Source organism: Pseudarthrobacter sp. BIM B-2242 (assembly GCF_014764445.1).
GTDB lineage: Bacteria > Actinomycetota > Actinomycetes > Actinomycetales > Micrococcaceae > Arthrobacter > Arthrobacter luteus_A.
In genome coordinates, this window is record NZ_CP061721.1 from 3,882,717 (window position 1) to 4,108,956 (window position 226,240).

The window sequence follows — 226,240 nt, forward strand, 5'->3', positions numbered from 1 at the left end:
GAGTGCGCTGCGGAGAAGGTTCGCAGAGGTGAAAACCGGGGACCGTGAAGTGCTCTCCGGAGTGGTTGATCGAGTGCACCTTGGCGGGGTCGATGTAGGTGGCCGACTCGGCGTCCCGGACCACAGCGCCCTCTTCGAAAGAGCTTTCCCAGAGCTTGTAGACGACCTCCATGTACTCATCGGCGAGGTCGTAACGCTCTGCGGGGGTGAGCTGCTGCTGCTTTCCCAGGTTCCGGGCGGCCGCCTCGGAGTAGGAAGTGACAATGTTCCAGCCCACACGGCCGGAGGTGAGGTGGTCCAGCGAGCTGAACTTGCGGGCCAGCAGATACGGCGGCTCATACGTTGCCGAGACAGTGACCCCAAAGGTCAGGTGCTTGGTGACCGCGGCCATGCCGCTGATGAGCACCGTGGGGTCGTTGATCGGGAACTGGGCGGCGTCGCGCAGGGCGGCGTCGCCGTTACCACGGTAGACATCGTGGTAGCCGACGTTATCGGCGAAAAAGATGCCATCGAACCCGGCCTTTTCCAGCATCTGAGCGATACCGGTCCAGTACTGCAGATCCGTATAGCGGTAGCCCTGGTCGGCATCATTGCGCCAGGAGCCCGATGTCAGGTGGGCAGGTGCAAAAACATCGAAGGCAAAGAGGCTGAGAGGTTCATTTTTCATGGCAACAGTTCTTCCTTGGACTCGTGCCGAAACGTACGGACAATCCGATGTGGGTGTTCATATCTTGAACGCTGTGTTCAATTTAGAGTGTTGTGCACGTCACTGTCAAGAGGTTTATCGCGGCGAAAGATGCCGATCTGGCCCTCCATTGACACCATGCCGTGACGTCTGTCATATTTTTTGAGCACCGCGTTCGTTTAGGAACGTCCATCTGATTCGAGGACGGCTCCGCACCGAACTGCGCAGCAATCCCCGGCAGCCGCCCGGAGACGGCAGGCCCACACGACGTCACGCGACCCCGGAGCAAACAATGAAGATTTACGGTGACAGCGACCGCGATACCGGCCTATCAACACCACGATTGACAATCGACGACGGCGGCACCACCTTGGGCGCCTGGATCAGCTTCCGCGACCCCGCCGCTGTGGACGTCGTGGCGGCGGAGGCCTTTGACTGGATCTGCATCGACGGCCAGCACGGCGGCGCAGAAATCCATGAACTCCAGCAGTTGGTCGAGGCCGCCCACCTGTTCTCAGTGCCGTCCATGGTCCGCGTCCCCGGGCACGATCTGGGAGCTTTGGGCCGGGTCCTGGATTCGGGTGCCGGCGGCATCATCTTCCCCACCGTGGAGGATGCAGGCACAGCCCGAATATTGGTAGCGGCCTGCCGCTTCGCCCCTCGCGGCAAACGGAGCTACGGGCCAACCCGCCGCAGTCCCCGGTACCCCAAACCCACCCCGGGCAACCCGGCGGAAGACACACTCTGCATCCTGATGATTGAAACTGCAGAGGGCCTGGCCAATCTGGACAGCATCCTGGCCACACAGCCGGACGGGATTTTCGTTGGACCCTACGACCTGTCGCTCAGCCTCGGCATCACCTTGGAGGAGCTGACCGGCCAGGGCGAGGACGGGATCCTGGCCGATATTGCCCGTCGTGCCACGGCCGCCGGAGTCTCTCCGGGAATTTACACCGGGGAGGTGCCCCTCTCCGAAAAGATGCGGGCCCTCGGTTTCCGTTTTATGCCTGTCGCCTCGGATACAGGTCTGCTGGCAACGGCATCACGAAACGCCGTGTCAGCTGCCAAGCAGTTGACGGCGTACTGACGGACGACGTACTGGCAGGAATCAACTACGCCCCCTAAGAACTGAATGAACACGGCATTCAACTTCGGGACCTAAGATGGCACAAGGGTCCCTGTATGCCGTGCATCCAGTTACGGGCAGAGGGCTCGCACCATAAGCCCCAACGAAACGGCGCAAAAATGACTGACGCAGATACCGAAGAACTGACGCAGGAACCTACCGATCTGACCAACAAATCGGTCATCAAAGCAGGCGTCCTCCTCAGGGAACTCGCCAGGCATCCGCGGGGAATCACCAATACCGAGCTTGCACAGGCCGCCGGGATGACCAGGCCCACCGCCTTCCGCCTGCTCCTGACTCTTGAGCAGATGGGCTTCGTTGACCGCGACGAGAACCTCTACAAGCTGGGCTTTGAGATCGCCCGCCTCGGCCGCCTGGCTGATCCCACCACGGGCCTGGCTGCGCGCATCCAGCCAATCCTGGATGACGTTGCTGCCGATCTCAATGAATCGGTCAGTTACGCCGTTGTTAACGGTGATTTCGACTATGACCTCGTAGCGGAAGCCAGCAGTACCCGGATCCTCAACGTGCCGCAGCACTACGTTGGGAAAAAGTATCCCCTTCATGCCAGCGCCACCGGGAAAATCCTGCTCGCCGAGCACAGTGACGAGAAGATCGCCGAAGTACTGCCCGACGTGCTGGAAAGCTTCACGCGCCACACCATTACCCAGCGGAATGATTTGCTCCGGGAGATCCGGGACGTCAGAAAGCAGGGTTATGCCACGCTGGACAACGAACTCGAAGAGGGGCTCTTCACCGTGGGTTGCGGTGCACGGGACGTCAAAGGACGGCTGACCGGCATCATCACGGCGAGCGGACCGGGCGAACGGCTGAGGACAGGCCGCCTGCCGGCAATTGTCGAGCGGCTGCGGCAGGCCGCCGAGGACATTTCAAAGACAGTCCTCTGATTCTGGCTGCCGCAGGCAGGTGCACGGTGCCGCTCCGCCACGCGCCGCCGTCGGACTCGCGCCGCTGAGAGTTCAGCATTAGGCACGCCCCGCGGAAGGAACCAGGATGATCTTCCCGGTTGTCTGCCGGGACTCCAAGGCCGCGTGGGCGTTCAGCTGCTGCAGGTCGAAGGGCGGCACCTGTCCGGAGGCGCCGCCGAAAGGACCAGGGGCCGCGGATCCGCAGGGAATCCAGGGAACCTTCAAAGGTATCCTTGCCGACGCCGTCATAGACGACGTCGACTCCACCGCCGCCGGTCAGCGCCCGGACGCGTCCAGGTACTTCGCTGTAATCGAGGACGTGGTGGGTACCGGCCTTGCGGGCTTGTTCCGCCTTTTCCGGCGTCGAGGTCGTGGTGATGACAACAGCGCCGCGCCGCTTCAGCATCTGGATCAGCAGCAGGCCCACTCCCCCGGCCACCTCGTCCGAAACGCCATCCGGGACCCCGCAGCCTCGACACCGGGAACGAAGGGGTAGCTCGATGCGTAAACGCCCGAGCGCTGGTACGTCTCGGAGCTCCCGTCGCCTCAGTGTGAGTAGCCCGAAGCTGCCTGGGTCAGGGTTTTGCCCTTCGTCTCGGGAGCCAGCCACTGGGATAGCCCTGCTCCTGCCAAGGCGACAGCAGCAGCGATCAGCATGGTGGGACCTGCCCCGAGGGCCTCCATTGACATTGGCATCAGGAAGATGCCGATCCCTGCCCCGACGCGGCTGACAGCGGCCGCGAAACCTGTCCCGATTCCCCGGATCTCGGTCGGAAGAACCTCACTCGGATAGACGCCGGTCAGCGTGGTGTACATCGCGTTGAAGAACGAGAAGACCAGGAACAGGACGAGAACAACAGGCCCGGGCGCGCCGGCCCACAGGCCGATGATGGCGAGGACTACAGCGCAAAGCCACTGCGGCGGGACGCACAGTATGCGGCGGCCCGCCTTGTCGATCAGCAGGACCGTGACCACCACCCCGGCAAGGGCGATGGCAGAGAGCCCGACTCCGCCAGCGAGTCCGCCGCCGAGGCCGTACTGGTTCAAGACGCTGTCGGCGAACGTGGCGATAGCAAAGTAGGGTGTCACAGCGCAGAACCAGAAGGCCGAGATGAACAACGTGGACCGCCAGTGCTGCTTGGAGAACAGCATGCCGAAACTGCCCTTCCGAACGTCCTCGTGCTGGACGTCGTCAAGCGCGTCATCAGGCATGTATTTTTCGGCGAGGGCGCGGGCCTCATCCTTGCGGCCCACGCTCCACAGCCAGCGTGGCGATTCCGGCAAGCCAAGCCGGGCGAGGAACAAGGCCACCGCGATAAACGTGCTGGTACCGAGGATAAAGTGCCAACTTAGGTCGGTGTATGCAGCCAGCAGATGGCCGATCAGGAACGCGACCATAAAGCCGGCGTACCAGGCGATCTCCATGGCGCCCATGAGGCGACCGCGCAGGTGGGTGGCCGAGAACTCAGCCATCAGGGGCCATCCCACCGCGTATTCGCAGCCGATTGCAATGCCCATCAGCAGCCGCACCACCAAAAGCCACAGGGGTGAGTCGATGAAGAACTGCATGCCTGACGCGATCGCAAACAGTCCGATGTCGAACATAAAGATTGGCTTCCGGCCCCACTTGTCGGCCGCCCAGCCACCCAGAGGCGAGCCGATGAGGATGCCGATCAAGGCGGCCGCAGCGATCAGCCCCTGCCAAACCACTGAGAGCTCCAGGTCCTCTGCCATCCTCCCTGACAACGGTCCGATGATGCCGAGGATGTAGCCGTCCAAAAACATGCCGCCGATCAGGACGGTGATCATTCTGATCATGAAGCGTTTTTTACTTGCCGCTGAGATGACGCTCTGGCGTGCAGCTGAGTTTTTTGTTGCTGACACTCTTCAGCTCCTACCGGTTGGGTTGGATGAGATTGGCTCCGCCTTGTCGGTGGCGTAGATGGGCGTCCCCGCTGCCGTGGCGTCGATGGCCTGGAGTTGGCCCGTCGGCGGTGCGGTGCTTTCCTTGGTGGCGAGGATGAACTTTTGGTGGCCGTGTTCATCAACAGCGGCGCGGACTGTTCGCCGGATGACGGAATCGGAAAGTTGTTTGCGCAGCCAGATGGGGTCACGGCGGAGGTCCCGGGTCAGGGCGATGCAGAGGACCAGGAGGACGATGACGAACGGTGCTGCGGCAACGATGGTCATGCGTTGGAGTCCGCTGAGTGCTTCGGCCGGTGTGTCTCCGCCGGCCAGGAGCATGACGATTGCGACGGTCCCCATCAGGACGCCCCAGAAGACCACGACGGGTTTGGAGGGTTTTAGGGTGCCGCGGGAACTCAGGGAGCCCATGACGATGGAGGCCGAGTCGGCGCCGGTGACAAAGAAGATTGCGGTCAGGACCATGGCCAGGACGGCCAATCCGATGGTGAGCCACTGGGGTGTGCCGAGCCCGTTGAGCATCGCGAACAACGCGCCGTCGAAAGAGATGGTGGGTGAGCCGTCGACGATGGTGGCGATTCCGTCGGTGGTGTCGGCGGTGGCGTCGGCGGCACGCTGCTGGTGGATGGCCGTACCGCCGAACACAGCGAACCAAAGCAGGGACACCAGGGACGGCACAAAAAGGACACCGGTGACGAACTGGCGGATGGTGCGGCCGCGGCTGATACGGGCGATGAACATGCCCACGAACGGGGTCCAGGACATCCACCAGACCCAGTAGAACACTGTCCAGCTGGAGAGCCAGGCGCGCATGGTGTCATCCCCGGTGGCTTCGGTGCGGGCTGCCATTTCGGGCAGTTGCTGGATGTAGGAGCCCAGGGCCGAGGGGATGAGGTTCAGGATAAACAGGGTGGGGCCGACAACAAACACAACCACTGCCAGCACCACGGCGAGAATCATGTTGGTGTTGGACAGGAACTGGATGCCCTTCTCCAGGCCCGAGACTGCCGAGGCGACGAAGCAGAACGTCAGGACGGCGATGATGATCACCAGCAGCGGTGTGGCAACTTCGCCGACGACGCCGTTGAACTGCAGGCCGCTGCCGATCTGCAGCGCACCCAGGCCCAGTGACGCTGCGGAGCCGAAGAGGGTGGCAAAGATGGCGAGGATGTTGATGATTTTCCCGCCGATCCCGTCCACGGCCTTGCGGCCAAAGAGGGAGACGAACGCCTCGGAGAGCAGGTTCTTCCGGCCCAGCCGGAACGTGCTGTACGCGATCGCGATGCCAACGACGGCGTACATCGCCCACGGGTGCAGGGTCCAGTGGAACACCGAGGTGGCCATAGCGGTTTCCACCGCTTCGACCGTCTGGCCATCCACGGTGCTCGGCGGCGGGGAGATGTAGTGGTACAGGGGTTCGGCCACGCCATAGAACATCAGGCCGATCCCCATGCCGCAGGCGAACATCATGGAGATCCAGGACCCGGTTTTGAACTCGGGCCCCTCACCGTCCTTACCCAGCGGGATGTTCCCGAAGCGGCCAATGGCCAGCCACAGGACATACACCACGAAGACCGAGGACAACAGGACAAAGACCCACCCCGATGATCCCAGGACCCAGTTCAACGCAAGCGTTGATGCGGCGGCCAGGCCATCCGTATCGGTGAACCCCCACACCAGGAACGCAATCACCAGGGCGCCTGTCACAACAAAGATCGTCTTGTCGAGGCCGCCGGTATGCGCGCGGGCTTGCCCGCGCCTTTCGGCAACCCCGTCCTTTAAGTCTTCGAGGATTTTTACTTCCTCGGACTCGGTTCGGTGCAGGTGGGCAGTGTCATCCACCGGCGGCGCCGTTACCACTTCAACGGATGGCGCATCCGATGCGGAGTGCTTGGTGCTCATGGGAGCCTCTCTCAGAAAGGGATTGGGACGTGGGTGCCCCAGCGTGGGCCACAAAGGCTTGCCGGAAGCGGCTTATCTGGGTAATGGATTGGGAGCTTGGGGCGGCAACTAAGCCGCGGCGGCCTTTTCCACATAAAGACCTGCCCACGGTTCGCAGGTCACCGTGCCCTGCTCGGTGAACCGGGATGGGAGGACGGAGGGAAGTGCCCGGGGGCGCACGGGAAGCGGACGGGACGAAGGGCACAGTGCAGTGCTTAGAAAGCGGATCGCGATACTCACAGTGGACTCCTCAACGCTGACGAGGAACCGGGGTTCCGGAGGCTGGACATTTCGAGTGGAAGGACAATCATCGGCCTTCTTTGAACGCAGTGTTCATCTTGTGAACATTCATCAAGTGTGGCGCAGCCCACTCTTTCTGGCAAGAGCAAAACCAAACGAGGATGAACGTTACGTTCGAAAATGAACCCTCCGCAGTGCGTGGGCATTGGGCGCGTTATGCAGTCAACAACCGGAAGTACGAGTTCCGGGCGTGAGACGTGTCATAATCTGCGCAGCAAAGTAAGTGAACGCCATGTTCATTCCGTGACCCAGGCGCAATTCCTGATACCGGTTTCCGGCCCGCAACCACGAAAACTTCGAGGGCGTCAGTCAGCCATCGCTTTTCCGTGCGGCCTGCTCTATTAGTTCTGTCAGCCATGGCCGGTGTTCACGATGGAACGCCACCCCTTCGGGAAGTCCCTGCACGGAAGGTTCGGAGCCCGTGATATCGATGGTGATCCGGCTCCCCGCCAGGGGCGCATTGGTGATGTGCAGGTTGCCATAGGATTCCGGGAGCGCCGGATCCATCCAGAATCCGCCGCGGGATATATGGGCGTCATACCGCATCAGGCTGGTGACCAACATGATTGGCGTGGTCGCTGCCCACGCCTGAGGAGAGCACGCGGTGGGATACGGCACGGGTTCCGCTACCTGGTCGCGGCCGAAGCCGCAGAACAGTTCCGGGAGTCGGCCCTCGGAGTAATCGGCGGCCTCAAAAAGCGCAGTGGAGATCCGCTGTGCTTCTCCGACGAATCCGTAGCGCATCAGGCCCGCGGCGATGATTGCGTTGTCATGCGGCCAAACTGATCCGTTGTGGTAACTGGCCGGGTTGTAGGCGCCCATATCACTTGAGAGGGTTCGCACGCCCCAACCACTGAACATTTCGGGTGACATAAGCCGTTCGGCCACCTGGGGCGCCTTGTCCTCATCGATAATTCCGTGCCAGAGACATTGACCCATGTTGGACGCGCATGCGTCGACCTGCCGTTTGTTGGCGTCGAGGGCGACTGCGAAGTAGCCGCGGTCAGGAATCCAGAACTCGTCGTTGAACCTTTTCTTCAACCGCACCGCTTCTTCGGTGAGCCGGGCCGCCAACGCCGGATCGCCGGCGTCGTACGCCATCCACGCCCGGGACAAGAACGCGGAGTAGGTCAATGCCTGGACTTCGCACAGTGCGATGGGAGGCTCGGCCACGCGTCCGTCAGCGAAGTTGATCCCGTCCCAGGAGTCCTTCCAGCCTTGGTTGATAAGGCCCTGTTCGTTGAGTCGCTTATACTCGACGAACCCGTCGCCGTCCTTGTCACCGTAGTTCCTGATCCAATCCAGTGCCCGGTCTGCGTGGGGCAGCAGGGCGGCGATGGTGTCCTTGGCAAAGCCCCAGCGGCTCACTGATGCGAGGGTCATCACGAACTGTGGAGTCGCGTCCACACTGCCGTAGTAAACGGATTTTCCACCCAGGGAGAGCCCGCTGGAGACTCCCAGCCTGACTTCGTGCAGGATTTTGCCCGGTTCCTCCTCGCTCATCGGGTCCACCACGCTGCCTTGCCTGTCTGCCAGCGTCTGCAAGGTGCCAAGTGCTAGGGAGGGGTCCACCGGCAGAGCCATTTCCGAGGCCCACAACGAGTCCCGGCCGAAGAGCGTCATGAACCACGGCGCCCCGGCTGCCACTACGACCCGCTCCGGATGGGCCGGATCCTCGATGCGAAGTGCGCCCAGATCGTCGTAGCTGCGGCGGAGGGTCCGTTCCATGGACCGGTTGCCCATGTGCAGCCTGGGAATCTTCGCCACCCATTCCTGGCGGCGACGGTCGCTCGGAGACATCTCACCATCAGCCGGGCGGACGAACGATGCCACGGGTCCGACGCCGTCGACCGTGGGCACCACGGTCAGACTGGTACTCCAGTGGCCACGCGGCGCGACCACCGTCCGGTAGGTCAGCGCCTCCGCGCTGACGTCGGCACCGCCGGCGTTAACGACAATGCCCTTCCGGACGCCCTGCCAGTGGGCGCGAATGGCCAAGGAGTCGCCTTCCGGGTGGCGGGACTGTTCCCAGAGCCGCTGGACACGCGCCTCCTTGACCTCGAACAGGTCCGCGAAGTCCGATTCGACGTCGAGGGTGACCACGCATTCGGCCTCGTCCGACGAGTAGTTCCGAATGGTGATCTCCTCCAGGATCCCCGCGCCAACTTCCCGCAACCGCTCCACGATCAGGGGGCTGTCCGCATACCCATCGGAGCGGGGAACGCGCCCAATAAACAAAGCCCGATGAGGTTCCTTCGTTGATGCGGTCAATGGCTCCAGAGCCTGCCCGTTGATGGCCAGGTTCCAGCGCGACAGGATACGGGTGTCCTCGTGGAAAACCCCGTGGGGAAGCTCCGGGTGAATGTCTCCGTTGGCGGAGGAAATGCAGAAAGATGAACCCTCCACCAAAGTAACCGTGCCGGACCCCACGGGCCCCGCAGCCGTGTCAGCATTCCAGCCAGCCATCCCCGCCTCCTATAACGGCTCAAGACCGGGCGGCGGCATGCGGCCCAAGGCCGAACCGTCGATCGCCGCCATACTCCGTTGGCTACGCTACGCCTCTGTCAGCGCTTTGGTAATAAGCACTGCGCCCGTCCGAAAATCGTGGCCGGGTAAGGTCCGTCTGATACCAGTGGGGGCACTGGAAATGCCCTGCGGGACTGGCCGCAGGGATTACCGGAGGATATGCTAAGCATACTGATGAATTTTTGGTTCCCTCATCAGCCCCGGTTCAACTCTCGAAGGAGATGTCATGAGCACGAAGGTCGAAAAACGCATTCTGGTGAATGTGCCGGTGAGCACCGCCTACAACCAGTGGACGCAGTTCGAGGAATTCCCGCACTTCATGGGCGGCGTGAAAAGCGTCAAGCAGATCACTGATGACCGGCTTGAATGGGTGGCGGAGATTGCCGGCGTCCGCAGGCAGTGGACAGCGAAGATCCTGGAGCAGATCCCAGACCGCAAAGTGGCATGGGCCGCCACGGAAGGTGCCACCAACGCGGGGGCGGTGGAATTCGAGGACGTCGGAGGCGGCCAGACCTCGCTGCGGCTCACGCTCGAGTACGATCCCGAGGGCCTCATCGAAAAAGTCGGCGACAAGCTCCACGTCGTGGACCGCCAGGCCGAAGCCGACCTGAAGCGCTTCAAGGAGTTCATTGAAGATGCCGGCTACGCCAGCGGCGCTTGGCGCGAGTCAGTCAACAGGGGCGCTTCCGTAGGCACTCCGGGAGTGGAGGATGCCGCAGCCTCACGCGGAGACTCGGGCAACGCCGGGATCTCCGGCAAGATGGCCGCAGGGCTGGGCGTCGCAGCGGCCGCCGGCGCCGCAGCTGCCATGAGCGCTGGCACCAACAAGGATTCGCACGAGGCCCGGGACGAAACCATCACACCTCCGGTCCGGCCCGTTACGGTCGAGCCCACACCGGTACAGCATGTTCCCGCCGATTCTGTAACAACCACGACGGCGGCCGGCGGCTCAGTGGCAGGCGCTGCGGCAGGCGCCGGGGCGGCAACCCCCGTGCCCGGCTCCGAAACCGTGGGCAGCGATCGCGCGCCGGGCAGGCCCTTCGACCAGACGAACGGCCTGGTGGATTTCGAGGGTGAGTCCGACGGAACTGCTGAAGGTGAGATTCACAGCGCGGCCGAGCGCCGCGAGGATGACGAGCCCGGGACGATTCCTCCGCTGGGAGGCCACGTCCAGCGCTAAACGTCCACGCGGATTGTCCGCCCGGGAGTGGCAGCGAAATCCGGGAGTGGCAGCGAAAATGGCCCTGCCCCGCACTCAGGTGCGGGGCAGGGCCATTTTTTACGTGTCGGAGGCTGATTGGTAGGAAGCCCCCGCGCGAGGTGAACTCCAGCGCAGGGGCTTCCAGGTTTCGTTGGGGGGCCGAAACCGAGATCAATCTACCGGCTCGGCGCGGGTGATAAGCCCGGCAACAGGGGGTTCGTGGAAATCTTGAGTGAACCTTGAGCCCGCCGCGCCATGGCGGGAATTAGTGGTGGTGGCTGATGCCCAGCGGGCGGCCCCTTGTCTCCTTGGCCAGCAGCACACCGATGGCGGAGATGACGCAGAGGATCATGATGTAGATGCCAATGGATCCAGTCCACTTGGTGCTCTGCAGCAGGGTCTCTGCGATGGTGGCCGCGAACGCCCCACCGAGGATGGCACCGAAGGCGTACCCGATGGAGATGCCCGAGTAGCGCACGTTGGCAGGGAACATTTCGGCGTACATGGCGGACATCGGTCCGTACGAGAGGCCGAGCCCGACTGTCAGGACGAACAGTGCCACGCCGTAGAGCGTGATGTTCCTGGTGTCGATCAGGGCGAACATCGGGATCATCCACACAAAGACGATTGCGTAGCCGATCAGGAACGTCTTGACCCTGCCGATCTTGTCCGAGAGCCAGCCGCCCACCAGGGTAAAGATCAACCAGCCAAAGGACGCCAGCGTGGTGGCCAGCAGGATTTCCGGGACCGGCATCTTCAGCGTCCGGGTGGCGTAGGAGATGAAGAAAGCAATCAGGAGGTAGCCGGCAGCGTTGTTGCCGATGAAGATCATGGTGGAGTACAGAACGGGCAGCTTGTGGTTCCGGATGAGCACGCCGAGCGGCGCCTTGCTTTCTTCCTTGCGGGCAGCCATTTCCTTGAAGACCGGGCTCTCGGCAACGGCACGGCGGATCAGGTAGCCAACAACGATCAGAACGATGGACAGCAGGAACGGCACCCGCCAGCCCCAGGACGCGAAGTCTTCCCTGGACATGTTCGAGTTGAGAACGAAGAGCAGGCCGGTGGCAAGGATCATGCCCACCGGAACGCCGATCTGGGGGTACGCACCGAAGAGGCCGCGCTTGCTCTTGGGCGCGTGCTCCACAGCCATCAGGGCCGCGCCGCCCCATTCTCCGCCGGCAGAGAAGCCCTGGATGATCCGCAGGAGGATCAGCAGGACCGGAGCCCAGAAGCCAATCTGTGCGTAGGTGGGGAGCATACCGATCAGCGCCGTGGCGGCACCCATCATGATCAGCGTGAAGACCAGCATGGCCTTGCGGCCAAGACGGTCGCCCAGGTGGCCGGCAACAATGGCGCCCAGCGGCCGGAACAGGAAGCTGATGCCGATCAGCGCGAAGGAGAGGATCTGCGCCAGGCCCGGATTGGAGTCATTCAGTGGCGCGAGGAACAGCGGCGACAGCAGCGTCCCGGTCAGCTGGGCAAAGATGAAGAAGTCGTACCACTCGATGGTGGTGCCCACGAGGGTCCCGGCAAGGACTTTTCGTTCCTCGTGCTTGCTGCTGGGGCCCATCTCGGAATCGACGCGTGAAGTTGCGGTCATTGGAACTCCATGGCTGGGGGCAGCGATGCTGCCCGGGGTGGTGTCAAGCTATTTACTGATCGAACGTTCAGTTACCGATGATAGTACTATGGATGTGGCCCAGCGCACATCCAAAAACCTTCGGAGGGGAAGAATTAGCGCGACGCCGTCCCGGTGAACACCGGTGAACGCTTTTCCTGGAACGCGCGGAATCCCTCGGCGTAGTCTTCGCTCTTGCAGAGCCGCGCCTGCTCGGCATTTTCCTCTGCCATGGCGTCCCAGAGTCCCAGCCGCTGGTCGCGGATGTGCGCTACCAGCTCCTTGCTCGCGTTGAACGCCTCAGTGGCCCCCGAGGCCACGGTGGACACGATGGCCCGTGTGCCCGGCAGAAGTTCATCCGCCGGCATGGCCCGGCTGAACATCCCGCGCGCCACAGCCTCTGTGCCGGAGATCAGCTCGGCCGTGTAGATCAGGTCCAGCGTCCGGTGCATGCCCAGCCGCTCCGTGAAGTACCAGTGCCCGCCCGAATCCAGGGTGGCGCCGAGCTTGGCAAAGGGCGAGCCGAACTTCGCATTCTCCGCCACGTACACCACGTCGGTGGCGAGCAGCAGACCCAGTCCCACGCCGAGGCACGCACCCTGGGCGGCCGCAAACGTCGGCGCCGGGAACGCACTCATCTTTGTCAGCAACGGCTGGACCAGACCGGCCAGGTAAGCCTCGGCGTCGTCGCTCTCCGGCGTCACGTTCTGAATGTCACGACCCGCGCAGAAGGCGCGGCCCTCGCCCCTGAGAAGCAGCGCCCGCACCTCCCCGCGCGCGGCGGCGGCAGCAGCGTCGTCGTACGCCTGTGCTAAATCCGCCAGCGCCTGCTCGTCGAGCGAGTTCAGCTTGTGGGGCGCGTCCAGCACTACTTCGGCGACGTTGTTGGCGATGGAGAGGGAAATCATGGGGCTCCTTAAGTTAGTACTTACACGTCGAAGTCGACGGTGACTTCCTTGCTGGTGGGGTGGCTCTGGCACGTCAGCACGTAACCCTTGTCCAGTTCATCCTGTTCAAGGGCGTAGTTCTCGTCCATGGTTACGCTGCCGGTAACCACCTTGGCGCGGCAGGTGCCGCACACTCCCCCGGCGCACGCGAACGGTACGTCCGGGCGCACCCGCAGCGCGGCGTTGAGGATGGATTCGCGGGCGTGCGTGGGGCTGGCCACTTCGCCCTGCAGGCCGTCGAGCTTGAACGTAATCTTGTACGTCTCCTTGGCCTCGTCCACCAGCACGGGACGGCCTGCGTTGCCTTCCGGGCGGTCCGGCTTTCCCGAGCTGAACAGCTCAAACCGGATGGTGTCCGGGCTGACGCCACGCTCGGCCAGGGTGTCCCGGCACAGCTGCACCAGTTCGAAGGGCCCGCACAGGAACCACTCGTCCACATCATCGGCGTGGATGGCCGTGCCCAGCAGCTGCTGGAGCTTTTCGGAATCGATGCGGCCGCTGAGCAGCGGCGCAATCCGCTGCTCGCGGGACAGCACGTGGTGGATGGCGAGGCGCTGCGGGTATCTGTCCTTCAGATCCGCCAGTTCCTCCAGGAACATCACGTCCATGGCGGCCTTGTTGGCGTAAATCAGGTCGAACCTGCTGTCCGGGTTGGCTGCCAGAAGCGTGCGGGCGATGGCGATCACCGGAGTAATGCCTGAGCCCGCGGCGATTGCCACGAAGCTGGCCTCACCGGTCGCAGCGATTTCCCCGGCCAGTTCCTCAGGGTGGTTCATGGAGTTCATGCGGTTCTGCTCCACCGCTTTGCCGTCCCGGCCGTGCTTGGACACAAACGCGCCCATGGGGCTCATAACATCCAGGGTGTCCCCCGCCTTCAGCTCGGCGTTGGCCCACGTGGAAAACAGCCCGCCGAGGTCCTTCTTGACGGCGACACGGATCTCGCTGCTGCCGTCCTCGAAGCTGCGCGGCTCGGCGCAGATGGAGTAGCTGCGGCGAACCTCATGCAGCTCACCGGTCTCGTCCGGCAGCTTGGTGCGAAGGGCCACGTACTGGCCGGGCAGGTAGTCGAACTGGCCGGCGAGGCCGGCCGGAACATGGAAGGAGACTTCAATGGCGTCTTCGGTGAGCCGGCGCACCTCCTTGACGGCGAGCGTGTGGAAGGACGGACGACGGCGGCCGGTGGCCTGCGCCGTCTCGGCGGCGGTCTGGCGGACAACAGGCATGGGGTTTCCTTACAGGACTTTGAAGTAGTCGAACGGTTCCTTGCAGTCCTGGCACACGTAGAGCGCTTTGCAGGAGGTGGAACCGAAGCGGGTGAGTTCCTTGGTGTTCAGCGACGAGCACTGCGGGCATTTGACGGCCATTGTCAGGCGGATGGGTCCTGCGTGCCGGGCGGCATTGGACATCCCCGACGGCGGGGCGATCCCGTACTCCTGCAGCTTGGCCTTCCCGGCATCGGTCATCCAGTCGGTGGTCCACGCCGGGGCAAGGACCAGGTCCACGTCCACGCTGGCGTAGCCTTCCTTGGCGAAAGCGGCCTTCAGGTCGTCGCGGATGGCATCCATCGCGGGGCAGCCCGAGTAGGTGGGTGTAATGGTGACCCGCACTGCATCCTGCGTGACCTGGACGTCCCGCAGGATGCCCAGGTCCGCGATGGTGAGGACGGGGATTTCCGGATCGCAGACCGTGGCGGCGATGTCCCAGGCTTTCTGCCGTTGGTCGACCTGCCGGTCTGTACGTGTAGCCACGGCGGTCACCAGCTTGCCCCGGGATGCTCCCGGGCCAGCACCTGCATCTCCGCGAGGATGTAGCCCAGGTGCTCCGAGTGCTTGCCGCTTCTCCCGCCGCCGGGGGCGGCCGGAACGTCCGGAACGTCCAGTCCGGCTTCGGCGAGGATCTCACCGGTCAGGCGGTCAAACTCGGGGCGCAGGCTGGAAGGCTCGACGGCGGCGCCCGCCGCGGCGAGGCGGCCGGTCAGTTCGTCGTCGCGGAAGAGTTCCTCCACGTACGGCCACAGCATTTTCAGGCCGTGGATTATCCGGCGGCGGGATTCGTCCGTGCCGCCGGCAAGGCGGAGGATCCACTGGGCGCTGTGGTCCCGGTGGTAGTCCACTTCCTTCACGGCCTTGGCTGAGATGGCGGCCAGCGTGGCGTCGGTGGACTGGGTGAGCCTGCGGTACAGCTCGTACTGGTAGTAGCTCACCACGAACTGGCGGGCGATGGTGGCCGCGAAGTCGCCGTTGGGCTGCTCGAAGATCTGAATGGACCGGAACTCGGTTTCGCTGCGGAAGTACGCGAGCTCGTCCTCGGTCTTGTCCCAGGCGCCGCCGGCGTAGCTCAGGAAGCTGCGGGCGTGGCCCAGCTGGTCCAGGGCGATGTTACCCAGGGCAATATCCTCCTCCAGCTCCGGTGCGCGGGAAATCCAGTGGCCCAGGCGCTGGGACAGGATCAGGGCGTCGTCCCCCAGGCGCAGCGCGAACTCGGCCGCGTCTTCGGTGGGTTTGGCCAGGCCGGTGCGGACCTCCAGGGCGATGTCCTCGGGGCGGAGGGCGTTGCCGGGGGTGATGCGGGTGGCGGAGGCGTTACTGTCGCCGCCGGCTACACCGGTGGAGATGTCACCGTGGCCGTGCGTCTCGGCTGCTTCGGTGTTCGTTGCGGGGGTGCTCACAGGTGCTTCACCCCTTCGCTCTTGGTGTAGTACGTGGCGTGCCGGTAGTCCTTGCCCTGGGGCGACTCGAAGAAGGAACCCTTGGAATCAGGATCGCTGGCTGCGATGGCGTCTGCCGGGACCACCCAGATGGAGACGCCCTCGTTACGGCGGGTGTAGAGGTCACGGGCATTGCGCAGGGCCATGGCGGCGTCCGGCGCGTGCAACGAACCGGCGTGCACGTGGCTCAGGCCGCGGCTGGACCGGACGAAGACCTCCCATAGGCCCCACGCACGCGTAGGGGCCTGCGCCTCGACAGGCGCCGGGCTGACTTTTTCCGCACTGCGGTTGATTTCGGTGGCCGAGCTGGCCGGGACTTCCGGGTTGCCGTGGGGGCTCATGCTGCGTATTCCTTCGTCTCCATTGACTGCTTTGCCTGCTGTTTTGCCGCATATGCGGCGGCTGCCTCGCGGACCCAGGCGCCGTCGTCGTGCGCCTCCCGGCGGCGCTCAAGCCGCTGGGAGTTGCAGGGTCCCCGGCCGGCGAGGACCTCGTGGAACTCGTCCCAGTCCAGCGGCCCGTGCTCCCACTTCTTGGTTTCCTCGTTGAAGCGGACCTGGTCATCGGGGAGGGTGAGACCCAGGACCTTGACCTGCTCGGCCATCATGCCCACGAAGCGGTGACGGAGTTCATCGTTGCTGAAGCGCTTGATGTTCCAGGCCATGGACTGCTTGGAGTTGGGCGAATCGTCGTCCGGCGGGCCGAACATCATCAGGGCCGGGGCGTACCAGCGGTTGACGGCCTCCTGCGCCATCTGCTTCTGCTCGGGGGTGCCGTTGGCGAGTTCCAGCAGGATCTCGAAACCCTGGCGCTGGTGGAAGGACTCTTCCTTGCAGACCCGGACCATGGCGCGGCCGTATGGACCATAGGACGCCCGGCAGAGCGGCACCTGGTTGCAGATGGCGGCGCCGTCCACCATCCAGCCGATGGCACCCATGTCCGCCCAGGTTCGCGCCGGGTAGTTGAAGATGGACGAGTAGCGGGCCTTGCCGGCTATCAGCGCATCCATCATCTCGTCGCGGGACTGGCCCAGCGTCTCGGCGGCTGAGTAGAGGTACAGGCCGTGGCCTGCCTCGTCCTGGACCTTGGCCATCAGGATGGCCTTGCGCTTAAGGCTGGGGGCGCGGGAAATCCAGTTGGCTTCCGGCTGCATCCCGATGATCTCCGAGTGCGCGTGCTGGGAGATCTGGCGCAGGAGGGTCTTGCGGTAGGCCGCCGGCATCCAGTCCTTCGGCTCGATCCGCGAATCGTCGGCGATTACGCGGTCAAAGTTTGCCTGCCCCTCGGCGTCACGCCGGGCAGCCGCATCCAGTTCTTCCGGGGACAGTTCAGCGGTCACTGACTGCAGATTCTGCACTGCCATGGTTGCTCCTCTAGCAAAGGCCTTCGAAAGGCGCTCAATTATTTACCGACCGTTCGTTCAGTATATGGGCCGATGGTGATGCGGGCAAGTGACGCGGGCTTTTTTGTTCAGCCCTTTTCCACGAGCGTGAGGACGTCGTAGGTGGCCACGATCTCGTCCTTCTGGTTGGTCAGTACCGCGTCCCAGGCAACTTCGCCGTACTCGTCCGTTTCGCGCGGGGTGATTTTCTTGGCCGTCAGGGTGACGCGGATGGAATCGCCGGCGGCCACGGGCGTGATGAAGCGAAGGTTCTCAAGCCCGTAGTTGGCCAGGACCGGGCCCGGCGCCGGCTCCACGAACAGCCCCGCGCCCCAGGCCAGGAGCAGGTAGCCGTGCGCCACGATACCCGGGAAGAATGGGTTGGCTTCGGCCGCTTCCTGGTTGGTGTGGGCGTAGAACGTGTCCCCGGTGGAGTTGGCGAACTTGGTGATTTCCTCCAAGGTCACCTCGCGCAGTTCCGAGCGGATGGCGTCGCCGATATGGAGGGTCGACAGCGACTTCCGGAACGGGTGCGTGCCCTCGGTGTTCGCCGTGAAGTTCCGGTCAGCACCGGTATGCCACACCCCGGTGACTGCGGTGAGCATGTTGGGTGAGCCCTGGATGGCGGTGCGCTGCATGTGGTGCATGACCGAGCGGATGCCGCCCAGTTCCTCGCCGCCGCCGGCCCGGCCGGGGCCGCCGTGGACCAGGTGCGGGACCGGGGAGCCGTGGCCTGTGGAGCTGCGGGCATCCTCGCGGTTGAGCATCAGGACACGGCCGTGGTGGGCTGCGATCCCGGTGACCAGTTCCCGTGCGACGGCCGGATCATTGGTGCAGACGGTGGCAACCAGGGAGCCGCCACCCCGGGCGGCGAGGCGGACGGCGTCGGGAAGGTCCTTATAGCCGATCACCGACGCGACGGGACCGAACGCCTCCAGCGAGTGGATCGCCTCCGCTTCCGGGTCATTCCAGCCCAGGACAACGGGTGACATAAAGGCACCCTCCGCCACAACGCCGGTGGTGCCGTCCGCAGAGGTGACCGACGGCGAATCGAGCGTTCCGTACGCAAGCTCACCGCCGGCGTCGATCATGGACTGCACCGCCGCACGCACATCGGCGAGCTGCTCGACGGACGCCAGGGCACCCATGGTGACACCCTCGGCGCGCGGGTCACCGAGGACAACACGCTCCTGGATGCGCTTACCGACGGCGGCAATCACCGCCGGAACCAGCCCCTCCGGAACGATGGCGCGCCGGATGGACGTGCACTTCTGCCCCGCCTTAACGGTCATCTCCGTGACCACGGACTTGATGAAGGCATCAAACTCCGGCGTACCCTCCACCGCGTCCGTGCCCAGGATCGCGGCGTTGAGGGAGTCCGTTTCCGAGGTGAACCGGACGCCGCCTTCCACCACGTTGCGGTGCGACTTCAGGGTCAGGGCGGTGGAGGCGGAACCGGTGAACGCCACCAGGTCGCGGTAGTCCAGGACGTCCAGCAGGCCGCGTACGGAGCCGGAGATCAGCTGCAGCGAGCCCGCGGGCAGGATGTTGGATTCGATGATCGCCTTCACCACGGCCGCGGCCACGTACCCGGTGGGTGTGGCGGGCTTGACGATGGTGGGTACCCCGGCGATAAAGGCGGGGGCGAGCTTCTCCAGCATGCCCCACACCGGGAAATTGAATGCGTTGATCTGGACTGCGACGCCCGGGATGCGGGTGTAGATGTGTTCGCCTGCGAACGAGCCGTCCTTGGACAGCACCTCCATGGGGCCGTCCACCACCACCTGGGAGTTGGGGAGTTCGCGCCGGCCCTTGGAGCCGAAGGTGAACAGCACGCCGATGCCGCCGTCGATGTCGATCATCGAGTCGATCTTGGTGGCGCCGGTCTGGGCGGAGAACGTGTAGAAGTGCTCGCGGCGGGCGTTCAGGTACTGCGCCAACTCCTTGAGCTTGAGCGCGCGCTGGTGAAAGGTCAGCTTGCCCAGCTCCGCCTGGCCGGTGGTGCGGCCGTACTCCACGACGGCGGCCAGGTCCAGGCCGTCGGCGCTTACCTTGGCCAGGACTTCCCCGGTGCTCGCATCGCGGACAGGGACGGCGGAAGCTGCCGAACCGGCATCAGGCGTCCACCAGGAATCCTGCACGAAGCTGGGGACGGTCTCGACGGTATTGACTGCGGCTTCAGCCGTTGCGGTGGTGGTCATCGTTGACAGGTCCTTCCAAAACGGGGACAAACGGTACACCAGATCATTACTGACCGGCCGTTCGGTAATATACCTACAGTACATGAATGCGCTGTGCTGCACACTGAAAGTTCGAGCGCCGCCGCCTACCAAGGAGAGTCCATGAACACCGCATCCCAGAAGAGCTCAGACGCAGCCCCCGAACTGGACGAACACACCCCCTGGAAGATCACCCTGGGCGAGCTCGACGAGAAGATGGGCGTGAAGATCATCGAGGAATCGGTGCAGCGCGTTGTGGCCACCATGCCCGTGGAGGGGAACAGGCAGTCGTTCGGACTGCTGCACGGCGGGGCCTCCCTGGCCGTCGGTGAGGCCGTGGGTTCCTGGGCCGCGGTGATCCATGCCAGCACGTTGGGGAAAACCGCGGTGGGCGTGGACGTGTCCGCCACCCACCACCGCTCAGCCCGCGAGGGCATGATCACCATCACCGCCACCCCCATCCATCTCGGCGGGACGCTGACCACCCACGAAGTCCTGATTACCAACGAGGCAGGCCAGCGGCTCTGCACCCTCCGCATCACCAACCTGCTGATGAAGCGGAAGCACTAGGCCGGAAGGCCTGCAGGCCGCCCCACTCTTGACACCGGCACCCCATGTGGGATTACCTAATGAACATTCGGTAAATAAAGCTGGAGGCAATGACGCATGACTGAAGCAGCCCTCTCCGGGGTCACCCATCCGATCCTGGAAAACGACTACGCCTCCGAATGGATGGGCATCGAAGTCCTCGCCGTCAGCGATGGCCATGCCACCATCCGCATGACCCTTCGGCAGGAAATGCTCAACGGGTTCGGCATGGCCCACGGCGGAATGATCTTCGCCTTCGCCGATACCGCATTCGCCCTCGCCTGCAACCCTGTGCACCCGGGACCCGGTGACACGGACAGCATCACCGTGGCTGCCGGCGTGGACATCAACTTCCTCAAACCTGCCTACCGCGGCCAGGTGGTCACGGCGGTGGCTGACCGCCGCTCCAGCGCAGGACGCAGTGGACTGTATGACATCCAAATTTTCGCCGCAGATCCCGTGCAAACCGGTTCTTCGCCCGATTCCCCGCTTGGCGCCGGCCAGCCGGGTGAACTCATCGCCGAGTTCCGCGGCCGCAGCCGCACCATCCCCAAGAAGTAGGAAACCATGAGCCTCCACGTCCCCGAAACGCCCACCTCCCAGTCCACCAAAGCAGGCACCGATGCCGTGCTGGACCCTGAGGAAACCATGTCCCGCGACGAGCTCGAGGCCCTCCAGCTGGGCCGCCTGCAGCACACCGTGGCCTACGCCTATGACCGCGTCCCGCTGTACAAGCGCAAATTCGACGACGCCGGCATCCACCCCAATGACCTGCGCGAACTCAGCGACCTGGGCAACTTCCCCTTCACCACCAAGGATGACCTGCGCGAGGAATACCCGTTCGGCATGTTCGCCGTCGCGCAGGCAGAAGTAGCCCGCGTGCACGCCAGCTCCGGCACCACCGGCCGGCCCACCGTCGTCGGATACACCAAAAAGGACCTGGCTGACTGGGCAAAGCTGGTGGCCCGTTCGCTGCGCGCCTCCGGCGTCCGCCCCGGCATGAAGGTCCATAATGCCTACGGCTACGGCCTGTTCACCGGCGGCCTGGGCGCCCACGCCGGCGCCGAAGCACTCGGCTGCACCGTCATCCCCATTTCCGGCGGCCAGACCGAACGCCAGATCCAGCTCATCCAGGACTTCAAGCCGGACGCCATCCTGGCCACCCCCACGTACCTGCTCACCATCGCCGATGCGATGGCGCACATGGGCATCGACCCGACGTCGACCTCCCTGAAGTACGCCGTCCTGGGTGCCGAGCCGTGGACCGAGGAGATGCGGCACGAGCTCGAGGTCACCATGAACATCAAGGCCTGCGACATCTATGGCCTCTCCGAAGTGATGGGCCCGGGCGTCGCCGGCGAGGCCGTGGAAACCCAGGACGGCAGCCACATCTGGGAGGACCACTTCCGTCCTGAGATCATCGACGCCTTCAACCCCGAGGTGGGCAAAGAGAACGTGCTGCGCGACGGCGAACACGGCGAACTGGTGTTCACGTCCCTGACCAAGGAAGCGCTGCCGATCATCCGGTACCGCACCAAGGACCTCACCCGCCTGCTCCCGGGCACCGCCCGCCCCGGGCACCGCCGGATGGGCCGCATCACCGGGCGCAGTGACGACATGATCATCCTCCGCGGCGTGAACGTTTTCCCGTCCCAGATCGAGGAGATCGCGCTCCGCATCCCGGAGTTGAGCCCGCACTTCCAGCTCGAACTCACCCGTCCGGAGGGCCAGCGGATGGACCAGATGACCGTCAAGATTGAACGCCGTGAGACCGTCTCGTTTGAACAAAGCACGACGGCGGCGCGCACCCTGCAGGAGCAGATCAAGATCCACGTGGGTTCTTCGTGCCGGGTGGACGTTGTGGAGCCCGGCTCCCTTGAGCGGTCCAACGGCAAGCTGCGCCGGATCTACGACATGCGGCCACAGCAGTAAAAGGTTCAGGCGGCGCAGCCTCCCGCTGCGCCGCCTGACCGGCACAGCCTGACCGACCGTTCGTGAGAAACTAGGCACCATGCCCAGCACCACCGATACCGCCAGTACCACCACCACCAAGCGCGGCCGCCCCGGCTACGACCAGCAGTCTGTGCTGCTCATCGCCGTCGATGTCTTTAACCGGCACGGCTATGACGCCACCTCCATGGGCATCCTGGCCGAGAACCTGGGCATCTCCAAATCGGCCATCTACCACCACGTGCCCTCCAAGGGCGACCTCCTCAAGCTCGCGCTGGATCACGCCCTGGGCGGCCTCGAAGCCATCCTGGAACAGCCCGAGGCCACCTCCGGCCCGGCCGATTCCCGGCTCGAGTTCGTGCTGCGGCAGACCGTGGCCGTGCTTGTGGAGCGCCTGCCGTTCGTCACGCTCCTCCTGCGCCTTCGCGGCAACACCGAAATTGAGCGCGACGCCCTCGAACGCCGCCGCACGTTCGACCACGAGGTGGCGGCGCTCATCTCTGCTGCCCGCGACGAAGGATCACTGCGCCAGGACATCGATCCGCGCACCGTGACCCGCCTGCTGTTCGGCACCATCAACTCGATCGTGGAATGGTACAAACCCGGCGGATCCCTCTCCCCCGAAAAACTGGCCGACGATGTCATCACCATCGCTTTCGACGGGCTTCACGCACCGCGCTAACAGTTGACCTCCACGGCTGGGCATGCAATCTTTATAGAACGAACGGTCGGTAACTAATTCAAGTCCGGCCCCGGTTGCGGTGTAAAGGATCTGTTCTTATGGTTGAGGCTTTTCTTGTTGGCGGCGTCCGGACGCCGGTTGGCCGTTACGGCGGCGCGCTGTCCTCTGTCCGCCCGGATGACCTGGCCGCGCTGGTGGTCCGTGAGGCCGTCTCCCGCGCCGGGCTGGATCCGGACAGCATCGAGGAGGTTATCCTCGGCAATGCCAACGGCGCCGGCGAGGAAAACCGCAACGTGGCCCGGATGGCCACCCTGCTGGCGGGACTCCCCCTCCACATCCCCGGGATCACGGTCAACCGGCTCTGCGCGTCCGGGCTGAGCGCCATCATCCAGGCAAGCCACATGATCAAGTCCGGCGCTGCGGACGTTGTGATCGCCGGCGGCGTGGAATCCATGAGCCGCGCGCCGTGGGTCCAGGAAAAGCCCGCCACCGCCTTTGCCAAGCCCGGCCAGATCTTTGATACCTCCATCGGCTGGCGGTTCGCCAACCCGAAGTTCCAAAAGGGTGACCTGGCACGCGACGGCAAGATGACCTACTCCATGCCCGAAACCGCGGAAGAACTGGCCCGCGTGGACAGCATCTCCCGCGAGGACGCGGACGCCTTCGCGGTCCGGTCCCATGAGCGGTCCCTCGCCGCCATCGCCGGGGGCCGGTTCACGGACGAAATCGTTCCGGTGACGGTCAGGACCCGCAAGGCCGAAACCGTGGTGGACACCGATGAGGGCCCCCGGGCCGGCACCACCATGGACGTGCTCGCCGGCCTGCGCCCCGTCATCCCGGGCGGCTCGGTGGTCACCGCCGGCAACTCCTCCACCCTGAACGACGGCGCCTCCGCGATCATCGTCGCGTCCGAAGCTGCCATCGAACGGCTGGGCCTGACTCCCCGCGCCCGCATCATCGACGGCGCCTCGGCCGGCTGCGAACCGGAAATCATGGGCATCGGGCCCGTCCCCGCCACGCAGAAGATCCTCAAGCGGAGCGGGCTCAGCGTCGGCGACCTGGGCGCCGTCGAACTCAACGAAGCGTTCGCCACGCAGTCCCTCGCGTGCATGCGCCGGCTGGGCCTGGATCCGGAGATTGTGAACAACGACGGCGGCGCCATCAGTTTGGGGCACCCGCTTGGTTCCAGCGGATCACGGATCGCCATCACCCTTCTGGGCAGGATGGAGCGCGAGGACGCGAAGATCGGCCTCGCCACCATGTGCATCGGCGTGGGCCAGGGCACTGCCATGCTGCTGGAGCGCGTCTAGTGGCGGCCGCGGATCTCGCGTCCGAACAGTTCAGCACCCTCCTGGTGGAAGAGCGCGACGACCGGGTAGTGGTTCTCCTCAACCGCCCGGAGGTCCGGAACGCCATTGACCAGCAGATGGTGGATGAACTGCACCTGGTCTGTGCTGCGCTGGAGCAGAATCCCAAGGTCCTGATCATCGCGGGCGTGGATGGCGTGTTTGCCTCCGGGGCGGACATCGCCCAGCTCCGTGAGCGCCGCCGGGATGACGCGCTGCAGGGCATCAACTCAACCATCTTCGTCCGGATCGCCAAGCTGCCCATGCCGGTCATCGCAGCCTTGGACGGCTACTGCCTGGGCGGCGGCGCCGAACTTGCCTACGCTGCGGACTTCCGGATCGGCACGCCCAGCGTGCGGATCGGCAACCCCGAGACCGGGCTGGGCATCCTTGCCGCGGCAGGTGCAAGCTGGCGGCTGAAGGAACTGGTGGGCGAACCGCTGGCCAAGCAGATCCTGCTCGCCGGTCTGGTGCTCCGGGCAGAGGACGCGCTGGCCGCAAACCTCATCACCGAAATCCACGAGGCCCCTGAGCTGATGGACGCCGCCCACAACCTCGCGGACCGGATCGGCCGCCAGGACCCGCTGGCCGTACGGATCACCAAGTCGGTGTTCCATGCCCCGGCCGAGGCGCATCCCCTGATTGATCAGCTGGCGCAGGGAATCCTGTTTGAATCCCAGGCCAAGTTCGACCGCATGCAGGCGTTCCTGGACAAGAAGAAAACGGACAAGACAGAGAAGAAGCAGCCATGAAAAACCCGAACCTCCCCTCCACCGTCGGCGTCCTCGGCGGTGGCCGCATGGGTGCGGGAATCGCCCACGCCTTCCTGCTCAACGGGGCCAACGTGCTGGTGGTGGAGCGTGATGAAGAGTCCGCCGAAGCCGCCCGCGAACGCGTGGAATCCGCCGCAGCCAAGAGCATCGAACGCGGCGCCACCGATGCCAACCTGGATGAGATGGTGTCCCGGCTCGCGGTCACGGTGGATTACGACGACTTCAAGGACCGCCAGTTGGTTGTGGAGGCTGTCCCCGAAGACTGGGACCTGAAGGTCACGGCGCTCCGGGGCATCGAAGCGCGGCTGGCCGAGGACGCCTTCCTGGCGTCCAACACGTCGTCCCTGTCCGTCAACGGCCTGGCCCGTGAGCTGAAGCGGCCGCAGAACTTCCTGGGCCTGCACTTCTTCAATCCCGTCCCCGCGTCCACCCTCATCGAAGTGGTACTTGGCGAACAAACCTCCCCCGACGCGGCCGCCGCAGCGAAAAAGTGGGTGGAGGCACTCGGCAAGACCGCCGTCGTCGTTAACGACGCCCCCGGCTTTGCCTCGTCCCGCCTGGGCGTGGCCATCGCCCTGGAAGCGATGCGCATGGTGGAGGAGGGCGTTGCCTCGGCTGAGGACATCGACAACGCCATGGTCCTTGGCTACAAGCACCCCACCGGCCCGCTGCGGACCACTGACATCGTGGGCCTGGACGTGCGGCTCGGCATTGCCGAATACTTGCAGTCCACGCTCGGGGACCGCTTCGCCCCGCCGCAGATCCTCAAGGACAAGGTGGCCCGCGGCGAGCTCGGCCGCAAGTCGGGCAAGGGCTTCTTCGACTGGCCCTGACCTCGCCTGCGCCATCCTGAGCGCCTACTTCGCGGGCCGCAGCGACGTGATCATCCGCTTGATGTCCTGGTACTCCGCGGTCCCGAGGTACAACTTGACCTGCTCCATATATGGCAGTGACTCGGCACCCGGTATCACGTTGTTGTACGGGTGGAAGAACGCCCCGAACATCGCAGCGGTGGGCGGCCAGGTGAAGAAATGGAACATGGCGCAGGCTGAGTCCCCGGCGGGCAGCTGACTGGTCTGGATGCCGTAGGCCGCTGCCGGGGTGTCGTCCGGACCCGGCACGTCGTCATTCCCGCGGGTCTCGAAGATAAAACGGGGCGTGGTGCCGTTGTGCGTCAGCGCCGGCAGCTCCTGTGATTCCAGCACCGAATACGGATAGCGCTCCATGCACGTGGACCCCGTGGCCATGTTCGTCCGGAGCGTGGCCAGCGTCTTGCCTGCCTGGTTGGTGACCTCCGCGAAGGCGCCCCCGCCCAGCGGCAGTTCCCCGGCAGGATCCCTGACGCTCCACGTCGCGGGGAGGTCGAAGGTCAGTGCACCGTCCGCCGTGGTGAAACTTGTCCACGCCGCCGGCGCCGGCGCGGTTGCGGTGGCTGTGGGTGTCCCGTCGGCTGTGGGCACCGGGGTTGCTGTTTCCGTTGGTGTGGCCGGCGCGGACGTGGCTGCTGTTGCCGTTGTTGTGGCCGGCGCCGGCGGCGGTCCCGCTTCCGGACCGCAGCCGGTGAGGAGCAACGCGGACAGAAGAACCGTGGGAATTACCGCGCGTGGTGCGGCGGGACTGCGCATCACACCCTCCTTTGGGCCTGACTTTGGTCCTTAAATTGTCCGGGCACCGGGCGCGAAAAGATCCGCGGGCGCGTGCTTTGGCACCGAACTGTTGCGTGGTGTAACAAATGGGCTGTGCCGCCGGGCTTTCAACCTTCGTCAGCAGCCTCCGGGTCCTCCTCCGGCTCGAACGTGTTGGGCTCATGGGTGGCGCCCAGGCCCACGCCGTCGCTCCCGGCGGGGATCCCGCCGTCGCGCTTTTCTGCCCCGTCAGCAGCGGCATCCTTCGGCTCGTCCTCAGGCAGGGATTCAGGTGAGTTGATGCTCATGGCTCCTCCTAGATGTGGGGGAATCACGCTACCAAGCGGGCCAACAAGAATGAACACTTGACGGAAAAGTTCCCTGCGTGGCCGGATTCCCAAAAATTTGATGCGATCTTGAGCGAACCCTTCGCAACCCATGCAGTTTGCGGTTCACTCTGGACTTATTAACAGAAAGACGGCGGGGAAGGCAGTTCAATGGGGAACGAATCAGCTCTCGACGAGGTAGTTGCGGTGGCAGGAGTGATCACTGATCACCATCCGCTCGACTTCTACAGCTTGGGGCTGGCCGGTTGTATTGACCGGCTGACAGGCCCTCTCCGCCAACAAGGGACGGCAGTCCGCTGGGATACTCCGCACTGGGGCATTGAGATCCCGGCGGACTGCGCGTCCCTCCTGTACCAGTCGGCCCGCGAAGCGCTGAGCAACGCTTTCAAGTACTCAGAGGCCTCCGAACTTACCGTCCAGCTTGCCGCCGTGGGTCACGGCGTGCGCCTGGTGGTGTCCGACGACGGAACGGGCTTTGACAGCCATCTGGCCTTCAGCGGGCGGCACCACGGGTACGGGCTGCGGCTCATGTCCGTTGCCGTGCACGAGGCCGGCGGCACCGTCGAGGTCTGTTCCACGCCAGGGAAGGGCACCACCGTAACGGTGACCCTCCCCCTGGACTGAGCCTGTGGGTTTGGGGCGGGTGGCTTACCGTGAAAGCTTGTCAGGGTCCGGTTCCGGATCGCCGATGTGGCCCGGCGCATTGGCCGCCAGCACGCGCTGGACGAACGCGCTGTATTCCTCCATGTAGTGCCGGAGGAACTTGGCCGTCGATTCATCCTGGATTTCGCCGTCTGCCCCGAAAACCTCGGGCTTGAACTGGATGTAGACCTCGGGGGCATTGAGCTGCGGCGCGTCCAGGAAGCTCAAAACACTGCGCATGGAGGACTGCATCACCGCCGTGCCGATGCTGCCCGGCGAGGCCCCGATGATGCCGGTCGGTTTGCGGGCGAAAGAGTTGGTGCCCCAGGGCCGCGATGCCCAGTCGATGGCGTTCTTGAGGGCTCCCGGAATGGAGCGGTTGTATTCGGGGGACACAAACAGGATGCCGTCCGAGGCCTCGATGGCTTCCTTGAGGGCACGTCCCGCCGGCGGAAAATCGGCGTCGTAGTCATAGCTGTAGAGCGGCAGGTCCTTGATGGGGATCTCGGTGAATTCCAGCTCATCCGGGGCGAGCTTGATCAGCGCCTGCGAGAGGGTGCGGTTGATGGAGCCTGAAGCCAGGCTGCCCACGAAATATCCGATCCTGTACGTTGCCATGCGAGTTCCTTCCCACAGCCGGCGGGCCGGCTGGCCGGTAAGTTTTGGCCGGTGAAGCGGCACAGTGCCCCCTCAGTCCAGCACATAACCCCTGCCGCAGCCATAGCTGCGCCGGGGTTATTGACACCCCGGTCCGGGAGGGGCTGAATGAGGGATATCCCGCTAGCCACAACACACCAAAGGGAGCATCAGTGATGAAGGACAAGCCAGCAGCACCGCAGCGGATCCACAGCGAAGCCCCGGCCGAAGGGGACGAGGCAGCGGACCCCACGGACATCCGCATGCACTCGCAGGAACCCGCCGAAGGCGCCGATCCGGACGACGATTAACGCTGCACCGTAACCCTCTGGAAACTGGTCCGCGGCGGCGATACCGTAAGCATACTGACCATATTGACGTGGCCAGCAGTCCGTTCCAGTCGAAGGAGACGCCATGAGCGGCAAGGTGCAGAAGAGGATTGTGGTGGACGTGCCGGTCAGCACGGCCTACCGGCAATGGACGCAGTTCGAGGATTTCCCGCATTTTATGGACGGCGTGGAAAGCGTCACCCGGCTCGGCGATAACCGGCTGAAGTGGGTGGCACGCATTGCCGGCGTGCGCCGGGAGTGGGAAGCAACCATCCTGGAACAGGTCCCGGACCGGAGGGTGGCGTGGGCTTCCACCGGAGGTGCCACCAACTCCGGCGCCGTGGAATTTACCGACGCCGGCGGGAACAGGACGGAGGTGGCCCTCACCCTGGAATACCTGCCGGAGGGCATGCTTGAAAAAGTAGGCGAGCTTCTCCACATGGTGGGCCGCCAGGCCGACCACGACCTCAGGAAATTCAAGACCTTCATCGAACACCAGGGCCACGCCGCGGGGGCATGGCGCCAGCCGGCCTCCAGTACCGCTGAGAGTCTGACGGGCGATGCACCGCAGGAGTACAACCGGTTCGCGCATCCGTTCGACCAGACCGGGGGCCTGGTGGACCTTGAGGGCGAGTCGGACGGTTCGGCAGAGGGCGAGTACTACAGCAGGGGTGAGCGGCGGGCCCGCAGGATGTCCGACGGCGGCGACTATCCGCCGCCGGGTGGCACCCTGTTCGACCGCTAATCCAGACAGCTAGCCGCAGCTAATCCCAGGCCGGCACCAGCACCACCTCATACTGAGTGGCCGTTGTGTCCATGAATTTGGCGTTCACAGCGGCCAGCGTGCTGCCGTGCCGTGTGTTGCTGAAGAGGGCAGCGGTGGTTGGAATTTTGAAGTTTCCGTTGGTGATCACCTTCCTGAGCTCTCCGGAGGACAGATCGTCAGCCAGCCGGATGCGGCTGATCTGGTTCTTGAAGTTCTGCACCGCCCAGAGCTGGTTGCCGCGGACCACGATCCCGTCAACATTGGGCACATCCACTCCGGCAATCTCCGCACTCCCGCCTGTCTCCGGGTCAACGGTGAACAGCCTGCCGAAGCCGGAGTGGGCAACGATCAGCACATCGCCGTCCCGGGCAGAAGCTATGCCGTTGATGTTGAAGGCTCCGGGCAGCGCCGCAGCCGGGCCGTTGAGCGTCAGCTTCTGCATGTCGCCCAGCCTGCCGTGCCGGCCCACGGGGATGAAGTAGAGCTCCCCGGCGGCCGAATTGGTGAACCAGGCGCCGTCCCGGGTGAGGGCAACGTCGTTGATGAAGCCGGAAGCCAGCGTAAAGTCCTTGACCGGCTCACCGGATTCGGTGTCGTAGACGTAGGCCTTGCCGGTGGAGCCGCCCGCCACGAACAGCAGGTCATTCCGGATGTCCGCCTTCATACCGACGGCCATCCGCGGTGTCGCATCAAAATCGGAAACGTCAATGTAGAGCTCCGCGTGGCCGTTCCGGAGGTCGCCGCGGTAGATGTCACCGAGCATCAGGTCACCGGCGTAGAAGGTTGTCCCCCGGCCGGCGGCTATCCCTTCAGCGGACGTTGCTCCCTCGAGCACAATGACTGAGTCCCCGGGCGGCGTGGCTAACGCTGGGCTGGCAGGAGCCAGCAGCCCCATAAGTGCGAAGAACACAATGGCGGTACGGCGTTGTACTCTTCCTGAATTCCGGATTGTGCGGGCCATTTTGCTTTCCTTGAATCGGCTGATCCGCACAGGCCAACATGCGGCAGGCCCGCACGGTTGTCCTGCCAGTTTATGCACCCTGCGGCAGGGCCCGCCAGAGCCGAATACCCCCTCTCTGGCGCGGTCACACTCGGGCCGCCGGGGCCGCGGGAAAGGCGCCGTGCCGCGCATTCTGCTTACAATCGAATCCTCAACCGCCTACTGAGGGACCCATGAAGAAACTCGCCACCGCCCTGATTGCCGCCGGCCTTGTGCTGACCGCATCGGCATGCACCGTGCCCACCAAACTTTCCAACGCCCAAACCTGCGAGCGTGTGCAGGTTGTCCTCTCGGACCCCGCGAACAACGCCGGCAAGACGGGCCTGGTGCGCCTCGCCAACCAGATCCGGCCCATTGAAGCTGTGGCGTCGGACGATCTCAAGCCTGCGCTCGGATCCTTCATCGAGTACGCCGACGAAGCCTCCAAGGAGACGCCGGACGAGGGCAAGCTTGGGGACATGCAGGCCAACAACCAGGCGGCCAGCACGGCGCTGTCCACTTACTGCCAGTAAGCACCCAGGGGAACCGTACGTATGGCGGCAGGCTGGCCGCCATACGTACGGTTTTGGTTTGCTGCAAGCCCCTTACCGCGCCACTGATCCTGTGAAATGTGCCTCACCGCGGGACGATCGCGCCCGCTCCGCCGTTTAACAGTCGGTTCAACAATCGGCGGGAGGAGGCCACGTGCTCATTGTTCTGACCGGAATCGACGGCTCGGGTAAATCCAGGGCCGCCCAGGCCTTGGTCTCCGCGGCCCGCGCAGAGGGCAAAAAGGCGCTGCTGCTCAACAACCATGCCGGCCGGCGCAGCATGTCCGTGCTGGGCGAACGGCTTGGGATCCGCTGGCCGCTCCGGCTGGGTGAGGCCGTGGAAACCACCCTCCGCGTCATCAACGTCCTGGTGTCCCACGCGAAGGCCAGCCGGTTCGACGGCCTGGTGGTGATGGACCGGCACCTGTACTGCCAGCTCGCCCTGCGCACTGCGAAAGGCCTGCCTCGCGGCCGCCTGCTCCCCTGGCTGTTGTCCCGGCTGCCGGCACCGGACGCGGTGGTGCACCTGGAGATCGAGCCCGCACTGGCCACCGGCGCATCATGGCGCGCGGCACTGACGCCGAAACGCTGGCCGACCTTTCAGCCTTCCGGGACGCCTACCGCTCCATGCCCGAGTACGGGGCATTCCTGGAGGTCGACGGCGGCCGTCCGCCGGCAGAGGTGCTGGCTGCGCTGAAGAACATCGTGCGCGGGATGACTCTGCGCGCGGCGGATCCCGCGGCGGCCTGATCCCCCTTTAATCTGGGGGTCGCCGCATCTGAGCCCGCTTAGATCAGCGCGTGCAGGCCCCTGCTCCGCGGCCGGCCGAAGGACGCCGCCCCGAGGAACTCGATGGCGACGAACGGCTCGGAGCCCACCACCCACTCATCGTGCCCGGGAGGCAGCGCATAGGTGTCATGGGCGCGGATAGTGGACCTCACGCCGTCGGACGTTTGAATCTCCAGCGAGCCGGAGACACAGTAGCCCAGATGGTTGTGCTCGCAGAAATCCGTCAGTTCCGTAGGCTTGGCGGACTCGGACCACCGCCAGCCGGGGGCGAGGATCAAGCGGGCCACGGAGTAGTCGTCGACGGTGACGAGATCGAACTCGGCCTTATCAGGGCATCTCTTTTTGTCCGGGACGTCCAGGGACTTAACGGCCAGGGCTCTGATGAAATTTGCGGTCATTAGGACACAGCCTAGGAAATGATTCGCGGGGGTATGAGGGCAGGGACCACACGGTCAGGTGTGGCTAAGGGCGGGCGGCGAGCGTACTGCAGAGACCATTTCTGAGTATCTTTAACCGTATCCATGCCGCCGCCGAAGTCAATGGAAAAGACTGTGCAAGCGGAATACTTCACATGACGCCCGAGTTGTTCCAAGAGCGCAAAGCCCGCTTCACTGGTTTTGCCCTAAACCGCAAGAGTCTCCCGAAGGAACGCCATGAGCCCCCAACTGACAGTCAAGCTTCAGCCAGGTACCCAGGCCCCGGAATTCACCCTCCAGGACGCCGCCGGCAAGGCAACTTCCCTGTCCGACTACCGCGGCAGGAACGTCATTGTGTACTTTTACCCGGCCGCGGCAACACCGGGCTGCACCACCGAGGCCTGCGACTTCCGGGACAGCCTCGCAACCCTCCAGGGCTCCGGCTATGAAGTGCTGGGCATCTCCCCCGACGCCCCCGAGCAGCTGGCCGCCTTCACCGGCGACTTCGGCCTGACCTTCCCGCTCCTGTCCGATGAGGACCACAGCGTGGCCCTCGCGTACGGGGCCTGGGGCGAAAAGCTGGTCAACGGCGAGATCACCGAAGGACTCGTACGCTCCACCGTGGTGGTGGACCGCGACGGAAACGTTGTCCTGGCCCAGTACCAGGTCAAGGCACAGGGCCACGTCGCCGCCCTTCGGGAGACGCTCGGCATCTAGCGCTTACTTTGCCAGTCAAGCCGGCACACAGGCAGCCGCGGATCGGAGTCAGGGATGGCGATCGAAATTCGCCCGGGCACCATTTTTGAAGACGTCCGGACCATCGTTGGGCCCAAGCGGCCCGACGCCACCGTGTGCTGGTGCTTGAGCTACCGCATCCCGTCCAAGCAGAACGTGGAACTGCGCGGGACCGCCCGTGGTGACCTCGTGCAGGAACTGGTGAAGCAGGATCCCCCGCCAGGGGTGTTGGCGTACGACGACGGCGACGTGGTCGGGTGGGCAGCTGTCCATCCGCGCGCTGACACCAGCTTCGCCCGCAACCGCAGGATTCCGCATGTGGACGACCTGGACGTGTGGTGCGTCTGGTGCATCAGGGTCCGTCCCGGCCACCGCGGCAAAGGCATCTCCCGCCATCTGCTCAAAGGTGCCGTGGAACTGGCCCGCAGCTACGGGGCACCGGCCATCGAGGGCTACCCGGTGGATAACCAGGGCGCCAAAGTGGATCTGACCATGGCCTACGTGGGAACGCGCAAGCTCTTTGAGGACGCAGGGTTCGTCAAGGCCGCTGACACCGGGTCAGTGCTCAACGGCTTCCCGCGGGTGCTGATGCGCCTTGACCTGCGCTGACCGGCACCCGGGGTGTGGCTCAGGGTTTCTTCCGCCAGTTGTTGGGCCAGTCCGAGTCGATCGCCCACAAGGCCAGGAGCAGCGCGTCCATTGTCATCAGCCCAGCTAAGAGGTAAGCCCAACCTGTGTACCAATGCACGGTGATCTCCTGACCCGGTAACCCCAGCCACTCGATGGTGGTAAGTCTGGCATGGATCGGGTCAGGAGGGAACGGCTATTTCAGGAGCCCTGCCAGGCGGCCGTGAACCTCGGTTTCACGGTTGAGCAGGCGGGTGAGCCTTTCGACTTTTTCGGAGAGTTCAACGCCCACCGCCAGCCGGTCGCCGGGCCAGCTGGAGGCTTCCCACGATTCCCCCAGCGCCTCAGCCAGCGAGCGGGAAAGAGAGCGGAGCTTCCAGGAATGGCTCAGGTAATGGACCGTCCGGCGGGGGCGTCGGCCCTGCTTCAAGAGCCGCCACGACTGAGCCACCCTGCCCCGCAGTCCGTTATTGAATTCAGTCTCTTCCATAACTCCTGCACCGTCCTCCGGCAAGCCGCTCATGCCTTCAAAGCCCTTCCTTGAAGCTCCTCCTTCGAGTGTGGCCAGCGACGCTCAAGGTCCCATCAAGCCAGCGCAAGTATTCCCACAAGACCTGTCACTCCAAAAACGGGGGTTGTAGCCGGAAGCGGCCGCCGCACGGCCAATCAACTCGCGGCGTCAGGCCTGTGACATGCCCCGGTGTCCTTAATACGGTAAAAGTAGAGCTATGCCATCCATGCCCGAAACACGTCGTGCCGTTGTGATCGAGGACGACCCGGACATCCGGGGCCTCCTGGTCCGGATCCTCGTCAAGCAGGGCTTCGAGGTCACGCAGGCCGAAGCCGGCCTCCCCGGTGTGGAAGAGGTCCGCCGCGTCCGGCCTGACCTGGTCACGCTCGACCTGAACCTCCCGGACCTGGACGGCCTGGAGGTCTGCAAGCTGCTGCGGGGGTTCTCCGATGCGTTCATCATGATGCTTACCGCGCGCACTGACGAACTGGACAAACTCACCGGCCTGGACAACGGAGCCGATGACTACATCAGCAAGCCGTTCAGCCCCCGGGAACTCCAATCCAGGATCAACGCCCTGTTCCGCCGGCGGGGCCAGTCCCCGGCCGTGGATACCGCAGCCCGCAGCGAGCTGGAGCGCGCCACCGAGGTCCAGCAAAGCCTGCTGCCCAAGGAGGACGTCCGGGTAGAGGGCTACGACCTCGCCGGCGTCTTCCGTCCCTCCCGCAGCGTGGGCGGGGACTTCTACGACTGGTACCCCACGCCGGAAGGCCTGCACCTGACGTTCGCCGACGCCATGGGCAAAGGCATGGGGGCGGCCCTGATTGCCGCCACTGTCCGGGCAGTCATGCGCTCCACCGGGCACCGCCAGGACCTCGACGCAGCATTCGCCTCGGCCGCCCGGACCATCGCGGCGGACCTCGACTCCTCCAACTCGTTCGCCACCCTCTTCCACGCGCGGCTGGATGCCGCGTCCGGCGTCGTTCGTTACGTCGATGCCGGCCACGGCCTTGCCCTGCACGTGACAGCGAACGGTGAGGTGCACCGTCTTCCCAGCGGCGGCCCGCCGGTGGGAGCGTGGGCGGACTCGGCATGGCCGCAGTCCGCCATCGGCCTCGCCCCGGGCGACGCCCTGGTGGTGGTCAGCGACGGCGTGCTGGACGTCTTCGACTCGGTGGAGTCGTTCACCCGGGCCGTGTACTCCGCGGCCCACGGCCAGAACTCCGCGCAGTCCGCCAGCGATGCCATCCTGGCACTGGCGCCTGCCGAAACGGCCGATGATGATGTAACCGTCGTCGTGGTGCGCCGCCTGGCCGGGGCTGTCGCGGCATGACCCGCTTCTGGACCCGCCTGGTGGTGGTCCTGACCGTTATCTTCGGCCTGAACTACGTGGCCTGGCGCTGGGCCGCCTCGCTGAACTGGGACGCCTGGTGGATCGCCGTGCCCCTGGTGGTGGCCGAGACGTATAGCCTGATCGACGTGATGCTGTTCGGCATGACGGTGTGGAAGCTGAAGATCCGCAAGGCGGCCCCCGCGCCGCCGCACGACGCCACGGTTGACGTTTTTATCACCACGTACAACGAAGACCTGGACATGGTGATGACCACCGCCCTGGCCGCCCAGAAGATCCGGCACCCGCACAGCACCTGGATCCTCGACGACGGCGCCCGCCCCGAGCTGGAAGCCCTCGCCGCAGAGCACGGGCTGGGGTATGTGACCCGCAGCGGGGACTGGACCGCCAACGTGCCGCGCCATGCCAAGGCCGGCAATCTGAACAACGCCCTGATGGTCACCCACGGCGAGTTCCTGCTCATCCTGGACGCGGACCAGATCCCCGAACCGGACATCCTGGAAAAGACCCTCGGCTACTTCACCAACCGCCGGGTTGCCCTCGTCCAGACCCCCCAATACTTCAGCAACGTTCCCGCGGACGATCCGCTGGGCAGCCAGGCACCCCTGTTCTATGGCCCCATCCAGCAGGGCAAGGACGGCTGGAACGCGGCCTTCTTCTGCGGCTCCAATGCCATCCTGCGCCGGGAAGCGCTGATGCAGCTGGGCCTGGTGGGCTACGTCAAGGAGACCGAAAAGAGCATCCGCCGCGCCCTTACCGCCTCACGCTCCGCCATCCGGCAGGCACGGAAATCGGCCGACGTCGGCACTCCCCTGGTCTCGGAAGTGCTGGATGAGGTGGAGGCCGCCACCCTTCAAGCGCAGGAGCAGCTGGCCGCCGGCGAGCCCCTGGGTGAGATCACGTACCGGGTCCGCCGCCGGGTGGACGCCGCCGTGCAGACCCTGGTCATGGCCGATATGTCCGCCCTGCAGGCCGACCTCGAGGAAATCGCCGCCATGGAGCTGGCCCATGTGGGCGAGGCCGGCGTGCCGGTGGTGGCCGATGACGCGGTACAGCGCATGGCCGCCCGCGACTGGTCCCCGCTCGGCGCGCTGGAATCCGTGCAGGCGGTCCTGGATGCCCTGAACGTGGAGCGGAACGACGAAGCCCAGCCGGTGATGCCGCTGGCCACCATCTCCGTCACCGAGGACATGGCCACCGCGATGCGGATGCACGCCATGGGCTGGGAAAGCGTCTACCACCACGAGATCCTGGCCTACGGGCTGGCGCCGGAGGACATCGCAACCATGCTCACCCAGCGCCTCCGCTGGGCGCAGGGAACCATCCAGGTGCTCCTCCGCGAGAACCCCCTGGTCCAAAAGGGCCTGAAGATCGGCCAGCGGCTGATGTACTTCGCCACCATGTGGACGTACCTCAGCGGCTATGCGGCGGTCATCTACTTCGCCGCCCCCATCATCTACCTGCTGCTGGGCGTCCTGCCCGTCACCAGCCTTAGCTGGGACTTCTTCCTCCGGTTCATCCCGTTTATGGTGGCCAACCAGCTGCTGTTCGCGGTGGCCGGGCGCGGGATCCCCACCTGGCGCGGCCAGCAGTACAGCCTGGCCCTGTTCCCCATCTGGATCAAGGCGTGCTCGACGGCGGCCAAGAACGTCTGGTTCGGCCGTCCCCTGGGGTTCGCGGTAACCCCGAAGGCCCGCCAGACCGGCGGCCCAAGCTGGAGCCTGATCCGGCCGCAGATCATTGTGGCGGCGCTGCTGGCTGTGGCCGCCGTCGTCGGAATTATCCGCCTCGCCACGGGACTGGCCGAGCCCCTTGGCACCCTGGTGAACGTGGCCTGGGTTATTTTTGACCTGGTGGTCATGAGCATCCTGGTTCGGGCTGTTTTGTATAAGGGCTACGAACCCGCTGGGGACGTTGATGCTGGAGAGAGGAAAGCCGATGGAGTTTAGCTACGAGGTCAAGGATTCGTACGCGGAGGTCAAAGCGGACGGGCGGCTGAACATGGTGTCCGCGCCCAGGCTGCGTGAGTTCGTCACCGATGTGATCGCAGGCGGTTCGTCACGGATTGTGGTGAATCTCGAGAACACGGCTTTTATGGATTCCTCCGGACTGGGCGCGCTGATCGGCTGCCTTAAGGCCGCCCGCCAGGCCGGCGGTGACCTTCGTATTGCGGCCGTCCAGCCGCAGGTCAAAATGGTGCTGGAGCTGACCAGCATGGACCGGGTGCTCAATGCCTACGCCACCCCCGAGGAAGCGTTCAGCAATGACTGAGGTCCTGGCGCAGCGCAGCTTCCGGGGCCTCGCTGCGGCAGAGGCCATCGAGTCCGTGCACGACGAACTGGACGGCCTCTGGAACGACGCCCCCTTTGTCCAGGCCATGGACCAGATGACGTTCACCACGGCCGTCATCGAATCGGCGTCGAACATCGTCCAGCACGCTCAGCCCGCCAAAGCCCAGCGGCCTGTGGAACTGGGGGTGGACATCAGCGTCCAGCCCACGCTCCTGCAGGCAAGGGTCAGCGCCTTCAACGCGAAGCCACCGTTCGGTCCCATGGAACCGGGAACACCGGATGACGAATCAGAGTCGGGCCGCGGCCTGGCGCTCATCGAAGCGCTGGTGACCACCGTGAGCTTCGAACGCCAGGACGGCACCAACACGTGGATCCTGTCCAAGACATCCCGGTCCTAGGGCCGGACTGCGGGTTCTGACAGTTCCCAGCTGAACAGGGCGGAGATGGTTGCCCCGCCGCCGGGCGTGCCCTGGATGTCCAGTTCCCCGCCGTGGGCGTGCGCGATCCGCTGGCAGGTCGCGAGGCCAAGGCCTGTGCCGGGGGCGTCCCCTGCCCGGTTCAGCCTCACCAGCGGTTCCACGGCACGCTTCCGGTCTGCGGGGAGGATACCCACGCCGTTGTCCGCGACGCTGACAGTCACCCCTTGCCGGGTGACGGCGGCGCCCACGGCGACCTTCAGGTCACGCTCGGGGCTGCGGTAGTTCAGCGAGTTAGCCAGCAGGTTCTGCAGCAGCATCCGCAGCTGGACCGGGTCTGCCAGCAGTTCCGCATCAGCACAGGAGATGCCGGATGCGAACCCGAGCTCCACGCCCAGATCGTGAGCGGCCTCTTCGGTCACGGCCAGCAGCGAAACCCTCTCCCGGCGAAGGCCCCCGTCCACGCGGGAGTATTCCAGCACGTCCTCGAGTGTCCTCAGCATGCGGCGTCCGCCGCGGCCGATGAACTCCAGGTACTCAAGGGCAGGATGGCCGGGCTGGATGTCCGGATCGTCCTCGGCGAGTTCCACGTATCCCAGAATTGTGGTCAGCGGAATGCGGAGGTCATGGCTTACACGCCCCGCGAACTCGCCGAGCATGGCGTTGCTGCGCTGCAGTTCCGCCAGCGCGTCGCTCAGCTGCAGCGTGCGGTGCTGAAGTTCCAGCACCTCCACCACCTGGCGGGCCAGCACTTCCACCATCCCGATCTGCTCCGCCGTGGGGCTCGCACTGCCCTCCGAGAAAATGCAGAGGGAGCCCAGCACAAAGCCTGAGGTTGTCTCCAGGGGTACGGACGCGTAGAACCGCACGCTGGCGATCACACCGGTGACAAACGGGTTGTCCACGAATCGCGGGTCTTGGGACGCGTCCGGCACCACGGTTGTCCGGCCAGCCAGGAACACCTTGGCGCACATGGAGTCGTCCCGGGAGCACACAGCCGGGTCCACCCCGGACGCGGCGATCTGCCTCTGCCGGTCATCGGTGATGATGTTGACCACGCTGTAGGGCACGCCGCACAACCGGGCGGCCAGCCGGACCAGGTTGGTGAGCGCGCCGGCGGCATCGCCATCAGCCAGCAACGGCGCCCCGCCGTCGGCCCCTGGATCCAGCCCGTAGTTCCGTATCGCCGCTGTGCGGTCCGATTCCGCCACAGCCGGCCCGTACACGACGGTATCCATGCAGTGCTGCCCCCTTGGTGTGTCCTAAGCCCCAGTCCTCCGCCGATCCTATCGGGCCACCCGGCAACCGTAATGATGAGTAGGCTAGATGGCATGCCTTCTGAAGAAACACCGGCCGAGCGCCGCGAGGTCACTGTCCGCCGGGCACCCAAGTATGTGCCGTTCCTCATCCTCGGGGCACTGGTGGGCGTGGCCGTGGCGGCAGTGGTGGCGTACGCGCTCCCCGGTGATGAAAGCTTTGACCGGGGCGCCGTGTTCGGCTTTTTCCTGGTGATGTTCGGCGGAGGCGGAGCGATCCTGGGTGCAGTGGCGGCTTTGCTCCTTGACCGGCGCAGCGTCAAGCGGCAGCAGCGCGCCGTAGTGGAGGCTGTCCCCGATTCCGAGCCCGACGACGATACCGGCAAGTAGACTTCTGCCCGGCGGTCACAAACGCGGGCCCGGAAAAGTCTTACCTCATCTCATGAGATAATCGACCAGTGGCACGCGGCGATGGAAAACTTTCTCATGATCTTCTCCCTGGCGAAAAAGGCCCTCAGGACGCTTGTGGCGTTTTCGGGGTCTGGGCACCAGGTGAAGAAGTAGCAAAACTAACCTATTACGGGCTGTATGCATTGCAGCACCGCGGTCAGGAGTCGGCTGGTATAGCCACCAGTGACGGCAAGCGGATCAACGTCTACAAGGACATGGGCCTCGTTTCCCAGGTCTTCGACGAGACCACGCTGAACACCCTGACCGGGCACCTGGCGGTGGGACACTGCCGCTACTCCACCACCGGAGCCAGCCACTGGGCCAACGCCCAGCCCACCCTCGGCGCAACCAGCACCGGCACGGTGGCCCTGGCGCACAACGGCAACCTCACCAACACCGCCGAGCTCAACGCCATGATCCAGGAACGCAACGGCGGCCAGCTCAGCGGTGAAATGAAGCAGGGCAACACCTCGGACACTGCCCTTGTCACCGCACTCCTTGAAGGCGAGGAGGGCAAGACCCTCGAAGAGACCGCCATGGAGCTGCTGCCCAAGATCAAGGGCGGCTTCTGCTTCGTCTTTATGGACGAAGGCACGCTCTACGCGGCACGCGACACCTACGGCATCCGCCCGCTGGTCCTCGGCCGGCTGGAACGCGGCTGGGTTGTCGCTTCCGAGCAGTCCGCCCTGGCCACCGTCGGTGCCAGCTTCATCCGGGAGATCGAACCGGGCGAATTCATCGCCATCGACGAGGACGGCGTGCGTTCCAAGCGCTTCGCCGAGCCGACGCCGGCAGGCTGCGTTTTCGAATACGTTTACCTCGCCCGCCCGGACGCCGCCATCTCCGGCCGTTCCGTGTACGAGTCCCGTGTTGAGATGGGCCGCCAGCTGGCCCGCGAAAACACCCAGGAAGCGGACATCGTCATTCCCGTCCCGGAGTCCGGCACACCTGCCGCTGTGGGTTACGCCGAGGAATCCGGCATCCCGTTCGCGCACGGCTTCGTCAAGAACTCCTACGTGGGCCGCACCTTCATCCAGCCCTCCCAGACACTCCGCCAGCTCGGTATCCGGCTCAAGCTGAACGCGCTAGAGTCCGTGATCCGCGGCAAGCGCGTTGTGGTGGTGGACGATTCGATCGTCCGCGGAAACACCCAGCGCGCCATCGTCAGGATGCTCCGCGAGGCCGGCGCCGCATCGGTGCACATCAAGATTTCCTCCCCGCCGGTCAAATGGCCCTGCTTCTACGGCATCGACTTCGCCTCCCGGGCGGAACTGATCGCCAACGGGGCCACCATCGAGGAAATCTCCCAGGCCATCGGCGCCGACTCGCTTGCCTACATTTCCGAAGACGGCATGATCGAAGCCACCCGGCAGCCCCGGGAACGGCTCTGCACCGCCTGCTTCACCGGCAAGTACCCCATCGAGCTCCCCAGCTCGGACAAACTGGGGAAGAACCTGCTGGAGCGCACCGACCTCGGCGGCCTCACGCCGTCTCCCGCTGCCCTCCCCGGTGCCACAGCCGCACTGGCCGTTCCCGCCGTCGACAGCGACGAGGACCCGGCCGGCAAGGCCGGAGCCACCGGCTGCGATCCGGGACCGGACGCCGAGTTCGAGAACCTTCTCACCGAAGCTGACCTTGTGCCCGAGATTCACCACGCAGCCACCACCCCCGGCGCCGACAAGAAAGAGTCCGTATGACTTCCGCAACCCCCGCCTCCGGGAACGCCGCCGGCATCACCTACGCTTCTGCCGGCGTTGACGTTGAAGCCGGCGACCGCGCCGTCGAGCTGATGAAGGGTGCCGTGAAGGCCACCCACAACTCCTCCGTCATCGGCGGAGTGGGCGGCTTCGCCGGACTGTACGACGTCTCCAGGCTGCTGACGTACAAGCGCCCGCTGCTGGCCACGTCCACCGACGGCGTGGGCACCAAGGTTGCCATCGCCCAGGCCATGGACATCCACGACACCATCGGCTTTGACCTGGTGGGCATGGTAGTTGACGACATCGTCGTAGTGGGTGCCGAGCCGCTCTACATGACCGACTACATCGCCTGCGGCAAGGTTGTCCCGGAGCGCATCGCGGACATCGTCCGTGGCATCGCTGCGGCCTGCTCAGTGGCAGGAACCGCTTTGGTGGGCGGCGAAACCGCCGAGCACCCCGGCCTGCTGGGCGAACACGAATACGACGTCGCCGGTGCTGCCACCGGTGTGGTGGAAGCCGCCGACCTGCTGGGCCCGGACCGCGTCCGTGCCGGCGATGTTGTTATTGGCATGGCGTCCTCAGGCCTGCACTCCAACGGCTACTCCCTGGTCCGCCGCGTGATCAACCACGCCGGCTGGGCCCTGGACCGCCAGGTCTCCGAACTCGGCCGCACCCTGGGCGAGGAACTGCTGGAACCCACCCGTGTGTACGCCGCGGACTGCCTGGACCTGGCCCGCACGTTCCCCGTCAACGGCTCCGCCGGAAATGCGGCCGTGCACGGGTTCAGCCACGTCACCGGCGGCGGCCTGGCGGCCAACCTGGCCCGCGTCCTGCCGCAGGGCCTCGTGGCCACGGTTGACCGCGCCACCTGGGAACTGCCTGCCATCTTCAAGCTGGTCTCCGAACTGGGCAACGTCCCGCTGGCCGACCTGGAGCGCACCCTGAACCTCGGCGTGGGCATGGTGGCCATCGTTTCAGCCGAGGCTGCCGACGCCGCCGTGGCCCGCCTCAACGACCGGGGCCTGCCGTCCTGGGTCATGGGCACGGTCACGGCCGACTCGGACTCCATCCTCAAGTCCGGCCCGGACTACGTCCAGGGTGCCAAGGGCGTGGACGGCGGCGCCGTCCGTTTGGTCAACGCCTACGCCTAACCCCCACCGAGTGCTCCGTAACTGCCCTTTGAAGCCTCAAAACGGCGCCTACGGAGCACTCGATGCGTTTAACAGGTCTAAACCTCCAGCAGGCTGAACTCGCCGCCCTGCGGATCCTTGAGCGTGGCCGTCGCACCGGGAGTTTCATCGTCGTCGGACTCCGGCGCGATCAGCACCTCGGCACCGGCCGCCACAGCCCTCCGCACCGCGTCAGCCACGTCGGAGACGCCGAAGTAGATCTGCCACCTGGCCGGCGCCGCGGCCGCGACTATCCCCGCCACCTCCGCACCGTTGACCATCAGCGTCGAGTAGGTGCCGCCGTCGTCCTGGGGGTACTCGGTCACCTCGTGGCCGAACAGCTGCTGGAAGAACCCGACGGCGGCCTGCGGCTCGGGCGTCAGCAGTTCCGTCCAGGACAGCGCGCCAGGCTGGTTGTACCGGCCGGTGCCGGTGTGCGTTCCGGGCTGCCACACCCCGGTTGTGCCGCCGCCGGGAGGATCCACAAACACCATGACACCCGTGTCACCCACTTCCTCGGGACCAAACTCCACGGACCCGCCGGCATGGGGAACTTCCTCGGCAAGCCCTGCGGCGTCTTCTGCCGCGAAGTAGATGTTCCACTGGGCGCGGGTGCCCAGCGCCTCCTGATGGGGGTTCTGAGGGGCCACCACGGCCACCAGGTCCTCACCCGCAAACGCCTGCGCATAGCTGCGGCCATCGGGCGTGGGCAGGTCCTTGAACGTCCAGCCGAACACCGCCGTGTAGAAGGCCTTGGCAGCTTCCACGTCCCGGGTCTGGACGTCAGCCCAGCACGGTTCGCCGTGGCGGAAGCGCGGAGACGGGGAGTTCTCTGTCATTGTGAGGTCCTTTCGCGGGCGGCACATCGCATCAAGACTCCAGTCAACACCAAAAAGCCCGCCACCTGCACCGGATTCCGGCGCAGGCAACGGGCCTGATAACTGAGGCCAGCACCTCGGATCCGTCTGGATCAGGGGTACTGGAAAAGAAGCGCTGTACCAGCGAACAGATGTGGCGTCCGAGTGTACTGCGGTGTCACGGGACCGGCTGCCTTGCGGCGGAACCGGCTGTGACAGCTAGCCGATCCGACGGGTGTGTACCTCGTCGTCGTCTTCTTCCAAATCATCCGCGTACTTATCCACATAAGCCGAATAGTCCGGTTCAACCGGGTCATTCGCGAAATGGCTCGTGGCACGACCTTCACGGCCCTTGAGCTCGCGCTGGAGGGCTGAATAGTCAGTGTTCGGGGAGTAGTACTTAATGTCCCGAGCCTGCTTTGTAGCTTTTGCCTTTTGACGGCCGCGCCCCATGGCGTGACCCCCTTTTGTACTCGGACCGGAGGTGGTCACCTTTGGCTATCGGTGAGGCCCCGGAATGTTTGGTCAATTTGTCGTACACCTAGATTACATGCTTTCGGTGGCGGGTGCTTGCCAGCTTGTGGGTCCACAGGCCATGTCGGGTACCCTTTCCCCCGCGGACAGCGGGCTTCCCGGCTTTTTTCTTGGATAGAGTCTCTTCAACAGATGCCGCTCCGCGCGCCCGGAACGGCATTCCAAAGCGACTGAACCCGGGAGGATCATCCGGATGGACAGCCAGGAACAGCGCCGCATTCCGCCCAGGCCTGCCGCGCCGCCGGCCGCGGGATTTCCGAAGGCGGCAGGACCCGTTGCCCCTGCGGCGGATCCGCCGGTAAAGCAGCGGCGCGCCGTGTCCACCCTCCTCAAAGCAGTGTTTGTTGTGGTCCTGCTGGGTGTTGTGGGCGGCCTGGTTTGGCTCGCCAACTGGCTTGGTTCCGAGCCGCCTGCCACCTCCTCCTCGGATCCCGGCTCGGGCATCGTGGAAACGTCGCCCACTCCGCTAGCCACCCCGCCCGCACTCCCGCGGGAAGGCGTGACGCCTCCGGACTACCGGCTGGGAGACTGTTTCAAGGACTTTGACCCTGAGGCGCTGCGGTCAACTGTGGTGGCCTGCGATGCCCCGCATTCCGCCCAACTGGTGGCCGTGTACCGTTACCCGGGCAGCGATCTGTATCCGGGCCGGGAGGCCCTCGCCGCCAAGGCCTTGGAAGCATGCCAGGCGGCGAAGCTGGCACCGGCGGCCAATGACTACACGCTGAACTTCCAGCGTGCGTACCCCAGCGGCACTAGTTGGGACTCGGGCGACCGCCGCGTGGACTGCTATGTGACGGCCGACGCCGGAAACGTCATTAACGCCAGCGTGCTCCCCTAGGGTTTCAAGGGAGCACGACGGCGGCGCGGCAGTCCCAGCCTGCGCCTCCACTGGTGCGCAGGCGCGCAGGGGCGGACAATTGGTGCACCTTACAGTGACTGTTTGGAGCCATCATGCGCAGTTCATCTGGCTGGCTAAGACACCACAGGCTTCTGGCATTCTTTGTCCTGACCTACGCAATTTCCTGGGCATCCTGGCCTGCGTACGGTGCAGGGCTGATTCCCCGTGTGGAGTTCCTGCCTATCGGCCCGCTTGCTGCGGCAATCCTTGTCATCGCCGTCGCCGAGGGCCGTGCCGGCTTCCGTGCCTGGGGACGGCGGCTCGTCCGGTGGCGCGTCGGTTGGGTCTGGTATGCCGTCGCGCTCCTTGTTCCGGTGGCACTTGTTTCGCTCACCGGGCTGATAAACATGGTTCTCGGGGCTCCGGCTCCGGGCCTTGCGCAGTTGACGTGGAGCGGGCTGCTGACTGTCTTCGCCGTCCGGCTGGTTAATCCTCTTGACGGGCCGCTGGGGGAAGAGCCCGGGTTCCGCGGCTACGCCCTCCCGCTGCTGCAGGCGTCCCGCAATCCCCTGCTGTCCGCGACTGTTCTCGGCGTGCTGATTGCCCTCTGGCATCTGCCACTGGTTATCTTTGGCGGGCTGAGCCTGACCGGCCTGCCAACGACGTTCGCCATCACCTTCCTCTACGTATGGCTGTTCAACCGCACAGGCGGGAGCGTTCTGCTGACGTTCCTGTTCCACAACAGCCAGGGAACCTTCACCATGGGTTCCTTCGGATTTACCGGCTCAGACGCGGGGCGGGCGGAGCTGATCTACTTCGTGGTCGTCGTCCTCACGGTTCTGGCCACTCTGGCGCTGGACCGCCGGGCCTGGCACAAGGCACCCCGCCAGGCTACCGCCGTCGGGCGCTTCCCCATCCACGTCAGGAGGAAACAATGACCTCACCACTTGCCCCGGCTGCGTGCTGTTCGTTGTGGCGGGCCTCCTTGGCTATAACGCCGGGCTGCCGCCTTACGGTATCCCCATCGGCATGGCCATGGCCACACTGGGATGGTGGATTAGCCGCTCGGGCGCGCCGGCGGCGCAGGCACGAACGGCTTCGTAACGCCCGGGATGGCACTTGGCAGCAGAATGGATCTATGGAATTCAACCGGCTGCTGCAGATCCGGCGCGTTTACGCGCAGCCAGCGGCACTGGAGCTTCCCCGCGGGAAGGAGATCATCGGACGCTGGCCGGATGCCGACGTCGTCCTTGTCGACAATCACTGGAACATCCCGGAACTGCACGGCGATGAAACGAACGTGCAACGCTGGTCCCGTATCAAGACCGAGGCGCTGGTCCTCGGCGTCAAGAAAGCGCTGACCGTCAAGCCGAACGGCCGGTCCGCGGACTTCATTGCGCCCTCAACCGCGAACGGCTGTGCCATGGCCTGCGCCTACTGCTACGTTCCCCGCCACAAGGGGTACAGCAACCCGGTGACGGTGTTCGCGAATATCGACCAGATTGCCCGGGCGGTCGAGCGGCACGTCACGCGCCAGGGCATCAAGCTGGAGCCCAACCAGTGCGACCCTGAGCTCTGGGTCTACGACATCGGCGAAAACAGCGACTGCTCCGTGGACGCGCTGATCAGCGATAATGTGGAGGATCTCGTCACGCTTTTCTGCGATCTGCCCACCGCTAAACTGTCCTTCGCCACCAAGTTCGTGAACCCTGCCATGCTCGGGTGGGACCACGGCGGCCACACCCGGGTCCGCTTTTCCCTGATGCCGGCGGACCTGGCGAAATCGATTGACGTGCGGACCTCGCCGGTGGCGGAACGCATGGCTGCCATCAATGACTTCGTCGAGGCCGGGTACGAGGTGCACGTGAACTTCTCCCCGGTCATCATCACGGACACGTGGCTCCAGGCCTGGGAGGAGCTGCTGGGCCAACTCGATGCCACGCTGACCGACGCCGCAAAAGCCCAGCTCGCCGCAGAAGTCATTTTCCTGACCCACAACGAGCGGCTCCACGAGGTCAACCTGGGATGGCATCCGCAGGCCGAAACCGTGCTGTGGCGGCCGGACCTGCAGGAATCGAAGGTCTCCTCCAACGGCTTCACCAACGTCCGCTACCGGTCAGGCACCAAGGCAGGCTATGTGCGGCAGCTGACGGCGCTTATCAACAAGATCACACCATATTGCCGCGTCCGCTACGCCTTCTGAGGCACTGTTTCCGCAGGCCGCACGTCGCCGACGCGCTCGCGCTAAACTGAACCGATCATGACAGGTGCGCCCCGTCGTCTTCTTGCCTGGTTCGCCGTGCTGGCGACCCTCCTTACGGGCTGCACACCGGCGGCCGGCTCCGACGCGTCCGGCACCAATCAATCAGTCGCAGCGTCCCCCGCAGCAGTCGATGTCGATCCTGCCCCTCGGCAGGCCGTTGCCCCTCCCCCGGCGCCAGCGTCTGCCCCCGCGCCTGCACCGCCCCCCGCGACTGCCCCTGCCGTGGAGCCTCAAGCGTTCGCCCTGAACCTCTACCAAGAGGGCGATTTCGTGCCGCAGTACACCTTCGACTGGTGCGTTGCGGCGAGCATCCAGATGGCGCACAACCTCATCGATGACACGGGTGGCGGGACGTGGACCGACAGCGCCCAGCAGGGTGAGCTGTGGGAGATGGCGCGGGCACGGTCGTCCAACTCCTTCAACGGCGCCAACCCGTTGGGCTGGGCGGAGGTTCTGACCGAGGTGGGGATGGGGCCCTACAAAGTGGTCAGCATCGCCGACTACGGGGATGCGCTGCAGACTGCGGCGCGCGCCATCGCGGACACTGGCCGGCCGGTGGGGCTGGTCATGTGGAGCGGCCGCCACGCGTGGGTGATGAGCGGGTTCGAGTCGCTCGGTGATCCCGGCCAGTTCCCGGATTTTACGGTCACCGGCGTCCGCGTCCAGGATCCTCTCTACCCGCACGGCAGCGGGCAGTGGGGCCCTTCGCCCGAGCCCAACAGCCTGCTCTCGCCTGAGCAACTGGCGACGCAGTTCGTGGTCCGCGAGCCACGACGCTGGAGCAGCGATTTGCCCGCCGGGTACCTGCTGGTGCTGCCGGTCGCCGGGACCTGATTACGCCGTCGCACTCCGGCACTGGACGTCATGTGGAGCGTCGTCGTTGGATCTCACGGTAGATCGTGGTCCGGGACACCCGGAACAGCTCCGCCAGCTCAGCCTGAGTGTGCTCATCGGCGTCGTACAACTTCAGCAGAAGCTTCCGCTGGGTCGCGGACAATTTGGGCTGCTTGCCTTTCAGCCGCCCCCTGGCCTTGGCCACCGCCATCCCTTCGCGGGTCCGCATCCGGATGAGGTCCGACTCAAATTCGGCAACCATTCCCAAGACGTTGAACAGCAGCCGGCCTACCGGATCGGTGGGATCGTGGGTGCTGCCGCCAAGGCTGAGGACCACGCCCTTGGCCGTTAACTCGTCGGCGATGTCCCTGGCATCAGGCAGGGATCGCGCCAGCCGGTCGAGTTTGGTCACCACGAGGGTGTCACCGTCCCGGCAGGCAGCCATTGCTTCACGGAGCCCGGGGCGTTCGCGATTTGCCCCCGTGAGGCCGTGGTCCACGTAGATCCGCTTCTCGTCAACACCGAGGGCGAGCAAAGCATTGCGCTGAGCGGTGAGGTCTTGTTCATTTGTCGAGACCCGATCGTACCCGATCTTAATTCCCGTCATGATAATCATGTTGCATTAGTCACCCGGCGTCCGTACAGGCCGATCGTGCGGGTCTTACGAACACGCTTCTGACCAGCGCTTATGGTTACAAGTGTCAGTTTCAGAAGGCGTCTGCACAAATTTCAATACCCGTCTGCACAGCCGTTGGATGGCAGAAAAGCCCGGGCAGACACACGCTAGCGGACCGGCTTACGGGACGATGTGCGGCCGCGCCTCTTACGGGACAATCTGAGAGCTTTGAGGAGCAAGGGGATGGCATAGTTTGGAGCGGTTGGCAGGGGGCCTTGGCGGCTTGGCAAAGTCCTTCCAAAGTAGATCTGATCAAGGGAGTTGTCTTGTTTTTACTCGCCACACTGCTCTTAATTGCGCTAGCGTTCGGCGCATTAGCCCTGATATTTGTTCCCGTGTTTCGTGCGAGAGAGTTCGACAAGAAGCACATACCAAGCCGGAACTGGATTCTGGCGGGCGTGTTAATCGCCTTAGCAATATGCCTTGGCCTCTTCGGTCTGCCGACGCTAAGCGTGTAGATCTAGAGGGCACCGGGGCAGGCCCGGCCAGTGAAGGTTCGGCTCACGACCTCGCCAAACAGTGCAGCGACACCACACAATCTTCCGAAGTCAGTCGTTGCGCTTCTGTCGTCTCAGGATGCCGATAAGAACCAGTGCCACCAGTGCTGCTGCGCCGCCTATGACGGACGTTATCCAATCGCTTCTAATCGCCGAGACGACGAGGGAGGCAAGGGCGAGGAAAAGTGCGATGAACAGACCTATCGATACAACCTTTCATTTTGCGGGCTTCGCAAACTTATGGCCTGACCGAACGGATATGGATTTCATTGACTTCCCTTTGTGCAATCCGACGAGCTCCTATGCTGACACGGAAGGAGCCCACCGCAAAGAGCAGCTCGTACTCCGCCCGGTAATGGTTGCCTTACCAGACGTCGATGGTGCCGCAGTGCCGCAAAATCAAGAACGGTCAACGTCATCCTCTTCATATCGAAACTCGTATTGAAGGTCTCTAATCATCTTTCTAGAAAGAAACCAGGCGAGGACAGCGGCAATCCCAGCTAATCCCGCCCACCACAGACGCTCAACCGTGGGATTCAGTAGGGCGAAAAAAATGAAAAGGACAGCAGCACCCGCGAACACGATAGCTTGCGCGGTCCAATAAATGGTGCCCCGTTTCACTGTCGGATGAACCCAATCCGATGTCCATCCTTTGAAGCGGTGGTCCATACGTCCCCCTGTTTGGGCTTGGCGCTGATCACGGCGTTTCTCTTGTTCCTCGTAGTTAGGATCTCGCGTATAAGTCTTGGACCGCCGACGCTCCTTCGCCTTATCGACCAAATGGGTCACTGCGACCAGGGCAGCACAAAGAATGATCACAGCGAAGACGATCACATTAATTAGGAGCAAAACGTCGTCCGGAATCCCGCTCGTGTTGAAAGCTGTGAGCTTCATAGAGTGATCGAACCCTAAACATTCTGACGCCACAAGTCCCTTGGGGACTGTCCGATTTTCGTGGATCCACGGTTGGCATTTAGTTGATTCCTCCTTCGAAGGTGATGGCGGAGGAGGTCAGGGCCGGTGGGGAAATGTCCTCTGGCCAGCCAGGACTGCGCGCCGGTAGCGGGCGATTCGGTGGCGTTGGTGCCGCGAAACTGTCCCGTTGAGGGTTCCGCTTACGGAAACACAAGTGCGGTGCAGACGACTTCTGACATTCCGTGCAGGCGACTTCTGAAAATGACATATTTGTAGGTCGGTCAAAAACGACCGTTTCTGACCCGCCTTCGGCACGCCTCCTGTCGTTTTCAGAAGTCGTCTGCACTCGCTCCCGCGGAATTCCGGGGTAGTGCAGACGAGTACTGACATGGAGATGTCACAAGTCCCCTGCACGGAATTGCATTCCGCTCAATAGTCCCGTGCACCAACCGTCACTTTTCAGAAGTCGCCTGCACTAAAAAGCAGCGACTATTGCGTCGAAGGACCCGTCGCGCCTGCTGCCGGGACCCACCGGTAGAGCGTCGGAACGGAGACGCCGAGGCTCGTGGCCACTTCCCGGGGCGGTGTTCCCTGGTTGAGTAGTTTGCGGGCTGAGCGGATCTTGGCTTCCGTCATGATGCGTTTGCGGCCGCCGACCCGTCCTTGTTCGCGCGCGGCCAGCAGCCCGGCTTGGGTGCGTTCGACCATGAGCTCCCGTTCCATCTGGGCCAGGGATGCCATCACATTGAAGAAAAAGCGCCCGGAAGCCGTGGTGGTATCGATCGCGTCGGTGAGGCTGACGAAGCCTACGCCGCGGTTGTTTAGGCCGCCGGCGAAGTCCAGGAGGTCTTTCACGCTCCGGCCCAGGCGGTCCAGCTTCCACACCACCAGGGTGTCACCGTCGCGCAGGGTGTCCAACGCCTTGTCGAGTCCGGGGCGGTGAGACTTGGTGCCGCTGATCGTGTCTTCGTAGATTTTGTCGCATCCGGCCTTCTTCAGAGCGTCGATCTGCAAGCCCAGGTTCTGGTCCCGGGTGGAGACTCGGGCGTAGCCGATTCGGTGTGCGGTCATGGGGGTGTTCTCTTCTCAAAACTCAGTCCGATGCGTTGGTTCGACTGTACAGTTTTGAGAACTATTTGTGAGAACGACCGGCCCTGAACTCGACTTTTCGTCACAACGGCGGTTTTCCGGAGGAAAATGCTCCGTTTGCAACGGGTCACTGCGAACACCACGATTCTCAAATCAACCTGTTCTTGAAATCCTTCGTTTGCGAGAGCCGTCGGACGGGTCGGCTGGTCCGGTAAGCGTTCCTCACTTGGGCCGGCTTACAGCCTTGGCGTTTTCGACGTATGCGACAGCAATCAGCGCCAAGCAGGCTCGAATCAGGGCTGCGGGATCAGGAAGTGCGCGACGACTGTTAGGACCAAAATTACCGGCACGGCGAAGACGACACTTCGGGACATACGGCCCAGCCCGATGTTTGCCCGGGGCCAAAGCAGTAGCCCGACGATGACAGTCGCGAGCAGTGCGGAGAGGATGCCTGCGCTGATCAGCGATGCACGAACAGGCAGCAAATGCGGAGGGCACATCGCGGGACTGGTCGCACATCCCCAACTAGGCAGGGCCGGCTGCGCAATCCAGAGGACGAGCAAGCCCAAAAAAACGACGCAAGCCGCGACTACAGGTGAGCGCCTGGCGCTGTTTGTCTGGCTGGTCATGTTGCCAGATTATCGATCAGTTCTCCCGTTGCACGACGACACAAGCGCGGCGGGGCGTAGCAGAAACCCGTAGAGAATCCCGATTAGAGTAAGCCGCCCTTTTCGGGACTTAGGATCGGGTCATGCTCATATCTACAACTGGAGTTGTATACGCCGCTGAAGGTTCGGTGGTTCTGGATGTTGTGCCGCCGCCCAGAACGCTGGCCGAGGCCATGGCAGCCCGTGGCCATGATGAGGGACGGGAATTTAACGAGATCCTCTTTGAGACCGGCGTCAACAGGGGGCCCGTCGAAGTACAGATTGAAGTCTTGCCGGCTGAGCCAGCAGAGGACACTACGGTTGAATGGGAAGAGGCTTGGGAAGACTTCGATTTTGAGCTGCCCCTGGGCACGGTGAATCTTTATGGTCCAACGATGGGTGATGTGCTCAACATCGGCACCATCGAGGAACCCTCGGTCTACAGGTTTCGGATTCAGGCGAATGGTCGGAGCCGCATGAGAGATCTGGTAGCCACAGAAGCCGTGGAGAGCTATCTTGTCCAAGTTTGGATAGTCGAGCAGCAAACTGGGAAGAACGTACCTTAAAAGGTTCCCGCCTACGTACACACAGTCGCAGTGCAGACGACTTCTGACATTCAGTGCAGGCGACTTCTGAAAATGACACCTCCGAAAAAAGTCGAAAAAGCACTCCTACTCTTAGTCAAAACTGGTTGCCGAAAAGAAAGTCGGTCAAAAGGGTGATGAGAGGGTTTTTGACGTGCCTAGGAACATAGTCGGCTATGCGAGGGTCAGTACTCGTGGTCAATCGCTCGATTCGCAGGTAGACGCCTTGGTAGCGGCCGGAGCAGTCCGCGTCTTTCAGGAGTACGCGTCCGGGGCTACCCAGGCAAGGGCACGATGGAAGGACTGCTTGGATTACCTACAGCCGGGCAACGTGCTGTTGGTCGCGGACCTGACCAGGCTAGGCCGTAGTACTTCCGACCTTGCGGACATCGTCACAGTGCTGGGCCGGCGGGGGATCGCTGATCGCGCAGCCTGGGTGACAATTAGTGCTGCGAAAGGCGGCCCTTTGTCGCATTGATTCAGAGCCGCGTCTGTCTCTGCTCACGGAGTCCGTCACGCATACTGACGGTATGGATTCAAGGTTTTCGAATGTCTTCCGCTCCTGGAGTGGGTCTTGAGGAAATGGCGCCGACTCGCGCAGGGACTTAACCTTGCGATTCTTCTTGGGTTCTTCACGCTCTTCGGGATCCAAGCGCACATGGTTTTTTCGAATATCGCCCAGTACGAATCGCGGGGTCTGGTGGTCGACAATGACCTTGGCCAACGCGGGCTGGCATTGAGCGGACTGTTCGTACTCGTCGTCGCGGTGCTCGCCCTACTCTCCATTCGATATTTGCTCCGAGCCAGAATCCTAGGATTCGTATTGCATGCGGTCCTGTGGTTTGTGTTGCTACTGCTTGGTATCAGCACTTGGCTTGCCTTCGGCAGAGAACTTGGCGGGGTCGGCATCGGAGTGCTGCTAGTCTGTCTGGCCGGCACCGCTTACGGTGCGGCGTGCGCCAGAATTGATGCCCGGCTCCAGAAACAAGTGCTGTAGCTCCTTGATGCTGGTCTCACCCATATGGCCCCGGTCGGGTCCACACCGGGCATCTCACCTCATCCCAGATGAAGGAAGCACTCCGAGTGGCGTCCGGTAGAGGTTCCCGTTCTGGTCTTTGCCCGTTCCATGAGCAAGAAGGGCTATGCAATGAGGCGGTCAAATCGCAAGCGGCAATTGCCAGAACGACCATCTTCATATCCTCCCAATAAGACACGCGGCAATTGCCAGAACGACCATCTTCATATCCTCCCAAGAAGAACGGGCCGTGGCCCCGCTAGATCTTGAATCCCGGCCTTCGAGCGACGACTGAGCCGCGTGTCCCGTAGAGGGCTCCGCCAGTGACCGGACCTTTGAGTATCCGACCTGAATTTGGGGTGGCGAGTACCTGGATTTTCTCGTGAACACTATCCGTACCATTGCCATGTCCAGCGTGGGAACAGGCATCGATGCCGGTCCGGAACGGCCGAAGCCGCCGCGGCCCACCACCAACGCAGTCACTGCTACGTCCAACCACCCCGCCTTGGAAGGTGGCAGGGCGCAAGGCTCCCGCAGCGATTACCGGGTCAATTCGGACACGTCGTTCAAGTGGCTTGGTGATCTCCCGGATCTCCTTGGAATTCCCGGATCTCCACCGGGAGCATCGTCGCACCAGCCAGCTTCTTCCCCCATTCCAGAGCGGAATCCAGATCCGGGGCCAGGATGATGGAGAGCCCGCCGAGATGCTCCTCGCCCTGAAGGTAAGGGCCAGCCGAAGTGATCACGTCGCCGCCGCTAACGCGGGTCACCACTGCCGCGACAGGTTGGTCCAAGCCTCCGGCGAAGACCCATGCACCCGCGGCCTTGAGCTCGCTGTTGAAGGCGTCCACGTTCCGCATGATGGGTTCCAGAATCTCCGGCGGCGCCTCACCACCATCGGGTTGCTGAATGCTCAGCAGAAAGTGCTTCATATGCTGATACCTCCATGCTTGGGTGGGCCGCAGACTTCTTCGCAATCAACTGCCCCACTGGTGGGATGACGGTGCTGGACCCTTTGAACATTCTGAGCGGTGGAGGGGCTGGTCGAAAATGACTGTGCCCCACGCTTGGAACCCAACCGATGCCCCGGGCCAACTTACGGCAGGGCGTCACCCTCTGACCACAAAATGAACCACTTCGATTGGGGGAATTGCTCGAGCAGTCGCAGGACCCTGTTACTTACATGGCGCCGGCTGGAAGTAGTGACTGCTGAGCCACAACGCCACCTCGTTGCCGATCTCGGCGCCCTGTACGTCGGCGGTGCGGAAGTGAATGCCGCCCCAGACGCGAGCATCAACGATCTCCTGTATCGCCGCGGAGAATCCGTCGAAGTGTCGTGGCTCGCCCGGGAAGCGACCGGAGTTCACGTCGAAGGCGACCTCGTCCATGCCGAAGAACTCCTGCGCCGCGTAGAGAGCGGCGCCGCTGACGCATCCGTGACCGGACGGGTGGTCGGAGAACGGCGGAGTGCCGAGCGGCGGGACGGTTGCTGTCGATGGATCGAAGAGCGGTTTCCATGTCGGATCGGCTTCCGTCTCCGGATTGCCGTCGGTGTCGGCTTCGCGGATCGCCGCCATCGGACGCCAGAAGTTCCAGTAGGACTTGTCGTTCCAGCAAGCGACCGCGCCATCAGCGGCGGCGAGGTTGGTCATCGCGAAGAGCCGAGCCGCGTCGGCCAGGTCGAGTCCGTGCTCCACGGCGAGGCTGCGGAACACGCCGTTCCAGAGTGCCACCGGCGGTGCTTGCCAGAAGATGGCCGCGGTGGTCTGGTCGTCGGTTCGAGTGGTACTGACGAGAGCACCGATCTCCTTGACCTCGTTGAAGTCCGCTGTGTACTCGGCACTCCTCAGCGGGTTAGGACCCTCCGAGCGGAATTGGTCGGGATTCTCCATGATGAATGGTTGGAGATTGGCCACCCAGGCGTCCGGATCGAGCGCACCGGGCGCGACGGGCCGCCAATCGCCGGGATCGGGTCCGATGTCGAACTGGAACGGGGCCATGAACCCGTCATCGGTGCGCGCGAGGATCATCGCCGCCGCGGCGGACTCACCGGCGGCGATTCCTTCGCCCTTGTTCGGGCCGTCGGTGACGTCCGCGAGCGTTGCTTCGTACGCAGCGTCGAGGCCAGCCACTTGGGTCGGCGGGACCAGAGTGACGAGCACGTGGTGTGCGGCGGTCGAGATCGCCGCATCTAACGATGCCTCCGGCCCGACGCCGACCGAGTCGCCGTCGAGCAGATACGGCTGGTATCCGCGGTCGATGGCGTTCACTGCGTCGTACACCGCGCCCTGAACCATCGCCATGCCGCGGAGCTGGCCGTGAGCCGTGGGACGCAGTGGGGTTACGTGGTCTTGGGCGATGGTGTTCCACTCGATGAGGACGTCCGTGTTCGCCGGCGCCGCGTTCCGTGCGTTCGAGGCTCCGGCGCTCGAGACTCCCGGTAAAACGAGTGCGGCGGTCAGTGCCGGGATCAAGCAGAGCGCCCACCGTCGGCGTGGACCGTTCCTCGACGTCCGCGATGGTCGCCTGCGATGATCGTACGCGTTGCTGTTCGTCATATCGTCGGTCCTTCCGTCGTCGGAGCCATTTGAAGCGGACCCGACGGAGTCGACATCTCATGGGTGCCCGACACCGGCGGCACGCGGCCGACCGAGGTCAGCGCGATGCGCAATCGGTGCGGTTACTCCAAGGGTGATCCTCCGCCAGCGCGTTGTCCAGAGGAACCGTGTCCGGCAGCCTATAGCAAGCCGCGCTGCGCAGGATCGACTCAGGGCTGCGGTATCAGGAAGTGCGGGACGACTGTCAGGACCAGGATTACAGGAACCGCGAGGACGACGCTTCGGTACATGCCTCCCAGCCAGGTGCTTGCCCGGGATGGCCGAAGCAATAGTCCGATAATGACAGTCGCGAGCATTGCCACGAGGATGCCCGCACTAATTAGCGACGCACGAACAGGCAGCAAATGCGGCGGGCACATCGCCGAAAGGCTGACCGCACATCCCCAACTCGGCAAAACAGGCTGGCCCCAGAAGGACGACACATGCCGCGACAACCGGAGGAGGTTGCGTGGATAGGCCAGTTACTTACAAGTTCACTCGACTGTCTTCACTCGTCCTTCCCAGCCTCCGCATGGCTCTCAAGTGAGGGAGTCGGCCCGCTCTTGTGCTCCGGCACGTCGCTTCGGGCTTGACCGTCCTGAACGAAAGTAATCCGAATTTGGCTCCCCCGCTCAAGGACTGACCCAGCGGAAGGATCTTGGGACGTCACCCAGAACAGCCCCGGCCACGTGCGCGAACGGAGCCCTGGCCCGTCCGGGTCCCCGGTTGCAAGACCAAACCCAATGTCTGACGCCATCTCTTGTGCAATATGCACAGGCTGCCCAACAAGATCGGGAACAGTCAGCGTCTGACGTTCCGCCATCGCTGCATCTCCTTTGACCCCGAACAGCTGGAACGGTAAAACCAAACTTTGTTCACACCAGAATACCGCCGGTGACTCAGCAGCGGACATTGCCGGCCCGGAGCGGAAGTGCTCGAATGCAGCTGGGTGCCGGTCAAAGTGGAATCCCTTGTCAGTCGAGCCCTGACGAATTGCCGGAGGTCGGTCACTCGTCTTCTGGTCGACCGCGATCGAGCCAGTCGCCGAACAACGCGGCGAGTAGTTCGGGCCGTTCGTGCATGAGCGCATGGCCGGCGTCATCGATGACAGCCAGAGTCGCGTGCGGGTAGTGTTCGAGCAATTCGGCCGCGTCGGCATACCCGACGACCGAATCGCGTCGTCCCGCCACGACCAAGGTCGGCGCAGAGAAGACGGTCGACCCGACGTCGACCGTCCACCCGGCGAAGATACGTCCCAGCGCAGCCTCGTCCACAAGTGCCGTACCCGGCGCAACGCAGTCACGGTACCTGCGAGCTGTGACCCGTGTGCGCAAGACGAAGTAGTCATCGAACCCCGTCCGCTGTGCAGGTTCGAGTTCGTCGTACGCATCGGCGTCCTGGCGGACCACGTCGAGGTCAGGCACGCTTCGCGCCTGCCCGGCAAGGGGGCACAACAAAGCCAGGCCGAGCACGATGTCTGGCCGCTGCGCAGCCACTCCACGAGCCAGATAGGCTCCGTACGAGTGCCCGAGCAGCATCACCGGTCCCGCATCCAGATGATCTATGAAATCGCCGAGCAGCGTCACCACATCGTCGTTGCAGTTCAAGCCGCCGGCTGTCGAAAGGCCCATCCCCGGCAGATCAGGATAGATCCGCCTGTATCGTGTGTCGGGAACGATGGCCTCGATCGCCGCCTCGATCTCGCGATGATCAACACCGGCGCCGTGCAAGGCAACGAGCGGCACGCCGGCCCCATGCTCGACGTAGTGGACCAGGACGTCGTTGATCCGGCACTCCATTCCCACACCCTAATATGCCGTTGACGCGAACCGCGCAAGGAATCCAGTTGAAGATGGCGGGCTGGCGAACCGCTGGCCTAAGCGTGGCGTTCCCTTCGCGTTCGCCGGACTGTACGCAGCGCGTTGTAATGTGATGGCGTGATCGTCCCTAACATTTCCCAGAACGCTGCGGCGGTGGCGGATCACTACGACGAGCTCGATCCGATTTATCGTCGTGTGTGGGGTGAGCATGTCCATCACGGGCTATGGTCGACGGGTCGCGAGACCCCCGCCGACGCCGTCGAGGCGCTCGTCGACACGGTCGGCGATCGGCTGCGCCTTGTGCCCGGAGAGGCGTGCGTCGACATCGGCTGCGGCTATGGCTCCACCGCGAGGCGGCTCGCGGTGGCACACGGGGTTCGCGTTACCGGGTTGACGCTTTCCTCTGAGCAGGCCCGCTACGCCGCCGCGCATCCCGTACCCGGCGTGGACGTCCATCTCCGCGACTGGCTGGTCAACGGACTGACCGATGCCTCGGCCGATGCGGCATGGGCGATCGAGTCGAGCGAGCACATGGTCGACAAGCCCAAGTTCTTCTCCGAGGCCCATCGCGTGCTGTCGCCCGGTGGCCGCTTCGTTGTCTGCGCATGGCTCGCCGAGACTAATGCGAGCGGTTGGAAGGTTCGCCATCTGCTCGAGCCGATCTGCCGCGAGGGGCGCCTGCCGTCGATGGGCACGCGCGAGGAGTATGAGGCGATGGCTATGGCAGCGGGCTTTGCCATCGATGGCTATGAGGATGTCAGCCACCGCGTCGCGCGCACATGGACGATCTGCGCCCGTGGGCTTGTGAAGGCTTTGCTTGCCGATCGCGAAACCCGTCGTCTCGCCCTTGGCGCACGCAATCGCATCTTCGTTCTGAGCATCCCCCGCCTGATCCTCGCCTACCGCACCGGTGCAATGCGCTATGGGATATTCACGCTGTCGAAGGCGAGGGAGAACGAGGCGCCTCGCGAACCCGGCAAATCAGCGGCTATGGATAGGTGAAAGGGGAGACCACCGTGACAGCGAATTCAATCACCGAGTACATCAACCAGTACGACGGCGATGTGCGGCATCGGCTGCTGACCGTGTACGAACTGATCCGGTCGGCCGTGCCCGCTGAAGCTGTGGAGTCGATCAGTTGGCGTATGCCGACCTTCAAACTCGGCACTGAGCCGTTGTTCTTCTTCACCGGAACAAAGCGCCATATCGGGTTCTATCCGACGTCAGACGCGATCGCGCATTTCTCGAGAGCTGGCCGCATACGGAACCACCGAGCACGCTATCCAGCTGCCCCATAGTGCCCCGCTCCCGACCGAGCTCATCGGCGAGATTATCGCGTGGCGGCTACAACAGCTGAGGTTAGTCACCGCTTCTTGCCAACGCCCGGCACGGACGTAGCCTGTCTCATCCACGCCACGATCTGGAGTTCGTCGACGTCGTCAATGGACTCGAGTTCCACACCCCGCGTTGACTTGCCCATGCCCACCGGAGTCACCGGCGGCACAGGCTCCAGAGCGTCACCATTCACAAACATGAGCTTCACATGGCGGGCAAAACCGCCGCAGCTGAAGCACCATCCGTCGCCGACGCCGTAGTAGGACATACCCCACTTCACGGAGCGCCGGAGATCAGGCAGCGTCCTTGCCGCCAGAGCATCCACCGTCTCTGCGATGCCGCGCTGCGGCTGAGGCAGGCTGGCGATATACGCGAAGACCGGCTCGTTGCCGACTGCCGCTTTCGCGGGGCTGGCCCTGCCGGTCATGGCCGCCGGCAGCGTGGTGGCGGCGTCGACATGTGCTGCGCTGCCCGTGTCCGCCGGCTTGTGGGCTTCCTTCTTACCGGTCTCCCTGCTGGTCATGGAATTAAGTATTGCTGATCAGTCCGCCTTGGTAGCTTTCAGGCATGGCTATCAAACTTGAGAATGTGGGTATCGCTGTTCGGGATCTTGAAGCAGCAATCGCTTTTTTCACCGATCTCGGCCTCGTGGTCATCGGCCGTGACACAGTCAGCGGCGAATGGACCGATACCGCCGTTGGACTTGATGGTAACCACGCCAACATTGCGATGCTCCAGACCCCGGACGGGCATGGTCGCATCGAGCTCTTCGAATACATCCATCCCAAAGCGAACGAGACCAACCCGACGCGTCCCAACGACATTGGCATGCACCGTGTGGCCTTCTCGGTCGACGACATCGACAAGGCCCTGGAGGTAGCAGCGAAGCACGGATGCCATCCGCTACGCGGGGTGGCGACCTACGGCGACGTCTACAAACTCACGTACCTCCGCGGGCCCAGCGGAATCCTCGTGATGCTCGCCGAAGAGTTGAAGAAAGACTGATGCGCAGATCGCAACTGCCTTAGCCCAGGACAGCCCATCCTTGCGGCGGCACCAGGACGGCGTTGCCACCGGCGTCGATGGTCGCCTGTCCGGCGACGACGGCGGTGGCGCCCCCTGCGCTGACCCGCTGGGTGTCATGCGAGAGGTTCAATGCGACCACGAGCGCATCGGCGTCAACCGCGATGCGGTATGCCAGCACCTCGTTGGAGAGATGAAGGACGTCCGTGGTGGCACGGTGCAGCCATGGATTCCTTCGCCGCACCCCGATGAGCTCCTGGTGCATTGCGAAGATGGGTCTTCCCACGGTCGAGAGCTGGTTGGGGGAAGAGGGGAAAAGCGGCCTCACGTCGTCGTCGCCCCCGGCCCTGTCCTCCTTGACGCCCCGGTAGCCCTGCTCGTCGCCGTAGTAAATGGACGGCGTTCCGCCGACCGTGAGCAGGACGACGACGGCGTGCGGCAGCAGCGCAGCATCGGTGAGCTTGCTCGCGATGCGGGTGACGTCGTGGTTGCCGATGAAGGTGAGCGGTGCGTAGGAGCCCAACAGCGCGTTGTGCCGTTCTAATGCGGCAGCGAGTTCGAAGAAATTCGCGTCGTTGAGGGAACTCCAGACAGCCTTCCAAAGCTCGTATTGCGTGGCCGAATCGAGTCCGCCGGACCGGACCTCCGCCGCATAGTCGCCGTGGATGTACTCGCCCACGAAGTACGCGTCCGGATGGGATGACCGAACGCGCGCCGTGACTGCGGCCCAGAACGACGACGGGACAGCATAGGCGGCGTCGAGCCGCCAGCCGTCCGCACCCCGGTGCAGCCAGTGCTCCATGACGTCTACGACAAAATCGGCAACGACCGGCTCGTCGTGGTTGAGTGCGACGAGGTGGCGGTGACCTTCGAAGTCGCGGTACACAGGTTCGACGCCGTGTGCGGCACCGCCGGGCCACTCCAGCGAGAACCAGGACGCGGTGTCCGCCTCCTGCCCGCGTGCGAGGACGTCCTGGAACGGGGCAAAAGAACGCCCGGTGTGGTTGAATACGCCGTCGAGCAGTATGCGGAGTCCACGTCTGTGTGCCTCGGCAACCAGGGTGTCAAAGTCCTGTTCGGATCCAAGCCGGGCATCGATCCGGAAGTAATCCGTGGTGTCGTAGCCGTGCGTCTCCGAGGCGAAGATGGGGCCGAGGGCCAGCCCTGACGCCCCCAGTTCCACCGCGTAATCGAGCCACGCGACAAGGTCCAGCAACCGGTGCTCACGGGCGGGTTCCGCTGTCGCGGTCTTCTCCGCGCCGACGAAGCCGAGGGGATAGATCTGCCACCAGATGGCGTGCTGGATCCAGGCGGGTTCGTTCATGGCGATGATGCCTTTCGGTTAGTTCCCGGCCCTGGAGCCAGACGTGCGACGCCGTCACCAGCCTCCGCGCGTCGGCGTATGTCCTTTTCGGGCGTCGTCGGGCATGGCCATTTCGGCGCGCAGGCCCAAGAGCCGGATGGGACGGCCCGCTTCGATCCCGGCTGCCAGGTCCAGGGCCCGCGCAAGGATATCGTCCCGGTCGAATGTCTCGGGAATCTTCCTCGCGTGCGTCTTGGTGACGAACGGAGCATACCGAACCTTGAGGGTCAGCCCAACCACGGGCCGTCCTTCGGCCACAACATCCTCCAGGACACGCGCTGTCAGCTCCCTGACGGCGTCGTCCACCTGGGCGGGATCGGTCAGGTCTGTCTGGAATGTTGTCTCCCGGCTATGTCCGCGGGCAACCCACGGGGTGTCGTCCACAACACTGGCGCCGTCCCCGCGCCCGAGCTCCGCATACCAAGGACCCATCCTGGGCCCGAACTTCGGGACGAGATCCTGGGGGTCGGACGCGGCGAGCTCGGCAACTGTCTTGATGCCGAGCTTGGCCAGCCGGCCCGACACTTTGGTTCCGACGCCCCACAGGTCCTTGGTAGGCCGGATGCCCATGACGTCAAGCCAGTTCCCGGCAGTCAGCCGGAAGACGCCGGCCGGCTTGCCGAAGCCAGTGGCCACCTTGGCCCGGACCAAAGTGTCACCGATGCCCACGCTGCAATGCAGCTGCGTTCGTGCCAGGACAGCGGCCTGCATCTGCCGGGCATAGGCTTCCGGGTCCTCCGTCTCAATGCCGACAAAGGCCTCATCCCAACCCAGCACCTGCACCGTGGCGCCGGGCTGCTCGCGCAGGGTGGCCATCACTGTTTCAGATGCCGCGAGGTACGCCTCATGATCGACCGGAAGGATCACGGCGTCGGGCACTTTCCTGGCCGCAATGCGTAGCGGCATTCCGGAACCCACGCCGAACGCCCTGGCTTCGTAGGACGCCGTGGACACCACCGCCCGTTCCGTGGGGTCACCCCGGCCGCCCACAATGATCGGCTTGCCCGCGAGTTCCGGCCGCCGGAGCACCTCGACCGCCGCGATGAACTGGTCGAGATCGACATGCAGCACCCACCGGATTCCGCTCACGCCACCAGTCTGCCCTAAACAGCAGCAGAGAGTGCCTACTCCTTCCGCCTCACCACCAGGCCGGTGCCGGCGGGAGCCCCGCCGTCGGGCCCTGCCGCTGCCTCGAGGCCCTCGACGGTGAGTTCGTCGACGTCGGCCGCGGTATCCACCCGGACGGTGTCGCCGTCCGTGATCGCGCCGGCGAGGATGGCCTTCGCCAGCCGGTCGCCGATCTCACGCTGCACCAGCCGGCGGAGCGGCCGCGCACCATAGGCGGGATCAAAACCGGACATGGCCAGCCAGGCGCGGGCGCCCTCGGACACTTCCAGGGTCAGCCGGCGGTCATACAGCCGCTTTCCGAGCTCGGCCACCTGCAGTTCCACGATGTGCGCCAGTTCATCCACGGTCAGGGCGTCGAACAGCACCACCTCATCCAGCCGGTTCAGGAACTCCGGCTTGAAGGACGCGTTCACGGTGGCCATGACGGCGTTCCGCTTGGCCTCCGCGGAGAGCGTCTGGTCCACCAGGAACTGGCTGCCCAGGTTCGAGGTGAGCACCAGGATGGCGTTGCGGAAGTCCACGGTGCGGCCCTGGCCGTCGGTGAGGCGGCCGTCGTCGAGCACCTGCAGCAGGATGTCGAAGACTTCCGGGTGGGCCTTCTCCACCTCGTCGAGCAGGATCACCGAGTACGGCCGGCGGCGGACGGCCTCGGTGAGCTGCCCGCCCTCCTCGTAGCCGACGTAGCCCGGAGGTGCCCCGACGAGCCGAGCCACCGAATGCTTCTCGCCGTATTCGGACATATCGATCCGCACCATGGCGCGTTCGTCGTCGAACAGGAAGTCCGCGAGCGCCTTGGCGAGTTCTGTTTTACCCACGCCGGTGGGGCCCAGGAACAGGAACGAACCCGTGGGTCGGTTGGGGTCGCTGATGCCGGCCCGGGCACGGCGGACGGCGTCGGACACGGCGGTTACGGCCTTGGACTGGCCGATCAGGCGCTTGCCGAGCTCCTCCTCCATGTGGAGCAGTTTCTGGCTCTCGCCCTGGAGCATGCGTCCGGCGGGAATGCCGGTCCAGGCGGAAATGACCTCGGCGATGTCATCGGCGGTCACTTCCTCAGCCACCATCTGCGCGGGTTTGTCTGCCGCTGCTTCGGCGGCTGCGGCGGCAGCCAGTTCGCGTTCCACTGCCGGGATTTCACCGTAGAGCACCCGCGACGCCGTCTCCAGATCGCCCTCACGCGCGGCCTTATCGTAGGCGGACCGCAGTTCATCCAGCTTCGCCTTGAGGTCACCCACCCGGTTCAGGCCGGCCTTCTCGGCTTCCCACCGGGCATTGAGCGCATCCAGCTCCTCGGTCTTGTCCGCCTTGTCCGCGCGCAGGGCAGCGAGGCGCTCCACCGAAGCGGCGTCCTTCTCGTTCTCAAGGGCCAGTTCTTCCATGGTGAGCCGGTCCACGGCGCGGCGCAGCTGGTCGATCTCCTCCGGCGCGGAGTCGATCTCCATGCGCAGCCGGGAGGCGGCCTCGTCCACCAGGTCGATGGCCTTGTCCGGCAGCTGCCGGCCCGAAATGTACCGGTTGGACAGGGTCGCGGCGGCCACCAGCGCCGAGTCGGCGATGGTCACCTTGTGGTGCGCCTCGTAGCGTTCCTTCAGGCCGCGGAGGATGCCGATGGTGTCCTCCACGCTCGGCTCGCCCACATACACCTGCTGGAACCGGCGCTCCAGGGCAGGGTCCTTTTCGATGTTCTCGCGGTACTCATCCAGCGTGGTGGCGCCGATCAGCCGCAGTTCGCCGCGGGCCAGCATGGGCTTGAGCATGTTGCCCGCGTCCATGGAGGACTCCCCCGTGGCGCCGGCACCCACCACCGTGTGGATCTCGTCAATAAACGTGACGATCTGCCCCTCGGAGTTCTTGATCTCCTCCAGGACAGCCTTCAGGCGTTCCTCGAATTCGCCGCGGTATTTGGCGCCGGCCACCATGGACGCAAGATCCAGGGCGATCAGGGTCTTGCCGCGCAGGCTTTCCGGGACGTCATTGGCCACGATCCGTTGGGCCAGGCCTTCCACCACGGCCGTTTTGCCCACGCCGGGCTCACCGATGATCACCGGGTTGTTCTTGGTGCGGCGGCTCAGGACCTGGATGATGCGGCGGATCTCGGTGTCGCGTCCGATCACGGGGTCCAGCTTGCCCGACCGCGCCATCGCAGTGAGGTCAGTGCCGAACTTCTCCAGGGACTGGAACGTGTTCTCCGGATCCGGGCTGGTGACCTTCCGGTCGCCGCGGACACCCGGCAGGGCGGCGAGCAGCGCTTCATGGGAGGCGCCGGCGTCGCGCATTAACCTCCCGACGGCGTCACTTCCGGCGGAGAGTCCCAGCAGCAGCACTTCGGTGGACACAAAGGTATCACCGAGGCGCTCGGCCTCGTTTTTGGCGTTCTGGATTGCCTGCAGGGCGGGGCGGGACAGCTGGGCCTGCTGCGTTGAGCCGCCCGATGTAGCCGGCAGCGCCTTGATGGCGCTGCTCGCCTGGACACTGACGGCGTCCGGGTCGGCGCCCGTGGCGCGCAGGAGTGCGACGGCCACACCTTCCCGCTGGTCCATCAGCGCCTTGAGCAGGTGGGCCGGTTCAACCTGCGGATTCCCTGCCGTGGAGGCGTTCATGGCTGCAGCCGAAAGAGCCTCCTGGCTCTTGGTGGTGAATTTGACGTCCAAAGAGAGCTCCTTCCGGGAAGTGCATATTTGCTAAGTTGAGTCTACTACGCTCAACTTTGAACCGCGCAACACCGGGAGCATTTTTGCCCACAGCGAACCCGGCTTCCGTGGCCGCCTGGCGGCAGCCTGGGAAGTAGTGTCCTTGCACTGTATCGCCGCCCATTGGATCAACCTAGGATCGATGTGTGACCGGGGACCACAGCTCCGCCGGCGCACTTCAGCGGAGGTTTGCCATGAAGAAGTTTGCCGTTCTTTACATCGCACCCCAGTCAGCCCAGGCCCAGATGGCGCAGAGTTCGCCGGAGGCCGCACAGGAGGGCATGAAGGCGTGGATGGAGTGGGCGGACCGTGCCGGAAGCGGCATTGTGGACATGGGCAGCCCTTTGGGAGAAGGCCGGGAAATCACCGCTACAGGCGCCTCCGAGGTCAGCAGCAGCAACCATGTTGGCGGATACGGCATCCTGCAGGCCGAGGACCTCGCAGGCGCCGAGTCGCTGCTCGAAGGACACCCGCACCTCATGATGCCCGGCGCCAGCATCCAGGTCTACGAGTTCCTCGAACTGCCGGGGATGTAGGGGCGTCAGGCCGCCGGGTAGCCTGCGGCGGGCTTGGTCTCGATGTAGTTGATGACCAGGAACTCCCCCGCCGGGACCAGTTCCACATACCAGCGGGTCGGCTTGTCCAGGTCCTCCCAGCTGCCCTGACCGGCCATCACGGGGCGGTAGACGGCGTCGAACTTCAGGAACGTCCCGCTGTCCGTGGCGCTGGAATCTATCTCCTGGAGGAGTTCGAACGTCCCGCGCCCGCTTGATTCGGGTTCGGCACGGCGGACGGCCGCGAGGTTCTGCTGGTTCCTAACCTTCACGGAGGCAAAGTATTCCTGCCAGGCCACGTCGCTGTGCGTGGTGAACAGGGTGCCCGAATACGCCTCCGCGTTCCTGGCCGCGAGCCTCTCAACGCAGTTTTCCGGGACGGCTGTGCCTGGACTCCACGCCGTGACCAGCTCGGAACCGGCGTTGAGCCAGCCGCTGTAGGCGTTCAGGACGCTGCCGATCGTCTCGCGGGGAGTGCCCAGCGGGATACGGACCGGGGTCAGGTACACCTCGGCAACGAACGGGCACTCGGGCGGCAATACGGACACGGGACTGGCCGGCGCGATGTCCGGCAATGGCGTCGGCGACGGGAACAGGCTGCAGCCGCTGAGGCCGGCCAGGAGCGCGAGTGCGGCAGCCGCCGTCGTAATTTTCTTCATCTTGTATCCCCCCATACCGCCGCCGCGTCCGGACGACGCTGACCAGCCTACCCCTGCCGGGAGTGCGGGAAGTGAGAGAGCGTCTGCCAAAAACCCGCATTAAGTGAGAGAGCGTCGGTGGTTAGGCGGGGTAGATGGCCACGGCACCGGCCTTGATCACGAAGTACACGCGCATCCCTGGCGCGAGCCCCAGATCGGCGGCGGCCTCCGGCGTGATGTCCGCACTCAGCTGCCCGCTCTCGCCCCCGCGGACGCGGACCTGGTCCCCGTGCGGCTCCAGGTCCGTGATGGTCACCGGGAAGGCATTGCGCGGGCTGCCGTGCGCTTCGGACAGGAAAACGGAAACGGCCGACGGCGGGAAGACCGCCACCCCAGGCAGTCCGGCGGGCAGGGGGCCGGGAAGGTCGCGGTGCTGTCCGTAGAGGCTCAGCCCGCCGGCCTGAAGGCCGTGTTCCGTGACCTCGCCGGCCAGAAAGTTGAGCCCGGCGAGCCCGGCGGCGAACCGGCTGCGCGGCCGCTGCAGGATCTCCCGGGTGGGGCCTTCCTCGCTGATCCGGCCGTTCTCCAGGATCACCACACGGTCGGCCAGCATCAGGGCATCGAGGACGTCGTGCGTGATGATGATGGCCCGGCGGCCGGCCAAGACGCGTTTGAGCAGGCGCCGGAGCAGCGGCGCGGCGTGGATGTCCAGTGCGGCCATCGGCTCATCCAGCAGCAGGAGCCCGGGGTCCGCGGCAAGCGCCCGGGCGACTGCCACGCGCTGCGCCTGGCCGCCGGACAGCTCCGCCGGGCGCCGGGCCTGGAGGTCTGTCGCCTCCACCTCAGCCAGCCACCGCAGCGCTGCTTCCCTGGCTTCGAGTTTGGAATAGCCGGCGCTCCGGGGCCCGAACGCCACGTTGTCCAGCACGTTCAGGTGCGGGAACAGCAGGGGCTCCTGGGCCAGGAGGGCGGTGCCGCGGTGATGCGGCGCGGCCCACGTGCCGCGGCCGGCGCTGAGGTCAAAGAGGCTTTTGCCGTCCAACTCCGCCTTGCCTGAGTCCGGGTGCAGCAGACCCGCAATGACGTTCAGGAGCGTGGACTTGCCCGCGCCGTTGGCTCCCATCACGGCCACCGTCTCGGCCGGTCCGACGCTGAGGGACACGTCGAAACCCCGCTGGTCCACGGCAGCCTGAACCCGGAACGTCACCGGACCGCACCGCTCGTGGCGGGCGCCGGCGTCGTACTCTCCGCGCTGACGGGCCTGCCCGCGCGGGGGCTGCGGTACGCGAGCGCCACCACGGCGACGGCCACCGCGACGAGGACCAGGGAAAGCGCGACGGCGGCATCGGCGTCCGTTTCGCGCTGCAGGTAGATTTCCAGCGGCAGGGTCCGGGTCACCCCCTGCAGGCTGCCCGCGAACGTGAGGGTGGCGCCGAATTCGCCGAGGCTGCGCGCGAATGAAAGGACGGCCCCCGACGCGAGTCCGGGCAGCACCAGCGGAAGCGTCACCCGGCGAAGGACGGTGCCGGGACCGGCGCCGAGCGTGGCGGCCACGGCTTCGTATTTGGCCCCGGCGATGCGCAGCGCACCTTCGAGGCTGACCACCAGGAACGGCAGCGCCACAAAGGTCTGGGCGAGCACCACGGCTGTGGTGGAGAAAGCGATTTGAAGGCCGGCCACCTCCAGCGTTTTACCCAGCAGGCCCTGCCGGCCGAACGTGTACAGCAGCGCGATGCCGCCCACCACCGGCGGGAGGACCAGCGGCAGGAGGACCAGCGAGCGCAGGACCCGCTGGCCCGGGAAACTGCCGCGGGCCAGCACCAGTGCGAGCGGGACACCCAGGACGATGCACAGCACGGTGCTTGCCGCCGAGGTGCGCAGGCTCAGGCCCAGCGCTGTCAGCGAGGATTCCGACGTGACCAGCGGGATGAAGTTGGCCCAGTTGACCTTCGCCACCATGGCCGCCAGCGGAAGCACCACGAGCAGCGCCCCGGCTCCCGCGACGGCGTAGATCCAGCCTGGAATGCCGGTGTAGGTAACCGCTTTGCGGGCCGTCATGGCACGCCTCACGGTTTGCCGAAACCGGCTGCAGCCAAGGCCGCCTGGCCTTCGGGGCCGCGGACGAACTCCACAAACGCGTCCGCCGCGGGTTTGTTCCGGGCGCCCTTCACGGCGGCGATGGGGTACGTGTTGACGGCGTTGGCTGCCTCCGGGAACGGGATCTCCTCCGCCTTGTCGCCGGCGGTTTTAGCGTCGGTGACATAGACGAGCCCGGCATCGGCCTCCCCCGAGGTGACCTTGCCCAGGACGTCGGTGACCGAGGATTCCTCACTGACCGGACGGAGGGTGGTGCCGGTTTCCTGCTCGATGGCGTTGGCGGCAGCACCGCAGGGAACCTGGCTTGCGCAGGCCACTACTTTGACGCCGGCCTTGGCGAGGTCTCTGAAGCCGGTGATGCCGGCCGGGTTGCCGGGCGGGACCACGACGGTCAGGGTGTTGGTGGCAAAGTTCCCGGGTTCGCCGTCCGCCAGCCCCTCCCCCTGCAGCTTGTCCATGTTCCGGGTGTCCGCGGAGGCGAAGACGTCGGCCGGGGCACCTTGGCTGATCTGGGTGACGAGGTCCGCCGAGCCGGCGAAGCTGAGGGTGACGTTCGTTCCCGGGTTGTCCGCCTCGAACTTTCCGGCCAGGACCGTAAAGGCTCCCTTGAGGGAGGCGGCCGCGAACACGGTGAGCGTTTTTCGCTGACTTGCCGCGCCGCCGTCGCCCGTTCCCCCCTGGCCGGCTGTTCCCCCCTGGCCCGCCGGGGCGCACGCGGCGAGCACCAGACCCAGGGCAGCCAGGGCAGCGGCCGCGGCGCGCTTCATGCGGAGCCCTTGCCGTGCGGGGTTTCGATGATGACGGTGGTGGCCTTGACCACCGCGGTGGCCACGGAGCCGAGTTCCAGGCCGAGGTCGCGGACCGCTTCGCTGCTCATGAGTGAAACCACCCGGAACGGGCCGCACTGAAGCTCCACTTGCGCCATGACTTTGTCCGCAGTGATGCCCGTGACCAGCCCGACGAACCGGTTGCGCGCGGAACTGCCGCTGCGGTGCGGATCGTCGGGAAGCTGGGCGAGCTTCTGCGCGTGCCTGGCCAGTTCCAAGCCGTCCACTGCCAGGCGGCCGGCGTCGTCCTTTATGGCGGTGAGGCTGCCGTTGTCCGTCCAGCGCCTGATGGTGTCATCGCTGACGCCGAGGAACCGGGCCGCTTCGGAAACGCGAATCGTGGGCATTTGCCCATAATAGTCCGCATTTGCGGCTTCTTCCCTAGGTGAGGCTCTCCGGAAGGTGTTCCGGTCCTGGCGGGAGGTCTCTGTTGGCCGGGCCATGGATGACGGTGCCGTCAACGGCGAAGCGGGAACCGTGGCAGGGGCAGTCCCAGGTGGTGTCGGCAGGGTTGAACTCGACCGTGCAGCCAAGATGGGTGCAGATGGCGGACAGGGAATGGATGATTCCGTCGGCGTCTTTGTAGACGGCGGTACTTTTGCCTGCAACGTCAAGGACCGTTCCCTCGCCGGGGGCCAGCGTGATCCGGTCCGGTGTCACCGGGCTGGCTTCCCCGGACTGGTTCGTGTCGTTTTCCGCTCCGGCAACGTCTTCCGGGGAGGCTGTGCCTTCCGCGGTGGCAGGGCTGTCCGGCGTTGCCCGGTTGCTGTCGAACACCGCGGCCCAGGGGTTAACCCTCCCGCTGATGGTGTCGGCCAGCATGAGGGCGGCAGCTGTTCCATTGGTCAGGCCCCATTTGCGCAGCCCGGTGATGACGTACACGTGCCGGGCATCGGCGGACATCAGCCCGACGTAGGGCAGCCCGTCCACCGGCATGTTGTCCTGGGTTGACCACCGGTAGGCGACGTTGTTCACGCCGAGCCTGTCACGGGCGAAGGCGGCCAGCCTGTTGTACCGGCCGGCGGTGTCGCCCGCCTCGGACACGGGATGGCCTTCGCCGCCCACCAGCACGTAATTCCGGCCGCCGGCACCGACGTCGGCGCTGACAGTAAGGATGGAACGCATCGGTTCGTCCACGCTGATGAACGTAGCGTCCAGCGGCGGGCCGTCCACACGTCCGGCGACGATGTAGGAACGGTGCGGCCGGCACCGTGAGCCGAAGGCGTCGTCGCCGAACGGCACGTTTGTGGCGACGATGATGTCCCGCGCACGCACGCTGCCGCCCTCGGTGTCCACCACGCCCGGGCCGGCGTCGTGAACCTGCAGCGCGCGGGTCTGCTCGAAAACGAAGCTGCCGTCGCCGTGGACCGCGCGGGCCAGGCCCTGGAGGTACTTGACCGCATGGATCTGTGCCTGCCCGTCGAAACGGACCGCGCCCTTGACCGGGAACGGCAAAGGCACGTCCGTGGTGAACGCCGAGGGAAGGCCCAGGCGTGCGGCGAGGGCGGCTTCGGCACGGACACGCTCCAGGGCGTCGTCGGTTTCGGCGTAGGTGTAATTGCTGACCACGTGAAGGTCACAGTCGATGCCCTCCTCAGCCACCACCCGCTGTATGTGGCCGATCGCCGCCTGGTTGGCCTCGCCGTAGACGCGCGCCGTCCCGGTGCCGTGGATGCGGTCAAGCTCGGTGTAGGCAAGCCGGTGCAGGGAGGTGACCTTGCCGGTGGTGTGGCCGGTGACACCGGTTCCGACGCGGGCCGCCTCGATGACCGCGACGGTTCGCCCGGCCCGTTTGAGCGCCAGCGCGGCCGTCAGCCCTGCGATGCCGGCCCCGATCACCGCTACATCCGCCTCCAGATCCCTGTCTAGAGCCGGATAGCCGGTGTCCTCCGCGGAAGCGAGCCAGAGGGATTCCGGTTCCCCTTCGAGGTCACCGCCTGGTGCGTCCATCTCAACCTCCCGATGCCCGTGGGCGCCTGGCCATAGGTGCTGATCATCCCCCGTCCCCGGCGGAATATCAACGCTTCCGGCACGCTTCACGCTGCGGAGTAACCGCAGGTCAGCGGATGACTATAGAAACTTCCCGGGCGGCCGTCCTACGCTATGGGGAGGGGAGGGGCCGCAGTCGCTGAGGAGCGTTTGTGATGAAGTGGGTTAAGCCTGACAGCCCCGATTTTGACCAGGCCCGCAAGGTCTTCAACGCCATGATAGACAGGCGCCCGGCCATCATCGCCCAGTGCTCCAACGACGAAGACGTGGCCGAGGCCCTCTTATACGGCCGCGGCATTTCCCTCCCGATTGCCGTCCGGGCCGGCGGGCACTCGGTGGCGGGCATGTCCACGAACGACGGCGGCCTGGTGATCGACGTCCGGCCCATGAAATCGATCGACGTGGACCCGGAGTCCGGCATCGTCACCGCGGGTGCGGGCGTCACCTGGGGCGAGTTCGACCGCGCCACCCAGGAGCACGCGCTTGCGGTCACCGGCGGGCGCGCGTCCACCACCGGCATCGCCGGTTTCACGCTGGGCGGCGGATCGGGCTGGCTGGAACGCTCCTACGGCTTCGCCTGCGACAGCCTCGTCTCGGTGAACCTGGTGACGGCCGACGGCGACAGGGTCACCGCGAGTGCCACACAGAATCCGGAGCTCTTCTGGGCCCTGCACGGCGGCGGCGGGAACTTCGGTGTGGCCACGTCCTTCACGTTCCAGGCGCACCGCCTGAGCCCCGTGGTGCATGCCGGGATGTGGCTGTGGCCCGGCGAGGAGGCCCGGGATGTCTCGCGTGCGTTCCGCGACCTGGCCCTCGCGGCACCGGACGGCGTGGGCTTGGGGCTCCTCTACGTGACCGCACCCGCCGAACCCTTTGTGCCGGAGCGGATGGTCGGAAAGATGGCCCCGCTCATCGTTTACGTCTACGCCGGAGATCCCGAGGAAGGCTCCGAACACGCCAGGCCGTTCCGCGAACTCGGCCCGGCCATCGACCTGGTAAGTGACACACCCTACGCAGACTTCAACGGCTCCCTGGATGACCCGCCGGACCACTACAACTACTGGAGCGCGGACTATCACGACGAACTGCCCGATGCCGCCCTGGACCTCTTTGTGGACTCGGCCCGGAACCTCCCCGATGCCACCTCACAGCAGCTGATCGCCCGCTGGGGCGGCGCCGTAGGCGGTAACGCGGCCGCGGCCACTCCGCTGATCAACCGCAATGCCGCCTGGGTCAGCCATCCATACGGCATCTCCCCCACACCCGAAGAAGGCCAGCGGGCCAAGGCCTGGGTAAAGGATTTCCGCGAGAAAATCGCACCCTATGCCACCGGCGGGGTGTGGCTGAACTTCATCGGCAACGAGGGGCAGGACCGGATCCGGGCCGCCTTCGGCAACGGCAATTATGCACGGCTGGCCAGGGTCAAGCGCGACTTCGACCCCAAGAACGTGTTCCAAGGCAACCAGAACATCCTCCCGGCGGGCTCCTGATCCTGTGTTTCCCTTTCGTGCCCGTGCGTTCCAGCCCGCAGACCGGCCCGAACTAGACTTCCTTCATGGCGATTTACCTGGATCCGCCCCTGTGGCCTGCCCACGACACCCACTTTTCGCACCTTATCTCGGACACCTCGCTGACGGAGCTGCACGCCTTTGCGGCAGCGGCCGGCATCCCGGAGCGGGCGTTCGACGGCGACCATTACGACGTCCCCGAGCGTCGGTTTGATGACCTTGTGGCCGCGGGCGCCATCCCCGTCGAGGCCCGGATCCTGGTCCGCAGGCTGATCGCCAGCGGGCTCCGCATCCCCGCCCGGCAGCGAAGCAAATCCTTGAAACTGCCGCTCCTGAACCGGTGGGAAAGCATCATGCCCGGCCACGATGCCCTCTTCCTGGACCTGCTGGACCGGTGGGGCGAAGATCACCGCAAGTACCACGGCCGCACCCACCTCCTGGCTGTGCTCGAGGCCCTGGACCTGCTCACCGATCCCGCCGACCCGCCGCGCACCGTGCTGCTGGCAGCCTGGTTCCACGATGCCGTCTACCGCGGGATCGCAGGCCAGGACGAGGAAGAATCGGCCCGGCTGGCCGAGGACCGGCTGGCTGACGCGGGGCTTCCGCCGGCCGAGGTGGAGGAAGTGGCCCGGCTGGTTCGGCTGACCTCTGATCACCAACCGGAAGCAGGGGACGACGACGGCGCCCTCCTGTGCGACGCGGACCTCTCGGTCCTCGGCGGCGAGCCTGAGCCGTACGCCCGGTATGTGGCGGCCGTCCGGGAAGACTACGCACACATCGGCGACGCAGACTTCGCGGCGGGACGCGCCGCCGTCGTACGCCGGCTGCTGGCACTGGACCCGCTCTTCCACACCGCGCGGGCCCGGGATCTGTGGCTGGATGCTGCCCGCCGGAACCTACAGGGCGAGCTGGCCTAAGCGTCGCACGTCCGGACGGCAACGCGTGCTGCGCGCCGGCTAGCGGTACGCGGTAATGAACGGCGTGTTGGCGGGCACAATCTGTTTGCCCAGCGGCATCAGGCTCACCGGAATGAGCTTCAGGTTGGCGATGGCCAGCGGGATGCCGATGATGGTGATGGCCATGGCGAAGGCCGTGACCACATGGCCGATCGCGATCCAGATGCCCGCCACCAGCAGCCAGATGACGTTGCCCACGAGCGAGAAGACGCCGTTACCGCCGGGCTTGTCCACCACCATGCGTCCGAACGGCCAAAGCGTGTACGCCGCAATCCGGAAGGAGGCGATGCCCCACGGGATGGTCACAATGAGCAGGCAGCAGATGATGCCGGCCAGGAAGTAGCCCAAGGCTAGCCACAGTCCGCCGAAAACCAGCCAGATGATGTTGAGCAGTGTCTTCATCTGTCCATTGTGCCCCGCGGGGTCCGACAACAACGTAGGGGTCTGCCCTGATTGTGCCCTGAAATCCCGGCCGCGATGGCCGTGGCGGACTACCCCTTGGCGGCCTTCACGAAAGCGCTGATCTTCTCCACGTCCTTCACCCCACGCGAGGCCTCGACGCCGGAGGAGACGTCCACGCCCCACGCACCGGAGGCTGCGGCGGCCTCGCGGACATTGTCCGGGCTCAGCCCGCCCGCCAGCAGCCAGTTGCGGCCCTGGAGCTCGGTGACGTCCGCCATGGAGGCGTAGTCCCAGGTCTCTCCGGAACCGGGGACGGCGGCGTCGATCAGCAGGACGTCCTCGCCCCAGTCGGCGAACGCGTCCGCAGTGGCCGCCATGGTGACCGCCCGGATCAGCTTCATGCCGGCGTCGTGCACCGTCTTGACGTCTTCAGGGGTGACGTCGCTGTGGAGCTGGATCCACTCGAGTCCGGCGGCGCGGGCGATTGCAAGGGCGTCGGCCACAGGTTCGTGCCGGAACACTCCGATGGCGGCCACTCCGGCAGGCACGTCGGCCAGGAGGCCGGAAACCTGGGACGGTGAGACCGCCCGCGGGCTCGCGGTCAGCACAAACCCAACGGCGTCAGCCCCGGCCTCGACGGCAGCGCGGACCGATTCCGATGTACTGAGACCACATATTTTGACGAACATTCCGGGCTCCTTCAGGCTGTCTTCGCAGTGTCCCCCGGGAGGACACTAGCAGGGAATAGGGGCCGCGCCGAGAGGTGCTGCCTTAGGGGCCCGACAACACGCGCTCCAGCATGGTCCGTCCGGCCTGTTCGAAGGCGGCATCCCCCACCTGGTTGGCCCAGACCACCGTGCCGATGGCCTGGTTCAGGTGTTCCAAACGCCAGAGGTCCGTCTCGCTGGCTCCCACCATCCGTGCATAGCCGTCATAAAACGCCGCTTCCAGTTCGGGCCTGCCAACGAACTGCTGGTGGCTGAGCCGCACGAGGTCGTGCACCCACGGACGCTTGTCCGCCCGGCCAAAATCGATGACCTTGACCTGCCCGTTCTCCTGGAGCCAGTTCCGCGGCTGGTAGTCGCCGTGCGTGGTCACGAGCTCCACGGCACCCGGTTCGAGCGCCTCCAGCTCCCTCGCGAGACTACCGATCTGCCCTTCCGGCACGAGCCCGTGGGCGCGCTTCATCCAGGAGTGGGTTTTGGCCCTTAGGGCCCTGGCATAGTGGCCGGAGACCCCTGCTGGTCTGTGAATTTTCTTCAGAAGTTCCCCGGCCTGGCGGTACGTTTCCGGGGCAATTTCGGCCTGCGTGCCCTCCACGAGGGTCCCGGGCAGGAACTCCGTCACCAGGATGCCGGCCTCCGCGGAGGCGTGCCGCAGTACCGGAACGCGGCCGGTCAGCCCCTCGAATCCGATGCCATGGGCTGCGATTTCGCGGCGGATATGGTGACTGGTGGTGCTCGCCTTGATGACGAATTCGTCGCCGCGGGGCGTGTCAACGTGGAGGACGGCGGTGTCCTGCAGGGGCCAGCTGTAGTCCCCCACCACGCTGAATGTACCGAGCCAGGATGCCAGTAGCCGGCTCTGCTCATCCGTGATCCCTGGGCACATCCACTCAGCATGCCACGAGTGGACCGGCCTGCGTGGCCCGGCCCGCCCACGAACTAGGCTGGACTGATGGAGATCATCCGCTTCGCAGAACTCAGGTCCGAACCGTGGCGCAACGGCGGCGGGGTAACCCGCGAACTCGCCAGCCACCCCAAGGCAGCCTCCGCGCAGGACGGCGCCTGGGACTGGCGCGTCAGCATCGCAGATCTCACCAAGGCCGGCGACTTCTCGGCGTTCCCGGGCATGGAACGGGTCCTGACCGTGGTGGACGGCGAGCTGCTCCTGCTGACGGTGGACGGTGCCGAGCATCCGCTGGAAAAGTACCGGCCGTTCCGCTTCTCCGGCGAAGCGGCTGCCCACGGCGCCCTGCCCACCGGCGACATCCGGAACCTCAATGTCATCACACGGGCGGACTCGTTCAAGGGGTTCACGTCCATCATCGAGCTGTCCAAGAAGCGCGCGCATCCGGTCTTTGAGGGCCAGCTCGCGGTCCTCCTGCAGGGGCAGGCCACCGTCAGTCCGGGCGCCGCCGAAGTTACGGAAAACGCCGAAGACGGCGACACAGCCGCCGCCCCCGCGGAACCCGAGGCACTCAACCGCTATGACGCCGTCGTGGGTTCCGATGTCCGCTCCCCCGAGATCCTGGGCCGCGGCTTCCTGGCAGTCGTTTCGATCGATCGCGTGGCGGGCTGACGCGGCTGCAGGCTAGCCTCGCCTTCGTTATCTGAGCCTTCCCACACTGGTCAGCCGCTGGCGGCGCTCCTAGACTCGGGCTATGACTTCCACACCCTTCAACGCGCTCCTGTCCACCCAGATCGGCAACGAATTCGCGGCCTCGCAGCAGTACATTGCCGTGGCCACGTGGTTCGCCAACCAGGATCTCCCGCAGCTGGCCCGCTACTTCTACCGCCAGTCCGTGGAGGAACGGAACCACGCGATGATGATGGTGCAGTACATGCTGGACCGCGACATCGAATTTTCCATCCCGGGCGTCCCCGCCGTCCGCAACGACTTCTCCTCGGTGACCGAGCCGCTGGCCCTGGCGCTGCAGCAGGAGAAGGAAGTGACGGGCAACATCGAGGCCCTGTTCCGTGCCGCCCGCGCCGAGGACGACGCCCTGGGTGAGCAGTTTATGCTCTGGTTCCTCAAGGAGCAGGTGGAGGAGGTCGCCTCCATGACCACCCTCCTGAACATCGCCGAGCGAGCGGACAACCTGTTCGACATTGAGAACTTCATCGCCCGCGAGACCATCGGCGACGGCGGCCGCGATTCCTCCGCCCCGCCGGCGGCCGGCGGCGCGCTCTAGCCTCCCCCTCCCCCAACTGAGTAGCGCTATCTGTCGTTTTGAGCGCTCGTAACGACAGATAGCGCTACCTACTTGGGCCCGGACCCCGGCGGTGAGGCTGGCCACCAACCCGGCCACCCGCCGTCGGGGTTTGCTACGCTGGAAATCAAGGCCCCGCAAACGGGCCTCCGGACGACGGTTCAGTACCCGGCACGCGACAAGACTGGCCAAAGGATCTTGTCATGTCGTGGATAATCCTCATTTTTTCCGGGGCGCTCGAGGCCGTCTGGGCCGCGGCTCTGCACCGGACCTTCCAAGCCACCGGCCAGCGCCGCATCGCCCCCGCACTCCTGTTCCTTGTCTCCGTCCTCGCCAGCATGGCCGGACTCGCCTTTGCCATGCAGACCATCCCCACCGGTACCGCGTACGCAGTGTGGGTGGGCGTGGGCGTGGTGCTGACCTCCGCCTACGCCATGATCACCAAGGCTGAACGTCCGACGACGGCGCGCCTGCTGCTGCTCACCGGCATCGCCGCGTGCGTGGTTGGCCTGAAGGTGGTGGCGTGATGACCAAGCGTTCCGTTGCGTGGCTGCTGCTGCTGGCCTCCGCCGTCCTCGAAGCCGTCTGGGCCACGGCCCTGGGCCTGTCCAACGGCCTCTCCGTTCCCCTCCCCACCGCGGTGTTCGCCGTGACCACCACCCTGAGCATGATCGGTTTGGGGCTGGCCATCCGGAGCATTCCCCTCGGCACCGCCTACGCCGTCTGGGTAGGCATCGGGGCGGCCCTGACGGTGGGCTGGGCCATGGCCACCGGCGTCGAACCTTTCAGCCTCCTGAAAGTGTTGTTCATCGCGGGGATTGTAGGCTGCGCAGCCGGGCTGAAGTCCCTGCCGGCTGACACCAAAGCCCGGGAGAAGCAGCCGGTCTAGGCTTTTGCCATGGACTCCCCCGAAATCTCCCTGGCCATGGATACGCTGAGGCACCGGCTCGACGGCGGTGGGCACGCCGGCGGGCTTGACGGCGGGCTTGACGGCGGACGCCGGATCCTGCTGGGCATCACCGGCGCACCGGGCTCCGGCAAGTCCACGTTCGCGGCCCGGCTGCAGCAGGAGTTCGGCCCCGACCTGGCCGTCGTGGTGCCCATGGACGGCTTCCACCTGGGCAACGCGATCATCGACGGAACCCCGCTGCGGCAGCGCAAGGGCGCCATGGACACGTTCGACGTCGGCGGGTACCTCTCGCTGTTGCAGCGGTTGGTGCGCCGGGACGAGTCGGTGGTCTACGCTCCCGAGTTTCGGCGGACTCTTGACGAGCCCGTGGCCGCGTCCATCGCCGTCCCCGCGGCTGTTCCCCTGGTGATCACCGAGGGTAACTACCTGCTGGCGGACACTCCTGAGTGGAAGCAGGTCCGGGCCCAGCTGGACGAGGTCTGGTTTATGGACACGCCTGCGGCCCTGCGGCTGGCCCGGCTGGTGGACCGGCACGTGGAGTTCGGGATGGACCGGGCTGCCGCGCAAGCCTGGGCATCGGGTCCCGATGAGGCCAACGCCGTGCTGATCGACGCCATGCGCCAGGGAGCGGACCGGATCATCCCCTGGGGCTAGGTTTTCTCATCGAGCGGCGACATCTCGGCGCTAAGCGTCGCCCAAAGCACCGAGACCTCGCCAATGGATGGGTGGGCGCGGAATACCTCTGCACACGGCGGGGTTCTTGGCTGGGAAACGCACCGCCTCAAGAGCCCCCAACGAACGGAGCACACTCATGACTGGACCATCGGTACACCTCGGCGACGGCCTCAACGTCAGCCAACTCGGCTTCGGCGGCATGGCCCTCACGCCGGTCTATGGCGAGGTTGATCCGCAGGAGGCCCTCACAACGCTGCACCATGCCGTGGACGCCGGCGTCAGCTTCATTGACACCGCGGACATCTATGGCGGGGGCAGCAACGAGGAACTCATCGCGCAACTGCTAAAGGACCGGCGGGACGAGGTGCAGCTTGCCACCAAGTTCTCCCTCGTTGGCACGCCGACGGACGGCTACACGGAGATCCGGGGCGACGCCGCCTACATCCGGCAGGCCGTGGACCGCAGCCTGAAACGGCTCGGCACTGACGTGATCGACCTGTACTACATGCACCGCCGTGACCTCCGCGTTCCGATAGTGGAAACCGTGGAGGCCATGGCGGGGCTGGTACAGCAGGGCAAGGTCAAACACCTTGGCCTGTCTGAGGTGACCGCGCAGGAGCTTGCCGAAGCCCACGCGGTACATCCGATCGCCGCAGTGCAGAGCGAGTGGTCCATCTGGAGCCGCGACGTGGAACGCAACGTTGTTCCGGCCGCGGCCGCCCTGGGCGTGGGCTTTGTGCCGTATTCGCCGCTGGGCCGGGGATTCCTCACCGGCACCGTCGACGCGTCCAGCCTCGGAGCGCAGGACTTCCGACGCCGGATCCCCCGTTTCGCAGAGGATGCCGCCGACGCAAACCAGGCAGTGGTGGCCACCGTCCGGACGGTTGCTGCGGAGCTTTCCGCCACACCGGCGCAGGTGGCCCTGGCCTGGCTGCTGGAACAGGGGAAGCGCCTGAGCCTGCCCGTCGTTCCCATCCCCGGCACGCGCAAAACGCACCGGATCGACGAGAACCTGGGTGCCCTGTCCCTTGCCTTTACGCCGACGCAACTGGCGGCGCTGGACCAGGCCGCGGACGCCGTCGTCGGCTCCCGCTCGGCGGATCCCACGTGGGTGTCCCAAGGCCGCGAATAACAGGGCCATGCCTAGACTGAAGCCCATGGACACGCTCATTCACGACCTACAGGACATCACCATCCGCCGGATTTCGGTCAGCGAGATGGACAACAATGTGTATCTCCTGACCGCCAAAGCCAGCGGCGCGCAGGTGCTGATCGATGCCGCGGATGATTTTCCGGCCATCCGGCACCTGCTGCGCGACGCCGCCGCGGACACCACGGCAACGCCCGCGCTGAAACTGATCGCCACCACGCACCAGCACTGGGACCACGTCCGCGCGCTGAAGGAGCTTGTGGAGGCAACCGGAGCTCGCACCGCTGCCGGAACAGACGACGCCGAGGCGCTGCCAGTAGGAGTGGACGTGCTGCTCAGTCACGGCGACGTGGGCAACTTCGAGGGCTTCGACCTGACCGCCGTGCACCTGCGCGGGCACACGCCGGGATCCATCGCGTTTGTCTACCAGGACCCGGCCGGGCCCGCCCACATCTTCGCCGGGGATTCACTCTTCCCCGGCGGCGTGGGCAACACCCAGAAGGATCCCGAGCGGTTCACCCAGCTGATTAATGACGTCAGCGAGCGGCTGTTCGACGCTTACCCGGACGACGCCCTGGTGCACCCGGGCCATGGGAAACCCACCACCCTCGGCGCCGAACGCCCGCACCTTGACGAGTGGCGCGCCCGCGGCTGGTAGGCCGGTTAACAACCAATCGAGTGCTCCGTAACTGCCGTTATGAACCTTCTAAACGGCGGTCTGGGCCCACGCCGGCAGGGTTCCCTGGGGGAGCTTGCGAGGCTAGGGTGCCGGTGGGGAGCACTCGATGGTGTTTAAAGCGTGGGCCCACGACCGCCGGGTTCCCTGACCGAGCTTGCGAGGTTAGGGAACGGTTGGGGCCTAGCGGCTGCGGCGTTCGTTCGAAGCCGGAGCCGATGCACGGCGGGGGCCGCTGCGGGCCGGACGGCCGCTGCCGCCGTTGCCTGCGTACGATCCACCCGACGTACCACCGGTGTTGGAGGACCAGACAGCCTTGTTGCCGGCGTTGCCGCCGCTGGCTGCTCCCGCGCCTGCGGAGCGCTGGCCGGACCCACCGGTCCGGGCACCTGCCCCTGCACCTGCGGTGCGGGCGCCGGCTGCGCGCTGGCCCGTTGCCGGACGGCCGTTACGCTGGCCGCCGGACGACGCCGGACGGCCGGAGGAAGCCGGACGACCGGTTCCGCCGCGGGGAGCATCGCTGCGGGTGATGCGGGAATCCGTGCGGCCCTCAGAGCTGCGTCCGTCTGAACCGCGGCCGGCCGACGCACGGCCGCCTGCCCCGGGGACGTCGTTGCGGTGCGTTGAACCAGTGGTGCCGCGGGCGTTGCGGCGAGCAGCGGCGGCCGCAATGGCGCGGTCCTCGTTCTGCTCTGCCACGCGGTCAAATGCTGCGCGTGCCTCGGTGCGGCCTTCGTAAGCCACGGCGCGGCGCTCTGCACGGGGCAGATCGGTGCGGGGAGCCTCGGCGGAGACGCGTCCACGTCCGCCGCGGCCGCCGCGGCCACCCGCGGTCGGAGCGGCCTGGCCACTCCGGCGGGCGCGCTTGCGCTCGGCGTTGGCACCGGTGGAGCTACCGCCGCCCTGCTGGCTGGCCTTGGTGGCCAGCAGTGCCGCACGGGTGCGGGGATCGATCTTGTCGGCCATTTCGCCCACGAGGTCAGCGACCAGCGGGGAGTTGGCGGTGACGCGCTCGAAGTTAACCTCGACGCCGGCAGCCTTCATCAGCTTCTTGACGTCGCTCTGCTGCTCCGGGAGGGTCAGCGTCACAACGGTGCCGTCCGAACCTGCGCGGGCGGTACGGCCTGAGCGGTGCAGGTAGGCCTTGTGCTCTGTGGGCGGATCCACGTGGATTACCAGTTCGACGTCGTCCACGTGGACGCCGCGGGCGGCGACGTCGGTGGCCACCAGGACGCGGACGTCGCCGGAGGAGAACTCGGCCAGGTTGCGGTCACGGGCGTTCTGCGAGAGGTTGCCGTGCAGATCGACGGCGGGGATCCCGGCGTCGGTCAGGGTCTTGGCGAGCTTGCGGGCGTGGTGCTTGGTCCGCATGAAAAGTACGCGGCGGCCGGCACCGGAGGCGAGCTCGACGATCAGCTGCTTCTTGACGGTCTGGTCGTTGACCACCAGCACGTGGTGTTCCATGGTGGTGACCGCGGCCTGCGGATCATCCACGGAGTGGGTCAGCGGGTTGGACAGGTAGCGCTGGACGATCTTGTCCACACCGTTGTCCAGTGTGGCGGAGAAGAGCAGGCGCTGGCCCTGGCTGGGGGTCATGTCCATGAGCTTCTTGACCACGGGCAGGAAGCCGAGATCGGCCATGTGGTCGGCCTCGTCCAGGACGGTGACCTCAACGGCTTCGAGGGTCAGGATGCGCTGGCGGATCAGGTCCTCCAGGCGGCCCGGGCAGGCGATGACGATGTCGACGCCGGCGCGCAGGGCCTTTTCCTGGCGGGCCTGGGAGATGCCGCCGTAGATCACGGTGGTGTTCAGGCCCATGGCCTTGGCCATCGGCTCGATGGTGGCGTTGATCTGGGTGGCCAGCTCGCGGGTCGGTGCGAGGACCAGGCCCATGGGGCGGCCGGGCTTGCGGAAGTGCTTGGCTTCCCGCTCAGCGAGTCGTGCTACAAGCGGGATGGCGAAAGCGATGGTCTTGCCGGAGCCGGTGCGGCCGCGGCCCAGGACGTCGCGTCCGGCCAGGGTGTCCGGGAGGGTCTTGACCTGGATGGGGAACGGCTCAACAATTCCCTGGGCGGTGAGTGTCTCGGCAAGGGCCTTGGGCGTGCCGAGGGCAGCAAAAGTAGTCATAGATTTCAAGGTCTTTCAGGCGGTATCCGTGCGGATATCGGCCCCCGATGCCGGTTGGCTCAAGGGTTTCGCCGAAGAAAAGTCAGGTGATCAACCGGGCTGCTGCCCAATTCAGGGCGGCTGCAGGGACCAAATGGAACGCGTTCATCGACGCAGGATGTGCCTCTCACATGAAAAAACCCGCTTCCCAATGTTGGGACTCCGGCGAAGGAGCAAGCGGGCATCACTGCACATCAAGTTTCACAAGCATAGCATCCCGGCACCCATAGCCCCGATTCGTCCCCACCCGCCACCCATGTAGGTAGCAGCAGATGCTGGTTTGAGGCCCATAACAGCATCTGCTGCTACCCAGTTGGGCCGGGAGCGCACTGGGCCGGGACCGTTGCCTTCGGCGGCGGGCCGGGGCAGGCTTGGGACATGACTGAACAGGGCGACATCCACCACCACTCAGCGCACGACGGCGACCTCCGCGAAGGAGATCAGCGGCAGCAGACTGCCGCTGAGGCCTGGGACGAAAAATACGGGAGTAAGCCGCAGATCTGGAGCGGCAAACCCAACCCCCAACTGGTCCGCGAATGCGGCGGGCTGCGGCCGGGCAAGGCCCTTGACCTGGGCTGCGGCGAAGGAGCCGACGCCATCTGGCTGGCCCAGCAGGGGTGGACGGTCACCGCCGTCGACGTTTCCTCCGTCGCGCTGGAACGGGCGGCAACACACGAAAAAGCCGCCCTGGACCGCGAAAGCGTGCATGCCGAGGGGGCGGGCGCCATCCCCAGCCGCATCCACTGGGAGCAGTGCGACCTGGACGAGTGGCAGCCCGGTGAGACCTACGATCTGGTGTCCTCCCAGTTCCTGCACGGCCCCAACCTCGTCTGGCAGGGTCCGCTGCGGATGGCCGCTGCGGCGGTCAAGCCGGGCGGCACGCTGCTGGTCGTCGGGCATCATCCGGACCGGCTGCCGCCCTGGGGAACCCACACCGCGCACGAGATGTTCTACACGCCGGCGCAGCTTGTGCAGGAGCTGGGCATTGCCTCCCCCGGCTGGCAGGTGGAGGTCAACACAACGCGCGACCGGGTCGTCACCGGCCCGGACGGACAGGACGCCGTCATCGGCGACACCGTGCTCAGGGCCACCCGGCTTACCTGACCCGCGGCGCCACCACCACCGCGGCAACGGCGACCACCGCCGCCAGTGCGAACACCCCTGCGAACGATTCCGCCGTCGTCGTAAATGCCGTGAACACAATGCCCGTGGTGGCGAGCGCGAGCGCGCCGCCCAGGGAGTCCGCGATGGACATGGCCGAGCTGTTGAAGCCTTCGTTGTCCTTGCTGGACAGCGCCAGCGTCATCACGCTCAGCCGCGGGTAGAGCAGCCCCATGCCGGCGCCGGCCATGGTCCAGCCGATGATCGCGACGGCGGCAACCAGGTGGAGCGCCGCCGTCGCCAGTGCCAGGACGATGGCCACCAGCACCAGCGCGGCTCCGATCCGCACTGCCCTGCGGTGCGGGAGCCGGGTGCCGAGGCGGCCCTGGATCGCGGCGGCGCCGGCCCACGCCACCGCTCCGATGGTGAGCGCCAGTCCCGCAAAGGCGGGCGGGAAGGCATACTCCTCGATCAGCAGGTACGGCAGGTACACCTCGGCCCCGAAGAAGGCGGCGCCGGCCAGGCCGCGCGTCAGAATCACGCTGGGCAGGCCACGGCGCGCAAGCAGTGTTCCGCGCGGCACCAGCGGGCGCACGGCAACCAGGGCAATGACGACGGCGGCCGCTGCCAGGAGTGCGGGCGCGGCGGGGGCGCCGGCGATGGTGACGTCGGCGGAAAGGTTCAGCCCCAGGACGGCAAGCGCGGCCAGCGCAGCCCAGGCAATCCGGCCCACTGCCCACGGCGGCGGCGTGTGCTGCACTGCCGGCGGGTCCATGCCGCGGAGCACCGGAACGATCATCACCAGCGCGGGAACCACCAGCCCCACCACGCCGAGGAACACCCAGTGCCAGCTCAGGACCTCCGCCACGATGCCGGCTGCGAACGGACCCACCAGGGACGGGACCACCCACGCGGCGGAGAAGGCTGCGAAGATTCCCGGATGGAGGGCTGCGGGATAGACACGGGCCACCACCACGTACAGCGCGACAGTCAGCGCACCGCCGCCGAGGCCCTGCACCAGGCGCCCTGTGACCAGCATGGGCATGGACAGCGCAGTGCCCGCGATGATCAGGCCGAGTACGAACAGGGCCACCGAAGCGTAGAGCGGAACCTTGGGCCCGCGGCGGTCAGACCAGTTTCCGGCCGCCACCATGCCGATCACACCGGTGGCCAGCGGCCCGGCGAAGGCCAGCGCATACAGGCTGGCACCGTCCAGTTCGCGGCTGACCACGGGCATGATGGTGGTGACGGCGAGGGATTCGAACGCCGCGAGGAACACCAGCGAGCACGCGCCGATGGTCACCCACAGGTACGGCCGCTGCAGGATCCCGGCGGTGGCCTCTGTTGAGGGGAGGGTGGAATCTCGCACGGCACCAGCCTGATCTTCTTGTTGTGGACGCCACCGTATCAGGCCGGTGCCCGGCCGGCGTTTGGCAGCCCGTCAGGTGCCGGACTGGCGTTTGGCAACCCGCCGGCTACCGGACGGCGAGCGCTTCCTGCACGCTGTTGGCCACGGCGCGGGCGCCGGCCTGGCCCATCACGATGGTGTAGTGGTTGACGTCGGGCACCTCGCGGACGCGGAGGGACGGCAGTTTTGCCGCCCAGCCCTCCAGGTAGCCCGGTGCATAGAGCGCGGCCGGTTCGTTGAGCAGGCCGCGCGGCGCGCGAAGCACCTGGGTATCAACGGCCAGCTCGTCCAGTGCTTTCAGCAGCGACGCTCCCCGGTGCAGTTCGGCGGTGTCCTCAGCCATGGCCTGGTAGCGGGTGGCAGGCTTCAGGTCGGGCTCCTCCCCCGTCAGGTCGTAGTCGACGTACTCCTCCACCAGCGGGGTCCAGTCAGCGCTGAACGCGGGGTGCTGCCGCCAGAAGGTCCGGTAGACCTCGCGGCTGGGGAACGTGGAGTTCAGGCGTTCGGCGGCAGGTCCCAGCACCGCCGACACCACGTCCTCGTCCGAAATTCCGGCCGGCACCTGCAACGGCAGTCCGCCGTCCACCAGCACCAGCGATTGCACCCGGTCCGGAAACAGGTTGGCCAGGACCAGGGCGGCAAAGGCGCCCATGGAATGCCCGACGACGACCACCGGTCCCGTAGTGAGCGCACCAAGCACCGCGGCCAGGTCCTCGGCGTGGGTGGGCATGCCGTAGGGGCCGGGCAGGGAGTTGCTGCGGCCGCGGCCCCTCAGATCCGGGGCGATGATCCGGACGCCGAGCAGTGCTTCAGCCAGGTACGGCCACGCTTTGTGCGACGCCGTCACACCGTGGACGGCAAGGATGGTGGGTGCCTGCGGATCGTCGGGGCCCCAGAGGGCGGTGTGCAGGGTGCCGCCGCGGACCTCGACGTCGGTGGTCCGGTACCCGGTGCTGCTGGCTGCTCGCGTCATGGGGCATTCCCTTCGTTCGGGGCGGGCGTGGGCGGGGCGGACGTGGGCGCGAGGGCCCGCTCGATGAACTGCATCATTTCCTCGAAGACGTCCTCCGGCACGTCCGGGCGTGCCCCCGGGACGGGGTCGGCGCCTTCCTCGTCCCACAGCACCCAGCGCATGCCGATGAGTTCGCCGATCCCCATCAGGGCCCAGGCCGCCACGGTTGGATCCATCTCCCGGACCTCGCCAGTAAGCTGCGCGGCCTTCAGCCCGGCGATGTAGCCCTCCACAATCCGGGTGTAGTGCAGCCTCAGTGCGCCGGGGGAAACGAACTCGGCCTGGCGGATGATCCGGTAGAGCGCCGGATGCTGCGCCGTGAACCGGAAGAACGCCCGAAAGCCGGCCCGTTCGGCCTCAAGCCGGGTGCTGCCGCTGCGGGCGGCCTCTGTCATGGCGTGCCGGACCCGCCGGTTGAGGTCCTCCACCACTTCGTCGAAAATGGCCTGCTTGCCGTCGAAGTACAGGTAGAAGGTACCCAGTCCGACGCCGGCCTCTTCGGTGATCTTGACGATGGAGGCTTCGTGGTAGCCCACCGAAGCGAACACTGTTTCGGCTGCCTCGAGCAGCTTGGCCCGGGTGCGGGTGCCGCGTGCCGTGCGTGGCTGGGCGCTCATGGCCGGCTTCCTTCCGGGTAGGTGGTTTGTGCCCGTGTGTGTTTAGTGAGTTCCTGCCGCAGCCTGGCGCGCAGCACCTTGTTCAGCGCCGTGCGGGGCAGCGCTCCCACCATGGAGATCCTGGCGGGGACTTTGAAGGCGGACAGCTGGGCAGCGCAGTGTTCCAGCAGTTCCTGCTCGTCGGTGGCCATCCCGGCCCGCACCACCACAAAGGCCGCTCCGCTTTCGCCCCAGCGTTCGTTCGGAACACCGACGACGGCGGCCTGGGCCACCGCGGGATGCGCCAGCAGCACGGCCTCAACTTCGGCCGGGGCAACGTTTTCGCCGCCGGAAATGTAGATGTCCTTCAGCCGGTCCACCACCCTGATGTATCCGTCGGCGTCGCGTTCCACCAGGTCGCCGGTGCGGAGCCAGCCATCGGCAAGGACGGCAGCCGTGGCGGCAGGGTCCCGGAAGTAGCCCGCGAAAACCCCGGGGCCGCCCACCAAAAGTTCGCCCGTGGCGGCGCCGTCGTAGATTTCACCGGTGACAGGATCAGCGACGGCCACCGCGACGTGCGGATACGGCTTGCCGGAGTAGCCCACCATCCGTTCGGCGTCCTCGTTGGCCAGGCACAGCACGTTGGGCGAGGCCTCGGTCAGGCCATACCCCTGGCTCAGTGCCACCCCGCGGCGGTGCCAGATCCGCAGCAGCGGTGCCGGCATTGGCGCCCCGCCCACCACGGCATGGCGCAGGCTGCCGAGATCGGTCTGCGCGAAGTCCGGGTGCTCGGCCAGCATCAGGTACTGCGTCGGGACGCCCATCAGCATGGTGACACGGCGCTCGGCGATCAGCTGCAGCACCCGGCCCGGTTCGAAACCCCGCTCCAGGACCACCGTGGCGCCGGCCCACCACGCCAGCAGCGGCTGGATGTTCCACCCGCCCACATGGAACTGGGGCAGCACCGCCAGCACCACATCGGTGCTCGCCATGTCCAGGGTCCGGGACAGCGCCAGGTTGGTCCAGAAGCAGTTGGCGTGGGTCAGGACGGCGGCTTTGCTGGCCCCCTCGGTACCGGAGGTGAAAACCATCAGGAGGGCGTCGTCGTCGCGCACTGGGCTCCGCAGCCCCGCGGCAGCGGGGACGGCTTCCGCGCCGGGGAGCACCCGAGAGGGGGCGGGCACGGATTTTTCGACGCCGCCGGGTCCCGGCGCCGCTGTCCGCGGCGGTTGGGGCAACAGGGAGCAGGCCGCGGCCGCCAGGGCGTCCAGGTCATCTTCAACCAGCAGCAGCTGCGGGTCCGCGAGTCCGAGCTGGGCGGAGAGTTCGCGCGGCGAGAGCCGCCAGGACAGCGGCACCAGGACCAGCCCGGCTTTGGCGCAGGCGAAGAACACCACCACGTGGTCCGAGCTGTTCCCGGTCAGGGTGGCGATCCTGTCACCGGTGGCGTACCCGGCGGCGTGCAGTGCTGCCGCGAGGTTGGCTGCCCGGCGTTCCAGCTCGGCGTAGCTCAGGGTAAGGCCGCGGTCATCGATCGCGATCCGGTGGGGGGTGGCCAGGCTGCGGTCAGTGGTCCAGCGGCCCAGGGTATGCAGTCCGTCTGCCGGACCCGGTGCGCCGGTCATGCTGCCTCCTCCAGGATGTCGCGGGACTTCTGCACGCGGTCGCCGCGCCGGGTGCGGCGCCGGGCCAGCCGCTGGGCAGTGCCCGTGAGGCCGCCGGGCAGGAAGAGCACCACCAGGATGAACAGGGTGCCCAGGATAAACAGCGGTTCTGACAACGGTACTCGCAGGATGTCCGGCAGCGCATCGATGGCGTCCGAGTTCGCGAGCGTGGTGAGCCGCTGGTCCAGGATGGTGTAGAAAACGCCGCCGATCACCGCGCCCCAGCGGGAGCCCACGCCGCCCAGCACCACCATGACCAGAAGGGTGATGGTGAGGTCCGCCGACACGGCCCGGGGCACGGCGCCGCTCTGCAGCAGCAGGAAGACCATGCCGATGATGCAGACCAGAACGGCGGAGACCACAAAGATCAGCAGCTTGACCAGATAAGGCTGCAGGCCGAGCACCCGGACGCGGAGCTCGTTCTCACGGACGGCCGCCGCCACGTGGCCGGCGCGGGAGGACTGCACCCACGTGACGATGATGAACACAGCCACCAGCACGGCCAGCGCCAACCAGTAGAGGTTGCGGGTGTTGACCACGCCCACCAGGAAGTCCGGCAGGTTGTCGGTCCGGAGGGTGAGGCCTTCGTCGCCGCCGGTGGCACCTTCCGGGTTGCGGCCAACCACCACAGACCCCGCCTGGGCGAAGGCGAGCGTGACCATGGCGAACGGGATGCCGCTGACCCGCAGGCTGATGCTGCCCACCACATGGGCCAGGACAATCACCACCAGCAGGGTCAGGCCCATGGCCGGCAGCAGCGGGATATCGAGGTTCTGCAGGATGATCGCCAGTCCGTAGACGCCGGCGCCGAAATACAGGGCGTGGCCGAAGGACAGCAGCCCGGCCACGCCCAGCAGCAGGTGGTACGTCAGGGCGGCAGCGGCCATCAGCATGCACATGGCCAGCAGCTGCAGGGATCCCGGGGTGTAGGTGGGCCCCGGCAGCACCCCGGGCAGGGACAGGTTAAGCAGCGGGAGAAGGACCAGCAGGACAATCCCCGCGATTCCGACGGCGGCGCCCACCATTTTGCCGCGGGTGAAGCGTTTGCGCGAGCCACCGCCGTCGTTCGCCGTGCGGCGGGACCCCGCCGGGTGCGGGGAGGCGCTCTGCGTATCCTGGGTTTCTGTGGCGTCGGTTTCGGTGGTCATGAGGTTCTCCCGAGCAGGCCGGAGGGACGGAACAGCAGGACAAGCGCCAGGGCCAGCACCACAACGAAGTCGCCGGTGCCGCCGAGGTAGAAGTTGGCGAACTGCTGCAGGACGGCGACGGCCACCGCGGCGATGGCCGCGCCGGTCAGGGACCCCAGGCCGCCGATCACGGTGACAATGAACGCGAAGATGAGCAGCGAGCCGCCCAGCAGCGGGGAGACGTAGCCAAAGTAGTGCGAGGCGAGGACCCCGCCGAGGCCGGCCGCGGCGCCGCCGATGGTGAAGACGAGGGTGAAGGCCTTGCGGACATCGATGCCAAGGGCCGTCACCATGGACCGGTTCTCCACGCCGGCCCGGATGATCATGCCGTAGCGGGTGTTCTTGAGGAAGAACACCAGGGCCAGCAGCACCAGGACGGCGGCGATGATGCAGATGAAGCGGTCGTTGGGGATGCGGGCGCCCAGGATTTCGGTGGTCTCCTTGAACCAGGCGGGACCCTGGATGAACACGGGGTCGGTGCCCCAGATGCCGTCGAACAGGGCCACGGCGGCAAGCGAGAGGCCCACCGTGATCAGGACCTGTTCGATGTGCCGCTGGTAGAGCCGGCGGATGAGGACAAACTCGGTGAACGCGGCGAACACCGCGCCAGCCACGGCACCCACCAGCAGGGACAGCAGGAACGTCCACCAGTTGTCCGCGCCGGTCCGGCGGGCAATTTCCCAGCCGGTGAACGCGCCGAGCGTGAGGAACGCGCCGTGGGCAAAGTTCAGCACGCCCATCAGCCCGTAGATCAGGGAGAGGCCGGCAGCCACCAGGAAGTAGAGGGCACCGAGGCCGAGGCCGGTGAAGAGCAGGAGGACAACAGTACTCACAGGGCCGCTCCCTTCTCGGTTGCCGCCGCGGGTGCCGCGGTCCCGGTGTGCGCCGCTTCCGTGGAAACCCCCAGCAGCCGGTGCGTCAGCGGGTCGTCGTCGAGGAACTCCAGGGCGTTCCCGGTATGAACTACGCGGCCGCCGGAGAGGACCACGGCGCCTTCCGCGAGCTGGCGGACCACCTGCAGGTTCTGTTCCACGAGGAGGATGGGGACGGTTTTGGCCGCCTCGGCGAGGGTCTCGGCCACTTCGGCCACGATCTTCGGCGCCAGGCCTTTGGTGGGTTCGTCGACCAGCAGGATTTTGTTGGTGTTCAGGAGCGCCCGTGCCAGGGACACCATCTGCTGCTGGCCGCCGGACAGGGTGCCGGCCATCTGGCCTGCGCGGGCCAGCAGGTCGGGGAAAAGCTCCTCGACCAACTGCCTGCGCGGTGCGGCGTCACGTTCGGCCAGGCGGAGGTTCTCCGCAACTGTGAGTTTGGAGAACACTTCGCGGTCCTCCGGGACGTAGCCCACGCCGCTGCGGATGATCTTGTACGTTGGTTCCTTTTCGACCCGGACGCCGTCCAGTTCCACCGTGCCGCTGCGGTCGATCAGCCCGATGATGGCCTTGATGGTGCTGGTCTTGCCCACGCCGTTGCGGCCAAGCAGGGCGGTGATGCCGGTGGCCGGGACGGTGAAGGACACGTCTTCCACCACCTGCTGGCCGGCGATGTGGGCGTTGAGTCCTTCGATTCTAAGGATGGGCCTTGGAACGGCGCCGTTGGGGATAGGGCCGTTGGGGATAGGGCTCTGGGCCGGTCCGGGGGTCATACTGGTTCTCCAAGGTAGGCGCTTTGCACGGTGGGATCGGCCATCACGGCATCCGGACTATCGAGCGCGAGCAGGCTGCCGTGGTGCATCACAGCCACCCGGTCCACGAGGCCCAGCACCACGTCCATGTGGTGCTCCACCATCATCACGGTGCAGCCGCGGTCGCGGTGCATGCCGCGGATGATCGCGGTGAGGGACGGGACGTCCCCGGACGCGACGCCCGCCATCGGTTCGTCCAGGAGGACGACCGCGGGATCGGTCGCCAGGAGTACGGCGATTTCCACCTTGCGCTTCTCGCCGTGCGAAAGGTCACCGGCCGCCGTCGTGAGCTGGCCGGCGAGCCCCACTTCGCTGATGGTGCCGCGGGCGATCCGGGTGGCTTCATCCGTTGCGGACGGGAAGCGCAGGAGGTTGAGGCTGCCGCCGATCTTGGCCTGCGCGGCGAGCCGGACGTTCTCAAGCACGCTGAGGCGGGGGAACAGGTTGGAGGTCTGGAAGGTCCGCCCCAGCCCGGCTTTGGCCCTGCGGTGGATGGGTGCTGCCGTGATGTCCCTGCCGTTCAGGCTGATGCGGCCTTCGGTAGGCCGCATCACCCCGGAAATCAGGTTGAACAGGGTGGTTTTGCCGGCACCGTTGGGGCCGATGACGCCGATCATTTCGCCGGCACCGACCGCGAAGCTCACATCCTGGAGGATGCGGGCGCCGCCGATCTGCAGGCCGAGGCCGTCCACCGCGAGGGCAGGCAGGGCTGGGGTATCCATCGTTGGATCCTTCGTGTGTGGCTGGAACTTGGGTTAGTCCGGGAGGTGCGCAGCGCTGCCGGTTCGACAGCGCTGCACCCTCGGCTACTTCTTTTCGGGCGGTGCAACAGCCTCGCCCGAGACCACCTTCACGAGTTCGGGGCTGAAGGCGCCGTCCTTCTGGACGAGCTTGACCTGGTACATGTCCTGGATCAGGGCGTGGTCCGAGGCACGGACGGTCTGCTTGCCCTTGGGGCCGTCGAAGCTGAAGCCTTCCAGTGCCTTGACCATCGCGTCGGCGTCAGAGCCGCCCTCCTTGATGGCCTGGACAATCATCTGACCGGCCACGAAACCGTCCGGGGTGAAGAGGTCAGCCTTCTGGCCGGCCTTCTCGACGGCGGCAATCATCTTCTTCTCCACCTCGTTGCCCGAAGCGCCCGGGAAGTAGTGGTTCAGGAAGCTGATCTTGGCTGTGGCTTCCCCGTAGGCGCCGAAGGTGGACGCGTCGCCGAGGCCCGTGACCACCGGCGCGACGTCGAAGGCGCCCTGCTGGCTGAGGGTCTGCCACATGGTGCCGGACGTCGCGCCTGCCCAGGCCACAAAGACCATGTCCGGCTTGGCGTCAACGAGCTGGCGGGCGAAGGGGGTCAGTTCCTGTCCGTCCGGAACGAGGACGGATTCCACCGTGGCGCCCTTGGCTCCGAGGACCGCCTTGACGGCGGCAACGTTGCCCTGGCCAAACGCGTTGTCCTGGGCAAAGACCACTACTTTCTTGCCGTTGGTGTCGATGAAGGAGCCGGCGGTGGCCACGTCCTGCAGGCTCTGGCGGCCGGAGCGGAACGTGTATTTGTTGATGCCCTGGATGGCGTCGGTGGCGGCGGGCCCCGAAATGTAGAGGACCTTGTTCTGTGCTGCCTGCTCGGCCAGCTTCAGCGCGATGCCGGAGACCACGGTGCCGCCGATGATCTTGTAGCCCTTGCCGATCAGGTCCTTGGCTGCCGTGACCGCTTTGTCCGGATCACCGCCGTCGTCAGCGTAGGTCAGGTTGATCTTGGCTCCGTTCACCTCGCCGGTGCCTCCGGTGGCGTGGTCGATGCCTGCCTGCAGACCCTCGTAGTAGGTGGCGCCGTAGGCGGCGAGCGGACCGGTCTTGGAGTAGATGATGCCAACATCAACCGGCTCGGCGGCCGTGGTGCTGCCGGACTCAGCCGGGGTGGCGGCGCCGGGGGTGGGAGCGCAGGCGCTGAGGGCAAGCCCCGCGACCATCACGGCGGCGAGCAGGAACCTCTTTGTATCCTTCACGGGATGCCTTTCGTTGAGAACCCGCTGGATGCGAAAAGCGGGTCTGAGCAGTGGGTGCGATAAGAATCTCGAGTGAACCTGAAAGGTGATTCACGTTACGGCAAATCTAGGGCGCCGCTCAGGAGGTGTCAATGGATTGTCAGGTCGTCTTTGCAACGTTCCGGCAACGAACCGCCCCCGGCGCCCCCTTAATCCGGGACGCTCTCTCACTTAATGTGGCTTTAACCGGTATTTATCAAGCTGTTTGTGACAGCGGGTTGGTTTCTTTGTGGTTGATGCCGGCTACGGGCGGGACTCCCGGTGCGGTGGGCCTGCGTCGGTATCGGTGTGGGTTGCGGGCGTAGCAGGCATCGGGTGTTTCTTGGCGATGCCTGGTTGCTTGCTGGACCAGTCCGTTGTGGACGGTGTCCGGGGTGTAGTAGTTCAGTCCGCTGTGGCGGTGGTGGGTGTTGTAGCTGGTGAAGAACGTCGCCAGGTGCTCCCGCGCGTGCCCAAGGTCTTGGAACCGTCGGGGGAAATCCAGGTCATATTTCACGGTTCTGAACAGGGATTCCGAGTACGGGTTGTCATCGGAGACCCGGGGCCGGGAGTAGGACAGGGTGATGCCCAAATCGCGGGCAAGTTCCAACGTGGTGCCTGCCCGCATCGGGGCTCCGTTGTCGGCGTGGAGCACGGCAGGCGTGCGTTTGTTGCCGGCGACGGCGTCCCGGATCAGGGCCGAGGCGAGAGCGGCCGTTTCGGTGTGTTCGACGCGGTGGCCGACGACCTTTCGGGAGAACACATCCATGATTGTGTAGAGCTTGTAGGTGTGTTTGCCGGGGCCGTGGAGCATGGTGATGTCCCAACTCCAGAGCTGATTTGGAGCCGTCGCCGCGTGGACGGGTTTAGCCCGTTTGGGGCCGTTGCCGGGGCGTTGTCCGCGGCGGTCGCCGTTCTGCCCGTGGCGGGCCACGATTCGGTGCGCTGCCGCAATCGAGAACGGGCAGTAGCCCGCGTCCAGCATCCGGTAATAGGCCTGGGTGACCGAGAGATCGGCGTATTCCTCGGAATTGAGCAGCGCCATGAATTCGTCTGCCTCGGCCGTGCTGATCCGGTTCGGATAGTCCCGGTCGAGGTGCGGAACGGTGATCCCGGCCGGAGCCGGCGGGGTCAGATGCCGGTACCAGCTGGTGCGGTGAACCCCGACCAGGGCGCACGCTTTCACTGCTGACCAGCCGGCTGTCACCAGTTTCCCGGCGAAGGTCAGGGCGATGGTTTTCCAGGCTTTGGCATCAACCACTCCGGGCGCCCTTGCTCCGGTGCGTCCAGCTGCGGATCGGTCGCCGCCGCGCTCTTGGCCATCGCGTCCAAGAGCGCGGAAGCTTTTCCCAGGATGTCCACCGCGGCCTCGGAGCGGGCCAGTTTGGCTTTGAGAATCTCGTTCTCCTTGAGGACTCGTTGGAGTTGTCGTTTGTCTCCGGCACTCAATCGCTGGTCCTCCTTGGTTAGGTCTCCGACGGCAGGCAGTTCCCCGGATTCCCGGGCGCGTGCCCATGCCCGGATTAAAGCCGTTCGAATTCCGAGTGCACGGGCCAGGGCGGCCTTCGAGCCCATCTCCAGGCATTTCTCATGCTCGTCCAGAATCGCGTTTTTCTCGCTCGTTGTGAAGTGACGATTCGACTGGCGGACAGGAATAACAAAGTCCATCATGGGCCTTTCCCCGTCCCGAGCGTCGGGCTCATGCCGACAGAAACCTGTCACACAAGAGCCTGACACACAGGGTAACCCGGACGCTCTCTCACTTAATGTGGCTTTAACCCGGACGCTCTCTCACTTTCTTCAAGAAAGTGAGAGAGCGATGGCCGAAAACCCGCATTAAGTGAGAGAGCGTCCGGGGGTAACGGGGAGGTCAGCCAGGGGTAGGGGGTGGGGGGCGCTAGTGGGGGCGCTAGCCGCCGATGTACCGGTTCCGGCCTGCGCGGTAGCCGAACACTGCGGCCAGCGAGCCCACTGCGAGGAACAGCAGGCCGGCGGCCGTGAAGGAGCCCGTGGCCTGGTGCAGTTGGCCCACCATCAGCGTTCCGGTGGAGCCCACGCCGTAGCCCACGCCCTGCATCATCCCGGACAGGTGCGCTGCGGTGTGGCCGTCGCGGGTCCGCAGCATGATCATGGTCAGGGCCACCGCCGTCAGGCTCCCCTGGCCCAGGCCCAGCAGCCCGGTCCAGACCCAGATGAGCTCCAGGGGCCCGAAGATGCTCAAGGCGAAGCCGCCCCCGGTCATCAGGGCGACCACCACGTTGATGGCCCGCTGGTCGCGGAACCGTGCAGCCAGGGCCGGCGCGAACAGCGAGCCAAGCATCTGGAGCACGATGGAAACCGAGACCATCAGGCCGGCGGTGCCGCCGTCCACGCCGCGTTCACGCAGGATGGGCGCCAGCCAGGCAAACACGCTGAAGGACATCATGGCCTGCAGCACCATAAAGATGGTCACCTGCCAGGCGACCGCGGAGCGCCACACGTTGACGCCGTCGCTAACGGCATGGTGCCGGACGGGGTGCTGCCGGAGCGCCACCGGGAGGAAGAGCAAAAGTACGACGGCGGCTGGCACCGCCCAGAACCACAGCCCCGCCGTCCACTCCCCCGTCGCCGTGAAGACCGGGTAGGTAAAGCCGGCACCGAGGGCGGCGGAGGCGCAGATGGCGGTGGTGTAGAGCCCGCCCATAAGGCCCAGCCGGTGCGGGAAGTCGCGCTTCACCAGCCCCGGGAGCAGCACGTTGCAAAGGGCGATGGCGGCACCGCATGCTGCCGTTCCCAGCAGGAGCGCAGGGAGGTGGCCTGCACCCGGCACCAGCCCGCCAAGGTCCGCGGGCCGGAGCAGCAGCCCGGCCGTGAGTACCGCCATCGCGCCCAGCAGCACGCGTTCCGCGCCAAAACGGCGGGCCAGCACAGGGGCCAGCGGCGCGAAGACACCCAAAAGCGTCACGGGCACGGTGGTGAGGACAACCACCGCCCAGCCCGGCAGGCCGGCGTCGGACGTGACCTCCGGGAGTACCGCCGCGAAACTGGAAAAAACCGTGCGCAGGTTCAGGCCGATAAGCACCAGGCACAGGCCCAGGTAAACGAGGGCGCGGCGGCTGGGCCGACCGGCCGGGAGCACGGTTGGCTCTGGTGCGGGAAGGTCGTCGATTTCGGCGTCGACGAGAAGTCCGGGTATGTCAACGTTGTCAGCACGGGTCACGGCACCCATTCTGTCAGGCGACAGACGGAGCACGGTGACGACGCGTGCCTGCCCGCCTGTCGCCGCGGATTTTTGTCCGCCTAGTGCCGGCTGAGGCGCCGCGAAGCCCGGTTAACCGGACAAAAACTCCTCTATTCTGGAAGGGATGAGCGAATCCCCAGAAACCCCCCAGCCTCCGCATGTCCCGCGACCCGTCACGCCCGGAACCCAGGCGTCCTTCGGCACCTACGGCGGCAGGCCTGTCAGCTTCGTCCGCCGCGGAACGCGGCTGCAGGGGCGCCGCCAGACGGCGTGGGAAGAGCATGCGGACCGGTGGGCCGTCGACGTGCCGCGGCACATAGCCAACACGTCTGTCCACCCGGAGTACACGTTCGACGCCGAGGCGGAGTTCGGCCGGAAGGCGCCGCTGATCGTGGAGATCGGGTCCGGGCTGGGTGATGCCATCTGCCATGCCGCCGAGGAGAACCCGGACACGGATTTCCTGGCCGTGGAGGTTTACACCCCGGGGCTGGCCAACACCATCATCAAGATCAACAGCCGCGGGCTGAAGAACGTCCGCGTGGTGGAAGCCAACGCGCCCGAGGTCCTCGCCACCATGCTGCCGGCCGGATCGGTCAGCGAACTGTGGGTGTTCTTCCCGGACCCCTGGCACAAGTCACGGCACCACAAGCGGCGCCTCATCCAGCCCGAGTTTGCCGCTCTGGCCGCGCGGGCCCTTGAACCGGGCGGACTGTGGCGGATCGCCACCGACTGGTCGAACTACGCCGTCCACGTCCGCGACGTCCTGGCGGATTCGCCGGATTTCGAGAACCTTCACACCGGCGAGCGCCACGGGCCGGAAAGCCCGCTCACGCAGGTGTGGCAGTCCGGCGTCGAATCCCTGGTGGGCGGAGCACCCGTCCGTGAGGGCAGGGCGCCGGTCAGCACAGAACACACCGGGCCCAACGAGGGCGTGGACGAAACCGGCGGCTGGGCGCCGCGTTTCGAGGGCAGGATCCGCACCAGCTTCGAGGCCAAAGCCCACGAGGCCGGCCGGCTGATTTTCGACCTCTGCTACCGCCGGCGCTGAGCTTCTCCATGTAGGTAGCAGTAAATGTCGTTTTGAGCGCTCAAAACGACACTTACTGCTACCTAGTTGGGTCAGGAAACGCTGATGCTGGAAACGATTTCCTTCAGCATGTCCACGCGTGGTTCGATCTCCGGGTTCACGTACGGCCAGATCACCACAACGCCGATGAACCGGTTGTTCTCCCAGACGCCCACCGTGGCTGCCACCCGCGCTGTGCCGGCAGGGTCCGTGTAGCCCACCAGGACCCCGTACGCGGCTTTGCCTGGGAGGTTCAGTTCGCCCTCGGTGAGGACGGTCCCGGCCCGTTCCTCCAGGTAAAAATCTGACATGAGGTGCGCCCAGCCGTTGGCCTGCGGCGCGTCTGCAACGGAGGTGTCGTCCTTGATGACGGTGACGAGGATGCCGCCCAGGAGGCCGTACTGCTCGGTATTCGGCCCCGCGGCGGAGTCCTCGAGGACCTGGGTGTGCTCGGGAAAGTCTGCCGTAAACCCCAGCGGGGATTCGATGTGCACTGACATGGGTGCTCCTTAGCGGTAAGTCTTGGGTTCAGGCACGGGGGACGTCAGAGCCGCTCAAGCTTCGAGTCATTCGCGACCTTATAGTACGTGGACACATTGGTGGACACCTGGTTCTCGGCCTTGAACTCCACCTCGCCCGCCTTGAAGTCCACCCCTGCCTCGTTGGACACGGTCACCACGTTGTTCACCTGGACGGTGGCAGAGCCTGCCTCGTACAGTTTGGCGGCGTCTGCGGCCGCTGCGAGGTCGTTCCCCGTGGCCACATTGCGCATGTAGCTATCGATCAGGGGCTTGTTCTCCGGCGAGTACTCCACGTTGATTTTGACGCTGCCCTGCGCGCCCACGGTCACGTTCGACTCCAGCTTGGCGCCCTTCAGATCCGGTCCGGCGCTTGCGCCCTGCGCCACCGTGCCGTCCATTGACACCCCGATCGACTCAATCTTGCTGTCCTTGTCCAGGTTTACTTCCAGTCCGCCCTTGCCTGAGGCCTGGAAAATCTGGCCATCGAGGTCCAGCTTGCCCTGCGCGGACACCTCGCCGCTGGCGGTTGCGGTGCCGTCGGTCAGGTTCCGCTCGTAGGCGAGGTCCAGCTTGGCAGAGCCGGAGGCCGGGCCGGATTCACCCTCGGCTTCAAAGGACATGGTTCCTTTGAGCTTGCTTTCGGCGCCCGTGGTGCCGTTGTCGTTCGCGGCATCCGCGACGGTGGCAGCAATGTAGATGGGCGCGTTGCTGGCCATGTCCTTCACATCACCGAGATCGTCCGGGGGAAGTTCCCTGTACATCTGGTCCCGGGCGGCTATGGCCTCTTCAACACTGCCGAACTTGAACTCGGTGGAGCCTTCCCCGTTGAGCGTGACGCCGGCCGTTCCGGAGGGATCGTTCACACCCACGCCGCCGTTGGCGTACACCTTCAACGTGGCTGAACCATCGGCGTTCTCAACCACCACGGTGCCGACTTCCGCGCCGGCGTGGAACCAGGCAACACGGCCGTCAACGGAGGCCTTGCCGGTCTCGGTGTAGATTGCGGTCTCTGTCCGGGCCATTTCCCTGAGGTGTGCCTCGGCCTGGTCCTGGGCCGAAAGGGGGATGCCGCCGTCCATCCTCATCAGGTCTTCGGCGAGGGCCCCGTTTCCGCTGTCAGCTTCAATCAGGTACTGCCGGTCCGCCTCCGACAGGCCGGCCCACCACGTGGCCTGTTCCTCCGGGCTGGCCTTGAGCATGTCACTCAGGCCTTGTTCCAGCTCTTGGCGGTGCGCCTTGGCCGCGGCAATCGCCTGCATCTGCTGCTCAAGCCACGTTTGCGCGCGGCCGCCGAGGCCCCTGAGTGTGTCCAGGAAGCTGCCCCCGCCGCCGCCGGACGCGTCTGAGGCTTTTTCCTGCTCGTTGGCGTGCTGGAGAAGCAACTTGGAGTTGTGGCGGAGGCTCTGTGCCACCCGTTCCAGGGCAGGGCGGTGGCTGCCGGTCCAGTCCTGCCGGAACTGTGCGCCGTCCATGCCCTTCCACGGCGCAGACTGGATCTGGCCCTGCAGGGAGCCGGCCCGGCTGCTGAGCAGTGTGGCCGCCTTGTCAACGGCCCTCGCCAGCTCGCGCAGCTGGTTAACGTCAGCGCCGTAAAAAGTCATGGTTTCTCCCCCGGAGAGTAATACGAATGGGTTTATCGCTGCACATATGGTCGCACGCCGGCCACGCCCCGGCGATGGGGAACACTCCCCATCATTCGTCATGAATGCGCAGGCCAGGGCGCGAATAACACTGTTGCCCGCGGGTCAGATCCACCGGTGGAAGGCGGGACTGTTCGGGGCCGGGATTGCGTGGCACGATGGGGTTTGTGCGGGGGGCGCGCAATTGCGCCTCCCCGGCGCCGGCCAAAGGAAGCACCATCAAAAGAGAATTGAGACAGGCCGCAAACGCGGCCGAGGACGTTACCAACTCACACACGTTTGAGTTACTGGCCCGGGCGGGGTTTGCGGCGAGCGGCGTCCTGCATTTTCTGCTGGGGGCAATCGCCATCCGCCTGGCAATGGGCGGTTCGGGAAATGCAGACTTCAGCGGGGCTGTCTCGGAACTGGCCAGCCAGCCTGCCGGGCCGTTCCTCCTCTGGGCAAGCTTCGCCGCCTGCGCCGCCCTTGCCGTGTGGCAGGCCAGCGATGCCATCTTCGACTACAACCGGCTCCCAACAAAGGAAAAGGCCGGCAAGAAGGCCAAGGCCGCAGCCCAGGCGCTGGTGTTTGCCGGACTGGCCCTGACGTTGGCCAACTTCGCCATGGGCACGGGATCCGGCGCAGATAACCAGAAGTCCGCGAGCGACTTCACTGCCGCGGTGATGAAGGCACCCGGCGGCGTGGCGCTGCTGGTCCTCGTGGGCACGGGCATCGCCGTCACCGGAGTGATCTACGCGATCAGGGGCTTCAAGAAGTCCTTTGAGAAACACCTGACCATGCCGGCCTCCCCCTCGGCCCGGAAGGCAGTCACCGTCCTGGGTGTGGTGGGCTACGTGGCAAAGGGCGTTGTCCTGCTGCTGTCGGGCCTGCTGATCGCCATCGCTGCACTGCGCGCCCATCCGGAGGAATCCACCGGCCTGGACGGCGGGCTCAGGGCCCTTCGTGACCAGCCTTTCGGTGTGTATCTGCTGGCCGCTGTGGGAGCGGGCCTGATCTTTTATGGCGTGTACATGGTGGTCAGGGCCCGCCTTGCCAAAATGAACCAATGACCCGGGACTCCGCCCGCCGGTCATCCGGCGGGCGGAGCTACGGGACCGTGATCACGGCGACGGTCTGTTCATCGTCGTCGCGCAGTTCCACGCTGGCGATGCTGGCCAGTTGGACCGGTGTTGCCCCGGTGACCCTGATCCGTCCGCTGGGCGTGGCGGTCCACGCACAAGCACGGTCCTCCCCGCCGGCCCGGTCCCGCACCCACAGCGAATACGTGCCGTCCAACGGCATGCTGCTGCCGTTCACCGCCAGCTCCGTGCCCCAGTTTTTCCGGGCCAGGTCCACACTGAACCGCAGGCCGCTATCGGCCTGGACCGAGTAGCTGGCATCCGGCTGCGGCGGCCGGTTCAGCAGCGGTCCCGCTGCCACACCCAACGCGAGGCATGCGACGGCGACGGCGCCCACCAGCGCCGCCCACCGCCGTCGTGATGTACGACGGCGGGCGGCCAGTTCCGAGAGCAGCGTGCGCGCCACGGAGGTGGCCGGCTGCGTTGCGGCCCCGGGGCGGGCCGTCCCGGTGAGTCCCACGGCGTCCGGCACGGGAAGCGCGTCGAGCAGGGCGGGCAGGCTTTCCAGCTCGGAGAGTTCTGCCCGGCAGCCGGCACACTCGCCGAGATGGGCTTCGAAGCGCTGCGAATCAGCGGGATCGAGTCCGCCCAGCACGTAGGCGCCCAGCAGCTGGTGCAGTTCAGCGGCGTTCACCGCTCCACCCCCATCTCGTCCAGGATGGTCCGCAGCGCCCGGACCGCGTAGTACGCCCGCGATTTCACGGTTCCGCTGGGAATGTTCAGTTGCACAGCGGCCTCGTTGACTGTGAAACGGCGGTAGTGGAGCGCCACCAGCACGTCGCGGTGTTCGCTGCTGAGCCGGAGCAGGGCTTCCTCCATCAGCACGCGGTTGAGCAGCTCGTCCACCCGCTCAACCGCTTCCGCGGGATCGGCGAATTCGCGTTCCGTTGCCTCGGCGGGCCGCCGCTGGGCCTTGCGGTAGTTATCGATCATGATGTTGCGTGCCGTCCGGAACAGGTAGCTGCGCAGGCTGCCCGTAATCTCCGGCGCCTGCTGCCAGACGCGGAGCACGGTCTCCTGGACCACGTCCTCCGCAAACTGGGGATCGCGGGAGGCACTAAGGACAAACCGGCGCAGGGCGGGGCCGTGATCACGGTAGATCGCGGCCACCACGTCCTCATCCAGCGGCATACCGTGTCTCCTGTCCCCGGTCCCTGGCCCGGCGGGCCCTCTGCCTTCCGGCTGATACGACGTCCTCCGCACGGAAATGGTTCACCGGAACCGGCTACGGCGGAAGGGCCGCTTTAAGGGGCGCCGCAAAACAGGGGGGCCGCCCCTTGAACCATTCTTCACCCTGAGGCGTCGTACGGGTTAGCGTCCGGTGATCCGACGCCGGGCCCAGCCGAGGAGCATTCCATGAACAAGCATCCGGGCACGAGTCTTGCCACCATGGCGCTCATGGCCGCGCTGGCGGGCTGCGCGGGCAGCCCCGGCACCACCACAACAACACCGGCGCCCACGGCGTCAGCCACCAGTCCCGTGGCGACATCCGCCGCCCCGACCACCACCGCCACAACCGCAGCTGCCGCCGTCGACCTCAAAACGGCGACAACCAGCGCAGGCACCATCGTGGTGGACGCCAACGGCATGAGCGTCTACTTCTTCACTAAGGACGTGAAGGATTCCGGCACCAGCGCCTGCACGGGGGCATGCCTGACGGCGTGGCCACCGGTCCTCAGCACGGCCGCGGTGCCGGCCGCCGAAGGCGTCACCGGCGCGCTGGGCACAATGACGACGCCGGATGGCGCAAAGCAGCTGACGTTGAACGGACTGCCGCTGTACTACTACGAGAAGGACAAGAGTCCCGGCGACGTTACAGGTCAGGGCGTGGGCGGCGTCTGGTTCCTGTCTGACCCGGCCGGGGAAATGATCAGGACGGCAGGCTAAGGCTCCTGCCCCCAGCAGTTACTGCTGGATACCGGGCAGCGGGACTGGAGGGGCGGACGGCAGGGGCAGCGCTGGGGGCTGTCCCTCGCGGTTCGGCGGGGTGTCCGGCACGCCGGGGAGGCCGGGCGCCAGGGTGTCCGGGACGGGCAGGTCAGGGAGGGGCACTGCGGGGGCTGAGCCCGGCTGGCCCGCCTTGCCCGGGTGGTCGGGAGCCTGCTGCGGGAGCTGGCTGGAACCTGATCCCGGTGCGGCCGGCACAGGTTCCGGGACAGGTGGTGCGGGCGGCACGGTGGCCGGGGCGCCCGGCCGGGCCGGCAAAGGGACCGGAGAGTCCACGGGCGGCGCGGGGGCGGACCCGCCGCCGACACCGGCGACGAAGGAACTGACCGCCTGGTTGACCTGGCCGATGGAGTCCCTGATGCCCTGATCCGAGGCAACGGCGACGGCCCCGCCTGCCGCCAGCGAGACGGCCACGGACAACGTGGTGAGGGTGATCCGGCGCTTCGTGCGGCGGCGGGCTGCCAGCTCATCTGTGGGCGGCGTTGCCGACGGAGTGGCTGCGGTTTCTTCAGCCTCGACGGCAGGTGCAGGCACAGCGGCCAGGTGGCGCGTTGCAGGCACAGCGGCCAGGTGGCGCGTTGCAGGCACAGCGGCGAGCTGGCGCGTTGCAGCCCGGTCTGCGGACTGGCCGCCGGCCGGGACCATCAACGCGGCCACTGCGGCGGAGGGCTCGGGCTGTCCGCCGGCCAGGCCGCGGAGGTCCTGGAGCGCGTCACGGAGCACGGCGTCGTCGTCGAACCCGGCGTCGCGCAACAGGCTGTCGACTGTCCGGTCGTCGCGGGGACCTGCGGTGTCACTCATGGTCTGCCTGGTTTCTTCTGAGGGTCTGGTCCTTGAGGTTTTGCAGCGCCCTGCGTTGGAGCTGCTTGATGGCGCCCTGGGACTTGCCCATGATGCCGGCCACCTGTTCGATGGACAGATCGGCCACGACCCGGAGGGCCAGGACTTCGCGGTGGTCGTCGGCGAGGCCGTCGAGGAGGTTGGCCGCGCCGCCGTCGTGGCCCAGGGCGTGGTCCTCCGCGGAGGCCGTGCTGCGCCCGTCCTGCAACGGATCGTAGGGGGTGAAGTCCGGCCTGCGTTCCACCCGACGGTAGTAGTCCACCATGCGGGCGTGGGCGATGGAGAACACCAGTGATTTGGCGCCCGGCAGGCCGCCGGTCAGGTCCCCGATCTTGGGGAAGACTGCCAGGAAAACGTCCTGCGTGACGGCCTCGGCGTCGTCCACACCGCGGGCTTTGAGGTAGCCCAGGACAGCTCCGGAGAAGGTGCGGTAGACAACGCCGAAGAGCACCGCCGGGTCAGTGCCGGCTGTGTCTGCAAATATGTCGATGTCTTCTTCAGCCAGAGTGTCTAGCACCAATGGCTCCTCCATCCGGGCGGTGGACTGCTGCATCCCGGCGTCCTGGACTGCGGGAAGCCTTGCCTCAAGGGGCGCTTCCCGCAGTCCAGACTAGCCGAGGGGGTCCTAGCGGCCCGAAACGGCGGGAACGTCCACTACGTCACCGGGCACGGCGGGCACGGCGGGCACGGCGGGTACGGCCGGAGCTGCAGGAACAGCGGGAACTGCAGGCTCGCCGTCGATACCCGGAACGGCCGGAACAGCGGGCAGTTCGGGGCGCTCGGCGTTGACGGCCGCCGAACCCTCGGCGGCGGCAGTGGCGTCGGCGGCAGCGGCACCCTCGGCCACGACGTCGGTGCAGAACGGCTTAATGTTGGCTTCGCCTTCAGCGGCGATGACCAGCGAGGAGAAGCCCTCGGAGGAGGCGTTCAGTCCGCCGTTCGTGAAGGCGGTGCACAGGCCCAAGGCTGCGGCTCCGGCGGCGTCCACGGCAGTTCCGGCGGCAGCGGAGACGTTGGCCTCGGCAGCAACCTCGTCCCCGGACACAGCAGCCTCGGCGGAAGAATCGGCGGAAACGTCAGCCGCAGCGTCGGCGGCAACGTCTGCGGATCCGGCGGTCTCAGCAGCTGCTTCGCCGGCAAGCTTCGGGGCGGGAGCGCCGAGCAGTTCGTGGGCAGTCTGCTGCGCTTCGGTGGGAAGGGCTCCGGAAACAGCTGCGACGCCGGTTCCACCGACGGCCAGGGTGCCTGCGGCGAGAACTCCGGCGGCGACTTTGCTGGTGGCGAGAACAGTGAACAACGACATAAAAGACACTCCAAAAGCTAGAGAACAATTCAGATCGGGTTCCCGTGAGGAACCCATCACTCCCTACATCGCTGACCGGACCGGGAAAGTTACGGCCCTCCTGAAAATTCTTTTCCCAGGCCCGCCCCGTCCGCCCTCCGAGCCTCGAGACGCCATGACAGCCGGCCGCATTACCATCGAGGCATGCCCAACACCTCAGAACCGCAAAAAACCGCCAGGACGTGGCAGACCATGGTGGACAGCAACCAGGCGCTGCTGCTGCGGAAAACCGGCCAGGACGTGGCGTTCTGGGCTGACCGCGCACGCAGCGCAGGCATTAAGAACGACGCCGGGCTCCGCGCCTGGATGCGCGACGAGCACGGAGTCACGGGGTACGCACAATACGCGGTGTCCTGGGAGCTGTTCGGCTATCCGGACTTTATGCTGCGGGACGCCGACGAACTCATCGACGGGCAGTACGCCAACCACCCGGAGCTGCGGCCCATCGCGGACGCCCTTCTTGCGTGGGCGTCGGTCACAGAGGGTGTGGAGATCCAAATGCGGAAAGGGTATGTCTCGCTGCACAGTCCGCGCCGGAAGTTCGCCCAGCTCACCAGGACAACCAACTCCGCCGTGGACGTGGCGCTGCGCCTCGATGCCCCTGCCGGGGGCCGCGTGGAAGCGCTGAAGACCCGCGCGGACGACCCGTTTGGCCGGCGGGTCCGCCTCACGTCCGTGGACCAGGTGGACGGGGAACTGCTGGACATCCTGGCCCGGGCGCTGGACCAGAACACCTAAGAACTGGAACGGCGGCGGGCCGGGTCCGCCGGAACCTTCCGACGAACCCGGCCCGTGCTTTGTGGCTGAGACCTAAAGGCGCGGCGCCCTACGCGTCTGCCATCTCGTCGTCGTCCGCTTCCTCGAACTCAACAGCGGCCACGATCTCCTGGGTCTCCGGGTTGATCATGAAGGCCTCGTCTTCTTCCTCGACCATCAGGAAGTCGCCATGGTCCGTGCTGAAGTGCCAGGCCAGCGTCTTCTCGCCGTTGTGCACGTAGTTGGGGTCACCCATGGAGATTTTTTCGAGCTCGTAACCGGCAACATCGCACAGTTCGCGGATGATGATTTCGATGTCCGGGGCGTTGTCCAGCGCTTCCTCATCGGCGCGGGCCTGGCGCTCTTCAAGGTCGGGCAGCAGCGCAACCTGGCGTTCGATGTAGGCGCTGAGCTCCTCATCATCCAGGACCAGAAGGCCTTCCTGGCCCAGGAGCCAGCTGGCATTCAGGGCGGTGATGTTCTCGGTCTCGAACAGTTCCTCGAACTCGCCGTCGAGCTCCTCCATGGTGCGGACGGCGTCGTTGGACTCTTCCTCGGCGTCCAGGTCGCCGTCGAGGTAGCGTTCCTCGTCCTCCTCGGACAGGGCATCAAAGACTTCCACGGTCCGGTTGAAGAGCTCCAGGTGCGCCGTTGCGCCCATGCTCGCGAGGCCTTCGCGGATCAGCGGATCCACTTCGTCACGGTCGGCCGTGAACACGTACTGGGCGAAGCCGCCCTCCAGGGACTGCGTGACGTAGAAGTCCACGTAGTAGCTGCGGAGTGCCACCGGGGCGATTTCGCGGGAGTCCAGCAGGCTGCTGTACATGGCATTCACTACGTGGACGTTGGCGTCGACAACGTCCTCGCTGCCAGCTTCGATACTGGCCTTGGTCAGGACGACAGGGTTCTGGCTCGTGGTCATGGAATTCCTCACTGCTCAAAGCTTTGGTGATGCTCAGGACACTTTCACGCTACGTGGGCGGGGACGGCGGTTGGCTGAGGCGGAAGTGAACGTCAGGCGAAGTTTCAGGCCCCCGCCGGGCGAACTAAGATGAATCAGATAACCACCGAATCGGACACGGCCGCGCCGTGGCCACTGAAAGTAGCGCGCACCATGCCATCCCATCCGGACGAGAGTGCGGCACTGGCAATACAGACTCCCGCCATCAACGACCGTTCCCTGGCGGCCGGGCTGGCGTATGCCATGGGCAGCCGGGTTTCCGGAATGTCGTTCGACGCCGCCACCGGGCTCATGCTGGGCAAGGTCCGCGGCGGCGCGGACGTGCCCTACTCCACCACAGCCAAGCTGGTCCGCAAATCGGGCGGTTGGAGCTGCACCGTGGGCGTCTGCAGCTGCCCTGTCCGCAAGGACTGCAAGCACGTTGCCGCCCTGCTTTTCGCCGCCGAAGACAACCCTGCCATCCGCGTCCAGCTCCTGGCCCCGGCCGAGGTCTCCCGCCTGTCCCGCCAGCCCGCCAGCCTTGACCTCGCCGACTGGGAGCAGGCCCTCAGCCCGCTCATCTCGCAGCCCGGCATCACCCAGTCCAGCAACGGCATCCCGCTGGCCCTCCAGTTCGAGATCGAAGAGCCGGCGCCGCACTTCTCCTACACAGGCCGCCGCGACCCGCTCCGCAGCGTGCGCCAGCTCAAGGCCCGGCCCGTGGTGATGGGCGCCAAGGGCAAGTGGATCCGCGGCGACGTCTCCTGGAACACCCTGAGCTATCTGAACTTCCGCCGCGAATGCAACGAGGCGCACATCGAGTGGATGCAGACCTTCCTCGCCGCGCACACCGCCGCCGCCAACCGGGTCCACAACTCTTCCGCGCTCTGGCTGGGCCTGAACACCTTCGCCGGGAAGAACATGTGGAGCCTGCTCGCCGATGCCAGGAAGATCGGCCTCGCGCTCGTCCACAGCCGCGGCACCGAACCGGTGCGGCTCGCGGAGTCTCCAGCCGCCGTCGGGCTTAATCTGAGCCGTTACGGCACTGCGGTCTCCAGCGACGCTGCTGCCGGGGGTCCTGCTGCCGGAGGTGCCGCAGGAACGGCCGACGACGGCGGACTGGAGCTCGCACCCACCATCACCGTGGAGGGTGAAGAGGTTGATCCGGCGACCGTGGGGACCATCGGCCGCCCCGCCCACGGCATCTTCCTGACCACCGGCGGCGAGGCGCTGCCGGGCGTCGCGGCCGACAACGTGATCACGTTGGCCCCCCTGGAAAGCGGACTCAGCGAGGAACTGCTGACCTTCGTCACCGCCGGCAGCACCCTGCACATTCCGGCGAAGGACGAGACGCGCTTCCTCACTGGGTTCTACCCCAAGCTCAAGCAGGCCGCCCGGGTCACCGCGAAGGACGAGTCGGTGGCACTGCCCGCCCTCGCCGTGCCCACCCTGTCGCTGCTGGCCAACTACGGCGCTGACCACCGCGTGCGGCTGCACTGGGAATGGCACTACAAGTCCGGGACCATGGTCACCGCCCAGCCGCTCTGGCGGCACCCCGGCGACCACGGCTACCGCGACGACACCGCCGAGGCCCGCATCCTGGAGGGCATCGGCCAGCCGTGGAACGTCGTCCCCACGCTGGGCGAATCCGCCACCGGCGGCTGGGGAACGCCGCGCCTGGCTGCGTCCGTTGAACTGAACGGCCTGGACACGCTGGCCTTCACCGAGGACGTCCTGCCCATGCTCCGCCAGGCACCGGACGTTTCTGTGGACACCGCCGGGGACATCGCCGACTACCGCGAGGCCGAGGAAGCGCCCGTGGTCTCCATCTCCACCAAGGCCACCGAACAGCGCGACTGGTTTGACCTCGGCATCCAGATCACTCTGGAAGGCCAGCCGGTCTCCTTCGCGGCCGTGTTTTCCGCCCTTGCCGCCGGCCAGACCAAGATGCTCCTCCCCAGCGGCGCCTACTTCTCCCTGGACCTGCCCGAACTGCACCAACTGCGGGCCCTGATCGAGGAAGCCCGCTCGCTGCAGGACAACAAGGACGCGCCGCTGCAGATCAGCCGCTTCCAGGCAGGGCTCTGGGACGAACTGGCCCAGCTGGGCATCGTGGACGAGCAGGCGTCCGCCTGGCGCACCGCCGTGGGCGGCCTGCTCGAGGGCGGCATTGAAGGGCTGCCGCTGCCTGCCTCGTTGAATGCCGAGCTGCGGCCCTACCAGCTTGAGGGTTTCAACTGGCTCAGCTTCCTGTACAAGCACAGCCTGGGCGGGGTCCTCGCTGACGACATGGGCCTCGGCAAGACCGTGCAGGCCCTCGCGCTGATGTGCGCCGCCAAGGAGCAGTCAGCCGCTGTTTCTGACGTTGCTGAAGTAACACTGCCCGACGGCGGCACTCCCTTTTTGGTGGTCGCCCCCACCAGCGTCGTGGGCAACTGGGCCGCGGAAGCTGCGCGCTTCGCCCCCGGCCTGACAGTCCGCACCGTGAGTGAAACGTTCGCGAAAAACGGCCAGGACGCGGCGGTTGAACTGGGCGGCGCGGACATCGTCATCACCTCCTACGCCCTCTTCCGGATCGACTACGAGTCCTACGCCTCCAAGACCTGGGCAGGGCTGGTGCTGGATGAAGCCCAGTTTGTGAAGAACCACCAGTCCAAGGCGTACCAGTGCGCCCGGAAGCTGCCCGCGGCCTTCAAACTGGCCATCACCGGCACGCCGTTGGAGAACAACCTGATGGAGTTCTGGGCTCTGACGTCCATCGTGGCGCCGGGCCTCTTTTCAAGTCCCAAACGCTTCGCGGAGTACTACCAGAAGCCGGTGGAGAAGAACGGCGACAAGGGGCAGCTGGAGAAGCTCCGCCGTCGGGTCCGTCCGCTGATGATGCGCCGCACCAAGGACCAGGTCATCAAGGACCTGCCGCCCAAGCAGGAGCAGATCCTTGAGGTGGTGCTGAACCCGCGGCACCAAAAGGTCTACCAGACGCACCTGCAGCGTGAACGGCAGAAGATCCTGGGCCTGATCGAGGACGTGAACAAGAACCGGTTCACGATCTTCCAGTCGCTGACGCTGCTGCGGCAGCTGAGTTTGGACGCGTCGCTGGTGGATCCCTCGCTGTCCGGCGTCCGGTCGTCAAAGCTGGACGTGCTGTTCGAGCAGTTGGAGGACCTGGTGGCCGAAGGTCACCGCGCGCTGATCTTCAGCCAGTTCACCGGTTTCCTGGGCAAGGTCCGCGACCGCCTCGACGAGGAGAAAATCGAGTACTGCTATCTGGACGGCGGCACCCGGAACCGCACCGACGTCGTCAATGAATTCAAGAACGGCAGCGCGCCGGTGTTCCTGATTTCGCTGAAGGCCGGCGGGTTCGGCCTGAACCTGACCGAGGCCGACTACGTTTTCCTGCTGGATCCCTGGTGGAACCCGGCATCGGAGGCGCAGGCCGTGGACCGGACACACAGGATCGGCCAGGCGCGGAACGTGATGGTCTACAGGCTTGTCGCCAAGGACACCATCGAGGAGAAGGTGATGGCCCTGAAGGCGCGGAAGTCGCAGCTGTTTGCTGACGTCATGGAGGGCGACGCCCTTTCCGGCGGCTCCATCACGGCCGAGGACCTGGCGGGGTTGTTCAAGGACTGAGGTCAGTTTCGGCTAATTGCAGTTAGCCAGAATCCCCGCGATCGCATCGTGCTCTGCCTGGGTGGCCCACAGCTGGTACTTGGCTTTGACGGCGGTCTGGCGGACGACGTATTCGCACCGGAAGCCCTTGTTCGGCGGCAGCCAGGTGGCGGCATCCTTGTCGCCCTTGGCACCGTTCGTGGGGCCATCGGCGGCCATCAGGTTGAGGGGATCGTTCGCCAGCTGCCGGCGCTGTTCGGCGCTGAGCTGCTGCGCGCCTTTCTGCCAGGCATCGCTGAGGGCCACGAGATGATCGATCTGGACGGCCGAGCTGGTGGTGTTGCCGCGGACAAAGTTGATGGTTGCGCCTGTGTACTTGTCAGCCAGAATGCCGGTGGTGACAACGCAGTTCTGTGTGCCGGGCTTGAACGTCTCACCGTCGAGATCCCTGGCGAGGATATCGTTGCGGGTATCGCAGCCGTTCCGGTCGACGTCGGCCCAGGCGGGGCCGAATTCCTCACGGGCGTAGCCGGTCTTTGGGGCGCGTCCCTTGATAGGGATGGATTCCAGCCGGGTCCGGGCCGTAGCAATTTCCTCCGGGCTTAGCGGTTCGGCCGGGCTTCCCGACGACGGCGCTTCCCTGACTGCCTCGGCTATCCCGCTGGCCGCCTGGGTTGCCGCCTGCGCGGCGGCGTCACAGCCGGCGAGGGCGCCTGCGAGAAGCAGGCTGGTGAACAGGGTGAGTGCCTTGGCGGCGGCTGAACGGTTGATCGGGATGTCCTTCAGGAGTGCGGCGGAGGTGAACAGGCTACTAGCGCCTGCCGCCTTAACCGTTCCGGGCTGCGTGTGGAGTCGGTCACGATTCGGGACGCGGCGACCGTCCGGCACTGCGGCAGACCCAAAGGTGCGCGGCGACATGGCTCGGCATTGCGCGGCAGACCCAAAGGTACGCGGCGGGGCCCGGCACTGCGCGGCAGACCCAAAGGTACGCGGCGGGGCCCGGCACTGCGCGGCAGACCCAAAGGTACGCGGCGGGGCCCGGCCCTGCGCGGCAGACCCAAAGGTACGCGGCGTCCGCCGCCTCCAAATACTTTTCCGGAAACTTTCCGGGGAAGGTCTTCGCGGGCCTTGAATGTCGTACCCCCTTGTCATGCTGGAGGTATGGATAACAGGGCAGGTGCAGAGGTGTTGGAGGCCATCGCGGCTTCTGCTTTGCAGCTGGCCTGTGTGCTCCGGGGGACGGATCCGGCCGACATCCCGGCAGGCGCGCCGGCGGACTGCCCCGCGGAAGGCCCGGTGCCTGGCGCTTTCGCAGCCGGCCCTTCTGCGGCTGACTCGGACCCGCTGCGTTGGCAGGCTGAGGCGTGTCTGACGGTCCTGTCCGGCGCGGCCGGGTTGGAGGCGATGGTTGCCGCTGTGAAGGTCCATGCGGCCGGCGGGTATGACGAGGCCGCCCAAGTGATCGCGGGGCCCATCATGTCCCCGCAGGAGCAGACAGCCCAGGAAATGGGCACGGTGGCCGAGGTTGCGTGTGCCCTGACTGTCAGTGAACGTACGGCCGGCGGGCTGCTGGGCGAGGCCCAGCGCTTACGTAGTGCCCTGCCGCTCACGCTGGCTGCTCTGGAGACAGGGTCGATTTGGTGGCAGCACACCCTGATCATGGTCGACGAAACCACCAACCTGGACCGGGACGGGGCAGCGGCGTTGGAGGCCCATTTCCTGGACCCGGAGGCACCGAACCCGGCCAGGAGCCCCGCCGGGGACCTTACGCCCGCAAGGTTCCGGGCGAAAGCCAGGACGTGGCGGGAGCGGAATCACCCGGAAAGTATCGAAACACGCCACACCCGGTCTGCCGCGGACCGTCGGGTCGAATTCTGTCCGGACCGGGACGGGATGGCCTGGCTCTCGGCTTACCTGCCCGCCGATCAGGCTTCCGGGATCTGGGCACGGACCACCGCAGACGCCCGCGCCCTCCAGTGCCCTACCGAAGGCCGGACCCTCACCCAGCTACGCACGGACATCCTCGCCGGCTTACTCCTCGGCGCCGACCATCACACGGGCGGGACCACCGGTGGGGCAAGCGGCCTGAACAGCACTCGGGACGGCACTCTGAATGGTGCTTCCGGGATGATCCCCTCACCGACAGCCCAGGTCCTCGTCACGGTTCCGGTGTTCGCGCTGATGGGCCTGACCGGTGAACCCGCCATCCTCGACGGATACGGACCGATCCCGCCCTCCATGGCCCGCGCCCTCGTCGCTAATGGTGCCGAGTCGTTCCGCCGGGTCCTGACCGATCCCCGGGACGGGGCACCGTTGGAGATCGGGCGGGAAAGCTACCGGATCCCCAAAGCACTGCGCCAATGGCTCCGGCTCCGGGACGGCAAATGCCAGTTCCCCGGCTGCTCCAACCCATCCCTGGACAACGAAGCCGACCACCTGAACGCCTGGGCCAACGGCGGGAGCACCGGGATCTCAAACCTGGCCCAACTCTGCCCAAAACACCACCGACTCAAACACGCCAGACCCTGGCAACCCACCGAAGCCACCAAGGATGAGCCGCCCGGCTGGACCTCACCCACCGGCCGCCACTACCAAAGCGAACAACCCGACCGGGAACCACCACACTGGCCGGGCCAAATGGCGGACGGACTCCACAACGGGGAATTTGGCTCCTCACTGCCCCACAGCCGACTACAGGCAGATCCCGGCCTACCCGGTCCACCTCCGGGCAACGCTGTGCCCTCAGACGACCTATGGGGTGACTACAACTTGGCTGCCGATCGTTTAGATGGCTGCGTCATCGAAGAAAGTTCACTGCCAGAGGACCCGTTTCCGGGAGATCCCTTCCCGGAGCCTAACCTGGGCCGCTTTCCGCTGCCCGACGTCGATCTTCCGGACTATGTGCTGTACCCGGACGACGCATTGCCGGGACGGCCCCTCCCCCAGGACCCTTGGCCTGACTGGGCGCGATCTCTAGCCTGACTGGGCACGTTCCCTAGCCTGACCCGGCAGCACCCACGACCGGGGGCCGAACCGCGGAACTATAAGCCAGCCAGCACCGGCACCGGTCCGCAGTTCGGCCCTAGGCCGGACTCGTGGTTATTGATTTGTCAGTCGTGCGATCCAACGCCCCTCTGTCGGCGCGACGGCATCAGGACCTTTGCGGCGACCCGAGCTCCACGGGATCTTCGTCCGTCAGGTACGCCAGTTCCGAGTGGGCTGCGAGGTCGATGCCCCGCATTTCGTCCTCGGGCTTGATGCGCAGGCCAATCGTCTTGTCCAGGATCTTCGCCAGGATCCACGTGATCCCGAACGAGTAGGCAAGGACTGTCACGGTTGCCAGCGACTGGACACCCAGCAACTCAACACCGCCACCGTAGAACAGGCCGTTGACTGCGTTGGGTGCTGCGTCCGTCGCGAACAGGCCGATCAGCAGGGTTCCCAGAATGCCGCCCACGAGGTGGACACCGACAACATCGAGGGAATCGTCGTAACCGAGGCGGAACTTCAACTCAATGGCCAAGGAGCAGACGGCGCCTGCGATGGCACCGATGGCCAGTGCGCCCAGCGGGCTCACAGCGCCACAGGCGGGAGTGATGGCTACGAGGGCCGAGATCAGGCCGGACGCTGCGCCCATGCTGGTGGCAGCACCGCGGCGGAGACGCTCAACCAGTGCCCAGGCAAGCAGGCCGGCGGCAGCAGCAACGGCAGTGTTAAGGAAGACAACTGAAGCAGACTGGCCTGCCGAGAGTGCGGAACCTGCGTTGAAGCCGAACCAGCCAACCCAGAGCAGCCCCGCCCCGATAAGCACCAGCGGCCGGCTGTGCGGCTTGGTGTGCTCCATCTTGGGCCAGCCGGAGCTCTTACCCAGGACCAGAGCCAGGGCAAGGGCTGCGGCGCCGGCGTTCATGTGCACGGCAGTTCCACCGGCGAAGTCGACGGCCTTGATGCCGCTGGCGATCCAGCCGCCGGTGACGCTGCCGTCGGCCGAGGAGAACGCGAATACCCAGTGTGCGATGGGGAAGTAGACGACGGTTGCCCAGATTCCGGCAAACAGCATCCACGCGCCAAACTTCATCCGGCCGGCTGCCGCTCCCGCAACCAGGGCCGTAGTCACACAGGCGAAGAACAGCTGGAACGCGGCGAACAGTGCCACCGGGATCGAGGCTGCCTCATCAGCGGCGAGCAGCTGGCCCATCCCCGGGAATTCCGTGATGTCGCCGATCAGCCCCAGGCCACCCACTGAGTTTCCGAAAGCCATGGAGTAACCGAAGAGTGCCCAGAGCACCGCCACCAGGCTGGCGCCGCCGAAGCACATCATCATCATGTTGAGAATGCGACGAGACCCCACCATGCCCCCGTAGAACAGGGCGAGGGCGGGGATCATCATACAAACCAGCGCAGAGCTGGCAAGAATCCAAGCGACATTTCCCGAATCCATGGGAAACCCCTTTCGTGATGCGAAGAGAGAACGGAAATTGCGCGTCAAGACCACTCCGGAGGAGGGACGCGGAGTCAGAGCCACGTTCGTCGGAGGGCAGCTATTGCCGTCTGTTTCCACTGTAGGGCGGCAGTTCCGCGGTGGGTTTCCGGCTGGTTAAATCAACGTTGCAGTCACCGGGCGGATGTGTTTCGGGTTCCGAAACCTACTTGGCAGAGATCGCCAGGAACCGGATGGGCAGGTCCAGAAGCTCAAGCGGGCCGTGCGGGCCTTCGCCGTCCAGGAGCAGGGAGTCCCCCGCCTCCATGGCGTACTCGTAGGACCCGTGTCCGTAGACCATTTTCCCGGCCAGCATGTAAATAAACTCCGTGCCCGGGTGCTGGAAAAGCGGAAAAACGTCGGAGGCGTTGGTCAGGGTAACAAGGGTGGGTTCGAGCGCGTCAGTCCTGCCCTTGAGCGTGCCCAGGACCCTGTACTCGTGGCCGTGCTGCGTTCCGCTGCGGACGGTGAGGCTGCCCTCGCCGCTCTTGGTGAACGTTGCGTCCCGGTCTGTATCGGCTCCGCGGAAGAGTGCGGTGACCGGAATCTTGAGGCCGTCGGCCAGCCTTTGCAGCGTGGTCAGCGAGCACGACGTGGTTGCCGTTTCGATCCGGGAGATCATGGCCTTCGACAAGCCCGTGCGGGCAGCCAGCTCTGCGGAGGAGAGACCATGGGACGTGCGGTAACGCCGGACCTGCGTGGCGATGACCTGTTCCAGTTTCCCGGGGAGGGAAGCGGCGTCGGCAGTTTCGCCCTCGCCGGTTGCGGCGTCGGCCTCATCCCGGGCGTGTTTGGTCATAGGAGCCATCATAGGGCTGTGGCGGCGCCGGCCAAGCCGGCGCCGCCACACCCTCCAGGCAGAAGAGCCACCATTTCCAGGGTTACGGGGCGCCGGGAATCCAGCTGGTGCCGGCCAGCGGCACGCGGGCCATGGCCGATGCTTCGATGGTCAGGGCCACCAGGTCCTCCGGTTCCAGGTTGTGCAGGTGCGATTTGCCGCAGGCCCGGGCGATGGTCTGGGCTTCCATGGTGAGCACGCGCAGGTAGTTGGCCAGGCGGCGGCCGGCGGCCACCGGATCCAGTCGCGAGGACAGTTCCGGGTCCTGGGTGGTGATCCCGGCAGGGTCGCGGCCGTCCTGGAAGTCGTCGTAGAAACCGGCGGCGGAGCCCAGCGCCGAGTATTCGGCGGCGTAGCGGGGGTCGTTGTCGCCGAGTGCGATCAGCGCCGCGGTGCCGATGGCGACGGCGTCCGCACCCAGTGCCATGGCCTTGGCCACGTCGGCCCCGGTGCGAATGCCGCCGGAAACGATCAGCTGGACTTTCCTGTGCACGCCGAGTTCCTGCAGCGCCTGGACGGCCTGCGGGATGGCGGCGAGCGTGGGGATGCCGACGTTCTCGATGAACACCTGCTGCGTCGCGGCGGTCCCGCCCTGCATGCCGTCCACCACCACAACGTCAGCCCCGGACTTCACGGCCAGCGCAGTGTCGTAGTACGGCCGGGAAGCGCCGATCTTGACGTAGATAGGCGTCTTCCAGTCAGTGATCTCGCGGAGTTCGCCGATCTTGATTTCGAGGTCGTCCGGGCCGGTCCAGTCCGGGTGACGGCTGGCGGAGCGCTGGTCGATGCCCACGGGCAGGGTGCGCATTCCGGCGACGCGTTCGGTGATCTTCTGCCCCAGGAGCATGCCGCCGCCGCCGGGCTTGGCGCCCTGGCCCAGCACGATCTCAATGGCGTCCGCTTTGCGGAGGTCGTCCGGGTTCATGCCGTAGCGGGACGGGAGGTACTGGTACACAAGGTGCTTGGACTGGCCGCGCTCCTCAGGTGTCATGCCGCCGTCGCCCGTTGTGGTGGAGGTCCCCACCTCCGATGCGCCGCGCCCCAGCGCCTCCTTCGCGTTGGCGGACAACGCCCCGAAGCTCATTCCCGCGATGGTCACCGGAGTCTGCAGGTGCAGCGGCCGGGTGGCGTGCCGGTCGCCGAGGACGACGTCGGTATCGCACTTTTCGCGGTAGCCCTCCAGCGGGTAGCGGGACATGGAGGCGCCGAGGAAGAGCAGGTCATCAAAGTGCGGGACCTTGCGCTTGGCGCCCCACCCGCGGATGTCGTACACGCCCGTGGCGGCGGCGCGCTGGATGTCCGCGATGGTGGCCCGGTCGAACGTGGCTGACTCGCGGAGGCCGAGTGCAGCGATGTCGGGCGCGCTGACGTCCGGCGCAGAGGCGGGGGCAGGGAGGGAGGTGATGGTCATGGTGGCCTCCTAGTAGGCAGTCGAGTTGTCGACGTTGAAGTGGTAGAGGTTCCGGGCTGAGCCATAACGCTTGAAGTCGGCCGGGTTCTCCGTGCGGCCGGCGGCGGCGAGCAGTTCGCCGAGTTCGGCCAGGTGCTCGTCCCGGAGCGGCTTTTCGACGCAGTCCGCGCCGAGCGAGGCCACCGTGCCCTTCACGTAGATGCGCGCCTCGTAGATGGAGTCGCCCAGGGCTTCGCCGGCGTCGCCGCAGACCACCAGGCGTCCGGCCTGTGCCATAAACGCGGACATGTGGCCGATGTTTCCGCCCACCACAATGTCCACGCCCTTCATCGAGATGCCGCAGCGGGCGCTGGCATTGCCGTCGATGACCACCAGGCCGCCGTGGCCTGTAGCCGCTGCGGACTGGGACGCATCACCCGTTACGTGGACCCGGCCGGACATGATGTTTTCGGCGAGGCCGACGCCGGCATTGCCGTTGATGGTCACGTCGCCCTTTTGGTGCATCCCGGCGGCGTAATACCCGGCGTGGCCTTGGATGGTCACCTGGATGTCCGCGGTGATGCCGACGGCGAGGCTGTGTTTGCCACCGGGGCTGGTGACCGTCCACGACTGTCCGTCGACAGCGACATGGAGGGCCTGGTTGAGTTCGCGGACCGGGCTCCCGGCAAGGTCAACCGCCATGGCGGTTTCCGCCAGGGCTCCCAGCGTGGGGGCTTCAGGGGCTGTCAGAGTGACCATGTGTAGACCTTTCCGGGTTCCGGTTCAAAGATGCGGGCGTTTTCGATGCCCGGCAGGGCTGCCAGGGCACGGTATTCGGAGGCCATGGCCACGTAATCGTCCGTTTCGGCGATGATGGCGGGCTTGCAGGCGATGAGGTCGCGGACCACTGCCATGCTGTCCGCGGTGGTCACCACCAGGGTGTAGAAACCGTCCAGGACCTTGCCCAAATTCACCAGGGCTTCCTCGAGCGTGTCGCCCTGCTGCAGCCGGGAGGCCACGTAGCGGGCGCCCACCTCGGTGTCGTTCTCCGAATCGAACACCACGCCTTCGCGCTTGAGGTCCCGCCGCACCGTGGCGTGGTTGGAGAAGGAGCCGTTGTGGACCAGGCAGAGATCGTCGGCCACGGAGAACGGGTGCGAACCGCCGGCCGTCACAGCCGATTCGGTGGCCATCCGCGTGTGGGACAGGCCCTGGCTTCCGGCCATCGCTTCGAGCCCGTGCTCGGCAGCAATTTCCATCGGGTGGCCCACGCTCTTCATCACCGCAACATGCTCGCCGCGGCCGATGATAGTGGAGCCGGGAAGGGTCTCGCTGACCGCTTTCACCAGGAGATCAGTCCCGACGGCGGCGCTCACCAGGGTTGTGTCGCCCACCACCTGCACGGCAGCGGCGGCGGAGGCCGGCAGCAGCTTTTCCAGTTCACGGGTAATGGCGTCGAGCGGTATTCCCTGGTCCCTGCCAAGGAGGCTGAGGGTGGAGGTCCCCGGCGAGACGAGGCCCGGGGTGTTGTAGACGGCCAGGCCGGCCGAGTCCGGTCCGCGGTCCACAATCTGGCAGAGCATTGAGGACAGCAGGCTGCCCATCCGGGGGTGCAGCAAGGGGTTGCGCAGCTGCAGCGCGGCAATTCCACACATGGTGTGTCCTTTACTTGTGGCGGTTCTAAAGAGCCTTGGTGGTCAGATCGAGGTCAGGTACGTCCGGATTTCCCAATCGCTGACCTCGTTGTGCCAGCTCAGGAATTCTTCTTCCTTGGCATCCGCGTAGTACCCGCCGATCTCCGGGTCCCCGCTGAGGCTGGCCAGGATCACCGGGTCCCGGCGGAGCGCTTCGACGGCGTGGAGCAGGGTGGCCGGCAGCAGGTGGGCATCGGGCCTGGACTCCCCCGGGCCGGAAGGCGGCCCCGGATCCACACCCCGCTGCACACCGTCCAGGCCCGCCGCAATGGCGGTGGCAATGGCGAGGTAGGGGTTGGCCGAGCCGTCACCCGAGCGGAGTTCGATCCGCTTGTTGTCCGGGACGCGGATCATGTGGGTACGGTCGTTTCCGCCGAAGGACGCCTTCCGCGGCGACCAGGTGGCGCCGGAGGAACTGGTGGTTGCCCCCGAGCGCTTGTAGGAATTCACGGTCGGCGCCAGGAAGGCCTGCAGCGCGGGCGCATGTTCCAGGATGCCGCCGATGAACGAATAGGCGAGCCCGGACAGCCCAAGTCCGCGGCCGCCTGCTTCATCCGGGTTCACCGCTCCTTCCGGGTTCACTGTTCCGTCATCACCCGGGAACAGCGCCTCGGCGCCGGACCACAGCGACAGGTGGAAGTGCAGGCCGGTGCCGGTCCGGTCCGTGAACGGCTTCGGCATGAACGTGGCGGTCATGCCGCGCTGCTCTGCCAGGATGTTGAGGATGTAGCGAAGGCTGACAACCCGGTCCGCCGTGGTCAGTGCGTCGGCGTAGTTGAAATTCTGTTCGAACTGGCCGGCGGCGTCCTCGTGGTCGTTGGCGTAATTTCCCCAGCCGAGGGAATTCATCGCCTCGGAGATGGAGGTGAGGTGGTCATACATGCGGGTGACGCCGCGGGCGTCGTAGCAGGGGCGGGGCGAGTCGTCGCGCGCATCCGCGGTACGTAGGGTCCCGTCGTCGTTCTTGTTGACCAGGAAGTATTCCACCTCGGCGCCGATCTTCGCCTGCATGCCCTCTGCGGCCAGCCGGGCCAGGGTGTTCTTCAGGATCACGCGCGGCGCGTAGGGCCAGGGCTTGCCGTTGACGTGCGGGTCGCAGTGAACGATGGCCAGGCCCTCCCTGATAAAGGGCACCGGAGTGAAGGAGGCGACGTCCGGCACGGCGATCAGGTCCGCGTCCTGCGGCTTCTGCCCGATCAGCCCCGCCGCATACCCGGCGAAGCCCAGGGCGCCGGACTCCAACTGATCGGCGGCTTCCACCGGGACGAGCTTGGCGCAGGGCTTGCCTGTCATGTCCACAAAGGTGGCCAGCAGGAAGCGGACATCGTGGGCGCGGGCAATGTCTGAGAGGGAAATCCTTCCGTTCACGGGCAGCGGGACCGGCGTCGGCAGGCCCTCGGGTCCGCGAGCCGGCGTGAACGGCGATCGGGATACAGCAGGGGTGGCGACACTTGTCATCGAAACATTCCTGTCCTGTTTGGTGTTAGATACTAGTAAACCTTGTTGCACCACAGTATCCATAGGCCGTTACGGGCATCGGACAGGAATGTTAATTGTTTATTTCCCGCTTAAACGCCAGCGGCCACCGACCCCCTGCCGGGGTCGGTGGCCGCTCTGAAGCGGTAGTGCTAGATAAGTCCCTGCGCAAGCATGGCGTCAGCTACCTTGACGAAGCCGCCGATGTTGGCGCCCAGCACGTAGTTGCCGGGCTCGCCGTATTCGTCGGCGGTGGACGCGCAACGGTCGTGGATGCCCACCATGATTTCCGTCAGGCGCTGCTCAGTGTGCTCAAAGGTCCACGAGTCGCGGCTGGCGTTCTGCTGCATTTCCAGCGCCGACGTGGCGACGCCGCCGGCATTGGCTGCCTTGCCCGGGCCGAAGAGCACCCCGGCCTCCTGGAAGACGGACACGGCGTCACGGGTGGAGGGCATGTTCGCGCCCTCGCCGACCGCCACCAGGCCGTTGCGGACCAGGCGGGCGGCGGCATCGCCGTCGAGCTCGTTCTGCGTGGCGCAGGGCAGCGCCACCTTGGCGTCGACATCCCACACGGACCCGGCTTCCACGTAGGAAACGCCGGGACGGCGGAGGGCGTAATCCTTGAGGCGTCCGCGCTCCACTTCCTTGATCTCACGCAAAAGCGCGACGTCGATGCCGGCCTCATCCACGATGTAGCCGGAGGAGTCCGAGCAGGCCACCACACTGGCGCCGAGGGTCTGCGCCTTGGCGATGGCGTTGATTGCCACGTTGCCGGAGCCGGACACCACAACGCGCTGGCCGTCGAAGGACATGCCGCGGGTTTTCAGCATCTCCTGCGTGAAGATGACGGTTCCGTAGCCCGTGGCTTCCGGACGCACCAGGGAGCCGCCCCAGGAGATTCCCTTGCCCGTCAGGACGCCGGATTCGTAGCGGTTGGTAATGCGCTTGTACTGGCCGAAAAGGTAGCCGATCTCGCGGCCGCCCACGCCGATATCGCCGGCCGGCACGTCCGTGTACTCGCCGATGTGGCGGTACAGCTCAGTCATGAAGGACTGGCAGAACCGCATGATTTCGGCGTTGCTGCGGCCGCGGGGATCGAAATCGGAGCCGCCTTTGCCGCCACCGATGGGCATGCCGGTGAGGGCATTCTTGAAGATCTGCTCAAAACCGAGGAACTTCACGATGCCGAGGTAGACCGACGGGTGGAAGCGCAGGCCGCCTTTGTAGGGGCCGAGGGCGGAGTTGAATTCCACCCGGAAGCCCCTGTTGATCTGCACGCGTCCGGAGTCATCGGTCCACGGCACCCGGAAGATGATCTGGCGCTCAGGCTCGCACAGGCGCTCAAGGATGGCAGCTTCGATCAGCTCAGGGTGCCTGTCGTGGACGGGGCCCAGACTCTCGAAAACCTCGGTCACGGCCTGGTGGAATTCAGCCTCGCCGGGGTTTCGCGCCAGGACCGTATTCCGGATAGCTTCAAGCCGCGCGTCCACACCGTCTCCTCAAATTTGTTAAATGTTCAACATGAAATGATAACAACGTTTGTTCCTGCTGAACTTTTTGTGTCGCTGGTCCTAAGATTCTCCATTTGACGCCGCCGGCGAAGGAACGGCGGTTGCGGCCCTGCCCTTCACCTGGCGCTGCCGGTTGGGAGCGCGGGCACCTGACGTGAAACCATACGGATCATGGCCCAAAAGATTGCGTACCAGGGTGAGCCCGGCGCCAACTCCAATATCGCGTGTCAGCAGATGTTCCCCGGCATGGAGAGCGTTCCGTGCGCCAGCTTCGAGGACGCCTTCGAGCTTGTCTCCAGCGGTGAGGCCGAGCTGGCAATGATCCCCATCGAGAACTCGATTGCAGGCAGGGTGGCGGACATCCACATCCTGCTGCCGCAGTCGCACCTGCAGATTGTGGGCGAGTTCTTCCTGCCCATCCACTTCGACCTGCTGGGCATCCCGGGGGCCACCATCGAGGCGGCCACCGAGGTCCACAGTCACATCCATGCCCTGGGCCAGTGCCGCCGCCTGATCCGCGACGCCGGGCTCCGGCCCGTCATTGCCGGCGACACCGCCGGCTCCGCCCGGGAAGTCCGCGAGTGGAACGACCCCACCAAACTGTCGCTCGCTCCTCCGCTCGCGGCCGAGATCTACGGCCTCGAAGTGCTGGCTTCGCGCGTTGAGGACGATCCGTCCAACACCACGCGGTTTGTGGTCCTGGCCCGCGAAAAGGAACTGCCAACCCGAGAAGAGCTGCCCGGCCCGGCGGTGACCAGCTTTGTATTCCGCGTCCGGAACGTCCCGTCCGCGCTGTTCAAGGCACTCGGCGGCTTTGCCACCAACGGCGTGAACATGACACGGCTGGAGAGCTACATGGTGGGCGACGAGTTCGCCGCCACCATGTTCATGGTGGACGTTGAGGGCCACCCCGAAGACCTGCCGCTGCGGCTGGCCCTCGAGGAGCTGGACTTCTTCACGACGGAAGTCCGGATCCTGGGCGTCTACCCCGCAGCCGACCACCGGACGGCGCGGGCGCTCAGCAGCTGAACGCGCGACGCCCGCCCGGCACCGAGCCGTCCGGCGCCGGGCGGCCGGGCGACGCCGGCCCGCCGGCGGGCGCGTCACTCTTTTTGTGCAGTGTCCGCGGCGTCGTCCCCGGCAGCTTTCACGACGGCGATGGAGCCCGTGGCGGTGGGCATCGGCGGCGTGAGGACCGAGGCGTAATCGTGCTCCGTTGAGTAAGTCAGGAACCCGAGGTGGGCCTCATAGCGGTCCAGGACGTCGTCGATGATCTGCTGGTGTGTCACACCCATCAGGTCGTAACCCTCGGAGCCGGTCTGCGCGAACACTTCCACCCGGTAATACACGTCGGTCTCGCGGGACATGCGCCCGCCAAACATGGGCACCGGCGCTTCAACAGCCTGCACCTGGTAGTGGAAATCGCGGTGGTTGGGGATGCTCACCACCAGGGCGTGGCTGGAAATGTTGGCTTCCTCGTTGGGGAGGACATCCAGGGTTGCCTCGTAGCCCTGTTTCCTGAACTCCCTGAGCACATCGGCCAGCGCCGGCTGTACAACCCGTTCCATAAACTGGGCCACCTGTTTCTTGGACGGGTAGGAACGCATTCCGGCCAGCCGCTGGCGCCAGGTCCGGTCCGGCACCATGCCGCCGTGCGCCGCCGTCGACTGCCTGCGCAGGACCTGGCCCTCGCGCTCGGCCCGTTCCATTCGCAGCGCCTTGGAGAAGGACGCCATCACCAGCCACGCGATGACCGTTACCGGGAGGGCGAAAATCAGGGTGGCGTACTCCATGGTGGTCACGCCGCCTGCCACCAGCATCGCCACGGTGAGCACTGCCGTCAGAACTGCCCAGAAAATGCGCAGCCACTTGGCGCCGTCCTGGGACGGATCGGGGATGGTGGAGGAGAAGTTGGACATCACCATGGCGCCGGAGTTGGCGCTGGTGAGGTAGAACAGCATGCCGGACAAGGTGCCCAGGCCGATGAGGAAGCTGGCGCCGGGGAACATATTCAGCAGGGCGTACCAACCCTCCTGCGGGCTGTCCATGGCCAGTTGCGCGAACTCCGAATTCCCGTTCAGGACCTCGTGCATGGCGCTGTTGCCGAAGATGCTCACGATCAGGAAGTCGCAGAGCACCGGGGCGGTGATCGCTGCGATGACAAACTCGCGCAGGGTCCGGCCGCGGGAAATGCGCGCGAGGAATAGGCCCACGAACGGGCCCCAGGCCAGCCAGAACGCCCAGAAGAACAGGGTCCAGCCGGCCATCCATTCGGAGCCGCCGTCCTCGTAGGCGAAGGTCTGGAGCGTGCGGTCCGGCAGGGTAAAGACGAACCGGCCGATGTTTTCCACCATCGAGTTGAGCAAAAATGAGGTCTGGCCGGTCACGAGGATGTACAGCAGCAGGGCCGCGGCACTCCAGATGTTCAGCTCGGAAATCCAGCGGATTCCCTTGTCCACGCCGGAGGTGCAGGCCGCGATGGTGAGCACGACGGCGACAATCACCAGGGCGATCTGCAGGGCCAGCCCCTCGGGCAGGCCGAACAGGATGGAGAAGCCGACGTTCAGGAGCACCACGCCGATGCCCATGGAGGTGGCCACGCCGAAGACGGTGCCCACCAGGGTGACAATGTCGATCGTGTCGCCGATGCCGCCGCGGACGCGCTTGCCCAGCAGCGGGTACAGGGCAGCCCGGATGGAGAGCGGCATGCCCCACCGGTAGGCGAAATAGCCCATGGCCATGCCGAGCAGCGCATACATGGCCCAGCCGGCAATGCCGTAGTGGAACATGGTCCACACCACGGCGTCCTGGGCGGCGGCCGGCGTCTGGCCTTCCCCCACGGGCGGCATCATGTACTGGGTGATGGGTCCGGTGACGGAATAGAAGAGCATGTCGATGCCCACGCCGGCGGCAAACAGCATGGCCACCCAGGTGAAGAGCTTGTACTGCGGACGGGAATGGTCCGGGCCGAGGCGGACTGAACCCTCCTTGGACAGGGCAACCCACAGCACAAAGCCGATGACCACGGTGACGGTGAGGACGTAGAACCAGCCGAGGTTCTCTGCGATCCATGCCACCACGGTCTTCATGGTGGACTGCGCACTGGCCGGGACCAGCATCGCCCAGACTGAGAACGCGATGATGATGACGGAGGCGATGATGAACACACGCCAGTTGACCTTGGGCTGGCGCTCCTCCACGAGTTCAGCGGGCCCGCGGCTGAGCTCCTGCCTGGAAACCGGGGGGCGGTTTTCGATTTCAGGCCCGCCGCGCCGCCTGTCGGTGCCGCCAAGCTGGCTGCGGGGAATCAGCGCCTGGGGTGGTTGGTCTCCGGGGCGACGCGATTTTCCTTCTTCTTCAGCCATAAATCCTCCTCCGATTGGGCGACGAGCTTGGGCCGGCGGCAGCGTAAAAAGGCCGCCAGCAGCCTCAGTCCCAGCGGAGAGGAGGCGGTGCACAGAAGTGCACCCTGTCGTGCGACCTGCCTTCCCATGCTAGTACAGGCCCGGAAATCGGGACCGGGGAGGTGTGCGTTGGGTTAGGTCCCCTTGCCCTGGAAGGCCGGCAGAAGGGGTGCGAAGAAAGCGGCGAGCTCCGCCGTCGCTGTCAGCGGCAGCACGTTGGCGACGTACTGGTCCGGGCGGACCACCACCAGAACACCGTTCCGGTCCAGGCCGCGCAGTTCGAAGATGTCGGCGGCCGGATCGGCGGCGTACACCTTCTCATAGTCGGTCAGCCGGAACGGCCCGACGTGCGGTTTGAACACCGCGGGCACGGCTCCGATGTCCACGTGGGTGTAGTCCTGCTGGTAGATCACTTTGACGTCGAACCAGGCGTCGAGGTCAGCGTCCGACGGCGTCGCGGCCAACGGTGATTCCGGCGAGTTCGCGAGCCACTCGGCCAGGTCCGTGGTGGGTGACGGGGAACCTGCACCGGCCGGATCCGCGAAAACGTAGATCCGCCAGCGGCCGTCTGCCGTGGCGTGATGGCCGAGGTGCACGGGATTGGTGTCCCCGACCCGGCGCACCGGCGCGGACTTGAAGCGCTTCCCGATGGTGAACCCGGTGGCAAGCTCCTGGTGGGTGGCCTCGGCGGTGAGCATGGACGGCTCGTACTGGGTCATAAACCCGGCCGGGAACTCGGCAGTGCGGACATAGAAGTCCTCCAGCTCGGACGGACTTTCAAATTCTTCCGGCTTCTTGGCCATCATCGTGGACCATACCTTGTCGAAGTCGATGAGGTTCTTTGCCACGACCTGGCGCTCCGCCGAGTAGGTGGACAGCAGGGTGGCCGGGCTCCGGCCCTCCAGCACGTGGCCAAGTTTCCAGCCGAGGTTGAACCCGTCCTGCAGTGAGACATTCATGCCTTGGCCGGCCTTGGCGCTGTGCGTGTGGCAGGCGTCGCCCATGATGAACACGCGGGGCGTGCGGGTGGCACGCTCCTCCGGCAGGACGTCGTCGAACCGGTCCGTGAGGCGGTGGGCCACCTCGTACACGCTGTGCCATGCGACGTTGCGCACGTCCAGGCTGTACGGGTGGAGGATGGCATTTGCCTTGTGGATGATCTGCTCGATGGTGGTGCTGCGGACCGCCGCGTGGCCTTCTGCGTTCACCTCGCCCAGGTCAACGTACATCCGGAACAGGTGGCCGCCCTCGCGCGGGATGAGCAGGATGCTCCCGCCGGAACCGGACTGGATGGCGCATTTGGTCCGGATGTCGGGGAAGTCCGTCACGGCCAGGACGTCCATAACGCCCCAGGCATGGTGGGCCTCGTCTCCTTTGAGGGTGCAGCCGATCGCTGCCCGCACCTTGCTGCGGGCGCCGTCCCCGCCCACGACGTACTTGGCGCGGACAACGCGTTCCTGCCCCTCGTTGGGACCGGCGGTATGGCGGAGCGTCACGGTGACGGGATGGTCGCCGTCGCCCCGTGTGAGATTTACGAACTCATAGCCGTAATCGGGCTTCATGCGGGTGGGGGCGTTCGCCATGTACTCGGCAAAGTAGTCCAGCACGCGCGCCTGGTTGACGATCAGGTGGGGGAATTCGCTGATCCCGTGCGGGTCATCTTCGGTCCGGGCGGCGCGGATGATCCGGGTATGGTCTGCGGGATCCGGTTTCCAGAAGGCCATCTCCGTGATTCTGTACGCCTCCGCGATGATGCGCTCGGCGAAGCCAAAGGCCTGGAAGGTCTCAACACTCCTGGCCTGGATGCCGTCGGCCTGGCCGATCACCAGCCGCCCGGGCCGACGCTCCAGGATGCGGGTGGTCACGCCCGGGAACCGGGAGAGCTGCGCGGCGGTGAGCATGCTGGCCGGGCCCGTTCCGACGATGAGCACATCCACGTCGTCGGGAAGTTCTTCGGGCCGGTCAAGGCCAACGCCGGCTGCCGGGAGGACCCTTGGGTCCCCGGATACGTAACCGTAGTGGTGGAACTGCATTTGGATTTCCTCACTTCGTTGTGCGGACTCACTGCAGGGCAAACACCCTCTGAATATCAGCATCGAGCGTTGAGCCGGAACTGTACAGTGCCGCAGGCCCCAATCGCCCTCAGATGAGCATCGCCTGCCGCACACTGGCGGCCGACGCGGCGCCGCCGTCGCCTGACGAGGAGACCCTTCCTGCTGCGAGGACGTAGTAGCTGTCGGCAGCATGCAGTGCGAAGCCGATGTGCTGCTCCACCAGGATGATGCTCATGCCGTCGCGCCGGGACAGGTTGATGATTGTCGCCTCGATCTCGGCCACAATGTTGGGCTGGATGCCTTCGGTTGGTTCATCCAGGATCAGCAGGCGCGGGCTGGTGATCAAGGCGCGGGCGATCGCCAGCTGCTGCCGCTGGCCGCCGGACAGCAGCCCGGCCCGCCGCGCCAGCAGCGGCCGGAGCGCGGGAAACATGTCGAGGGCCTCCGCCACGCGTTCGGCGCCTTTCCTGCGGCCGTCCGCGATGAGCTGCAGGTTCTCCAGCACAGAAAGCTGCCCGAACGATTGCTGGCCTTGCGGAACATAGGCCATGCCCCGCGCCACCCGCTGGTGCGGGCGGAGGCCGGAGATGTCCTCCCCGTCCAGGGTGATGCGTCCGGCCGTTGGTTTGAGGAGTCCGACGACGGCGCGCAGCAGTGTCGTTTTGCCGGCACCGTTGTGCCCCAGCACAGAGACAACGGCACCGTCCGGGACGGTGACGTTCACCCCGGAGATCACCTGGGTACGGCCATACCCGGTCTGCAGGTCTTCGATTTCCAGCATCAGTGGCCTTCCGTTCCAGAGGTCCCGAGGTAGACCTCCTGCACTTTCGGATCTGCCTGCACCTGCGCAACACTTCCCTCACTGAGGACCTTGCCCGCTGCAAGGACAGAGACGGACATGGCGAACTCCCGGACGAAGTCCATGTCGTGCTCGATAACCAGGGTGATCCTGCTCGCCGCGATGCGGCGCAACAGTGCGCCTGTCTCCGCGCGCTCGTCCTGGCTCATCCCTGCGATCGGTTCATCCAGCAGGAGGACGTCCGAATTCTGCACCAGCAGCATGCCGATCTCCAGCCATTGCTTCTGCCCGTGCGCCAGGATCCCCGCCTGCTTGTCCGCCGCACCTTCCAGGCCGATGATTTCCAGCGCCTCCTCCACCGCCGGCTCCACGGCCTTCCGGCGCCGCAGCATCTGCAGCGGGCCTCGTCCCGAGCCGGCAGCGATGTCGAGGTTCTGGAGCACGGAAAGGTTCTCAAACACGCTCGCGGTCTGGAAAGTGCGCCCCACACCCAGCCTGGCGATCCGGTGAACCTTGCGGCCGAGGATTTCCGTGCCTGTGTGGTTCACCGATCCCGTTGCCGGCACCAGGCCGGTCATGGCGTCGATCACGGTCGTTTTCCCGGCACCGTTGGGCCCGATCAGGAACCGCAGATCCCCCTGGATCACATCAAGATTGACGTTGTCCACGGCGAGGAACCCGTCAAAGGACACCGAGAGGTTGCGGACTTCAAGGTATTTGGGCCGGCCGTGGCGCAGGCCGCCCGCCTGGGGCTCCCCCTCTGGGAGCAGCGTGGGTGTGCTCATCTGCTGACCTCCTCAGGCGCTGTTGCCCTGCCGTGAGCTGCAGGATTCGGCACATCGGGGTCCGGCTTAACCGGCCCGGGCGCTGGCGGATCCGGGACTGGGGGCTGCGCTCCACGCGGGACTTCGCGCCGCCTGCGGACCAGGGCCGGCAAAGACGCGAGCCCGCCCGGCATAAAGCCAATGACCAGGACAAACAGCAGGCCCTGGAAGTAGACCCAGAAGGACGGAAAAGTGGAAGACAGGCCGGACTGGGCAGCGGCGACGCAGACGGCGCCCACCACCGGTCCCAGCAGAGTGGCGCGGCCTCCGATTGCGACACCGATCAGGAACGCGATGGAGGGGATCACACCCACATCCGCCGGCGAGATAATCCCGACGAGCGGGACGAACAGCGCTCCGGCAACGCCGGCCAGCACAGCAGCCACCACGTAAATGACGGTTTTGACGGTGGCCGGGTCGTAGCCCAGGAACCGGACGCGTTCCTCCTGGTCGCGCACGGCAACCAGCAACTCGCCGAACCGGCTGTGCATCAGCTCCCGGGCAACGGCGAGCGAGAGCAGGAGCACCACCGCCGCGATCATGTACAGCATGAGCTTGTTGTTCGGGTCCTTCAGGTCAAACCCGAAGAAGGACCGGAAGCCGTTGAGTCCGTTGGAACCGCCGGTTGTGGCCTGCTGGCCGATCAGGAACACAGCGAAGGCGGCCGCGAGGGCCTGGCTGAGGATCGCAAAATAGGCGCCTTTCACGCGGCGCTTGAAGATCGCCAGGCCCAGCACGAGTGCCACCAGCCCCGGAACCAGGACCACGGCCAGGAGCGTCACCGCCGGGCTCCGGAACGGTTCCCACCAGCCGGGCACCTCCCCGCTGCCGTACAGCGACATAAAGTCCGGCACTCCGGAACCGCCGAACAGTGATGCGTCGGCCAGTTTCATGTGCATGGCCATGATGTAGGCGCCAAGTCCGAAAAACACCCCCTGCCCCAGGGTCAGCATGCCGCCGCGTCCCCAGGCCAGGCCGATGCCCACCGCCACGATGGCAAAGCAGAGGAACTTCCCCAGCAGGCCCAGGTTGAACGCCGGAAGGATCGCGGGGGCAACGCCCAGGAGCAAGACCGCCCCCAGGGTGAATCCGGCTGCGGTTCCCACCGGGCCGCGCAAGAGTGTTTTCATGCCAGGCTCCTCGTTATGAGGCTGAAAATGCCCTGCGGCCGAAGCTGCAGGAACACCACAATCACGATCAGGATCAGGACTTTGCCGATGCTGGCCGTCGTCGAGTATTCAAAGACGGACTGAAGCACGCCCAGGGCAAAGGCGGCGATGACGGCCCCCTTGATCTGGCCGATGCCTCCTGCCACCACCACCAGGAAGGCGTCCACAATGTAGTTGGTGCCCAGGTACGGGCTTGTTGAGCCAATGAGGGTGACGGCGACACCGGCGATACCGGCCAGGCCGGAACCGATGAAGAACGTCAGCTGGTCGCTGCGCCGGGTGGAGACCCCGGACGTTTCGGCGAGGTCGCGGTTCAGGACAACAGCCCGGATGCGGCGCCCTAGCGGGGTGGCTTTCAGGAGAAGGACCAGGCCGGCCAGGCACAGCAGCGAAAGGCCCAGGATAAAGAGCCGGGTCAGCGGGATGGGGGCGCCCAGCAGCTCGATGTTCCCCTGCAGCCACGCGGGTGCCCGGACGTCCACGCTGGGTGCACCGAAGATGTCACGTGCGGCCTGCTGAAGGATCAGCGCCACCCCGAAGGTGACCAGGAGGGTATCCAGGGGCCGGTGGTACATGCGGCGCAACAGCACCGCCTCGAGCACCAGCCCCAGGACACCTCCCACCAGGAAGCCTGCAGGAATGGACACCAGCAGCGATGCGCCGGCGTCGGAGATGGCCTGCTGGACCACAAAGGCCGTGTAGGCCCCGGCCATCATGAACTCCCCGTGGGCCATGTTGATGACCCCCATCTGGCCAAAGGTCAGCGACAGTCCCAGCGCCGCCAGGAGCAGCACGGAGCCAAGGCTGAGTCCGGCGAACATCTGCCCTATCAGGAGTTCCATTCCAGCAGGCCTTCCCCTCGATGTTTCCGCGGTCCGTTACTTGGCCAGGTCCTTGGCCCAGTCGTAGGTGGCAAGGAACGGATCCGGTTCAACGGCCGCGGGCGAGGACCACACGGTGTCGATCAGGCCGTCGGCGTTGATCTTGCCGATGCGGGGGGTTTTGGTGATGTGGTTGTTGTCCCCGTTGACCGTGACCAGGCCTTCAGGGGCTTCGAAGGTAACCCCGTCCGCGGCGGCCTGCACCTTGTCCACGTCGAATGAGGCGGCCTTCTCCACCATCGCTTTCCACAGGTACAGCGACGTGTAGGCAGCTTCCATGGGGTCGCTGGTGACGCGGTCGGCGCCGAATTTGGCCTTGAACGCGGCGACGAACTTCTTGTTGGCGGGCGTATCCAGGGTCTGGTAGTAGTCCCAGGCCGTCAGTTGGCCCTGCACGTTGTCCAGGCCGACGCCGGGAACTTCCTCTTCGGCGATGGAAACCGAAACCACGGGCATGCTGTCCGCTGTCAGGCCAACGCTCTTGTACTGGCGGAAGAATGCCACGTTGCTGTCGCCGTTAAGTGTGTTGAAGACTGCATCGGCTTTGGAGTCCCGGACCTTGTTGACGATGGTGGAGAATTCCGTCGAGCCCAACGGGGCGTACTCTTCGCCGAGGATTTCGATGCCTTTGGCCGCGGCGTAGGCCTGGATGATCTTGTTGGCTGTCCGCGGGAAGACGTAGTCGCTGCCCACCAGGAAGAGGGACTTGGTTCCCTGCTCCGCCAGGTAGTCCAGCGCGGGGATGATCTGCTGGTTGGTGGTGGCACCGGTGTAGAAGATGTTCTTCGAGGACTCCAGGCCCTCGTACTGCACGGGGTAGAAGAGCAGTGCGTCGTTGGCCTCAAACACCGGGAGCATCGCCTTGCGGCTTGAGGAGGTCCACCCGCCGAACACCGCGGCGGTACAGTCCTGCTGGATCAGTTTCCCGGCACGCTCCGCGAACTTGGTCGGTTCGCTGGCGCCGTCCTCACTGATGACTTCGAGCTGTTTGCCCAGGACGCCGCCGGAAGCGTTGATCTCTTCGGCGGCAAGGGACAGGGAGTCGAAGACCGTGCTCTCACTGATGGCCATGGTGCCGGACAGCGAGTTGATGAACCCCACTTTGATGCTGCTGCCGGAGGTGTTGACACAGGACGTGCCGCTGCTGGCGGTAGAGCCTGCCGACGCCGGGTCCGCAATCTGGCTGCCGCAGCCTGCCAGGACCGTGGCCATGGCGGCCGCCGCCAGGGGAAGGAACGCGCGTTTGGTGACCGTAACCCTCATGTGTACCTGCTTCTCACTCCGCCGCTGCACTGGTCAGCGGCTCGCCTCCGGGGTTTTGAGAAGTAACCCCTTGCGATGAATGTAAGAGCGAATTGTTTCAGCAGGCTGCGTGGTTGGTTTCGAGGCCGTTTCGGATTGGGCCCTCGGCCCCGGCGGGGGCCGGGCTTACCGTAAACGTGTGGAATAAACAGCGGGCAGGCACGGCCGGAAAGTTAAACCTGCGGGAAATATTCCGCACCGTAACTTTGGCCGCACCGCCGGACATACTGCGGTCGAAGCGCGTTAGCCTGCCGCCGGCGCCACCCTTGTCCCGGAACTGAACTGGTGGCGGGCCCAACGGGCGAGTTTTTTGCCCTTGCCCTTCCACCAGCTGTCTTCGTCCTTGCCATGGTGGAGGCGGAAGATGATTGCCACCATCACAAACATGGACATACCGACGTCGGTCCAGGACCAGGACATTGCGTCAATAAGCACGCTCGCGCCGGTGGCGATGATGGACGGGATGGCAAGCGTCCGGAAAACGGTGCTGGCCAGGTAGCGCCGGTGGGATCTCGGCACCGACAGCGCGCGCACCATGTCAGCACACGCACACGCCGCCACCAGCGTCTGGCCGATGGCAAGCAGGATCAGCCCGACACCGGACCCGGCAAAATTAACCACAGAAGAACCAAACACGTTAAACCCCCCAGAGGCTTGAACGAACCTGTGCTGTGAGACCAGCAATAGTTACATTAAAGACATTTCGGGCGGACCCGTCACGAGTAGTGGGTACTCTATTTTTCCGGCACCTAGGTTCCCAACGCCCTGGGGCGCCACACCACAACGGCCTGGGACCGTGCGCGGGGCCGCTGCCCGCGGGCAAGGCTCACCACATCGCCCGCGGCCCCGGCAGCGAAGATCCTGGAGTCCAGGGGATCACGACGGCGCGCGATCTCCTCGGTGAGCTCACTCACCCTGCGCTGGAGTGCGGCCACCTGGTTCTCGAGCTCAAGGATGCGCTTGATGCCCTCAAGCGAGACGCCCTCGTGGGAGAGCCGCTGGACCTGGCGCAGCATGTTCACGTCGCGCTGCGAGTACCTGCGGGACTTCCCCGGCGCCCGGCTGGGCGAGACAATGCCCAGCCGGTCGTACTGCCGGAGTGTCTGCGGATGCATGTCCGCCAGTTCAGCCGCCACCGAGATCACGAAGATCGGCTGGTCAGCACTGATGTCCACGGTCTGCTCCGCTGCTTAGAGCCGGGCCTTGGCGGCCAGGCCCTGTCGAACATCGGCGTCGGCGGTGGCTTCGGCAAACGCCTTGACGGCCGCCTCGGCCTCTTTGTTCAGGTTCTTGGGAACCGCGACGTCGATGGTCACCAGGAGATCGCCGGTCGCCTTGCTGGTCTTTACACCGCGGCCCTTGACCCGGAGCGTGCGGCCCGACGGAGTGCCGGCCGGAACGCGGACCTTAACCTTTTCGCCGTCGATGGTGGGCACCTCAATGTCCGCGCCCAAAGCAGCTTCCGGGAAGGTGACCGGGACGTGGATGCGGAGGTTGTCGCCGTCGCGCGTGTAAAAATCGTGGGGCTTGACGGACACGGAAACGACCAGGTCGCCGTTGCCGGCCGGGGACGCCTGGCCCTTGCCGCGGACGCGTACTTTCTGGCCGTCCTTGATGCCTGCGGGAACCCGGACGTCGATGACTTCGCCGCTGGGTTCGCGCAAACCGATGGTGGTGCCGCGGATCGACCCTGCGAAGGAGATGCTGGTGGTCGCTGTGCGGTCTGCGCCCTTCTGCGGTCCGCGCTGGAAGCCGGTCTGGCCGCCGAAGCCGCCGCCGAACAGGTCGGCGAACTCGGGCGGAATGCCGCCGGCTGTGCTGAACCCGCCCGAGTGACGGCCGGCGTTGCCGGTAAACAGACCGCCGAACATGTCCTCGAAACCGCCGTTGCCGCCTGCGGCTCCGCCCGGCGCGAACCTGGCCCCGCCGCCCATGGCCCGGATGGCGTCGTACTGCTGGCGCTCGTCCGGATCAGAGAGCACCGAATAGGCCTCGGAGATGTCCTTGAACTTCTTCTCCGACGCAGCGTTACCCGAGTTGGTGTCCGGGTGGTGCTGGCGGGCAAGTTTCCGGTACGCCTTCTTGATGTCGGCGTCGGAAGCGTCCTTGGCGATACCAAGGATCGCGTAAAAGTCCTTGTCCACCCAATCCTGGCTAGCCAATGGCGTTTCCTTTCAAAAGTCTTCTAACTGACAGCTCTCCGCGGTAAAGGGGCCCCCGCCCCTACGCGTGGTGGCTCGGTCCTGTCGGACCAAGCCACCACGCTCCGGCAGGCCCGATGCCACTCCCGGGGCCCCTGTACCGCTGCGAGCTTTGTGGTTATCTCACCTTACGCAGGGACTGCGACGATAACCTGTGCTGCGCGGAGGACGCGATCGCCTGACCTGTAGCCGGAGCGGAGCACCTGGCTGACGGTGTCAACCTCGATGTCTTCGCCGGGCTGCTGGATCAGGGCCTCGTGGATGTTCGGATCGAACTCCACGCCGGTGTCGGCGATGCGGACCAGGCCGTACGTCTTCAGCGCGGTTTCCAGCTTGGTGGCGATGGCCGCGAACGGACCGTCGGCCAGGTCACCGTGCTGGCGGGCCGCGTCGATGTCGTCCAGTACCGGAAGCAGGGAGTTCAGGACGCCGATGACGGCCATCTCCCCTGCCACGGCGCGGTCGCGTTCAACGCGCTTGCGGTAGTTGACGTACTCAGCCTGCAGGCGGAGGAGGTCGTTCTTCAGCTCGGCAGCCTCCTCGTGTCCTGCACCCTGGGCCACGGATTCCTCCGCCGGCACCTCGATGCCGTTGAGGATCTCCTCAGCCTGGGCCAGTGCATCGCCGTCGGAATCCTCCGAACCTGCCAGCGGGGACGCCTCAGCGTGGTGCTCACCTTCGGGGTGCCTGGCCGCCCCGGTCACCGGGTCAACCTTGCGGTTGTCCCGGATGACCGGTTCCTGGTGGCCGCCGGCCTGACGCTCCTCGGCTTCCCGGCTGGCGGATGAGTTGCGCTCTTCCTCGTTACCGTGATGCGGCATGGCTACTTCTTCGCTTCGTCTTCGTCGATGATCTCGGCGTCAACGATGTCCTCATCGCCCGAGGCAGAACCAGCCTTCTCGCCGCCTGCAGCGCCGGTGGCACCGTCCGGGGAACCGGCCTGGGCGTAGATGGCCTCGCCGAGCTTGCCCTGGGAAGCCTGCAGCTTCTCGAAAGCGGTCTTCACAGCTGCGTCATCGGTGCCTTCGAGTGCCTTCTTGAGGGCGTCGACGTCGGCCTGGACCTCGGTCTTGACCTCTTCAGGCAGCTTGTCGGCGTTGTCGGCGATGAGCTTGTCCACGGAGTAGGCGAGCTGCTCGGCCGTGTTGCGGGTGTCGGTGGCCTCGCGGCGGGCCTTGTCCTCGGCTGCGTGCTCCTCGGCGTCCTTGACCATGCGGTCAATGTCTTCCTTGGAGAGCGCAGTTCCGCCGGTGATGGTCATGGACTGTTCCTTGCCGGTGCCCTTGTCCTTCGCGGAGACGTGCACGATGCCGTTGGCGTCGATGTCGAAGGTGACCTCAACCTGCGGGACGCCGCGCGGGGCCGGCGCGATGCCGGTCAGCTCGAACGTGCCCAGCGGCTTGTTGTCGCGGGTGAACTCGCGCTCGCCCTGGAAGACCTGGATGGCCACGGACGGCTGGTTGTCATCCGCGGTGGTGAAGGTTTCGGACCGCTTGGTGGGGATGGCCGTGTTGCGCTCGATCAGGTGCGTCATCACACCGCCCTTGGTTTCGATGCCGAGGGACAGCGGGGTGACGTCGATCAGCAGGACGTCCTTGCGTTCGCCCTTCAGGACACCGGCCTGGAGTGCGGCGCCCACTGCGACGACCTCATCCGGGTTGACGCCCTTGTTGGGCTCCTTGCCGCCGGCCAGTTCCTTGACGAGTTCGTAGACTGCGGGCATACGGGTGGAACCGCCGACGAGCACGATGTGGTCGATCTCGGAGAGCTTGATGCCGGCTTCCTTGATGACGTCGTGGAACGGCTTCTTGGTGCGCTCGAGCAGGTCCTTGGTGAGGTCCTGGAACTTGGCACGGGTCAGCTGCTCGTCCAGGTGCACCGGGCCGTCGGGGGTGACGGAGAGGTACTGGAGGGAGACGTTGGTGCTGGTGGAGGAGGACAGTTCCTTCTTCGCCTGCTCAGCGGCTTCGCGGAGGCGCTGGAGGGCGATCTTGTCCTTGGAGAGGTCGATGCCCTTGACCTTGAGCTGGTTCAGCAGGTAGTCCACGACGCGCTGGTCCCAGTCGTCGCCGCCGAGGCGGTTGTCACCGGCGGTGGCGCGGACCTGGATGGTGGAGAAGTTGTCTTCGTCCTTGCCCACTTCGAGCAGGGAGACGTCGAACGTGCCGCCGCCGAGGTCGAAGACCAGGATGAGTTCGTCTTCCTTGCCCTTGTCCAGGCCGTAGGCGAGTGCTGCGGCAGTGGGCTCGTTGACGATGCGCAGGACGTTGAGGCCCGCGATTTCGCCGGCTTCCTTGGTGGCCTGGCGCTCGGCATCGTTGAAGTAGGCCGGAACGGTGATCACGGCGTCGGTGACCTTTTCGCCGAGGTAGGACTCGGCGTCGTTCTTCAGCTTCATCAGCACACGGGCGGAGATTTCCTGCGCGGTGTACTTCTTGTCATCGATCGCGACGGACCAGTCGGTGCCCATGTGGCGCTTGACGGAGGCGATGGTGCGGTCGATGTTATTGACGGCCTGGCGCTTGGCGATCTCGCCCACAAGGACTTCGCCGGACTTGGAGAACGCAACGACGGACGGCGTGGTGCGGCCACCCTCGGCGTTGGCAATAACGGTGGGCTCGCCACCTTCGAGAACAGAGACGACGGAGTTGGTGGTTCCGAGGTCGATACCTACTGCACGTGACATGTGTTGCTTCCTTCTTTCCTTGGAAACTTGCTGGCGCCCACTCATTGAGCGTTCTGCACTCAACTTTACTCCGGGCTCGGGCCGTGTCAATCCAAAGTTGAGCGGCATACGCTCAACTTTGGATTACTGATCACGGTTATGTCCGGAAAATCCCCGGAAATCCGGGCCTGCGAATGGCGTATTAATGCAGCAGCAGCCCGTTCGCTGTGCGTGAACGGGCTGCCGAATGACTCAATAAGGGGGCTGGGAGCCGCTGCTAGGACTTCCTATCCTCGTCTTCCTCAACCTCACGGGCGGTCTCCGCTCCGCGGGCTGCTCCGAGCGTGCCGGCGTCGCCGTAGTTGCCTTCCGGGTACTCGCCCTCCTCGATCAACTCCTCGGCGCCGCCCACTACGCCGGCATCACCGTAATCGCCTTCCACATACTGGCCGCCCTCACCCTCCAGGCCAGGGGCGCTGCTGGCCTTGCGGGGCTCTTCGTCACGTGCGGTGTTCTCAGTCATGACTGGTCTCTCCTTCGAGGTTCCGCGTCCACCTGGGCGCACTTGGAGTGTACCCAGCATGGGCCGCGCGAAACAGGGGCCGGAGGCCGGCCAGAAGCGTGCGCGGTGTGGCGCGCCAGGGGCGGACTCAGCTCCTGCCGAAGCCTGCAATGCCCGCAAGGACGGCCAGGTGGTGCTCAAAGAGTTCTTCGCGGGCACTGAACGTGTCGGGGCCGTACTGGCCGAACACCTCGAAGCTGACGGCACCGAACAGCGAGGTCCACACGAGTAAACCGTTGGCGATCACACCGTCAGGTGCAGCGAGCCCAAGTCCCGTGCGGATCGCTTCGAAATCAGCTGACAGTGCAGGGGGTACGACGGCGGCACCCGCGTGCGGTGCCTTCAGCTCGCCGGCGCGGAACGCTGCGTCAAGGATCCCCACGAGGCTGTAGATCACCCGCGTGCCGGGCGCTTCGGTCCGATCTGCGGGCGCCCGATACCCGGGAACCGGACTGCCGAACAGCAGGCCATAGCGCGCAGGCTCGCGCAGCGCCCATCCCCGGACCGCCTGGCCAAGCGCGTGGAACCGCCCGGCAAAGTCAGCGTCAGGCCCGGCACTGACAGCCACGTCCACCGCGTCGCCCAGTTCGCTGTAGGCGTCCACCACCAGGAGTGTGAGGAGCTCGTCGCGGTTGGCCACGTAGCGGTAGACGGCGGAGGACACCACACCCAAGTCCCTCGCCACGGCACGGAGCGACAAGGCAGCGGCGCCGTGGGTTGCCAGGTGCTCCCTGCCCAGCCGAACGATGTCCGAAATGGTTTGCGCACGGGCACGTTCGCGGGGGGTGCGCGGGATGGTTTTTGTCTTCGCGGCAGCCTCACTCATGAACCCAGCATCGCATAGGCCAGAGCAGTGTCAACAATCGAGAGCACCGCTCTTGACAGCGCACCATCGGGGGGCGCACGATGTTAGAGATCAGTGCTCTCATATCAGCCGTGAGAAGGGACGAAGATGGACGAACTATTTGTTATCACCGGGGCAGGTCCCGTTGGCTGGACGGTGGCAGAGCAGCTTGCCGGGCAAGGTAAACGCGTCCGGATCCTCACCCGCTCGGGCAGCGGTCCGGAGCATCCCCTCGTGGATCGCCTGACTGCCGACGTCCAGGACCCCAACCGAGTGCGGGACGCGTTCAGCGGCGCAACCGCCGTTTTCCACTGCATCCACGGCTCCTCGTACACGGCGGACGCATGGCGGGCGGAACTGCCCCGGGCCGAGCAAACGGTGCTGGCCGCGGCCGGCGAGGCGGGCGCCGTCGTCGTCTTCCCCGAAAGCCTCTACTCCTACAGCGAGCCGGACCGCCCCATGACCGAGGCGGGACCTCGGACTGCACAGGGCGGCAAGCGCGGCGTCCGCACCGAACTGCTCCGCGCCCGGGACGCCTCACCCACCAATACCGCCAGCGTGGCGGCCGGCGATTTCTTCGGCCCACGGGTCCGCAACTCACATGGCGGCGAGCGCATGGTTTTGCCCATCCTGGCCGGAAAGAAGGTGTGGGTCATCGGCAGCGCCGACCAGCCCCACTCGTTCACCTATGTCCCGGATCTGGCGGCTGCGATGATCCACGCCGCGCAGACGCCGTCGTTGTGGAACAAGGTTTGGCACGCGCCCACCGGTCCGGCAGTGACGCAGCGGCAGCTGGCAACCGCCTTTACCGAGGCCGGTGGAGTGGCCGCACCCAAGTTGGGGGCGATCCCGGGCTGGGCGCTCCGGGCCATGGGTATCGTTTCGAAGGACCTCAGGGAGCTTGCTGAAACGCTGTACCAGTTCGACAGGCCGTTCGTGATGGATTCCGCGGCCAGCCAGGCCGCCCTCGGCCTGCACCCCACGCCTCTGGCAGAGGCGGCTTCGGACACTGTCGCCTGGTGGCGGACGCAGGGCTGAGCCGCCCTGTCGCCCAGCCGCCCTACCGTAGCCCGGCACCCTCCGCTTCAAGCTCCGGCTCGTCGGCGCGCTGCGCGGCACTATCAAGCTCCGGCCGCCCCAGCTTGCTGGGCCACCAGATGCGCGGGCCGATGTCGTAGGCCAGGGCGGGGACCAGCAGCGATCGCACCAGGACCGTATCCAGCAGCACGCCGAAGGCCACGATGAACGCCAGCTGCACCAGGAACATGATGGGGATAATGCCGAGTGCGGCAAAGGTGGCGGCCAGCACCACACCGGCAGAGGTGATCACTCCGCCGGTCACGCCCAGCCCGCGCAGGATCCCCGGCCGGGTCCCGTGCTTCAGCGATTCTTCGCGGACCCGGCTCATCAGGAAGATGTTGTAGTCCACGCCCAGGGCCACCAGGAAGACGAACCCGAACAGCGGCACCGTAGCGTCTGCGCCGGGGAAACCCAGCAGGTTGTTGAAGACCAGAGCCGAGACGCCCATGGCTGCGCCGTAGGACAGCACCACGGAGAGAACCAGCAGGACCGGCGCCAGCACCGAACGCAGCAACAGCATCAGGATAAAGAGGATCACCACAAGAACCACCGGGATGATGATCACCAGGTCGCGCTGGGCCGTGGTGTTGGTATCCAGGGCCGTGGCGGTCACACCACCTACGAGTGCGCTGGCGTCCACCGTCTTCAAATCCGCACGCAAGGCCTTGACGACGTCCTCGGCCTCGATGGAATCCGCCGCGTAGTTGAGCGTGGCATTAATCAGCACCTTGCCCTCGCGGACATCGGGGTCGCCGGGAGTTCCGGGGGCGCCGGTGATAGGTACACTCCCCGCAGCCAGGAGGTAAGCGTCTCCCACGCCGTCGGCCGCTTTGACCTCCGCGAGCACCGCGTCAGCTTTGTTTTCGTCCGCAACCACGACGGCGGGGCTGCCGCTGCCGGCGTCGAAATGCCGCGCCAGCGCGTCCTGGCCGTCCACGGCGTTGGAGGCGGTGAGGATGACGTCGGTCTGCGGGACGCCGTTGGCTTTGAGCTGCAGGATGCCTGTCGAGGCGACCAGCAGCAGGAGGACGGAAGCGATCCACACGGTGCGCGGACGGCGGGAGACCAGCGAGCCGGTGGCACGCCAGATGCCCTTCTGCCTTTCCAGGCCGGTGACAAGTTTGGGTTCCCGCTGATCTTCCGGGACCAGCTTGGGGCGGAACGGCCAGAAGGCGGCCCGGCCCAGGAGCGCCATCAGGGCGGGCAGCAGTGTGAGGGCGGCGAACAGCGAGCACAGGATACCGGCGGCAGCCACAGGACCCAGGCCCTTGTTGGAGTTCAGGTCGGAGAAAAGCAGGCACAGCAGGGCGATGATGACCGTGGCGCCGGAGGCCACGATCGGCTCCACGGACGTCTTCCAGGCAGTCAGCACAGCTTCAGTCCGGTTGCGGGTGTGGGTCAGGGCCTCGCGGAACCGCGCAACGTACAGCAGCGCATAGTCCGTGGCGGCGCCGATCACCAGGATGGACAGGATGCCCTGGCTCTGGCCGTTCAGCTGAATCCAGCCGAGTTTGGCCATCCCGAACACGAGCAGGATGGCGGCACACAGCGCAAACACTGACGTCAGCAGCACGGCGATGGGCAGGAGCAGGGAGCGGTACACAATCAGGAGGATCACAAAGACGGCGCCCAGGGCCACGAGCAGAAGAATGCCGTCAATCCCGGCGAAGGCGCTGGTCAGGTCGGCGGCCAGGCCGGCCGGTCCCGTAACGAAGGTCTGCATGCCGTCAGGGGCGGCTTCGGCGACGGTGTCGCGCAGTTCCTTGACGGCCTCCTTGACCTCGCCGGACGAATCGATGGGGGCGATGAACTGGACCGCCATCCCGTCCTCGGACGGGATGGGTCCGATCACGGCGCTGCCGAGCCCCAGTCCTTCAAGCTCGGCTTTGAGCGCAGCGGCCTCGCCCAGCTGCGCCGGCGTGAATTTTTCGGCATTCTCGATGACGATGACGGCCGGGACTTCGTTGGAGTCCCGGAATTTCGCCTGCCAGTCCTGCGCCGCCGTGGCTTCTGCGCTGGCGGGGAGGAAGGAGGCCTGGTCGTTCGACGAGACCTCGTCGAGCCGGCCGAACGTGGGTCCGCCGACGCCGGCGATCGCCAGCCACGTCAGCACCAGCAGCACGGGAAGGAGCCAGCGCAGCCAGAACGGAACCCGCGCGCTGTGTTGGGGACTGGTTTTCATGATTCCTTCGGGGGTTCGGGGCGGGAGCGGTAGAATTGCTTCAATAATAGACTATCTCCATGATAGAGATAAGTGCCTATCGAGCAATTATCTGGCGAAGGGCGCCGGGACGGGTGTGCTGCAGTAATATCCGTCAGGGCAGCAGCGAGGATCAGCCCATAATTTATGGGGGCTGGAGGATCCACACGAGAGCGAAGGAGGCGGAATATGACGGACGAAGCGTTCCAGCGCCCGCCTGACTCTGCACCCCAGTCGTTGGTGCGGTTGCTGCAGGACTTCAGCCTCGAGGCCAACCGCTATGTCGATACCGCCGGCAGCCGGAAGGACATGCACCGTACGGACCTGAACGCGCTCGCCGTCATCATGCGCCACACTGCCAAAGGCCTTGTTGTCACCCCCGGCGTCCTCCGCAAGGAACTGCACCTCAGCTCGCCGGCCACCACCGCCCTCATTGACCGGCTGGACAGCTCGGGCCATGTGACCCGCGAACGCCACGGCTCGGACCGGCGGCAGGTCCAGCTCCGCATGACGCCCAAGGCGTTCCAGGACGGCGGGGCCATGTTCATGCCGCTCTCGCGCCACATGGGCGCGGCCATGGCTGAATTCTCGCCCGAGGAGCTGGATCTGGTCACCCGTTTTATGACGGCCATGGTGGAAGCCACCATCGCCGCCCGCCAGGAAGCATCCGACGGCGGCCCCTCCTCCCCCGGCCCACCCGCCTGAGCACCCCCCGCCCCCGAACGCACGACGCCGGCTCCTCCCATTCGCGCTACCGCGGCGGTAGCGTTTGTCTATGAGTGCGCAGCAGCCCGAAGACGACGATGTGTACACGCACGGCCACCACGAATCGGTGGTCCGCGCCCACGCTTCCAGGACCGCGGAGAACTCCGCAGCATTTGTCATCCCGCACCTGACACCGGGAACATCCGTGCTCGACGTCGGCTGCGGGCCAGGAAGCATCACGTGCGATTTCGCGGGGCTGGTGGCGCCGGGCAAGGTCACGGGCCTGGACAGGTCGCCGGACATCATCGCCCAAGCCACGGCGCTCGCCGCTGAACGGGGGGTGGCCAACGCAGAGTTCGTAGCCGGCAACATTTATGACCTCGACTTCGACGACGAAACGTTCGATGTGGTCCACGCCCACCAGGTCCTGCAGCACCTGACCGACCCGGTGGAGGCACTGCGGGAGATGCGGCGGGTGGCCAAGCCGGGCGGCATTGTGGCCGTGCGCGACGCCGATTTCCATGGCATGAGCTGGTATCCGTCCTTTCCTGAGCTGGACGAATGGATGGACCTTTACCAGCGGATCGCCCGGCGCAACGGGGCCGAACCCGACGCCGGCCGCCGCCTGGTCTCCTGGGCCCAGTCCGCAGGTTTCACGGACGTCGCACCCACCAGCAGCAACTGGCTCTACGCCACCGGACAGCAGCGGCGATGGCAGGCCCGCGTCTGGGGCGAGCGGGTGCTGCATTCGGCCTTCGCGGAGCAGGCGCTGGAGTACGGCTTTGCCAACGCCGCGGACCTGGCGCGGATCTCCGCGGGCTGGCACCGGTGGGGATCCACCGACGACGGCTGGTTCCTGATCCCGAACGGCGAGGTCATCGCGCGGGCCTGACCTGCGCCCGCCATCCCGGTTTGCCTGACTTTTTCCACATAGGAACATTCAGCCCTGACACCCGCGGCTGCGCCCGAATAGCGTCAGATCATGATCATTCAAGCAGGCTTTGACCTCGAGATTCTTGCCCGTCTGCTGATAGCGCCCAAAGGTATTGTCCTGCCCAAGCTCGTTGTCATTGAGCTGGATGCCAACATGCAGTTCGCGGACATTCAGGTTGTCAGCCATCAATTCGCCGGACGGATGGAGCCACACTTCGGCTCCATCCTGCGCCAACTGGATACGGACAGGACACGCTACTTTGCTATCGCCCATGCCGGGGCCTGGCCGGAGTGCCCGGCCTTAGACGCGCCGATTCTTGAAGAAGCAGCGGCGTTGCGAACACTTGCCCTTCAGCGCGGGTTCCTCATGATCGGGCATTTTGGCCTCGAAGGTGCCGAATACATGTCCAACGGGCCCCACTACTACTTTGACCGCTACCACCTCGGCCTCCCGTGCACCATGGACCACTGGATGCATGGTGCACGGCAGTTTCAGCCCCGGGGTCCGTGACCCGTGAGTACCTGCCCCGGAGTGCCACTAAACTTGGCTGGTGCAATTCTCCCTTTGGCTCGCCCTGGCGGGCGCCGGCGCCCTGATCAGCTTCACACCGGGGGCCGGTGCCATCAACACCATGAACAACTCCCTCACGTCAGGCTTCCGCCGCTCCATCTGGGGAATCCTTGGCCAGCAGGCCGCCCTGGTGGTCCACGTGGTGATCGTGGCCCTGGGTGTCGGGGTGCTGGTGGCCAGCTCACCGGTGGCCTTCAACGTGATCCGCTACGCCGGCGCGGCCTACCTGGTGTACCTGGGCATCCGCCAGTTCCTGAGCAAACCGGAACTGGACAAGGAACAGGCCGCGGCCCTCCGGAACGAACCAGCCTGGTCGATGTTCCGGCGCGGCCTCTGGGTCAATCTCCTGAACCCCAAGGCCATTGTCTTTTTCCTGGCGTTTATGCCGCAGTTCATCCGGCCCGAACAGCCGCTCCTGCCGCAGTACGTGATGCTCACGGCCACCGTGGTGGTGATCGACATCCTCGTGATGTGGTTCTTCTTTGCCCTGGCCGCCAAGTCCTTCCAGCGATTCACCCACAACGCCCGCGGCCAGAAAATCCTGAACCGGATCTTCGGCGTCCTCTTTGTTGCGGTGGGCGTTCTCCTCGCCGTCATCCACTAGGCTGCCCCCGGCCCCGCCTGGCCCCTTAGCCCATGTTTGACTCACGCTGTGATGAAGATTCACAACTTTGTAAAGACACGTGAATAACTCCTAGCCATGAACGTCTGGAGCGAGCATGCTTAACCCCATGAACCCACTGTCGAGGCCGTACCGGATCATCACCGTATGCACCGGCAACATCTGCCGGTCACCGATGGCCGAAATCATGCTGGCCGCGGCGTTCCGCGCCAGCGGGCTGAGCGATGAGGTGAGCGTCGATTCCGCGGGAACCACCGGTTACGAAGTGGGACGGCCCATCGATCAGCGCGCGGCCCGGCGGCTGGCCATCACCAAACTGAGCTCGCAGCATCACGTCGCCCGCGAATGGCAGGCAGGCTGGTTCCGCGAGCGCGATCTGATTCTGGCCCTGGACATCGACCACTATGCCTGGCTGCGCGACGCTGCCCCGGACCAGGAATCCATGGACAAGGTGCGTATGCTCCGGAGCTTCGACCCTCTGGTCGCCGGCAGTGACCTGCTGGACCAGGGCATCGAGGATCCCTGGTACGGCGGTCATGCGGACTTTGACGCCGTCTGGCAGCAGATTCATGGTGCGGTGCCGGGTGTCGTCGAGTACGTACAGGCGGCAGTGCGCCGTCCCGCCCCGCACCGGGAGCAGATGCAGCAGAAGGTACGCTCTATTTCATGACCCCCGCACCTGTGATCATCGCCATTGACGGGCGATCCGGCGCAGGCAAAACCACTCTGGCCATCGAACTCGCCGCTCAACTGCGGAACCACCACAAGGTCTCCCTGTTTCACCTTGAGGACATTTACCCGGGCTGGAACGGCCTCGCCGCTGGAATTGAACGCTACGTTGCCACCGTCCTGGCACCGTTGAGCCGCGGTGAGTCGGCCACCTGGACCAGCTGGGACTGGGCCAACCATTACGACGGCGACATGCTCGTCACGCTCCCCGCTGAGATCGTCATCATCGAGGGAGTGGGAGCGGCCGCCGCTGCGGCCCGGCCGCTGCTCAGCGCCGTCATCTGGGCCGATTCACCGGACGAGGTCCGCCGTAAGCGGGCGCTGGACCGTGATGGCGGCACCTATGAGCCGTTCTGGGAGCAGTGGGCGGCGCAGGAAGAGGAGTGGCTCGCCGACGACGACGTCCCGGGCCAGGCCGATATCCGCGTGCTTAATCATGCCGACGGGTCTGCCCTGGCGGACGTGCTGCAGGCCCTCTCCTACCTTCCCGTTCTCAGGGCAGCGCTGGTCCCTGAGTTCGCCGCCCGCCGCGGCCTGAGGCTCCGCGCAGAGCGGCTGGACGGCAGGCCGGACGCCGCCGCCCTCTTCGGGACGCTCTACGGCCGCTCGGCGCACGCCGTCTGGCTGGACTCCTCCAATGCCCCCGCCGGTCAGCCCCTGGAGCAGTCGCCCGCCACCGGGCGGAGCCGCTTCAGCATCCTCGCGGACGATGGCGGGACGTACGGCCAGTCCGTCATGCACCGCACCGGCGAAACCGTGGTCACCGCCGGCTCCGCAACGGTACGCGTGCCCGGCCCGTTTTTCCGCTGGCTGGACACGGTCTGGGGACGCCGGGCTGTCCGCACCCCGGACGGCTACCCCGGCGACTTCACCCTCGGCTGGCTGGGCTGCCTGGGGTATGAGCTGAAGCGTGAAACAGGGGGCTCGGACGTGACCGCACAGACCCCCGACGCGGCGCTGATCTTCGCTGGCCGGGCCGTGGTTCTGGACCATGTTGAAGGCACGGTGTGGCTCCTTGCCCTGGAGGCTCCCGACGCCGGCACCTGGCTGGCAGCGGCGCGCAGCGCCGTCCGCGGGACCTCCGTCAGCCACACCGCCGGACCAGCCTCCGGCACCGGTAACACCGGCACCCACAGCAGCAGCGCCACCACCGCGAGCGCCCAGGCCGCCGGCAGCAACGGCGGCGGACGTCAGGGCGGGCCGGCGTTCAGCAGCCGGGACACAGCGCTGTCCTACAAACAGAAGATTGCGGCCGCGCAGCACGAAATCCACGAGGGCAACTCGTACGAGGTCTGCCTAACCACCACCCTCACCGCCCGGCTCCCCGCCACCGCGGCGGAGCCCTGGAGTACCTACCTTGCCCTGCGGGCAAAAAACCCGGCGCCGTTCGCAAGCTACCTGCGTTTTGGCGGGCTGACCGTGGCCAGCACGTCGCCGGAACGGTTCCTGCGGATCACGTCCGACGGCGGCATGCGTGCCGAACCGATCAAGGGCACCCGCCGCCGGGGTTCCGATCCGGCGCAGGATAAGGAACTGCGGGTTGATCTTGCGTCATCGGTCAAGGACCGCGCCGAGAACATCATGATCGTTGACCTGTTGCGGAACGACCTCAGCCACTTCGCGGAGCCGGGCTCCGTCACGGTCAGCAGGCTGTGCGAGATCGAAAGCTACGCCACGGTGCACCAGATGGTGAGCACCATCGACGCGCAGTTGATGCCCGGTTCACCGCGGGCCGAGGCAGTATCAGCCTGCTTCCCGGCAGGGTCCATGACCGGCGCACCGAAAATCAGCACCATGGCGATCCTTGACCGGCTGGAGGACGGCCCCCGCGGGCTGTACTCCGGCGCGATCGGTTATTTCTCCATGAACGGAGCATCAGACCTCGCCGTGGCCATCCGCACGCTGGTTATCCGGTCAGGAGATGACACCGCCGGAGACCTCACCGCCGGGGACGGCACCCTGGACGCGCCGACGGCGGAACTCACCCTCGGCGTCGGCGGTGCCATCACTGCCGACTCGGTGCCGGACGAGGAGTACGACGAGATCCGGGTGAAGGCCTACGGTGTGTTGTCCGCCCTCGGCGCGGACTTCCCGGGCGGCTAACCTGCCTGCCTGGAGCCGGGCGTTACTGGACCGTCGCGGTCAGCCGGGCCACGTTGTCGATGTAACGGGCCGCGAGGGGCCGGTTGACCCAGTCCTCAAGCAGGAGTTCCTGCGAGATGTCCCGGTAGGTGTTCTCCACTGCCCGCATATCGTTCACAATGTCCTCGCCGAGCAGCATGACCGAGACCTCCAGGTTCAGCGAGAAGGACCGCATGTCCATGTTGCTGGAGCCGAGAACGGCCACTTCGTCGTCAATGGTGAAGTGCTTGGCGTGCAGGACATACGGCGCCTTGTAGAGGTAGATCCGGACGCCTGCCTCCAGCAGGGCCTCGTAGTACGAACGCTGGGCGTGATGGACCAGGAACTGATCGCCCTTCTCGGAGACGAACAACTCCACGTCCACGCCGCGCTGGGCGGCAGTGGTGATGGCATAGAGCAGCGAGTCGTCCGGGACGAAGTACGGGCTGCAGATGGAAATCCGGTGCTGCGCGGAGTAGATCAGCGTGTTGAAGAGGCGCAGGTTGTTCTCGGTGATGAACCCGGGACCGCTGGGCACCACCTGGGCTGTGACGTTGCCCGGCTCCGGGTTGGCCGGAAGCTGCAGCTGGTGTTCGAGGTTCTCGTCCGTCTCGCTGAGCCAGTCGGTGGCAAAAACCACGTTCAGGGTGGTGACGATCGGGCCCCTCAGGCGGGCCATCAGTTCCACCCATTCACGGCCGGCCTTGCGGTGTTTCGGGTTGTTGTAGGACGGCTCGATCAGGTTCTGTGAACCCGTGAACGCGAGTTCGCCGTCCACCACCATGATCTTGCGGTGGTTCCTCAGGTCCGGGCGGCGCCACTGACCGTGGATCGGCAGCAGGGGCAGCATGCGCTTCCACTGGATCTTGCTTGCCCTGAGCCGCCGGAGGAGGTTGCGGTAGCCCGTGACCCGCAGAGTGCCGATGTGGTCGAACAGGACCCGGACTTCCACGCCGCGCTCTGCAGCTTCTTCCATCGCCGTCAGCAGTTCGTCGGTGATGTGGTCCGTGCTCATGATGTAGAACTCGGCATTGACGAACTTCTTGGCTTTCCGCACCGCCTCGGTCATGGCAAAGATCGAGTCCGGGTAGCCGGGAATAAGGTCAACGGAGTTGCCGTCCACCATGGGCAGGGAGCCCAGCCTGCGGTTCAGTTCACCGGCGGACTTGACCCATTCCGGGCCCGGGTAGTCGCTTTCGACGTCAGCCAGGGACGAGATGCCCGCCCGCACCCGGGTGTTGACAATCTCCTGCTGCTGGCGGCGGCGGCTGGAGAGCTTGAAGTTGCCGAACAGCAGGAACAGCGCCAGGCCCACGAACGGCACAAAGAAGATTCCCAACAGCCATGCCATGGCCGTGGTGGGACGCCTGTTGCCTGGAATGATGCCGACGGCGAGGACCCGGATCACCAGGTCCGCGATGCTCAGCACCACCACAATCCACGTCGGCGCGGTACCGGCAAGCGAAACTGGCCACAACACTGGAAAAACCCCCGGGATATGCGCACCGGCGGACGGGTTCCGGCCGGGCAATGAACCACAGCTTAGCCGCGCCGGGCCCGACTAAGCTGGAGCCATGACTTCTCCTGCTCCCGTGGTGCTCGTTTTCCTTGACCCTGCGGTCCCGGCCGGCCGGCTTGCCGACGCTTCGCAGCCACAGCTGATGGCCACGGACCAGGGTGCCACCCGCGGTGACGGCATCTTCGAATCCATGCTCGCGGTGGGCGGTGACGTGCGGAAGCTGCAGGCCCACCTGGACCGGTTGGGCGGCTCCGCGAAGGCCCTTGACCTGGTGATCCCGGCGCAGGACCAATGGCGCGCGGCCATCGCCACAGGCGTGGCTGAGCACCGCAGCCAGCACCCGGCACCTTCCGCGGCCGAGGACGAAGTGGTGGTCAAGCTCGTGGCCACGCGCGGCCCCGAAGGTGCCGACTCCCCCACGTGCTGGGTCCAGGTTTCTCCGGTCGGCGCCCTGGGCCGGCGCCAGCGCGAGGCCGGCATCGACGTCATCCTGCTGGACCGCGGGTACGACAGTGACGCCGCCGAACGCGCACCGTGGCTGTTGCTCGGGGCGAAGACCCTGTCCTATGCGGTGAACATGGCCGCGCTCCGGCATGCACACAAGCAAGGGGCCGACGACGTCATCTTCCTCTCCACCGACGGCCGCGTCCTGGAGGGCCCCACGTCAACGGTCCTGCTGGCCCACGTGGAAACGGTGGACGACGGCGCCGGCGCCCGCACCGTCCGCCGGCTCATTACACCCCAGCTGGACACCGGCATCCTCCCCGGCACCTCCCAGAATGCGCTCTTCAGCGCAGCGAAGGCGGCGGGATGGGAGCTGGGATACGGCCCGCTGGAGCCGCAGGACCTGCTGGACGCCGATGCCGTATGGCTGATTTCCAGCATCCGGCTGCTGGCGCCCGTGAACCACATCGACGGCAAGGAAATCGGTACGCCGGCCCTGCAGAAACAGCTGACTGCCGAACTGAACGCGCTGTACGCAGGGATCCAGTAGGCCGCCGTGCCTGTTCGAAGCGCGGGCATCCTGCTCTACCGGCACGGTGGGGCGGGCGGGCTGGAACTCTGGATAGCGCACATGGGCGGACCGTTCTGGGCCGGCAAGCAGGCCCACTCCTGGTCCCTCCCCAAAGGTGAGTACCAGCCCGACGAAGATCCGCTGGTGGCTGCCCGGCGGGAGTTCACCGAGGAAATCGGCACACCGCCACCTGCCGTTGAATACATTTCCCTGGGCGAGTTCCGGCAGCCGTCCGGGAAGCTCATCACGGTCTTCGCCGCTGAGACCGACTTTCAGCCCGGCAGGATTGTCAGCAACACGTTCCCCCTGGAATGGCCGAAAGGCTCGGGGACCATCCAGGATTTTCCGGAGATCGACGACGCCCGGTGGGTCAGTGAAGCGGAGGCCCGGAACAAGCTCGTCAAGGGCCAGCTTCCCATCCTTGACGCCCTCGTCAAGGCCCTGTTGCAAAGGCAGGATCATCCGTAAGGTGTGGTCCATGAACTCGCACACGCAGCCCGCTGACAACCTGACCTTCGACCAGTGCTGGGAATTGCTTGAAGACGACACTGTAGGGCGCCTGGCTCTTGTGGTGGACGGCCATCCCGAGATTTTTCCGGTGAATTACGTTGTGCACCGCCGGAGCATCGTTTTCCGGACCGCAGGCGGCTCCAAGCTCTGGGGCGCCGAGGCGGCCCGCCCGGCCGCGCTGGAGATTGACGGCTACGATCCCCACACCGAAGAGGCCTGGAGCGTTGTGGCACGCGGAGACACTGAGGTGATCGAGGATCAGGCCGACAAGGATGCCGTCGACGCCCTGAGCCTGGAACCATGGCAGGCCGGCCCCAAGGACAACTACATCCGGCTGACCGTCAAAGCCCTGACCGGCCGGCGCTTCCAGGTCATCAAGCCTGACGTCTGGAACACCAGGCTGTCGGACCGCCGCCGCGCATCCTTCGAATAACGAACAGCACAGGACAGCAGGAAGGGCCGGGTCACCCCGGCCCTTCCTGTGCCCCGCCTACTTCCCTGAGGGGGCCGGGTAGGCTGCGTCCACCTCCACTTCAACCAGCCACCCGTTGACAGGCAGGTTCTCGATCTCCAGGGCGAACCGTGAGGGCCTCGCGGCGTTCACCACCAGGGGGTCCGCCGGAGCCGCCGACCCGAGCGGAACCTTCACCGGGGATCCATCGGCGAGGCTCGTGTTTGCGAAGTACTGCCGGTACGCACGGTTCCAGCCGTCAAAGTCGGCTTTCTCCGTTCCGGCAGGGTTCTGGAGGAAGACGCGCATGGTGATGACGTCGTCGTAATCCAATCCTGCCTGCGCGAGGTTCTCGCCGATCCGGCGCAGGGCGTTGATCCCCTGCGCCTCGGTAATGGTGACCCCGGCGGGAAGCACACCGCCGGGGAAGACAGCCGTGTCGATGTACCGCTGTTCGCTGCCGGCGGGCGCCGCGCTGTTCAATGCCGACGGGCCCAGGCCGCTGGTCTTGTAGATGGCGGTGTTGGCGCCGATGGCGACGCCCGAAGCGATCATCGGGTTGTCCTGGCCGGCCGGCAGGTTGGGGACTGTGGTTCCCGGTTTGGGCGCGGCGAGGTCCTCGAAAACGGCCGGTCCGGCGAAAGCGGCGGTGGCGGTGAGGCACAGGCCGGCAACGCCGGCTGCGATCAGGGAGGTGCGGCGGATCATGGGCTTCTTTCCGGGGGTCGGGGTTATGCTGTCGCGGTGTTCGGACGGGGCGCTCATCCGGCCACCGCCGCGGCCACGCGGGTGTGCAGCGCGGTGACTGCCGCCCTGGCGGAGGTCATGGCACCGTGCTGCCAGGCGATGGCGTGGCTCAGGTGATCGCCGGCGAAGTAGATGTTGCCAGTGGGCTCCAGCAGCTTGGCGTACTTGGCATCCGTCTGCGACGGCCAGCCCACCCATGCTCCTTCGGAGAATTCGGTGCTGCCCCAGTCAACCGAGAACGACGCCGAGACGTCCTTTTTGTACACGTCGCCGTGGATGCGCGCGCCTTGGTCAAGGGCGCGGCTAAGGCGCTTTTCGGGTGACAGGGGCTGGTAGGCGCGGGCGCTGGCGCCCGTGTTGTAGTAGCCCACCATGGTGCCGCGCTGGCCATGAAAACCTGTGGACGGGTACCACATGTTGCCCAGGTCGATGTTGGTGTTGGTGATGCCGCCGTAGATGCGGTGGTCCTCTTCCCACCACCGTCGCGAGTACTCGATGCCGATCTTGCCCGCGTCGCTGGGTGTGGCGAATTTGAGGGCATCAAGCACGTCGGCGGGGAGGTTGCCGGGAATTTTGGCGGCGATGTGGGGCGGCAGTGTGTTGACTGCGAAGTCGGCTTCAAGGCTCTTGGTCTGGCCGCCGGGGTTGGTGTAGTCCACGGAGACCCCGGTGGCGGTGTTGTTCAGCGAGAGGACCCTGGCGCCGTACACAATCTTGTCCTTGCCGATGGCTGCTTCGAAGGCGTAGGGGATCTTGTCCATGCCGCCCACGGGCTGGAACATCATCATCGCCTGGTCCCAGCCGAATTCGAACGAGAAGTAGTTACCGACGCCGCTGGCGAAGACGTCGGACAAGGCATCCGGGGCCAGGGGTGTGCCGGCTTCCAGGCCCGCTCCGGGAGCCACGGAGTAGCCCTTCCGTCCGCTGCCCGAGTACTTGTAGCTCGCCGCCGCATTTCCGGGGACCTTGCCTCCGATGGCGCCGAAGTTGCCCAGGAAGGAGATGAGGTTTTCCTTGTCGGCCGGGCTGAGGTAGCTGTCCAGCGAACCCTGGTCCGTGGCTTTTGCGAGCAGTTCGGACACGTAGCCGTAGACGTCTGCCTTGGCGGCACGGTGGCGGACCGGAGTGTTGGAGAGCTTGGAGCTGCCCTCGCGGAAAAGGTAGCCGTCCGCGTTCTGGTTGGTGAAGGGCTCGATGGCGACGCCGAGTTCCTTGCAGTAGTCAAGGGTGATGTGGTGCTGCGGGATCCGGCCGGGCCCGGCATTCATGTACTGGTCTTTGGAGAAGGCTGCCCGTTGGGTGACCCCCTTCAGGTCGGTTTCCTCGGTGCCGCCCCGGACCGTCCAATTGCGGCCGCCCGGACGCATACGCGCTTCCAGGATGGTCACCTTGTAGCCGGCTTTGCCGAGCTCGTAGGCGGTGGTCAGGCCGGCGATGCCGCCGCCAAGCACCACCACGGACTTGCCCGCCCCGTTGACATCGCTCTTACGCGGGGCCGCAAACGCCGGCGTGGCCGAGTCAGGAGCGAGCCCCATGGCCTCCATGGTCTGGTACATCACCCCGGCGCCACCCACCATGCCCACATAGCGGAGGAAATTCCTGCGAGTCGCATCTGTCAATTTTTTCCCTTTCACCGAAGCGTTACAAAAGGGAGCGTAGAGGCAGAATGTTTCGTCAAAGGACGTGACAATTTCCGTGTTGTACCGTTCACATTTCCGGAAGATGAACGCGGTTCATGGACAGTTAAGAGCATGCCGGGACCTGCCATCCGTGGCATGCTGGCAGTAACGGCACTACCGAAAGGCACCACCATGGGCAACGACGCCAAGGTTGATCCGTCCCCAGCAGCAGCCGGCGGCACCGCCGACCGCACCCCGGTCATCCTGGGCGGTGCCCGCACTCCCTTCGGCCGGTTCCGCGGCGGCCTGGCCGGGCTGACGTCCACCGAACTTGGCGCCCACGCCATCCGCCATGCGCTGGACCGGACGGGCGTGGCGCCGGAGCAGGTCCAGGCCGTGATCGTGGGCCAGGTCATCCAGGCCGGCGCCGGCCAGGGACCCGCACGGCAGGCCAGCCTCGCCGCCGGAATCGGGTGGGACGTGCCCGCCGTGACCATCAACAAACTGTGCCTGTCCGGGCTGACCGCCGTGATCGATGCCGCCCGGATGATCCGCGCCGGCGAGGCCGACTTCATTGTCGCAGCGGGCCAGGAATCCATGACCAACGCTCCGCACCTGCTGCCCCGGCTCCGGAGCGGCGTTGCCATCGGCGATGCGCCGCTGCTGGATGCGCTGAACTTTGACGGCCTGCAGGACCCCCGCACCGGCGAGCTGATGGGTTCCGCTACGGACGCCGTCAATGCACGCCTTGGCATCGGCCGCCAGGCCCAGGACGACGTCGCTGCCCGTTCCCATCAACGGGCCGAAGCCGCCCGGACGGCCGGGTACCTGGCCGAGGAGATCGCTCCGGTGGAGGTCCCGCAGCGCCGCGGCGCCGCCGTCGTGATTGATACAGACGAAGGGATCAGGCCGGGCACGACGCCCGAGACCCTCGCGGCGCTGAAACCCGCCTTCTCCACAGCGGACACCGCCACCATCACCGCCGGGTCCTCCTCGCCGCTGTCCGACGGTGCAGCCGCCGTGGTGGTGGCCAGCAAGGCAGCGGCGGAAGCGGCCGGGCTCAGCTGGATCGCTGAGATCGGCAGCCACGGCCAGACTGCCGGACCAGACGGCTCCCTGCACTCCCAACCTTCCCGGGCCATCGGGCGCGCCCTGAAACTCGAGGGCCTGACCGTGGCAGATCTGGACCTCATCGAGATCAATGAGGCCTTCGCCTCGGTGGTGGTGCAGTCTGCGAAGGACCTGGGGATCGACGCCGAAAGAATCAACGCCGACGGCGGGGCCATTGCCCTGGGACATCCGGTGGGCGCCTCCGGGGCCCGCCTCGTGCTGCATCAGGCCCTCGCCCTGAAACGCCGCGGCGGCGGCACCGGTGTTGTGGCCCTGTGCGGCGGCGGCGGCCAGGGCGAGGCCCTGATCCTTAAGGCCTGACGCCCGGTCAGCGGGCTTAGGGGGTCAGCGGACAGCGGCTCAGGTGGGGATGATGCCGAACAGGACCCGCTTCTTCACCATCACCCAGAGAAGCCCCAGGATGACCGCATAGGCGGCCGTATTGACCAGGATGTCGCCCTGCCGCAGTGCCGGGATGTTGGCGATCACGGCGATGAGCACAACGTGCATGATGAAGACGTACAGCGTGGCCTGCCCCAGCGGAATCAGGAACCAGCCCAGGGCCCGTTCCACCGGCTTCCAGTACGCGGTCAGGAATGCGTAGGCGGCCACCACCAGGACCAGGACGTTGAGGAGCCGGCCGGGGTCCAGGTAGGTGCGGGCAAAAAAGGCGTCGTACATGGCCCGGTAGGCGGTGTCCGGAATGACGGCCAGGCGCAGGTCGAACCCGTTGGCCAGGTAGGGGTTGCACCAGGACAGGAAGGCGAAAACAAACGCCAGCACCGTGGACGCCACCACGACCCAATGATGCGCCGACAGCCAGGCGACGATGCGGCGCCGGTGGTAGCCCGCCACCAGGCCGACCACAAACAGGACCTGCCAGACAAGGAGCGGGAAGGAGTCCTCGAACTGGGAGGGCAGCAGCCTGACCCGGGTGGCAGCACCCGCGGCGTAGATCCCCAGCGTGCCGCCCAGAACCCACAGGGCCTTGCCGCGGTTGAGCGCGGCAAGGATCAGGGGGCTGGCCAGCAGCAGCACCACATAGAGGCCCATCACGTTGAACTGCCAGGGACCGAACTGCAGGAGGACGATGGCGGGCAGGACCTGGGCGGGCACCGGGAACTGCAGGAGAGTTTCCATTCCTGCATACAGGTCATAGGTCCGGCCGGCGGCGTTGTGCCCCGCGCCGCCCGTGCCCTGGTCAACGTAGGTGGTCAGCGCGTCGGTCTGGAAGAAAGGCAGCAGCGAGAGCAGGAAGACACCGATGAGGACCGCGAGGGCGGTGACGTACAGCTTTCCGGCCCGGCGGGACGTCAGATCCACCACCTTGCCGAAATCGTCCTTCACCCTCGGCCCGTACACCATCCCCACCACCAAACCGGAGAACAGCACAAACAGCTCTGCGCCGGAAACGAACCCCACCGTCTCCTGGGTCAGCAGCTGGAAAAGCGATGTCATGCCCAGGTGGTTGACCACCACAAAAACAATGGCCAGGCCCCGGAGGAGGTCCACCCGGGAATCCCGCTTGGACGGGTCCCCGTAGCCCCAGCCGGAAATCACGCCTACGCGCCGTGGCAACTGCCACAAGGCAATCAGGAGGATCACCATGGCCGCCCCGACACTCCAGGCAGCAGGCCCGGCCAGGGAATTGGCCTGCGTAGCCTGCTGCCCTCCGCTCACAACAGTGACCGGGCCGGTGGTCAGGCCGGACGCGGCCAGACTGTCGCCGGCAGCCTGCGCGATGCCGGCGTTGCCGGTAATTCGCCAGTCGATGCTGACCACCCCGGTATCACGGGTGCTGGTCCGTTCGTCCCAGACGACGGCGGCGATCCGGTCGAATTCGTCCGCTGTGGCGGCCGCGAGGGTCTGGTCCCACCAGGCCCCCTTGATGTCCGCTTCCGCAGCACCGCCTGCAACAGGGCTGTAAAAGGCGGCCGTCTGCAGGAGCATAGGTTTGTCCCGGCCGGCGGCGTATGTGGCGTAGAAATTTTCGCTCCCTGCCTGCGTCACCATCGCGGTGAGCTCACCGCCGGCGGGGAGGGTATTGACGGCGGCCTTGCCGCCGGTGTCATCGTGATAGGCCGTCAGCCCCACCCACTCCACCGCGTCATCGCCGGGGTAGTAGGGCGCGTATGCTGCGTCTGCACCGTTCCAGCTTCCGTCCCCGTTGGTGTCCAGCAGGGCGTATCCCTCGGACCCGGCGGCGGGGGCGTCCCGGTGGCGTTCAAACGGGTAGTCCCGCCCAAGGTACGGCTGCCACACCATCACGGTGCCGGCGTCGTCCGCGGTTTTGAACTCCGCAGCAATGGTGCGGAACGCTTCCTTGTAGGCGGCCGGCTGCTGACCCCACTCCACCCAGCTTGAGTTCATATCGGGGGCGAACCGGATCAGCAGCGTGCCCCGGAAAGCAGAGGCCAGCTCCTTAGCCTTGGCCGCGAAGGCCCCTGCGGCTGCGGCATCCACCTGGCCCAGCGCCATGGAGGGGCGCACGGTGAGCATGGCATGGGCGCCCTGCCCTGCAGCCTGGCCAAAGAAGTCCCGGACGTTCTGTTCCTCCCCGGACCGCACGGGCAGCGAGATCTCGTGGTCAAGCAGCGCGGGCGAAGCCCCCAGCCGCTCGGCAAATCCCGCCGCCGAGTCCTCGCCCCATTCAAGGACAGCTCCGAGCAGGGGTTTGCCCTCCTCCGGCTCAGGCCGGGCCGCGTGGACCGGGCCCGCGGAGAACAGGCTGATCAGGAGGAGCACGGCTGCAACAAGGGCGGCCGGCAAAGTGCTCCGTACGCCGGGCACGGCCGACGGCGGCACGCCCCTGTTTGCGAAGAGTGTTGGCATAGCGGTGTGGACCCTCCCCCAGGACGGCTTTTGTGCTGACGGCCGGTGCCGCCGCAGAAACTCTATCGGTCTTCGCAGGTGTGCCTGCTGATCGTCACCGCACCGCTGCCAAGTTCGGCGTGCCACGCTCCTGCCACAAGGTTCACGCCGTGTTCCCGATGCCTCGATTGTCCGGCCCCCTGGCCGGGGCTGGAGGCCCCGGATTGGTTACGGAACATGACGACGGCGGCGGTGCAGCCGGGTGCCCCGGATGTTACGTTTTTGGGGAGTAATGAGAACCGGCGCCAAGCCCTGACTGGCCGGTCGGCAACCCTCCCTTTCGCGGCGGGGTGCCTCAGGTGAATACTCGGCATATCGACATTCGAGCTGCAAGCGTGAGAGAAGGAGATCCGTCGTGTCTGACGCACCTGCCCCTGAAGAAAAACTGTCGTACCGGCTTGTGACCGGGCCGGATGACAGGTCCTTCTGTGAACGGATTTCCACGGCCCTGGCCGAAGGGTATGTCCTGCACGGCAGCCCGGCCGCGACGTCCAACGGCGGCCAGGTGATCGTCGCGCAGGCACTTATCCTCCCGTCGGCCATCGCCAGCGCGGATGCCGCCGTCGCCACCGCCGTGGATGACCTGTCCGCCAGCGAGGACCTCGAGTTCGACGGCGAGGGCCACGCATGAGCTACGCCGGAGACCTCACCCCGCACGAAGCGTGGGCCAAGCTGGAGCAGGGCGCCATTTTGGTGGACGTCCGCACCGAAGGCGAATGGGCGCACATCGGCATTCCGGACACAAAGGCCACGGACAACGATCCCCTGTTCATTCCATGGACGTTCGCCGGCGGCATCCCCAACGCCGACTTCATCACCGACCTCACGCAGCAGGCCCCCGAGGACAGCGCAACGGAACTGCTGTTCATCTGCCGCTCGGGCCAGCGCTCCGTCGCCGCCGCCATTGCAGCGACGCAGGCAGGGTTCACGTCCTACAACGTCCTGGAGGGTTTTGAAGGTGTGCCGGACCGTTACGGCGAGCGCACCGTCAACGGCTGGAAGAACAGCGGCCTGCCCACCAACCTGGGAAGCCGCTAGATGACCTTCAACGAAGAGGCCGCCGGCTGGAGCGCCGACACGCAGGCAGTCCGCGGCGGCCTGGACCGCACCAACTTCCAGGAAACCACCGAGCCGGTCTTCCTGAACTCCGGCTTTGTCTACGAGTCCGCGGCCGCGGCCGAGCGCGCCTTCACCGGCGAAGACGAACGGTTTGTCTACTCCCGGTACGGCAACCCGTCAGTGGCCACCTTCCAGGAGCGCCTCCGCCTGCTTGAAGGCACCGAAGCGTGCTTCGCGACGGCGTCGGGCATGTCAGCGGTATTCACCGCCCTGGGTGCCCTGCTGGCTGCCGGGGACCGCGTGGTTGCTGCGCGTTCCCTGTTCGGCTCCTGCTTTGTGATCCTGAACGAGATCCTGCCGCGCTGGGGTGTGGAGGCCGTGTTTGTGGACGGGCCCGACCTGGACCAGTGGCGCGAAGCCCTGTCGGAACCCACTACTGCCGTGTTCTTCGAATCGCCGTCCAACCCCATGCAGGAGATTGTGGACATCGCCGCGGTCAGCGAGCTGGCGCACGCCGCCGGGGCCACCGTCGTCGTCGACAATGTCTTTGCCACTCCCCTGCTGCAGCGCTGCGGGCCGTTCGGCGCGGACGTGATTGTGTACTCCGGCACGAAGCACATCGACGGCCAGGGCAGGGTCCTGGGCGGCGCCATCCTGGGAACCAAGGAATTCATCGACGGCCCGGTCAAGCAGCTCATGCGTCACACCGGCCCGGCCCTCTCCGCGTTCAATGCCTGGGTGCTCACCAAGGGCCTGGAAACCATGTCGCTCCGCGTGAACCACTCCTCCGCCTCCGCGCTGCGGCTGGCCGAGTGGCTCGAACAGCAGCCGGCCGTCAGCTGGGTCAAGTACCCGCTGCTGAAATCACATCCCCAGTACGAGCTCGCGGCCAGGCAGATGAAGGCCGGCGGCACAGTGCTCACCCTCGAACTTGCCGCGACGGGCGGCCGCTCGGGCAAGGATGCCGCCTTCGCGCTGCTGGACGCCCTGCGGATCATCGACATCTCCAACAACCTGGGCGACGCCAAGTCGCTCATCACCCATCCGGCCACTACCACCCACCGCGCCATGGGCCCCGAAGGCCGTGCGGCCATCGGGCTCAGCGACGGTGTGGTGCGCCTGTCCGTGGGCCTGGAGGATGTGGACGACCTCATCGGCGACCTCGAACAGGCGCTGAAGCAGGTCTAGGGGCGGGCCGCGCCGGGTGGCTCACCGTCGCGCCGGATTTCGAGCCGCACGGCCACCCATCTCAGCCGTGACTTTGATCGAGCCAAAGCCTTTCCGGAACGCCGCCGCTCCCGGCCCGCCTATGGCGGGCGTGTGGTGCTGCTGACCGGAGGCTCAGGGTTGGCGGAGCTGCGTGGATGCCGTCTCACGCACGGCGCCGGTCAGCTGGTTGAGCACCGGAGAGTCGATCTTCCAGCGTTGCCAGTAGAGCGCAACATCAACCGGTTTCCCGGGCGCAAGCTCCACGAGGCCCCCCTTCCCGACGTCGGCCATGCACTGCTGCTCCGGCAGCAGCCCCCACCCCAGACCCAGCCGGATGGCCTGCGCGAACTCGCCCGACGACGGCACATAGTGCCGCGGCGCTGCCAGGTCCGCGCCCGTCAGGCTACGGAAGAAACCGGTCTGCAGATCGTCCTTGCGGTCGAAGTCCACCACCGGCGCCCGGCTGCCGGCTGCCAGCCCGGGGCCGCCCGGCCACCAGCGCCGCACATAGCCCGGGCTCGCCACCGCCCGGTAGCGCAGGGCGCCCAGCGGCTGGACGCTGCAACCCTGGACGGGCTCCGGCGTTGCGGTGACGGCAGCCATCACCGCTCCGGTGCGCAACAGCCGTGCTGAATGCTGTTCGTCTTCCCGGTGGAGTTCAAAGCAGGTGCCGAGGTCGGGGGGAAGGCTGGCCAGCGCCTGCAGGAACCAGGTGGATAAGGAGTCGGCGTTGACCACCAGCGGGATGGGCGAGCCGGGTGTGGCCACGGTGCCGTCGAGCTCCTGCCGGGCATCCCATTCCAGCTGCCGCACCTGCCGGGCAAACCGCAGCACGGCCTCGCCGGCGGTGGTGGGGCGGACCGGGCTGGTGCGCTGCAGGAGGATCTGGCCGGCTGCATCCTCCATCGCCTTCAGCCGCTGCGAGACGGCCGACGGCGTGACGTACAGGCTGCGGGCGGCCGCTTCCAGGGTGCCTTCTTCCACCACCGCGGCGAACGTCCGAAGCTGCTCCAGCTGAAAGGACTTCATTAGCATTCCTTAATAGAAGTAAGAATATTTAGCTGGTCTAATTCTATGCCCCGCCCTAAATTGGAGGACATGGACTTCGCAGGACTGCTGGCACCGGCCGCGCTCGGCTTCGGCACAGGGCTCGCCCTCATTGTTGCCATCGGCAGCCAGAACGCCTTTGTGTTGCGGCAGGGTATCCGCGGCGAGCATGTGGCCGCCGTCGTCATCGTCTGCGGCGTTTCCGATGCGGTCCTCATCGCCGCGGGCATCGCCGGGGTAGGGGCATTGCTGCAGGCCAACCCGGTCATCGTGGATGTGGTCCGGTTCGCCGGAGCCGCGTTCCTGGTGGCGTACGGCGTCATGGCCGCACGCCGGGCAGTGCGTCCGGGCACCCTCACGGCATCAGGACGGCAGACCGCCGTCGGCCTTGGCACTGCCCTGAGCACGGTGCTGGCCCTGACCTGGCTCAACCCCCACGTTTATTTGGACACGGTCCTGCTGCTGGGATCGGTGGCCAACCAGCAGGCGCAGGACCTGCGCTGGTGGTTCGGCGCGGGCGCAATCGCCGCCAGCCTTGCCTGGTTCAGCGCCCTGGGATTCGGGGCCCGAATCCTGCGGCCCTTCTTTGCGAAGCCTTCCTCGTGGCGCGTCCTCGACGGCTTCGTCGCGGTGGTAATGCTCACGCTGGGGATCCGGCTGGCGGTAGGCGCCTGAGCGGCTCGGCTGGCTGCGGGCGGCTGGCTGCGCGGCTACCGCCGGGCGGCCAGCGCCGCGGCGAGAGCCGAGGCTGAGGCGGGGCTGCTGTCAATCCGCCAGTCCGTCTCCTTGGTGAAGTTGAACCAGACAAACCCGGTGACATCCGGCTGCGAGCGCAAGTATGAAACCAGGGCCGTGTTCCAGTCCGGCTTGTTCCCGCCGGCCTCAGCGCTAGCCGTCTCCGTAATAATGATCGGCTTGCCCGGTGCGATGGTGCGGAGCTGTGCCAGGTGCGGTCCGAACAGGGAAGACGGCATTTGCCAGGAACTCCAGGCCTGCGTGGTCCCCCAGTTGTAGGCGTCCAGGCCCACCGTATCCACGAAGGCATTCCCGGGGTAAAGCAGCGCGGGGTCCACGGATCCGCCGCCGTTGGGTGCCCATACCCAGTTGACGTTGGCGGCGCCGCCCGCTGTGACCAGGCCGTGGACATGCCGCCAAGCCCTGACGTAATCGCCGGGCTGGTTTCCGTTCACGGCCTCGCACCACGGATACCAGTCGCCGTTCATTTCGTGGGCGAACCGGATCATGAGCGGCCTGCCCCAGGCAGCAAGGGCGGTTCCCCACTGGCTGATGTAGGGGTCGAAGTCGCCGGCAGCGATCCGGGCCAACGAGTAGGCAGGCTGGGACACCCCGCTCCCTGCGATCCAGGGCTCCCACGTGACCAGCGGCGTCGCACCCCGGCTCACCACCGAGTCCAGTTCCGCCACGGGAGGAGGTTGGCGGAAATCTTTGTAGGACAGGACAATGCCAGGGCTTTCACCAACCAGGTCCGCGACGGCGTCAAGCTCCGCCCCCGCCGCCGCTCCACCGGGAGTGGCGACGCCGAAGCGGAGCAGCGGTGTGCCGGCAGCAGGGGCGCCGGCGAGGACAACGAAGGAAGTGGTCACCGCAGTCCTGCCAACAGCGACGCTCAGGCCGGCCTGGCCTTGGGCTGTTGCCGCGATGGTGGCCTGTGCACTGAAGGCCCCGGATTTTGTGGTCTGGAAGGTGACGGTCGCTGCGCCGCCGGTGACGGTTCCGGCGGCGGACTTGGGGAATCCTGATCCTGCCAAGGCAACCCTGGTGCCGGCCGGACCCGACGCCGGCGTGAGGCTGACGGCAGGAATTGGGGCTGCGGAGGCGCTTGCCGCGCTGAACCCGGCGTGGACAGCCGCCAGCCCAAATCCCAGCATGGCGCCGCGGCGCGTCAGATGTTCCATGGTCCCCCTTGTCATTCCGTGCGCAAATGGTGTTCCGTGCGCACAGTGACGCGCCGTTGGCCAATAGTAGCCAGCAGGCGGATCCATTGGGAATGGGCAGCGACGATTCGAACGGACAGGTCAGACCTGGCGTACCCGCAGCAAATCCGGTGCCTCATCAACGTCCGGAAGGCCGGAGGTTTCCCGCATCGTGATACCCACGGCGTGGGCAACGACGGCACCCAGCCCGCCGTCGTCGGGCGCTGATTCCAAGGCGGCGTCCCGGACCCGGCGCTGCTCGGCGGAGCCGGTGCCCCGCGAAATAATGTCCTCCACGCCTTGGCGGGCCAGCGACAGCTCGCCCTGCTCGGCAAGGACGGGCGCCAGGTAGTCCACGAGGGACCGGACCACGTCCGCCGCGGGGGCAGGCCGGAAGGTGCCAAAGTCCAGCAGTTCGCCGCCCATGCCGCTGCTGCTCGCCTGCCAGGCCGCCATCCGCAGCAGCACGGTGGGCACCGGCGCGGGTTCCACCCCCTCCCGCCATTCCCGGCTGGCCGACTCCACCAAAGCCCGCACCAGGACGGCGATCAGGGCCGCGTCCTCGGCCCGGAGGCAGACGTCGGCCACGCGGACCTCAACGGTGGGGTGGTTCCGGGACAGCCGGGCGTCGAAGTAGATCATGCCTTCGTCCAGCATCACGCCGCTGTCCAGCAGGCGCCTCACCACCCGCCGGTACTGGGAGTACGTGCCGAAAATGGCGGACGGCCCCGAGGTGGGCCACCGGTTCCAGGCCTGGGTGCGGTAACTCTCGAACCCCGTGGACAGCCCCATCCAGAACGGCGAGTTGGCGCTCAGGGCGGTGAGGACGGCCAGCTTGTCCCTGATCCTGTCCAGGACGGCAACGCCCTCGTCTTCGGACTCGATGTAGGTGTGGACGTGGAAGCCGCAGGTCAGCTGCTCCTGCGCGGTCAGGCCAAACCTCTCCAGCATGCGGGCGTACCGGGGGTCCGGGGTGGTGTGGCTCGCCAAACCAAACGGGGAGGTGGCCAGTGCGGCCACCCGGGCGCCGTACTTCCGGGCCGCCTGGTCTGCGAGCAGGCGGCCCGCACGGATCTGCGGCAGCAGATCGGAGTACTCAAGGCACGGCCGCGTCTGGGTCTCGATCTGCTCAAGCTTCAGTTCGGCGCTCAAGCCCATTTCGTCGTCGTAGGTGGCCTTGTTCCGGGTTTCCAGCGTTTGCTGGTCTGCCGGGGCGTCGTCGGCCGCCAGTCGATGCTCCGCGAGCAGGGCATCCGCCAACGCAAGCGGCAGCCCCGACTCTGGATCAACGATCAGGAGTTCTTCCTCGACGCCGAATGTTCGCATGTCTATATTGTGCGTCACGCGGCCAAGGCTGCGGCAGACCGGCCAGGGACGGGCCGCGCCCCTGGCCGGTCCCGGAACTTAGTCCTGGAAGTACTCCACCTTGGCGCCAATGGTGTTGAGCCGTTCGGCCAGGTCTTCGTAGCCGCGTTCGATGACGTAGATGTTTCGCAGCTCCGACACACCCCGCGCGGCCAGCATGGCCAGCAACAGGCAGGCGGCGGGTCGAAGGGCGGGCGGGCAGCCCACCTCAGCGGCACGCCACTTGGTGGGACCGTTGACGTAGATCCTGTGCGGGTCCAGCAGCTGCACCTGCGCGCCGAGCCGGTTCAGCTCGGTGAGGTAGATGGCACGGTTCTCGTAGACCCAGTCGTGGATCATGGTCTGGCCGTTGGCGTTGGCGGCGATGACCGCGAAAAACGGCAGGTTGTCAATGTTCAGCCCCGGAAACGGCATGGGATGGATCTTGTCCTCCGGCGCCCGCAGCTCGGAGGGCTTGGTGGTTACATCCACCAGCCGGGTGCGGCCGTTCCGCGCCATGTACTCCCCGGAAATCTCCAGCTGCTGGCCCATCTGCCCAAGCGTGGCCAATTCAATCTCCATGAATTCGATGGGAACGCGGCGGATGGTCACTTCGGAGTTTGTGACGATGCCGGCCGTGATCAGGCTCATCGCTTCGATGGGATCCTCGGACGGGAAGTATTCAATGTCGGCATCGACCACCGGCCGCCCTGTGATCTTCAGCGTGGTGGTACCCACGCCATCGATCTGCACGCCGAGCATTTCCAGGTAGAAGCAGAGGTCCTGGACCATGTAGTTCGGACTCGCGTTGCGGATCACGGTGGTTCCCTCGCGGTGCGCGGCGGCCATGATCGCGTTCTCCGTAACGGTGTCCCCGCGCTCCGTCAGCACGAAGGAGCGGTGCCGGGCGTCCGGCTTCGGAGCCTGCACCGTGTAGTAACCGGCGGTTGCCTCCACAGACAACCCGAACTGGCGCAGTGCCTGCATGTGCGGCTCCACAGTGCGGGTGCCCAGATCGCAGCCTCCGGCGTACGGCAGGCGGTATTCAGAAGACTCATCCAGGAGCGGGCCGAGGAGCATGATCACGCTGCGCGTACGGCGGGCGGCGTCCACGTCCATGGCGGCAAGGTCCAGAACGGCAGGGCGGCGCAGCCGGAGGTCCGTGTCGTTGAGCCAGGTGCATTCAACGCCGATGCTTGTCAGCACCTCCACGATCCGGTTGACCTCTTCGATCCGGGCGAGGCGGCGCAGCACGGTGGTGCCGCGGTTAATCAGGCTGGCGCAGAGCAGGGCGACGCCGGCATTCTTGCTGCTGTTGACATCCACGGCTCCGGACAGTGTGCGGCCACCCTCGATCCGCAGGTGGGTCATCTGGGGTTTGCCCACCTTGACGATGCTCCTTTCGAAGATCGTCTCGAGCCGCTGGATCATCTTGAGGCTGAGGTTCTGCTTGCCCTGCTCCATCCGTGCGATGGCGCTTTGGCTGGTTCCAAGCGCCTCGGCGAGCTGGCCCTGGGTCCAGTTTTTTTCCATGCGGGCGTCTTTGAGCGTGGCAGCAATGTGCTCGGCGGTTTCCTGACTCATGGCTAGAAAATATCACAAATGAGCTATTAGCGCCGGAAAGCTATCCCTAAGGCATCGATTAGGGACCCATCTACCCGCTTCATGCGATACCCGTCACCCGGCGGCAGCGTTTCGCCGGCGTCGGCGAGGGCAACGCGTCGCCATCCGCAGTCCAAGCAACACTTCCTTCACGAACCCGCCGGATTTTGCGAACAGGGCCGAGTCCACCTATCTTGAACCAAAGTAAGCCTTACCTAACCTTTGAAAGTAGCCCGCGACGATGCCGCAATCCCCGACGCACGGCCCCGCTCCCGCAGGCGGCGCCGGAACGTACCGCGACCGGTGGGGAATTCCGCACTTGTGGGCAGAGTCCGCCAACCAGCTCGCCCGCCTTCAGGGCATGAATGCGGCGGCGGACCGCTCGTGGCAGATCGAGCTCGAACGCTGGCGCTCGGAAGGCCGCACCGCTGAAATGATGGGCGCGGACGGCCTCCACTGGGACCGCTTCGCCAGGCAGGCCAGGCTGGATGACACGGCGCGCCGCTGCTTCGAAGGACTCGACGACGGCACCAGACGGTGGTGCGAAAGCTACGTGGCAGGCATCAACCAGGCACTGGAAGACGGGCTGCGCGGCGGGCCCGAGTTCGAGGAATCGGGTACGGCGCCTACGCCGTGGCACGCGTGGACGCCGCTTGGCATCTTCCTGGTCCAGCACATCCTGTTCTCCACGTTCCCCAACAAACTCTTCCGTGCGCACGTGGCCAAAACACTGGGTCCCGATGCCGTGGGCCTGTTCAGCATCGAGGCCCCGGTCTGGTCCGGCAGCAACGCGTGGGCGGTCCACGGTTCCGCGACGGCAAGCGGCAGGCCACTTATCGCCGGCGACCCCCACCGCCTGCTGGAACTGCCTGGCGTGTACCAGCAGGTGCGGCTCGCGTGCCCGGAGTTCGACGCCATCGGGTTCGCCTTCCCCGGCGTGCCCGGGCTGCCGCACTTCGGCCACACCGGACACACGGCCTGGGCCATCACCAACGCCATGGCCGACTACCAGGACCTCTTCGAGGAGGAACTGCGGCGCGTCTCGGCGGGCACTGCGCCTGCGGGCACTGAGCCCGCCGCTTCGAGGCCCGCGGGCATCGAAGCGCGAGGCCCGCTCGGTTGGGAGCCCGCCGTCGTCAGCACGGAAACCATCCGCGTCCGCGGCGGCCGCCCCGTGGAGGTGGAGATTATCGAGACTGCCCGGGGTCCGGTCATTGCCGGAGGGCCCGACGGCGGCGCCCTGAGTCTGCGGTTTCCGGCGCGGGTGGAAGGGCGGCTGGGTTTCGAAGCCCTCCTGCCGCTGCTGCGGAGCCGTTCGGTGGCGGACCTGGAAGGGGCGCTGGCGGCATGGGTGGAACCGGTCAACAGCGTGGTCGCGGCCGACGCCTCCGGCACTGTCAGGCACTTCGTGGCAGGGCTGGTACCGGAGCGGAACCACGCTAACCGCCGGACACCCGTACCGGCACGGAACTCTGCATATTCCTGGACAGGCATATGTGCGCCGCTGCCCAGCTTTGACGTGACACACACTGCCGTGAGTGCGAACGACCGAGATGCCGGCGGCGGGGATGCGGTTGCCATGGAGTTCGCGCCGGCCCACCGCGCCCGGCGCATCCGCCAGCTCCTTGAAGCCCGAACGGGGCCGCACACGGCGGACAGCATGCAGGCGATCCATTCAGATACGTTGCTTGGACCCTGGCCCCAATACCGGGCTCTGCTCGGAACCCTCGATGGCGGTTCGCTGAGTCCCGCCGCGGTCCGGCTCCGCGCGCAGCTTCTGGCGTGGGACGGGCGCATGGACGCCGGCAGTACGGATGCGGCAGTCTTCGCAACGTGGCGCGGCCTCCTGGTCCGCGAGATTGCCCGGCACCCCGCCCTGGCCCCGCTCGCAGGACCCACGGGCTACGCGCCGGTGTTCGGGCCATGGCTGTCGGCGGCTTCGCGGGTGGGATTCGCCCTCGAAACCCTGCTTGTGCGGGGGTCCGAGCTCGGCATCAGCCCGGACGCCGCAGCAGCTGCGGCATTGGAGGAGGCTGCGGCATTGGAGGAGGCTGCAGCACTGGAGGAAGCTGCAGCACTGGAGGAAGCTGCAGCATTGGAGGAAGCTGTCCTGGGAGAAGCCGCGCGGGACGTTGCTGGCACACAGGGAAAAGGCTGGGGCAGGCGCCACCGGCTGCTGGCCGTGCACGAGCTCCCCGGCACGCTGGCCAACGCAGCGCCCACCGTGCCGCTGTCCGGCGACACCGGGTGTGTGCTGTCCACCGAAAGCCTGCCCGGAGTGGAAGACCGAAGCTTCCGCGGGCCGGTTGCCCGTTATGTGTGGGACCTGGCCGACCGGCAGCAGAGCCGCTGGGTTGTTCCTTTCGGCGCCGCGGGCACCCCGGGGCACCCCCATTTCGCGGACCAGCTACCGCTGTGGGCAGCAGGGGAATTGCTTCCCGTGGTCACGGACTGGACGCTGCTCACTCTTGATTCCGTGCCAGCCCCGGGCACCCCGCCCGGCCCGGGCTCCCCCGCAACTACCCGTCCTACGAAGCAACCCATGCCCACGAAGGAACCTATGCCTGCAAAGGAAATCATGACCGCCCCCACCCAGGACTTCGCCGTGCGGACAACTGTCTACGCCGAAGAGTTCGAAGGCCGGAAGGAGCTCCGGATCCTCCCTCTGGTTCCGGCAGAGGACATCGATCTCATCCATGGGTGGGTCAGCCAGCCCCGGGCCAGGTTCTGGGGCATGACCGGGCACTCCCGCGAGGACGTGCTCGAAATCTACGAGTTCCTCGACTCACTGGACACACACCATGCCTTCCTGGTCCTGCTCGACGGCGAACCAACGGCACTTTTCCAGACCTACGAGCCACTGCACGATCCCGTCGGCGAGGCATACCCTGCCCGTGAAGAAGACATCGGCATGCATCTGCTGCTGGCTCCGGCCACCCGGCCCGTCGCAAACTTCACGCCGCGGCTGGGCGCATCGCTCATCCGCTATATGTTCTCGACGCCCGGCAAGGACAGGATCGTTGTGGAGCCCGATGCCCGCAACGCCAAGGCCCGGCGCCGGCTCGAGGCCACTTGCTTTGAGCTCGGACCCGTGGTCCGGTTGGCGGAAAAGGAAGCCCAGCTGGCGTTCCTGACCCGTGCCGGTTTCGACCGGTCCGAGCCGCTGCGGTCCCGCTCAGGGCGCGGCTGACCCGCTAAACCAGCCCGCCGTCGACCCGCTAACGCCAGACGAAGTTCCAGGTCCCCATTCCGGCCGCGGCAACCACAGCGGCCGCAGCGATCAGCACGCCGCCCAGCACTACCCAGACGTCCAGCAGCGAGTAGGTCGATTCACGGGCCCACGTCCGCTGGCCGGTGCCGAAGCCGCGCGCTTCCATCGTGACGGCAAGCCGGGAGGCCCGGCGGATGGCCTGCACCAGCAGCCCGAAGCTCTGGCCGAGGGTGGCCCGCAGCCGCTGCAGCGGGCTGCCATGGGAGCCCACGCCGCGGGCCCGCCGGGCCATGCCGATGGTCTGCCATTCCTCGGCCAGGAGTCCAACGAGCCGCATGGCGGCCAGGGTGCCCAGGACAAAGCGGTGCGGCAGCCGGGCCTTCTGCGCCAGGGCGTCGGCAAGGTCGGTGGGATCCGTGCAGGTCATCAGCAGGATCGCGGGCAGCGCAATAGCGAGTCCGCGGAGCATAAACCCGAGCCCCAGCTGAAGCGAACCTTCGCTGATGGACCAGATCCCGACGTCGAGCAGTACAGCGCCGCTGTCCGCCGCGACGATCGCCGTGCTCCACCCGCCTACCGCTGCCGCCAGGATCAGCGGCCAGCCACGCTGCCAGAGCAGGCGCAGCGTGAGCCCGGCGAGCGGGAACAGCGCCAGCTCAGCCGCGAGCGCCACCGAGGCGGACACCCAGTCGATGGAGAGTGCCAGCACCAGGGTGATCAGGAACACCGAGCCGAACTTGGCCAGCGGGTTGGCCCGCGTCAGCAGCGCCTGGTTGCCGCGGAGGGTCAGGGTGTCCCTCATGCCGCCTCTGCTTCCTGGCGGGCGCCGCCGCGCAAGGCCGGGCCCAGACGCAGTTCGGCGCCGCCCAGGACGGCACTGAATTCTTCGTCGTGGGTCATCGAGACCACGGACGTCCCGGCGTCGAGCAGTTCAGACAGGAAGGAGGCGAGTTCTGCCCAGGTGTTGGCGTCCTGGCCGAACGTGGGCTCGTCGAGCACCAGCACCCGCGGGTGGGCAGCGAGGACCGTCGCCACCGACAGCCGCCGCTTTTCGCCGCCGGACAGCGTATACGGGTTGGCGTCCACAAGGTGCGTGAGGCGGAGCCGCTCCAACAGTTCGTCCACCCGTTCCTCGCCATGCCCCAGATGCCGCGGACCAAACATCAGCTCGTCCAGGACGCGCCCGGTGACGAACTGGTGCTCGGGCTCCTGGAACACCGTGCCGATGCGGGATATCAGCTGCTTCGCCTTCCACCTGAAGGGATCGATTCCGGCGCCTTCGGACAGTTCGACGGCGGCTGACACCTTCCCTGCCACCGGCGCCAGCAGTCCGGCGAGCGTCAGGGCGAACGTGGACTTGCCGGCGCCGTTGGGGCCGGTAACCGTGAGTGCCTGGCCGGCACGGACCTGCGCGGTGATGCCCGTTTGCACCGGCACCGGCGCGATGGTGCGGAAGCCGCGGCGGCGGGGCCGCTCGCGGGAGACTGCGACGTTCTCTGCGGCCAGCAGCAGCTGCCCGGCAACGGCGGAACCCCCGGCGGAAATGCCGCGCCGGGGACGGGTGGACGGAACATAGCCCGGCACCCACACTCCGGCACCGATCAGCATGTCCCGCGCCTCAGCGAGCACCCGGTCCGGCGGACCGTCCAGCAGCACGCCCGACGAACTGCCGGGAGCGCCGGAGGCCGCTGCCGAGCCCGGCTGCAGCACCACAATCCGGTCCACCACGTCTTTCCAGACGGACACCCTGTGTTCAACAACCACCATCGTGGCACCCGTCTTGTCGAGGCAACGGCCCACCGCGTCCCGCACCTCAAGGACGCCTGCGGGGTCGAGGTTGGCTGTCGGCTCATCCAGCAGGATCAGTCCCGGCCGCATGGCCAGGATGCCCGCCAGCGCCAGCCGCTGCTTCTGCCCGCCGGACAGGGCCGACGTCGGGTGGTCCAGCGGGAGCCGGGCGGCACCCGGGGATCCGACGGCACTGCGCAGCCCGACGTCGTCGAGCGCCTCGTGGACCCGCTTCCAGATCTCGTCCCGCGGAACAGCCAGGTTTTCGGCGCCAAAGGCGACGTCGTCGCCCAGCCGCGAGAGGACCACCTGCGTTTCAGGATCCTGCTGCATCAGCCCTGCACGGCCGCGCCGGCTCCGCGGCGCAACGCCGTCGATCAGCAGCGAACCGGTCTCGTCGGCGTCGTCCCCTTCATCCCCCAGCACCCCGGCGAGGGCGTGCAGCAGCGTCGATTTGCCTGCGCCGGAAGGGCCCAAAAGCAGCACCCGCTCACCAGGGGCGATGTCGAGGTCCAGCCCCTGGACGGCGGGGGCGGCACGGCCGGCGTGCCGCCAGCCCCAGCCACGGGCTGATACCGCAGCGGGGCGCACCGCGGAAGCGCCGGCGTCGAAAGCGGTCATCAGTTGAAGACGGGTTCCGAGAAGGCCTTCCGGGACGCGAAGGAGCTCAGGACGCCGGTTTTGGCGAGGCCGCGGGTGGCGATCCAGGACACGGCGCCGGCAATGACGGCACCGGAGATGGCGCAGAACAGAATGTACGCGGCCTTGTCGCCGGCCTCGTAGGCGATGTTCCAGCCCCAGGGCGCGAAGGAATCGTTCAGGCCGCAGAACAGTCCGGCGCCGGCGCCGGCGAGCAGGGCCACGGGCAGGTTGAACTTCCTGTAGGCGAAGGCGGCGAACACCAGTTCGGCGCCGAGGCCCTGCAGGATGCCGGAGATCAGCACGGTGGTGCCGTACTGGGAACCCATCATGAGCTCACCGGTCGCGGCCACGGCCTCACAGAACAGCGCTGCGCCCGGTTTGCGGATGATGAGCATGCCCAGCACGGCCGGAATCATCCAGCCGCCCGCGATCAGGCCTGTGAGGGGCGGGTAGGTGGCGTTCATCGGCGCGGACACCAGCGCTGCGCCCTGGGACCAGGCCCAGAAAATGACGCCGCCGGCGATGGCGATCAAAGCCGCCACCACAATGTCCACAACGCGCCAGGAATAGCTGGCCTTCTTGAGTCCTGCTGTTGTCATTTCTGCCTCCTGAGGTACAGGAGGGGAGAGTATTCGCGGTTTCGGCCCGGCCTGCGCCGCCCGGTTCCGGACACTCTGAGAAGCTCGACTCCCTTGCGCCGGTACTAACCGGATCAGGTTCGAGGGTCTGCGGCTGTCCGCACTCTCAGCGCCCATCCACCGGCTGCATCCCTGCAGTGCCCGACGGCGGCGCTCCCCTGTCGTAAATAAATCTGCCCTGATGGGCGTGACCCAGTTTACACCGCAGGAGCGGTAGATTGTGGGCCATGACTGCCGACGCCTCGAATGTGACCGTGTTCGATCCCGACTCCGGCGAAGCCCAGCCGCCAGGCTCGCTCGAGGCTCTGATCGCGCGGATAGAGGCTGAGGTCAGCGAGCTGCAGTTCCCCCGGTTTACCAAGGACGACGCCCTCAACCTTGGGCTGCTGCTGGTGGAGCTGGGCAAATCCCGGAAGCTGCCCATCGCCATCGACATCACCAAGGGTGAACAGGTCCTTTTCCATGTGGCCCTGGACGGCGCCACGCCCGACAACGGGCACTGGATCCGGGCGAAGCAGCGCACGGCCGCGCGCTACGACGTCCCGTCCCTGCTGGTGGGCCTGCGCGGAAGGCTGGGCGGCGGCCGGATCGAGGACCAGGGCTGGTACGACGAATCGACCTACGCGGCCCACGGCGGCTGCTTCCCGGTCTACGTCACGGGAGTCGGGGCGGTGGCGACGGTGGCTGTCTCCGGACTCCCGCAGATGCAGGACCACAACCTCGTGGTGGAGGCGGTGCGGGAAATACTGGCCTCCATGGGGCAGCCCTAGGTGCTGACCGCCGGCCTGATCACGTTAGGCTAAAGGCAGTCCCCGATCCGCCACAAGGAGTTCAACCCATGAACCTGTTCATCAAGCTGCTCGGCACAGGAATCAGCCTCGCCGCCGGGTTTGTCGGCACCAAGGTGGTTAATACCGTGTGGGAAAAGTCCACCGGCCGTAAGCCCCCCACAGGCAAGGACGAAGACACCCCCACAAGCCTGCGCTCGGCGTTGACGTTTGCGCTCATTTCAGCCTCGGTCAGCACCATCATCCAGGTCCTCGCCAACCGCGGCACGCAGCGGGCCATCACGCGTTTCGCCAAGAGCCAGGACATCGTCTAGTCCCGGCCGGGAATCAGTCCCGGCCGCCAGCGTCGGACGCGTTATCCCTGGACGACTGCGCGGCCTTCTCCACCACGGCATCCAGGTCATCGGAGCTGAGCAGCTCGCGGTGCAGGTGCTTGGTGCGGTAGCCGGAGCGGCCCACCATATGGGCGGACACCGGCACCGTCAGTAACTGGAAAATCCACGCCACCAGCAGCACCGGCCATACCCACAGCGTCCGCATCTGCAGACCGATGGCGGCAAGCAGCAGGAAAAGGCCCAGCACCTGCGGCTTGGTGGCCGCGTGCATCCGGCTCAGCAGGTCCGGGAAGCGCAGCAGGCCGACGGCGGCGGCCAGGGACATCAGCGCACCCACCACCAGGAAAACCGCCGTCAGGGTATCGATGATGCCATCCACCACGTTCGGTTCAGGACTCATGGGTCTGCTCCCGCCGGTCGGCCACAAAGCGTGCCACTGTGACCGAGCCGATGAAACCGACAACGGAAAGCGCCACGAGCAGCATCAGGTTGTTCAGGTGCCTGTTGACGGCCATGTCAACGCACAGTGCCGCGCCGAGGATGGCGAGCAGGACGTCGGAGGCCAGCACGCGGTCCAGCAGCGACGGGCCGCGGGCGATCCGGATGATGGCTCCCGCCGCAGCCAGCGAAAGAATGACTGCGGTGACAGTCAGGACGGTCTGCATCATGCTGCGGCCTCCTGCCGGACGAGTTCGAGTTCTTCCGGGCTGCCCATGATCCTGATCAGGCGGGCTTCGATGGAACGGACTTCGCTGCGCAGGTTCTCTGCGTCCTCTGGTGTGCTGACATTAAGCGCGTGCAGGTACAGGGTGGACGTTGACCGGTCCACTTCCACCACCAGGGATCCGGGGATCAGCGAGATCACGTGCCCCACGGCGGTGACGATCAGGTCCTGGTGGCTTCGCAGCCGGACAGCCACGACGGCGTTGATCACCTTCGGTCCGCGGATGGCCGCCAGGTACATCACCTCGATGCTCGCTGCCGCCACCCGCCACAGGAACTGCAGGGCGAAGGGCACGGCGTAGAGGATATTGAAGCGGCCGCTGAGTTCCACCGGGGGGAGGTAGAACATGCGTGCCACCAGCACGGACAGCAGCGCGCCAAAGAGCAGGTTGCCGGGGCTGAAGTCCTGCCACAGCGCACCCCAGACAATCACCAGCCAGACCAGGAGCGGAAGTTCCTGGCGCAGGGAAATCCGGCGGCGGCTCATTTGCCGCCTCCCGGCTTCAGCGCCAGCGGCGGAACCTCGGTGTCTTCACCCAGCACGGCCTGGATGTAGGAGGACCTGTCAAGCATTTCCTCGGCAGCCTGGTCCGAGACCCGGAACAGCGGCCCGGCGAAAACCGTGAGGGCCACGCCAAGGATCACCAGGCCGAAGGTGGAGCCCACCATGGTCCGCGGCAGCAGCGTGACGTTGTTGCGGCCCGCCCGACGGCCGGTGTCAGAATCCTCGGGTACGGCCAGCAGGACCGGATCCGGGTGTTCGGCGTCCGAGGGCTTGCGCCAGAAGGCACGGTTCCACACCCTCGCGACGGCCAGGAGCGTCAGCAGGCTGGTGACCACGCCGCCGATCACCAGGGCGTAGGCCAGCGGAGTGCCCAGTCCGATCCCGGCCTGGATCAGGCCCACCTTGCCCAGGAACCCGGAGAAGGGCGGAATGCCGGCCAGGTTCATCGCCGGCACAAAGAAGAGCAGGGCAAGCATGGGCGAGAGCTTGGCCAGGCCTGCCAGCCGGTCCACCGAGGAGCTGCCGCCACGCCGTTCGATCAGGCCCGTGACAAGAAAGAGGCTGGTCTGGATGGTGATGTGGTGCGCCACGTAGAACACGGCAGCACCCAGGCCGGCCACGGAAGACATGGCCAGGCCGAACACCATGTAGCCGATGTGGCTGACCAGGGTGAAGGACAGGAGACGTTTGATGTCGCTCTGGGCCAGGGCACCAAGGATCCCCACCACCATGGTCAGCAACGCCGCCACCATCAACGGAGTGTTCAGGCTGTCGCCGGGAAAGAGCAGCGTTTCTGTCCGGACCATCGCATACACACCCACCTTGGTCAGCAGGCCGGCGAACACCGCAGTGACCGGCGCCGGCGCGGTGGGGTACGAGTCAGGCAGCCAGAAGGAAAGCGGGAAAACAGCCGCTTTGATCCCGAAGGCCACCAGGAGCATCACGTGCAGCAGTGTCTGCGTTCCCTCATCCAGGTCCGCAAGCTTGACGGCGAGGTCCGCCATGTTCACAGTTCCGGTGGCCCCGTAGACCATCGCGATGGAGATCAGGAACAGGACGGAGGACACCACGGACACCACCACGTAGGTGACGCCCGCACGGATCCGGGGGCCGGTACCGCCCAGGGTCATCAGCACGTAGCTTGCGGTCAGGAGGATTTCGAAGCCGACGTAGAGGTTGAACAGGTCCCCGGACAGAAACGCGTTCGACACACCCGCCACGAGGATCAGGAAGGTCGGGTGGAAGATCGATACCGGGGCGTCCTGGTCGCCGTCGGCCATGCCCTGGCCGGTGGCGTAGATCAGCACCGCGAGGCTGACGGCGGAGGAGACCACCAGCATCAGGGACGAGAACTGATCCACCACCATGGTGATGCCCCAGGGCGGCAGCCACCCGCCGATGTTCACCGCAGCGGTCCCGCCGTCCCAGACCGACGCAAGCAGGAAGCACTCCAGCAGAAGCGTCAGGGACAGTACAGCGATGCTCACGGCCCGCTGCGCACGGGAGTGCCGGAACAGCAGGAAGGCCAGTGCGGCGCCGAGGATGGGAAGCAGGACGGCGAGCGGGGCAAAGCTTGCGATGTTCACTTCACACCTCCTTCGGGGCCAGGGGTCACGTTCCGTGAACCGGGTTGCTCTTCTGCGGCGGCATCTGCGGCCGGCATCTTCTTGGCGCCGGCCGAAATTTCTTTGCCGGACTCGGCGTCCCCGGAGTCGGGGCGGCCTGAGCCTGCATGGTCGGAGATGCTGCTGCCGTCGCTGCCAAGCATGGTCAGGGGGAATTCCGATGTTTCGGCCGGAATCGGGGCGTCGTCCTCGGCGTCGAACCGCGGCGTCTCGGCGACCCTGAGGTCCTCGATGTCATCCTGGATCTCATCCTGGCGGGCAAGGACCCACGTGCGGTAGATGATGCCGAGCATAAACGCTGTCACCGCAAACGAGATCACGATCGAGGTCAGGATCAGGGCCTGCGGAAGGGGGTCGGCATATTCGTTGGCACCGGTGTCCTTGTTGAAGAACGGCGCCAGGCCGGCGTAGCCACCCGTGGCCAAAATCAGCAGGTTGGTGGCGTTGGCCAGGAGCATCAGCCCCAGCAGCACGCGGGTGAGGCTGCGTTCCAGGATCAGGTAGATGCCGCACGCATACAGGGCACCCATCACAATCAGCAGGGTCAGGTTGACACTCATCCGTGGCCCTTCGCTGTGGTTTCGGTGGACATGGCCACGGGCTCGTGGCCTTCGGCGGGCCCCGCGGCGGCCAGCACGTCGCCGGCCAGGGCGTCCTCCGCGAGTGCTTCCTCGGCTGGTGCTTCCTCGGCGGGCCCGGACGTTTGTTCGTCAAAGTGTTCGTCGATCTCGGAGCCCAGGCTGCGCAGGACGTCCAGGACCAGGCCCACCACCACGATGTACACCCCGATATCGAAGAGGGTGGAGGTGACGAACTTGATGTCGCCGAATACCGGCAGCCAGATCTCAATGATGGCGGTCTGGAACACCTGGCCGCCCAGGAGCAGCGGCACCACACCCGATGAGGCCGCCGTCGCGAGCCCGATCCCCAGGAGCGTACCCGCACCCACCGGTGTGGCCTCCCGCAGTTCAAACCGGCCGCCCGCCAGGTAACGGATGGCGAGGGCAAGGCCGGCTGTCAGACCGCCGGCGAATCCGCCGCCCGGCAGGTTGTGCCCGGCCAGGAGGAGGTACAGGGAGAAAATGATCAGGGAGTGGAAGATCAGCCGGGTCACTACTTCAAAGATGATGGAACGGCGTTCCGGTGCTAGGGTCCGGCCTGCCACGATCCAGGCGTCCCGGGTCGACGCTGCAAACTTCCTGCTGATGGCCAGCGCCGCGGCCTCCCGCGACCCCGGATCCGCCGCGGCCCGCCGGCCTACGCTGCCCTCGGCAACGGTGGCGGAGAGCAGGTTCCGGTCGCCGCGGCCGCGGACGAAGATGAGGCTGGCGACGCCGGTGGCGGCGAGGGCCAGGACGGAAATTTCGCCGAACGTATCCCAGGCGCGGATGTCCACCAGCGTCACGTTGACGATGTTCAGTCCGCCGCCGCCTTCATACGCCAGGCGCGGGAACTCCAGTGACACAGGTGTCGCCACCCGTGCGTCCATGGCGAAGATGGCGGCGAAGACCATGGTGACGCCGAACGCCGCCCCGATGATCACGCGGACCACCCGGTACCGGCCGCCTGTCCGGTCCCGGAGTTCGGCCGGGAGGCTCCGCATCGCCAGCACAAAGGCCACCAGAATGATGGTTTCCACCAGCATCTGGGTCAGCGCAAGATCCGGCGCGCCCTGGAGGGCGAACATCAGGGCGATCCCGTATCCGGTCACCGACACCATCAGCACGGCGAGGAAGCGCCTGTTGGCCTTGACCGCGGCCAGGGCACCGATCACAATCGCCGCGCCCACCACGGGCTGGAGCGGCGAGTAGGGGTCGATGAAGTACAGGTTTTCCGGGATCGGCTTGCCCGCTACGAGCATGACAGTCAGCGGCAGTGCGAACGCCATGGACAGGATGACAGAGAGGTAGAAGTACAGCGAACCACGCTGCGTGCGGCCCGTGATCCAGACCGCGACGTCGTCCAGCGCGCCGATGGTGAGCTGGTACATGCGGTCGCCGTCGATCCAGCCGGGTACCCGGGACTGCGCACGGTCCACCAGCCTCCGGCCGAAGTGCATGGCCAGGCCCAGGGCGAACGTCAGCGCGGTGAGCCCAAGCGCCGGGTTGATCCCGTGCCACAGCGCAAGGTGCCCTGCCTGCTCGGCCGGGGTTCCGGCGTCGGGCGCGGTGGAGGCGAAGAGTGCCGCGTACGGCTGGATCCAGGCGTCCACCGGGGCAGGCCACAGGCCGTACACGATGCTGAGGAGGCTGAGAAGGGCGGGAGCGGCGAGGAAGGAAGGCTTGACCGCCTTGAACGGCGTGGGTTCCACCCCGGGTTTGACGGCGAACGCGCCCCACATAAAGCGGGCGCTGTAGGCGAAGGTGAGGATGGAGCCCAGCACGATGCCGGCAAGGACCACCATGCTCCAGGGCTCCCCGCCGTCGGCATGGTGGAGGAAGGCTTCCAGGACCGATTCCTTGGCCACAAAGCCTGCCAGCAGCGGGACGCCGGCCATGGACGCGGCGCCGATGCCGGCCACAATGCCGAGCGCGCGCGAGGAGCGGAACACGCCGGAGAGCTGGCGGACATCGCGGGTTCCGGACTGGTGGTCGATGATTCCCACCACCAGGAACAGGGTGGCCTTGAACAGGCCGTGTGCCAGCAGCATGGCGAGGCCGGCGAGGGCCGCGTCCGGCGTGCCCAGGCCCACCACCATGGTCAGGAAGCCCAGCTGGCTCACCGTTCCGTACGCCAGGATGAGCTTGATGTCCGTCTGGCGCAGCGCCCGGTAGCCGCCCACCAGCATGGTGGCCAGGCCCAGCCCAAGCACTATCGGCTGCCAGTACGCCACCTCCGAAAAGCCCGGGGCAAGCCTGGCGACCAAGTAGATGCCGGCCTTCACCATCGCGGCAGCATGCAGGTAGGCGCTGACGGGGGTGGGTGCCGCCATCGCTCCGGGCAGCCAGAAGTGGAAGGGAACCAGTGCGGACTTGCTGATGGCGCCCACAAGGATCAGGACGACGGCGGCAGCCACGATCGCGCTGCCTGGCCCGGTTGTGAGCGTGGGAGCCTGGGCGAGGATCTCCGAGATGCGGTACGTTCCGGCGGTGTGGCCCAGCATGATCAGGCCTACCAGCATGGCCAACCCGCCGGCGGTGGTGACCATCAGGGCTTGGAGCGCGGACCGCCTGGCCGCCAGCCTGGTGCGGGCAAAACCGATCAGCAGGTAGGACAGGATGGTGGTGAGTTCCCAGAAGATGAACAGCAGGAGAAGATCGTCCGCCACCACCAGGCCGAACATGGCGCCGGCGAAGGCGAGCAGCTGCGCCCCGAAGCCGCCCAGGTCCTGGTCCTTTGTGCCGAAATACCGGGCACAGTAGACAAGCACCAGGGCCCCGACGCCGAGGACAAGAAGGGACATCACCCAGGCCAGGGGGTCCAGCAGGAACGCGAATTCCAGTTTCAGTCCGGGGATCCACGGGTTGACCTCGGAGACAGCTCCGGCAGCCGAATACACCGCGCCGTGCTGGAAAAGCAGCCAGACAAAGGACGCAGCGGGCACAGCAGCCAGCGCATAAAAGGCGTTGCGGCCCCAGGCCCTGAACAGAAGGGGAGCCACAGCAGCCACCGTAAAGTGCACGGCAAGGACTGTGATCACTGTTTATCTCCGCAACGTCAGGGATTCGAATGTCAAAAAGTTAGGGCAGGCGGTCAGTCGTTAGGTTCGGTGGCCAGTTTACCAAGTGGTTTCAGGCTTTTTCCCCGCGCGGAAGGGCTGGCGGCTCGATTTTGCCGGGTGTCCGGCGTACCATGCCCGGCTTGTTCGCCACGGGCGGATACCATTCAGCCTATGAACACCGCCAGCGCCCCTCCTGAGGCCACGCAGCCGCCGTCGGAACTCGCGTCCGGAAACCAGCCGGCCGGTAAGGGCCGGGTGTTGGCCTGGGCCGCCTGGGACTGGGGTTCGGCGGCCTTCAACGCGGTCATGACCACCTTCGTCTTCACCGTCTACCTCACCTCCAATGCCTTCGGCGGCGAGGATCAGGCCTCGGCCGTGCTTGGCGGCGCCCTGGCCATCGCCGGCCTCGCCATCGCCCTGCTCGCTCCCGTGACAGGGCAACGCTCGGATAACGGCGGGCGGCGCAAACTATGGCTGGGCGTCAACACCGTGGCGGTGGCCGTCCTGACCGGGCTGTGCTTCTTTGTGTTTCCACGGCCCGAGTTCCTGCTCCTGGGCGTCGCCCTGATTGCCTTGGGGAACGTGTTTTTTGAGTTCGCGGGCGTCAACTACAACGCCATGCTGGCCCAGGTCTCCACACCGACGAACATCGGCAAGGTCAGTGGATTTGGCTGGGGCATGGGCTACCTCGGCGGCATTGTGGCCCTGCTGGTAGTGCTGCAGCTCTTTGTGCAGCCGAGCTTTGACTGGTTCGGCTCCTCCACGGAGGACAGCCTGAACATCCGGCTGGTGGCGGTGTTCTCCGCCCTGTGGTTCTTCATCTTCGCCCTCCCTGTCCTGTTCGCAGTGCCGGAACTCCCGCGGCCGGCGCGCGCCAGACCGCTGGGCTTCCTGGCCTCCTACGGCCTGCTCCTCCGCCGGATCAAAGCCATCTACGCCACCAGCCCGCACACCATCTATTTCCTCCTCGCCAGTGCCGTCTTCCGTGACGGCCTCGCCGCCGTCTTCACGTTCGGCGGCATCATTGCGGCCGGCACGTTCGGTTTTGAACTGTCCCAGGTCATTTTCTTCGCCATCTTCGGAAACGTGGTGGCTGCAGTGGGCGCCATCGCCGGCGGCTACCTGGATGACCGGGTGGGACCCAAGGCCGTGATCATGGGCTCCCTGGTGGGTTTGCTGCTCGCCGGCACCATGATCCTGGTTCTTGGCAACGGCGATTACGTCTTCTTCGGCACAGCGTGGGCCGGCAGCACCACCTTCTGGGTTTTCGGCCTGTTCCTCTGCCTCTTTGTGGGTCCGGCCCAGTCCTCATCGCGCGCCTACCTGGCCCGGCTGGCCCCCACCGGCGAGACCGGCGAACTGTTCGGCCTGTACGCCACCACCGGCCGGGCCGTCAGCTTTTTGGCGCCGGCGCTGTTCACCCTGTGCATCACGCTGGCCACACCGCTGGTTGCTCCCGGCGAGGCCCAACGCTGGGGCATCCTGGGCATTATGGTGGTGCTGCTCGCCGGCCTGCTGGTCCTCCTGCCGGTGAAGCCGCCGAACAAGACCTCCATCGCCCTGGTCCCTGCGTCCTGACGTGCGGCCATGCCCCGCGCCTGCCTGTTCTTCGTCCCGGCACGCCGCCCGAAAACTGCGTGCGAAGACTAGGCTGGAGGTATGAACGTGGACGAGACCGATCTCCCTGGCCTGGGCCGGCGGAAGGATTTCATGACGGCTTCCGGCCGCCGCATTGGCGTTGTGGAGCTGCGGGAGGGCCAGACGGAACTTATCGTTTCCACTTGGGACGATCCCGATACCTGTCAGGCCTCCATTCCCCTGACCGGGGATGAGGCAGCCACCTTGGGCAACCTCCTGGGCGGGCAGCACCTGGCCATGAAGCTGACCGAGGAGCACCGCGACGTTCCCGGCATCGTGACGCGGCAATTCTCCATTGCCCCGGATTCCCCGTTCCAGAACCAGCCCATGGGGAAGGCATGCATCCGCACCCGCTGCGGGGTCTCCATTGTGGCCATCATGCGCGAAGGCGAGGTGGTCCCGTCGCCCGGACCCGACGTTGTCCTCCATTCCGGTGACCTGCTCGTTGCAGTGGGAACGCAAGAAGGCCTCGATCTGGCGGCCGATATCCTCCGCAACGGCTGAACGCCATGGACCCTCTGGCCCTGACCCTCATTGAACTGGGGGCCGTTGTGTTCTGCCTTGGCCTGTTGGCCAGGCTGGCCGGACGGATCGGAATGTCACCCATCCCCCTCTATCTCGTGGGCGGACTCGCCTTCGGTGCGGGCGGGGTGGTCAAGCTTGATGGCATGCACGAATTCGCACATTTGTCGGGCGAAATCGGCGTGATCCTGCTTTTGCTTATGCTCGGATTGGAATATACGGCTGCCGAGCTTTTCACCGGTCTGCGCAGGTCCTGGCAGGCCGGTGTTCTTGACCTGGTGCTCAATTTCCTGCCGGGTGCCGGGATCGCCGTTCTCTTGGGATGGGGCCCGGTGGGCGCCATGGTTATGGGCGGCGTGACGTACATATCGTCCTCCGGCATCGCCGCGAAGGTCATCACGGACCTGGGCCGGCTTGGCAACCGCGAAACACCGGTGGTCCTCTCCATCCTTGTGTTCGAGGACCTGGCCATGGCCGTGTACCTGCCCATCCTCACTGCCACCCTCGCGGGCGTGAGCTTCCTGGGCGGGCTGACCACGGTAGCCATTTCACTGGCTGTGGTCACCGTTGTCCTGATGGTGGCGCTGCGGCACGGCCACCGCGTGTCCAAGGCGGTCCACAGCGAGAACTCCGAGGTGTTCCTCCTCAACCTGCTGGGCGCGGCCTTGCTGGTGGCCGGCCTGGCATCGGCCATGCAGGTCTCGGCGGCGGTGGGTGCGTTTATGCTCGGCATCGCCATCTCCGGGGCAACAGCCCACAGCGCCACCCGCATCCTTGAGCCCCTGCGGGACCTGTTCGCCGCTATCTTCTTTGTCGCGTTCGGGCTCAACACGGACCCTGCGTCCATCCCGCCGGTCCTGGGCTGGGCGCTCATCCTGGCCGTCATCACGGCGGCCACCAAGATGCTGACCGGCATTTGGGCGGCCAAGCAGGCAGGCATTGCCCGCCCCGGCCGGTTCCGCGCAGGCGCGGCCCTGATCGCCCGCGGCGAGTTCTCCATTGTCATCGCCGGCCTGGCCGTGGCCTCCGGTGTTGTCCCGGACGAACTCGCGGCACTTGCCACGGCCTACGTCCTGCTCATGGCCATCTTCGGTCCACTGGCCGCCCGCTACGTGGAGCCCGTGGTCAAGGCCTTCCGGCCCCCGGCCACAGAACCGGCCCGCGCATAGCTCCCCTCATCATCATCGAAAGGCGACCTCTCGCCGCTGAGACCGGCGCTTAGCGCCGGGATCTCCCCGCTCGATCCGCCACCCTGCGCGAACCATGGCATCCAGCACGCGGTGCGCACACCCGTCGAAGCCCCAGGTCCGCACGTGACCTGCCGTTACGGTCACGGACTGCCAGCCGGCTGCGGCGATCGACTCGTCCCGGCGGATGTCGGATTCGCGTTGCCGCGCCTCGAGGTGGTGCCGGCCGTCGTAATTGACGGCCACCTTGAATTTCGGAAACGCCATGTCCGGCCAGGCCAGTTCCCCGCCCGTCGGGTCAAGCACCACATAGCTCAGGGCCGGTTCCGGCAGGCCCACCCGGCCAAGAGCCAGGCGCAGGCGGGTCTCGGGTGCTGAATCGGCCCCTACCCGGCACAGTTCCAACGCCAGCCGCGCCTTCCTGATCCCCCGGACGCCCGGAGTAACAACCACCTGTTCCCGCAAATCATCGAGGGAACAGAACGCCTCTTTCCTGGGACCGAAGCTCCTCGCCTGGCTGCAGATGAAGTAGTCTCCCGCCGCCACCAGCGACTCAAAGTCCATGACCGCGGCCAGGTCCAGCCATGTCCGCGCAGGCGAGGTGACCGGGACGCCGTCGAGCATTGCCACATCCTGCGGGCGCAGGGACAGCCGGTGGCCCGCCACTCCCTTGCGCACGGGACGGGTCCGGCCGCCCGCCTTTGCCAGATGGACTGTCAGGTCATTTTGGAGGGGCAAAGGCAGCGGGCAGCCCCATAGCTGCGCGGCGGTGGCGAGGCAGCAGACTCCGCCCGGGGTCAGCGCGGACAACAGCGTGCAGGTGTGGTGAAGTGGTTGTTCCCGGCCCCAGGGGACGCGCACGCCCCGGCTGGCCACCCGGAGATCGCTCCGCCACGCACGCCCTGCCGGGACGCCGGCCTGGACTTGTTGTGCCAGGGTGAAGGAGCGTCCCGCAAGGTGGTCCGGGAGGGCTGAGGGCTGCCGCATGACCCATTGTTGGCACAGCCGCGGCGGGACCCTGCGGTTATCCACAGTGTGGAGGAGCAGTGCAGGGTTCGCCGCCACATCGACCGGCTAGATCTCGGCACTAAACCGGGGCTTTAGCGCCGAGACGTCGCCCCTCGAGGCACCCGAGACGTCGCCCCTCGACGTAGAAGTCCCCGAAGGAGCCCGGCTAAATCTCCGTGCGGTGGAAGTTCAGGTGGCTCCGGCTGGCGGTCGGACCGCGCTGGCCCTGGTAGCGGTTGCCGTAGTCGCCCGAGCCGTAGGGGTGCTCGGCAGCAGAGGTCAGGCGGAAGAAGCACAGCTGGCCGATCTTCATGCCCGGCCACAGCTTGATGGGCAGGGTGGCCATGTTGGACAGCTCCAGCGTGACGTGGCCGGAAAATCCGGGGTCGATGAACCCGGCAGTGGAGTGAGTCAGCAGGCCCAGGCGGCCCAGGGATGACTTTCCCTCAAGCCGCGCGGCGATATCCACCGGCAAGGTGACGGTCTCGTAGGTGGAGCCCAGGACAAATTCGCCGGGGTGCAGGATGAATGCCTCACCGCGTTCAACTTCCACCAGCCGGGTCAGCTCAGGCTGCTCTTCCGCGGGGTCGATATGGGCGTACTTGTGGTTGTCGAAAAGCCGGAAAAACCGGTCGATCCGTACGTCCACCGACGATGGCTGGACCATCGCGGAATCGTAAGGTTCGAGGACAATCCGTTGGGAGTCTATTTCGGCACGAATATCGCGGTCACTGATCAGCACGCCTCCCAAATTACTATGCGTTGTCCACAGGGCACATTCTTTCGTTGTTGCTGTCGCCTAGTGGGGCTAATGTTGCCTCAGAATGACAGCCGCCGGATGGTCTCCCGGCCGGTACAACTGAACTGAACTGATCTGGGGTTGGTTTGAGAAAATTTGCGGCGCCTGCCGTTGTGGCAATGCTGTGCGCCCTCGCTCTGGTGTCCCCTGCCGCGGGCCTGTATCACGGCCCGCCCGGGCACCAGCCGTCAGCCGCTGCAGTCAGCGCAACAGGGCCGCGAAGCGTGACCCTGGGTGCTGCAGGAACGGCCGACGACGCCGGCTCACCCGGAGCGGACACCGGCACCGGATCCCCGCTCGCCCCTGCCGTGGAACCTGTGATCACGCGGGCGTCGCCCGCGGGGGACCAAACCCCGGCCGGCACAACAGCGGCACAATCGGCCGAAGTGACAGCCCCGGTGACCACATCCTCCGAACCCCTGCCGCCCGAGGCGCCTTCCATCCCGCCGCTCTGGGCCCCCGAGGACGAGCTGGCACAGAACAACACCCTGGTTCCCGCCCCGCAGACCTTCGCCGCAGAGTCCCCCGCCTCCGAGGGACTTGCCACCGAAGCGCTGGTCCCGGACAGCAACGCGGCCGCCATCCTGACAGTCTTCAACAAAATCAATGAGTACCGGGTGGCAAACAAGCTGGCGCCGGTCAAGTACCACCCCACGGTGGCAGGGCTGGCGCAGGAGTGGTCCAACAGCATCGCCTCCCGCGACGTCATCGAGCACCGCGCGAGTTTCTGGACCGACGCCCGTGCCATGAGTCCGAGCAGCGCGGGCGAGGTGATCGCCATCCGCACAGACCGCGATGCAGCGCTGCTGGTGGAGTGGTGGAAGGGATCACCGGGCCACAACGCCATGTTGCTCGATCCGCGGTTCAACGTCATGGGCGCGGGAATCTCCTACACGGACAGCCTGTACAGGATCTGGGGCGTGGTGAACTTCTTCGGCTACACCACGCTCCCGGCCGGTACCGTGTCCTCGCCCGGCGGCAGCACCAGCGGCACAGTCTTCCCTCCAGCCACGCCGACCATGTGCGATCCGACCGTCAAGCACATGCCGCCAACACTGGATCTGAGCAGCGCGGCAATCACCAGCGCCGCCGACCTCGTCTCCGTGAATACAGGCGGCGAGCTCATCAACCGCCCCTCCACCGGGAACAGGACGTACGGCCCCGCAAAGGTCATCGACTCCTTCTTCAGCAACGTCAAGGAAGTCTTCGTCACCGACTGGGACCGTAACGGTACCTACGACATCCTCGCCCAGTGGAACGACGGCCGGCTGACGCTTCATCCCGGGTATGCGGGCGGCGGCTTCGGCGCTGCGGTCACTCTCGGCCAGTCCGGCTGGGCCGGCCTGACCCTCGCCGTCGGGGGCTGGTGCGCCAACAACCGCCTACCGCAACTCGTCGCCCTGGACACGTCAGGCAACCTGTGGCTCTACCCGAACGCCGGCATGGGAGACATGTCCTCCCGCACGCTGATGGCCGGCGCGGTAGCGGCCACCAGGCTGGCGATGGTGGACTACGACGCCGACGGTTTCCAGGACATCCTGGCAAGAAGGTCCGACGGCGTGGTGCAGCTTTACCGCGGCGCCGGAACACCGGCGCCGCGCGCCGAAGCCCGGCCCACGGTCGCCACCGGGTGGGGGGATGTTACCGGCATCCGGCCACTGCGGGACGTCACCGGCCTGAACTCGACCGGGGTGGCGCTGCGCCGCGCGAATGACGTGGTGCAGTACTGGGACCTGACCGGCGGAACCCTTGCATCGCCGTCGAACATTCCTGGAACCTGGGCGGGCCAGCGGCTGGCGCAGTAGTTGCCGGGCACCGGCTGGCCAGCGAACGGTGCCGGAAGCCGGAGAAAGCGGGAAACTAGGCGGCTGAGCGGACTAGGCGGCTGAGCGGACTGCCAGCACGTCCTTGAGACGCTCCAGCTGGACCACCTCAGCCTTCATGGCCCGCTGGATGCCTGTGTTAATCAGGCCGAGGAGGCCCTTGGGCTGGTAGTCGAGGGCGAACCGCACGCGGGTTCCTGCCGGTTCAGTGCTCAGGTAATACCCGCCGGAGGGTCGCGACTGCCCGGCGATGGTCTGGAAGCGGATTTCTGCACCGGGCCTGGCCTCGGTGATTTCGAAGTCGGCCGCAACCGTGAGCCCGGCCCGGCCCGCCACGGTCTGGCGATACACCGCACCCTTGGTCTGTGCAGGGCCGGATGCCAGGCTGATGCTGCGGATGCCGGTGCGCCACTGCGGCAGGTTCATGCCGTCGATCAGGAAGCTGTAGACGTCCATGGCGTCACGCGGAATGAGTACCTCGTGTTCTGCAAATGCCATGGGAAAGATCCTTTGGGTAGCGTCGGGCCAGCGGTGATAGCCCGCCCCACCCCCATGACACTGCAGCTAACGGGTTCACAGTAGCCAGTGGCTTTGGCCCGCACGCGGCAACGGGCGGGGCCGTTATTGAAGAGTTACTGGATGACGCCGCGCGGCAGGATCTAAGGCAGACACGGTCCGCCCCTCGGGCACCGTTGCCGGCTCAGGGACGCAACTGCGCTAAGCTAAGTTCTGCCCCGCGCACACGGGGCCACGCGGCTGTAGCTCAATGGTAGAGCGCTAGCTTCCCAAGCTTGATACGCGGGTTCGATTCCCGTCAGCCGCTCCAATGACAGGCAGATTCCGCCGTCTTCAGACGTTCTTCGCCTTCCTGACCGCACGCTCCACAGCCTTCTTCAGCGCCGCCAACCGGGCCGCCTCCTGCTTCCGATAGGCACCCTCCTTGGCCGCGGAAAACATCCGGCCCAGCCCCTTTGGGGTGTACTGCGCGGTGACAGTCAGCCGCGTGCTGTCTGCAACCGGGTACACCACGCACGTGCACGTCATCGTCTCAGCGCGGGTCTCATGGGTCTCGGTCCAGGAGCGGTCCTGCACCTCGTCCTGGACGTGCACGGGAACCCCCTCCTGCCCGGGAACGGCGGCGCGCGCCTCACCGTCCACGCAAAACGCGTAGACCTCCTGCCGTCCACAGGGGATAAGGACGGTACTTTCGATCGTGATGGATCCCATGGTGCTGTTCCCGTAATTCCGCAGGGTCTGCCCGGCGCAGAGCCCAGAGCGTCATTTTCACACCGGCAACGCCACGGCACAATTACCGACGCGCCCCTCGCCTCCGGGCGGCGCGCCGCCTCCGGGCAGGGCCCGCCACTGCGCAGATTGCGCAACCGGTGCGTTAGGTCCCCACGTGTATCGTCAGAAGTCAGGAACCTCTTCGGTTCCGCTACAGGAGCAATCATGGCTGACAAGCTGACCCTGGGCGTACTGGCATCAACCCGGAAACCGGACGAACGCCGCCTCCCCATCCATCCCCTGCACTTCGAACGCATCGCCCCGGAACTGCGCCGGCACATCATCCTGGAGCAGGGCTACGGCGAGCGCTTCGGCGTCTCGGATGACCACCTCTCCACCCTCGTCGGCAGAGTGGACACCAAGGAAGCGCTGCTGGCGGAGGCCGACGTCGTGCTCCTGCCCAAACCGCAGCCGGAAGACCTTGCCGAACTGCGCGACGGCCAGGTCCTCTGGGGCTGGCCGCACTGCGTCCAGGACCGCGCCATCACCCAGCTTGCCATCGACAAAAAGCTCACCCTCGTTGCCTTTGAGGCCATGAACCACTGGGCGAGCGACGGCGGTTTCGGCCTGCACGTGTTCCACAAGAACAACGAACTCGCCGGGTACTGTTCGGTGCTGCATGCCCTCTCGCTGACGGGCTCAACCGGGGATTACGGGCGCCGTCTCAGTGCCGTGGTGATCGGTTTCGGTGCCACTGCCCGCGGTGCTGTGACCGCGCTGAACGCGCACGGCATCCATGACGTCCAGGTGCTGACCAACCGCGGAGTCGCCGCGGTGGGTGCCCCCATCCACTCGGTCAACATCGTGCAGTTTGATCACGACGACGAGGCCCCCTTCCTGAGCCAGGTCATCACCGAACGGGGCCGGGTTCCGCTCGCGCCGTTCCTGGCCGAAAGCGACATTGTGGTCAACTGCACGCTGCAGGATCCGAACAATCCGCTGACGTACCTGCGGACCGAGGACCTGGCGGCATTTGCTCCGGGCAGCCTGATCGTGGACGTTTCGTGCGATGAGGGCATGGGCTTCAGCTGGGCGCGCTCCACCACGTTCGCCGAGCCCATGTTCACCATCGGCGACCACATCAACTACTACGCCGTGGACCATAGCCCGTCCTACCTGTGGAATTCGGCCACCTGGGAGATCAGCCAGGCGCTCCTGCCCTTCCTGGAGACGGTCATCAGCGGACCCGATGCCTGGGACGGAAACGAGACCATCGCCCGGGCCATCGAAATCCGCGAAGGTGTAGTCCTGAACAAGGACGTGCTGGAGTTCCAGCAGCGCCAGGCCGAGTACCCGCACCTGCCTGCTTAGCCGAAAGGGTCCGGCCGTGATTCTGCTGGCAGGCGGTACCGGGACCCTCGGCGGCGTCCTGGTCCACACCCTGCGGGACGCCAACATGCCGTTCCGGGTCCTCACCCGGAGCAGCCACCGCGCCGCGTCACTCAAGGTGGCCGGACTCGACGTTGTCATTGGGGATGCCGCGAACCCTGCGGACCTGACCCGCGCGCTCAGCGGCTGCACCGCCGTCGTGTCCGCCATCAGTGGCTTCGGCCCGCAGTCCGGAAGCACGCCCCCGGCCGTGGACCGCGACGCCAACATCAACCTGATGGAGTCCGCCGAGCGGGCCGGCGTCAGGCAGTTTATCCATTTCTCCATGCACGGGGCGTCGCCGTCCCACCCCCTGGAAGTGGCGCGGATGAAATACGCGGCGGAGCAACGGCTCATGGCCGGGAGACTGGACTGGGCCGTCATCCGGCCCACCACCATCCTGGAAACGTACACGGCGATCATGGGTGATTCGCTGCGGAAAAGCGGGGTTGCCGTGGTCTTCGGACACGGGGACAACCCGGTCAATTTCGTCAGTGCCCTGGACCTGGCCGGCGCGGTGGTGCTCGCCCTTCGAGGCGGCCTGGGAAACCAGGCGGTGGACGTCGGCGGGCCGGACAACATGCCGCTGAACGAACTTGCGGCCCTCCTCATCGAACGCAACGGCCGCGGGCGGGCCGTCCATATTCCGCTGCCGCTGCTCCGGGCCGCCGCGGAAGGGGCACGGCTGGTGGCACCGTCCTGGGGCCGGGTCCTGGGTGGAGCCGTCCATCTGGGCGCCGCCGACATGACCTTCGACGCGGCCCCCGAACGGATCAGGCTGCCCGGCGTCCCGTTCACCCCGGTCCGCGAGGCGCTGGCCGTTGCGGACCGGCCCGCCTAGGTTTCCGCATCCGCGGATGGTCCGGTCGGCGGAGAGGCCAGGCCAGGGAGCGGCTAGGCCGGGGCTACCCGGCTGACAATCCGCACCGGATGGCGCCGGTCCTTCAGGTCAAGCCGGAGCTTCAGCGCACCTTTCCGGGCAAGCACGACGCCGACAGTCACCGCCGCGAGCGCCGGAACGCCGCCGGACACCAGCAGCGCAACGTGCGGATCAATGTGCTCTGCAATCCAGCCGAGCATGGGCCCGCCGATGGCCTGCCCGCCGATCAGCACCATGATGTACAGGCTCATCACGCGTCCGCGGATCCCCATGTTCGAACTGATCTGGACCAGCTGGTTGGAGCCGGTCAGGAACATCAGGCACCAGAACCCGGACAGCACCATGACCGCTCCGAACCAGATCATGGACGGCGCCAGCGCGGCCAGGCACAGCATCAGGCCGTACATTCCGGCGCAGAACACCACGGAGCGCAGCCGCAGCTGCCGCCGGCGGGTTGACGCGACGGCGCCGGCGAGGGCGCCGAGCGCCACCAGCGCGTTGAGCAGTCCGTAGCCGCCTGCACCGACGTCGAACACGTGGTCCGCGAAAGCAGCGAGCAGCACCGGAAGGCTCATGGCGAACACGGCGATGAACCCGGCCATCAGCCACGGCCAGTAAATGGTGGGCTTGCTCAGCGCGTACCTCAGTCCTTCGCGCAGCATGCCCTTCTTCTTCGGAGCCGGCGCACTGATGAACAGCTGGTCCTTCCGCAGGAGCAGCAGCATGGTCACGGTGGAGCAGCACGCCAGGGCGTTGGCGGCGAAGGCCCAGCCGGCGCCCACGGCGGTGAGCAGCAGACCGGCAAGCGCCGGGCCGATCAGCCCGCCCAGCTGGAACGTGGTGGAGTTGACGCTGATCGCATTGCGCAGGTACGCGGGGCCTACCAGTTCGTTGACGAAGACCTGGCGGGCGGGCTGGTCCAGCACTGTGACCAGGCCCAGCACCAGCGCGATGACGTACACGTGCCACACCTGGATGGCGCCGGTGAGGGACAGCGCCGCGAGGGCTGCGGCGAGGATACCGGCCATGCCCTGGCACAGCATCAGGATCTTCCGCTTGGCGAACCTGTCGGCCATCATGCCGCCCCACGGCCCCAGAAAGAGCGACGGCATAAACTGCAGCGCGACGGTGATGCCCACTGCCGTGACAGAGCCGGACAGTTCCAGCACCAGCCAGTCCTGCGCGATCCGCTGCATCCACAGGGCCACCACGGCCACGAAGTGGCCGATGGCGAAGATGCGGAAGTTGGGGACCTTCAGCGAGATAAAGGTCTGCCGCCAGGGAAGATGTTCGCTGACGACGCCGACGGGCTGGGTCTGGGGGGAAGCGGAGGTGGCAGAAACTGCGCTGGCGGAATCGATGACGGGCTGGCTGACGGTTGCCGACGTTGGCGGTGGGGGTGCCACGGATGTGTCCTCAAGAAAGCGGTGGTTGGGATGCTCCCACGCTAGGCTGGCACACAGTGATTATGTAGACCTATTGGGCCTATAACTAGTATTACAAAGCATAATGACGCCGGTTCCGGACCTGCGAAAACAGGCAAGCCGGGCCACAGGAGGCCACCGTGTTCGAACCTGCCCAGCTCCGTTCCTTCCTTGCCGTGGCCGAGACCCTGAGCTTCACCAAGGCTGCCGAGCGTCTGGGTCTTGCCCAGCCAACGGTCAGCCAGCACGTCCGGAAGCTGGAGACTGCCGCGAAACGCATCCTGGTCACCCGGGATACCCGCGATGTCCGCCTGACCGATAACGGCGACGCCATGGCAGGCTTCGCCCGCAGCATCCTGTCGGCCCACGATGCCGCCACCCGATACTTCTCCGGCTCGGCCATGCGCGGGCGGCTGCGTTTCGGCACGGCCGATGACCTGGCCATCACCGGGCTCCCGCGGATCCTGCGCGAGTTCCGGCAGGTCTACCCCCAGATCAACCTTGAACTGACAGTGGGCCAGAGTGATCAGCTGTACAAGAAGCTCAACGCCGGCCAGCTGGACCTCGTTTTTGTGAAATGGGTGGCGGGGGTCAAGGACGGCACGGTGGTCCAGCACGACACGTTCTCCTGGGTGGGGCTGGAACAAACGGTCCTCACGCCCGGGGAAACCGTGCCGCTGATTGCCTACCCCTCCCCCAGCCTCAGCCGGAAGCTGGCCATTGACGCGCTCGAATCCCGCGGGCGCACCTGGCGGATCACCTGCACCACCCGCCAGATCAGCGGCGTCCTGGCGGCACTCCGGGCCGGCATCGGCGTTGCCGTGATGCCAACGTCACTGGTCCCGGACGACCTGAAGATCATCACGCGCACCTTTGACCTGCCGCCTGTTGGCGACGTCGATTTCACCCTGATCCGCAACCCGCTGGCCAATGCCGAGGTGATCGATGCCCTGACGCAGGCCATTGTAGGCCGGACGCTCAAGAAGTCCGCCTGACCACACCCGTGTTTCCTAAAAACCATTGAGAAAAAACCCGGCCTCCATTATGCTGGATTCCTCCATGGGGTCAAGCAGTGGCCGGTTCAACACTACGAGTGCGCCCCGCGGCCCATGGGGCGGCCGTACTCGGGATAGGCAGCCAATGACGACAGCCGAGAACACCCATTTACACACCGCATTTGCTCCCCGACATAGCACCGTGCGCCCGCTGGTCACGCACCACTCCAGTTACGGCACCGGCATCACCCACGCCGCAGAGTACGTAGGCAAGCCCACGTGCGACAAATGCGGCACGGACGAATTTATCTACCTTGAGTCATATGTCCCTCCGGTTTACCGGCGTGACGGGGCGGTCAGGACACTAGGTGAAGTCGCCTACACCTGCACCCGTTGCGAAGATTTCTCCGCCCACAGCGTTCCGACGTCGTGGACTCCCCCGGGCTGGTACCTGGGCTAACTTCCAACGGTCTCAGCCCGCGGCATAAAACGCGGCCAACCAACAACAACGAAAGTCCCGGCAGCCACCACGTGGCTGCCGGGACTTTCCCTTTGTGGTGCGTAGCGGAGTCCTAGATCAGGGAATCCGAAAGGTGGTTCGGCGTGCCGAACCGGTGGGCGGTGATGCTGATGGCCTGCTCATGCAGGAACGGCAGCAGCTCCACGCGGCCTGCTTCAGTGACGGGGTGGGCGTAGACCGCCACGTCGGGGCGCCCGTCGGTGGCCTCCGCGAGCGCGGTGGCATCGCCGCCGATCAGGCGGATCCGCGCGCCGGACAGTTTGCCCGCCTTGGCGAGGCGCGACGCCGATGCCAGCCACTCGGCGTCGGACTCCACCGTGACGGTGATGTCCAGGCCGGTGAGCACGGAGCGCAGCTGTGCGGGGAGTTCGACGGCGGTGGACACGGTGAGTGCCGAACCTGCCTGGACGCCGGCGGCGACGGTCCGCGCCAGGTGCACCAGCGGGGCGCCTTCGGAGAGGCGGATGGTGACGGGCAGCGGCCGGTACCGGAAGATGTTCCGCTCGGCGGTCAGGCCGGACACGTCCTTGGCCGTGCCGAATTCGTCGGCCCACGCCTGCGCGTCCGAGGCCAGGGCACGCTGCAGGGATCCGAGTTCACCGGGCTGCAGGGCTCCTGCGGCCGCGGCTGAGATCCGGCGGACGCCCGCGTTGGTGATCGGGGCGTCGGCGGTGCCGGCCTTGCTGGTCCAGTCGCCGAGGCCGGCCAGGTAGTTGGGTCCGCCTGCCTTGGTTCCGGCGCCCACTGCGGACTTCTTCCAGCCGCCGAAGGGCTGGCGCTGCACGATGGCTCCGGTGATGCCGCGGTTCACGTACAGGTTGCCGGCCTGGATCGAGTCCAGCCAGGTGCCGAGCTCGTCCGGGTTCAGCGAGTGCAGGCCGGCCGTGAGGCCGTACTCAATCTGGTTCTGGATGGCGATGGCCTCTTCGAGGGTTTCGGCGGTCATCACGCCGAGGACCGGTCCGAAGAATTCGGTGAGGTGGAAGTAGGACCCGCGGCGGACGCCGTAGCGGACGCCCGGGCTCCAGAGCCGGCCGGTCTCATCGAGCTTGCGCGGTTCCACGGCCCAGGATTCCCCTTCGCCCAGGGTGGTCAGGGCGTTGAGGAGCTTGCCGCTCGCGGGCTCGATGATGGGGCCCATCTGGCTGGTGGGATCCTGCGGGTAGCCGACCTTCAGTGAGGTCACAGCGTCAACCAGCTGGTTGTGGAACCGACGGGACTTGGCGACTGAGCCCACCAGGATCACCAGTGAGGCGGCGGAGCACTTCTGGCCGGCGTGGCCGAAGGCGGAGTACGCCACGTCCTTCGCGGCGAGGTCCAGGTCCGCACTGGGTGTGACGATGATGGCGTTCTTGCCGCTGGTTTCGGCCAGGAGCGGCAGGTCCTTGCGGAAGGACCGGAACAGTTCTGCGGTTTCGTAGCCGCCGGTGAGGATCACGCGGTCCACGGCCGGGTGGGAGATCAGCTGCTGGCCGAGTTCACGCTCACCCAGCTGCACCATGGTGAGCACGTCCTTCGGCACGCCTGCTTCCCAGAGGGCCTCGATCATGACGGCGCCGCTGCGGCGTGCCTGCTTGGCGGGTTTAATCACGACGGCGGAGCCGGCGGCGAGTGCCGCAAGGGTGGACCCTGCCGGGATGGCCACCGGGAAGTTCCAGGGCGGGGTCACCACGGTGAGCTTGGCCGGGACGAACGTGGCGCCGTCGACCTTGTCCAGCTTCCGGGCGGACTCGGCGTAGTAGTGGGCAAAGTCCACTGCTTCGCTGACCTCTGGATCACCCTGGTCGATGGTCTTCCCGGTCTCGCTGGCCATCACCTCGAGGAGGTCGGCGCGGCGGGCTTCGAGGACGTCGCCGGCGCGGTGCAGGATCTCGGCCCGCTCGTCGCCGGACAGTGCGCCCCAGGTCTTGCCCTTCTCAACGGCGGTGCTGATGACCCGGTTCAGGGTGTCGGCGTCCGTGATGGTGGCGGCCTCCACGGCGGCGTTTCCCAGGGTGGAGGACGGGACGCGCTGCAGGATGGCACGGCCCCAGTCACGGTTGGCCGGCAGCGACGGGTCGGTGTCCGGGGTGTCCTTGAACGAGTCGTGCGGCAGGGGCTCCGGCGGGAGGCTGCGGTTCTGCTGCCTGTTGGGCGGGGGGACGGCGTCGTCGAGCTTGTCCAGGGAAGCGAGGAAGCGCTGCTTCTCGCGCTCGAACAGCGATTCGTTCTCGCTGAGTTCGAACACGGCGGACATGAAGTTGTCCTGGCTGGCGCCCTCTTCGAGACGGCGGATCAGGTAGGCGATGGCGACGTCGAACTCGGCCGGGTGCACCACGGGGGTGTAGAGCAGGAGCGAGCCGACGTCCTTCTTGACGGCTTCAGCCTGGCCCTGCGCCATGCCCAGCAGCATCTCGAACTCGATGCCCGCTTCGATGCCTCTCTTCTTGGCCAGGAGCCACGCGAAGGCGATATCAAAGAGGTTGTGGCCGGCCACGCCGATGCGGATGTTGTTGATCCGGTCCGGATGCAGGGCGTAGTTGATGACGCGCTTGTAGTTGGTGTCCGAGTCCTGCTTGGTGTGCCACGTGGCCAGCGGCCAGTCGTGGAGGGAGGCTTCCACCTGTTCCATCGGCAGGTTGGCACCCTTGACCACGCGGACCTTGATGGCGGCGCCGCCGTTGGCACGGCGCTCCGCGGCCCAGTCCTGGAGGCGGATCATGGCAGCGAGCGCGTCCGGGAGGTAGGCCTGGAGCACGATGCCGGCCTCGAGGTTCTTGAACCCGGGCTTGTCCAGGATCCGGGTGAACACCGCGATGGTCATGTCCAGGTCCTTGTATTCCTCCATGTCCAGGTTGATGAACTTGGCCTTGTTGCCTCCGTGCGCGAAGGAGGCTGCGCGCTCGAACAGCGGGGTGAGCTTCTCCACGACGTGCTCCACGGCTTCGTCGAAGGCCCAGGCGGAGTGCGGGGCGACCGTGGAGGAAACCTTAATGGAGACGTAGTCAACGTCCGGGCGGGCCAGCAGAGTGTGCGTTCCTTCAAGCCGGCGGGAGGCCTCGTGCTCGCCCAGGACGGCCTCGCCGAGGAGGTTGACGTTGAGCTTGATGCCGTCCTTGCGGATCTTGGCGATGGCCGGGCCCAGCTTGGCGTCGGTGGCATCCACGATCAGGTGACCCACCATCTCGCGGAGCACGCGGCGGGCGATCGGGATGACAACCCGAGGCAGGACCGGTGCCATGGTGCCGCCGAGGGCTACGGCGCTGCGCATGTACCAGGGCAGGAAGGCCGGGACCTTGGGGGCGAGGGCGGCAAGGTTACGGGCGGCGACGTTCAGGTCCTCGGGGCGGACCACGCCGTCGACGAATCCCACTGTGAAGTCCAGGCCGTTCGGGTCCTTCAGCACACCGGCGAGCTGCTCGGCCGACGCGTCAACAGGAACTTTCGAAGCCTCGGTGAGCCAGCGGCGTACCAAAGTGATGGTTTCCGCCGCGAGGGCACGGGCTTCCGGGACGTCGGTTCGCCCGGAGATTTCCGTTGCAGTGTGAGTCATGATCGCTCGTTCTTTCCGTGGTGTGAGGGGCTCTTATCCATCAGTATGAGCTTCCAATCACTTAAGATAAAGCGATGTTTTCTAAGCAATACAGGTTGGAAATCCCAATGCTTTGTCCCCCACCCATCCCCGGACGCTCTCTCACTTAACGCAAGAAAAACGGAAACGCTCTCTCACTTTCCTGAAGAAAGTGAGAGAGCGTTTCGGGAAAACCCACATTAAGTGAGAGAGCGTCCCAGGGGGTTGGGTAGGGGGTAGGGGGATGCGCGGTCAGGCGAGGGGGCGGTGCATCTCCACGGCCTCCTCGTGGCGCGGGCTGTTCGGGTTCATCAGCGAGTGCTTCTTGCCGTAGAAGAAGTAGATGGCGAGCCCCACAACCAGCCACACCCCGAACCGCAGCCAGGTCTCCCAGTGCAGCTGCAGCATCAGGAATCCTGATGCCAGGACACCGAAAGCCGGAATCACCGGCATAAACGGCAGGCGGAAGGTGCGCGGGGCGTCCGGCTTCTTGTAGCGGAACACGATCACGGCGAAACAGACAACAACGAACGCGGCAAGGATGCCGATGTTCGTGAGGTCCGCAACAGCCTTGATGGGAAACACACCGGCCAGCAGGGCCGAAGCGACGCCGGCAATCCAGGTGACCCGCTGCGGGGTGCCGTGCCGGTCCGTCTTGGCGAACCAGCCAGGCAGGAGGCCGTCGCGGCTCATGGAGAACCAGACGCGGGTGACGCCCAGGAGGAACGTCAGCATCACGGTGAGGATGGACAGCACGGCGAAGACGGAAATGATGGTGGCAATGACAGGCAGGCCCACCCCGGTGAAGGCGGACGCGAAGCCTGCCGTGGGGTTGATGTCCTTGTAGTTCTGCATGCCGGTCAGCACCAGCGTGGCGGCAACGTAGAGCAGCATGGCGATGATCAGGGACAGGATGATGGCCTTCGGCATGTGCTTCTTGCCGTCCGTAGCCTCTTCCGCTGCGGTACTCATGGCGTCGTAGCCGAACACCGCGAAGAAGACGGTGGCAGCGCCGGCCAGGACGGGTCCGAACCCACTGGGCATAAACGGGTTGTAGTTGTTGGTGTCGATGTAGAAAATGCCGAGGCCGATGATGAACAGGATCAGGATGACCTTGACGGCAACGGCCACCAGCTCGAACCGGCCAAAGGCCTTGGTCCCGCGGGAGAGGATCCAGGTCACGATCAGGCAGACAACGATCGCGGGGATGTTGACGATGCCGCCCTTGCCCTCATCCGGCGTCGAGGTCATCCAGACCGGCATCTGGACACCGATGCCCGAAAGGAACGCATCAAAGTAGCCCGAGATGCCGATGGCCACCACGGCCACAATCGCAATGTATTCGAGCAGCAGGTCCCAGCCGATGAACCAGCCGATCACCTCGCCCAGCGCCACGTAGCCGTACGTATAGGCAGAACCCGCGCGGGGAATCATGCCTGCAAACTCGGCGTAGGACAGGGCGGCCGCCGCGGACGCCAGGCCTGCGATCAGGAAGGAGAACAGCACAGCGGGGCCGACACCGGGTTCGGATTCGCTGCCGTGGGCCACCAGCCCGGCGAGGGAAAAGATTCCGACGCCGATGATGCCGCCGACGCCGATGGCCGTCAGCTGCCAGAGTCCGAGGGATTTGAACAGGCCGCTGTGTTTGTTTTCTTCTTCGATATCGTCGATGGGCTTGCGCCGCATGATCGACTGGGACATATCTCTAGTGCTCATGAGGAACTCCTGCGTGGGGGTGCGGCCCCATCGCGGCGCCTGTCAAAACCGGCTGTGACGGGGGTAACTCAGGTACACCAGTATGCAAGTGCAATTGCATTAGATAAAGTGACTACTTCTAACCAATATTCATTAGATTCGTCAAGGAATGTGGCCATGCTCGATGTCCGGCGCCTCAGACTGCTCCGTGAACTGAAGATCCGGGGGACGCTGGCGGAGGTGGCGGAGGCACTGCAGTACAGCCCGTCGTCGGTATCGCAGCAACTCGCACTGCTCGAAAAAGAGGTGGGCGTGGAGCTGCTCCGGAAGACCGGGCGCAGGGTTCAGCTGACACCGCAGGCCGAAGTATTGGTGGCGCATACTGCCCAACTCCTCGAGACCCTGGAACAGGCCGAGGCAGACCTCGCGGCATCGCTGACAACGGTCACCGGAACGGTGCGGATCGCCGTCTTCCAGTCCGCGGCCCTTGCCCTCATGCCGGGAACCCTCACGCGCATGCGGAAGGCCTACCCCGAGGTGCGGATCGAAATGACCCAGCGTGAACCGGAAACCGCACTGCACGAAACCTGGGCCCGCGACTTCGACCTGGTGATTGCCGAACAGTATCCGGGCCACGCCGCCCCGCGTTACCCGGAACTGGACCGCGTCAAGCTGACCACCGACGCCATCCGGCTCGCCGTTCCGCCAGCGTCCGACGGCGGTCCCGCCGTCCGTGCGCTCGAGGACACCGCGACGCTCCCGTGGGTCATGGAGCCCCGCGGTGCGGCCTCCAGGCATTGGGCAGAGCAGGCCTGCCGGAGCGCCGGGTTCGAGCCCGATGTAAGGTTCGAAACGGCTGACCTGCAGGCCCAGATCAGGCTGATTGAGTCCGGCAATGCCGTGGCCCTGATGCCTGACCTGGTCTGGACCGGCCGCGACACCACCGCCCGGCTGCTGGAGCTGCCCGGCAATCCGCACCGCACCGTGTTCACCTCGGTGCGCCGCTCCAGCGCGCAGCGGCCCGCCATCCTGGCTGCCCGCGAGACGCTTGCCGCGACGGCCGCGTCCATAGCAACCGCGGGGACGTCATAGTGTTCAGTGCGTCACAGCGCGATTCCGGGGCCGACGCTAGACTGGGCTGGTTATGAATCGCACAATGTTCAAGTCCAAAATCCACCGGGCCACCGTCACGCACGCTGACCTTCACTACGTAGGTTCGGTCACTGTTGACCTGGACCTCCTCGAGGCTGCCGACATTCTTCCCGGCGAGCTCGTGGCCATCGTGGACGTGACCAACGGTGCGCGACTGGAAACCTACACCATCGCCGGCGAGCGCGGCTCGGGCGTGATCGGCATCAACGGAGCCGCCGCGCACCTGATGCACGAGAACGACATCGTCATCCTGATCACGTACGCCCAGATGACCACCGAAGAGGCCGCGGCCTATGACCCGAAGGTTGTCCACGTGGATAAGGACAACAAGATTGTCCAGATCGGCAACGATCCGGCGGAGGGCCACACACCGGGCCTGATGCGCCCGCCGTTCGCACTCAATAACGCCACCGTCTAGCCGGAGCGTGAATCCCGGCACACCCAGCCTCCGCATCCCCGGAGGCATCTCTTGGTAGGCGTGCTGCAGGGCTTTTTTGTGGTCTGGGCCATCATCATGGTGGGCTGGTTTGTGGGCCGCCAGCGGATTCTGGGTGACAACGCCCGGCAGGTCCTCAGCGCCCTCACCTTCTTCGTCGCCAGCCCGGCCCTTCTGTTTGAGACCCTGAGCAAGGCCGAACTGCGGGAAGTCTTCGCCGAACCCCTCCTGGTCACCGCGGTGGCGGCCATCGCCAGCGCCCTGATGTTCTTCAGCATCGTGAAGTTCATCCTGAAGCGTGCCTTGCCGGAAGCCCTGATGTCTTCCATGGCCGCTTCCCTGGCCAACTCCGCCAACCTGGGTATCCCCATCGCGGTCTACGTCCTGGGCGACGCCAGTTACGTGGCACCGCTGCTGATCTTCCAGCTGGCGTTTTTCACCCCCCTGTTCCTCATGATCCTGGACGCCAGTACCAGCACCCACCGCACCACGCCCGCGGGCTTTATCCTCATGATCCTCCGGAATCCGATGATCGTGGGCTCCGCACTCGGCCTGCTGGTGGCCGGACTCGACTGGCAGGTACCGGCCATTGTCCTGGAACCGATCCACCTGATCGGCGGGGCGGCCATCCCGGCCATGCTGATCGCGTTCGGCATGAGCCTCAATGGCAGCAAACCGCTGCAGGCCGCTACCGCCAGACGGCTGGACACGCTCCTGGCCAGTGCCTTTAAGCTGGTGATCCAGCCGGGCATTGCCTACCTTTTTGCCCGCTTTGCCCTGGGCATGGAGGGCCAGTCCCTGTTCGCGGTGGTGGTGGTTTCATCCCTCCCCACGGCGCAGAACGTTTTTGTTGCCGCCAGCCGCTATTCCACCGGCCTCGCGGTGGCCAAGGACACCGTGCTGATTACCACCGTGGTGGCCGTACCGGCCATGATCGGAGTTGCCCTGCTGCTGAGCTGACCGAAGGAGTGACATGGGAACAATCCTGGACACTGTTGTGATCGGCGGCGGGGCCATGGGCTCCGCTGCTGCCTGGGCTTTGGCCCGCCGCGGCCGGCAGGTCACGCTTCTGGAGCAGTTCGGGCCGGGCCACCATATCGGCGCGTCCCACGGCACCACCAGGAACCTGAATCCCGGGTACCACCGGCCGGAGTACGTTGCGATGCTGGCCGAGGCATTGGCCCTCTGGGAGGAACTCGAGGTGGACAGCGGCGAGCGGCTGCTCACCCGCACGGGCATCGTCAACCACGGTCCCGATCCGCACTTCACGCTGGTACAGGCCGCGCTCACCGAAGCAGGCCTCCGGGCAGAGTTTCTGCGCCCTGACGAGGCCGCGGAGCGCTGGCGCGGCATCCGGTTCGACCAGCAGGTCCTGTACATGCCCGACGGCGGCCAGCTGAACCCTGAGGCCGCACTGCCCGCCTTCCAGCGGCTCGCCGCGGCCCGCGGCGCCGAGATCCGGCACCACACCAAAGTGGTGGCCCTGGAAGTAATGGACGACGGCGTCCGTCTCACCGTGGAATCGGGCGGCGTGGAATCCGGCGGGGCCTCCGGCGGCGCTGGCGGGACCGAGGTGCTCACCGCAGCGCAGGCAGTGGTAACCGCCGGGGGCTGGACGGAGAAGCTTCTGTCCGGCGCGGCCGGCCGCGACACAGGGACCGGGAAGCTGAGGATTCCCCGGCTCAGGGTCACGCAGGAACAGCCGGCGCACTTCGGTGTTGCCGACGAAGGCGCCGTGTGGCCGGGCTTCAACCACATGCCCGGAACCGGCCCGGAATACAAAAAATGGTATTCACCGGTCTACGGAATGCAGACGCCCGGCGAAGGAATCAAGGCAGGCTGGCACGGCGTTGGCCCGCAAGTGGACCCGGACCGGCGGTCCTTCCTCCCGGAGCCCGTCCAGCTCGCGGCGCTGCAGGATTACGCCCGGACCTGGCTGCCTGGCGTTGATGCTGACTCCTTCGAGCCGATTAGCTGCACGTACACCACTACCCCGGACGAGGACTTTATCCTTGACCGGATCGGCCCCCTCGTTATCGGCGCCGGATTCTCCGGGCACGGCTTTAAGTTCACGCCCGTCGTGGGGCGGATCCTGGCCGACCTGGCCACCGGCACCCGCGAGGCGCCGGCGATTTTCTCAGCATCCCGGTAGCCCCGGACGTGCCCGGTCCCGGGTCCCGGTCCCAGCAGCCCGCCAGCCCGAGGCCCGGCAGTCCCTCCGCTGGTTTCGAAACGTTACTGGGCCTTCACCTCCGGCCTGTGCAGGTCCAGGAGCCGGGCGCAGCGGATGAAGCCAAGGTGGGAGTAGGCCTGCGGATGGTTCCCCAGATGGGTTTCCGTGCTGGGATCGTACTCCTCCGGCAGCAGGCCTGTGGGTCCGAACAGGTTCACCAGCTGGTCGAACAGGTCCCAGGCTTCCTCGATCCGGCCCACTGCAACGTACGCCTCAATAAGCCAGGTAGTGCAGATGTGGAAGCCGCCCTCCAAACCCGGCAGGCCGTCGTCGTACCGGTACCTGAAGACCGTGGGCCCCACGCGGAGTTCACGTTCCACGGCCGTGACCGTGTCCAGGAACCGCTGGTCGCGGACGTCCAGCAGGCCGGACAGCCCGATGTGCAGGACGGCAGCATCCAGGTCGGGGCTGTCGTAGGCAACGGTGTAGGACTTCGCCGAGTCATCCCAGCCCTCACGCAGGACTTCGTCACGGATGGTGCCGGCGGTGGTTTCCCACGCGGGGTCCGGGGTCCGGCCGTGCCGGGCGGCCGTCCGGAGTGCCCGGTCCAGCGTCACCCAGCACATCACCTTGCTGTACACGTGGTGCCGGGGCGGCCGCCGGGCTTCCCAGATGCCGTGGTCCGCTTCGTGCCAGCGGGCCAGCACGGCGGAGGCCATCTCCACCATCAGGTGCCAGTGGTCATCGGCCAGGTCGCCGTTCCGTTCGCTGAGCGCATCGATCAGCTCGGCCACCGGCCCAAAGACGTCCAGCTGGACCTGATGGTCGGCGGCGTTTCCGATCCGCACCGGACGCGAGCCGGCATATCCGGGCAGGCTGTCAATCACGGCTTCGGTGGATAGCTGGGCGCCCGTGACCGAGTACAGCGGGTGCAGCCACTCCGGGCCCGGCGCATGCTCCAGGATCCTGCCCAGCCAGGCCAGGAACCCGAACGCCTCGGCCGTGGAGCCCAGATCCACCAGCGCGTGCACTGTCATGGAACCGTCCCGCAGCCAGCAGTACCGGTAGTCCCAGTTCCTCGTCCCGCCGATCCCCTCAGGCAATGAGGTGGTGGGGGCAGCCAGGACAGCACCGGTTGGCTCGTGAACCAAGGCGCGCAGCACCAGGGCGGAACGGCGGACCAGCGAGGGCTTCACCGCCGGCAGGTCCAGGTCCTGTACCCAGCGGCGGGAGTGCAGGGCCACGCCGGAACGCCGGTCCACTTCGCCGTCCGGATCCGCACATTGCGGTTCGGTGTCCCCGCAGCGCAGGTTAAGGACCGCGGGGCCGTCCTGCAGGTTCACCGTGGCGGTGGCCGTAGCGTGCCGGCCGTCGGAGGTAATGACGAACGTGACACCCGGCGCGAAGAGAACGACGGGGTCCGACGTGCCCACAATGTGCAGTTCGTCGCCGCGGGCCTCCATGCTGAAGGGCACGTTGGCGTAGTCCGGCCGTGGCGCAAAAACAATCCTTGCGGCGCCGGTCCCGGAGAGTACCCGGACCAGGCTGGTGATGCCTTCCGGCGCGGGTTCGAGGTAGTCAGTGACGGTGACGTCCGCCCACCGGGTTTCCACAATCATGGTGCTGTCGACGTACCTCTGGCCCAGCACCTGCGAGCTCTTCAGCGGTTCCACGGAGAAGTGCCCGGCGGCGTCGCCGCCGAGGATGTGGGCAAACAGCGACCCTGAATCCGGCAGCGGGTGGCTCATCCAGCAGACTTTGGCGTCCGGGGTGAGCAGCGCGGTGGAGGAACCGTTCCCGATCAGGGTGTGCCGTTCGAGTCCCACGGCGTCCTCACCGAAGAGCCAGGCGCGCCGGAGCTCAAAGAGGATGGCCAGGACCCGGGCAAACGATTCAGGGTCCCGCAGCCGGTGCGCGGCGCGGGTATCCCCCGGCCCAACGTGCAGGCCAAGGTCCGGACCGCGGAGGGTGGCGGTGGCCAGTTCGTCGCTGTAGGCATCACCGGCGTAGAGGGCGGCACTGGCACCGAGCCGGGACCGGAGGTTCTCCAGTGCGTCGGCCTTGGACGGTTCCACCACAGAGAGGTCCAGCACGGACCCGTCCACGATGAAGAACAGTCCGTGGGCCCGGGCGATCCCGCGGGCAGTCTCTGTCACGGACTCCACAACATTCGGCGCTGCCGGACGGGTGTGCACCGACACCGCAACTGGCTTGCGCTCAATCCAGATACCTTCCTGGAAGCCCACGGCCTCGGACAGCGCGGTGCTGACTTTCTGGAGGATCACCTCTGTGGCCAGCGGCTGGACGTGCGCGTACTGCATGTCCGATTCGGCGCCGTGCGAGCCGACGAGGTGGACTTCTGCAGGCAGCCGGGAGACGGCGGCGAGGTCACGCAGGGAGCGCCCTGAGATGACGGCGGCATGGGTGTTGGGCAGGGCGGCCAGGGCACGGAGTGCGATCGCCGCGCTGCCCAGGGGCAGGGTTTCGGTGGAAATACCCTCGGCGTCGCATAGGGTTCCGCCGTAGTTGCAGGCAACCAGCAGCCCGGGGACGCGGGCCAGGACTTTGAGTTCGGCCAGCAAAGTCGGGGTGAACCCTTCATCTGCGCCATCCGACTGGACGAACGCCCGCAGCAGGCCCAGTGGGAGTGACTTGGTCAGGAGGGCGGAATCCGCCACGCTCTGGTTTAACGGAGTAGGCATTTGCATAACCTTTCCAGCGGAAAACGGCCCGGCACGGCAGCCGCTTCTCTCATTCTCCGGCGCTGTAGTTTCCCCCAAAAGTCTCCATTGTTGCGTTTTCGTAAAGTCCGACGACGGGCCTGCCTCAGACGCGGTCCAGTGTGGCCACGCAGACGCTACTTCCCGGCTACCAGTTGGTTGATCTTGTCCGCCGCGTCCTTGAACGTGGTGTCGATGCTCTCGTTGCCGAAGATGACCGCCTTGGAATAGGCGGTCCGGAAGGTCTGCCAGACTTCAACCGAGTTGGCGATGTTGGGGACCTCCACGGTCCGCGCTGCCTGCTCGGCGAACTGCGTGTACGCCGGGTTCTTGGCGAAGTAGTCCGCGTAAACCGTGGGGAGGTCCTGGCGCATCGGCATCTGGCCGGTCTCGGTCAGCAGCTTGCCGTCCTGCTCCTGGCTGGTGGCGAACTTCATGACTTCCCAGGCGGTGCCCTGGTTCTCGCACGCGGAGTACATGGCCACGTTCTTGGCGTCGGAGAAGGTTGACGTCCCGGCCTTGGCCTGGGCTGCCGGGACCGGAACCGCGCCCCAGTTCACCTTGTCCTTGTAGGCCGCGATGGCCCACGGACCGGCCATGGACATGGCTGCCTTGCCCTCGGCAAAGGAGTCGCCCTGGTAGACCTCCTTGGACGCCAGGTTCTCCTTATAGAGGGTCTGGAACATGGTGGCCACCTGCTTGCCCTGCTCGCTGTCGAAGGTGGCCTTGCCGTCCTTCACCAGCGGAGTGCCATCAGAATTGGCCGCGTAGTAGGAGTAGAAGTCGAACCAGGACTGGAAGAAGTCGCTGGCAGGCGAGGGCCAGATGGCTGTGGTGGCCGCCCCCGAGGACACCAGGGTGCGGGCAGTGTCCAGCAGTTCCTGGTGGCTCCCCAGTTTGGGGTTCTCCGGGTCCAGGCCGGCCTTGGCGAAGATGTCCTTGTTGTAGAAGAGGACCACAGGGTTCGACTTCCAGGGCAGCTGGTACATCTTGCCGTCACTGGACTTGTACTGGTCCGCGAGGTCACCTGTGCGGTCCTTGATGTACCGGGCGCCGTCCGGGAACTCGTCCAGGGCCACCAGCCCGCCCTGCTTCTGGAATTGGGGAACGGCAACGGGTGCCGTGTTGAAGACCAGGCAGGGGGCGTTGCCGGCGGTGATCGCGGCGCCGATGACTTCCTCGGAGCTTTTGCCTGCCGGGATCTCCTGGGCGTCGATCTTCTCCTCCGGGTGTGCGGCGTTCCAGGATTCCACCATGGATTTGCCCCATTTCACCTCGAACTCGTTGTTGGAGTACCAAATTTTGATGGGGCCCTTGGCCTCCGTGGCGGGGCCGGAACCGCCGCCGGTACCGCCGCCGCTGCCGCAGGCCGCCAGGGCCGCCCCCATGACGGTCAGGGCGGCCACTGACAATATTCGCGTGGCTTGGGTAAAGCGCTTCATTGCGACTCCTTGGTACGGATCCCGGTAGGGATTTTCGACTGGATGGTGTGCTTGGTGGTTCTTACGGGGAGCTGGTGTGCGGAATTGAGGTTGCCGGGGCGGGCCCGGTGGACGCGCGGACCAGCAGGGCGGGTGCCTGCAGTACGGTGTCCTCCCCTGAATGGGTGCCGTTGAGCTGGTCCAGGAGTGCCTGTGCGGCCACACTGCCCCAACGCATCGCGTCGGTGGAGATGGTGGTCAGGGGCGGGTTCAGGTACTGGGTGAACTCGGCGTTGTCATAACCGGTGACCGACAGATCGCCGGGGACATTCAGGCCCTGCGTTTGCGCGTACGACTGGCCGGAGGTTGCCATCAGGTCGTTGGCGTAGACAATCGCGGTGGGCGGGTCCGTGCGGCCCAGCAGTTCAGCGGTGGCGGCCACTCCCCCGGGCGCAGTGAAGTCCGCCTCGGCGAACAGGTCCGCAGCCAGTCCGGCGCGGGTCATGGCTGACTCCCAGGCCTCGCGGCGGCTGCGGCCGTGGATGTATTCCTGGGCGCCGCCCACATGCCCGATCCTCCTGTGGCCCAGCGAGATCAAATGTTCGACGGCGGCCGTGATGCCGTCCGTGTCGTCCATGCACACTGCGGGGAAGGGCGAGTCCGGGTCCGGCCGGTTGAGCGTCACCGCAGGCAGGCTGAGTTCCCGCAGGAGTCCGATCCGCGAGTCGTTGTGCCGCACATCGGTGAGGATGACGCCGTCCACGCGGCCGCCGTCGGCCAGCTTGCGGTAGGCACGTTCCTCGGCGCCGGCTGCGGTGGCCACACTCAGGACCAGGGTGTAATCATGCTCCGCCAGGGTGGTTTCGATGCCTGCGATGAAGGCGGGGAAGAAGGGATCCGTACCCAGGAGTTTGGGGTCCCGGGCCACCACCAGGCCCAGCGCGTAGGCTTTGGCGGAGGAGAGGCCCTTGGCGCGGAGGCTCGGCTTCCAGCCCAGGTCTTTCGCCACCCGGAGAATCCGCTCCCGGGTTGCGTCGCTGACGCCCGGCTGGCCGTTGAGAGCATAGGAGACAGCACCTTTGCTGACGCCGGCCGCGTGGGCGACGTCGCTGATGGTTACTGCCATGGTGCGGGGCCCTTAGAAGTCAACGTTCCGTGACATGCATCACTGAACCGGTTCAGTAGATTCAACTAAACCGGTTCAGTTAGTGAGTGTCAAGGTCCTGCCGACGCTCGTGAGGGCGTTCCGCACCCCGGTCCCGCGGGGTTTGGTCACTTAGGACGCCACATTTCGGGTAACCGGCATTCTCGACGGGCTGCCAGCCGCCATAGACTCGGAGCATGCCAATCACGCGCCAAGACAGAGCCATCCGCCTCCAACTGCCCGCCCCCAAGCCGTCCGGAGACGAGCTGTGAGCGGCGGTCTCGTTGCCCTGCTGGACGACGTCGCAGCACTTGCCCGGATAGCGGCCGCCTCTGTGGACGACGTCGCAGCCGGAGCTGCCAAAGCGGGGGCCAAGGCCGCCGGCGTGGTGATCGACGACGCCGCCGTCACCCCGCAGTACGTGTCCGGGCGGGACCCGTCCCGCGAACTTCCCATGATCAAGAAGATTTTCTGGGGCTCACTGCGGAACAAACTGCTGATCATCCTGCCGGCGCTGCTGCTCATCAGCGCCTTCATTCCGGGGGCCATCCCGTTCATCCTCATGGCGGGCGGCACCTACCTCTGCTACGAGGGAGCCGAGAAAGTCTGGCACAAGTTCCGCGGCCACCACGAGGCCGAGGAAGACGCGCCGGCCGTCGACCGGGGCCCGGAGGCCGAGGCCAAGGTCACCAAGGGCGCCATCACCACAGACTTCATCCTGTCCTGCGAGATCATGGTCATCTCGATGAACGAGGTGGCCGCCGAGTCCCTGCTGGTCCGCGCGTTCATCCTGGTGCTCGTGGCCCTCGTGATCACGGTGCTTGTGTACGGAGCCGTCGCCCTCATCGTCAAGATGGACGACATCGGCCTGCACCTGGCCGCCAAGGACTCCGCGGGTTCCCAGCGCTTCGGTGAGCTGCTCGTCAAGGGCATGCCCGCCGTGCTGGCCGGCATCACCCTGATCGGGACCGTCGCCATGCTGTGGGTCGGTGGCCACATCATGCTGCAGGGGGCGTACGACCTCGGCTGGCACGCGCCGTACGACCTGGTCCATGTCCTCGAGCACCCTGTAGAGGGCATCGCGGTAGTGGGCGCCTCGCTGGCCTGGCTCGTCAACACCCTGTGCTCGGCCGTTCTGGGGCTCGCCTGGGGCCTTGTGGTCATGGCCGTCGTGGGCCCGCTGCTCAAGGCACTGCCGTTCGGCAAGAAGAAGGCCGGCCACGAAGAGGGCGGCACCGGCGCAGCAGCCACCGGCCACCCGCCGGCGCCGCACAAGGCCGATCCCCCCGCTTAGCTCCCAGCCGAATTAGCCCCTACCCGGGCCAGCCCGGCAATCTCGGCGAGCAGTTCCACGGAGCGGATCCGGGCCTCGGTGCCGGTGTTCTGGTGGGCCACAATGAGTTCGTCGGCGTCGGAATGCTTGGCGAACCCGTCCAGGTAATCAATCACCGCGTCCGGCGTGCCCACAGCTGAATACGTCATCATCTGTGAAACATGCTGGCCCTGCGGTGAGTCCAGGACCATGTCCGCTTCGTCATCGGTGAACTCGCGGCCACCGCCGAAGAACAGCCCCACCCTGGCGCGCAGTGTTGCCCGGAAGGCTGCCTGCGCTTCGGCGGCGGTGTCGGCCGCAATTACGTTGACGCCGGCGATCACGTGCGGGGCATCGAGCTGGGAGGACGGCTTGAATTCGCGGCGATACAGAGCCACGGCGTCCTGCAGGGCGTTGGGGGCGAAGTGCGAAGCGAAGGCGTAGGGCAGGCCCAGCTGGGCCGCGAGGCGCGCGCCAAACAGCGAGGATCCCAGGATGTACAGCGGCACGTTGGTGCCCTTGCCAGGGGTGGCCTCGACGCCCTGGATCCGGGTGGGGCCGGTGAGGTAGCCCTGCAGTTCCAGGACGTCCTGCGGGAAGCTGTCGGCGGACATCGGGTCCCGGCGCAGTGCGCGCAGAGTGTTCTGGTCGCTGCCGGGAGCACGGCCCAGGCCAAGGTCGATCCGGCCCGGGTGGAGCGTTTCCAGGGTGCCGAACTGCTCGGCGATGGTCAGCGGTGAGTGGTTGGGCAGCATGATGCCGCCGGCACCAAGCCTGATGGTGCTGGTGTGCGCCGCAACGTGGGCAATGAGCACGCTGGTGGCGGAGGACGCGATGGCGGACATGTTGTGATGCTCGGCGTACCAGATCCGCCGGTAGCCAAGCTCCTCCGCCCGCTGCGCCATGGCGACGCTCCCTGCGAAGCTCTCCGCCGCCGTTTGGCCTTTGCCGATGGTTGCCAGGTCAAGGATGGAGAGGGGAAGCGTCACGTCGGTGCCGGCCTTTCGAATGCGTTGCGTAGTTGTGGGCACGCCGGGTCACGGCGCGCTCACTGTGGACAACCGCCGCGGGCGCCGGGATATTTCTGCCCTGCACGTTTGCCCGGTCACGTCCGGCAGCCCCGACGCGAGAGAGGGGCCCGGCCTGGTGGACTGATCCACCGGCCGGGCCCCTCCCTTCCTGACGCCCTCCATCGCGCGCCGGGATGCAGGTTGAATCAGGTCAGGCGACGCAGCCGCCCAACAGGATTGAACCGTCAATGGCCTTGATCTGGTTCTGGACGTCCGCCATCTTGGACTGGAGGTCGGCTACGACGTCCTTCTGCACCTTGATCGGCCCGCTGTTGTTCCCCTTCTTCGCCTGCAGAACCCGGAGAGTGTCCTGGGCTGCTGTAACCTGCCCGTCCATTGTGGTGAGCTGCGCCTGTAGGGACTTGAGGGCGGCGTCTGCTGCATCGATCTCTCCGTTGATCTTCGTCAGCTGGTCCAGAAGCGGCGCCACCCTGGTCTGCAGGTCCAGGACTTCGGCTTCCTTGGCCGTGATCTTTGCGTTGAGGCCGGCGAGGTTCTCTGCAAGAGCCCCTCCAAGCGTGTTCAGCGAGTTAACTTCGGTGGCCTGCTGTGTGACGGCGTCGTCGGCTGCGGTCAGAGCTGCCTGGAGTGCCGGCAATTGTTCCCGCAGGGAGTCGAGGTCGGCGATCCTGTCCGCGACAGCTTTGTCTGCGGCCGCCTGTGCGTCCAGTGCCTGGGTGAGGGCAGCATTGAGGCTTTTCAGGGTTTCCTTCTGAGTGGCGATTGCCGCGTTCGCCGCCTCCACGCCCTCCCTGAGGGTCGGCAGTTCCGCTTCGAGGTCTGCTACGACTTTCTCCTGGGCTGCCACGGCGCTGGCGGCAGTTGCGACGGCGTCCTCCAGGCCGGGCAGCTGATGGTGAAGGTCGATCAATTCGTCCTGTTTGTCCTCAACTGCGCTGTATGCCTCCCTCGCGGCTGTTTGGAGCGCTGGCACTTGCAGTTTCAGTGCTGCGATCGCCGTTTCCTTGGACGTGACTGCGGCGTTCGCTGCATCCAGCGCCGCCTGCAGGGGCACCGTCTGCAGTTGGAGGGCGCTGCTTTCTGACTGCTTGTTCTGGAGCTGCGTGTTCAGTGTGGCGACTTGGCTGCTCAATACGGTCAGGTCGCCGCTCAGGCCCGCGATCAGGGCTTCCTTGTCCGAAATTTCCCGGTTCGCAGTGGCCAGCTGGGCATCCTTTAGGTCGCGCAGGTCCTCAAGGTCGCGTTTGGCCTTCGAGTTGCCCTTGATCGCATCGATCCGGACCGTCAGGGCGGCGATCTCCGCTACCAGCGTGGTCTTCGCAGTGGTTAGAGTGGCCAACTCCGCCTGGGCCTGGGTGAGCTCCGCCTGCTTGGCGGTGACTGCGGCGTTAGCGGTATTAATCTGACCCTGGAGAGTGGTGATGGCAGCCTGGGCCGTCGCTAACTGGTCAGCGTTGGCTTTCACAGCCGCGGCTGCGGCTGCCGCCTTTACCTGCAGAGCCTTCAGTTCTTCCTGGGCTGCCCCGATCGTGGTGTTCTGGTTGTCGAGGGCCGCGTCGGCATCGTTTGCCGTTGCCACAAGGATGGCCAACTGACCCTCCGCAGTGCTGATCTCCGCCTTCTTGTTCGTCACGGCTTCGTCCGCCTCTGCGGCAGCTCCCTGGAGGCTGGTGAGTAGTGCGCGGGCCTCGGCTACCCTGTCCAGCTGCTCGTCCAGTTCTGTCTGGGCGGTTGTGCCAGCCTGTTCCAGGCGGGTCAGCGTCGCCTCCCCGTCGCTCACGGCCGTGGCAGCAGTGTCGGCGGCGGCAGCCGCCTGCTGCGCCTGCGTCACCAGCGTCTCGAGCTGGCCCTCTGCAGCCAGGATCTCGGCTTCTTTGACGGACAGGTCATTGCTGGCCTGAGTGGCGGCCTCTTGCAGCCCGGTGAGGTCAGCCTCGGCTGAAATGAGGGCTTCAATATTGGCCTCAATCCGTCGGGTCAGGTCATCAGCCTCCTTATGGAGGACAGCGGCGTCAGCTTTCGCGGCGTCCAGCTCCGCCTGCAGCGGCGACAGCTCCGCGGCAACAGCGTCCCCGTCCGCCTGCAGCTTACTGATGGCGGCCTCGGCATCTGCCACGGCCTGCCGCATGGCTGCTGCGTCGGCATCAAGAGTCGTGAGCTCCTTCTGTGCAGCCGCCTCGGCCGAAGCCACCCTTTCTTCCTCCGCCTCCAAGCCAGCAATCTGCTGGTCCGTAGCGGCGATTTCAGCCTTCAGGGATTCGGCAGCAGTCTCAAGCGTGGCGCGTTCGGCCTGCAGGCCAGCGATGGCGGCTGCGTTCTTCCTGGCTGCAGCCTTCAGGAGGTTCTCCTGCACGAAGCCCCGGTGCGCCTGCTGGTTCACCACCCCGTTGCAGATACCGCTGGCCGGGCCCGGCGCGGCGGTGGCCGGCATCGCAAAAACCAGGGTGCTGGTCAGCAGACCAGGCAGGACAACCGCGGCGGCGAGGCGACGGGCGAAGACGGACTTGGGCGCTGCAGTAGGCATGAAGATACTCCTGGTGAGACCGTGGATGCGGCCCCCTCCGGCCGCTTCCACCCCACCGTAGAGGGATAGCCGAAGGTGCACACGCGTAGTCGCCACCCGTCTTTTTGCCGCGAGTACTCACATTCGAAGGAACCACCCAGGGCACTACTTGTTTTGTGACGGACCCTGACGTCCGATTAACCGGAGTTACCCCTCGTCTCGCCCCGTTTCGGCGGGCTTTGATCGGCCCCGGAGGCTCCCGGATAGTTGCTGCAACAAGCGAATTTCCGCTGCATCACTACTCACTTCCAAGGGGCAATCATGGTCAGGATCAAGACACAACAGGCTGTCGGGACGGCCCTCGCAATTTCGTCGCTGCTGGCGCTTGCCGCCTGCTCGGACCCGGGCGCAACGGCGGCGACAGCACCGTCGTCGGCCTCCGCCGCCACTGCGGGCGGCAAGACGTTCAACCTGACGCCGGAACAGAACCGCGTCAAGGTGACCGTGGATGCGGCCGCTGCAGCGCTGGTCCCGGAAGCCATCAAGGCCGATGGCAAACTGACCGTGGTCGCCACCGGCGGCACCGCGCCGCTGAGCTTGTTCGCCACGGATAACAAAACGCTCATCGGCAGCGAAGTGGACATCGCTTACGCGGTGGGCGAGACCCTGGGGCTGGAGGTGGAGGTGCTTCCCGTGGCGTGGGCCGACTGGCCGCTGGGCGTCGAATCCGGCAAGTACGAGGCCGTCCTGTCCAACGTCACGGTCACGGAGGCACGCAAGGAGAAGTTCGACTTCGCCTCGTACCGCAACGACCTGCTGGGCTTCTATGCCAAGACTGATTCATCCATCGGCGAGATCAAGGAAGCCAAGGACGTCGCCGGCAAGCGCATCATCGTCGGCTCGGGCACCAACCAGGAAGCCATCCTGGTGCGCTGGGATGAGGAGAACAAGGCCAAGGGCCTCGCGCCGGTTGAGTTCCAGTATTACGACGACGACTCGGCCTCCACGCTGGCCCTCCAGTCCGGCCGTGCGGACCTGACGTTCGGCCCCAACGCGGGCGCTGCCTACAAGGCCGCCAAGGACGGCAAGACCAAGGAAGTGGGAACGCTGAACGGCGGCTGGCCGCTGACGGCTGAAATCGCGTTCACCACCCAGAAGGGGAACGGCCTGGCAGTCGCAGCCCAGGCAGCGCTGAACACGATCATCGGGGACGGCAGCTACGCCGAAATCCTGGACCGCTGGGGCCTGTCCTCGGAGGCCATCCAGAAGTCCGAACTCAACCCGCCCGGCCTGCCCAAGAAGTAGCCCGCCCGCGCGAAGAATCCCCGTCCTGCTCCCAAGAGGCGGGGATTTTTGCTGCGCTACCGGTCCGTGGTCCGCAGGCGGTCAACGACGTCACTGAAGGCCTCCAGGGAGGCGTAGAGCGCTTCCCGGTGTTCGGGCGGGAGCTGTTCCAGGACGTCTTCGAGCGAACCCGTCACCGCGGCGTCGATGCTGCGCTTGTTCCGGCGCGCCTCCTCCGTCAGGGAGAGCAACGACTTCCGCTTGTCGTCCGAATCCGGGACCCTTTCCACCAGCCCGCGTGTGCCCAGCTCACGGACGGCGGCCGAAACATTCGACGGCTTGATGTCCAGCGCGGCCCCCACTTCCGTGACGCTGGACCTGTCATGGCCTTCCAGATATCCGAGGATGACCCGCTCCGTGACAGGCAACGGTTCCAATCCGGCCCGAATGGGTCCCTTGCGTTGAACCCACCAGGCGAGGTCAAGGAGCGCCTTCGCTACCTCATGCACTTTTTCCATTCTTCAATTTTGTTATGCAGACATACATATGTCAACATAATGAAGCCGTCGAACGAAAGTGAACCGATCCATCACATGACCACGTCTACAAAAGCATCAGCATCCCTGATGACCATGCTGGCACTGCTCAGCGCCCTGGGCCCCTTTGCCATCGACATGTACCTGCCCGCCTTCCCGCAAATGATGGCGGACCTGAACACCAGCGCAGCCAGTATCCAACTGACGCTCACCACCTTTATGCTCGGCATGGCAGTCGGCCAGCTGGTCATCGGCCCGCTGTCGGACCAGTTCGGGAGGCGCAAGCCGTTGCTGATCGGCGCCCTCGTCTGCCTGGCTGCGAGTGTGCTCTGCGCCGTGGCACCGAACATCGAAACCCTGATTGGCATGCGCTTCCTCCAGGGGTTCGCCGGAGCGGCAGGCGTGGTCCTGGCCCGCGCCATCGTTTCTGATTCAGCCCGCGGTGTGCACGCCGCCAAGCAATTCGGCATCCTGATGGCCGTGGGCGGCATCGCTCCGGTCCTCTCGCCGCTGGCCGGCGGCGGTGTCATCGGCTTCGCCGGATGGCGCGGTGTGTTCTGGGCCCTGGCTGTCCTGAACCTGCTGATGGTGATCGGTTCCATCATCATCGTGAAGGAAAGCCTGCCGCGGGAACACCGCAGCAAGGGCGGCGTGAAGGAGCTGTTCGCCAGCACCGGACGCGTGCTGGGCAACCGGCGCTACCTTGGCTTCACGTTCGCGTTCGCCTTCGCCATGGCGGCCATGTTCGGCTACATCTCAGCCTCGCCCTTTGTCTACCAAAATATCCTGGGGCTGAACCCCACCGCGTTCTCGCTGCTCTTTGCGCTGAACGCGCTGGGCATCACCGTCACCAGCATCGTTGGCGTCAGGCTGGTCGGTACGCTGGGTCCGCTTCGCATGACATACATCGGCGTTTCCGGCCTGGTGGTCTTCAGCGCCGGCCTGCTCGCCGTCGTCACGGCAGGGAACACCCCGCTGTTCCCGACCCTGGTGCTGCTCTTCCTGGCGATCTCCTCGCTGGGTTTCATCTTCGGCAACGCCGCAGCCCTGGCGACGGACCAGGTCAAGAAGTACGCGGGCACCGGATCCGCAATGATGGGCGCGCTCCAGTTCACGCTGGCCGCCATCGCCTCGCCGCTGGTGGGCCTCGCCGGCGAAGAGAGCGCCGTGCCGATGGCCATCGTGATGCTCGTGGCAGGCATCATCTCCCTGCTGAGCCTGCTGGCGCTCACCCGCGGCGGCCCGGCCCTGCCGGCCGCCGGGCAGGCGGAACGGCACCTGGAAACTGCTGCCCGCTGACCCCGCTACAGCAACAGCTCCCACACCGTCAGCTGCAGCCTGACAATACCGCGGGTGCCGGCGTCGTCGGCGGAACGGTCGACGGCGTCACCCGCCCCGCCGCCGTCGGCCGCGCTTCTCCCCAAAACAGCCACGTGCATCACGCCCCGACCGTCTCCACAGCCTCATCCGCGGTGCGCACCGGGATTTCCAGGCCCAGGTTCTCCCGGAGCGTGATGCCCGCGTATTCCGTCGGGTAAACACCCCGCTCCTGGAGTTCCGGGACTAGGTGGTTCACGATGTCGTCCAGGCCGGTGGGAACCAGCCACGGCGAAATGTTGAAGCCGTCCACAGCGCCTACGCGGGCGTACTCGGCCAACTGGTCGGCAACCGCCGTGTACGAACCCGTGAACGTCGCATCAATGCGGGCCGTCTTGGATGTGACGAACTGGCGGATGGACAGGCCCTTGTCCTTGGCCTCAGCCCGCCACTGGTCTGCCAGCTGCCGCGCCTTGGCGCCGTGGAAGCCGCTGCCGCGGGTCTCGGACGTTTCTTCCACCACGGGATCGATCTCCGGCAGCGGGCCGTCCGGATCGTAGTCGGACAGCTCGCGGCCCCAGAACTGTTCCAGGTAAGCCACTGCCTGCTGCGGGCCGATCTGCAGGCTGCGCACCCATTCCTTCTTCGCGGCCGCCTCTTCGGCAGTCGGGGCCAGGATGAACTCGCTGGCCGGCATGATCTGCACGGCGTTGGCTCCCCGGCCGGCGGCCAGCGAACGTTCAACAAGGTCCTTGCGGAACTCCACCGCGGCCTCGAACTTGGGGTGTGCCGAGAAGATGACGTCCGCCTGGCGGGCGGCAAAGTCCCGGCCCGCCGGGGAGTCGCCGGCCTGGAAGAGCACCGGCCGGTACTGCGCACTTCGCGGCAGCCGCGGGGTGACGTCCACGGTGTAGTGCTGACCTTCATGAACCACCCGGCGGGCGGGACCTGTCCCGGTCTCCCAGGAGTCCCAGATCCGCTTGGCGGTCTCCACGAAGGCCTCGGCGTGCTTGTAGCGGTCGGCATGGTCCAGGTAGCCCCCGCGGCGGAAGTTCGCGCCGGTCCAGGCGTTGTCCGTGGTCACGATGTTCCACGCGGCCCGGCCGCCGGAGATCAGGTCCAGGGACGAGAGGCGGTGGGCCAGGTCCGCGGGGTCGTTATAGGTGGTGTTCTGCGTGGCCACGAGCCCGATGTTTTTGGTCACCGATGCCAGTGCTGCCAGCATGGTCTGGGCGTCCGGCCTTCCCGCCACGTCCAGCGCATGCGGCCGGCCCAGGTGCTCGCGCAGGCGCAGGCCCTCGCCCAGGAAGAAAGCTGCGAACAGCCCGCGCTCGGCGGTCTGAGCCAGGCGGCGGAACGATTCGAAATCTGTCTGCGAGCCGGATTCGGCCGCCTTCCAGATGGTGCCGGAGTTGACGCCCTGGAAGAAGATGCCGAACTGGATCCTGCCCGACGGCGTGAAGACAGAGGATTTAGCACGGTTGTGCTGTGTCATGGTTTGCCCCTTAGTTTCCGGCGGCAACGGCCGCGGCTGAGTATGCGTAGCGGCTGGCCGGGCGGGTGAGGCCCAGCAGGTCACGGAAGGTTCCGTCCTGAACCGGCGCCCGCAGGGCGCCGGTCCGCCGAAGCTCCGGCAGGACCAGGCGGGAAAGTTCGTCCAGCTCCAGGGCGAGCGACGCCGGGTGGAGACGGACGCCGTCGGCCTCCGACAGCAGCTCCGCCAGGAGGTCAGTCAGTCCGGCCGCAGTGCCTGCATAACGCGCGCGGCCACCTTCGGAACCACCTGCACCGGAGCCCGGCCGACCAGAGGCCTCCCGCTCAGCCGCAGCCTGCCCGCGGGAGTCCAGGACGACGTCGAGTTCGGCGATGACCGCCACGGACCCGCCCAGCCGTACGCGGACATCGCGCACCTCGGCGGCGAGCAATTCAGGTGTCGGCGCACTGACAAGCACGCCGTCCACGGCGTCTGCGGGAACCTGCCCTTCGCCCACCAGGGACGCGGCGGCAATCACCGGAAGCTGACCCTGCAGCGGCCGGGGAATGATGGACGGACCCTTGACCGAGTAGCCGGCGCCGGCAAACCCGGCCGGGGTCTCGAAGTCCGCGTAGTGGAGCTTGTCCACGTCGATGTACCGCCCGGTGGCGACATCGCGGATCACGGCATCGTCCTCCCAGGAGTCCCACAGCCGGCGGGACACCTCGATGGATGCGGCGGCTTCCTGGCTGAGGGCCCCACCCGTGGCGCTGGTGCGTCCGACGGCTGCGGCCGCCTGGGGAGACTCTGCCGCGGTGGCAATCCACCCGGCCCGGCCGCCGGAGACGTAGTCGAGGCTCGCGAGCTGGGTGGAGACGTGGAACGGCTCGGTGTAGACGGTGTCCAGTTCCGGGACCAGGGCAATCGTGCGGGTCACCGGGCCGGCGAAGGCGGCACGCTGCAGCGCGTTGGCCCGGCCGGGACCGGGCGCGTCAGCAAAAGTGGCTACGTGGAATCCGGCGGACTCCGCGGCAAGCACGGCACGGGAAATGTCCCCGCCCTCCCGGCCGGCGCCGTCGAGCTCGATGGCGAGGAATCCCGCCCGGCGTGCAGTAGCGTTTGGTTCTACTGCGGATGATTCAGAGATGCTCACAGCTGGTCCTGCCGTTCGTAGGGAATCTTCTCGCCGGCCGCGATGGCCACCGGCAGCCGGTTTTCCGCCGGCGGCAGCGGGCAGGTGGCGAGGTCGGTGTAGGCGCAGGGCAGATTCACGGCCCTGTTGAAATCAAGCTGCACAGACCCGTCCGCGGCCGGAACCACCGAGAGTGAGCGGTTGGCTGCGTACGTGGTCGCGCCGGAGGTCTGATCGGTAAACAGCACCGACAGCGAGCCCGGGGCGTGGCCGTTGAACGCCGTCAGCGCCAGCTTCTGGCCGGCCAGCTTGAAGCGGATTTCGCCCGGCGCTTCGTAGACATGCTGAATGCCCTCGACGGCGGCACCCACCGTGGTGGGCCGCGGCACCTCGAACGGCTCGTACGTTCCACGGACGGCGAACGCCGCATCCGGCGAATAGGCCGGCGTCCCCTGGTAGTCACGCAGCAGCCCGTTTTCCGGATTCCGCGGCCGCACAATGTACTCGCCGCCGCGCTTGGCCACCTCAATGACCGTCTCGCCGGCCACCAGGTTGATGCCGCCGCGCTCCTCGATGGAGCCCAGGGTCACCGCGCCGTTCAGCTCCTGCCCGTCCCGCTGCAGGCTTTCGCCCGCCTCGAGGACCACACGGACGACGTCGTCCTCCGCACTCCAGGTGCCGGGGGCGCCTTCCAGCCGGGCGGGTTCGCTGCCCAGCCAGTGCAGGTGGGTCACCGCCAGGAAACCGTGCGGGTGTGCGCGGTGGCGCTCGTGCGCCGCGTGCCATTCCTGCCAGTCGGCGTCGAAGGATTCCTGGGCTGTTTCAGTGGACAAGGGCATTCTCACTCCTGCTGCTTAAATGGCTGCTTGAAAGGCTGTTTGCATGGCTGGCGGCGGATTCGGGGCGGCTGCCGTAAGGATCCCCGGCCTCCCACAAAGTGGTGGGCGCTGCTGCGCGGACGGCGGGAATGACGTCCAGGGCGAACCGTTCCAGGATGTCCAGCTGCTGCTCGAAGGGCAGCGTGGTGGGCAGGGAGATGGACTGCAGGTCGTGTCCGTAGAGCCCGTGGTAGCTGAGGATCTTGTCGATGACCTGTTCGGGGCTGCCCACCAGGGCGGGGCCTTCTGCCACGGCGTGCTGGATGTCGCGGAACGGCGAATTGTTCCCGGGCACGTTGCGGTTGGCCGTCAGGGCCTCGTAGACCGGGCCGTACTGGCGGATGGCCTCCTGGGTGGTGTCCGCGATAAACACACCGCCGGCACCGCTGCCCGAACCCAGGAACTGCAGCTTGGGATCATGGCCGTGGCGCTCATACTCCTCGCGGTAATGCTCGATCAGGACCTTGTAGTTTTCGCGCGGCTGGATGGCGTTCGCGGTAAACAGCGGGTCGCCCCACTGGGCAGCAAGCGCGGCCGATGTCAGCGTTGTAGCCGACCCGTGCCAAATCCGGGGCGGACCGGCGAAGGGCCTGGGCGTGGTGGTGGTTGGCTCGGTCAGCGGCGCGCGGAACCGGCCGGACCAGGTCACGCCCTCCTCGCGCCAGAGCCGCCGCAGCAGTCCGTACTTCTCGGCCAGAAGGTCCCACTGGTCATCGAGGTCCAGGCCAAAGAGCGGGTACTGGAGGACTTCGTTGCCCTTGCCGATCACCAGTTCCAGCCGGCCACGGCTGAGCTGGTCGATGGTGGCATAGTCCTCGGCCACCCGGACGGGATCCAGCACAGCCAGCACCGTGACGCCGCTCTGCAGCCGGATCCTGTCCGTGACGGCGGCGATGGCCGCCAGGACCGTGGTGGGCGAGGAGGAAATGAACTCGCCCGCATGGCGTTCCCCTACCGAGAAGCTGTCGAAGCCAAGCTCTTCGGCTCGGCGGGCCGTTTCCACCACCTGGTTGAGCCGGTCCGCGGTGGACACGATCTCTCCCGTCAGCGGATTCTTCAGGTGCGGGATGATGTCCAGGACCTGGAACTTCATTTTGCCGCCCCGGTCCGGGTTGCGCTGGCCTGGGCCGCGGCGAAGGTTTCCTCCGTGATGGTCTTGGATTCCGGCAGGGCTTCCTCGGTCAGTCCCCAGCGTTCCAGGACCTTGGCGTAGGACCCGTCCTTGATGGCTGAGTTCACCGCGTCCCCGAGGACCGGCGCGAGGCCGTTGCCGCGAAGCGTCGTGGCGGCCACCAGCGTTTCGGAGGGCCAGCCGGCATTGACCTTGCCCACAACCTTCAGGTCATCGCGGGTGTTTTCCCGGTACACGGTGGAGGGATACGGGGCGATGTTGAGATCGGTCCGGCCGGAGGAGAGAGCCAGGATGGTGTCCGCGTCGGAGGAGTAGTACTGCAGCGTCGCGGGAGCCTTGCCCTTCTCTTCCAGTTCCTTGTTCCACGCCAGCAGGATCTTCTCCTGGTTCGTTCCGGAGCCTACAGAGACCTTCAGCCCGGAGATGTCATCCGCGCCCTTGATGTCATAGGTTGCTGACTTTTTGGCCTCGAAGCCCATGTACGCCGCGCGGTAGGTGGCGAAGTCGAACAGCTTCACGCGGTCCTTGTTGACGCCCACGTTGGAGAACACCGCTTCGAAATCGCCGGACTGGGTCTTCAGCGGCCAGTTCTCCCACGAGGTGATCTGGACGTCCAGTTCCAACCCCAGCTTGTCCGCCACCAGCTGGGCCAGGTCCAGCTCCACACCGATCGGCGTTTTGTCGTCGGTGGCGTGGAAGGACAGCGGGATGGAACCGGCCGTGGTGGCCACGGTCAGCTTGCCGTCCTTGCCGATGAGCTCCGGGACCTTGGCGGCGAGCGCCGCATCCTTCTCTGCCCGGATGCGCTGCTGGTCAGGGGCGGTGTTGTAGACCACGCCGTTGCGTGCCGCCGTCGTCTGCGCGCCTCCGGTGGCGGACCCGGCAGCCGTTGCGCCGGGATCAGCGCAGCCGGCGAGCGCCGCAGTTCCAAGCAGCACAACGGCGGGCAGGGCCGCCAGGGTGCGCACGCGGCGGGCGGGGTTGGTAAGAAGTGCCATGGGAAGGGTCCTTTAGATGTTGAAAGCCGGTTCGAGCACTTTGGAGAAGAAGCTCCGGGTGCGTGGTTCCTGGGGGTTGGTGAAGAGTTCCTGGGGGCTGCCCTGTTCCACGATCCGGCCCTCGTCCATAAACACCACGGTGTCCGCCACGTCGCGGGCGAAGCCCATCTCGTGGGTGACGATGATCAGGGTGGTGCCGGACTTAGCCAGTTCGCGGATCACGTCCAGCACTTCGTTGACCAGTTCCGGGTCAAGGGCGGAGGTGGGCTCGTCGAACAGCAGGATCTTGGGATCCAGGGCAAGCGCCCGGGCGATCGCGACGCGCTGCTGCTGGCCGCCGGAGAGCTGGCGGGGGTAGGCGCCGGCGCGGTCCTTCAGGCCCACCCTGTCCAGCAGTTCCAGTCCGCGGCGCCGGGCTTCCTCCTTGGAACGGCCCTGCGCCACAACGGGCGCCTCCACCACGTTTTCCAGCGCGGTGAGGTGCGGAAACAGGTTGAAGTTCTGGAACACCATGCCGATTTCGGTGCGCTGCTTCAGGACGTCCCGCTCGCGCAGCTCGTGCAGCCGCTTGCCCCGGACCTCGTAGCCCACCAGCTTCCCGTCGATGGCGATCTGCCCGCCGTCCACCTTTTCAAGGTGGTTGATGGTGCGCAGCAGGGTGGACTTGCCGGAGCCGGACGGACCCACGATCACGGCCACTCCCCCGGGCTCGACCGTCAGGGTGATGCCCTTCAGGACTTCGGTGGCGCCGAACGACTTCCGGACCTTGGTGATTTCCACCAGGCCGCGGGTGGCTGCCGGGGAGGCGGATTCAGCGCTGCCGGCGGCCGTGGCCGTTCCGGACGAGGCGTGTTCGACGGCGGTGCTCATCGGGGGCTCCTTGCTCGGCTGGGTGCCGCGGCGTGGGTGGCGAAGAATTTCCGGGCTTTCTGCAGCGGCGTCAGCGGCAGGCTCCGCAGTGCACCCTTGGAGTAGTGCCGCTCAATGTAGTACTGGAAAACGCTTAGGACGGAGGTGATCACCACGTACCAGAGCGTGGCCACGAGCAGCAGCGGCAGCACCTGCTGGGTCCGGTTATAGATGACCTGGACGGTGTAGAAGAGCTCCGAATAGGCCAGGACGTAAACAATCGAGGTGCCCTTGACCAGGCCGATGATCTCGTTGAAGGCCGTGGGCAGAATGGCGCGCATGGCCTGCGGCAGGACGATCCGGGTGGAGCGTCGCCAGGCCGGGATGCCCAGCGCGGCGGCTGCCTCAAGCTGCCCCTGGTCCACGGAGAGGATCCCGCCGCGGATGATCTCCGCCGAGTAGGCGGCCTGGTTCAGGGTCAGGCCGAGCACTGCGGCCGCGAACTGGCTGATCAGGGTGGTGGTCTGCACCTCGAAGAAGCGGACGTCCGTGAACGGGATGCCCAGGCTGATTTTCTCGTACAGGTAGCCCAGGTTGTACCAAAGAAGCATCTGGACCAGGAGCGGCGTGGAGCGGAAGATCCAGGAGAACGTCCACGAGACGGAGACCAGGAGCGGTGACGCGGACAGCCGCATCAGCGCCAGGATGAAGCCCAGCACAAACCCCAGCAGGCCGGAAATGGCCGTCAGCTTCAGGGTTTCCAGGAGCCCGTTGACCACGGACTGGGCGGTGAACCACTGCGCCACCACTCCCCACTCCCAGCGCGGGTTGGTGGCCAGCGACCACGCTATCCCGGCCACACCGAGGGCCACCACTGCTGTTCCCGCCCACCGCCAGGGATGCTTTGAAGCCACCAGCGGGTACCCCGAGTAGTCGGTGGCGGGCCCGCGTCCCGGGTTGGTGCCGGACGGGCCTCGACCCGACGCTCCTGCCCCGGCAGGCGACGGTCCGGCAGCCGGCCGGGCCTGGGCGGACAGCGACTGTTCCGGCTGTGCTTGTGCTGCCTCTGGCTCGGTCCGTGCTGACTCTGCCGGCCGGGCCACGTTGGTTGCTGCTGAACTCATGCGCCACCTCGTTTCGTCTGTCGGGGGCGTCCGCGGAGGGATGCCCGGAAAGGATGCCGGAGCGGGAAGCTCCGGCGTGCTGGCTGCAAATCTAGGGCCGCCGGGAAAGGGGCAGCAAGGCGCCTGGTTGCATTACTTCACCGGGCTACATGCGGCGTCATGAGTCGGTTTCTTGCGCCGTTTGACGTGCTGTGACGCGGAGTTAACGGGCGTGACCAGGCCCTCGACCAACGTCGGACGCGCTGCCTAGCATGGGCACTCAACCGCCGTCCCGAACCAGGAGCCCCCATGCCAGCGCACGCACCCTCCGTTGTTTTTGTCGGCGGCGGTCCGCGGACGGCAGGAGTGCTGGAACGGCTTGCCGCCAACCGGGCGCTGTTCCCGGGACCGCTGGATATCCATGTGGTGGAACCCTACGAGCCCGGCTCCGGCCGCATCTGGCGGTACGACCAGCACCCGGGCCTGATGCTGAACTCGGCGGCCGCGGACGTCACCATGTTCACCGACTCCTCCGTTGCCTGCGAGGGCCCCGCCGCCGACGGGCCGGGACTCGCCGAGTGGGCGGCCGGCGTGCTGGACGGGTCCATCACGGACGTCCCGGACTTTCCCCTGGCCCTGCGCGAGCAGCTTCGCACGCTCACCGGCGCCACGTTCCCCACCCGCCAGCTGAACAGCCAGTACCTGGAGTGGTTCTTCCGCCGGGCCGTTGCGAAGCTCGGCGGCACCGTCACGGTCCACCGCTCCACCGCGGTGGCGGTGGAGCCTGCGCCCCGCCGCGCCCCCGAAGACGGTCCGCACCTGGACGCTCACGACGACGGTTCGCACAGCTCCGGTTCGCACCTGGTGCGGTTGGCCAACGGCGGGACGCTGCACGCCGACGTCGTGGTGAACGCCTTGGGCCACACAGACTCGCGGCCCGATGCCGCGTCCGCTTCCTGGTCCGGCTTTGCCGCCCGGCACGGCGGTTTCCATGTGCCACCCAGCTACACCACCGACGTCGACTATTCACCCCTGGCACCCGGCCAGGACGTGATTGTCGCCGGCATGGGCCTGGCGTTTGTGGACCTGCTGGTCCTGCTGATGGAGGGGCGCGGCGGCCGGTTCGAGGAAACCGCCGGCGGCGGCCTGAGGTATCTGGCGTCCGGCCGCGAACCGCGGCTGTGGGCCGGATCAAGGCGCGGCGTGCCGTACCACTCCAAAATCTCCGCCTCCCTGCAGGGTGAGGCGCCCGGCGCGCTGCGCTTCTTCACCTCCGACGCGGTGGACGCCCTGCTGGACAGCCATGCCGAGCTGGATTTCCGGGAGCACCTGTGGCCACTCATCGCCAAGGAGGCCGGGTACGGGTATTACCGGGAACTGTTCACCGGCAGCCCGGAGCGGGTCCGCACGGGCTGGCCGGAGTTTTCCGCGCGTTTTGCCGGACTGGACTGGGACAGCCCCGCACGGGAGGAACTGGTGGCCTCGGCCGTTCCGGACCCTGCCCTTCGCCTTGACCTCGACGCCCTGGACCGGCCCTTCGCCCGGAGGCAGTTCGGCGGAGCCGCCGACGTCCAGGAGGCAGTGGCCCGCTACATTGACGAGGATCTGGCGCTGCGCGACAGCCCGGACCATCCCGAGACGATGGCCCTCTTTGTGGCGCTCCTGAAGGTGTACATGGACCTTGGCCGGCTTGTCCCGGCCGAGCGGCTCAACGCCAGGTCCCAGCAGACGGTCCACGGCTGGTGGCACGGATTCTTCAGCTTTGTGGACTCCGGGCCGCCGCCGCGCCGGCTGCGCGAGATGCTGGCACTGCACCGGGCCGGACTGCTTCGCTTCCTGGGTCCCGGGCTGAGCGTGACGGCCGACGAGTCCACCGGGGAGTTTGTGGCCGGGTCGGCGCAGACCGGCTTCGTTGTCCGGGCCAGGGCCTTCATCGAGGCCCGGCTGCCTTCAACGTCCGTGGTCCGCTCACTCAACCCGATGCTGGCCTCGCTGCACTCCGCCGGGCTGGGTACCGAGCAGCAATTGCTCACCGCGGACGGCATCCATTCAACCGGAAAACTGCTCGTCTCTGACCGGCACGCGCTCCTGGACGGGCAGGGCCGGCCGGCAGGCCGCCTCTTCGCCGTGGGCCCGGGAACGTCGGGCTGGGGCGCCGGCGCCTTTGCCCGGCCGGGGACAAACGCGGCCCCGTTCCGCGAAAATGACGCCCTCGCCCGGACAGTGCTGGGCGTTGCCGCGTCGCTGGTCTCGAGACGCCCAGCGTCCATCCACACAGCGTCCACCCACTCCCCCGGACAGGACGCACCTGCCCAACCTGCCGCCGTCGGAAGGCCCTGAAGGATGAATGCAACAACCCGTTTTCCTGCCGGACCGGACGTGCCGGAGCATGCTTCAGCGGATCCGGCCGGCACCCTGCGGCCGCCGCTGAATCCTGCGGCGCTGACAGTCCTGAACCTGCCCATGCACGATCCGCGCGTCCGCCCCCTCCTGGACGAGCTGGCCGTGGAATACGATTCCCGGTACGGCGACCGGTTTGGGCGCGGCGCCGCCGCCGAGGAGCTCAACCGCTACCCGGCGTCGGAATTCGAAGGGCCGGGCGGTGCGCTGCTGGTGATCCAGGAGGACGGCGCGTCCGTGGCGGGCGGTGCGTTCCGCCAGTATGACGCGGACACCGCGGAGTTCAAGCGGATCTGGACACACTCGGCGCACCGCCGGCGCGGACTGGCCCGCCTGGTGCTGGCGGAACTGGAATCGCTGGCAGCGCGGCGCGGCTACCGGCGCGTGTATCTCACCACCGGTCCCCGGCAGCCCGAAGCCAGGCACCTGTACCTCACCACGGGATATGAGGCACAGTTCGACCTTGACGGGGACCCTGAACTAATCGGGTCCCTCGCATTTACCAAGGACCTGCGGGGGTGTGCCTCACCAGGCCGGTAGCACCGGCACGGGCCCTTCAATGTCGACATGTTCAGCGTCGCCGCGCGCCAGCCACTGGAGCAGGCCCTCGCGGTCGGACACAACGCGCACTCCGCCGTCGCCGATGACCCATTCGTCACGCTCTTCGGTCACCAGCGTCATCCCGGGAGCGCCCTTGGCGCGCAGGGACCGCACTACGGCTTCGAGGGCGTTCAGCAGCGAATCCGGATCCGCCTCCTCGATGGTCCATGCGGTGTCGAGGTCATGGTGATGCATCACCACCTCGGCAATCCGGAGCGCCACGATGGACGTGGCAGGGACTGCCTTGCCGTTTACCTGCAGTTCCGTGGCTGCGAGTTCCCCGCTGAGCCGCTGTGCCTGTTCGGCAAAGTTACGGGCGGACTCCCGAACTTCCCCGATGAGCTCCTGCCGCGGCAGTGCCGCCAAGGCTGCGATCTCCGCGGCGCGGGCCTCGCCTGAGGCGTACAGGGGACGCTCCTCGCCGGAGGTTGCCCAGTCGATGAGGTTTACCAGCGCCCGGCCGCTGGATGCGACGTGGGCAATGACCTCGGCGCGGGTCCATCCCTCGCACAGCGAGGGAACGGTCAGCTCGTCGTCGGCAAGGGACTCAACGGTGGCAAAAAACATGTCCGATTCCCGGCCGAGGCGGGACAGGTCCGAGTAAAGGCGCGCAGGGTTGATCATTTTGCCAGCCTACCCACGGGCCGGTTGAC

210 protein-coding genes, 1 tRNA gene, 2 pseudogenes and 3 riboswitches (1 of these 216 running past the window's edge) are annotated in these 226,240 nt (G+C 66.0%); of the genes and pseudogenes, 87 read left to right on the plus strand and 126 right to left on the minus strand.

Annotation, left to right across the window (positions count from 1 at the left end; translation table 11 throughout):
- On the minus strand, positions 1-667 hold the 5' portion of the coding sequence (locus IDT60_RS17915; protein ID WP_191080084.1) for an LLM class flavin-dependent oxidoreductase. It extends 731 nt beyond the left edge of the window; the window shows 667 of its 1,398 coding nt (coding positions 1-667); its start codon is at positions 665-667; the stop codon falls past the left edge of the window.
- Positions 668-977: 310 nt separating this feature from the next.
- On the opposite strand from IDT60_RS17915, the gene IDT60_RS17920 reads away from it, so the two are divergent.
- Positions 978-1,772, plus strand: coding sequence for an HpcH/HpaI aldolase/citrate lyase family protein (locus IDT60_RS17920; RefSeq protein ID WP_191080085.1), 795 nt, complete (start codon positions 978-980; stop codon positions 1,770-1,772).
- Between the two features lie 158 nt (positions 1,773-1,930).
- Positions 1,931-2,719: an IclR family transcriptional regulator gene (locus IDT60_RS17925; RefSeq protein WP_223883793.1), complete on the plus strand. Its 789-nt coding sequence runs from the start codon at positions 1,931-1,933 to the stop codon at positions 2,717-2,719.
- Positions 2,720-2,797: 78 nt separating this feature from the next.
- Here IDT60_RS17925 and IDT60_RS17930 read toward each other — a convergent pair.
- The 4 genes and pseudogenes from IDT60_RS17930 to IDT60_RS17945 all read right to left on the minus strand — a co-directional run.
- Positions 2,798-3,176, minus strand: a pseudogene (locus IDT60_RS17930) (zinc-binding dehydrogenase); the annotation flags it as partial.
- A 110-nt stretch (positions 3,177-3,286) separates the two neighbouring features.
- On the minus strand, positions 3,287-4,558 hold the full coding sequence (locus tag IDT60_RS17935) for an MFS transporter (protein WP_191080087.1): 1,272 nt from the start codon (positions 4,556-4,558) through the stop codon (positions 3,287-3,289).
- Positions 4,559-4,627: 69 nt separating this feature from the next.
- Entirely contained in the window at positions 4,628-6,565 is a 1,938-nt protein-coding gene (locus IDT60_RS17940; protein WP_191080088.1) for a BCCT family transporter, read from the minus strand.
- 648 nt (positions 6,566-7,213) lie between these two features.
- Positions 7,214-9,370 carry a glycogen debranching N-terminal domain-containing protein gene (locus IDT60_RS17945; protein ID WP_191080089.1) on the minus strand — a complete coding sequence of 719 codons (2,157 nt, stop codon included), beginning with the start codon at positions 9,368-9,370 and terminating at the stop codon, positions 7,214-7,216.
- Positions 9,371-9,656: 286 nt separating this feature from the next.
- Between IDT60_RS17945 and IDT60_RS17950 the strand changes: the two genes are divergently transcribed.
- Entirely contained in the window at positions 9,657-10,610 is a 954-nt protein-coding gene (locus IDT60_RS17950) for an SRPBCC family protein (protein WP_191080090.1), read from the plus strand.
- Between the two features lie 286 nt (positions 10,611-10,896).
- Here IDT60_RS17950 and IDT60_RS17955 read toward each other — a convergent pair whose 3' ends face one another.
- The 8 genes from IDT60_RS17955 to paaZ form a co-directional block, all read right to left on the minus strand.
- On the minus strand, positions 10,897-12,231 hold the full coding sequence (locus IDT60_RS17955; RefSeq protein ID WP_191080091.1) for an MFS transporter: 1,335 nt from the start codon (positions 12,229-12,231) through the stop codon (positions 10,897-10,899).
- A 134-nt stretch (positions 12,232-12,365) separates the two neighbouring features.
- The gene (locus tag IDT60_RS17960; RefSeq protein WP_191080092.1) at positions 12,366-13,157 is read right to left on the minus strand and encodes an enoyl-CoA hydratase/isomerase family protein; all 792 of its coding nucleotides are present in this window, start codon (positions 13,155-13,157) and stop codon (positions 12,366-12,368) included.
- A gap of 20 nt (positions 13,158-13,177) precedes the next feature.
- Positions 13,178-14,419 (minus strand): 1,2-phenylacetyl-CoA epoxidase subunit PaaE, encoded by a 1,242-nt coding sequence (gene paaE, locus IDT60_RS17965; protein ID WP_191080093.1) that lies wholly within the window; start codon positions 14,417-14,419, stop codon positions 13,178-13,180.
- 9 nt (positions 14,420-14,428) lie between these two features.
- Positions 14,429-14,953, minus strand: coding sequence for a 1,2-phenylacetyl-CoA epoxidase subunit PaaD (gene paaD, locus IDT60_RS17970; protein WP_370590702.1), 525 nt, complete (start codon positions 14,951-14,953; stop codon positions 14,429-14,431).
- Positions 14,950-15,864: a 1,2-phenylacetyl-CoA epoxidase subunit PaaC gene (gene paaC / locus IDT60_RS17975; protein WP_164204584.1), complete on the minus strand. Its 915-nt coding sequence runs from the start codon at positions 15,862-15,864 to the stop codon at positions 14,950-14,952. The genes paaD and paaC overlap by 4 nt, the downstream gene beginning before the upstream one ends.
- On the minus strand, positions 15,861-16,244 hold the full coding sequence (gene paaB / locus IDT60_RS17980) for a 1,2-phenylacetyl-CoA epoxidase subunit PaaB (RefSeq protein ID WP_164204582.1): 384 nt from the start codon (positions 16,242-16,244) through the stop codon (positions 15,861-15,863). The genes paaC and paaB overlap by 4 nt, the downstream gene beginning before the upstream one ends.
- A complete protein-coding gene (gene paaA / locus IDT60_RS17985; RefSeq protein WP_164204580.1) occupies positions 16,241-17,266 on the minus strand; it encodes a 1,2-phenylacetyl-CoA epoxidase subunit PaaA in 1,026 nt (341 codons plus the stop codon). Before paaA ends, paaB begins: the two co-directional genes overlap by 4 nt.
- 107 nt (positions 17,267-17,373) lie before the next feature.
- A complete protein-coding gene (paaZ, locus tag IDT60_RS17990) occupies positions 17,374-19,485 on the minus strand; it encodes a phenylacetic acid degradation bifunctional protein PaaZ (protein WP_191080094.1) in 2,112 nt (703 codons plus the stop codon).
- Between the two features lie 141 nt (positions 19,486-19,626).
- Here paaZ and IDT60_RS17995 point away from each other — a divergent pair, with 141 nt between their 5' ends.
- The 7 genes from IDT60_RS17995 to IDT60_RS18025 all read left to right on the plus strand — a co-directional run bounded on the left by IDT60_RS17995 (position 19,627) and on the right by IDT60_RS18025 (position 25,675).
- Positions 19,627-20,073 (plus strand): PaaI family thioesterase, encoded by a 447-nt coding sequence (locus IDT60_RS17995; protein WP_191080095.1) that lies wholly within the window; start codon positions 19,627-19,629, stop codon positions 20,071-20,073.
- Positions 20,074-20,169: 96 nt separating this feature from the next.
- Positions 20,170-20,652, plus strand: a complete 483-nt coding sequence (locus IDT60_RS18000) for a hotdog fold thioesterase (protein ID WP_191080096.1) — start codon at positions 20,170-20,172, stop codon at positions 20,650-20,652.
- Between the two features lie 6 nt (positions 20,653-20,658).
- Entirely contained in the window at positions 20,659-22,023 is a 1,365-nt protein-coding gene (gene paaK / locus IDT60_RS18005; protein ID WP_191080097.1) for a phenylacetate--CoA ligase PaaK, read from the plus strand.
- A 79-nt stretch (positions 22,024-22,102) separates the two neighbouring features.
- Positions 22,103-22,723: a TetR/AcrR family transcriptional regulator gene (locus tag IDT60_RS18010; protein WP_191080098.1), complete on the plus strand. Its 621-nt coding sequence runs from the start codon at positions 22,103-22,105 to the stop codon at positions 22,721-22,723.
- 98 nt (positions 22,724-22,821) lie between these two features.
- Positions 22,822-24,033 (plus strand): thiolase family protein, encoded by a 1,212-nt coding sequence (locus IDT60_RS18015; RefSeq protein ID WP_191080099.1) that lies wholly within the window; start codon positions 22,822-22,824, stop codon positions 24,031-24,033.
- The gene (locus IDT60_RS18020) at positions 24,033-24,821 is read left to right on the plus strand and encodes an enoyl-CoA hydratase/isomerase family protein (RefSeq protein WP_191080100.1); all 789 of its coding nucleotides are present in this window, start codon (positions 24,033-24,035) and stop codon (positions 24,819-24,821) included. The genes IDT60_RS18015 and IDT60_RS18020 overlap by 1 nt, the downstream gene beginning before the upstream one ends.
- Positions 24,818-25,675, plus strand: a complete 858-nt coding sequence (locus tag IDT60_RS18025) for a 3-hydroxyacyl-CoA dehydrogenase family protein (RefSeq protein WP_191080101.1) — start codon at positions 24,818-24,820, stop codon at positions 25,673-25,675. The genes IDT60_RS18020 and IDT60_RS18025 overlap by 4 nt, the downstream gene beginning before the upstream one ends.
- A 24-nt stretch (positions 25,676-25,699) precedes the next feature.
- On the opposite strand, the gene IDT60_RS18030 is transcribed toward IDT60_RS18025, so the two are convergent.
- On the minus strand, positions 25,700-26,467 hold the full coding sequence (locus IDT60_RS18030; RefSeq protein WP_191080102.1) for a hypothetical protein: 768 nt from the start codon (positions 26,465-26,467) through the stop codon (positions 25,700-25,702).
- A gap of 128 nt (positions 26,468-26,595) precedes the next feature.
- Positions 26,596-26,775 (minus strand): hypothetical protein, encoded by a 180-nt coding sequence (locus tag IDT60_RS18035; protein WP_191080103.1) that lies wholly within the window; start codon positions 26,773-26,775, stop codon positions 26,596-26,598.
- Positions 26,776-26,964: 189 nt separating this feature from the next.
- On the opposite strand from IDT60_RS18035, the gene IDT60_RS18040 reads away from it, so the two are divergent.
- Positions 26,965-27,438, plus strand: coding sequence for a sensor histidine kinase (locus IDT60_RS18040; protein ID WP_191080104.1), 474 nt, complete (start codon positions 26,965-26,967; stop codon positions 27,436-27,438).
- A gap of 24 nt (positions 27,439-27,462) precedes the next feature.
- Here IDT60_RS18040 and IDT60_RS18045 read toward each other — a convergent pair whose 3' ends face one another.
- Complete coding sequence (locus IDT60_RS18045; RefSeq protein ID WP_164204554.1) at positions 27,463-28,074, minus strand: NADPH-dependent FMN reductase; 612 nt, start codon at positions 28,072-28,074, stop codon at positions 27,463-27,465.
- 194 nt (positions 28,075-28,268) lie between these two features.
- On the opposite strand from IDT60_RS18045, the gene IDT60_RS23440 reads away from it, so the two are divergent.
- Complete coding sequence (locus IDT60_RS23440; RefSeq protein WP_255527066.1) at positions 28,269-28,403, plus strand: hypothetical protein; 135 nt, start codon at positions 28,269-28,271, stop codon at positions 28,401-28,403.
- Positions 28,404-28,506: 103 nt separating this feature from the next.
- A complete protein-coding gene (locus IDT60_RS18050) occupies positions 28,507-29,166 on the plus strand; it encodes an SRPBCC family protein (protein ID WP_191080105.1) in 660 nt (219 codons plus the stop codon).
- A gap of 19 nt (positions 29,167-29,185) precedes the next feature.
- On the opposite strand, the gene IDT60_RS18055 is transcribed toward IDT60_RS18050, so the two are convergent.
- Positions 29,186-30,148 carry a hypothetical protein gene (locus IDT60_RS18055; protein ID WP_223883795.1) on the minus strand — a complete coding sequence of 321 codons (963 nt, stop codon included), beginning with the start codon at positions 30,146-30,148 and terminating at the stop codon, positions 29,186-29,188.
- Positions 30,149-30,360: 212 nt separating this feature from the next.
- Between IDT60_RS18055 and IDT60_RS18060 the strand changes: the two genes are divergently transcribed.
- Entirely contained in the window at positions 30,361-30,699 is a 339-nt protein-coding gene (locus tag IDT60_RS18060) for a hypothetical protein (RefSeq protein ID WP_164204550.1), read from the plus strand.
- Between the two features lie 172 nt (positions 30,700-30,871).
- Positions 30,872-31,467 (plus strand): annotated as a pseudogene (locus IDT60_RS18065) (dTMP kinase).
- A gap of 38 nt (positions 31,468-31,505) precedes the next feature.
- Here the strand turns inward: IDT60_RS18065 and IDT60_RS18070 are convergent.
- Entirely contained in the window at positions 31,506-31,904 is a 399-nt protein-coding gene (locus IDT60_RS18070) for a cupin domain-containing protein (protein ID WP_191080106.1), read from the minus strand.
- A gap of 255 nt (positions 31,905-32,159) precedes the next feature.
- On the opposite strand from IDT60_RS18070, the gene bcp reads away from it, so the two are divergent.
- Entirely contained in the window at positions 32,160-32,639 is a 480-nt protein-coding gene (gene bcp, locus IDT60_RS18075; protein ID WP_191080107.1) for a thioredoxin-dependent thiol peroxidase, read from the plus strand.
- 54 nt (positions 32,640-32,693) lie between these two features.
- Positions 32,694-33,266 (plus strand): GNAT family N-acetyltransferase, encoded by a 573-nt coding sequence (locus tag IDT60_RS18080; RefSeq protein ID WP_164204541.1) that lies wholly within the window; start codon positions 32,694-32,696, stop codon positions 33,264-33,266.
- A gap of 214 nt (positions 33,267-33,480) precedes the next feature.
- Here the strand turns inward: IDT60_RS18080 and IDT60_RS18085 are convergent, their stop codons facing one another.
- Positions 33,481-33,807 carry a hypothetical protein gene (locus IDT60_RS18085; RefSeq protein WP_223883796.1) on the minus strand — a complete coding sequence of 109 codons (327 nt, stop codon included), beginning with the start codon at positions 33,805-33,807 and terminating at the stop codon, positions 33,481-33,483.
- Between the two features lie 205 nt (positions 33,808-34,012).
- On the opposite strand from IDT60_RS18085, the gene IDT60_RS18090 reads away from it, so the two are divergent.
- Genes IDT60_RS18090 through IDT60_RS18105 form a run of 4 tightly spaced genes read left to right on the plus strand, consistent with a single transcriptional unit; the run spans position 34,013 to position 37,835 of the window.
- Positions 34,013-35,128: a PP2C family protein-serine/threonine phosphatase gene (locus tag IDT60_RS18090; RefSeq protein WP_191080108.1), complete on the plus strand. Its 1,116-nt coding sequence runs from the start codon at positions 34,013-34,015 to the stop codon at positions 35,126-35,128.
- Positions 35,125-37,095, plus strand: a complete 1,971-nt coding sequence (locus tag IDT60_RS18095) for a glycosyltransferase family 2 protein (RefSeq protein WP_191080109.1) — start codon at positions 35,125-35,127, stop codon at positions 37,093-37,095. Before IDT60_RS18090 ends, IDT60_RS18095 begins: the two co-directional genes overlap by 4 nt.
- The gene (locus IDT60_RS18100; RefSeq protein ID WP_191080110.1) at positions 37,085-37,417 is read left to right on the plus strand and encodes an STAS domain-containing protein; all 333 of its coding nucleotides are present in this window, start codon (positions 37,085-37,087) and stop codon (positions 37,415-37,417) included. The genes IDT60_RS18095 and IDT60_RS18100 overlap by 11 nt, the downstream gene beginning before the upstream one ends.
- A complete protein-coding gene (locus tag IDT60_RS18105) occupies positions 37,410-37,835 on the plus strand; it encodes an ATP-binding protein (protein WP_191080111.1) in 426 nt (141 codons plus the stop codon). The genes IDT60_RS18100 and IDT60_RS18105 overlap by 8 nt, the downstream gene beginning before the upstream one ends.
- On the opposite strand, the gene IDT60_RS18110 is transcribed toward IDT60_RS18105, so the two are convergent.
- Positions 37,832-39,091: a GAF domain-containing sensor histidine kinase gene (locus IDT60_RS18110; RefSeq protein ID WP_191080112.1), complete on the minus strand. Its 1,260-nt coding sequence runs from the start codon at positions 39,089-39,091 to the stop codon at positions 37,832-37,834. The genes IDT60_RS18105 and IDT60_RS18110 overlap by 4 nt on opposite strands.
- A gap of 93 nt (positions 39,092-39,184) precedes the next feature.
- On the opposite strand from IDT60_RS18110, the gene IDT60_RS18115 reads away from it, so the two are divergent.
- The 3 genes from IDT60_RS18115 to purM all read left to right on the plus strand — a co-directional run bounded on the left by IDT60_RS18115 (position 39,185) and on the right by purM (position 42,410).
- On the plus strand, positions 39,185-39,499 hold the full coding sequence (locus IDT60_RS18115; RefSeq protein ID WP_191080113.1) for a hypothetical protein: 315 nt from the start codon (positions 39,185-39,187) through the stop codon (positions 39,497-39,499).
- 68 nt (positions 39,500-39,567) lie between these two features.
- Complete coding sequence (purF, locus tag IDT60_RS18120; protein ID WP_164204527.1) at positions 39,568-41,256, plus strand: amidophosphoribosyltransferase; 1,689 nt, start codon at positions 39,568-39,570, stop codon at positions 41,254-41,256.
- A complete protein-coding gene (gene purM / locus IDT60_RS18125) occupies positions 41,253-42,410 on the plus strand; it encodes a phosphoribosylformylglycinamidine cyclo-ligase (protein WP_191080114.1) in 1,158 nt (385 codons plus the stop codon). The genes purF and purM overlap by 4 nt, the downstream gene beginning before the upstream one ends.
- A 77-nt stretch (positions 42,411-42,487) precedes the next feature.
- On the opposite strand, the gene IDT60_RS18130 is transcribed toward purM, so the two are convergent.
- Both IDT60_RS18130 and IDT60_RS18135 read right to left on the minus strand, forming a co-directional pair.
- Positions 42,488-43,267, minus strand: coding sequence for a VOC family protein (locus tag IDT60_RS18130; protein WP_191080115.1), 780 nt, complete (start codon positions 43,265-43,267; stop codon positions 42,488-42,490).
- A gap of 237 nt (positions 43,268-43,504) precedes the next feature.
- A complete protein-coding gene (locus IDT60_RS18135) occupies positions 43,505-43,738 on the minus strand; it encodes a DUF3073 domain-containing protein (RefSeq protein WP_164204520.1) in 234 nt (77 codons plus the stop codon).
- Between the two features lie 274 nt (positions 43,739-44,012).
- On the opposite strand from IDT60_RS18135, the gene IDT60_RS18140 reads away from it, so the two are divergent.
- From IDT60_RS18140 to IDT60_RS18155, 4 genes are all read left to right on the plus strand, one after another.
- On the plus strand, positions 44,013-44,657 hold the full coding sequence (locus IDT60_RS18140) for a septum formation family protein (RefSeq protein ID WP_191080116.1): 645 nt from the start codon (positions 44,013-44,015) through the stop codon (positions 44,655-44,657).
- Positions 44,658-44,770: 113 nt separating this feature from the next.
- Positions 44,771-45,595, plus strand: coding sequence for a CPBP family intramembrane glutamic endopeptidase (locus IDT60_RS18145; RefSeq protein ID WP_191080117.1), 825 nt, complete (start codon positions 44,771-44,773; stop codon positions 45,593-45,595).
- Between the two features lie 200 nt (positions 45,596-45,795).
- A complete protein-coding gene (locus IDT60_RS18150) occupies positions 45,796-46,860 on the plus strand; it encodes a spore photoproduct lyase family protein (protein WP_191080118.1) in 1,065 nt (354 codons plus the stop codon).
- A gap of 57 nt (positions 46,861-46,917) precedes the next feature.
- The gene (locus IDT60_RS18155) at positions 46,918-47,754 is read left to right on the plus strand and encodes a hypothetical protein (RefSeq protein ID WP_191080119.1); all 837 of its coding nucleotides are present in this window, start codon (positions 46,918-46,920) and stop codon (positions 47,752-47,754) included.
- Positions 47,755-47,782: 28 nt separating this feature from the next.
- On the opposite strand, the gene IDT60_RS18160 is transcribed toward IDT60_RS18155, so the two are convergent.
- The 4 genes from IDT60_RS18160 to IDT60_RS18175 form a co-directional block, all read right to left on the minus strand.
- Positions 47,783-48,361 (minus strand): recombinase family protein, encoded by a 579-nt coding sequence (locus IDT60_RS18160; protein ID WP_191080120.1) that lies wholly within the window; start codon positions 48,359-48,361, stop codon positions 47,783-47,785.
- 965 nt (positions 48,362-49,326) lie between these two features.
- Positions 49,327-49,821 (minus strand): hypothetical protein, encoded by a 495-nt coding sequence (locus tag IDT60_RS18165; protein ID WP_191080121.1) that lies wholly within the window; start codon positions 49,819-49,821, stop codon positions 49,327-49,329.
- A gap of 510 nt (positions 49,822-50,331) precedes the next feature.
- A complete protein-coding gene (locus IDT60_RS18170) occupies positions 50,332-50,913 on the minus strand; it encodes a recombinase family protein (protein ID WP_191080122.1) in 582 nt (193 codons plus the stop codon).
- Positions 50,914-51,224: 311 nt separating this feature from the next.
- Positions 51,225-51,560: a hypothetical protein gene (locus tag IDT60_RS18175; protein ID WP_191080123.1), complete on the minus strand. Its 336-nt coding sequence runs from the start codon at positions 51,558-51,560 to the stop codon at positions 51,225-51,227.
- Between the two features lie 122 nt (positions 51,561-51,682).
- Here IDT60_RS18175 and IDT60_RS18180 point away from each other — a divergent pair, with 122 nt between their 5' ends.
- The 3 genes from IDT60_RS18180 (at position 51,683) to IDT60_RS18190 (ending at position 53,159) form a co-directional block, all read left to right on the plus strand.
- On the plus strand, positions 51,683-52,144 hold the full coding sequence (locus tag IDT60_RS18180; RefSeq protein ID WP_191080124.1) for a hypothetical protein: 462 nt from the start codon (positions 51,683-51,685) through the stop codon (positions 52,142-52,144).
- A 172-nt stretch (positions 52,145-52,316) separates the two neighbouring features.
- Positions 52,317-52,640, plus strand: a complete 324-nt coding sequence (locus tag IDT60_RS18185) for a recombinase family protein (RefSeq protein ID WP_223883797.1) — start codon at positions 52,317-52,319, stop codon at positions 52,638-52,640.
- 96 nt (positions 52,641-52,736) lie between these two features.
- Complete coding sequence (locus IDT60_RS18190; protein ID WP_191080125.1) at positions 52,737-53,159, plus strand: hypothetical protein; 423 nt, start codon at positions 52,737-52,739, stop codon at positions 53,157-53,159.
- Positions 53,160-53,743: 584 nt separating this feature from the next.
- On the opposite strand, the gene IDT60_RS18195 is transcribed toward IDT60_RS18190, so the two are convergent.
- From IDT60_RS18195 to IDT60_RS18210, 4 genes are all read right to left on the minus strand, one after another.
- A complete protein-coding gene (locus IDT60_RS18195) occupies positions 53,744-54,109 on the minus strand; it encodes a YciI family protein (RefSeq protein ID WP_191080126.1) in 366 nt (121 codons plus the stop codon).
- Between the two features lie 243 nt (positions 54,110-54,352).
- A complete protein-coding gene (locus tag IDT60_RS18200; protein ID WP_191080127.1) occupies positions 54,353-55,651 on the minus strand; it encodes a vanadium-dependent haloperoxidase in 1,299 nt (432 codons plus the stop codon).
- A gap of 631 nt (positions 55,652-56,282) precedes the next feature.
- The gene (locus tag IDT60_RS23600) at positions 56,283-56,876 is read right to left on the minus strand and encodes a PASTA domain-containing protein (RefSeq protein WP_370590703.1); all 594 of its coding nucleotides are present in this window, start codon (positions 56,874-56,876) and stop codon (positions 56,283-56,285) included.
- Positions 56,782-57,573 (minus strand): alpha/beta fold hydrolase, encoded by a 792-nt coding sequence (locus IDT60_RS18210; RefSeq protein ID WP_191080128.1) that lies wholly within the window; start codon positions 57,571-57,573, stop codon positions 56,782-56,784. The genes IDT60_RS23600 and IDT60_RS18210 overlap by 95 nt, the downstream gene beginning before the upstream one ends.
- 138 nt (positions 57,574-57,711) lie before the next feature.
- Between IDT60_RS18210 and IDT60_RS18215 the strand changes: the two genes are divergently transcribed.
- Positions 57,712-58,596, plus strand: coding sequence for a class I SAM-dependent methyltransferase (locus IDT60_RS18215; RefSeq protein ID WP_191080129.1), 885 nt, complete (start codon positions 57,712-57,714; stop codon positions 58,594-58,596).
- Between the two features lie 14 nt (positions 58,597-58,610).
- A complete protein-coding gene (locus IDT60_RS18220) occupies positions 58,611-58,892 on the plus strand; it encodes an iron chaperone (protein WP_223883798.1) in 282 nt (93 codons plus the stop codon).
- 65 nt (positions 58,893-58,957) lie between these two features.
- Here the strand turns inward: IDT60_RS18220 and IDT60_RS18225 are convergent, their stop codons facing one another.
- Complete coding sequence (locus IDT60_RS18225; protein WP_191080130.1) at positions 58,958-59,452, minus strand: DUF1801 domain-containing protein; 495 nt, start codon at positions 59,450-59,452, stop codon at positions 58,958-58,960.
- A gap of 44 nt (positions 59,453-59,496) precedes the next feature.
- Here IDT60_RS18225 and IDT60_RS18230 point away from each other — a divergent pair, with 44 nt between their 5' ends.
- Positions 59,497-59,934, plus strand: a complete 438-nt coding sequence (locus IDT60_RS18230) for a VOC family protein (RefSeq protein ID WP_191080131.1) — start codon at positions 59,497-59,499, stop codon at positions 59,932-59,934.
- A 19-nt stretch (positions 59,935-59,953) separates the two neighbouring features.
- Here the strand turns inward: IDT60_RS18230 and IDT60_RS18235 are convergent, their stop codons facing one another.
- The 3 genes from IDT60_RS18235 to clpB are packed head-to-tail and all read right to left on the minus strand — an operon-like array spanning position 59,954 to position 65,094.
- Positions 59,954-61,276, minus strand: a complete 1,323-nt coding sequence (locus tag IDT60_RS18235) for an alpha-amylase family glycosyl hydrolase (RefSeq protein ID WP_191080132.1) — start codon at positions 61,274-61,276, stop codon at positions 59,954-59,956.
- Positions 61,277-61,330: 54 nt separating this feature from the next.
- Positions 61,331-62,386, minus strand: a complete 1,056-nt coding sequence (locus IDT60_RS18240; protein WP_191082014.1) for a DNA polymerase IV — start codon at positions 62,384-62,386, stop codon at positions 61,331-61,333.
- A gap of 53 nt (positions 62,387-62,439) precedes the next feature.
- Positions 62,440-65,094 carry an ATP-dependent chaperone ClpB gene (gene clpB, locus IDT60_RS18245; protein ID WP_191080133.1) on the minus strand — a complete coding sequence of 885 codons (2,655 nt, stop codon included), beginning with the start codon at positions 65,092-65,094 and terminating at the stop codon, positions 62,440-62,442.
- Positions 65,095-65,327: 233 nt separating this feature from the next.
- On the opposite strand from clpB, the gene IDT60_RS18250 reads away from it, so the two are divergent.
- Positions 65,328-65,669, plus strand: a complete 342-nt coding sequence (locus IDT60_RS18250; protein WP_164204470.1) for a hypothetical protein — start codon at positions 65,328-65,330, stop codon at positions 65,667-65,669.
- A 5-nt stretch (positions 65,670-65,674) separates the two neighbouring features.
- Here the strand turns inward: IDT60_RS18250 and IDT60_RS18255 are convergent, their stop codons facing one another.
- The 6 genes from IDT60_RS18255 to IDT60_RS18280 all read right to left on the minus strand — a co-directional run bounded on the left by IDT60_RS18255 (position 65,675) and on the right by IDT60_RS18280 (position 71,199).
- On the minus strand, positions 65,675-66,346 hold the full coding sequence (locus IDT60_RS18255) for a hypothetical protein (RefSeq protein ID WP_191080134.1): 672 nt from the start codon (positions 66,344-66,346) through the stop codon (positions 65,675-65,677).
- Between the two features lie 121 nt (positions 66,347-66,467).
- Entirely contained in the window at positions 66,468-67,532 is a 1,065-nt protein-coding gene (locus IDT60_RS18260; RefSeq protein ID WP_191080135.1) for a sulfate/molybdate ABC transporter ATP-binding protein, read from the minus strand.
- Entirely contained in the window at positions 67,529-68,383 is an 855-nt protein-coding gene (locus tag IDT60_RS18265; protein ID WP_191080136.1) for an ABC transporter permease, read from the minus strand. The genes IDT60_RS18260 and IDT60_RS18265 overlap by 4 nt, the downstream gene beginning before the upstream one ends.
- 8 nt (positions 68,384-68,391) lie before the next feature.
- Positions 68,392-69,189: a molybdate ABC transporter substrate-binding protein gene (modA, locus tag IDT60_RS18270; protein WP_191080137.1), complete on the minus strand. Its 798-nt coding sequence runs from the start codon at positions 69,187-69,189 to the stop codon at positions 68,392-68,394.
- A complete protein-coding gene (locus IDT60_RS18275; protein ID WP_164204460.1) occupies positions 69,186-69,596 on the minus strand; it encodes a molybdopterin-binding protein in 411 nt (136 codons plus the stop codon). The genes modA and IDT60_RS18275 overlap by 4 nt, the downstream gene beginning before the upstream one ends.
- Positions 69,597-69,630: 34 nt before the next feature.
- Positions 69,631-71,199, minus strand: coding sequence for an FAD-dependent oxidoreductase (locus IDT60_RS18280; RefSeq protein WP_191080138.1), 1,569 nt, complete (start codon positions 71,197-71,199; stop codon positions 69,631-69,633).
- Between the two features lie 194 nt (positions 71,200-71,393).
- On the opposite strand from IDT60_RS18280, the gene IDT60_RS18285 reads away from it, so the two are divergent.
- Both IDT60_RS18285 and IDT60_RS18290 read left to right on the plus strand, forming a co-directional pair.
- Positions 71,394-72,728, plus strand: coding sequence for an FAD-binding oxidoreductase (locus IDT60_RS18285; RefSeq protein WP_191082015.1), 1,335 nt, complete (start codon positions 71,394-71,396; stop codon positions 72,726-72,728).
- A gap of 65 nt (positions 72,729-72,793) precedes the next feature.
- A complete protein-coding gene (locus IDT60_RS18290) occupies positions 72,794-73,663 on the plus strand; it encodes a DUF4031 domain-containing protein (protein WP_191080139.1) in 870 nt (289 codons plus the stop codon).
- A 39-nt stretch (positions 73,664-73,702) separates the two neighbouring features.
- Here the strand turns inward: IDT60_RS18290 and IDT60_RS18295 are convergent, their stop codons facing one another.
- The 3 genes from IDT60_RS18295 to IDT60_RS18305 all read right to left on the minus strand — a co-directional run bounded on the left by IDT60_RS18295 (position 73,703) and on the right by IDT60_RS18305 (position 75,715).
- Entirely contained in the window at positions 73,703-74,104 is a 402-nt protein-coding gene (locus tag IDT60_RS18295; protein WP_191080140.1) for a YccF domain-containing protein, read from the minus strand.
- Positions 74,105-74,193: 89 nt separating this feature from the next.
- Positions 74,194-74,793, minus strand: a complete 600-nt coding sequence (locus IDT60_RS18300; RefSeq protein ID WP_191080141.1) for a phosphoribosylanthranilate isomerase — start codon at positions 74,791-74,793, stop codon at positions 74,194-74,196.
- Between the two features lie 82 nt (positions 74,794-74,875).
- A complete protein-coding gene (locus tag IDT60_RS18305) occupies positions 74,876-75,715 on the minus strand; it encodes an aminoglycoside phosphotransferase family protein (RefSeq protein WP_191080142.1) in 840 nt (279 codons plus the stop codon).
- A 66-nt stretch (positions 75,716-75,781) separates the two neighbouring features.
- Between IDT60_RS18305 and IDT60_RS18310 the strand changes: the two genes are divergently transcribed.
- The 7 genes from IDT60_RS18310 to IDT60_RS18340 all read left to right on the plus strand — a co-directional run bounded on the left by IDT60_RS18310 (position 75,782) and on the right by IDT60_RS18340 (position 80,429).
- Complete coding sequence (locus tag IDT60_RS18310) at positions 75,782-76,405, plus strand: HutD family protein (protein WP_191080143.1); 624 nt, start codon at positions 75,782-75,784, stop codon at positions 76,403-76,405.
- Positions 76,406-76,487: 82 nt separating this feature from the next.
- Positions 76,488-77,018: a ferritin gene (locus IDT60_RS18315; RefSeq protein ID WP_164204444.1), complete on the plus strand. Its 531-nt coding sequence runs from the start codon at positions 76,488-76,490 to the stop codon at positions 77,016-77,018.
- Positions 77,019-77,163: 145 nt separating this feature from the next.
- Positions 77,164-77,229, plus strand: a riboswitch (guanidine-III (ykkC-III) riboswitch).
- A 10-nt stretch (positions 77,230-77,239) separates the two neighbouring features.
- Positions 77,240-77,563 (plus strand): multidrug efflux SMR transporter, encoded by a 324-nt coding sequence (locus IDT60_RS18320; protein WP_191080144.1) that lies wholly within the window; start codon positions 77,240-77,242, stop codon positions 77,561-77,563.
- Positions 77,563-77,925: a multidrug efflux SMR transporter gene (locus IDT60_RS18325; protein ID WP_191080145.1), complete on the plus strand. Its 363-nt coding sequence runs from the start codon at positions 77,563-77,565 to the stop codon at positions 77,923-77,925. Before IDT60_RS18320 ends, IDT60_RS18325 begins: the two co-directional genes overlap by 1 nt.
- 9 nt (positions 77,926-77,934) lie before the next feature.
- Positions 77,935-78,600 (plus strand): nucleoside/nucleotide kinase family protein, encoded by a 666-nt coding sequence (locus IDT60_RS18330; protein ID WP_191080146.1) that lies wholly within the window; start codon positions 77,935-77,937, stop codon positions 78,598-78,600.
- Positions 78,601-78,757: 157 nt separating this feature from the next.
- Entirely contained in the window at positions 78,758-79,753 is a 996-nt protein-coding gene (locus IDT60_RS18335) for an aldo/keto reductase (RefSeq protein ID WP_191080147.1), read from the plus strand.
- Between the two features lie 25 nt (positions 79,754-79,778).
- A complete protein-coding gene (locus IDT60_RS18340; RefSeq protein ID WP_191080148.1) occupies positions 79,779-80,429 on the plus strand; it encodes an MBL fold metallo-hydrolase in 651 nt (216 codons plus the stop codon).
- A 201-nt stretch (positions 80,430-80,630) separates the two neighbouring features.
- Here the strand turns inward: IDT60_RS18340 and IDT60_RS18345 are convergent, their stop codons facing one another.
- Positions 80,631-82,574, minus strand: coding sequence for a DEAD/DEAH box helicase (locus IDT60_RS18345; protein ID WP_191080149.1), 1,944 nt, complete (start codon positions 82,572-82,574; stop codon positions 80,631-80,633).
- Positions 82,575-82,991: 417 nt separating this feature from the next.
- Here IDT60_RS18345 and IDT60_RS18350 point away from each other — a divergent pair, with 417 nt between their 5' ends.
- Positions 82,992-83,717: a cyclopropane-fatty-acyl-phospholipid synthase family protein gene (locus IDT60_RS18350; RefSeq protein WP_191080150.1), complete on the plus strand. Its 726-nt coding sequence runs from the start codon at positions 82,992-82,994 to the stop codon at positions 83,715-83,717.
- On the opposite strand, the gene IDT60_RS18355 is transcribed toward IDT60_RS18350, so the two are convergent.
- The 12 genes from IDT60_RS18355 to IDT60_RS18410 form a co-directional block, all read right to left on the minus strand.
- Positions 83,710-85,083: an MFS transporter gene (locus IDT60_RS18355; RefSeq protein ID WP_191080151.1), complete on the minus strand. Its 1,374-nt coding sequence runs from the start codon at positions 85,081-85,083 to the stop codon at positions 83,710-83,712. The two genes, IDT60_RS18350 and IDT60_RS18355, sit on opposite strands and share 8 nt — an antisense overlap.
- Before the next feature lie 106 nt (positions 85,084-85,189).
- Entirely contained in the window at positions 85,190-86,095 is a 906-nt protein-coding gene (locus IDT60_RS18360; RefSeq protein ID WP_191080152.1) for an alpha/beta hydrolase, read from the minus strand.
- Positions 86,092-86,751: a TetR/AcrR family transcriptional regulator gene (locus IDT60_RS18365; RefSeq protein WP_191080153.1), complete on the minus strand. Its 660-nt coding sequence runs from the start codon at positions 86,749-86,751 to the stop codon at positions 86,092-86,094. Before IDT60_RS18365 ends, IDT60_RS18360 begins: the two co-directional genes overlap by 4 nt.
- Positions 86,748-88,355 carry a class I adenylate-forming enzyme family protein gene (locus IDT60_RS18370; protein WP_191080154.1) on the minus strand — a complete coding sequence of 536 codons (1,608 nt, stop codon included), beginning with the start codon at positions 88,353-88,355 and terminating at the stop codon, positions 86,748-86,750. The genes IDT60_RS18365 and IDT60_RS18370 overlap by 4 nt, the downstream gene beginning before the upstream one ends.
- The gene (locus IDT60_RS18375) at positions 88,352-89,419 is read right to left on the minus strand and encodes a branched-chain amino acid ABC transporter permease (protein ID WP_164206678.1); all 1,068 of its coding nucleotides are present in this window, start codon (positions 89,417-89,419) and stop codon (positions 88,352-88,354) included. The genes IDT60_RS18370 and IDT60_RS18375 overlap by 4 nt, the downstream gene beginning before the upstream one ends.
- A 119-nt stretch (positions 89,420-89,538) precedes the next feature.
- Positions 89,539-90,414, minus strand: a complete 876-nt coding sequence (locus IDT60_RS18380) for a branched-chain amino acid ABC transporter permease (protein WP_164204423.1) — start codon at positions 90,412-90,414, stop codon at positions 89,539-89,541.
- A complete protein-coding gene (locus tag IDT60_RS18385; RefSeq protein WP_191080155.1) occupies positions 90,411-91,226 on the minus strand; it encodes an ABC transporter ATP-binding protein in 816 nt (271 codons plus the stop codon). Before IDT60_RS18385 ends, IDT60_RS18380 begins: the two co-directional genes overlap by 4 nt.
- Positions 91,223-91,987, minus strand: coding sequence for an ABC transporter ATP-binding protein (locus tag IDT60_RS18390; protein WP_191080156.1), 765 nt, complete (start codon positions 91,985-91,987; stop codon positions 91,223-91,225). Before IDT60_RS18390 ends, IDT60_RS18385 begins: the two co-directional genes overlap by 4 nt.
- An 84-nt stretch (positions 91,988-92,071) precedes the next feature.
- The gene (locus tag IDT60_RS18395) at positions 92,072-93,268 is read right to left on the minus strand and encodes a substrate-binding domain-containing protein (protein WP_223883799.1); all 1,197 of its coding nucleotides are present in this window, start codon (positions 93,266-93,268) and stop codon (positions 92,072-92,074) included.
- 235 nt (positions 93,269-93,503) lie between these two features.
- A complete protein-coding gene (locus tag IDT60_RS18400) occupies positions 93,504-94,547 on the minus strand; it encodes an IS3 family transposase (RefSeq protein ID WP_191080157.1) in 1,044 nt (347 codons plus the stop codon).
- The gene (locus IDT60_RS18405) at positions 94,511-94,957 is read right to left on the minus strand and encodes a hypothetical protein (protein WP_223883800.1); all 447 of its coding nucleotides are present in this window, start codon (positions 94,955-94,957) and stop codon (positions 94,511-94,513) included. The genes IDT60_RS18400 and IDT60_RS18405 overlap by 37 nt, the downstream gene beginning before the upstream one ends.
- Positions 94,958-95,195: 238 nt before the next feature.
- Positions 95,196-96,494 carry an MFS transporter gene (locus IDT60_RS18410; protein ID WP_191080158.1) on the minus strand — a complete coding sequence of 433 codons (1,299 nt, stop codon included), beginning with the start codon at positions 96,492-96,494 and terminating at the stop codon, positions 95,196-95,198.
- 136 nt (positions 96,495-96,630) lie between these two features.
- On the opposite strand from IDT60_RS18410, the gene trmB reads away from it, so the two are divergent.
- A complete protein-coding gene (gene trmB, locus IDT60_RS18415) occupies positions 96,631-97,554 on the plus strand; it encodes a tRNA (guanosine(46)-N7)-methyltransferase TrmB (protein ID WP_191080159.1) in 924 nt (307 codons plus the stop codon).
- A 71-nt stretch (positions 97,555-97,625) separates the two neighbouring features.
- On the opposite strand, the gene IDT60_RS18420 is transcribed toward trmB, so the two are convergent.
- Positions 97,626-98,072, minus strand: a complete 447-nt coding sequence (locus IDT60_RS18420; RefSeq protein WP_191080160.1) for a hypothetical protein — start codon at positions 98,070-98,072, stop codon at positions 97,626-97,628.
- A gap of 44 nt (positions 98,073-98,116) precedes the next feature.
- Positions 98,117-99,694 carry a hypothetical protein gene (locus IDT60_RS18425; protein WP_191080161.1) on the minus strand — a complete coding sequence of 526 codons (1,578 nt, stop codon included), beginning with the start codon at positions 99,692-99,694 and terminating at the stop codon, positions 98,117-98,119.
- A 269-nt stretch (positions 99,695-99,963) separates the two neighbouring features.
- Here IDT60_RS18425 and IDT60_RS18430 point away from each other — a divergent pair, with 269 nt between their 5' ends.
- Positions 99,964-100,782, plus strand: a complete 819-nt coding sequence (locus IDT60_RS18430) for a DUF1206 domain-containing protein (protein WP_223883802.1) — start codon at positions 99,964-99,966, stop codon at positions 100,780-100,782.
- Positions 100,783-100,819: 37 nt separating this feature from the next.
- On the opposite strand, the gene IDT60_RS18435 is transcribed toward IDT60_RS18430, so the two are convergent.
- Both IDT60_RS18435 and IDT60_RS18440 read right to left on the minus strand, forming a co-directional pair.
- Positions 100,820-101,485: an anti-sigma factor gene (locus IDT60_RS18435; protein ID WP_191080163.1), complete on the minus strand. Its 666-nt coding sequence runs from the start codon at positions 101,483-101,485 to the stop codon at positions 100,820-100,822.
- Positions 101,482-101,982, minus strand: a complete 501-nt coding sequence (locus tag IDT60_RS18440) for a sigma-70 family RNA polymerase sigma factor (protein WP_191080164.1) — start codon at positions 101,980-101,982, stop codon at positions 101,482-101,484. Before IDT60_RS18440 ends, IDT60_RS18435 begins: the two co-directional genes overlap by 4 nt.
- A gap of 225 nt (positions 101,983-102,207) precedes the next feature.
- On the opposite strand from IDT60_RS18440, the gene IDT60_RS18445 reads away from it, so the two are divergent.
- Positions 102,208-102,738 (plus strand): hypothetical protein, encoded by a 531-nt coding sequence (locus IDT60_RS18445; RefSeq protein WP_191080165.1) that lies wholly within the window; start codon positions 102,208-102,210, stop codon positions 102,736-102,738.
- An 18-nt stretch (positions 102,739-102,756) separates the two neighbouring features.
- Here IDT60_RS18445 and IDT60_RS18450 read toward each other — a convergent pair whose 3' ends face one another.
- The 3 genes from IDT60_RS18450 to IDT60_RS18460 all read right to left on the minus strand — a co-directional run bounded on the left by IDT60_RS18450 (position 102,757) and on the right by IDT60_RS18460 (position 104,941).
- The gene (locus IDT60_RS18450; RefSeq protein WP_191080166.1) at positions 102,757-103,599 is read right to left on the minus strand and encodes a hypothetical protein; all 843 of its coding nucleotides are present in this window, start codon (positions 103,597-103,599) and stop codon (positions 102,757-102,759) included.
- Positions 103,592-104,170 (minus strand): RNA polymerase sigma factor, encoded by a 579-nt coding sequence (locus tag IDT60_RS18455; RefSeq protein ID WP_191082017.1) that lies wholly within the window; start codon positions 104,168-104,170, stop codon positions 103,592-103,594. The genes IDT60_RS18450 and IDT60_RS18455 overlap by 8 nt, the downstream gene beginning before the upstream one ends.
- A gap of 93 nt (positions 104,171-104,263) precedes the next feature.
- Positions 104,264-104,941 (minus strand): protein tyrosine phosphatase, encoded by a 678-nt coding sequence (locus IDT60_RS18460; protein ID WP_191080167.1) that lies wholly within the window; start codon positions 104,939-104,941, stop codon positions 104,264-104,266.
- A gap of 183 nt (positions 104,942-105,124) precedes the next feature.
- On the opposite strand from IDT60_RS18460, the gene IDT60_RS18465 reads away from it, so the two are divergent.
- A complete protein-coding gene (locus tag IDT60_RS18465) occupies positions 105,125-105,718 on the plus strand; it encodes a DUF5655 domain-containing protein (RefSeq protein ID WP_191080168.1) in 594 nt (197 codons plus the stop codon).
- A gap of 88 nt (positions 105,719-105,806) precedes the next feature.
- On the opposite strand, the gene IDT60_RS18470 is transcribed toward IDT60_RS18465, so the two are convergent.
- The gene (locus IDT60_RS18470) at positions 105,807-106,658 is read right to left on the minus strand and encodes a DUF4375 domain-containing protein (protein ID WP_191080169.1); all 852 of its coding nucleotides are present in this window, start codon (positions 106,656-106,658) and stop codon (positions 105,807-105,809) included.
- A gap of 192 nt (positions 106,659-106,850) precedes the next feature.
- Here IDT60_RS18470 and IDT60_RS18475 point away from each other — a divergent pair, with 192 nt between their 5' ends.
- Positions 106,851-110,309 carry a DEAD/DEAH box helicase gene (locus tag IDT60_RS18475; RefSeq protein WP_191080170.1) on the plus strand — a complete coding sequence of 1,153 codons (3,459 nt, stop codon included), beginning with the start codon at positions 106,851-106,853 and terminating at the stop codon, positions 110,307-110,309.
- A gap of 12 nt (positions 110,310-110,321) precedes the next feature.
- On the opposite strand, the gene IDT60_RS18480 is transcribed toward IDT60_RS18475, so the two are convergent.
- Positions 110,322-111,206: an HNH endonuclease family protein gene (locus IDT60_RS18480; protein WP_370590704.1), complete on the minus strand. Its 885-nt coding sequence runs from the start codon at positions 111,204-111,206 to the stop codon at positions 110,322-110,324.
- 243 nt (positions 111,207-111,449) lie between these two features.
- Between IDT60_RS18480 and IDT60_RS18485 the strand changes: the two genes are divergently transcribed.
- Positions 111,450-113,270: an HNH endonuclease signature motif containing protein gene (locus IDT60_RS18485; protein ID WP_191080171.1), complete on the plus strand. Its 1,821-nt coding sequence runs from the start codon at positions 111,450-111,452 to the stop codon at positions 113,268-113,270.
- Positions 113,271-113,439: 169 nt separating this feature from the next.
- On the opposite strand, the gene IDT60_RS18490 is transcribed toward IDT60_RS18485, so the two are convergent.
- The 7 genes from IDT60_RS18490 to gdhA all read right to left on the minus strand — a co-directional run bounded on the left by IDT60_RS18490 (position 113,440) and on the right by gdhA (position 121,656).
- Positions 113,440-114,729, minus strand: coding sequence for an ammonium transporter (locus IDT60_RS18490; RefSeq protein WP_164204390.1), 1,290 nt, complete (start codon positions 114,727-114,729; stop codon positions 113,440-113,442).
- 205 nt (positions 114,730-114,934) lie between these two features.
- Positions 114,935-115,567, minus strand: coding sequence for an XRE family transcriptional regulator (locus IDT60_RS18495; protein ID WP_223883803.1), 633 nt, complete (start codon positions 115,565-115,567; stop codon positions 114,935-114,937).
- Positions 115,568-115,649: 82 nt separating this feature from the next.
- Positions 115,650-117,017 (minus strand): FMN-binding glutamate synthase family protein, encoded by a 1,368-nt coding sequence (locus IDT60_RS18500; RefSeq protein WP_223883804.1) that lies wholly within the window; start codon positions 117,015-117,017, stop codon positions 115,650-115,652.
- A gap of 9 nt (positions 117,018-117,026) precedes the next feature.
- Positions 117,027-117,755, minus strand: a complete 729-nt coding sequence (locus IDT60_RS18505) for a protein glxC (RefSeq protein ID WP_191080173.1) — start codon at positions 117,753-117,755, stop codon at positions 117,027-117,029.
- The gene (locus IDT60_RS18510) at positions 117,743-118,651 is read right to left on the minus strand and encodes a glutamine amidotransferase (RefSeq protein ID WP_191080174.1); all 909 of its coding nucleotides are present in this window, start codon (positions 118,649-118,651) and stop codon (positions 117,743-117,745) included. The genes IDT60_RS18505 and IDT60_RS18510 overlap by 13 nt, the downstream gene beginning before the upstream one ends.
- Before the next feature lie 42 nt (positions 118,652-118,693).
- Positions 118,694-120,148 carry a type III glutamate--ammonia ligase gene (glnT, locus tag IDT60_RS18515; protein ID WP_223883805.1) on the minus strand — a complete coding sequence of 485 codons (1,455 nt, stop codon included), beginning with the start codon at positions 120,146-120,148 and terminating at the stop codon, positions 118,694-118,696.
- Between the two features lie 170 nt (positions 120,149-120,318).
- On the minus strand, positions 120,319-121,656 hold the full coding sequence (gene gdhA, locus IDT60_RS18520) for an NADP-specific glutamate dehydrogenase (protein ID WP_191080175.1): 1,338 nt from the start codon (positions 121,654-121,656) through the stop codon (positions 120,319-120,321).
- A gap of 192 nt (positions 121,657-121,848) precedes the next feature.
- On the opposite strand from gdhA, the gene IDT60_RS18525 reads away from it, so the two are divergent.
- Positions 121,849-122,706 (plus strand): prephenate dehydratase, encoded by an 858-nt coding sequence (locus IDT60_RS18525; protein ID WP_164204362.1) that lies wholly within the window; start codon positions 121,849-121,851, stop codon positions 122,704-122,706.
- A 74-nt stretch (positions 122,707-122,780) separates the two neighbouring features.
- Here IDT60_RS18525 and betT read toward each other — a convergent pair whose 3' ends face one another.
- From betT to IDT60_RS18595, 14 genes are all read right to left on the minus strand, one after another.
- Positions 122,781-125,042, minus strand: coding sequence for a choline BCCT transporter BetT (gene betT, locus IDT60_RS18530; protein WP_191080176.1), 2,262 nt, complete (start codon positions 125,040-125,042; stop codon positions 122,781-122,783).
- A 173-nt stretch (positions 125,043-125,215) separates the two neighbouring features.
- Positions 125,216-127,114: an FAD-binding monooxygenase gene (locus tag IDT60_RS18535; RefSeq protein ID WP_191080177.1), complete on the minus strand. Its 1,899-nt coding sequence runs from the start codon at positions 127,112-127,114 to the stop codon at positions 125,216-125,218.
- Between the two features lie 109 nt (positions 127,115-127,223).
- On the minus strand, positions 127,224-127,916 hold the full coding sequence (gene urtE, locus IDT60_RS18540) for an urea ABC transporter ATP-binding subunit UrtE (protein ID WP_191080178.1): 693 nt from the start codon (positions 127,914-127,916) through the stop codon (positions 127,224-127,226).
- Positions 127,916-128,719, minus strand: coding sequence for an urea ABC transporter ATP-binding protein UrtD (gene urtD / locus IDT60_RS18545; RefSeq protein WP_191080179.1), 804 nt, complete (start codon positions 128,717-128,719; stop codon positions 127,916-127,918). The genes urtE and urtD overlap by 1 nt, the downstream gene beginning before the upstream one ends.
- The gene (gene urtC / locus IDT60_RS18550; RefSeq protein WP_191080180.1) at positions 128,716-129,888 is read right to left on the minus strand and encodes an urea ABC transporter permease subunit UrtC; all 1,173 of its coding nucleotides are present in this window, start codon (positions 129,886-129,888) and stop codon (positions 128,716-128,718) included. Before urtC ends, urtD begins: the two co-directional genes overlap by 4 nt.
- Positions 129,885-130,769, minus strand: coding sequence for an urea ABC transporter permease subunit UrtB (gene urtB / locus IDT60_RS18555; RefSeq protein WP_191080181.1), 885 nt, complete (start codon positions 130,767-130,769; stop codon positions 129,885-129,887). Before urtB ends, urtC begins: the two co-directional genes overlap by 4 nt.
- A 36-nt stretch (positions 130,770-130,805) precedes the next feature.
- On the minus strand, positions 130,806-132,071 hold the full coding sequence (gene urtA / locus IDT60_RS18560; RefSeq protein WP_191080182.1) for an urea ABC transporter substrate-binding protein: 1,266 nt from the start codon (positions 132,069-132,071) through the stop codon (positions 130,806-130,808).
- A 282-nt stretch (positions 132,072-132,353) separates the two neighbouring features.
- Positions 132,354-132,731 carry a hypothetical protein gene (locus tag IDT60_RS18565; RefSeq protein ID WP_223883806.1) on the minus strand — a complete coding sequence of 126 codons (378 nt, stop codon included), beginning with the start codon at positions 132,729-132,731 and terminating at the stop codon, positions 132,354-132,356.
- A gap of 128 nt (positions 132,732-132,859) precedes the next feature.
- Positions 132,860-133,285 carry a heat shock protein transcriptional repressor HspR gene (locus IDT60_RS18570; protein ID WP_164204345.1) on the minus strand — a complete coding sequence of 142 codons (426 nt, stop codon included), beginning with the start codon at positions 133,283-133,285 and terminating at the stop codon, positions 132,860-132,862.
- 15 nt (positions 133,286-133,300) lie between these two features.
- On the minus strand, positions 133,301-134,272 hold the full coding sequence (locus IDT60_RS18575; RefSeq protein WP_191080183.1) for a DnaJ C-terminal domain-containing protein: 972 nt from the start codon (positions 134,270-134,272) through the stop codon (positions 133,301-133,303).
- A gap of 167 nt (positions 134,273-134,439) precedes the next feature.
- Positions 134,440-135,132 carry a nucleotide exchange factor GrpE gene (locus IDT60_RS18580; protein ID WP_191080184.1) on the minus strand — a complete coding sequence of 231 codons (693 nt, stop codon included), beginning with the start codon at positions 135,130-135,132 and terminating at the stop codon, positions 134,440-134,442.
- Between the two features lie 2 nt (positions 135,133-135,134).
- Positions 135,135-136,997 (minus strand): molecular chaperone DnaK, encoded by a 1,863-nt coding sequence (gene dnaK / locus IDT60_RS18585; protein ID WP_191080185.1) that lies wholly within the window; start codon positions 136,995-136,997, stop codon positions 135,135-135,137.
- 256 nt (positions 136,998-137,253) lie between these two features.
- On the minus strand, positions 137,254-137,499 hold the full coding sequence (locus IDT60_RS18590; RefSeq protein ID WP_164204339.1) for a hypothetical protein: 246 nt from the start codon (positions 137,497-137,499) through the stop codon (positions 137,254-137,256).
- A gap of 127 nt (positions 137,500-137,626) precedes the next feature.
- Positions 137,627-138,364: a TetR/AcrR family transcriptional regulator gene (locus IDT60_RS18595; RefSeq protein WP_191080186.1), complete on the minus strand. Its 738-nt coding sequence runs from the start codon at positions 138,362-138,364 to the stop codon at positions 137,627-137,629.
- A 126-nt stretch (positions 138,365-138,490) separates the two neighbouring features.
- On the opposite strand from IDT60_RS18595, the gene IDT60_RS18600 reads away from it, so the two are divergent.
- Complete coding sequence (locus IDT60_RS18600; RefSeq protein ID WP_191080187.1) at positions 138,491-139,420, plus strand: NAD-dependent epimerase/dehydratase family protein; 930 nt, start codon at positions 138,491-138,493, stop codon at positions 139,418-139,420.
- Between the two features lie 22 nt (positions 139,421-139,442).
- Here IDT60_RS18600 and IDT60_RS18605 read toward each other — a convergent pair whose 3' ends face one another.
- A complete protein-coding gene (locus IDT60_RS18605; protein WP_191080188.1) occupies positions 139,443-141,644 on the minus strand; it encodes an efflux RND transporter permease subunit in 2,202 nt (733 codons plus the stop codon).
- Positions 141,645-141,851: 207 nt separating this feature from the next.
- Between IDT60_RS18605 and IDT60_RS18610 the strand changes: the two genes are divergently transcribed.
- The 6 genes from IDT60_RS18610 (at position 141,852) to IDT60_RS18635 (ending at position 147,325) form a co-directional block, all read left to right on the plus strand.
- Positions 141,852-142,367 (plus strand): MarR family winged helix-turn-helix transcriptional regulator, encoded by a 516-nt coding sequence (locus IDT60_RS18610; RefSeq protein ID WP_191080189.1) that lies wholly within the window; start codon positions 141,852-141,854, stop codon positions 142,365-142,367.
- Positions 142,368-142,437: 70 nt separating this feature from the next.
- Positions 142,438-143,259: a methyltransferase domain-containing protein gene (locus IDT60_RS18615; protein WP_191080190.1), complete on the plus strand. Its 822-nt coding sequence runs from the start codon at positions 142,438-142,440 to the stop codon at positions 143,257-143,259.
- Positions 143,260-143,349: 90 nt separating this feature from the next.
- On the plus strand, positions 143,350-143,811 hold the full coding sequence (locus IDT60_RS18620; RefSeq protein WP_191080191.1) for a hypothetical protein: 462 nt from the start codon (positions 143,350-143,352) through the stop codon (positions 143,809-143,811).
- A 40-nt stretch (positions 143,812-143,851) separates the two neighbouring features.
- Complete coding sequence (locus IDT60_RS18625; RefSeq protein WP_191080192.1) at positions 143,852-144,475, plus strand: LysE family transporter; 624 nt, start codon at positions 143,852-143,854, stop codon at positions 144,473-144,475.
- A 127-nt stretch (positions 144,476-144,602) separates the two neighbouring features.
- Complete coding sequence (locus IDT60_RS18630; protein WP_191080193.1) at positions 144,603-145,163, plus strand: low molecular weight protein-tyrosine-phosphatase; 561 nt, start codon at positions 144,603-144,605, stop codon at positions 145,161-145,163.
- Positions 145,160-147,325 (plus strand): chorismate-binding protein, encoded by a 2,166-nt coding sequence (locus IDT60_RS18635; protein WP_191080194.1) that lies wholly within the window; start codon positions 145,160-145,162, stop codon positions 147,323-147,325. Before IDT60_RS18630 ends, IDT60_RS18635 begins: the two co-directional genes overlap by 4 nt.
- Positions 147,326-147,347: 22 nt before the next feature.
- On the opposite strand, the gene cls is transcribed toward IDT60_RS18635, so the two are convergent.
- A complete protein-coding gene (gene cls, locus IDT60_RS18640; protein WP_191082022.1) occupies positions 147,348-148,820 on the minus strand; it encodes a cardiolipin synthase in 1,473 nt (490 codons plus the stop codon).
- 97 nt (positions 148,821-148,917) lie between these two features.
- Between cls and IDT60_RS18645 the strand changes: the two genes are divergently transcribed.
- Genes IDT60_RS18645 through IDT60_RS18655 form a run of 3 tightly spaced genes read left to right on the plus strand, consistent with a single transcriptional unit; the run spans position 148,918 to position 150,820 of the window.
- Positions 148,918-149,856, plus strand: a complete 939-nt coding sequence (locus tag IDT60_RS18645) for an aminodeoxychorismate lyase (protein WP_191080195.1) — start codon at positions 148,918-148,920, stop codon at positions 149,854-149,856.
- A gap of 6 nt (positions 149,857-149,862) precedes the next feature.
- Positions 149,863-150,345 carry an NUDIX domain-containing protein gene (locus IDT60_RS18650; protein ID WP_191080196.1) on the plus strand — a complete coding sequence of 161 codons (483 nt, stop codon included), beginning with the start codon at positions 149,863-149,865 and terminating at the stop codon, positions 150,343-150,345.
- 10 nt (positions 150,346-150,355) lie between these two features.
- The gene (locus tag IDT60_RS18655) at positions 150,356-150,820 is read left to right on the plus strand and encodes a pyridoxamine 5'-phosphate oxidase family protein (protein WP_164204313.1); all 465 of its coding nucleotides are present in this window, start codon (positions 150,356-150,358) and stop codon (positions 150,818-150,820) included.
- A 57-nt stretch (positions 150,821-150,877) separates the two neighbouring features.
- On the opposite strand, the gene IDT60_RS18660 is transcribed toward IDT60_RS18655, so the two are convergent.
- Together IDT60_RS18660 and IDT60_RS18665 are read right to left on the minus strand one after the other, a co-directional pair.
- A complete protein-coding gene (locus IDT60_RS18660) occupies positions 150,878-151,546 on the minus strand; it encodes a Rid family hydrolase (RefSeq protein WP_191080197.1) in 669 nt (222 codons plus the stop codon).
- A 53-nt stretch (positions 151,547-151,599) separates the two neighbouring features.
- Complete coding sequence (locus tag IDT60_RS18665; RefSeq protein ID WP_223883807.1) at positions 151,600-153,204, minus strand: flavin monoamine oxidase family protein; 1,605 nt, start codon at positions 153,202-153,204, stop codon at positions 151,600-151,602.
- A gap of 192 nt (positions 153,205-153,396) precedes the next feature.
- Between IDT60_RS18665 and IDT60_RS18670 the strand changes: the two genes are divergently transcribed.
- A complete protein-coding gene (locus tag IDT60_RS18670; RefSeq protein ID WP_164204311.1) occupies positions 153,397-154,635 on the plus strand; it encodes an acetyl-CoA C-acyltransferase in 1,239 nt (412 codons plus the stop codon).
- Positions 154,636-154,674: 39 nt separating this feature from the next.
- Here the strand turns inward: IDT60_RS18670 and opgC are convergent, their stop codons facing one another.
- Positions 154,675-157,146, minus strand: a complete 2,472-nt coding sequence (opgC, locus tag IDT60_RS18675) for an OpgC domain-containing protein (protein WP_191080198.1) — start codon at positions 157,144-157,146, stop codon at positions 154,675-154,677.
- Between the two features lie 267 nt (positions 157,147-157,413).
- Positions 157,414-157,527: riboswitch (SAM riboswitch) on the plus strand.
- A 13-nt stretch (positions 157,528-157,540) separates the two neighbouring features.
- Here opgC and IDT60_RS18680 point away from each other — a divergent pair.
- From IDT60_RS18680 to IDT60_RS18690, 3 genes are read left to right on the plus strand one after another with little or no spacing between them, the layout of a single operon-like run.
- Positions 157,541-157,816: a DUF1737 domain-containing protein gene (locus IDT60_RS18680; RefSeq protein WP_164204308.1), complete on the plus strand. Its 276-nt coding sequence runs from the start codon at positions 157,541-157,543 to the stop codon at positions 157,814-157,816.
- Positions 157,813-158,223: a rhodanese-like domain-containing protein gene (locus tag IDT60_RS18685; protein ID WP_164204306.1), complete on the plus strand. Its 411-nt coding sequence runs from the start codon at positions 157,813-157,815 to the stop codon at positions 158,221-158,223. The genes IDT60_RS18680 and IDT60_RS18685 overlap by 4 nt, the downstream gene beginning before the upstream one ends.
- The gene (locus tag IDT60_RS18690) at positions 158,224-159,432 is read left to right on the plus strand and encodes an O-succinylhomoserine sulfhydrylase (protein ID WP_191080199.1); all 1,209 of its coding nucleotides are present in this window, start codon (positions 158,224-158,226) and stop codon (positions 159,430-159,432) included.
- A 153-nt stretch (positions 159,433-159,585) separates the two neighbouring features.
- Here the strand turns inward: IDT60_RS18690 and IDT60_RS18695 are convergent, their stop codons facing one another.
- The gene (locus IDT60_RS18695; RefSeq protein WP_191080200.1) at positions 159,586-160,482 is read right to left on the minus strand and encodes a LysR family transcriptional regulator ArgP; all 897 of its coding nucleotides are present in this window, start codon (positions 160,480-160,482) and stop codon (positions 159,586-159,588) included.
- Positions 160,483-160,551: 69 nt separating this feature from the next.
- On the opposite strand from IDT60_RS18695, the gene IDT60_RS18700 reads away from it, so the two are divergent.
- Positions 160,552-161,175, plus strand: coding sequence for a LysE/ArgO family amino acid transporter (locus tag IDT60_RS18700; protein ID WP_191080201.1), 624 nt, complete (start codon positions 160,552-160,554; stop codon positions 161,173-161,175).
- A gap of 35 nt (positions 161,176-161,210) precedes the next feature.
- Here the strand turns inward: IDT60_RS18700 and IDT60_RS18705 are convergent, their stop codons facing one another.
- The 3 genes from IDT60_RS18705 to IDT60_RS18715 form a co-directional block, all read right to left on the minus strand.
- The gene (locus tag IDT60_RS18705; protein WP_191080202.1) at positions 161,211-162,416 is read right to left on the minus strand and encodes a glycoside hydrolase family 26 protein; all 1,206 of its coding nucleotides are present in this window, start codon (positions 162,414-162,416) and stop codon (positions 161,211-161,213) included.
- Positions 162,417-162,536: 120 nt separating this feature from the next.
- On the minus strand, positions 162,537-163,760 hold the full coding sequence (locus tag IDT60_RS18710) for a glutamate--cysteine ligase (RefSeq protein WP_191080203.1): 1,224 nt from the start codon (positions 163,758-163,760) through the stop codon (positions 162,537-162,539).
- Between the two features lie 78 nt (positions 163,761-163,838).
- Complete coding sequence (locus IDT60_RS18715; RefSeq protein WP_164204296.1) at positions 163,839-165,362, minus strand: UDP-N-acetylglucosamine 1-carboxyvinyltransferase; 1,524 nt, start codon at positions 165,360-165,362, stop codon at positions 163,839-163,841.
- A gap of 259 nt (positions 165,363-165,621) precedes the next feature.
- Between IDT60_RS18715 and IDT60_RS18720 the strand changes: the two genes are divergently transcribed.
- Positions 165,622-168,570, plus strand: a complete 2,949-nt coding sequence (locus IDT60_RS18720) for a GNAT family N-acetyltransferase (RefSeq protein WP_191080204.1) — start codon at positions 165,622-165,624, stop codon at positions 168,568-168,570.
- Between the two features lie 28 nt (positions 168,571-168,598).
- Here the strand turns inward: IDT60_RS18720 and IDT60_RS18725 are convergent, their stop codons facing one another.
- Genes IDT60_RS18725 through IDT60_RS18735 form a run of 3 tightly spaced genes read right to left on the minus strand, consistent with a single transcriptional unit; the run spans position 168,599 to position 171,620 of the window.
- A complete protein-coding gene (locus tag IDT60_RS18725; RefSeq protein ID WP_191080205.1) occupies positions 168,599-169,393 on the minus strand; it encodes an energy-coupling factor transporter transmembrane protein EcfT in 795 nt (264 codons plus the stop codon).
- On the minus strand, positions 169,390-171,000 hold the full coding sequence (locus IDT60_RS18730) for an ABC transporter ATP-binding protein (RefSeq protein ID WP_191080206.1): 1,611 nt from the start codon (positions 170,998-171,000) through the stop codon (positions 169,390-169,392). The genes IDT60_RS18725 and IDT60_RS18730 overlap by 4 nt, the downstream gene beginning before the upstream one ends.
- On the minus strand, positions 171,000-171,620 hold the full coding sequence (locus tag IDT60_RS18735; protein ID WP_164204288.1) for an ECF transporter S component: 621 nt from the start codon (positions 171,618-171,620) through the stop codon (positions 171,000-171,002). The genes IDT60_RS18730 and IDT60_RS18735 overlap by 1 nt, the downstream gene beginning before the upstream one ends.
- A gap of 72 nt (positions 171,621-171,692) precedes the next feature.
- A riboswitch (TPP riboswitch) is annotated at positions 171,693-171,829 on the minus strand.
- A gap of 57 nt (positions 171,830-171,886) precedes the next feature.
- Between IDT60_RS18735 and IDT60_RS18740 the strand changes: the two genes are divergently transcribed.
- A complete protein-coding gene (locus IDT60_RS18740) occupies positions 171,887-172,429 on the plus strand; it encodes a heme-degrading domain-containing protein (protein ID WP_191080207.1) in 543 nt (180 codons plus the stop codon).
- A 68-nt stretch (positions 172,430-172,497) separates the two neighbouring features.
- On the plus strand, positions 172,498-172,761 hold the full coding sequence (locus IDT60_RS18745; protein WP_164204283.1) for a DUF4235 domain-containing protein: 264 nt from the start codon (positions 172,498-172,500) through the stop codon (positions 172,759-172,761).
- Positions 172,762-172,774: 13 nt separating this feature from the next.
- Here the strand turns inward: IDT60_RS18745 and mnhG are convergent, their stop codons facing one another.
- From mnhG to IDT60_RS18775, 6 genes are read right to left on the minus strand one after another with little or no spacing between them, the layout of a single operon-like run.
- Entirely contained in the window at positions 172,775-173,182 is a 408-nt protein-coding gene (gene mnhG / locus IDT60_RS18750) for a monovalent cation/H(+) antiporter subunit G (RefSeq protein ID WP_164204281.1), read from the minus strand.
- Positions 173,172-173,450: a monovalent cation/H+ antiporter complex subunit F gene (locus tag IDT60_RS18755; protein WP_164204279.1), complete on the minus strand. Its 279-nt coding sequence runs from the start codon at positions 173,448-173,450 to the stop codon at positions 173,172-173,174. Before IDT60_RS18755 ends, mnhG begins: the two co-directional genes overlap by 11 nt.
- Positions 173,447-173,992, minus strand: coding sequence for a Na+/H+ antiporter subunit E (locus IDT60_RS18760; RefSeq protein WP_191080208.1), 546 nt, complete (start codon positions 173,990-173,992; stop codon positions 173,447-173,449). Before IDT60_RS18760 ends, IDT60_RS18755 begins: the two co-directional genes overlap by 4 nt.
- A complete protein-coding gene (locus IDT60_RS18765; protein WP_191080209.1) occupies positions 173,989-175,596 on the minus strand; it encodes a Na+/H+ antiporter subunit D in 1,608 nt (535 codons plus the stop codon). Before IDT60_RS18765 ends, IDT60_RS18760 begins: the two co-directional genes overlap by 4 nt.
- Positions 175,593-176,195, minus strand: a complete 603-nt coding sequence (locus tag IDT60_RS18770) for a Na(+)/H(+) antiporter subunit C (RefSeq protein WP_191080210.1) — start codon at positions 176,193-176,195, stop codon at positions 175,593-175,595. Before IDT60_RS18770 ends, IDT60_RS18765 begins: the two co-directional genes overlap by 4 nt.
- Positions 176,192-179,275 carry a Na+/H+ antiporter subunit A gene (locus IDT60_RS18775; protein ID WP_191080211.1) on the minus strand — a complete coding sequence of 1,028 codons (3,084 nt, stop codon included), beginning with the start codon at positions 179,273-179,275 and terminating at the stop codon, positions 176,192-176,194. Before IDT60_RS18775 ends, IDT60_RS18770 begins: the two co-directional genes overlap by 4 nt.
- A 192-nt stretch (positions 179,276-179,467) precedes the next feature.
- Between IDT60_RS18775 and IDT60_RS18780 the strand changes: the two genes are divergently transcribed.
- The 3 genes from IDT60_RS18780 to IDT60_RS18790 all read left to right on the plus strand — a co-directional run bounded on the left by IDT60_RS18780 (position 179,468) and on the right by IDT60_RS18790 (position 182,625).
- On the plus strand, positions 179,468-180,874 hold the full coding sequence (locus IDT60_RS18780) for an MFS transporter (RefSeq protein ID WP_191080212.1): 1,407 nt from the start codon (positions 179,468-179,470) through the stop codon (positions 180,872-180,874).
- Between the two features lie 81 nt (positions 180,875-180,955).
- The gene (locus IDT60_RS18785; RefSeq protein WP_164204265.1) at positions 180,956-181,438 is read left to right on the plus strand and encodes a cation:proton antiporter regulatory subunit; all 483 of its coding nucleotides are present in this window, start codon (positions 180,956-180,958) and stop codon (positions 181,436-181,438) included.
- Positions 181,439-181,443: 5 nt separating this feature from the next.
- Positions 181,444-182,625, plus strand: a complete 1,182-nt coding sequence (locus IDT60_RS18790; RefSeq protein WP_191080213.1) for a cation:proton antiporter — start codon at positions 181,444-181,446, stop codon at positions 182,623-182,625.
- Positions 182,626-182,637: 12 nt separating this feature from the next.
- Here IDT60_RS18790 and IDT60_RS18795 read toward each other — a convergent pair whose 3' ends face one another.
- Both IDT60_RS18795 and dcd read right to left on the minus strand, forming a co-directional pair.
- Positions 182,638-183,630: a hypothetical protein gene (locus tag IDT60_RS18795; protein ID WP_191080214.1), complete on the minus strand. Its 993-nt coding sequence runs from the start codon at positions 183,628-183,630 to the stop codon at positions 182,638-182,640.
- 187 nt (positions 183,631-183,817) lie between these two features.
- Entirely contained in the window at positions 183,818-184,393 is a 576-nt protein-coding gene (dcd, locus tag IDT60_RS18800; RefSeq protein WP_164204259.1) for a dCTP deaminase, read from the minus strand.
- Between the two features lie 143 nt (positions 184,394-184,536).
- Between dcd and IDT60_RS18805 the strand changes: the two genes are divergently transcribed.
- Positions 184,537-186,255, plus strand: coding sequence for a CAP domain-containing protein (locus IDT60_RS18805; RefSeq protein ID WP_370590705.1), 1,719 nt, complete (start codon positions 184,537-184,539; stop codon positions 186,253-186,255).
- 72 nt (positions 186,256-186,327) lie between these two features.
- Here the strand turns inward: IDT60_RS18805 and IDT60_RS18810 are convergent, their stop codons facing one another.
- Positions 186,328-186,771 (minus strand): SRPBCC family protein, encoded by a 444-nt coding sequence (locus IDT60_RS18810; RefSeq protein WP_191080215.1) that lies wholly within the window; start codon positions 186,769-186,771, stop codon positions 186,328-186,330.
- A gap of 254 nt (positions 186,772-187,025) precedes the next feature.
- On the opposite strand from IDT60_RS18810, the gene IDT60_RS18815 reads away from it, so the two are divergent.
- Positions 187,026-187,099 (plus strand) — tRNA-Gly (locus tag IDT60_RS18815).
- 23 nt (positions 187,100-187,122) lie between these two features.
- Here the strand turns inward: IDT60_RS18815 and IDT60_RS18820 are convergent.
- Positions 187,123-187,500, minus strand: a complete 378-nt coding sequence (locus IDT60_RS18820; RefSeq protein ID WP_191080216.1) for a hypothetical protein — start codon at positions 187,498-187,500, stop codon at positions 187,123-187,125.
- 225 nt (positions 187,501-187,725) lie between these two features.
- Here IDT60_RS18820 and IDT60_RS18825 point away from each other — a divergent pair, with 225 nt between their 5' ends.
- Positions 187,726-188,871: a N(5)-(carboxyethyl)ornithine synthase gene (locus IDT60_RS18825; RefSeq protein WP_191080217.1), complete on the plus strand. Its 1,146-nt coding sequence runs from the start codon at positions 187,726-187,728 to the stop codon at positions 188,869-188,871.
- Between the two features lie 16 nt (positions 188,872-188,887).
- Positions 188,888-189,769 (plus strand): SDR family oxidoreductase, encoded by an 882-nt coding sequence (locus IDT60_RS18830; RefSeq protein ID WP_191080218.1) that lies wholly within the window; start codon positions 188,888-188,890, stop codon positions 189,767-189,769.
- A 53-nt stretch (positions 189,770-189,822) separates the two neighbouring features.
- Here the strand turns inward: IDT60_RS18830 and IDT60_RS18835 are convergent, their stop codons facing one another.
- Positions 189,823-191,214: an MFS transporter gene (locus IDT60_RS18835; RefSeq protein WP_191080219.1), complete on the minus strand. Its 1,392-nt coding sequence runs from the start codon at positions 191,212-191,214 to the stop codon at positions 189,823-189,825.
- 158 nt (positions 191,215-191,372) lie between these two features.
- Here IDT60_RS18835 and IDT60_RS18840 point away from each other — a divergent pair, with 158 nt between their 5' ends.
- Positions 191,373-192,227: a LysR family transcriptional regulator gene (locus IDT60_RS18840; RefSeq protein ID WP_164204247.1), complete on the plus strand. Its 855-nt coding sequence runs from the start codon at positions 191,373-191,375 to the stop codon at positions 192,225-192,227.
- Positions 192,228-192,799: 572 nt separating this feature from the next.
- Here the strand turns inward: IDT60_RS18840 and IDT60_RS18845 are convergent.
- Together IDT60_RS18845 and IDT60_RS18850 are read right to left on the minus strand one after the other, a co-directional pair.
- Positions 192,800-196,279, minus strand: a complete 3,480-nt coding sequence (locus IDT60_RS18845) for a bifunctional proline dehydrogenase/L-glutamate gamma-semialdehyde dehydrogenase (RefSeq protein WP_191080220.1) — start codon at positions 196,277-196,279, stop codon at positions 192,800-192,802.
- A gap of 270 nt (positions 196,280-196,549) precedes the next feature.
- Positions 196,550-198,013, minus strand: a complete 1,464-nt coding sequence (locus tag IDT60_RS18850; RefSeq protein WP_191080221.1) for an amino acid permease — start codon at positions 198,011-198,013, stop codon at positions 196,550-196,552.
- Between the two features lie 156 nt (positions 198,014-198,169).
- Between IDT60_RS18850 and IDT60_RS18855 the strand changes: the two genes are divergently transcribed.
- From IDT60_RS18855 to IDT60_RS18870, 4 genes are read left to right on the plus strand one after another with little or no spacing between them, the layout of a single operon-like run.
- A complete protein-coding gene (locus IDT60_RS18855; RefSeq protein ID WP_164204239.1) occupies positions 198,170-199,084 on the plus strand; it encodes a LysR substrate-binding domain-containing protein in 915 nt (304 codons plus the stop codon).
- Positions 199,085-199,136: 52 nt separating this feature from the next.
- On the plus strand, positions 199,137-199,562 hold the full coding sequence (gene panD / locus IDT60_RS18860) for an aspartate 1-decarboxylase (protein ID WP_191080222.1): 426 nt from the start codon (positions 199,137-199,139) through the stop codon (positions 199,560-199,562).
- A 51-nt stretch (positions 199,563-199,613) separates the two neighbouring features.
- Positions 199,614-200,540: an AEC family transporter gene (locus IDT60_RS18865; protein ID WP_191080223.1), complete on the plus strand. Its 927-nt coding sequence runs from the start codon at positions 199,614-199,616 to the stop codon at positions 200,538-200,540.
- 13 nt (positions 200,541-200,553) lie between these two features.
- Positions 200,554-201,732, plus strand: coding sequence for an FAD-dependent oxidoreductase (locus IDT60_RS18870; protein WP_191080224.1), 1,179 nt, complete (start codon positions 200,554-200,556; stop codon positions 201,730-201,732).
- An 83-nt stretch (positions 201,733-201,815) separates the two neighbouring features.
- Here IDT60_RS18870 and IDT60_RS18875 read toward each other — a convergent pair whose 3' ends face one another.
- From IDT60_RS18875 to IDT60_RS18885, 3 genes are all read right to left on the minus strand, one after another.
- A complete protein-coding gene (locus IDT60_RS18875; RefSeq protein ID WP_191080225.1) occupies positions 201,816-204,455 on the minus strand; it encodes a trehalase-like domain-containing protein in 2,640 nt (879 codons plus the stop codon).
- 155 nt (positions 204,456-204,610) lie between these two features.
- Positions 204,611-205,915, minus strand: coding sequence for an extracellular solute-binding protein (locus IDT60_RS18880; protein WP_191080226.1), 1,305 nt, complete (start codon positions 205,913-205,915; stop codon positions 204,611-204,613).
- Positions 205,916-205,976: 61 nt separating this feature from the next.
- Complete coding sequence (locus tag IDT60_RS18885; RefSeq protein WP_191080227.1) at positions 205,977-207,020, minus strand: LacI family DNA-binding transcriptional regulator; 1,044 nt, start codon at positions 207,018-207,020, stop codon at positions 205,977-205,979.
- A gap of 286 nt (positions 207,021-207,306) precedes the next feature.
- Between IDT60_RS18885 and IDT60_RS18890 the strand changes: the two genes are divergently transcribed.
- Complete coding sequence (locus tag IDT60_RS18890) at positions 207,307-208,332, plus strand: DUF808 domain-containing protein (protein WP_191080228.1); 1,026 nt, start codon at positions 207,307-207,309, stop codon at positions 208,330-208,332.
- Here the strand turns inward: IDT60_RS18890 and IDT60_RS18895 are convergent.
- Positions 208,329-209,339 (minus strand): LLM class flavin-dependent oxidoreductase, encoded by a 1,011-nt coding sequence (locus IDT60_RS18895; protein ID WP_191080229.1) that lies wholly within the window; start codon positions 209,337-209,339, stop codon positions 208,329-208,331. The two genes, IDT60_RS18890 and IDT60_RS18895, sit on opposite strands and share 4 nt — an antisense overlap.
- A gap of 232 nt (positions 209,340-209,571) precedes the next feature.
- A complete protein-coding gene (locus IDT60_RS18900; protein WP_191080230.1) occupies positions 209,572-211,905 on the minus strand; it encodes a chromosome segregation ATPase in 2,334 nt (777 codons plus the stop codon).
- A 300-nt stretch (positions 211,906-212,205) separates the two neighbouring features.
- On the opposite strand from IDT60_RS18900, the gene IDT60_RS18905 reads away from it, so the two are divergent.
- A complete protein-coding gene (locus IDT60_RS18905; protein ID WP_191080231.1) occupies positions 212,206-213,189 on the plus strand; it encodes an ABC transporter substrate-binding protein in 984 nt (327 codons plus the stop codon).
- A gap of 56 nt (positions 213,190-213,245) precedes the next feature.
- On the opposite strand, the gene IDT60_RS18910 is transcribed toward IDT60_RS18905, so the two are convergent.
- Positions 213,246-213,686, minus strand: coding sequence for a MarR family winged helix-turn-helix transcriptional regulator (locus IDT60_RS18910; RefSeq protein WP_191080232.1), 441 nt, complete (start codon positions 213,684-213,686; stop codon positions 213,246-213,248).
- Between the two features lie 75 nt (positions 213,687-213,761).
- On the opposite strand from IDT60_RS18910, the gene IDT60_RS18915 reads away from it, so the two are divergent.
- A complete protein-coding gene (locus IDT60_RS18915; RefSeq protein ID WP_191080233.1) occupies positions 213,762-215,003 on the plus strand; it encodes a multidrug effflux MFS transporter in 1,242 nt (413 codons plus the stop codon).
- 5 nt (positions 215,004-215,008) lie between these two features.
- Here the strand turns inward: IDT60_RS18915 and IDT60_RS18920 are convergent, their stop codons facing one another.
- The 8 genes from IDT60_RS18920 to IDT60_RS18955 are packed head-to-tail and all read right to left on the minus strand — an operon-like array spanning position 215,009 to position 222,608.
- On the minus strand, positions 215,009-215,146 hold the full coding sequence (locus IDT60_RS18920; protein ID WP_191080234.1) for a hypothetical protein: 138 nt from the start codon (positions 215,144-215,146) through the stop codon (positions 215,009-215,011).
- Positions 215,143-216,516 carry an NtaA/DmoA family FMN-dependent monooxygenase gene (locus IDT60_RS18925; RefSeq protein WP_191080235.1) on the minus strand — a complete coding sequence of 458 codons (1,374 nt, stop codon included), beginning with the start codon at positions 216,514-216,516 and terminating at the stop codon, positions 215,143-215,145. The genes IDT60_RS18920 and IDT60_RS18925 overlap by 4 nt, the downstream gene beginning before the upstream one ends.
- Before the next feature lie 10 nt (positions 216,517-216,526).
- Positions 216,527-217,648, minus strand: coding sequence for an LLM class flavin-dependent oxidoreductase (locus tag IDT60_RS18930; RefSeq protein ID WP_223883809.1), 1,122 nt, complete (start codon positions 217,646-217,648; stop codon positions 216,527-216,529).
- The gene (locus tag IDT60_RS18935; RefSeq protein ID WP_191080236.1) at positions 217,645-218,466 is read right to left on the minus strand and encodes a DUF1684 domain-containing protein; all 822 of its coding nucleotides are present in this window, start codon (positions 218,464-218,466) and stop codon (positions 217,645-217,647) included. The genes IDT60_RS18930 and IDT60_RS18935 overlap by 4 nt, the downstream gene beginning before the upstream one ends.
- Positions 218,450-219,598 (minus strand): LLM class flavin-dependent oxidoreductase, encoded by a 1,149-nt coding sequence (locus tag IDT60_RS18940; RefSeq protein WP_191080237.1) that lies wholly within the window; start codon positions 219,596-219,598, stop codon positions 218,450-218,452. Before IDT60_RS18940 ends, IDT60_RS18935 begins: the two co-directional genes overlap by 17 nt.
- A complete protein-coding gene (locus IDT60_RS18945; protein ID WP_191080238.1) occupies positions 219,595-220,635 on the minus strand; it encodes a transporter substrate-binding domain-containing protein in 1,041 nt (346 codons plus the stop codon). The genes IDT60_RS18940 and IDT60_RS18945 overlap by 4 nt, the downstream gene beginning before the upstream one ends.
- Positions 220,636-220,647: 12 nt before the next feature.
- Entirely contained in the window at positions 220,648-221,505 is an 858-nt protein-coding gene (locus tag IDT60_RS18950) for an amino acid ABC transporter ATP-binding protein (RefSeq protein WP_305072131.1), read from the minus strand.
- On the minus strand, positions 221,502-222,608 hold the full coding sequence (locus IDT60_RS18955) for an amino acid ABC transporter permease (protein ID WP_223883810.1): 1,107 nt from the start codon (positions 222,606-222,608) through the stop codon (positions 221,502-221,504). The genes IDT60_RS18950 and IDT60_RS18955 overlap by 4 nt, the downstream gene beginning before the upstream one ends.
- Before the next feature lie 288 nt (positions 222,609-222,896).
- Between IDT60_RS18955 and IDT60_RS18960 the strand changes: the two genes are divergently transcribed.
- On the plus strand, positions 222,897-224,927 hold the full coding sequence (locus tag IDT60_RS18960; protein WP_191080239.1) for an FAD/NAD(P)-binding domain-containing protein: 2,031 nt from the start codon (positions 222,897-222,899) through the stop codon (positions 224,925-224,927).
- A gap of 123 nt (positions 224,928-225,050) precedes the next feature.
- On the plus strand, positions 225,051-225,527 hold the full coding sequence (locus IDT60_RS18965; RefSeq protein ID WP_370590756.1) for a GNAT family N-acetyltransferase: 477 nt from the start codon (positions 225,051-225,053) through the stop codon (positions 225,525-225,527).
- On the opposite strand, the gene IDT60_RS18970 is transcribed toward IDT60_RS18965, so the two are convergent.
- A complete protein-coding gene (locus IDT60_RS18970) occupies positions 225,513-226,211 on the minus strand; it encodes a maleylpyruvate isomerase family mycothiol-dependent enzyme (RefSeq protein ID WP_164204192.1) in 699 nt (232 codons plus the stop codon). The two genes, IDT60_RS18965 and IDT60_RS18970, sit on opposite strands and share 15 nt — an antisense overlap.
- Between the last annotated feature and the right edge of the window lie 29 nt (positions 226,212-226,240).

Coding starts and splice junctions, on each gene's coding strand:
- IDT60_RS17920 (WP_191080085.1), top strand. CDS start 978: ATGAAGATTTACGGTGACAGCGACCGCGATACCGGCCTATCAACACCA.
- IDT60_RS17925 (WP_223883793.1), top strand. CDS start 1,931: ATGACTGACGCAGATACCGAAGAACTGACGCAGGAACCTACCGATCTG.
- IDT60_RS17935 (WP_191080087.1), bottom strand. CDS start 4,558: ATGATCAGAATGATCACCGTCCTGATCGGCGGCATGTTTTTGGACGGC.
- IDT60_RS17940 (WP_191080088.1), bottom strand. CDS start 6,565: ATGAGCACCAAGCACTCCGCATCGGATGCGCCATCCGTTGAAGTGGTA.
- IDT60_RS17945 (WP_191080089.1), bottom strand. CDS start 9,370: ATGGCTGGCTGGAATGCTGACACGGCTGCGGGGCCCGTGGGGTCCGGC.
- IDT60_RS17950 (WP_191080090.1), top strand. CDS start 9,657: ATGAGCACGAAGGTCGAAAAACGCATTCTGGTGAATGTGCCGGTGAGC.
- IDT60_RS17955 (WP_191080091.1), bottom strand. CDS start 12,231: ATGACCGCAACTTCACGCGTCGATTCCGAGATGGGCCCCAGCAGCAAG.
- IDT60_RS17960 (WP_191080092.1), bottom strand. CDS start 13,157: ATGATTTCCCTCTCCATCGCCAACAACGTCGCCGAAGTAGTGCTGGAC.
- paaE (WP_191080093.1), bottom strand. CDS start 14,419: ATGCCTGTTGTCCGCCAGACCGCCGCCGAGACGGCGCAGGCCACCGGC.
- paaB (WP_164204582.1), bottom strand. CDS start 16,244: ATGAGCCCCCACGGCAACCCGGAAGTCCCGGCCAGCTCGGCCACCGAA.
- paaA (WP_164204580.1), bottom strand. CDS start 17,266: ATGGCAGTGCAGAATCTGCAGTCAGTGACCGCTGAACTGTCCCCGGAA.
- paaZ (WP_191080094.1), bottom strand. CDS start 19,485: ATGACCACCACCGCAACGGCTGAAGCCGCAGTCAATACCGTCGAGACC.
- IDT60_RS17995 (WP_191080095.1), top strand. CDS start 19,627: ATGAACACCGCATCCCAGAAGAGCTCAGACGCAGCCCCCGAACTGGAC.
- IDT60_RS18000 (WP_191080096.1), top strand. CDS start 20,170: ATGACTGAAGCAGCCCTCTCCGGGGTCACCCATCCGATCCTGGAAAAC.
- paaK (WP_191080097.1), top strand. CDS start 20,659: ATGAGCCTCCACGTCCCCGAAACGCCCACCTCCCAGTCCACCAAAGCA.
- IDT60_RS18010 (WP_191080098.1), top strand. CDS start 22,103: ATGCCCAGCACCACCGATACCGCCAGTACCACCACCACCAAGCGCGGC.
- IDT60_RS18015 (WP_191080099.1), top strand. CDS start 22,822: ATGGTTGAGGCTTTTCTTGTTGGCGGCGTCCGGACGCCGGTTGGCCGT.
- IDT60_RS18025 (WP_191080101.1), top strand. CDS start 24,818: ATGAAAAACCCGAACCTCCCCTCCACCGTCGGCGTCCTCGGCGGTGGC.
- IDT60_RS18030 (WP_191080102.1), bottom strand. CDS start 26,467: ATGCGCAGTCCCGCCGCACCACGCGCGGTAATTCCCACGGTTCTTCTG.
- IDT60_RS18035 (WP_191080103.1), bottom strand. CDS start 26,775: ATGAGCATCAACTCACCTGAATCCCTGCCTGAGGACGAGCCGAAGGAT.
- IDT60_RS18040 (WP_191080104.1), top strand. CDS start 26,965: ATGGGGAACGAATCAGCTCTCGACGAGGTAGTTGCGGTGGCAGGAGTG.
- IDT60_RS18045 (WP_164204554.1), bottom strand. CDS start 28,074: ATGGCAACGTACAGGATCGGATATTTCGTGGGCAGCCTGGCTTCAGGC.
- IDT60_RS23440 (WP_255527066.1), top strand. CDS start 28,269: ATGAAGGACAAGCCAGCAGCACCGCAGCGGATCCACAGCGAAGCCCCG.
- IDT60_RS18050 (WP_191080105.1), top strand. CDS start 28,507: ATGAGCGGCAAGGTGCAGAAGAGGATTGTGGTGGACGTGCCGGTCAGC.
- IDT60_RS18055 (WP_223883795.1), bottom strand. CDS start 30,148: ATGGCCCGCACAATCCGGAATTCAGGAAGAGTACAACGCCGTACCGCC.
- IDT60_RS18060 (WP_164204550.1), top strand. CDS start 30,361: ATGAAGAAACTCGCCACCGCCCTGATTGCCGCCGGCCTTGTGCTGACC.
- IDT60_RS18070 (WP_191080106.1), bottom strand. CDS start 31,904: ATGACCGCAAATTTCATCAGAGCCCTGGCCGTTAAGTCCCTGGACGTC.
- bcp (WP_191080107.1), top strand. CDS start 32,160: ATGAGCCCCCAACTGACAGTCAAGCTTCAGCCAGGTACCCAGGCCCCG.
- IDT60_RS18080 (WP_164204541.1), top strand. CDS start 32,694: ATGGCGATCGAAATTCGCCCGGGCACCATTTTTGAAGACGTCCGGACC.
- IDT60_RS18085 (WP_223883796.1), bottom strand. CDS start 33,807: ATGAGCGGCTTGCCGGAGGACGGTGCAGGAGTTATGGAAGAGACTGAA.
- IDT60_RS18090 (WP_191080108.1), top strand. CDS start 34,013: ATGCCATCCATGCCCGAAACACGTCGTGCCGTTGTGATCGAGGACGAC.
- IDT60_RS18095 (WP_191080109.1), top strand. CDS start 35,125: ATGACCCGCTTCTGGACCCGCCTGGTGGTGGTCCTGACCGTTATCTTC.
- IDT60_RS18100 (WP_191080110.1), top strand. CDS start 37,085: ATGGAGTTTAGCTACGAGGTCAAGGATTCGTACGCGGAGGTCAAAGCG.
- IDT60_RS18105 (WP_191080111.1), top strand. CDS start 37,410: ATGACTGAGGTCCTGGCGCAGCGCAGCTTCCGGGGCCTCGCTGCGGCA.
- IDT60_RS18110 (WP_191080112.1), bottom strand. CDS start 39,091: ATGGATACCGTCGTGTACGGGCCGGCTGTGGCGGAATCGGACCGCACA.
- IDT60_RS18115 (WP_191080113.1), top strand. CDS start 39,185: ATGCCTTCTGAAGAAACACCGGCCGAGCGCCGCGAGGTCACTGTCCGC.
- purM (WP_191080114.1), top strand. CDS start 41,253: ATGACTTCCGCAACCCCCGCCTCCGGGAACGCCGCCGGCATCACCTAC.
- IDT60_RS18130 (WP_191080115.1), bottom strand. CDS start 43,267: ATGACAGAGAACTCCCCGTCTCCGCGCTTCCGCCACGGCGAACCGTGC.
- IDT60_RS18135 (WP_164204520.1), bottom strand. CDS start 43,738: ATGGGGCGCGGCCGTCAAAAGGCAAAAGCTACAAAGCAGGCTCGGGAC.
- IDT60_RS18140 (WP_191080116.1), top strand. CDS start 44,013: ATGGACAGCCAGGAACAGCGCCGCATTCCGCCCAGGCCTGCCGCGCCG.
- IDT60_RS18145 (WP_191080117.1), top strand. CDS start 44,771: ATGCGCAGTTCATCTGGCTGGCTAAGACACCACAGGCTTCTGGCATTC.
- IDT60_RS18150 (WP_191080118.1), top strand. CDS start 45,796: ATGGAATTCAACCGGCTGCTGCAGATCCGGCGCGTTTACGCGCAGCCA.
- IDT60_RS18155 (WP_191080119.1), top strand. CDS start 46,918: ATGACAGGTGCGCCCCGTCGTCTTCTTGCCTGGTTCGCCGTGCTGGCG.
- IDT60_RS18160 (WP_191080120.1), bottom strand. CDS start 48,361: ATGACGGGAATTAAGATCGGGTACGATCGGGTCTCGACAAATGAACAA.
- IDT60_RS18165 (WP_191080121.1), bottom strand. CDS start 49,821: ATGAAGCTCACAGCTTTCAACACGAGCGGGATTCCGGACGACGTTTTG.
- IDT60_RS18170 (WP_191080122.1), bottom strand. CDS start 50,913: ATGACCGCACACCGAATCGGCTACGCCCGAGTCTCCACCCGGGACCAG.
- IDT60_RS18175 (WP_191080123.1), bottom strand. CDS start 51,560: ATGACCAGCCAGACAAACAGCGCCAGGCGCTCACCTGTAGTCGCGGCT.
- IDT60_RS18180 (WP_191080124.1), top strand. CDS start 51,683: ATGCTCATATCTACAACTGGAGTTGTATACGCCGCTGAAGGTTCGGTG.
- IDT60_RS18195 (WP_191080126.1), bottom strand. CDS start 54,109: ATGAAGCACTTTCTGCTGAGCATTCAGCAACCCGATGGTGGTGAGGCG.
- IDT60_RS23600 (WP_370590703.1), bottom strand. CDS start 56,876: ATGACGCCGGCCATGCGCTCATGCACGAACGGCCCGAACTACTCGCCG.
- IDT60_RS18210 (WP_191080128.1), bottom strand. CDS start 57,573: ATGGAGTGCCGGATCAACGACGTCCTGGTCCACTACGTCGAGCATGGG.
- IDT60_RS18225 (WP_191080130.1), bottom strand. CDS start 59,452: ATGACCAGCAGGGAGACCGGTAAGAAGGAAGCCCACAAGCCGGCGGAC.
- IDT60_RS18230 (WP_191080131.1), top strand. CDS start 59,497: ATGGCTATCAAACTTGAGAATGTGGGTATCGCTGTTCGGGATCTTGAA.
- IDT60_RS18235 (WP_191080132.1), bottom strand. CDS start 61,276: ATGAACGAACCCGCCTGGATCCAGCACGCCATCTGGTGGCAGATCTAT.
- IDT60_RS18250 (WP_164204470.1), top strand. CDS start 65,328: ATGAAGAAGTTTGCCGTTCTTTACATCGCACCCCAGTCAGCCCAGGCC.
- IDT60_RS18255 (WP_191080134.1), bottom strand. CDS start 66,346: ATGAAGAAAATTACGACGGCGGCTGCCGCACTCGCGCTCCTGGCCGGC.
- IDT60_RS18265 (WP_191080136.1), bottom strand. CDS start 68,383: ATGACGGCCCGCAAAGCGGTTACCTACACCGGCATTCCAGGCTGGATC.
- modA (WP_191080137.1), bottom strand. CDS start 69,189: ATGAAGCGCGCCGCGGCCGCTGCCCTGGCTGCCCTGGGTCTGGTGCTC.
- IDT60_RS18275 (WP_164204460.1), bottom strand. CDS start 69,596: ATGCCCACGATTCGCGTTTCCGAAGCGGCCCGGTTCCTCGGCGTCAGC.
- IDT60_RS18280 (WP_191080138.1), bottom strand. CDS start 71,199: ATGGACGCACCAGGCGGTGACCTCGAAGGGGAACCGGAATCCCTCTGG.
- IDT60_RS18285 (WP_191082015.1), top strand. CDS start 71,394: ATGAAGTGGGTTAAGCCTGACAGCCCCGATTTTGACCAGGCCCGCAAG.
- IDT60_RS18290 (WP_191080139.1), top strand. CDS start 72,794: ATGGCGATTTACCTGGATCCGCCCCTGTGGCCTGCCCACGACACCCAC.
- IDT60_RS18295 (WP_191080140.1), bottom strand. CDS start 74,104: ATGAAGACACTGCTCAACATCATCTGGCTGGTTTTCGGCGGACTGTGG.
- IDT60_RS18300 (WP_191080141.1), bottom strand. CDS start 74,793: ATGTTCGTCAAAATATGTGGTCTCAGTACATCGGAATCGGTCCGCGCT.
- IDT60_RS18305 (WP_191080142.1), bottom strand. CDS start 75,715: ATGTGCCCAGGGATCACGGATGAGCAGAGCCGGCTACTGGCATCCTGG.
- IDT60_RS18310 (WP_191080143.1), top strand. CDS start 75,782: ATGGAGATCATCCGCTTCGCAGAACTCAGGTCCGAACCGTGGCGCAAC.
- IDT60_RS18315 (WP_164204444.1), top strand. CDS start 76,488: ATGACTTCCACACCCTTCAACGCGCTCCTGTCCACCCAGATCGGCAAC.
- IDT60_RS18320 (WP_191080144.1), top strand. CDS start 77,240: ATGTCGTGGATAATCCTCATTTTTTCCGGGGCGCTCGAGGCCGTCTGG.
- IDT60_RS18325 (WP_191080145.1), top strand. CDS start 77,563: ATGACCAAGCGTTCCGTTGCGTGGCTGCTGCTGCTGGCCTCCGCCGTC.
- IDT60_RS18330 (WP_191080146.1), top strand. CDS start 77,935: ATGGACTCCCCCGAAATCTCCCTGGCCATGGATACGCTGAGGCACCGG.
- IDT60_RS18335 (WP_191080147.1), top strand. CDS start 78,758: ATGACTGGACCATCGGTACACCTCGGCGACGGCCTCAACGTCAGCCAA.
- IDT60_RS18340 (WP_191080148.1), top strand. CDS start 79,779: ATGGACACGCTCATTCACGACCTACAGGACATCACCATCCGCCGGATT.
- IDT60_RS18345 (WP_191080149.1), bottom strand. CDS start 82,574: ATGACTACTTTTGCTGCCCTCGGCACGCCCAAGGCCCTTGCCGAGACA.
- IDT60_RS18350 (WP_191080150.1), top strand. CDS start 82,992: ATGACTGAACAGGGCGACATCCACCACCACTCAGCGCACGACGGCGAC.
- IDT60_RS18360 (WP_191080152.1), bottom strand. CDS start 86,095: ATGACGCGAGCAGCCAGCAGCACCGGGTACCGGACCACCGACGTCGAG.
- IDT60_RS18365 (WP_191080153.1), bottom strand. CDS start 86,751: ATGAGCGCCCAGCCACGCACGGCACGCGGCACCCGCACCCGGGCCAAG.
- IDT60_RS18370 (WP_191080154.1), bottom strand. CDS start 88,355: ATGACCGGCGCACCGGGTCCGGCAGACGGACTGCATACCCTGGGCCGC.
- IDT60_RS18375 (WP_164206678.1), bottom strand. CDS start 89,419: ATGGTGGGCGCCGCCGTCGGAATCGCGGGGATTGTCCTGCTGGTCCTT.
- IDT60_RS18385 (WP_191080155.1), bottom strand. CDS start 91,226: ATGACCCCCGGACCGGCCCAGAGCCCTATCCCCAACGGCCCTATCCCC.
- IDT60_RS18390 (WP_191080156.1), bottom strand. CDS start 91,987: ATGGATACCCCAGCCCTGCCTGCCCTCGCGGTGGACGGCCTCGGCCTG.
- IDT60_RS18405 (WP_223883800.1), bottom strand. CDS start 94,957: ATGATGGACTTTGTTATTCCTGTCCGCCAGTCGAATCGTCACTTCACA.
- IDT60_RS18410 (WP_191080158.1), bottom strand. CDS start 96,494: ATGGGTGCCGTGACCCGTGCTGACAACGTTGACATACCCGGACTTCTC.
- trmB (WP_191080159.1), top strand. CDS start 96,631: ATGAGCGAATCCCCAGAAACCCCCCAGCCTCCGCATGTCCCGCGACCC.
- IDT60_RS18420 (WP_191080160.1), bottom strand. CDS start 98,072: ATGTCAGTGCACATCGAATCCCCGCTGGGGTTTACGGCAGACTTTCCC.
- IDT60_RS18425 (WP_191080161.1), bottom strand. CDS start 99,694: ATGACTTTTTACGGCGCTGACGTTAACCAGCTGCGCGAGCTGGCGAGG.
- IDT60_RS18440 (WP_191080164.1), bottom strand. CDS start 101,982: ATGCCGCTGGATGAGGACGTGGTGGCCGCGATCTACCGTGATCACGGC.
- IDT60_RS18445 (WP_191080165.1), top strand. CDS start 102,208: ATGAACAAGCATCCGGGCACGAGTCTTGCCACCATGGCGCTCATGGCC.
- IDT60_RS18450 (WP_191080166.1), bottom strand. CDS start 103,599: ATGAGTGACACCGCAGGTCCCCGCGACGACCGGACAGTCGACAGCCTG.
- IDT60_RS18455 (WP_191082017.1), bottom strand. CDS start 104,170: ATGGAGGAGCCATTGGTGCTAGACACTCTGGCTGAAGAAGACATCGAC.
- IDT60_RS18460 (WP_191080167.1), bottom strand. CDS start 104,941: ATGTCGTTGTTCACTGTTCTCGCCACCAGCAAAGTCGCCGCCGGAGTT.
- IDT60_RS18465 (WP_191080168.1), top strand. CDS start 105,125: ATGCCCAACACCTCAGAACCGCAAAAAACCGCCAGGACGTGGCAGACC.
- IDT60_RS18470 (WP_191080169.1), bottom strand. CDS start 106,658: ATGACCACGAGCCAGAACCCTGTCGTCCTGACCAAGGCCAGTATCGAA.
- IDT60_RS18475 (WP_191080170.1), top strand. CDS start 106,851: ATGCCATCCCATCCGGACGAGAGTGCGGCACTGGCAATACAGACTCCC.
- IDT60_RS18480 (WP_370590704.1), bottom strand. CDS start 111,206: ATGTCGCCGCGCACCTTTGGGTCTGCCGCAGTGCCGGACGGTCGCCGC.
- IDT60_RS18485 (WP_191080171.1), top strand. CDS start 111,450: ATGGATAACAGGGCAGGTGCAGAGGTGTTGGAGGCCATCGCGGCTTCT.
- IDT60_RS18490 (WP_164204390.1), bottom strand. CDS start 114,729: ATGGATTCGGGAAATGTCGCTTGGATTCTTGCCAGCTCTGCGCTGGTT.
- IDT60_RS18495 (WP_223883803.1), bottom strand. CDS start 115,567: ATGACCAAACACGCCCGGGATGAGGCCGACGCCGCAACCGGCGAGGGC.
- IDT60_RS18500 (WP_223883804.1), bottom strand. CDS start 117,017: ATGACCATCACCTCCCTCCCTGCCCCCGCCTCTGCGCCGGACGTCAGC.
- IDT60_RS18505 (WP_191080173.1), bottom strand. CDS start 117,755: ATGGTCACTCTGACAGCCCCTGAAGCCCCCACGCTGGGAGCCCTGGCG.
- IDT60_RS18510 (WP_191080174.1), bottom strand. CDS start 118,651: ATGTGTGGAATTGCCGCGCTGCAGCTGCGCAACCCCTTGCTGCACCCC.
- glnT (WP_223883805.1), bottom strand. CDS start 120,148: ATGACAAGTGTCGCCACCCCTGCTGTATCCCGATCGCCGTTCACGCCG.
- IDT60_RS18525 (WP_164204362.1), top strand. CDS start 121,849: ATGGCCCAAAAGATTGCGTACCAGGGTGAGCCCGGCGCCAACTCCAAT.
- betT (WP_191080176.1), bottom strand. CDS start 125,042: ATGGCTGAAGAAGAAGGAAAATCGCGTCGCCCCGGAGACCAACCACCC.
- IDT60_RS18535 (WP_191080177.1), bottom strand. CDS start 127,114: ATGCAGTTCCACCACTACGGTTACGTATCCGGGGACCCAAGGGTCCTC.
- urtE (WP_191080178.1), bottom strand. CDS start 127,916: ATGCTGGAAATCGAAGACCTGCAGACCGGGTATGGCCGTACCCAGGTG.
- urtD (WP_191080179.1), bottom strand. CDS start 128,719: ATGAGCACACCCACGCTGCTCCCAGAGGGGGAGCCCCAGGCGGGCGGC.
- urtC (WP_191080180.1), bottom strand. CDS start 129,888: ATGAAAACACTCTTGCGCGGCCCGGTGGGAACCGCAGCCGGATTCACC.
- urtB (WP_191080181.1), bottom strand. CDS start 130,769: ATGGAACTCCTGATAGGGCAGATGTTCGCCGGACTCAGCCTTGGCTCC.
- urtA (WP_191080182.1), bottom strand. CDS start 132,071: ATGAGGGTTACGGTCACCAAACGCGCGTTCCTTCCCCTGGCGGCGGCC.
- IDT60_RS18580 (WP_191080184.1), bottom strand. CDS start 135,132: ATGCCGCATCACGGTAACGAGGAAGAGCGCAACTCATCCGCCAGCCGG.
- dnaK (WP_191080185.1), bottom strand. CDS start 136,997: ATGTCACGTGCAGTAGGTATCGACCTCGGAACCACCAACTCCGTCGTC.
- IDT60_RS18590 (WP_164204339.1), bottom strand. CDS start 137,499: ATGACTGAGAACACCGCACGTGACGAAGAGCCCCGCAAGGCCAGCAGC.
- IDT60_RS18595 (WP_191080186.1), bottom strand. CDS start 138,364: ATGAGTGAGGCTGCCGCGAAGACAAAAACCATCCCGCGCACCCCCCGC.
- IDT60_RS18600 (WP_191080187.1), top strand. CDS start 138,491: ATGGACGAACTATTTGTTATCACCGGGGCAGGTCCCGTTGGCTGGACG.
- IDT60_RS18605 (WP_191080188.1), bottom strand. CDS start 141,644: ATGAAAACCAGTCCCCAACACAGCGCGCGGGTTCCGTTCTGGCTGCGC.
- IDT60_RS18610 (WP_191080189.1), top strand. CDS start 141,852: ATGACGGACGAAGCGTTCCAGCGCCCGCCTGACTCTGCACCCCAGTCG.
- IDT60_RS18615 (WP_191080190.1), top strand. CDS start 142,438: ATGAGTGCGCAGCAGCCCGAAGACGACGATGTGTACACGCACGGCCAC.
- IDT60_RS18620 (WP_191080191.1), top strand. CDS start 143,350: ATGATCATTCAAGCAGGCTTTGACCTCGAGATTCTTGCCCGTCTGCTG.
- IDT60_RS18630 (WP_191080193.1), top strand. CDS start 144,603: ATGAACCCACTGTCGAGGCCGTACCGGATCATCACCGTATGCACCGGC.
- IDT60_RS18635 (WP_191080194.1), top strand. CDS start 145,160: ATGACCCCCGCACCTGTGATCATCGCCATTGACGGGCGATCCGGCGCA.
- IDT60_RS18645 (WP_191080195.1), top strand. CDS start 148,918: ATGACTTCTCCTGCTCCCGTGGTGCTCGTTTTCCTTGACCCTGCGGTC.
- IDT60_RS18655 (WP_164204313.1), top strand. CDS start 150,356: ATGAACTCGCACACGCAGCCCGCTGACAACCTGACCTTCGACCAGTGC.
- IDT60_RS18660 (WP_191080197.1), bottom strand. CDS start 151,546: ATGATCCGCCGCACCTCCCTGATCGCAGCCGGCGTTGCCGGCCTGTGC.
- IDT60_RS18670 (WP_164204311.1), top strand. CDS start 153,397: ATGGGCAACGACGCCAAGGTTGATCCGTCCCCAGCAGCAGCCGGCGGC.
- opgC (WP_191080198.1), bottom strand. CDS start 157,146: ATGCCAACACTCTTCGCAAACAGGGGCGTGCCGCCGTCGGCCGTGCCC.
- IDT60_RS18685 (WP_164204306.1), top strand. CDS start 157,813: ATGAGCTACGCCGGAGACCTCACCCCGCACGAAGCGTGGGCCAAGCTG.
- IDT60_RS18690 (WP_191080199.1), top strand. CDS start 158,224: ATGACCTTCAACGAAGAGGCCGCCGGCTGGAGCGCCGACACGCAGGCA.
- IDT60_RS18695 (WP_191080200.1), bottom strand. CDS start 160,482: ATGAAGTCCTTTCAGCTGGAGCAGCTTCGGACGTTCGCCGCGGTGGTG.
- IDT60_RS18700 (WP_191080201.1), top strand. CDS start 160,552: ATGGACTTCGCAGGACTGCTGGCACCGGCCGCGCTCGGCTTCGGCACA.
- IDT60_RS18705 (WP_191080202.1), bottom strand. CDS start 162,416: ATGGAACATCTGACGCGCCGCGGCGCCATGCTGGGATTTGGGCTGGCG.
- IDT60_RS18710 (WP_191080203.1), bottom strand. CDS start 163,760: ATGCGAACATTCGGCGTCGAGGAAGAACTCCTGATCGTTGATCCAGAG.
- IDT60_RS18715 (WP_164204296.1), bottom strand. CDS start 165,362: ATGAGTCAGGAAACCGCCGAGCACATTGCTGCCACGCTCAAAGACGCC.
- IDT60_RS18720 (WP_191080204.1), top strand. CDS start 165,622: ATGCCGCAATCCCCGACGCACGGCCCCGCTCCCGCAGGCGGCGCCGGA.
- IDT60_RS18725 (WP_191080205.1), bottom strand. CDS start 169,393: ATGAGGGACACCCTGACCCTCCGCGGCAACCAGGCGCTGCTGACGCGG.
- IDT60_RS18730 (WP_191080206.1), bottom strand. CDS start 171,000: ATGACCGCTTTCGACGCCGGCGCTTCCGCGGTGCGCCCCGCTGCGGTA.
- IDT60_RS18735 (WP_164204288.1), bottom strand. CDS start 171,620: ATGACAACAGCAGGACTCAAGAAGGCCAGCTATTCCTGGCGCGTTGTG.
- IDT60_RS18740 (WP_191080207.1), top strand. CDS start 171,887: ATGACTGCCGACGCCTCGAATGTGACCGTGTTCGATCCCGACTCCGGC.
- IDT60_RS18745 (WP_164204283.1), top strand. CDS start 172,498: ATGAACCTGTTCATCAAGCTGCTCGGCACAGGAATCAGCCTCGCCGCC.
- mnhG (WP_164204281.1), bottom strand. CDS start 173,182: ATGAGTCCTGAACCGAACGTGGTGGATGGCATCATCGATACCCTGACG.
- IDT60_RS18755 (WP_164204279.1), bottom strand. CDS start 173,450: ATGATGCAGACCGTCCTGACTGTCACCGCAGTCATTCTTTCGCTGGCT.
- IDT60_RS18760 (WP_191080208.1), bottom strand. CDS start 173,992: ATGAGCCGCCGCCGGATTTCCCTGCGCCAGGAACTTCCGCTCCTGGTC.
- IDT60_RS18770 (WP_191080210.1), bottom strand. CDS start 176,195: ATGAGTGTCAACCTGACCCTGCTGATTGTGATGGGTGCCCTGTATGCG.
- IDT60_RS18780 (WP_191080212.1), top strand. CDS start 179,468: ATGAACACCGCCAGCGCCCCTCCTGAGGCCACGCAGCCGCCGTCGGAA.
- IDT60_RS18785 (WP_164204265.1), top strand. CDS start 180,956: ATGAACGTGGACGAGACCGATCTCCCTGGCCTGGGCCGGCGGAAGGAT.
- IDT60_RS18790 (WP_191080213.1), top strand. CDS start 181,444: ATGGACCCTCTGGCCCTGACCCTCATTGAACTGGGGGCCGTTGTGTTC.
- IDT60_RS18795 (WP_191080214.1), bottom strand. CDS start 183,630: ATGCGGCAGCCCTCAGCCCTCCCGGACCACCTTGCGGGACGCTCCTTC.
- IDT60_RS18810 (WP_191080215.1), bottom strand. CDS start 186,771: ATGGCATTTGCAGAACACGAGGTACTCATTCCGCGTGACGCCATGGAC.
- IDT60_RS18820 (WP_191080216.1), bottom strand. CDS start 187,500: ATGGGATCCATCACGATCGAAAGTACCGTCCTTATCCCCTGTGGACGG.
- IDT60_RS18825 (WP_191080217.1), top strand. CDS start 187,726: ATGGCTGACAAGCTGACCCTGGGCGTACTGGCATCAACCCGGAAACCG.
- IDT60_RS18845 (WP_191080220.1), bottom strand. CDS start 196,279: ATGACTCACACTGCAACGGAAATCTCCGGGCGAACCGACGTCCCGGAA.
- IDT60_RS18850 (WP_191080221.1), bottom strand. CDS start 198,013: ATGAGCACTAGAGATATGTCCCAGTCGATCATGCGGCGCAAGCCCATC.
- IDT60_RS18855 (WP_164204239.1), top strand. CDS start 198,170: ATGCTCGATGTCCGGCGCCTCAGACTGCTCCGTGAACTGAAGATCCGG.
- panD (WP_191080222.1), top strand. CDS start 199,137: ATGAATCGCACAATGTTCAAGTCCAAAATCCACCGGGCCACCGTCACG.
- IDT60_RS18870 (WP_191080224.1), top strand. CDS start 200,554: ATGGGAACAATCCTGGACACTGTTGTGATCGGCGGCGGGGCCATGGGC.
- IDT60_RS18875 (WP_191080225.1), bottom strand. CDS start 204,455: ATGCCTACTCCGTTAAACCAGAGCGTGGCGGATTCCGCCCTCCTGACC.
- IDT60_RS18880 (WP_191080226.1), bottom strand. CDS start 205,915: ATGAAGCGCTTTACCCAAGCCACGCGAATATTGTCAGTGGCCGCCCTG.
- IDT60_RS18885 (WP_191080227.1), bottom strand. CDS start 207,020: ATGGCAGTAACCATCAGCGACGTCGCCCACGCGGCCGGCGTCAGCAAA.
- IDT60_RS18900 (WP_191080230.1), bottom strand. CDS start 211,905: ATGCCTACTGCAGCGCCCAAGTCCGTCTTCGCCCGTCGCCTCGCCGCC.
- IDT60_RS18905 (WP_191080231.1), top strand. CDS start 212,206: ATGGTCAGGATCAAGACACAACAGGCTGTCGGGACGGCCCTCGCAATT.
- IDT60_RS18910 (WP_191080232.1), bottom strand. CDS start 213,686: ATGGAAAAAGTGCATGAGGTAGCGAAGGCGCTCCTTGACCTCGCCTGG.
- IDT60_RS18915 (WP_191080233.1), top strand. CDS start 213,762: ATGACCACGTCTACAAAAGCATCAGCATCCCTGATGACCATGCTGGCA.
- IDT60_RS18925 (WP_191080235.1), bottom strand. CDS start 216,516: ATGACACAGCACAACCGTGCTAAATCCTCTGTCTTCACGCCGTCGGGC.
- IDT60_RS18935 (WP_191080236.1), bottom strand. CDS start 218,466: ATGCCCTTGTCCACTGAAACAGCCCAGGAATCCTTCGACGCCGACTGG.
- IDT60_RS18940 (WP_191080237.1), bottom strand. CDS start 219,598: ATGAAGTTCCAGGTCCTGGACATCATCCCGCACCTGAAGAATCCGCTG.
- IDT60_RS18945 (WP_191080238.1), bottom strand. CDS start 220,635: ATGGCACTTCTTACCAACCCCGCCCGCCGCGTGCGCACCCTGGCGGCC.
- IDT60_RS18950 (WP_305072131.1), bottom strand. CDS start 221,505: ATGAGCACCGCCGTCGAACACGCCTCGTCCGGAACGGCCACGGCCGCC.
- IDT60_RS18955 (WP_223883810.1), bottom strand. CDS start 222,608: ATGAGTTCAGCAGCAACCAACGTGGCCCGGCCGGCAGAGTCAGCACGG.
- IDT60_RS18960 (WP_191080239.1), top strand. CDS start 222,897: ATGCCAGCGCACGCACCCTCCGTTGTTTTTGTCGGCGGCGGTCCGCGG.
- IDT60_RS18965 (WP_370590756.1), top strand. CDS start 225,051: ATGCACGATCCGCGCGTCCGCCCCCTCCTGGACGAGCTGGCCGTGGAA.
- IDT60_RS18970 (WP_164204192.1), bottom strand. CDS start 226,211: ATGATCAACCCTGCGCGCCTTTACTCGGACCTGTCCCGCCTCGGCCGG.